This is a genomic window from Saccharothrix carnea, assembly GCF_003014735.1.
GTDB classification, from domain to species: domain Bacteria; phylum Actinomycetota; class Actinomycetes; order Mycobacteriales; family Pseudonocardiaceae; genus Actinosynnema; species Actinosynnema carneum.
The window spans coordinates 230686-419301 of the sequence record NZ_PYAX01000009.1 but is presented as its reverse complement, the minus strand read 5'-3'; the positions used below and the strand labels follow the sequence as shown (position 1 = coordinate 419301).

Here is a 188616-nt window from a genome sequence, read left to right as displayed (position 1 = left end):
GGCGAAGCGGACGGCTGCATCGCACAGGCCGGCCAGTTCGTGCCACAACGCGCCTACGACCTGGCCATCGCCGCCGGACCGACCTCCACCACCACGACGACGTCCACCACTACCTCCACGACCACGAGCACCACTACTTCCACGACCACTACCACCACGACCACCACTCCGCCTCCAGGGGACGGATGCCGGGTGACGCACCGCGTGGTGAGCCAGTGGTCGAACGGTTACACCGGTGAAATCGTCATCGAGAACCGGGGCGCGCTGATCAACGGCTGGACCCTCACGTTCTCCGCGCCCGGTGTGACCGTTTCCCAGGGCTGGAACGGGACGTGGACCGACGGCGGCGACATCGTCCGCGTCGGCAACGCGTCCTGGAACGGCACGCTCGCGACCGGTGGTACCGCGACCATCGGTTACAACGCGAGCTACAGCGGCGGTACCCCACCGTTCACTTCTCCCATTCTGAACGGTGTGGCGTGCGGCTGATGCCGTAGTTCCGGCCCCCGAAGCGGCCTCCTCCCCGACTGGCAGTCAACGGGAGGAGGCCGCTTCCTTTACATATGCTGGTCACCGTGACCGAACCGATGTCCGTCGCCGTGCGCGAGGCGCTGTCGACCGACCCGTCCACGCCCGCCGAGGCGTTGGCGGCGCTCGCCGACGATCCGAGCCCGGTGATCCGCGCGAACCTGCTCACCAACCCCGCCGTGCCCGCCGACCTGCGCTACCAGGTGCACGCGGCGCTGTCGGCGGAGGCCGCGGCCGGTGACCGCGAGGCGGAGAACGCGCTGGCGTGGGTGCGCTACGACCGTTCCGGCCGCACGGCGTGCGACCGGCCGGAATGAGCGCGCCCGACCGCTGCCCGTGCGGCCGGGGTGAGCCGTACGAGGAGTGCTGCGGCCCGTTGCACCGGGGTCGTCGCCGGGCGCCGACCGCCGAGGCCCTCATGCGCTCCCGGTACAGCGCGTTCGCGCTGGGTGACGAGGACTACCTGCTGGCCACCTGGCACCCGAGCACCCGCCCGGCCTCGCTGGACCTCGACCCGGACCAGCGCTGGACCCACCTGGAAATCCTCTCGCACACCGGCGGCACGCCGTTCCAGACGACGGGCACCGTGGAGTTCCGCGCCCACTACCGCCAGCAGGGCCACCGCGACGTGCTGCACGAGAACAGCCGCTTCGTCCGCGAGGACGGTGCCTGGCTCTACGTCTCCCCCGCGTAGGTCGTCGGTGTCCGCCGGCATGCTGGCGGCCGTGACTGAAGATCGTGAAGCGCTGGTGGACGAGCTGGTGCGGACGGTGCGCGGTGTCCTCGACCCGACGCGCGCGGGTGTGTGGCAGGTCGAGATCTCCGGCGGCGTCATGGCGTACCGCACGTTCCCCGACCGCGGGCACGTGCTCGGCGGCACGGATCACGCTCGCGAGTTCACCCTGCTCCAGGCCTTGGAGGCGTCGCTGCGCGGTCCCGGCGAGGACCGCCCGCTGCTGCTGGAGGTGTCGTTCGACGGGAACGGCGGCTGGACGTTCCGGCACGCGTTCGCCCCGTCCGCAGCGGCCTCGGACACTGTGCTGCTCGACCCCGACTACCGCCACCCCCACCATCCCCGGCCGGGGATGCCGCGCCCCGAGGCGGCGGCTCCGACCGGTGAGCCGACCGACCCCGAGGTGCTGGCGCACGTCACCGGGCTGGTCGCGCGGTTCACCGAGCACTACCGGCGGCTCTCGGGCGACGCACCTCGGTTCGGCGAGGTGCGCACGGAAGCGGAACGGCGGAGAGGTCGAGTGGGAGGGCTACCTGGACATCCCCCTGCCCGAAGGTGACGACCGGTACGACGCGTCGGAGCGGGTCGGGGACCGCGACCTGGCCGACGTGCTGCGGGACATCCCCCATCGCGACGCCGTGCAGCAGCTCTACCTCAACGACGCCGAAACGCTCGACCTGCGCGCCCTCGCCGCGACACCGCGCGTCCGGGAGTTGAGCATCAACCGGGCCGGCCACGTGGACCTGCGGCTGCCGGAGACCGTCGAGGGCCTCAAGTTGGACGCCCGGCACGCCGACCTGTCCGTCCTGTCCGGACACCCGGCGCTGTGGGACCTCACCGTCAAGAACCTCCCGGTGCGCGTCGCCGACCTGGCGCGGCTACCCGCGCTGTCCTACCTCGACCTCTCCGAAACCGAGGTCGACGACGTGCCGGCGCTCGCCGACCTCGGCCTCCGGGCGTTGACCCTCGACGCCGACCAGTGGGCACAACTCCGCGCCGCCGGCCGCCTGCCGGAAGACCTGGCCGCCGCCCGGCGAGCGGGACAGGCACGACTCGCCGAACTGGTGGACTGGTCGGGCTGGGTGACGTCGGCCCGTTAGCGCGGTGCGTTCTGGGAGCCCCGGACGCCGGTGGCGGAACCGGGAGGGAGGGTGCAGCCGGCGGCGGTGTTGAACGGGCCCACGGAGGTGTCGAGGCCGCCCTTGCGCGGTGTGGTCTCGTAGCCCGCCGTGCACGGCGGAGGTTCGAAGAACGTCAGGGCCAGCCCGAACCGCGCCTGGCCGGACGCGACCGCCGACGCGCCCACCGACACCGCGTCCGGCACGGTGACCAGGACTTCCTCCAACGCACCCTGCCGCGTCACGAGCACGTCCGCCGTGGTGAGCAGGTTGGCCAGCACGATCCCGAGGTTCGGCCCGGACTCGCGCAGCAACGCGCTCACCTCCGTCGCCGCACCCGGCACCGCCCCGATCACCCGCCGCAGGTCACCGTCCGCCGCACGCAGCCGTTCGGCCACCAGCAGGGCGCTGTCGGCGAACGAGTTGATCGCCGCCGAGTGGTCCACCTGCGTCCCCAGCACGGTGACGGCGTCGTTCAGCAGCCGCGTGGTCTGCGGCAGGTGCGCACCGGCCGTCCCGATGAACTCCGTCGTCGCGTCCAGCAGGACCTGCAGGTCCGGCCCGGTACCCCGCAACGCCTGGTCCAGCTCGTCCACCACGGTGCGCAGCGATTCCACCGGCACCGAGCGCGCCAGGTCGTCCAGGCTGGTCAGCACCTGCTCCACCGGCAACGGCAGCGTGGTCCGCGACCGCGGGATCACCGAACCCTCGTCCAGGTACGGCCCGTCGCCCCCCTTCGGCCGGAGGTCGACGTACTGCTCGCCCACCGCGGATCGGTTGGCGACCACGGCTTCCAGGTCCGCCGGGATCCGCGGCGCGGACGCCTCGATCCGCAGCTCGACCTCGACCTGCCCGTCACCCAACCGGATCGGCCCGACCCGGCCCACCGGCACGCCCCGGTACGTGACCTCGCCGCCGGTGAACAGCCCGCCCGTCCGGGCCAGCTCCAGCCGGACCACGTACCCGTCGTCCACCACCACGAGCCCCACGTACTTCGCGCTCACGTACGTGACGCCGAGCAGCGCGATGACCGAGAACAACGCGATCTGCAACCTGATCCGCCGGGTGGTCATCAACGCCCTCCGGGCTTCAGCGTCAGGTACGTGTTGAGGTAGTCACCTTTGATCCCGTCCAGCACGGCGTCGGTGAACGGGAACGTCAGCAGCATCTCCAGCGACTGCGGCAGGTCCTGCCCGGACTCGGCGAGCCGCCGCAACGTCGGCTCCAGCGCCCGCAGGTCGGCCACCAGGTCGTCACGACTTCGGTTCACCGTGTCCACCGCGACGTCGGACAGGTCCCGCAACGCGTCCAGCAGCCCCACCAGCCGTCCGCGCTGCTCGTGCAGCACGCGCAAGCCCGGCTCCAACCCGTCCAGCACCTCGCCGATGTCGCCCTTGCGCGACTCCAACGACGACGCGAGCTTGTCCATGCCCTCCAGGGCACGTGTGATCTCACCCTTGTGCGAGTCCATCGCACCCACGAACGCGTCCACAGTGGACAGCAGCGACCGGACGGCGGCCTCGTTGCCGGACAGCGCCGCGCTCAGCTCCCGCGAGATGTCCTGGACCTGCGCGATACCGCCGCCGTTGAGCAGCATGGACAACGCGCCGAACACCTCCTCCACCTCGGGGTTGCGGTTGGTCCGCGTCACCGGGATCACCGCGCCGTCCACCAGCGGCGAGGCCGACCGCTCCTCGGGCACGGCCAGTTCCACGTACTTCTCCCCCAGCAGGCTCGACTGCCGCAGCCGGGCGAGGGCGTTCGCGGGCAGCAGCACGTCACCGCGCACCGCGACCCGCACCAACGCCGTGGAGCCGTCCTCGGACAACCCGATGTCCTCGACCTTGCCCACCGACACGTCGTCCACCTTCACCCCGGCGTGCGGCACGAGGTCGAGCACGTCGTCGAACTCGACGGTCACCCGGTACGGCCGGTCGCCGAGGTCCGCGCCGCCGGGCAGCGGCAGGTCGTACGCGCTCGGCAGCGCCGAACACCCGGTCAGCACGAGCACGAGCCCCACCGCCGCCGACCGCTTCACCGCGCACCCCCGGGCACACTGAGCAGATCGGTCACGAACTCGTTCAGGTTGGCCCGCGCGTTCAACGTCCCGGTGGCCGGGTCGTAGGCGTTCACCACGTTGTGCAACGCGAGCGGCGCGACCTCCAGCATCTCGGTCAGCGACTCCTGTTGCCGCACCAGCAGCCCGGTCAGCACGGCCAGGTCGTCCACACTGGACCTGACCCGGTCGCGGTTGTCGTGCACGAAGTCGCGCACCTGCTCCAACGCCGTGGCCAGCTCGCCCAACGCCGCACCCAGGTCGTCCCGTTCGGCGGCGAAGAACCCGGACACGTCGGCCAGCTGGTCGGCCAGCGTGCCCACCTGCTCGTCGTTCGCCGCGAGCATCGCCGTGAACGACTGGAGGTTGTCCACGGTGCCGAACAGGTCGTCCCGCGACCCGGCCAACGTCCGAGCCGCGTCCGCGAGCTGCCGGATCGACTCGCCCAACGCCGCGCCGTTGCCGTCCAGGTTCTCCGCGCCGGTGTTCAGCAGGTCGGACAGCGCGCCCTCGCGGTTCGCGCCGTTCGGGCCGAGCGCGGTCAACAACGTGTCGAGGCTCGCGTACAGCTCGTCCAGCTCCACCGTGCCCGCCGTGCGCGCACTGGTGATCACCGCACCGGGCGCGATCCGGTCACCCCCGGTGTAGACGGGCGTGAGCTGCACGTACCGGTCGGCCACGATGTTCGGCGACACGACCACGGCACGGGCGTCGGCGGGCACGTCCACGCCGTCGTCGAGCTCCAGGTCGACCCGCACCGACGCGCCGTCAGGCAGCACGCCGACCACCCGGCCGACCTTCACCCCGAGCACCCGCACGTCCGACCCCTCGTACACGCCGACTGCGGCGGCGAAGTAGGCCGTGACGCGGGTCGGCGAGGGCCGCAGGAAGATCCACCACACGGCGGCCGTCGCCACCAGCACGAGCACGAAACCCTGTGCCAGCGCCACGACCAGCCGGCGCGTGCCATGCGTCCGGACGAACATCAGCGACCTCCGGTCGGGCAGTCGCGCCGCGCGCCCGGGTCGACCACGAGCCCGCACAGGTAGGTGTCGACCCACTGGCCGTTGCCCAGCGAGTTGTTCAGCACCCGGTAGTACGGCCCGGCCAGCGCGAGGCCGCGGTTCAGCGCGTCCTGGTTGTTCCGCAGCACGTCGGTGACCCGTTCCAGCTGCTCCAGCGCGGGCCGCAGCTGCTCGTCGTTGTCCGCGACGAGGCCGGACAGCTCCCGGGACAGCGCACGCGTGCCGTCCAGCAGCTTCGAGATCGCGTCCCGGCGGTGCCCGATCTCCGCCAGCAGCAGGTTGCCGTCGTTGATCAGCGCGGTGAAGTCCTTGTTGCGCTCCGCCAACACGCCACTGACCTGGTTCGCGCCCTCGATCAGCGACGCCAGCTGCTCGTCCCGCGAGGAGATCGTCTTCGACAGTGCCGACAGCCCTTCCAGCGCCTGCTTCACGTGTTCGGGCGAGTCGCGGAACGTCTCCGACAGCACCCGGAAGCTCTGCGCCAGCTGGTCCGTGTCGATCTCGCTCACCGTGGTGGACAGCCCGCTGAACGCCTCGATCACGTCGTACGGCGAGGTGGTGCGCTCAACCGGGATGGTGTCGGTGAGCGGGTCGCGGCCCTCGGAGTCCAGCGCCAGGTACTTCTGCCCGAGCAGGGTCTTGATCCGGATCTCGGCCCGGCTGCGGTCGCCCAGCTCGACACCGCCGACCCGGAACGTCACCAGCACCTTGCCGTCGCGCAGCCCGACGTCGGTCACCGTGCCGACCTTCAGGCCCGCGACGCGGACCTCGTCGTCCACGCGCAGGCCGGCCGCCTCGGTGAACTCGGCGGTGTGCTCCGCGCCGCCGCCGAAGAACGGCAGGTCCTCCAAGAAGAAGGTGAGCAGGGCGGTGACCGCGATGACCAGGAGGCCGACGGCTCCCAGCAACACCGGTCTGCGGGTCATCGGTGGCACCTCGATTCGGTGACGGGGAGGCCGACCGGCGGTCCGCCGGGCGCGGGCGGTGCCTGCGAGGAGGCGAAGCACAGGTAGAAGTTGAGCCAGGAGCCGTAGGACGCGGTGCGGCCGATCGCCTCGAACTTCACCGGCAGGTTCCGCAGGAACGGCTCCAGCTCGGGTGCGTCGGCGAGGTTGCCGGCGAGCAGGCCGAGCGCGGCGATGTCGTCCTTGAGCGGTTGCCTGCCCTGTTCCAGCAACGACGCCGTGCTGTCGCTCAACGCGGCCAGGCCGGTGATGGCGTTGCCGATCGGCTCTCGGTCGGCGGCGAACCCGGACACGAGCTGCCGCAGCGAGGTCAGCAGCTCCCCGAACCGGTCGTCGCGCGAGTTCACCGTCTCCAGCACCGCGTTCAGGTTCGTCACGACCTTGCCGATGACGTCGTCCTTGGCGGCCAGCGTGGAGGTGAGCGACGCGGTGTGCGCGAGCAGGCTCTCCACCGTGCCGCCCTCGCCCTGCAACACCTGGACGATCTCGTGCGACAGCTTGTTGACGTCCTCCGGGTCCAGCGCCTGGAACAGCGGCTTGAACCCGTTGAACAACGTGGTCAGGTCCAGCGCCGGGGTGGTCCGCTCGACCGGGATGAGGCCGCCGGGCGGCAACTCGTCGCCGACCCGCCCGGCGGGCTGCTCCAGCGCGATGTACCGCTGGCCGACCAGGTTGCGGTACTTGATCGTCGCGGTGACGTCGGCGGACAGCGACCGGCCGTCCGCGACCGAGAACGTGACGTCCACCAGCTCGTCGTCCACCAGCTCCAGCGACTCGACCTGGCCGACCTTCACACCGGACATGCGCACGTCGTCGCCCTCGGCCAACGCCGTGACGTCGGTGAACCGGGCCGCGTACTCGGCCGTGGAGCCGACCCGGCTGCCCGCGATGGTGGCCGCCAGGAACCCGGTCGCGGCGACCGTGACGACGACGAAGACCAGGAACTTGGTCAGGGGCGCGGCGATGTTCCTCATCGGCCTCCTCCGGTCCGGTCACCCATCAGCAGGCCCGCCCACTCGGGCACCTGGTCGGGCGTGACGGCGTTGACCGGTCCGGCCGGGCAGTGCGGCCCACCACCCCGCCGGTGCACCGGGTCGTCCCGCCCCGGCACGTACTTCTCCCCCGGCGGCACGACGGTGACCTCCGCGTGCAGGCCCGGCTGGTCGGTGCCCTTGCCGAGCACCCGGTCCATCCGCGGCCGGATGGCGTTGACCGCGTCGAGCACGCACGGGAACTCGGGCGAGTAGGTGGCGAGCAGCTCCACCGTCGGCCGCGCGCGGTCGGCCAGCGCCACCACCGTCTCGCCGTTGCCGCGCAGGAACCCGGTCAGGTCGGCCGACGCCGTGGTGAGGCTGGTGTAGACGGTGTCGAGGTTCGCGCGCTGCTCGGCGATCGTGCGGCTGACCGCGGTGGCGTCCTTGAGCGCCCGCACCAGGTCGGGACCCGCGTCCGCGTACACGTCGGTGACGTCGGCGAACCTGCTGATGTCCTCCTGGAGCGCCGGCAGGTGCGGGTTCAGCTCGCGCAGGTGGGCGTCCAGCTCCACGATCGTCCGCCCCAGCGTCGCGCCGCGGCCGTCCAGCGCCTGCGCCATCGACGTCAGCGCGGACGACAGCTTGTCCGGCCGCACGGCCTGCAACGTGGGCAGCAGGTCGCCGAGCACCCGTTCCAGCTCGATCGCGCCGGACGTGCGGTCCTGCGCGATCACCGCGCCCTCGTCGAGCGCGCCGACCGGGTCGTCGGGTAGTTCGAGGCTGACGAACCGCTCGCCGAACAGCGTCTTCGGCAGCAGCCGGGCGGACACGTTCGCCGGGATGCGGCCGACCTGGTCCGGGCGCAGGCCCAGTTCCACCTCGGCGCCGTCACCGTGCGAGCGGATCGCCCGCACCTCGCCGACCAGCACGCCGAGCAGCTTCACGTCCGACTCGGCCTGCAGCTGGTTGCCGACGTGGTCGGTGCGCAGCAGCACGGTCACCCGGGAGGTGAACACCTTCTGGTACGCCGCCACGGACAAACCGCACAGCGCGACCAGAAGGGCGGCGAAGAGCAGCCCCAGCAGGCGACGGCGCAATGCCACGGGTATTCTCCTGTGCATAAACCGAAATGACGTTACCGACCAGTACGTTACTAACGGATGTCACCCCCGCACAAGCAGCCGAAAAGCCTTGTCAAGGGCATGACAAAATTTGTGCGCGAAACACTCACGCGGAGACGAAAACCCGATCGGACCCTGGCGCCTCGGCCCGCGGTGCGGTTAACAATGATCGTCGTCGTCGAGAATCGGGGGTGCCCGCGTGTCCCATCTGCCGCACTGCGTCCGGGTGCTGCACCGCGCCGGAATGGTCCAAGCGCACCGGCCCGATCGGGCGTTGCGGTCCCTGGTCGACGTGCGCGCGTGGGGCCCATTGCTGGGTTCCGTGCGGCGTGCCGTCCGGGAGCGGCCCGGTGCCACGGCGGTGATCGACGAAACCGGGCCGTGCGACTACGCCGACCTGCACGGGCGGTCGATGGCGTTGGCGCGTGCCCTGCACGCGGCGGGCATCGGTGCCGAGCACGTGGTGGCCGTGCTGTGCCGCAACCACCGCGGTCCGGTGGAGGCGATGCTGGCGTGCGCCCGGATCGGCGCGCGGGTGCTGCTGCTCAACACCGGGTTCGCCGGGCCGCAGCTGGCCGACGTGGTGCGCCGGGAACGCGCGGTCGCGCTGGTGCACGACGACGAGTTTGAGCCCGTGCTCGCGGAGGTGGCACCCGCCGTGGCCAGGTTCGCCACCAGCGGCTTCGACGAGCTGATCGGCTCGGCACCGGACCACGAGCCGCCCCGACCGGCGCGGCCGGGCGGTGTCGTGCTGCTGACCAGCGGCACCACCGGCACGCCCAAGGGCGCGCACCGGGAGGTGCGCTCGGCGTTCGCCGCGGTGGACTTCCTGGACCGCGTGCCGCTGCGGTCGGGCGAGGTGACGGTGATCGCCGCGCCGGTGTTCCACGGCATCGGCTTCGCGCACCTGGTGCTGGCGATGGGCCTCGGCTCGGCGGTGATCCTGACCCGCGGGTTCGACGCGAGCCGGACGATCGCGCTGGCCGCGCGGCACCGGGCCACCGCGTTGATGCTCGTGCCGACCATGCTCCGGCGCATCCTCGACCTCGGTCCGCTGGAACTGGAGTCGCACGACCTGTCGGCGCTGCGGGTGGTGCTCAGCTCCGGCGCCGACCTGCCCGCGCCGCTGGCCGCGGAGGCGACCAGGCGGTTCGGCGACGTCGTCCACGACCTGTACGGGTCGACCGAAGTGGCGGTGGCGACCGTGGCCACGCCGGACGACCTGCGCGAGGCGCCGGGCACGGTCGGCCGCCCGCCCCGCACGTGCCGGGTGCGCGTCTACGACGAGCACGGCCGCCGGATCACCGAGCCGGGGGCGGTCGGCCGGGTGTTCGTCGGCAGCGCGCTGCGGTTCAGCGGCTACTCCGGCGGTGGCGGCAAGGAGATCATCGACGGCCTGGTGAGCACCGGCGACCTCGGGCACTTCGACCGGCGCGGTCGGCTGTTCGTGGACGGCCGGGAGGACGACATGATCGTCTCCGGCGGCGAGAACGTGTACCCGGCCGAGGTGGAGAACCTGCTGGCCACGCACTACCAGGTGCGGGAGTCGGCGGTGGTGGGCGTGCCCGACGAGGAGTTCGGGCAGCGGCTGCGGGCGTTCGTGGTGCCGGTTCCCGGCGCCCGGGTCGACCCGGAGGGGTTGAAGCTCTTCGTGCGCGACCGGCTGGCCAGGCACAAGGTGCCGCGCGAGGTCGTGCTGACGACGGCGCTGCCGCGCAACGAGACCGGGAAGGTGCTGCGCCGACGGCTCCGGTAGCGCTGTTTTTGTCACCGCGCGCACAACAACAGTGGCGACTTTGTCACGCGAGTGCGCCCTGGTTGACAACTTTTCATGATCAAAAATACAGTGTTCGGAATCACACCCGACCGTTTGGTGGTGGGCGAACAGCATGAACAGAACCGGAGAACTCCGAGCCTCCGAGTTACCGCTCATCGGGAACGCGGACCTGTGGGAGCAACTGCCCGCCGACCTCGCGCCGAAGTTCCGCGCCAGGGCCGGCGACGTGGCCGTGGACATGGTCCGGGAAATCCAGAACCAGATCGCCGAATATTCACAGAAGTTGGAGGGGATGTTCGGCCAAGTGGTGGTCGAGGGGGTGGAACAGGCGATCCACCAGTTCATCGACCGGATGGTCGACCCGACCGCGCAGCGCGAGGACCGGGCCAAGCTGTTCCGGCTGCTGGGCAAGCTGGAGGTCAGCGCGGGCCGCAGCCTCGACCTGCTGCAGACCGCGTACCGGATCGGCGCGCGGGTGGCGTGGCGGCGGATCTCCGAGTTCGGTCAGACCGAGCGCGTGCCGCTGGCCACCATGTGCCTGATCGCCGAAGCGATCTTCGCCTACATCGACGAGCTGTCGCTGCGGTCGATGGAGGGCTACGCCGAGGCGCAGGCCCGGCACGCGGGCGCGTTGCAGCGGCGGCGCAAGCGGTTGCTGGAACTGCTCCTGGGCGAGCCGGGCTACCACCCGAACGCGCTGGCGGAGGTGGCCGAGGCCGCGCACTGGCCGTTGCCGGAGAAGGTGCTGGTGGTGGCGCTGGAACGGCGGACCGACCAGCACCAGCTGCCGATACCGTCGCTGCACGAGGACATCCTGATGGACCTGGAGGGCAGCGAGCCGTGCCTGCTGCTCACCGACCCGGAACGGCAGCTGGTCGCGTTGGAGCAGAAGCTCGGCGGGTGGCGCGCGGCCGTCGGCCCGGTCGTGCCGCTGACGTCGGCGCGGCAGTCGCTGCGCTGGGCCCGCCGCACGATCACGCTGATCCAGTCGGGCGTGATCGCGGACAAGCCGATGGTGGACACCACCGAGCACCTGTCGACGTTGCTGCTGCTCGGTGACGAGGAACTGGTGCGCGAACTGGTGAAGCGGACGCTGGCACCGCTGGAGGGGCTGACGCCGAAGCAGCAGCAGCGGATGCGCGAGACGATGACCGCGTGGGTGGAGACGCGGGGCAGCGCGCCCGAGGTCGCGTCCAGCCTCGCCGTGCACCCGCAGACGGTGCGCTACCGGTTGCGGCAGTTGGAGGAGCTGTTCGGGACGAAGCTGCACGACCCGGACGCGTTGTTCGACATGGGCATCGCACTGCGGGCGCTGCGGCTGCTCGGCGGGTCGACGGGGCAGCCGAGGCGCCTCGGCCCGGCCGGTCCGCCGGGGTTCACGGGACCGCCGGGAGCAAGGTCAGCGTGAGGTCGATCGTGTTGCCCGGCCCGGAGATCAGGCCGGTCAGCAACGGATCCAGTCGCTCCCGGCCCTGGCAGCCACCGAAAGCCGGAATCGGGTAGGCGCCCTTCATCCGCATCTTCGCCAGCTCGAACGGCCCGGCGAGGTCGATCGACGCGGGTTCGACCGTCCGGCACGCCTGGCCGACGTCCAGCGGCTGCGCGTCGACGGTGACCTCGCTGAGCTCGATGTCGAGCTTGGCGTTCGCCTTGACGTTGCCGTCCTTGATGGTGCCGGTGACCTTGGCGACCGGGATCAGGTCGGTGCGCGCGGTGTTGGGCACGAAGCCGAACACGATGAAGTACCCGTAGCTCGGCGGCAGCCACAGGTCGCCGGTGATGGTGCCGCTGACGAGGTCGATCTCGGCTTCGAGGGTGCCGGGGCCGATGACGAGGTCGGACTGGAGCTTGTGGATCCGGCTCACCCCGTCGACCTGGTAGACGACCTTGATACCGGCCGTCCGCACCGGCGCGCGCACCTCGGCGTGGCGCACCACCCACGTCGGGGTCAGCGCCGCGCCCAGCAGCGCGGCGACGGCGGCCAGCACCACCGCGATCCTCACCGCCCGCCTCCGCTCATTCTTCGAAACTACTTTCCCGAACCGGGCCGGACAAGCACCGGGCGATGATTTGTCATGCGCGTGACAACTCTTTCCAGTGCTTTTGTCGTATCCCTGACACAGCCGGGGAAAACGTGAAAGAAATACTTGCCCAGCCTGCGCGACAAAGCTACTTTACTGACGAGTAGCCATCCCGCCGCCACACCGCACATCTGTTTTACGCACTGCTCTCGACGAGGAGACGCACATGCTGAAACTCACTGGCCGCAGGGCCGTCGGCGCACTCGCGGTCGCCATCGCCGTCATCGGATCGGTGGCGTTCGCCGGCGCGGGCACCGGCATGGCCGCCACCAAGAGCCTGACCCTGGCGTACAGCTGCCCGTTCCCGTTGATCGGCACCCAGGACATGACGGTCCGCATCACCGTGGCCGACCTGGCCGACTCCGCGGTGGTCGGCCGGCCGGTCCCGCCGACGCGGGTGACCGCCATCGCCACCGTGCCGTCCAGCGCCACACTCGGGCTCAGGCTGGTCGGCGCGACGACCGTGGAGGGCACCGCCGTCGCGAGCACCGCGGTGGACAACGCGGGCGCGGTGCAGAACGTCGTGGCCAACCTCGTGGTGGCCAAGACGAACATCCCGGCGTCCGGCTCGTTCAACACCATCGCCACGGGCGGCACGGCGCCGGTCACCTTCACCAGGGCGGGCACCACCACGGTCAACGTCGGCGCCTTCAGCACCACGTTGACGCCGCGCCGGCCCGACGGCAGCTTGACCGGCCTCGGCACGTTCACCTCCGCCTGCACGCTCAAGGCGAACCAGAACACGCTGCTCCACACCTTCACCGTGTCCGCGGCCTGACCGCCGTCCACGGCACCGGGCAGTGATCCGACCGCGGGCGGGCCGGCGACGTCGCCGGCCCGCCCCGATCTTTTCCCCAGGAGAGGACCTGACATGAGATTGCGGCACCGGGTGGCCGCGCTGAGCGTCACCGCGGTGGTGGTCGGCGGATCGGCCCTGTGGGGCGCGGGCGTCGGCAGCGCGGCGACGGCGAGGCTGACCCTGGTCTACAACTGCCCGTTCCCGTTGATCGGCGCGCAGGACATGAGCGTCGAGATCGTCGTCGAGGACCTCCCGGACACCGCCGTGGTCGGTGAACCCGTCCCGGAGGCGCGCGTGACCGCCACCGCCACCGTGCCGGAACTGGCGACCCAGGGCCTGGCGCTCGTCGGCGCGGCGACCGTGGAAGGCACCGCGTCGGCGCAGACCGTGATCGACAACGCGGGGTTGGTGCTCGACATCGTGCCCGACCTGACCGTGGCCAAGACCGCGGTCCCGGCGTCGGGCGAGTTCGACACGGTCGCCACGGGCACCACGCCGTCGTTGAGCTTCCCCTTCGCGGGCACCACGACCATCGACGTCGGCGACTTCGTGACCACCCTGACCCCGCGCACCGCCGACGGCTCGGAGACGGGGCTGGGCACGTTCACCTCGCCGTGCACGCTCAAGCCGGGCCAGTCGACTCGCCTGTACGAGTTCACGGTGCGGCCCGAGGGCACCACCACCACCACAACGACGACCACAACGACGACCGAACCCACGACAACGACCACCACCACGGAGCCGACGACCACCACCACCACCACCGACTCCACCACCACAACCACGACAACGGAACCCACCACCACAACTACGACGTCGCCGACGACCACAACCACCACCACCGATCCCACCACGACGACCACGACGAGTCCGACAACGACGACCACCACTACCACCACCACCACTCGGCCGACGACCACAACCACAACAACCACCACTCGGCCGACCACCACCACGACCACAAGTCAGCCGAGCACCAGCACCACCACCACCACGACGTCCACCACCACAACGGTTCCGACGTCCACCACCACGAGCGCTACCACCAGCACCACGACCTCGGCCACCACCAGCACCACGACCACCACGTCGCAGGCCGTGGTCCCGGTGTCCTACCCGGACAAGAAGGGGCTCGCCAACACCGGTTCCTCGGTCAAGGGCCCGCTGGTCCTGGGCGGCGCGCTCCTCGCCGTGGGCGCGGGCGTCCTCCTCTTCCTGCGCCGAACCCGTCACCGCAGCTGAGAGATCCTTTGCCCGCCAACGACAACGGCCACCTCCGCGGCACTCGCGGAGGTGGCCGATCGGTGGTCAGCCCGGCAACGTCGGCAGCTGCCCGAGCTGCTCGGGAGTGGGCGCGGTGATGTCGACCGGCTTGCCCCAGTCGCGGTAGTGCGCCACCACCTGCACCGGCTCGCCGCCCTCGACCGGTGTGCGCACCTCCGTCTTCACCGGCAGGTCGTCCCCGTCCACCCACAGCTTCAGCACCGACGCCTGCCCGTTCACCGTCACGTGCGCGGTGTAGCGGACGGTCTGCCTACCGGACAACGACTCCTCGGCCTTCTCCACGATCCGCGCGCCCTCGGGCAGCGCCTTGCGGATGTCGGCGGTGTCGCGGATGTGCACCGCGACGTCCGCCATCGCCCGCCCCAGCGGGTTGTCCGGGTCGTCCGGGTCGATCCTGAGCCACGGCTTGTCCGGCCGCGGCGCCTGGCCGTCCGGGATCCGCACGAAGATGCCGTCCGGCACCATCACGTACGCGACCTCCTCGGCGTCCGCGATCGAGATCCGGCACGACGCGGCGAAGTCGTCGGTGCGCAACCCGCAGCTGCCCTTGCCGTTCGTCGCGAGGTCGAGGTCGACGGTGACCGATCCCTTGCCCTCGGCGGCCACCCGGTTCGCCTCGGCCAACGCCTGCGGCGTGTCGAACGTCCTCATCGTCGACGACGGCTCGTCGGCGCACGCGGAAAGCACAGCGGAGACCACTACGGCGAATCCCGCCGCGGCGACACGGTTGGAGCGCATGCTTCTCCTCGGACCAGAATGGGGGAAATCGACTTTTCCCACTCTAACCGCAAGTCGCCGTACCGTCGCCGACCAATTCACACCTGTGGCGGAAACCAAAATTCGAATTCGACTTTTGTCAGGGCGGTGACAATCACGGCCGTCTTCGCACCGACGCGAGCAGGTTGCGCGCGACCTCGCGCAGCTTGGTGTTGTGCTGCTGGGACTCGGCCACGAGCTGACCGAACGCCGCCTCGGCGTCGACGCCGTGCGCGGCCATCAGCACGCCCTTGGCCTGGTCGATCTCGGCACGCGACTCCAGCGCGCGCTGGAGGTGCTCGATCAGCTGACGGGACCGCTCGTACCGGCGGAACCCGGTGATCGTGGTGGACGCGGCGGTGACGAACAGCCGCAGCAGCGCCTCGTCGAACGGGTCGAACGCCCGCTCCTCGGAGCTGTAGAGGTTCAGTGAGCCGATCATCTCGTCCGCGAGCAGGATCGGCGCGGACAGGTAGGCGCGCACCCCGGCGCGCTCGGCCGCGGCGGCGAACTCGGGCCACTTCTCCCGGCCGGCCGCCACGGTCGCCCGCACGGGCCGCTGCGTCCTGGTCGCCTCCAGGCACGGACCGTCGCCCGCCGCGTACTGGTCGGCGTCGATCGCGAGGACCTTCTCGTCGGTCGCCGCCAGCGTGGACGCCCCGGAGGGCTCGACCACGGTCACGCTGACGTTCTCCGCGTCCGGGATGACGCGGGACGCCGACTCGGCCACCTGCTGCAGCGCCTCCCGCAGCGTCGGGCCGTCCGCCAGCACGCCCGCGAGCTCCTCCAACGCCTCACTGGCCTCGTCCAGCAGGACCGCGGGCACGTGCTCGTCAATGCTCACAGCCACTGTTTACACCTCGAACGCCATAATCGCCCCAACCAAAGGGGGTGGACGGGTGCGCGTACTGCTCGTCGAGGACGACGACGGGGTCGCGGACGCCTTGGTCGAGGCGCTGGAGGCCAACGACCACCGGCCGAGCCGGGTGGCCCGCGGCGCGGACGCGCTCCTGGTCCACCGCGACTTCGACCTGCTGCTCCTCGACCTGGGCCTGCCCGACACGGACGGGTTGGAGGTGCTGCGCAAGATCCGCAAGATGTCGCCGGTGCCCGTGCTGGTGCTCACAGCGCGGGGCGACGAGCGGTCGATAGTGCGTGGCCTTCGTCTCGGCGCGGACGACTACCTGGTGAAACCGGTCCGCCTCGGTGAGTTGCTGGCCCGGATGGACGCGGTCGCGCGGCGGAGTGCGGCGCTCACCGGGCCGAAGGACCGCACGGTCCGGGTGGGTGACGTGGAGATCGACTTGGAAGGCAGGCGGGTGGTGGTCGGCGCCGCGGAGGTCTTGTTGACCACCAAGGAGTTCGACGTGCTCGCCGCGCTGGCCAGCCGCGCGGGCACGGCGGTCAGCCGCCAGCAGCTCATGGACGAGGTGTGGGGTGACGCGTACCTGGCCGTGTCACGGTCGCTGGACGTGCACCTGGCGGGGCTGCGGGCCAAACTGGACCGTCCCGGCCTGCTGACCACCATCCGCGGTTTCGGCTACCGGCTCGGTGAGTGAATGCGCCGTCGTCTGCTGCTGGTGCTGCTGCTGTTCTCCGCCGTCGCGGTGGCGGGGTTCGCCGTGCCGCTGCTGTCGTCCACGGCCGCTGAGCGCACGCAGCGGTTCGTGCTCACCCGCACCGGCGACCTGGACCGCTTCGCCGCACTCGCGCAGCAGGCCGAGACCACCGGCGACAAGGCGGCCCTGGAGGACGAGGTCGCCGCGTACGTCGAGCTGTACGGCGATCCGGTGGTCGTGGTCGACGCGCGCAGGCAGCCGGTCGCGCAGGCCGGGCTGACCGCCGACGACCCCGCGTTGGCACGGGTGCTGGACGCCGCGCTGCGCAACCAGCCGGCGTCCTCGGTACCGACGGTGAAACCGTGGTCGTCCGGTGACGTGGTGTTCGCCCGGCCGGTCGGCACGGGGACGCGGGTGGCCGGTGCGGTGGTGCTGCGCGCGTCGCTGGACCGCGCGGCGGCGGATGTGACCACGCGGTGGCTGCTGGTCCTCGGCGGCGCGCTGGCGGCGGCCGTCATCTCCGTCCTGCTGGTGCTGGCGGTCGCGCGGTGGCTGCTCAAACCGTTGGCGGAGTTGGCGATCGGCGTCCGCGCGGTGGCCGCGGGCGAGCGGCGGGCGCACGTGCCGGGCAGCAGCGGGCCGCCGGAGGTGCGTGAGCTGTCGGAGTCGTTCAACCGGATGTCCGACGCCGTGACGGAGGCCGCCGACCAGCAGCGGCGGCTCATCGCGGACGCGTCGCACCAGCTGCGCAACCCGATGGCGGCGTTGCGGCTGCGGATGGACACGTTGAGCGGTCAGGTCAAGCCCGAGGGCGTGCGCGCGTACACGGCGGGCGTGGCCGAGATCGAACGGCTGGAGTCGCTGCTGGACGGCCTGCTGGCGCTGGCGTCGGCGGAGAGCGCGGCCACCGAGGTCGCGGCGGGCGGGCGTGAGCCGGAGTTGGCCGACGTGGGTGCGGTGGCGGTGGACCGGGCCGGGTTCTGGCAGGTGCCGCTGCCGGAGACGCCCGTGCTGGCGGTGCTGGTGCGGTGCCCGGAGTCGGACCTGGCGCAGGTGCTCGACGTGCTGCTGGACAACGCGGTCAAGTACGGCGGCGCGGTGCGGGTGTCGCTCGGCGCGGACCGCGCGGCGGGCGTCGGGTGGGTCGAGGTGCACGACGACGGTCCGGGCCTGAGCGAGGAGGAGCTGGCGTTGGCCACGTCGAGGTTCTGGCGGGGGCGGTCCGGGCCGCCGGGCACGGGTCTGGGGCTGGCGATCGCGGACCAGCTGGTCAAGGCGCGGCAGGGGGTGCTGACCCTGTCGTCGGCGGGCGGGTTCACCGCGCGGGTCGCGCTGCCGCTGGAGCCGGCGCTGTGAACCGGCGGGTGTTCCTGCTCGGGCTGCTGGCCGCCGGGTGCACGACCGGTGCGCCGTCGGGTGAGATCGCGATCGCCGCCGGTGAGCGCGGCGGCATGTACTTCGACTTCGCCACCCTGCTCGCCGAGCAGCTGATCGACGTGCGCGGCCGTGCGTTGGAGACCGAGGGCAGCCTGGCGAACCTGGCGTTGCTGGCGTCGGACGAGGTGCAGGTCGCGCTGACCCTGGCCGACTCCGCCCTGGTCGCCGATCCGGGGCTGGAGCTGCGCGCGCTGGGCCGGGTGTACGAGAACTATTTGCAGCTGGTCGTGCGGGAGGACGACCCGGCGCGGGTTCCGGCCGACCTCGCGGGGCGCACGCTGTCGTTGGGCGCGCAGGGGTCCGGGGCGTCGCTGTCCGGTGAGCGGATGCTGGTGGCGCTCGGGCTGCGCGGCTCGGTGCGGGTGGAGCACCTGCGGCTCGGTGACGCGGCACAGGCGTTGGCGGAGCGGCGGATCGACGCGCTGCTGTGGTCGGGTGGCGTGCCGACGCCGACGTTGGCCGGCCTGGCGGGCGTCCGCCTGCTGCCGCTGGCGGACCTCGTGCCGCAGCTGCGGGCGGCGCACGGTTCGGTGTACGAGCAGGTGTTCGTGCCGGTCGGGGTGTACGGCGCGACCCGTGAGGTGCCGACCATCGGCGTGGCCAACCTGCTGGTGTGCCGTGCGTCGTTGCCGGACGACGTGGCCGCCGCCGTCACCCGGACGCTGGTCTCCCGCGCCGCCGCCCTGGTCCCCGGCCAAACCCTGGGCACCCAGTTCCTCGACGTCCGCAGCCTGATCGGCACGGTCGGCCTCCCCCTCCACCCGGGCGCCGCCACCACCTACCGCGCCCTCCACGGCTAACCCGCGCGAGTCGCGGTCAGGTGTTGGCGGTGTAGGCGTGGCGCAGGTAGGTGAGGGTGTCGTCGTCGATGTCGTCGGCGCTGCCGATGCCGATCCGCAGGGTGATGGTGTCGTTGCCCAGGGAGCCCGCCGGTTCCAGGCGGCCGGTCGGTGGGTGGCCGGCCAGGCGCAGGCCCAGGTCGACGCGGGCCCGGGTGCTGGCCTTGACCACCGCGAACGTCCGGCGCGGCGTCACGAGGGCCACGTACGTCTTGCGCGCCTGGACGTGCATCGGCCCCAGCAGCGCCGCCTCGGCCAGCAGCCGGTCGAGGATGGGGCGCAGCTCCGGCCGGTCGGCGTACTGGGCGTCCACGAGCGCGTCCGACGACGCGCTCAGCAGCTCGGGGTAACCGAACCGCTCCATCACCAGCAGCATCTGCGGGTAGCCCGACACGCCCTGCTCGCGCAGCCAAACCCGCAGGTCACGCTCATTGTCCAGGCCGGAGGACAAGACCCGCCGATTCCACTCCGGCACGCCCTCGCCGGTGCCGCGGCGCAGCAGCGCCACGGACCAGTCGACCATCTCCCGCCAGTTCTCCGCCACCACCACGGGCGACATACTGCCGCCTCACGGCAGACGTTGCCCGAAGAGCAGCGCACCCGCCACGGCGATCATCCCGAGCACGGTGCCCAGCGCCACCCACGGCCGCGACGCGTCGGCCTGCTTCTTCTCGTAACCGATCTGCTCGCCGAGCGTGTCGTACACCCGGCGCAGCTCCTCGGCGCTCGCCGCCTTGAAGAACTCGCCACCGGACAGCTTCGCGATCTCCTTCATGGAGTCGTCGTCCACCGGCACCTCCTGCCGCCGCCCCTCGATCTCGACCACACCCTCCTCGGTGCCGAACGAGATCGTGGAGATCGGGACGCCCGCCGTCTTCGCGTCCTCGGCCGCGTCGAACGCGTCACGCGTGCCGACGGTCTCCTTGCCGTCCGTCATCAGCACGATCCGGGCGGGCGGCGGGCCGTCCGCACCACCGACGACCTTGCCGAACGAGTCGATCGCCGCCAGCGCGGCCACGATCGCGTCACCGGTCGCGGTGGACTGGGCGAGCTTGAGCCCGTCGATGCTCTGCGTGACCGCGGCCCGGTCGGTGGTCGGCGCGACCAGCACGGTCGCCGAGCCCGCGAACGAGATCAGCCCCAGGTTGATGCCCGGCGTGAGCCCATCGGCGAACGACTTGGCGGCCACCTGCGCGGCCTCCAGCCGGGACGGCTGCACGTCGGTGGCCTTCATCGACAGCGACGTGTCGATCACCAGCATCACCGTGGCGCGGTTGCGCGGCACCTTCTGCTCGGCGGTCGGCCCGGCCAGCGCCACGGTCAGCACGATGAACGCGACCATGAGCAACGCCGCCGGCACGTGCTTGTACCAGCCCTGCCGCTTGGGTGCGACCTTCTCCAGCATCGGCAGGTTGGCGAACCGCAGCGTCCGCTTGCGCAGCACGCGTTGCAGCACCACGTAGAACGCGGCCAGCCCCGCCACCACCACGAGCAGCAGGAACCACCACGGCGCGGTGAAGCCCGACAGGCTCATCAGGCCACCCCTCCCGACCAGCGGCGCTTGCGCGCGACGACGAACCTCACGGTGTCGGCGATCCAGTCCGAGTCGGTGCGCAGCACCAGGTGACCGGCACCGGCGCGGCGCAGGCCGGCGGCCACCTCGGCGCGGTGCTCGGCCGCCGCGGCGGCGAACTCCCGGCGCAGCAGCGGTGACGCGACGACCTCGCGCTGCCTCCCGGACTCCGGGTCCGCCAGCACGACCGTGCCCACCTCGGGCAGGTCGATGTCACGCGGGTCGACCACCTCGACGGCCACCAGGTCGTGCCGGGCGGACAACGCGCGCAGCGGGCGCTGCCACTCCGTGCCGCCGAGGAAGTCCGAGATCACCACGACCAGGCCGCGTCGCCTCGGCGGTCGGCGCAGCTGCTCGACCACGTCCGCCAACGAGCCGCGGGTGCCCTCGGGGGCGCGCGGCGTCTCGGCGACCTTGCGGATCAGGCCGCGCGAGTGCGCCAGGCCACCGCGGGCGGGCACGCGCACCAAGTCCTCGCCGGTCGACACCAGGGCGCCGATCCGGTTTCCGCCACCGCGGGTCAGGTGCGCCACCGCGGCCGTCGCGGCGACCACCAGGTCGCGCTTCTCGCACGCCGCCGTGCCGAAGTCGAGGCTCGGCGACAGGTCGATCGCGAGCCACGTCTCCAGCTCGCGGTCCGCGACGGTCTCGCGGATGTGCGGCACGGTGGTGCGGGCGGTGACCGCCCAGTCCATCCGCCGCACGTCGTCACCGGGCTGGTAGGGCCGCGCCTCGCCGGGCTCGGAACCCGGTCCGGGCACCAGGCCCAGGTGGTTGCCCTGGAGCAGGCCGTCCAGCCGGCGGCGCACCTCCAGTTCGAGCGTGCGCAGCGCCGCTTCCATCCGGCCGCCGTGCAGCACCGGCGGCGCCCAGCTCGGCCGGTCGGCGGCCGTCGGGTTCGGCTCGGTCACGGCCTGCCCGCGGGCTGCGGCGTCTGCGGACGTGCGGAGACCTGCGGCAACGGCACCGTCTGCAGCACGCGGGTGATGATGTGGTCCAGCGGGACGCCATCGGCCAGCGCGTCGTAGGACAGCACCAGCCGGTGCCGCAGCACGTCCGGCACCACGTCCACGATGTCCTGCGGCAGCACGTAATCGCGCCCGCGCACCAGCGCCAGGGCGCGGGCGGCGGCGATGATGCCGAGGCTGGCGCGCGGCGAGGCGCCGTAGGCGACCCACCCGGCCACGTCGGTGAGCTGGTGCTCCTTGGGCGCGCGGGTCGCGATGACCAGCCGCACCACGTAGTCGACCAGCGCGTGGTGCACGAAGACCCGGGAGGCCACGCCCTGCAGGCGGACCAGCTCGTCCGGGCCGAGCACCTGGCTGGGCACCGGCGGCTCGACGCCCATCCGGTAGACGATCTCCCGCTCTTCCTCGGCCGTCGGGTACTCGACCTGGATCTTGAACAGGAACCGGTCGCGCTGCGCCTCGGGCAGGGGGTAGACGCCCTCGTTCTCGATCGGGTTCTGGGTGGCCAGGACCAGGAACGGGGTGGGCATCGGGAACGTCTTGCCGCCGATGGACACGTGCCGCTCGGCCATGACCTCCAGCATCGCCGACTGCACCTTGGCGGGCGCGCGGTTGATCTCGTCGGCGAGCACGAAGTTCGCCACCACGGGGCCGAGCTCGACGTCGAAGCTCTCGCTGCCCTGGCGGTAGATGCGGGTGCCGAGGATGTCGGCGGGCACCAGGTCGGGGGTGAACTGGACGCGGGAGAACGAGCCGCCGACGACATTGGCGAACGTTTCCACGGCCAGCGTCTTGGCCACGCCGGGCACGCCCTCCAGCAGCAGGTGGCCCTTGGCGAGCAGGCCGACGAGCATCCGCTCGACCAGCCGGTCCTGACCGACGATCACCCGCTTGACCTCGAACACGGTGCGTTCGAGCAACTGGGCGTCACGAGCCGGCGTGTTGGGCGCCTCGGCGGCGGGCTCGGACAAAGGTCCTCCTCGACAGGGTTGTACGACTGTGGCCCAGTCTCCCCTGCCGGCGGTATGGCTCTTGTGAAGGGGGTCGGCCGCCGGAATCGGGCAGCGACGCAGCTCACGCCGTTCTCACCCGATCTTGGTACCCCGTCACGGTGTCAGGTCGCGCGGTGTGTCGACGTCCCGTGCTTCACCCGGTCGGGCGGTGACGGGCACCGGGTCCAGCGGGCCGAGGACCGAGCGCATCGAGGCGTCGCGCGGGTCGTCCGGCAGGGCCGCGCGCAGCGCGTCGGTGCGCCACGCGCCGATGAGCCACTGCGACCGCCCCTCGTCGTCCACGAGCACCGCGCCGGTCTGGCCGACTGCCGCGAGCAGGCGGTCCACCGTGGACCGGGTGATGCCCGGCTGGTCCACCGCGAGCACCACCACCAGGTCCGTCCCGACGTGGGCGAGGCCGGCGGCCAGTCCCGCGACCGGTCCGCCGCCGGGCGGGTCCTCCCGCGCCCACGTCACGCCGGGCACGTCGTCCTTGCGCGGGCCGACGACGACGGTCCGCCGGGCGAGCGCCACCGCGTCCAGCACGTGGTCGAGCAGCGTGCGACCGCCGACCACGACCGACGCCTTGTCGACGCCGCCCAGCCTGCTGCCCCGACCACCCGCCAGGACCACCGCAGACCACGTCACGCGGCCCACCGTAGCCGTGCCTACGCGGCCTCCCCCACCACTTCGTCGTCGGCGGTGAAGAGCATCCACAGCAGTGCCGCCACCACCAGGGCGCTGGTCACGAACACCGGGAACACCAAGTCGAACACCGCGGTGCCCTGCGGCGAGACCATCGTCGGGTCGGTGGTGACCCGCACCGCGGCCATGCCGGTGTAGTGCATGCCGGTGACCGCCACGCCCATGATCAACCCGGCCGCGACCCTGGCCACGCCGGTCTTGACGACCAGGGTGAACCAGAACGCGGCGGTCGCCGCCACGACCGCGATCACGCAGGACAGCACCACGAGCGTCCGGTCGTAGGTGATCTCGCCGCGGAACCGGATGGCGGACATGCCCAGGTAGTGCATGCCCGCCACGCCGAGCCCGGCCAGCGTGCCCGCGACGAGCAGCCGCATCCGGGTGAACCGGACGAGCGTCACCAGCGACAGCCCGAGGCCGACCACGCCGATCGCCACCACCGCGGACAGCGCGGTCAGCGGCACGGAGTACTTCACCGCGGCGCCCGGGATGTCGAAGCCGAGCATGGCGATGAAGTGCATCAGCCAGATCGCGACACCGCCGATGGCGAACGCGCCGAACACGGTCCAGCGCGCCTTCGTGGCACGGATCGGCTCGCCCTGGGCCCGGGCCATGCAGGCCAGGCCGATCAGCGAGCCGATGACGGAGACGATGTAGGCCAGCACCAGGGTGGACAGGCCGTCGGAGAAGTGCTGCAGCGAGTCGTGATTCACACTCAACTTTGACCCAGCGTCACCCCGTCCATGACGTTGGTCCAGACGAGTTCATCGAACAGACATGAATCTCCGTCATTTATCTACGCAGAGTAGTCATCGACTGGGCTGAACGGACGGCACCGAGCCCTGGACGGGTGAGGCCACGGCTAGCCGCCCGTGCGACGGCCGACCACGCGGTTGCGTCCCGCGTCCTTGGCCTCCAGCACCGCCACGCTGGCCTCCTCCACCGCGTCGGTGACGGACGCGCCGGGCATCACCTCCACCGCCCCGATCGACACCGTCACCACGCCGCCGGTGTTGCCCCGGTGCTCCAGCCCCAGCCGTTCCACCGCCTGCCTGATCCGCTCGGCCGAGGCCAGCGCGCCCTCCAACCGCGTGCCGGGCAGCAGCACGGTGAACTCCTCTCCCCCGTACCGGTACGCGCGGTCACCCGTGCGGGTGGTGCGGACGATGGCCTCGCCGACCTTGCGCAACGTCTCGTGCCCGGCCAGGTAGCGGTACAGCGTGTTGTAGCTGTGGAACCGGTCGATGTCGACCAGCAGCAGGCTGTACGGCTCGCCGGCGCGGTTGCGGCGGGCGTGGTCGGCGTCGAACGTCGCCGGGTTCGGCAGGCCCGTCCGCTGGTCGATGGTCGCCGCCTCGGCCAGCGCCCGGTTCTCCGCGTGCAGTTCCTCCAGCCGTTCGGCTAGCCGGTCGACCTGGTGCTTGCGCGCCAGTGCCCAGTCCTCCAGGTCCTCGTCGTAGACGGCGACGCCGACCGGGATCGTCTTCGCCCGGTACATCGCCAGGTCGGCCTGGTGCAGCAGGTCCTCCGCGCCGTGGCCGGACCGGACGAACGTGATGCCCGCCGACACCGACACCCGGATCACGCCCTCGTCCAGCGTCACCGGCGTGGCGATGACCGCCAGGATCTCCCGCGCCGCGTCGACCGCCTGCTGCTCGTCCAGCTCGTCGAGCAGCACCACGAACTCGTCGCCGCCGAGCCTGGCCGCCGTGCCGCGACCGGCCACCACCGCCGCCAGCCGGGACGCGACCAGCCGCAGCACGTGGTCGCCCGCGGCGTGCCCGTGGCGGTCGTTGACGTCCTTGAACTGGTCGAGGTCGAGGAACACCAGCACCGGGCCCGGCGCCCCGCGCACGGCCTGCTCCAGCCGCGGCAGGAACCCGGTGCGGTTGGCCAGGCCCGTCAGCGCGTCGGTGTTGAGCCTGCTGCCCAGCTCGTCGGCCGTCTCCGCCCAGCCCGTGACGTCGAGCGCCACCACCACCAGGCCGCGCACGTCCGGGTCCGCGCTCAGGTCCCGGGCGACCAGGTCCACCCGCCGGTGCACGGAACCCTCCACCGGCACCGCGCACGACAACCGCGACGCGCCCGCACTGCCCGTCGCCTGGAGGAACGTGCCGACCGCCGCCGCGTCACCGGTCGCCACCAGGTCCGGCAGCAGGCCGGACGCACCGCCGAACAACCGCCGGGCCGCCGGGGACGCCCACCGGACGCCCAGGTCGCTCGGATCCACCACCAGCACGGCGGCGTCGGCCCGTTCGAGCACCGCCAGGTGGAAGCCGCCGTTCATCGCGACGCGCTGAGGAACCGCAGCAGGGCCCGGTCGAACTCGTCCGGCCGGTCGAGGTTCACCAGGTGACCGGCGTCCTCGACGACGACCTCCTCCACGCGGGGCGCGGACTCGCGCACGAGGTCGGCCACCCCGTGGATGTCGGACGAGTCGAGGTCGCCGACGACCACCAGCGTCCGCGCGCGGAGTTCGCGCAGGCGGTCCACCGCGTGCAGTTCGTCCGGCTGGACGGTGAAGGCGCCGCGGGACACGGCGTGGGCGGTCAGGCCGCGGCACAGCTCCCGCACCGCCGGGTCCACCTCGTCCGGCGACCGGTGCGGACCGTCGACCCACATCCGCAGCAGGCACTCGGCGACCTCGTCCACCGCGGTCGCGGCCCGCAGCCGCGCGACCTGGTCCACGATGAACGGGTCTTCGGTCTTCATGCCGCTCACGCCCGGCCCGACGAGCACCAGGTCGACCACCCGGTCGGGGTGCAGGAGCGCGAAGTCGATCGCGGTGCGGGCGCCCAGCGACAGGCCGACGAGCGTCACCCGGTCGAGGCCGAGCCCGTCCAGCAGGTCCTTCAGGTCTTCGTGGTGCGCGAACGGTCCCGTCACCGGCGACGATCCGCCGTGGCCCCGCGCGTCGTACCGGATCACCGTGTGGTCTTGTGCGAGCAACGCGAACTGGCGGTCCCACGTGACGCCACCGAGCCCGCCGCCGTGCAGCAGCACGACCGGTGGCCCCTCGCCACGTCTGTCGTAGGACAATTCGCCGTCGTCGAGAATCAAGCGGCCGGCCGTCATGGTCCCCCCTGGACTTGACTTCCTCCCTGTGACCATCGACGCTACCGAATCCGCGCCGCGCATTCAGGTGATCAGGAGCATTTTCCCGCAATTCTGGGGTCACCATTCCGAGATCGGACCGAATAGGGGTTCATATCCACCCGTAGTCCACAGTGGACAGCCCAATCGAGACGCTCCGGCAAACCGGTGGACAGCCGCTCACGGCGGCGCCTAGCCTCACCGCCGTCCGTCCTCACGTGTGCGAAGAGGTGCATTGCATGCCCGTCCGGTTCCCGGCCGCCACGCGGCCGATCACGCCGACCTTTCCCCGTCACGTGAGGACAACCGGAAGTGGACATACCCCGTAGTTTCACCATCCGCGAAAGCACCCACCGCATCCACAACCCGCTGGACGACGCCAAGTTGGCCGTCCTCGGGCGGGCACTGCGCCCGGCTCCCGGCTGGAGCGTGCTCGACCTGGCCTGCGGGTCGGGCGAGATGCTGTGCACCTGGGCCCGCGACCACGGGACCACCGGCACGGGCGTCGACCTCAGCGCCACGTTCCTGGCCTCGGCGAGGGCCCGTGCCGCCGAGTTGGGCGTGGCCGACCGGGTGGAGTTCGTGCACGCCGACGCGTCGGGTCACGTCGCGGACGAGCCGGTGGACGTCGCCGCGTGCGTCGGCGCCACGTGGATCGGCGACGGCGTGCCCGGCACGGTGGAGCTGCTGCGGCGCAGCCTGCGCCCCGGCGGCCTGTTGCTGATCGGGCACCCGTTCTGGCGGCTCGACCCGCCCGACCAGGCCGCGGTGGAAGGCAGCCACGCGACCGGCCGGGACGACTTCCTGCCGCTGCCCGACCTGCTGGCGCAGTTCGGCGCGCTGGGCTGCGACGTGGTCGAGATGGTGCTGGCCGACCAGGACAGCTGGGACCGCTACGTCGCGGCGCAGTGGCTCAACACCCGCCGTTGGCTGGACGAGAACCCGGAGGACGAGTTGGCGCCCGTGCTGCGCGCCGAACTCACCGACGCGCCGGTCCGGTACGCGCGCTACCAGCGCGAGTACCTGGGCTGGGGCGTGTTCGCCCTGATGGACCGCTGACGCGGGGCGCGGGCCACGGCCTCCCGGGGCCCGCGCCATCACGGACCGGTGGATGATCGACGACTGCGCGTCGAGGTGCGATCTGCACCGGCCGTCGCGGCCCGGTGGCGGGCACCGGACGTGGACGGGTTGGTGACCGTGCTCGACCGGCCCGGACCGCCGAGCTGGTGGTGAGCGGCGTCGCGGACGTGGGCGCGGACGTCGTGGTGGACGATCCCGACGTGCTGTGGGCGGCTGGGTTTCCTCGTCGCGAAGGGCGCCCGACCCGACTCGCCCGGCGTGGGCCAGGACTGGCACACCGACCCGGAGGTGCCCGCCGAGCTGTACCGGAAACGGCTCTACTTCCGGCCCGACCCGGCGGAGCCCGCGATCCTGCACGTGCGGCAGCTCGGCAACCCGTGGCACCGGCGGACGATCCTCTTCCGCGACCGGTTGCGCGCCGAGCCCGCCGTGCGCGAGGCGTACGAGGCGGCGAAACTCCGTGCGGCGGAAATGCACGCCGGAGACGACGACTACGACGACTACACCCGTGCCAAATCGGACTTCTTCCGCTCGACCAGGTGAATTCGCTCAAGCCGTACGGCCGGTGCGCCGATGGGGCGGTGCTCGATCGAGCAAGATCCCCGACGCGTGCAGGAGGAGTTCGGCATGGCTCTGCGCGACCGCGTCCGCGATGTCGTGGACGGCAGCCGCTTCCAGCGGACGGTCATCGCGGTGATCGTGGTCAACGCGATCACCCTCGGCCTCGAGACGTCGACGGCGCTGGTCGCGTCCTACGGTGACGTGCTCACCGCGCTGGACCGCGCCGCGCTGGCGTTCTTCGTGGTCGAACTGGTCGCGCGGCTCTACGCGCACGGCCTGCGGTACTTCCGCGACCCGTGGAACTGCTTCGACTTCGTCGTCGTCGGCGTCGCCCTGCTGCCCGCCGCCGGGCCGCTGTCGGTGGTCCGCGCCCTGCGCATCCTGCGCGCGCTGCGGCTGGTCGCGATGGTGCCGAGCATGCGCCGGGTGGTGTCCGCGCTGGTGAAGTCGATCCCGGGCCTGCTGTCGCTGTCCGGCCTGCTGGTGCTGATGCTGTACGTCGGCGGCGTGGTCGCGGTCAACCTGTTCCGCGCCGGCGGTGATCCCCGGTTCGGCGACCTCGGTGCGACCGTGCTGACGCTGTTCCAGATCACCACCGGCGACGGCTGGTCGGACGTGATGCGGGACCTGATGGCCACCCAGCCGTTGGCGTGGATCTTCTTCCTGGTCTACCTGCTGGTCGGCACGTTCACCATGCTGAACCTGTTCATCGCGGTGGTGTGCAGCGCGATGGAGTCCGAGGCCGCGCCGCACCCGCCGGGCACGCCGGACGACCGGCTGCTGGAGGAGGTCAGGGCGTTGCGCGAGGAGGTCCGGGCGCTGCACTTGGAGCCGACGCGCCTGGAACCGGTGGGCGACCGGCGTTGACGTCCCTCAGAGCAGCCGCGTGGCGTACGGCATGATCCCGCTGTACCGGACCGGGGCGACGCGGACGTGAGAGCCGGAGAACGGCGCCTCGACCATCATGCCGCCGCCGAGGTAGAGGGCGACGTGGGTGCCGCCGCCCGGTCCCCAGAACAGCATGTCGCCGCGCCGCGCCTGGGTGAGCGGCACCTTGCGGCCCGCGTTGTACTGGTAGCCGCTGTAATGCGGCAGGTAGATGCCGACGCCCGCGAACGCGTACATCATCAGCCCGGAGCAGTCGAAGCCGACGCTGTAGTAGTCGCCGTGCGCGTCGCCGACGCCGCCGTCGCGGATGCCGACGGTCGGACCGTTGTAGTTGCCGCCGCCCCACGAGTACCGCACGCCGAGCTGTTGCAGGGCACGGGCGACGACGGTCTCCACGCCGGCACCGGCCGGTGCCGTCACCGGTTGCGGCCGCGGTGCCTGCGGTTGCGGTTTCGGCACGGCCGCGAGGGCGGCCAGGCGGGCGGCTTCCTCCTCCTCGCGGCGCTTGTCGTCCAGCCACTGGTCGTACTGGGCGCGCTGGCCCTCCAGCCCCTCGACGGCGTGCAGCGCCTGGTCGAGCTCGGCTTCGACGCGGGCCTTGTCGTCCTGGATGCTCCGCGCGGCGGCGGCCTGGCCCTGCTGTGCCTGCACGGCGGTGGCCTGCGCCGCGTCGGCGTCCCGCTTGGCCTGGTCGGCGGCGGTTTGCTTGCGGTCGGCCAGGTCGAGCGCGGCACGCGCGGCCGAGTCCTTGTTCGCCTGCTCGGCCCGGCTGCGCTCGACGTCGTCCAGCGCGTCGAGGCTCGACTCGCTGACGGCCTGCAGCAGCTGCGCGCGGGCGAGCAGGTCTTCCGGGCTGGTCGCGCCGAAGTACGCCGAGACCGAGCCGACCACGCTGCCCTGCTGGTAGCTCGCGGCGGCGAACTCGTCCAGCCGTACCCGGGCGTCCTCGACGGCCCGGCCGGCGGCCTCGGCCTCGACCCGTGCCGCGTCCGCGTCCCGGCGCGCCCGGTCCGCCTCGCCCTGGGCGGCCTCCAGGTCGACCCGCGCCTTGTTGGCCAGCTCCAGCTTGAACGCGACGTCGTCGGTCAGCTCGCGCAGCCGCGCCTCGGCGTCGGTGAGCCGACCGGTCAGCTCACCGACGTGGGCGGCCTTGGCGTCGGCCTGCTGCCGTCCGGCGCTGATCTCGGCGTCGCCGGGGTTGGGCGGCGGTGGTGGCACGGCGTGCGCCGCGCCACCCAGGCCCACCGCGGTGGTCAACGCGATCACGACCGGGATCACCCATCGAGTCACGACTGCCGCCCTCCCCGCGCACTCGGCCGAACGACGTTACGCCGAACGGCGCTGCACAGGCCGACTCTGCCACTCCCACCTCACCGTTTCCAACAGACGCGGCCTGAACATCAGCCACATGGGCCACAGCAGACACAGGGCATCACCCTCGGTCGGGTGACACGATCACCGTCAGTTGACCTTGCGGTCGAGGTCGGCCCAGTACGGCTCGCGCAACTTGAACTTCTGCACCTTGCCGGTGGCGGTGCGCGGGATGGCGTCGCGGAACTCGACCGAGGTGGGCGCCTTGTAGCCGGCGAGCCTGGCCTTGCAGTGCGCGATCAGCTCGGCCTCCGTCACCTCCGCGCCCTCGGCCCGCACGACCAGCGCCTTGATCGTCTCGCCCCACTTCTCGTGCGGCACGCCGATGACTGCCGCCTCGGCGACCGCGGGATGGCCGAACAGGGCGTCCTCCACCTCGATCGACGACACGTTCTCGCCACCGGTGATGATCACGTCCTTCTTGCGGTCGGAGATGGTCAGGTGGCCCTCGTCGTCCAGCTCGCCGCCGTCGCCGGTGTGGAACCAGCCGCCCTCCAGCGCCTCGGCGCTGGCCGCGGGGTTCTCCCAGTAGCCGGCCATGACGACGTTGCCGCGGGCCAGCACCTCGCCGCTCTCGGAGACCTTCAGCCGCACGCCCAGCCCCGGTGCGCCCGCCCGGGACAGCTTGCGCGCCCGTTCCCGCGGCGGCAGCGCGTCGTCGGCCGGGCGGGTGCGGTTGAACGTGAGCAGCGGCGAGGTCTCGGTCAGGCCGTAGAGCTGCAGGAACTCCCAGCCCAGCTCCTCGCCGACGCGGGCGATGGTGCGGCTGGGCGGGGGTGCGCCCGCGCAGATGATCCGGACCCGGTCGCGGCCGGGGATCTCGCCGTCCCAGTCCTGGGCGGCGTCGAGCACGGCGTTCCACACGGCGGGCGCGCCGCACATCAGCGTGACGCCGTGGTCGCGGACCCGGTTGAGGATCTCCGTGCCGTCGACCTTGCGCAGCACGACCTGCGGCACGCCGAGCCCGGCCAGGCCGTACGGCATGCCCCAGCCGTTGCAGTGGAACATCGGCAGCACGTGCATGTAGACGTCGCGCTCCCACGCGCGGGCGTGCATGGCGAACGTGACCGCGTTGATCCAGATGTTGCGGTGGGTCATCTGGACGCCCTTGGGCCGGGCGGTCGTGCCGGAGGTGTAGTTGATCGTGGCGGTGGCGTCCTCGTCCGGCTCGCTCCACGGCCGCGGCTCGGTGTCGAAGCGCATCAGCTCGGTCTCGGTCTGCTCGCCGAGCACGAACCGGTGCCGCGCGGTGACGCCGTCGAGTTCCAGTTCGGGGTCCACGAGCAGCACGGACGCGCCGCTGTGCTCGACGATGTAGGACACCTCGTCCGGCCGGAGCCGGAAGTTCACCGGCACCGCGATGCGGCCCGTGGCGGGCACGGCGTGCAGCAGTTCGAGCAGCCGGGCCGAGTTGTGGCTGACCACGGCCACCCGTTCGCCCTCGCCGAGGCCGAGCGCGTCGAACCCGGCCTGCCAGGCGCGGACGCGGGTGGCGAACCCGCCGTAGGTGGTCGCCGGCACGGGTTCTGCCGGCTGGCCGGGCTCGTCCACGCAGGCCGTGGTGTCGGCGAAGACCTGCTCCGCCCGGTAGAGGAAATCGGCGACAGTCAGGGGTACGCGCATACGAGGTGACCTTATTTCCTCGCCCGCGCCCCGGCCAGTACCGCGAGGCACCCCGCCGAACGCCGGGAGGTGCCACCAGGTCACCCCGTCGCCAGCACGAACCTCCGGTTCACCGGCTGCACGGGCCGGGGGTGGTCGGCGTGGGTGCGGACGAAGGCGCGCAGGGCCGGGTCCTCCACCTGGACCGGGTCGTTCATCACCACCCAGCTCACGATCTCGTCGAAGTCGCCGGTGGTCAGCGAGCCCTCGTAGCGGTGGAAGCCGCCGCCCGGGAAGAGCGCGGGCAGGTCGATGCCGCTGGGCGGCTTGGCCTCGGACGGGCCCGGTTCGCCGAGGTCGACGAACACCGCCACCACGCACGCCCGCAGCACGTCGTCCGCGCGCAGGTGGACGGCGTGCATCTCCGCGCCGCGCGACCGGCCGCGCACCCAGTGCTCGCTCGGCCGGTGGAAGTGCAGGTTGTCGAGCCGGTAGTCGGCCCCGCCCAGGCACACCACGTGCTCGCCCCGCGGCCGGAACCGCCAGCCGTTGCCCTCGTCGTGGGCGCTGAACTGGTCGGCGCGCCACCGCACGTCCAGTTCGTCCGCCAGCCGTGGCACCACCACCGCGTCACGCAGGTTGATCGGTGACTGCTGATTCCCCATGTGGTCACCCTGGCACCGCACCGAGCCCACGAACGGGTGGTTGCACGTCACGGACGGGTGGCGGTCACCAGGTGCTCGGGTCGCCCCACGTGCGGATCGGTCCCCTCGCCACCACGGGCACCGCGGCCAGTTCCGGCAGCGCCGACGCGGCCGGCTCGCGCACCACGGCCGCCGCGAGCGCGTCGTACGGCGTCGGGTCCAGGTTGCAGATCACCACCGCGGCGCCGGCCTTCGCCGCCAGCGGCACCAGTCCCGCGGCGGGGTCCACGGTGAGGGACGTCCCGGCCACCAGCATCACGTCGCAGTCCAGCACCGCCATCCGCGCCGCGCGCAGCACGTCGTCGCGCACGGGCTCGCCGAACGCCACCGCGGCCGGCCGCAGCACACCGCCGCACACGGTGCAGTCCGGCGGGACCTCGCCGCCGCGCACCCGGGCCAGGGCGTCACCCATCGCGCTCGAACGATCGCAGGAGACGCACACCACACGCGACATCGACCCGTGCAGCTCCAGCACCGACGACCCGACCCGCTGGTGCAGCCCGTCGACGTTCTGCGTCAGCACCGACCGCACCCGCCCGGCCCGCTGCAGCCCCGCCAGCGCGCGGTGCGCGGCGTTCGGCTCGGCCGTCCACAGAGGATCGTCCAGCCAGGACTCCCACGCCTCGCGCCGCGCGCGTGCCGACGTCAGGAACGCCGCCGCGTCGAACCGGAACCGCACCACGCCCGACTCCACCGACACGCCCGCGCCGGTGAGCGCGGTGATCCGCCGTGCGAGCGCCATCACGTCCCGTGCACTCATGCCACCACCGTCCCACACGCCTGCGAGCATGTCGGCATGCGCGGGACACGTCGGCGGGGCCGACCATGAGACGACCGTCGGCGGCGCCGACGATCAGGCGACGGACGGGCGCGGCGCTCGGAGCTATCGGTTTGGTCACAGCGGTGGTGGGCTTCTTCCTGCCCTGGCTGCGCTCCGGCACGGTCACCAGGACCAGTTACGAGGTACTCGCTCTGCGTGGTTTCGCCGGGTTGGACGGTGTACCGGGCGAGGTCGTGCGCGGCACCTGGGTGGCACTCACCCCGTTGGCGGTGTGCTGCGTGGTGCTTTGGTTGGTCGGTTTTCACCGAATCGCGGCATGCTTCGCACTAGTGTTTGGCACGATTGCGGGAACGGTGGCGGCACTTGCCGCCGTCCAAGGGGGCAACGAGGCGGCGCTGGTCGGGATCAGCCTGACTGGACCGGTGGCCACCCTCGGTGGTGCTGTGCTGGGGGTCGCCGGGGCGATCACCGTGCTCACCGCGACATCCCGCACAGCGATCAGCACTCCAGGAGGAGCACCGTGACGTACCCAGGTGGCGGCGGAGGCGAATGGCCACCGCAGAACAACCCGTACGGCCAGCCGCAGGGGGGCTACCCGCAGCAGGGCCAGCAGGGCGGTTACCCGCAGCAGGGTGGCTACCCGCAGACCGGGCCGCAGCCGCAGCAGGGTGGCTACCCGCAGACCGGCCCCCAGCCGCAGCAGGGTTACCCGCAGACCGGGCCGCAGGGCTTCGCGCTGCCCCAGAACCAGGGACAACAGCAGCCGGGCTACGGGCAGGAGTTCGGCCACCCCTACGGTCAGCCGCCGCACGGCTTCGCGGGTGGCGAGCCGCCGAAGAAGAAGCGCACCGGCCTGGTCATCACCGCGGTCGTCGCGGTCCTGGCGCTGGCCGCGGGCACGGTCGCCACGGTGTGGGCGCTGCGCAGCTCCGACGACGTCGCCGCCGGCTCCGACAGCCCGTCCACCGCGGCGAACAACCTGCTCAGCGCGCTGGGCAGCGGTGACGTGCTGGGCATCATGAACGGCCTGGCGCCCGCCGAGGCCAAGCTGAGCAAGGACTACACCGAGGCCACGGTCAGCGAGGCCAAGCGGCTGGAGATCCTCAAGCCCGAGGCCGACCCGAACAAGGTCACCGGTGTCCAGATCAAGAGCGAGGGCATCAAGTTCGACGACGCCGCCGCGGAGAAGGTCAACGACCGCCTGACGATCAACAAGGTGGTCGAGGGCAAGATCACGGTCACCTCGGACGTCAAGCAGATCCCGTTGACCGACAAGCTGGTCGACGCGCTCGGCGCCGACCTGCAGAAGCAGGCCAGCGAGACCGAGACGCTGGACTTCGCCAAGGAGAAGGCCGACCGGGGCGGCAAGCCGATCGGCATCGCCACCATCAAGGTCGGCGACGAGTGGTACCCGAGCCTCTTCTACACCCTCGCGAACGCCGCGCTGGAGGAAGAAGACCTCAAGTGGCCCGCCAAGGGCATCGCGCCGGCCGGCGCGGGCACGGCGAACGACGCCGCGAAGCAGATGGTCGAGAAGGCGCTCGAGGGTGACATCGAGGGCGTCCTCGCCCTGCTGCCGCCGGACGAGATGGGCGTGCTGCAGGACGTCGGCCCGGCCATCCTGGACCAGATCGGCAAGACGCCCGCCACGGGCGCGAAGCTGATCGAGCTGGAGACCGACTCGAAGGACGTCTCGGGCGGCTCGCTGCTCACGATCCGCAAGCTGGTCGTCGAGGCCGAGGGCGAGACGGTCGAGATCAGCCGGGACGGCGACTGCTACAGCGCCAAGGCCCAGGGCCAGTCGCAGCGGCTGTGCGCGGACGAGATCACGCAGCTGGTCGAGCAGCAGGGCGGCGGCGACATCCCGTCCGCCGCGGTCGACGTGATCGCCCGGGTCGGCGCGCAGGTGCTGAAGGACGGCATCGGCGTGGTCGCCACCGAGGTCGACGGCAAGTGGTACGTCAGCCCGATCCGCACGTACAGCGAGCTGTTCCTGACGCTGATGCGCGGCTTGGAGCCGAAGGACATCGACGAGCTGATCAAGGCGATCAAGTAGCTCGACGGGCACGACCGGCACGCGAGCCGTGCTGCGCAGGGGTCCCCGCCAGGGGACCCCTGCTTTCATTTTACCGGCGGGGTACGACAATTCCGGTGGGTGAGGCCGTGGTGGTGATCCTGGTGACCGGCATGTCCGGGACGGGGAAGTCGACCGCGTTGGGCCGTTTGGCGCAGCGGGGCTACCGGGTCGTCGACACCGACTTCGGGGACTGGGTCGAGCACGTGCCCCTCGGCGACGGCGTGGAGCGGCAGTGGCGCGAGGACCGGGTCGACGCGCTGATCGCGGAGCACGAGCGTTCGGGTCGAACGCTGTTCATCGCCGGCACGGTGTGGAACCAGGGCCGGTTCCGCCACCGGTTCGACGAGGTGGTCCTGCTCAGTGCGCCCCTGGACGTGATGCTGGACCGCATCGCCGGCCGCGACACCAACCCGTTCGGCAAGACCGCGGCGGAACGCGCGCGGATCGTCGCGGACAAGGCGGAGGTCGAGCCCCTGCTGCGGGCCTCGGCGACCGCGGAGATCGACACCCGCGCGCCTCTCGCGGAAGTAGTGGACCGACTGGCGGCGCTCGCGCACGACGATTCCGGCCGGTGACAGCCGCACACCGGCCGGGGTCGACCGGTGCGGATCAGTCCGCGCAGAGGCAGAAGGGGTGCCCGGCCGGGTCGAGGAAGACGCGGAACGTCGTGCCGGGCTGGTGCGGGTGCTTGGTCGCGCCGAGGTCGAGCACGGCCGCCTCCGCCGCGTCGAGGTCGTCGACGACCACGTCGAGGTGCATCTGCTGCGGCAGCTCCTGGGTCGGCCACGACGGCGGCACGTACCCGTCGACCTGCTGGAAGCAGATGCACTGCCCGTGGTCGGCGCGCACCTCGGCCCAGTCGCCGGAGGCGGTGACCTGCCACTCCAGCATCGCGCCGTAGAACCGCGCGAGCGCGTCGGGGTCGGGACAGTCGATCACGATGCCGGGAAAGCGGGCGATAGCCGTGCCGGACATGCTAAGAGCAGTTCCGGACGTTCCGCGTCCGGAAGTGCGCGGCGACTGACGGCGCGACCCGCGAGCGACGATGCCTAGTTCCGGCGAGGACCCACCGCGGCGCCCAGCCAGGTGGCACCCGCCACGAACAGCGCCGCCACCACGCCCGAGACCGCCAACGCCGACGTGACGCCGTCGTCGTGGGACAGCGCCCACAACACGTTGCCCACCGGAGGGGTGCGGCCGAACAGGAACACCAGCACGACCAGCGCGGTCGCGGCGAGGACGGACCAGCCGGCCTGCGTGATCACCGGACGGCCGCACAGCAGGCCCACACCGACGCCTACCAGCGCGCACACCGCCAGCGCGGCGAAGCCCTGCGCCACCGTGCCGGGCGGGTACGGGCGCGGCTGCGTCACCACCGGCACCAGGGTGGCCACCGAAGCCACGGCCAACGCCGCCAGCACCGACAGCGCGGCCACGGCCGCCTGCGCCCGCGCCCAACCGCCCGCGGCGACCGCGGTGATCGTCCGGCGCACCGGGTCCTCGGCGGTCGCGATGACCACCGTCAGCCACGCCGACACGGGGTAGACCAGCACGCACGTCCCGGCGTAAGCGGGCAGCGGCGGACCGGCGTCGGAGGCGTAGAGCATCCCGAGCACGGCCGCGAACACCAGTGACGGCGGCAGCCAGCGCTGCGTGCGCAGCACGTCCACCAGCAGGTACCGGACCAGCGCCGTCACGACCGCACGCTCCGCACCGAACAGCCCAGCCGCAGCGCCTCGGCCAGCACTCCGTCGCTGAACCCGGCCCGCACCTCGACCCGCGCGCCACCGCCGACCTCGTGCGCCGCGAACACCCCTTCCAGCGCGCTGATCAGCGCGAACGCCTCCCCCACCCGGTCCAGTTCGATCACCACGCCACCGGGTCGGGCGGCGCCGAGCGCCACCTCACGGGCACCAGGCAGGTCGTGCCCGTGGTGGTCGGTCAGCACGACGGCGGTCCGCGACGACGTCACCAGCTCACCGAGCACGGCGCTCGCGGCGGCGTCCAGGCCGGACCACGGCTCGTCCAGCACCAGCAGGTCGGTCGCGTGCAGCGCCTGGGCCAGCGCGATCTTCTGCGCGTTGCCCTTCGACAGGGTGGCCATGGGCGCGTCCGGGTCGCCGACGAACCCCAGCGCCTCGGTCAGCTCCCACCGCACCGGCACACCGCGCACGGCGGCGAGGTGGCGCAGGTAGTCGCGGGCGGACAGCTTCACCCCGGTCGGGAACCGCTCGGGGGCGTACCCGACCGACGCGCCGCGGCTGACCCGGCCGTTCGTCGGCGCCGTCACACCCGCCGCGATCCGCAGCAACGTCGACTTCCCCGCGCCGTTGCCGCCCCGCAGCACGACCACCTCACCGGGCTCGACGGCGAGCGAGACGTCCCGCAGCACCCACGGGCCGCGGCCGTAGCGCTTGCCGATTCGATCAAGACGCACCACGGGTGTGATGATGCCCCGACCAAGGTAGGGCCGGGTTGAAGCGGAATACAGGACACGCGTACTGTTTGGGGTGAGAGGGCATCGCACCCGCGGGTGCGGGAGACTCAGCAGTAGTTCCCCAACCGACTTTGCGCGTCACCAGATGGAGTTTCACGTGACTGCACCAGCGAGCAAGGACAGCTTCGGCGCCCGCGGCACGCTCACCGTCGGCGACGCCTCGTACGAGGTGTTCCGGCTGAGCGCGGTCGAGGGCGCCGAGCGCCTGCCGTACAGCTTGAAGATCCTGCTGGAGAACCTGCTGCGGACCGAGGACGGCGCGAACATCACCGCCGACCACGTGCGCGCGCTGGGCAGCTGGGATCCGTCGGCCGAGCCGGACACCGAGATCCAGTTCACGCCCGCCCGCGTGGTGATGCAGGACTTCACCGGCGTGCCGTGCGTGGTCGACCTCGCCACCATGCGCGAGGCGGTGACCCAGCTGGGCGGCGACCCGACCAAGGTCAACCCGCTGGCGCCGGCCGAGCTGGTCATCGACCACTCGGTGATCGCCGACATCTTCGGCAGGCCGGACGCGTTCGAGCTGAACGTGGACCTGGAGTACCAGCGCAACAAGGAGCGCTACCAGTTCCTGCGCTGGGGCCAGACCGCGTTCGACGAGTTCAAGGTCGTCCCGCCGGGCACCGGCATCGTGCACCAGGTGAACATCGAGCACCTGGCGCGCGTGGTCATGGTCCGCAACGGGCAGGCGTACCCGGACACGCTGGTCGGCACCGACAGCCACACGACGATGGTCAACGGCATCGGCGTGCTCGGCTGGGGCGTCGGCGGCATCGAGGCCGAGGCCGCCATGCTCGGCCAGCCGGTGTCCATGCTGATCCCGCGCGTGGTCGGCTTCAAGCTGCACGGCGAGCTGCCCGCCGGCGCGACCGCCACCGACCTGGTGCTCACGATCACCGAGATGCTGCGCAAGCACGGCGTGGTCGGCAAGTTCGTCGAGTTCTACGGCTCGGGCGTCGGCGCGGTACCGCTGGCCAACCGCGCCACCATCGGCAACATGAGCCCGGAGTTCGGCTCGACCTGCGCGATCTTCCCGATCGACGGCGAGACCATCGACTACCTGAAGCTGACCGGCCGTTCCGCCGAGCAGCTGGCGCTGGTCGAGGCCTACGCCAAGGAACAGGGCATGTGGCACGACCCGGCCGCCGAGCCGGTGTACTCCGAGACGCTGGAGCTGGACCTGTCGACGGTCGTGCCGTCGATCGCCGGCCCCAAGCGCCCGCAGGACCGCATCGAGCTGACCAACGCCAAGGAGGCGTTCCGTCAGTCGCTGGGCGCCTACGTCGCGCACACCGATGGCGTGCCGAACTCGCCGGTGGACGAGGCGTCCGAGGAGTCGTTCCCGGCCAGTGACTCTCCCGCGCTGAGCAACGGCGACGCGGGCGGCAAGCCGCACGTGTTCCACACCGCGGCCGAGGGCGCGGAGGGCAGGCCGTCCAACCCGGTCAAGGTCTCGCTGGACGGCGCGGAGTTCGAGCTGGACCACGGCGCGGTGGCCATCGCGGCGATCACGTCGTGCACCAACACGTCCAACCCGTCGGTGATGCTGGGCGCGGCGCTGCTGGCGAAGAAGGCCGTGGAGAAGGGCCTGGAGCGCAAGCCGTGGGTCAAGACGACCCTCGCGCCCGGTTCCAAGGTCGTCATGGACTACTACGAGCGCGCCGGGCTGCTGCCGTACCTGGAGAAGCTGGGCTTCCACCTGGTCGGCTACGGCTGCACCACGTGCATCGGCAACTCGGGCCCGTTGCAGGAGGAGATCTCCGCGGGCATCAACCAGGGCGACCTGGCCGCCGTGTCGGTGCTGTCGGGCAACCGGAACTTCGAGGGCCGGATCAACCCGGACATCAAGATGAACTACCTCGCGTCCCCGCCGCTGGTGGTGGCGTACGCGCTGGCCGGTTCGATGGACAAGGACATCACCACCGAGCCGCTGGGCACCGACGCCGAGGGCAAGCCGGTGTACCTGGCCGACATCTGGCCGTCGCCGCAGGAGATCTCCGAGGTCGTCGCGTCGTCGATCTCGCCGGAGGGCTTCACCAAGGGCTACGCGGACGTGTTCGCCGGTGACGAGCGGTGGCAGTCGCTGCCCACGCCGACCGGCAAGACGTTCGAGTGGGACGCGCAGTCGACCTACGTGCGCAAGCCCCCGTACTTCGAGGGCATGCAGATGGAGCCGGCCCCGGTGACGGAGATCGGCGGCGCGCGCGTGCTGGCGCTGCTGGGCGACTCCGTGACCACCGACCACATCTCGCCGGCAGGTGCGATCAAGGCCGACTCGCCCGCGGGCAAGTACCTGACCGAGCACGGCGTCGAGCGCAAGGACTTCAACTCCTACGGTTCCCGGCGGGGCAACCACGAGGTGATGATCCGGGGCACGTTCGCCAACATCCGGCTGCGCAACCTGCTGCTGGACGACGTGCAGGGCGGGTTCACCCGGAACTTCCTGGAGGAGGGCGCGCCGCAGACCACGATCTACGACGCTTCCGAGGCGTACGCGGCGGCCGGTGTGCCGCTGGTCGTGCTGGCGGGCAAGGAGTACGGCTCGGGCTCGTCGCGCGACTGGGCCGCGAAGGGCACCTCGCTGCTCGGCGTGCGCGCCGTGATCGCCGAGTCGTTCGAGCGCATCCACCGGTCGAACCTGATCGGCATGGGCGTCCTGCCGCTGCAGTACCCGGCGGGCGAGACGGCGGCGTCGCTCGGCCTGGACGGCACGGAGACCTTCGACTTCACCGGCATCACCGCGCTGAACGACGGCGAGACGCCGCGCACGGTGCACGTGTCGGCGACGAAGGCGGACGGCTCGAAGGTGGAGTTCGACGCGGTGGTCCGCATCGACACGCCGGGTGAGGCCGACTACTACCGCAACGGCGGCATCATGCAGTACGTGCTGCGCAAGATGGTGCGCAGCTAGTCGTCAGCGCGTGACAGGGCCGTCCACCTCCCCGGTGGGCGGCCCTTTCGCCGTTCAGCGGACCAGGGCGTCCAAGGCGACGTCCACGGGGAACGGCACGTTCGTCTCGAGCCGGTCGTGGAAGATGCCGGTGAGCGCGTAGGTGGCGGTCGCCGGGTCGAGTTCGTAGACGTAGACGACCGGCTGGCCGTCGCTGTTCTCCACGCGCCAGAAGTGCTTGATCCCGGCTTGGGCGTACCGCCGCGGTTTCGTCTCGCGGTCACGGATCTCGGACGACTTCGACACGACCTCGACGACCAGCAGCACGTCGTCCGGCTCGTAGTACGTGCGATCCAGGTCGCGAGGAGCCCTCTTCACCACCGACACGTCCGGGCAGGGCCGGTGCCTCTCACCGAGCACGACATCCATCTCCCGGACCGCCGTGAACCCCTCGGGCACCTGTCGGTCGCGACGTGGAAGGTGTCCCGCATAGCGCGGTCGAGACCGCCACCACCGAGCAGGGACGGGGCGCGTCGCCGCTGCGTTGTCGTCACGATTTCAATTTCGCCCGTAACGATCCGCAGATCGAAAACGACCGATGATTCTTATTCACCCGATCGGGTGAACGAATTGCTCTTCGGTGAAATCCGCGTTTAACCTCGTCCTGCCGACGCATCCGACTCGCACGGAACGTCATTCGGTCGGATCTTCACTGGTCCGCACCTGTTCGGGGACTGACTCAAACCGGCTCCACCGGAATGCGCTACGTGATTCCAGAGGGGACTTCACGTCTGGTCGGCGCGCACGAGGAGGTGCAAAACCGAAATGCACAAGAACACTCGAAGACGGGCTTGCGGCGTGACCGCGATCCTGGTGGCCGCACTCGCGGCACCACTGGCCACGACCACCGGGGCGGCAGCCGCGGGCGGGACGGTCACCGGCGCCAAGGCACTGGGGGCCACCGACATCACGTGCGGCGGGTCCGTCCCGGTGACCGTGACGCTCGACGCCGGGACCGGCATCGCCGGCAACCCCGTCGACATCGAACTGGTCCTCGACCGCTCCGGCAGCATGCAGGGCGCCATCGGCGACCTGAAGACCGCCGCCAAGTCCTTCGTGGACATCATCGACGAGGCCACCGACGGCTCGCTGAACGGCGTCGTGGCCAACGGCAGCCGCATCGGCGTGGTCAGCTTCGCGGACGGTGCCTCCGTCGACACCCCGCTCTCGTCCGACGCGAACGCCGCCAAGTCCGCCATCGACGCGCTCGTCGCGTCCGGCGGCACGAACCACTCCGCGGCCATCACCACCGGCCAGGCGCAGCTCGCCGGCTCGGCGCCCACCAACGAGAAGATCATGGTCATCATGACCGATGGCCAGACGACCGTGGGTCCCGACGCGAGCCCCGCGGCCGCGGCGGCGCGCAACGCGGGCACCGAGATCTTCGGCATCGGCCTCGGTTCCGTCGACGCGAACGAGATCCGGGACTGGACCACGGATCCCGACGCCACGCACTACTACCAGGCACCGACCCCCGCCCAGTTGCAGGAGGTCTTCGAAGCGATCGGCGCGGCCATCGTGGTGCCCGCGGCGACGAACGTGACCGTGGTCGACACGGTGGCGCCGCAGTTCTCGGTCAGCGGCGCGGCGGCGTCCAAGGGCTCGGTCGCCCAGAACGGCAACCAGCTCACCTGGACCATCGCCGAGCTGGGCACCGAGACTGTGACGCTGACGTTCACCGCGACCCACCTCCCGACCGCCGGTGGCGGCGCGCTGGCGGTCAACCCGACCGTCGCCTACACCGACGCCGAGGGCCACGTCGTGACGTTCGGCAACCCGGCGGTGAACGTGCGCGGTTGCGCCGCGGCCATCGACGTGGAACCGGAGCAGGAGACCAACGAGCTGGGCACGCCCGGCCAGACCCACACCGTGACCGCGACCGTCACCGACGACTTCGGTGACCCGGTGGCGAACGTCCCGGTCGACTTCTCGATCCTCAGCGGCCCGAACGCGGGCGGCACGGGCAACGGGAACACCTCCGGCGCGGGCGCGGTCGACTTCACCTACCCGGCCACGCAGGGGCTCGCGGGCCTCGGCCAGGACTCGATCCGCGGCTGCTTCACCCACGTCGCGGGCCACCAGCTGTGCGACGACGTGCTCAAGGACTGGGTCGACACCACTCCCCCGGCCGTCACGTGCCAGCCGACCAACAACCCCGGCGGCGGCAACATCCCGCCGGCCGACAACGAGGACGGGTTCTTCGTGCTGACCGCGACCGACGCGGTCGACCCGAACCCGCTGCTGTTCGTCTCCGACTCGGCGAGCTCCGCCGTCTTCGGCGGTTTCCCGAGCGGCACGAAGATCAAGCTGGTGCAGGCGCCGGGCGCGACGCCGAACCAGAAGCCCGGTGCCGGTGACATCGACTGGCGCATCACGCTCAAGGGCGACGCCCTCGTCCACGGCGTGGACGCGTCGGGCAACCAGTCGGCTCCGGTGAGCTGCCTGGTCCCGCCGCCGCCGAAGTAAGCGGAACGATCCGACCGTGAGGGGCGTTCCCAGCCGGGGGCGCCCCTCACCCCACGATCGGCCCCAGGTACCCGAGCAGCACCTTCTTCAGCTCCGCCACCAACGCGGGCCGCTCGTCCTCGTCGGCCGAGACGATCATCGGGATCAGTCCGCCGAACAGCCGCATCGTCACCTGCGCGGTGCGGGCGCGGTCGGCGTCGGGGAGGTCCGGGCGACGTGCGGCCAGCACCGCGTCGATGCGCCCGAACACCGCGGCGTGCACGGCGCGGGTCGGCGCGGCCAGCTGCTCGGGCATGTCGGAGCGGCCGAACAGGGCCTTGAAGCCGGGGTTGGCGACGTTCACCGCCACCATCGGGCCCGCCATCCGGTCGATCAGCTCGTCCAGCGGCAGGTGCGCCAGCTCGGGCGTCAACGCGCCGTGCGCCGACCGCAGCTGCTCCAGGTACCGGTCGGCCAACGCCTGGGCGATGCCCTCCTTGTTGCCGTAGAACTGGTACAGCGTGCCCGGCGACACGCCCGCCCGCGCGGCGATGGCGTTGGTCGTCGCGGCCTCGTAGCCGACCTCCGCGAAGACCGCCGCCGCCGCGTCCTGCAGTTCGGCCATCCGCCGCTCGCCCCGCGCCTGCCGGCGCACCACCTTCTCCACGGGCACCACCTTCTCACTCGTTGACAAACACGAGTATCCGCTCGTATTTTGAAACACGAGCACTCGCTCGCATTCTACGAGGAAGCACCCGAGTCGAGGAGAACCCCGTGCACCTGCTGGGGCGTTTCGCCGTGCGCCGGCGACGCTTGGTCCTGGTCGTCGCCGCGATCGTCGCGGCGGCCGCCGCCGTGGTGGGCAGCGGCACGTTGTCGGCGCTGTCGCTGTCCCGCTTCGAGGCGCCCGGCACGGAGTCGCTGCGCGCGGCCGAGGTGCTGGCCGAGGAGTTCGACACCGGCAACCCCAACCTGACCCTGCTCGTCACGGCGCGCGGCGGCGACGTGGACGACCCGCGGACCGCCGAACGCGGCCGTGCGCTGGCCGCCGAGCTGGCGCCGCTCGTCCGGCAGGTCGAGTCCTATTGGGACCGTCGCAGCCCGGCCCTGCGCTCCGAAGACGGCGGCCAAGCGCTGATCCTGGCGTGGGTGCCCGGCACCGCCACCGAGGCACGCGGGGTCATCGCCGGCCTGTCCGAGCGGTTCACCCGGGCCGACGACGTGGTCGAGGTCGGCGTCGGCGGGCAGGACGAGGTGTTCCGCCAGGTCGGCGCGCAAGCGGCACGCGACTTCCTGCGCGCCGAGATGATCGTGGTACCGGTGGTGCTGCTCCTGCTGGTGCTGCTGTACCGGCGGGTGTCGCTGGCGTTGACCACGATCGGCATCGGGTTGTTCGCCATGGTCGGCACGCTCGCCGCGCTGCGCGGGCTGACCGCGTTCACCGAGGTGTCCACGTTCGCCGCGAACATCACGCTGGTCATGGGCCTGGCGCTGGGCGTGGACTACTGCCTGTTCGTCATCGCCCGCTACCGCGAGGAACTGGCCGGCGGCGCCACCGTGCCGCGAGCGGTCGAACGGGCGGTCGCGACGGCCGGGCGCACGGTGCTGTTCAGCGGGCTCACGGTGGCCGCGTCGCTGGCGATGCTGCTGCTCTTCCCCTTCCCGTTCCTGCGTTCCTTCGCGTACGCGGGCGTGCTGGTGGTGGGGCTGTCCGTGCTCGGCGCGCTCACCGTGCTGCCCGCCGCCCTGGCGTGCCTGAAACCGCACCCGGCCGCCGAACGCACCACCGGGTTCTGGGCGCGCACGGCGAACGCGGTGATGAACCGGCCGCTGCTGGTCGGCGGCGCGGTGCTGGCGTTGCTGCTCCTGCTCGCCGCGCCGGTGCTGGGCCTGCGGTTCGGCCTGCCCGACGACCGGATCCTGCCGCCGGACGCGTCCAGCCGGGTGGTGCAGGACCAGATCCGCGCGGGCTTCGGCCAGGAGCAGACCGACGCCATCCGGGTGATCGCGCAGGACGTCCCGGGGGACGACGACTACGCCGCACGGCTCGCCGACGTGCCCGGCATCGTGCAGGTCGACGTGACGACCAACGAGCACGGCACCACGTGGTCGGCGATCCCGTCCCAGGAAGCGCTCTCCGGCGACGTGCCCGCGCTGGTGGAACGGGTCCGCGCGCTCGACCCGGACTACCTCGTCGGCGGCTACCCGGCCGAGCTGGCGGACTTCCGCGACGCCCTCACCGACCGGGTGCCGCTGGTGTTCGGCCTGATCCTGGCGGTCACCTTCGTGCTGCTGTTCCTGATGACCGGCAGCGTGCTGCTGCCGGTCAAGGCGACCGCGCTGAACCTGCTCAGCCTCGCGGTGATGTTCGGCGTGGTGGTGTGGGGCTTCCAGAACGGCAACCTGGCGCACGTGCTCGGCTTCACGCCCACCGGCACGGTCGAGCCGAGCATCCCGATCCTGATGTTCTGCATCGCGTACGGCCTGTCCATGGACTACGAGGTCTTCATGGTGTCGCGGATCGCCGAGGAGTACGCGCGCACCGGCGACGAACGCTCCGCCGTCACCACGGGGATCCAGCGCAGCGCTCCGCTGATCACGGCCGCCGCCGCCATCCTGGCCCTGTCGTTCGCCGCGTACACCACCGGCAGCGTGATGTACCTGCAGATGCTGGGCGCGGGCATGGCGGTGGCGATCCTGGTGGACGCGACGTTCGTGCGCGCCGTGCTGGTGCCCGCGTTGATGCGGCTGGCCGGTCGCGCCAACTGGTGGGCGCCGGGGTGGCTGCGCCGGGCACACACCCGGTTCGGCCTGGCGGAGGGCCGCTAGGGTTGCGCCCTTATGGGGGCCGCCGTGTGGGCATTGCCGGTGTTGGTCGGACTCGTCCTCCCGCTGTGGGAGGACGGCCCGCCCCTGGACGTCACGCTCCCGCTGGTGATCGCCGGTCTGCTGCTGAAGGCGCGCGAGGCGCACGCCGAGCGGCCCGGCGCCTGGTTCCCGTTGCTGGTGACCGGGGCGACCGCGTTCGCGCTCACGTCGGCCGGCGGGTTCGTCGACGGGTGGTGGCTCTCGGTCGGGCCGACCGCGTTCGACCTGTGGCAGTTCCTGTTCGGCCTGGTGGTCGCCATCGGCCTGGGGATCTGGGCGTGGCGTGCGCGCAGCTACGTCGTCGCGGTCACGGCGCTGGGGTACCTGGCCGCCGTCTGGTACTTCCGGCAGGAGCCGGTCGAGGAGTTCGGCTGGTTCGCCTACGCGCCGCTCACGACGCTCACCCCCGTCGTGCCCACGTTCGACTTCCTGCCGCACCCGGAACTGGTGGTCGTGGCGGGTGCGGTGCTCGCGCACACCAGGGTCGACCGGGTGCGGCCGTGGCACGTGGTGGCGATCCTCGGGCTGCTCGGCTCGTTGTGGCACTACAGCGCGCTCGCGCTGGTGGTCGCGGCGGTGGTGGTCGCGGCCTACGACCTGAGCGCCCGCCGTCCCGGCGCCTGGTACCCGTTGCTGCTGGTCGGCATCGGCTTGGTGGTGTGGCCGGTGGTGGACCGGGTGTTCCTGGCGCCGGAACTCCCCGCGGTGCTCGCGAACGCGCCCGGCGGGCGGAACGAGAGCGGCGGGATCGAAGGGGCGGCCATCGCCGTGGCGGTCGGCCCGTGGACCGGCTACGACGAGCTGTTCCTGGCGTTCGTCGTCGCGATCGGGCCGGCGGTGTGGTCGTGGCGGCGCCGGAGCCCGATCGTGCTGCTCACCGCCGTCGTCTACCTGGGTCTCACCTGGCTGCGCACCGGGCCCGTGCCGACCGAACTGGTCGTCCTGGCGGGTGCGGCCGTCGCCTTCGCCACGGCCGCACCCGGTGCCACTAGAACGGCTGGGCGTTCGGCTGGAACACCTGACCGTCCGCCGGGGCCTTGAGGTCGACCAGGTAGTCGGTCACCGCGGTGTCCACCCCGGCGCTGTCACCGAGGATGCAGTGCCCGAACGCGTCCACGCTGAGCAGCCGCGCGTTGCCGAGCTGGCGGACCATGCGCTTGCTGAACTCGTACTGCGTGGCCGGGTCGTAGTAGTTGCCCACCACGACGATCGGGTTCGGCGTGCGGCGGTGCCACGGCCCGTCCCAGCGGTCCGGGCGGGGCACCGGCCAGGTCGCGCAGGTGAGCAGGTCGGACGCGGCCTGCGAGCGGCCGAACGTCGGCGACTCGCGCTCCCACTTCGCGGCCAGCACGGGGAACAGTTGCGGCACGCGCACGAACGGCTTGTCCGTGCAGTTCACGCCGTAGTACGAGTCGTCGTACAGGTACTCGGTGTCGCCCGTGAGCCCGGCGCGGACGTCCGCCAGGCCGTGCTTGTTCGCCAGCGGCGGCAGCAGGTCGGCCTGCTGCTGCGCCGAGAACGTGGCGGTGTCCGGGTGCAGCACCGCGTAGATGCTCTGCAGCCACGCGGCCAGCGCCTTGAACCTGGTCGGCGCGTACAGGTCACTGCCGACCCGGCCGATGTAGCCGTCGTAGGTCACGACCTGGTTGTTCGGCAGCGTGATCGGCCGGGTGCGCAGGTGGTCGCGCACCTCGTCGAACTTGGCCCGCGGGTTGCCGTCGCTGTAGGCGCACTTGTCGCCTTCGGTGTCGCAGCGCTTCAGGAACGCGTCGAGGGCGAGCTCGAAGCCCTGCGCGCGTTGCCGGTCGTACTCCGCGCCGTTGGAGGTGCGCAGCGCCGGGTCGACGTTGCCGTCCAGCACGAGGGCGCGGGACTTGGCCGGGAAGATGTTGGCGTAGGTGGCGCCGAGGAGCGTGCCGTAGGAGAAGCCGACGAAGGTGAGCTGCCGGTCGCCGACGCCCTGCCGGAGCAGGTCCAGGTCACGGGCCACGGCCTCGGTGGACATGTGGTTCAGCAGCGGGCCCGCGTTGCGCGCGCACGCGTCGGTGTAGTCCTCGGTCGCGTCCATGGTGTTGCGGATCTCGGTGCGGGTGACCGGGACGGCGGACATGCGGCCGAAGATCTCGTTGGCCTCTTCGAGGGTCTTGAAGCAGCGCAACGGCGAACTGCGCCCGACACCGCGCGGGTCGAACCCGATCAGGTCGAACCTGTTCATGACCTCGGGCTGGAAGAACGAGCTGCCGTAAGCGGAGTAGATGAGACCGGCACCACCGGGACCGCCGGGGTTGATGAACAACGAGCCGACCTTGTTCGCCTGGTCGTCGGCCGGGCGCTTCATCAGCGCGATGGTGATCTTCGCGCCGGCGGGCTTGCGGTGGTCCAGCGGCACGGGGTGGTTGGCGCAGGTGACCTTGTCGCGCTGCGCGGCGGGGATCTCGGCGAGGACGTCCTCGGCGCAGGTGGTCCACTGGATCGGGGTGGCGCCCTGTGCTTCCTGGGCGGCGGCGGTACCGGTTCCCGCGAGGCCGGACACCGTAGTGCCCACGGCCAGCGCGAGAGCCAGCGCTCTGGTGCGGAGTTGCATGCGGTAGCGCTCCCTCGGTTCGCTCGACGTCGCCCCTCAGTGACACCGCGACGCCATCGCGCGAGGCTTTCACTCGAACGTGCCCAGCACTACCCGCAGAACGGAGGATTCGCGCCCTACCAACGGCGTGTCGAACCTTCACCGGCAGGGTGGCCAGGGTCAGGACCAGGGCTCGAAAAGATCAAAAGATCAAAAGCGTCCTCGCCGGACGGGCAGATCAGCAGGATGACCCCAACTACCCCTGGATCTCCCGACCCAGCGTGGTCCCGGGCTTCGTGTCATCCCACCGACCTCCCTCCGGGCTACCACACGCGTCAAGAGGGCGCCCACAGTCGACGCCGCAGGCAAAGGTGAACCAGCCCTCTTGACACGTGCGGTAGGGCTACGCCAGGTCGGCGGGATGACACGAACCCCTACCTTGAGAAAGTCGAAGTGCATCGCAGCCGCACACGCCCCGGCGCCCCCCGACCCCGCGCCCACCGGCGAGCACCGGACCGTCCACTGGCACGTCCTTCTTCCCAAAGGAGGGCTTCGTGTCATCCCGCCGACCTGGCGCAGCCTTACCGCACGTGTCAAGGGCGGCGCGTCCACCTCTGCCCGCGACGTCAACTGGGACCGCGCGCCGCCCTTGACACGTGTGGTAACCCGGAGGGAGGTCGGTGGGATGACACGGAGTCCGGACCCACAACCCAACGAGAGACGAAGGCGTAGTTGGGGTCATCCTGCTGATCTGCCCGTCCGGCGAGGACGCTTTTCAAGGCTTTTCAAGCTTTCAAGGCTTCTACCCCAACACCCCACACCCTCAGACCACCCGAGTTGAACGCTCAGAACGCAGACGGGCCGTCCTGAGCGTTCAACTCGGGGGTACGCGAACGCAGGACACGCGCGTCCTCAACGTAGGACACGCGCGTTCCGGACGTAGGACACGCGAGGTCAGGGGAGGGCGCGGGCCAGGGTCAGGGCGAAGCGGCCCGCCGGGTCGGTCCACCAGCGGTGCAGGGCGAAGCCGGCGGCGGTCAGTTCGCGGTCCACGGTCTCGCGGCGGAACTTGGCGGAGACCTCGGTGCGCAGTTCCTCACCCTCGGCGAAGTCGACGTCCAGGGACAGGGCCGCCACGTGGGCCTTGACCGGGCGCAACGCGCGCAGGCGCATCTCGATCCACTCCTCCTCCGCGTTCCACAGCGCCACGTGCTCGAAGTCGGAGGGGTCGAAGTCGGCGTCCAGCTCACGGTTGATCACGCGCAGCACGTTGCGGTTGAACTCCGCCGTCACGCCCTGCGCGTCGTCGTACGCCCGCACCAGCACATCGGGGTCCTTCACCAGGTCCGTCCCGAGCAGCAGCCACTCCCCCGCGTTCAGCACTTCGCGCACCGAGGCGAAGAACTTGTCCCGCTCCTCCGGAATCAGGTTGCCGATCGTCCCGCCCAGGAACGCCACCACCCGGGGCGGCGCGCCGGGCAGCAGGCCCAGGTGCTCGGTGAAGTCGCCGACCACCCCGTGCACCCGCAGCCCCGGGTACGCGGCGATGATCGCCCGTGCCGCCTCCGTCAACGCAGACGGCGACACGTCCAGCGGCACGAACTCCCGCAGCGTGCCGTGCGCCCGCAACGCGTCCAGGAGCAGCCGCGTCTTCTCCGACGACCCCGAACCCAGCTCCACCAACGAGTGCGCGTCGGTGAGCGACGCGATCTCCGCCGCCCGCGCCACCAGGATCTCCCGCTCCGCGCGGGTCGGGTAGTACTCCGGCAGCCGGGTGATCTCCTCGAACAGCTCACTGCCGACCGCGTCGTAGAACCACTTCGGCGACACCCACTTCGACCGCGCGGTCAGCCCCGCCCTCGCCTCGGCGCGCAGCGCGATGGCCGCGTCCTCGGGGGTCAGGTGCACGTCCAGCACAGGCTCGGTCATCCTCGTCCAATCGGTTGAACGTCCACAGTAGACACATCTGCCGTGACGACGTGCCCGTCCGGCACCTCCCGCCAGCGCGGGTCGTCGTCCAACGGCTCGGAGGCCAGCGCGACCGCGCCGTCACCGGAACGCACCCACAACGAGTGCGTCCACGTCGTGCCGGCGAGCACGGTCCCGTTGGTGAGCAACAGGTTCAGCCGCGAACCGGGCGCGGCGGCGGCCACCTCGGACACGACGGACGCCAGCGCGGCACCCGGCGCGGCACCGGCAGCCAGCCGCGACCGCACCAACGCCCACAGCAAGGCGGCGTCGGTCGGCGCGTCCAACGTCAGCAACGAGGCCACGGGCAACGTCTTGGCGACGTCCACCACGGACTCCGGCCAGTCGGCGACCCGCCCGTTGTGGCTGAACAGCCACTGCCCATCGGTGAACGGCGCGCAGGCCGTGTCCGCCACCGGCATGCCGACCGTCGCCGAGCGCACCGCCGCCAGCACCGCGCCGGACACCGTCACCCGGCTCAGCGCGAGCAGGTTCTCGTCCGACCAGATCGTGCCCGCCCGGCGGTAGCGCACCGCCGGACCGCCCGGCGCGGGGTACCACCCCACGCCGTAGCCGTCCACGTTGACCGTGCCGCCGCCGCGCATGTCCCGCGGCGAGTACGACTGCCGCACCAACGAGTGCGGCGCGTCGTGCACCAGCGCGGCGACGGGCACGGCGGGGCCCAGGTAACCCAGGTGGCGGCACATGGTCAGGCCAGTTCGTCCCGCGAGGCGTCCCGCGCGCAGCGGAAGCCCGAGAAGATCTGCCGCCGGATGGGGTAGTCCCAGTTCCGGAACGTCGACCGCACCGCCGCCTGGTCGCTGCCGAACGACCCGCCGCGCAGCACCTTGTAGTCCGGCCCGAAGAACACCAGCGAGTACTCCGCGTACGGGAACACCTCGAACCCGGCGTACCCGTGGAAGTCCGAACTGGTCCACTCCCACACGTCACCGATGAGCTGGTGCACCCCCAACGCGGACGCGCCCGCCGGGTAGGCGCCGACCGGGGCCGGCGTCAGGTGCCGCTGGTTGAGGTTGGCGTGCGCCTCGGTCGGCTCCTCGTCGCCCCACGGGTAGCGGCGGGACCGGCCGGTCGCCGGGTCGAACCGGGCCGCCTTCTCCCACTCCACCTCGGTGGGCAGCCGCTTGCCCGCCCACTTCGCGTACGCCTCGGCCTCGTAGTAGCAGACGTGCACCACCGGCTGGTCGGGCTCGATCGGTTCCGTGCGGCCGAACGCCGTGCGGTACCACCGGTCGCCGACCTGTTCCCAGAACCGGGGCGCGACCAGCGACGCCTTCCGCACGTGCGCCCACCCGGCTTCGCTCCACCAGCGCGGGTCGCGGTAGCCGCCCTCGGCGATGAACGCCTCGTACGCGCCGTTCGTCACCGGCGTGGTGTCGATGAAGAACGGCTCGGTGACCACCTGGTGCGCGGGCCGCTCGTTGTCCAGCGCCCACGCCTCGGTGGACGTGCCCATGGTGAACGGCCCGCCGGGCACCAGCACCTCGGCCGGACCCACCGGGCCACCGCGCGGCGGCGGTGGCGCGTCCAGCACCGGTTCGCCGACCCGCAGCTGGTGCGTGGCCAGCATGGTCTCGTCGTGCTGCTGCTCGTGCTGCACGATCATGCCGAACGCGAACCCGCCGTCGACCAGCCGGTGGCCTTCCAGCGGCGTGCGTTCGAGCACGTCGAACACCTTGTCCCGGACCTCGCCGACGTACTTGCGCGCCTCGGTCGGCCCGAGCAGCGGCAGTTCCGGCCGGGCCGACCGGGCGTGCTTGAACGCGTCGTACAGCTCGTCGATGTCCGCCCGGACCGGCTCACGCCCGCCGACGTCGCGGACCAGCCACAGCTCTTCCTGGTTGCCGATGTGCGCGAGGTCCCACACCAGCGGTGACATCAACTTGGAGTGCTGGCGGACGAGGTCGTGGTCGTCCACCGCGTCGGTGAGCAGCCTGCTGCGGTCGCGGGCCCTGGTGAGCTGGGCGGCGACCCGGTCGCGAAGGTTCTCGGTGCTGGTCATGAACGGCCCCCTCCGGTCTTCTCAGCGAGCGTGCGGTGCAGTTCTTCGGCGATCGCGTCGGTCTGGCCGACCGACAGGTCGGTGTCGGACAGCGCGGCGCAGCCCAGCTCGACCACGTCGCGCGCCGCACGGGCGAGCACCGGGTCGTTCAGGCCGTACCGCGCGGCGGCGAGCCAGCGGTTCGCCGCACCCTCCGTGGCCGCGAACACGCCGTCCACCGCTTTCGGCGTGCTGAACAGCGCCGCCATCAGCACGACCGGTGGCAGCCACTGGCCGTGCGGCGGGGTGTCCAGGTAGCGGACCTCCAGGTACCCGCGCGGCCTGACCGGCGGGAACTGCAGGGTGAGGTGGTAGTCGAGGTCGTCGGCGGTCGCCGGGCGGTCCAGCGCCCCGTCGATCCAGTCGGCGAACGTCAACCGGTGCGGCGGCAGCCAGTTCGGCCCCGGTCTGCGCACCGCGATGACCGGCGTGTCGAGCACGCGCTTGGCCCACGCGTCGGCCGGTCTCGCGCACACCGCCGCCGGGCGCGTGCGCACCGGGTCGGTGGCGTAGAGGGAGCGCATCCGCGCGCTGGCCCAGTCCGTCCGGCGGCCGTTGACGCCGGGCGAGTTGGCGAACAGGGCGGTGACGACGGGTCCGAGCGCGTGCACCGCGGCCCACCGCCGGGGCAGGTCGTCGGCCAGCCCGAAGTCCAGGCAGACCTGGAGGCCCGCGGTGCTGCACATCATCGTGATGCCCTCGGGCCCGAGCGGGGCGAAGGCGTGTTCCATGGCCGCGTAGCGCGGGACCTGGAGCATCCGGCGCGGCGGGCGGAACGGGTCGGCGCCGTGCTGACCGAGCCGCAGACCGGCCGGTTCGAGCAGGCTGTGGAGGTGGTCGATGTCCGCCGCGACGGTCTTGAGCAGGTCCGTCAGGGAATCGCGTGGCGGAGTGGAGATCTCGACCTGGCCACCCGGTTCCACGGTCAGCGGGGTGCCGGAGGGCAGGGGCCGCTGCGGGCTGTCGGGGACGAGGGTCGGTGGTGCGTGCGGGCCGAGGGCGGACGCGAGGGTCTTCGCGTCGAGCGGCCGGGAGGGATCTTCGACGTGGTGGACGGTCCATTCCAATTCGACTCCGAGCAGCCTCGGAGGTCCGTGCTTGAAGCAGACCGAGGCGACGTAGGCCTCGGCCTCCGCTCGATCCCGGAACACCGCCGGGGTGGGCCCCGGAGCCGGGGCATTACGGACAGCAGTCACTGGTGGCACTCCCCGTGATCAATCTCGTCCGTTCGACGCTACACGCAGGCACCGACACTCGCAGCTGTGCAAAACCCTTGCGGATCAACGACATGTCGGTTGCGGGACGTGTCGCTGACGGCCGGTCGGGTGGCCGCCGACGCCGGACCGGCGGCCGGCGTGCTGCTCCTAGTGGGCGTTTTCGCGGTATCAAGCGGTATCAATCGGACGATCCGGTCACGGCGTGAACAGCTCGTGGCATCCAGGTGACCGTCAAGACCCCGGGTATTCGACGTCGACGTGCAGCACCCGGTCGTTGCCGACGACCTCGTCCAGGTCCCAGGTGGTGGTCAGCCAGAGGTCGCCCTCGCGGTCCACCTCCACCGTGCGCAGCCGCCCGTACGCGCCCTGGAAGTAGACCTCCTGGTCGACCAGCTCGTCACCGTCGATGCGCAGCCGGTAGACCCGCCGCCCGACCGTGGTCGCCACGAACAAGTGGTCGTTGATGATCGCCAACCCGCTCGGCCCGGCGGCCGACGTCGGCCACGTCTTCTTCGGCGGCACGCTGTCGTTGCAGTACCCGGCCGTGCCCTCGCACCCCGGCCAGCCGTAGTTGGCGCCGCGCTCGATGAGGTTGAGCTCGTCCTGCGAGTTGTTGCCGAACTCGGTGGCCCACAGCCTGCCCCGCGAGTCGAAGTCCAGGCCCTGCACGTTGCGGTGCCCGTAGCTCCAGATCGCCTTGCCCGGGAACGGGTTGTCCGCCGGGATCGACCCGTCCGGGTGGATGCGCAGGATCTTGCCCGCGTTGGTGTCCAGGTTCTGCCCGTAGCTGCCGTTCTGCGCGTCGCCGGTGGAGACGAACAGGTACCGGCCGTCCGGGCTGAACCGCAGCCGCCCGCCGTTGTGGTAGCGGTTCTTCGGCATGCCGCCGAGGATCGTGGTCCAGCCGGACAGCAGGTCGCCGACCAGCCTGGCCCGCACGACCTGGTTGCCGCCCGCCGCCGTGTGGTAGACGAACACGAGCCCGTCCGCGGCGAACGTGGGCGAGACCTCGACGCCCAGCACGCCGCCCTCGCCGTCGGTGCCCTGCGCGCCCGGCACCGTGCCGACCTCGATCCGCCTGCCGTCCGGGGTGAGCCGGTAGATCGTGAACGCCTCCCGCTCGGACACCAGCGCCGAACCGTCCGGCAGGAACGCCAGGCCCCACGGCACGTCGGTGCCCTCGCGCAACGCGGTCACCGCGCCGAGCTCCGGCTCGCCCGCGGGCGCCGTGCCGCCGGGCACGGCGATGACCTCGTCGCTGAACGGCGAGAGGTTGCCCGCCGCGTCCTGCGCCCGCACGCTGAACCGGTAGCCGGTACCGGCGGCCAGGCCGGTGACCGTGGTGGCCGTGCCGTCCGCCGCGCCCACCTGCGCTCCATCGCGGTGCACCAGGTACCCGGTCACGCCGACGTTGTCGGTGGCGGCGTCCCAAGCCAACGACACGCTGGTCGGCGACCTGCCGGTCACCCGCACGTTGACCGGTGCGGTGGGCGACTCGTTGTCCAGCACCACGCTCTCGGTGCGCACCACGACGCTGTTGCTGGCCCGCGAGACGTTGGGCGCGGCGTCGCGCGCGAAGACGGTCCAGTCGTACCGCGTGTCGGCTTCGAGCCCGATGACCGTGGCCGACAAGGTCGTGCCGGACACGCTCACCATCAGCTGGCCGTGCTGGTAGACGTCGTAGCCCACCACGCCGACGTTGTCCACGGACGCGTCCCACGCCAGCGAGACGCTGTGCTCGGTCTTGCCGGTGGCACGCAGGTTGCGCGGCGGCGTGGGCGGAATGGCGTCGACGGCCGCGCGGTCGGTGCTCGGCCCGCTGTGCCGGGCGACCTCGGACGGGTCACCGGTGAGCCCGTTCGCGGCCGCGCCGGAGGCGACGAGCAGGGACAGCGCCGTCGCGGTGGTGACCGCGAGCCGCCGTCGCCGGGTGTCCGACATCGGCCGTGAGCGCAGCGTGTGCGATCCCATCGGTGCTCCTCCCGCCTACCGGTTCCGGTAGTGCGCGGCCTGGCTGCGCAACCGCGCCCGTGACGACGGCACGTCCAGCGCGATCCGGTCCAGCACCTCGGCCGGGCGGCGCCCGTCCGGCAGGGCGAACGACGACCGCAGCACGCCGACGTGACCGGCGGCGAACGGCACCAGCCGGACCGGCGCGTCGGTCCGGTCCGCGAGCGCGTCCAACTGCTCGGCCATGACCTCTTCGCCGCCGACGCGGACGTGCAACGCGGCCTCGTGCACGAAGAACCGCGTGGCGGTGTGCGGCAGCCGGTCGACGCCGGTGCCGCCCGCGTCGTCGCCGAGCGCCAGGGCGTAGGCGGGTGTGCGCAGCGGCTCGGGGACGCACAACGCCTCGAACACCACGAGGGCACAACCGGACGGGCCGTCCGCGGTGTCGCCGGGGCGACGGCCGACGAGCCTGATCAGATCGATCAAGTCCGGGCCGTGCCGACTGCGGTCCACCGTGGACGGTCGGCTCGACCAGCCCAATCCCGGCACCAGCCTCAACGGCGGCCGGATGTCCTCACCTGCGGTCACGGTGCGCCACCGTAGTGACGATGACCTGGGGTTTCGAGCCGAGACGGCGAAGTACACCCCAAAGTGGACACGGCAAGCCGTACGTACTGATTGGATTTCGTCCGGCGGCCCTGGCAACATCGACAGGTGCCCAGGGTGAGCCAGGACCACCTCGATGCCCGTCGCCGCCAGATCCTCGACGGCGCCCGTGCGTGTTTCGCGCGTTTCGGCTACGAAGGCGCCACCGTGCGCCGTCTCGAAGAGGCTACCGGCCTGTCCAGGGGCGCGATCTTCCACCACTTCCGGGACAAGGAGTCGCTGTTCCTCGCCCTGGCCGAGGACGACGCGCTGCGCATGGCGGAGGTCGTCGCCGAACAGGGCCTGGTGCAGGTGATGCGAGACCTGCTGTACCCGCCCGACCCCGACGACGTGGAGCACCCCGCGGACTGGCTCGGCACGCGGCTCGAGGTGTCGCGCCGGCTGCGCACCGACCCGGAGTTCCGGGCGCGGTGGGCGGAGCGGTCGCGGCAGCTGACCAACGCGACGCGGCAGCGGCTGGAGCGCCAGCGCGAGGCCGGGAACCTGCGCGACGACGTGGACGTGGACGTGCTGACGTCGTTCCTGGAGCTGGTGCTGGAGGGCCTGGTGTCGCACTTGGCCATGGGCCTGCCCGCGGACGACCTCGAACCCGTGCTGGACCTGGTCGAGGAGAGCGTCCGCCGACACCGGCGCAAGGCCTGATGGTCCGGTACCTCTGGGCGGCGGGCCTCGCCCGGCTGGCCGACGAGATGGTGGCCGTGGCCGTGGTGCTGCTGGCCTTGGCGCGCAGCGGGTCGCCCGTGCTGTCCGGCGTGGTGATCGCCGCGTACACGGTGCCGTCGATCCTGTCCGGGCCGCTGCTCGGCGCGTGGCTCGACCGGGCGCGGCGACCGGTGGCGGCGTTGGCGGCCAACCAGTTCGTGCTCGCCGTGATGGCGGTGGCCATGGTGTTCGCGCCGGCGCCCTGGCTGGTGCCCGCGGCGTTCGTCGCGGGCATCACGTTGCCGATGACCAGCGGCGGGTTCACCAGCCTGGTTCCGCGCCTGGCCACCGACCTGCCCAGGGCCATCTCGCAGGACGCGCTGCTGTTCAACGCGGCGGCGATCGCGGGGCCCGGGTTGGCCGGTGTGCTGAGCACGGTCGCGTCGCCCGCCGTCGCGGTGGCCGTGGTCGCCGCGCTGTCGTTGGCCGGAGGGCTGTGCACGACCGCGTTGCGCGTGCCGCCGCATCCGCCCGGCGAACACCCTTCGCTGCGTGCCGCGATCGCGAAGGGCCTGCGGCACCTGGCCACCACGGCGCCGTTGCGCGGCGCGACGGTCGCGTCCGTGGTCGGGTACGGGTCGGTCGGCATGCTCGCCACGGCGCTGCCGCTGCACGTGGGCGCGCTCGGCGTGGACGGCGACCAGGCCGGGGTGGTGTGGGCGGTGTTCGAGGTCGGCGCGGTGGGCTGCCTCCTGGTGGTCCGCCGGTGGCTGCACCTCTGGCGGCCGGAGCGGGTGGTGTTCACGGCCGTCGCGCTGTACGGGGTGACGCTCGCGCTGTGGCCGCTCGCGCCGCACTTCCCGGTGTTGCTGGTGCCGGCGCTGGTCAGCGGGCTCGCGCAGGGACCGGTGCTGACCGCCACGATCACCGCGCGGCAGCGGTACACGCCGGGTGCGCTGCTCGGCCAGGTCTCCACCACGGGGGCGAGCCTGAAGATCGGGGCGTACGCGGTGGGCGCGGTGGGCGGCGGCGCGCTGCTCGCCACGTGGTCGCCGACGTCGGTGATCCTGCTGGTCGCGGCGGGCCAACTGGTGGGCGCGTCACTCGGAGCAGTCACCGCCAGGCCGAGGCGGACCGCTCGGAGCAGTCACAGCTAGGCCGAGGCGGACCGTCCGGGTGACCCCATAGGATCGCCGACATGGCTGACGCCCGACCTGCCCACGTGCACCGGGTGCGGGTGCGCCCGGTCGACTGCGACCGCCAGGGGATCGTGCACGCCTCGCGCTACGCGGTGTTCTTCGAGGCCGCCATGGTGGAGACGCTGCGGTCCCTGCTCGGGTCGTACAAGGAGCTGGAGAAGCACGGCATCGACTTCGTGATGGCCGAGACCTCCATCCGGTACCTCAGCCCGGCCCGGTTCGACGACCTGCTGCGGATCGCGGTGCGGGTGCGGACGCTGGGCACCACCACGTTGACCATGGGCTTCGACGCGGACGTGGACGGCACGCCGGTCGCCACCGGCTGGAACCGGTACGTCTCCTTCGGCACGCCGGAGCTGCGCAGCACCCCGATCCCGGCGGACTTCCGCAAGGTGTTGGAACGCCGCCCGGCCACCACCAGGCCGACCAGGTCCGCGGCTAGGTCCGCGGCACCCGCGCCCGGGCACTGACCGCGTGACCCGCGCCTGACCCCTCGGCCCGCGCCACCACCCGGCCGCCCTCGACGCGGATCGCGACCTCGGTCTCGTCGCTCACCGACGGCACACCTGCCGCACCCGCCACGGCGCCGGTCTCGTCGCACACCACCCGCAGCCGGGGCCAGGACCCGACCGGGAACGCCTGCCGCAGGCTCACGCACAGCCGCGCCAACACCAAGCGCGCCAACGGTGCCAGCTCCCCCGGCGTGCCGGTCACCATCACGAGGGTCACCCGCGCGCCGGCGCGCACCGCTTCCTCCACGGCGGCCAGGCGGTTCAGCCCCAGCACGACCACCACGCCGTCGTCGTCCGGCGTCACGTCCGACCCGCGCACGAGGTCGAGAGCGGTCGGCGGCGCCCACGGCCGGTCCTCCCCCACCACCACGGCCGCGGGAGGCGGTGCCCACCAGTCGTTCAGCTCCAGGCCGGCGAGCTGCTCGCACGCGCTGATCACGTCGAACGGCTCCAGGAAACCGGGCGCCGCGGTGGCCAGCCCGCTCGCGCCGTGCAGCGCGGCGAGCACGACCTCGGCGAGGCGGACCATCCGGATCGGCGGCGCGTCGGGCGGCGGCACGACCGGGTCGAGCGCTTCCAGCGCGAGGCTGAGCAGCAGCGCGTCCAGCTTCATCAACTGCGTGAACGGACGGCGCGTCACCTCCTCGGCGGCCACCTCGGGCAGGAAGTCCCGGGCCAACGCGTCGTGGCTGAGCGACATCACCCACGCACGGGCCAGCGCGCCGAGCGCTTCGCGCCGGTTCGAGCCGCGTTGCGGGTTCGCCGGCGCGGTCGCCCGTTCCGCGAGGTCGGCCAGCACCGCGAAGTAGAGGGCGCGCTTGCCGGGGAAGTTCGAGTACACCGCGCCCCGGGTCAGCTCGGCGCGCTGCGCGATCGTGTCGATCTTGGCGTCCCGGAATCCGCGTTCGGCGAACTCGGCGCGGGCGGCGTCCAGCACCCGCGCCCGGTTGCGCTCCTGCGCCTCCGCCCTGCTCAGCCGCGCCATCACGCTCCCCGTTTGCCAGGCCTCGCGCGGCCAAGATACCGTGACCATTCAGATGATGAGAACATCTGATCTGAACATCCGGAGGTTCGCGTTGACCGTTCCCGAGATCGACCCCACCAAGCCCGAGGTGCTGCTCGACCCGTTCACCGCCTACGGCCAGGCCCGCGAGCGGTGCCCGGTGGCGCGGATGACCGTGCCCGGCATGGGCGACATGTGGGTCCTCACCCGGCACGAGGACGCCAAGGCGATGCTCGCCGACCCGCGCTTCGAGCTGAACGCGAACAGCTTCCAGGGCCTGCCGGGCGTCCCCGAGCACTGCAAGCCGTACCTGCGCACGATGTCCGAGATGAACGGTCCCGAGCACCTCCGGCTGCGCAGGCTGGCCGCGCCCGCGTTCACCGCGCGCCGGGCGGAGGAGTTCCGGCCGCGGATCGAGGCGATCGTGGCCGCGCTGCTCGACGCCCTGCCGGACGGCGACACCGTCGACCTCCTGGAGCACTTCGCCCGCCCGTTGCCGATGGACGTGATCTGCGAGCTGGTGGGCATCCCGGTCGAGCACCGGCCGCGGTGGCGCGAGTTCGGGGTGGCCGTGGTGAGCGGCTACGGGCCGGGGTTCCTCGCCGCGATCCCGGGTGTGATCGAGGGCGCGATCGAGGCCGTCGAGCTGCGCCGGACCTCACCGGGTGACGACCTGATCTCCCAGCTGCTGCGCGTGCGCGACGAGGACGGCGACCGCTTCACCGAAGCGGAGCTGGTGACCCTGGTGTGGCAGTTGGTGATCGCCGGGCAGACGCCGACCAACCTCATCGTCAACGGTCTCGACGCGCTGCTCACCCACCCCGACCAGCTCGCGGCGCTGCGGGCGGACCCGGGCCTGGTGCCGCGCGCGGTGGAGGAGCTGACGCGGTGGGTCGGCCCGCAGCTGCTGACCGTGCCCCGGTTCACGCGGGAAGAGGTGGGCTTCGGCGACGTGGTGATCGGCAAGGGCGAGCGGGTGATGACGGCGATCGTGTCGGCCAATCGCGACCCCCGGGTCTACGCCGAGCCGGACCGGCTGGACGTCACGCGCACGCCGTCGACCGGCCACCTCGGCTACTCGCACGGCGCGCACTTCTGCCTCGGCGCCGCGTTCGCGCGGGTGCAGACGCAGGTGGCGCTGTCGGCCGTGCTGGAGCGGTTCCCGGACCTCGCGTCGGCGGGAACGCCGCGCCGGACGCCGGACGGCGGCACGTGGCGCTTGGCGTCACTGGTCGTCCGACGGCGTTAGGCGCCGAGGTCGGGGAAGAAGCAGTCCAGGATCTCGTCGGCGATCTCCCCGACCTCCCGGCCACCGGTGTCGACCACGAGGTCGGCGTCCAGCACGACGGTGGGGACGGCCAGGCGGCGCAGGTCCTCCTCGGGCAGGCCGCGGAGGTCGTCGCCGGGGATCGCCGGCCCCTTGCCCGCGCCGCGCAGGAGCAGGCGTGCCACGAGCTCGTCGGGGCCCGCGAACAGCGAGCACACCTTCGCCTCCGGCGGGACGTTCTCGAGTTCGCCGGTGACGACCAGGTGTTGTGCGCCCGCCTCGCGGTAGACGCGTCGGACGGCGTCGAGCCGCCGTCCCTTCGCCGCCACGTCCAGCGGCGGTGCGGCGAAGGTGATCTGGGCCAGGTCGACGTAGGCCGTTCTGGTGTGTGCGAAGAGGCGGGTGAACACCTCCCAGCCCACGGTCGACTTGCCGACGGCACGCGGCCCGGTGATCCACAGGACGGTCACGCGGCCCACCTCTCCCGGATCTCCGCGGCGATCTCGGCGGGTGCCCGCCCGTCCGTGTCGACGGTGAAGTCGGCGAAGTCGGCGCGTTCCAGCGCGTCGGCGTCGTCGAGCGCCTGGTCGACGTGCCCGGGGAGCCAGCCGCGGCCCAGGAAGCGGGCGCGCAGCTCGGCGTGGTCCACCCGCAACCGGCACAGCGTGATGTCCGCGCCGGGCAGGCGATCGGTGTACAGGCGGGCTTCCCCGGGGGTGTTGAGGAAGCCGGAGACGATGAGCGGCGAGCCCTTGAACTCCGGCCACAACGCGCCGAGCGCGCTCGACTTGATCCGGTGGTTCTCCGGGTCGTCGGCGTTCGACGGGTAGCACAGGCCCAGCTGGTCGGCGTCGACGTAGGAGCCGCGGTCGAGGAGGCGGTGGAGCCGCCAGCCGACCGTCGACTTGCCGACGCCGGACGGGCCGAGGAGCCAGAGCACGGTGGTCATCGGGCGGGAGCGTAGTTCGGCCCGGTCCGGTGCGGCGATCCGTTTTCCGCGGCCGTCCGGCGTCGACGACCGAGCTTGAACCTTTCTCGCGTTCACGCCACCGTGGTGGCATGCCGTCCACGGTGAAGAACGCGACGCTGCTGTTCCTGGGGCGCGCCGTAGTCCGGGCGCAAGCCCTCCTCGGCGATCCCGCCGCCCGGTTGCTCGGGCTCAGCCCGACCCGCGACCCCTACCCGGTGTACGAGTCGGTGCGCCGGCAAGGCGTGCTGGTGAAGACCAAGATGGGCCTGTACCTCACCGCGTCGCACGAGTTGTGCGCGCGAGTGCTGCGCGATCCCGGGTTCGGCCCGCTGCCCGCGGGCGCGCTGTCACCGGTCGACTCGTCGGTCCAGCTCGACGGACGGCGGCTGGTCAACCCGGTCGAGGAGTCGTTCCTGGTGCGCAACCCGCCCGACCACACCCGGCTGCGGCGGCTGGTCGCGCCCTGGTTCACGCCACGCGGGCTGCGCGCGCAGACCGCGACCGTCGAGCGGGTGGTCGAGGAGTACCTGGACGAGGTGGCGGACCGGCGCACGTTCGACCTCGTCGGCGACTTCGCGGCCAGGGTGCCGATCCAGGTGATCGCCGACCTGCTCGGCGTGCCGGGCGCGGACCACGCGACGTTCGCCCGGTGGGGCAGCGCGTTGGTCAACGCGCTCGACGGCGTGCGGGACCTGCGTGAGCTGCGGGCGCTGCAAGCGGCGTTGCGCGAGTTCGAGGCGTTCCTGGACGACCTGATCGCGCATCGGCGGCGGCACCCCGGCGGGGACGACGTCGTGTCCGCGCTGGTGGCGCACGACGACCTGACCCGCGAGGACCTGATCGCCACCACGGAACTGCTGCTGGTGGCCGGTTTCGAGACCACGGTCAACTTGATCGGCAACTCGGTGCTTGCGGTGCTCGGGCACCCCGAGGTGCGCGAGCGGCTGCTCGCCGACCCCGGCTACGCCGACGCCGTCGTGGAGGAGACGCTGCGGCACGACCCTCCGGTGCAGTACACGGTGCGGGTGCCGTTCGAGTCGACCGAGGTCGCCGGGATCCGGCTGGCCAAGGGCACGCCGGTCATGCTGATGCTGGCGGCGGCCAACCGGGACCCGTCGGTGTTCGCCGACCCGCACCGGTTCGACCCGGGCCGCGCGGACGTGCGCGAGCACCTCGCGTTCTCGTCCGGCATCCACTACTGCCTCGGCGCGGGCCTGGCCCGGATGGAGGGCGCGGCGGCACTGCGCGGCCTGTTCCGCCGGTTCCCGGACCTGAGAGCGGCGGGCCCGGTGCGCCGCCGACCGTCACGGGTCATCCGGGGTGCGGCGCAGCTCCCGGTGACCACCGGCGCGAAAAAACAACACCCGATCGTGGAAACCATCAGCTGAGCCTCAGGAATGTGGTGCATGCTGGTACCGCGCGTCGACCCGCCGCACCGCCGCCGCGGCGGGTCGTTGCGCCCTTTCCGCATTAGTGCGGATTCTTGGCGTCGTGCGCGTGACGGGCCCGCTCGACCTTTTCCAGGTTCTCCGCCGACCACTCGGCCAGGTGTGCGAACAACGGGGCGAGGCTGCGCCCGAGTTCGCTGATCTCGTACTCCACCCGGGGCGGCATTTCGGCGTGATAGGTGCGCACGACGAGACCGTCGCGCTCCAACTGCCTCAGCCGCTGGGTCAGCACCTTGGGCGTGATCGTGGTGATGCGGTGCGCCAACTCACCGAACCGCTGCCGGCCGTATTCGTTCAACGCCCACAGGATCGGGGTCGTCCAGCGGCTGAACACCAGGTCCACCACCGGCGCGATGGGACAGGCCAGCTCCGGGTCGGAGGTTGTGCCACTGGTCACATCAGACCCCTTCCACGTTACTTACCTCTAGGTACCTACTATATCGAGGAAAGTAGCGTTCCCGTCGTACGAACGACACGACAACGGGAGCGATCATGATCGTGGTGACGGGTGCGACCGGGAACGTCGGCCGGCCGCTGGTGCGGGCGCTGGTCGAGGCGGGCGAGCAGGTGACGACCGTGTCGCGCGGTGCGTCGGCGCGGCCCGGTGTGCGCCACGTGCGGGCGGACCTGACGAGGCCGGAGAGCCTCACGCCCGCGTTGGAGGGCGCCACGGCGCTGTTCCTGCTGGCCTCGGGCGACTTCACGGCGAACAACGGCGCCGCGCTGGGTGCCGTGCTGGAACTCGCGCGTGACGTCGAGCGGGTCGTGCTGCTGTCCTCGCAGGGTGTGGGGACGGGACGGCACGCGCCGGACCTCGAAGAGGCGGTCACGCGGTCGGACCTGGAGTGGACGGTGCTGCGGCCGGGCGGGTTCGCGTCGAACAGCTACGCGTGGGCCGGGACGATCCGGGAGCAGCGGTCGGCGGCGGCGCCGTTCGCCGACGTGGCGCTGCCCGTCATCGACCCGGACGACATCGCCGGGGTCGCCGCCGCGGCGTTGCGGGAGGCGGGTCACGGCGGGCAGACCTACGTGCTGACCGGGCCGGAGGCGATCACGCCGCGGCAGCAGGTCGCGGCGATCGGGGACGCGGTGGGCGAGCCGGTGCGGTTCGTGGAGCTGAGCCGGGCCGAGGCCAGGGCCGGGATGACGGCGTTCATGCCCGAGGTGATCGCCGACGCCACCTTGGACATCCTCGGCACGCCGACCGCCGACGAGCAGCGGGTGAGCCCGGACGTCGAACGGGTCCTCGGCCGCCCCGCCGGTTCCTTCGCCGACTGGGCGGCACGCAACGCCGCGGCGTTCAAGTGAGCGGCTCGGTGAGGGGCGCACGGGGCGCCCCTCACCGGGCGGCACGTCAGTCGACGCCCCGCATCAACCGGTGGATGGCCTTCGTCGAGGCGACCAGCGCGACACCGAGAACGATCGCCACCGTGCCCAGGACGCCGAAGTACGCCACCGCGTTCTCGTCGCTGTAGAACCGGACCACGATCGCGCCGACACCCGAACCGGCCGCCGTGGCGAGGAACCACAGGCCCATGGTCTGCGAGGCGAACGCGCGCGGCGCGAGCTTCGTCGTCACGGACAGGCCCACCGGCGACAGCAGCAGCTCGCCGCAGGTCATGACCAGGTACATCAGCACCAGCCACAGGAAGCTCACCCGCCCCTCGCCCTGGCTGGCGACCATCAGCAACAGGAACGACAGGCCCACCAGCAGCAGCGCGTAGCCGAACTTGCGCGGTGTCGAGGGCTGGCGCTTGGCCAGCCGCACCCACAGCAGCGCGAACAGCGGCGCCACCGCGATGATCATCACCGGGTTGATCGACTGGATGAACGACGGCGGGAACGCCAACCCCAGGAACGAGGTCTCGACCCTGGTGTCGGCGAACGCGGCGATCACCGTCGCGCTCTGCTCGAACAGCAGCCAGAACATCGCCGCCGCGATGAACAGCGGGATGTAGGCGATCACCCGCGACCGCTCAACCGGCGTGGTGCGCGGGCTGCGGATCATCACCGCGAAGTAGCCGACCGGCAGCAGCACCGACAGCAGGCTGATCAGGTTGATCACGCCCTCGGCGCCCAGCACCCCGAGCACGACCAGCGCCGCCACCACGCCCACCACGCCCACCGTCACGGCGACAACCCGGCCGAGCACCCGGCCGCGCTCCTCGGCGGGCAGCGGGAACGGCGGCGTCGCGGCCGAGTCACCGAGGCCGCGCCTGCCGAGCCGGTAGACGACCAGGCCGAGCGCCATGCCGACCGCCGCCGCGCCGAAGCCGAGGTGCCAGTCGTAGGTCTCGCCGAGGAACCCGCACACCAGCGGCGCGAGGAAGCCGCCGAGGTTGATGCCCATGTAGAAGATCGTGAAACCGGAGTCGCGGCGCGGGTCCTGCTGGTCGTACAGGCCGCCGACCACGGTGGAGATGTTCGGCTTGAGCAGGCCGGTGCCCAGCACGATCAGGATCAGGCCGGTGTAGACGCCGGTCACGCCGATCGGCAGCGCCAGCGCGATGTGCCCGAACATGATCAGCACGCCGCCGTAGAACACGGCCCGCTGCCCGCCGAGCACCCGGTCGGCCAGCCAGCCGCCCGCGACACCGGACATGTAGACCGAGGCGCCGTAGATGGCGACCAGCGACAACGCGAAGCTCTTGTCGAGCCCGAGCCCGCCTTCGGCGGCGGTGCGGTACAGGTAGTAGGCGAGGATCGCCTTCATCCCGTAGTAGGAGAAGCGCTCCCACAGCTCGGTGAAGAACAGCGTCGACAGTCCTCGGGGGTGACCGAAGAAGCCCCGCTGCGGGGTGGAGACGGCGCTCGTGGCGCTCACGTGGTTCCTCCTGGGTGTCAACGATGTCACCGTCGGCGTACCGGGTCACGCTACGCCGTACGGGTGTACTGGATGAAATCCCGATACCGCCGAGTGGCCTACTCCACAGCCTCGGGGTGCGGTCCGGTTCAACGTTTGGTGCACTCGTGGGGTGGATCTGATCGAGGCTCACGGACGCGCGATGACGGAGTTCGACTCGCGGGTGCGCCAGGTGCGCCCGGAGCAGTGGGACTGGGGCACACCCTGCAAGGAGTGGTCGGTCCACGACCTGGTCAACCACCTCGTCAGAGAGCAGCTGTGGGCGCCGGAACTGCTGGCGGGCTGCACGGTCGAGCAGGTGGGCGACCGGTTCGACGGCGACCAGCTCGGCACCGACCCGCTGCACTCGTGGGTGCTGGCGGCGGCCGCGGCGCGCGAGGCGTGGATCGCGCCGAAAGCGCTGCTCAAGCCGGTGCGCCTGAGCTACGGCAAGGCGACGGCGGTCGAGTACGGCTGGCAGATGACCTCGGACCTGGCCGTGCACGCCTGGGACCTGGCCCGCGCCATCGGGGCGGACGAGCGGGTCGACCCCGACCTCGCCGAGGCGGTGCTGGACTACATCGAGCCGAACGCGGAGGCGTGGGCGGCGAGCGGGCTGTTCGACCCGCCGGTGCCGGTGCCCGACGACGCCGACCCGCAGACCAGGCTGATCGCCCTGCTGGGACGCACGCCGTAGTGGTGGTTCTGCGCCGTGGGGAGAGCCCATCGGAAGCCTCCCCACGGCGCCCATTCCTTGGCACGGGCGGGGCCCCCGTGGCCAAGCCCTGTCGTGCGCGCCCCGCCCCGCGCAGCTCCCCCGATTGCACGGGACGGGGCGCACCTCCCCCTCGCGGTGTGCGGAGCCCCCGACCTCCCCGCACACGGACATTGATAGCCCGCGGACGTTGTCAGCGGTCGGTGAACCGGTTCCTGACAACATTTCCCGGACAACGACATCGGGCCCCGCCGCGTGGTGCGGCGGGGCCCGAACGGTGTCGAGAGGTGGGTGCTGGTGCTGGTCAGGGGCCGTTGACGCCCGGTTCCCAGCTCTCCGGCCTGCCGGTCGCGGTGAGCAGCAGCTGCCAGTCGCCGAAGCCCATCGGGGCGTCGTGGTGCCACGGGAACTTGCCGTCCGCGGTGGGCAGGATGATCTGCACGGCGGCGAAGTCGCCCTTGCCGTAGAGCAGGAACGCGCTGCCGAAGAACTCCGGGTAGAAGCCCTTGAACACCCGCTCGAACGTGACCGGCACGCCGTCGAAGAAGTCGTAGTAGAGCCGGCCGGGCACGAACCGCTCGCCACGCCTGGCCCGGTCGACGTAGGCGCGGATGAGCACCTGCGCGTGCTCGGGCGGCAGGCCGAGGACCACCGCCTCGGCGACGCCGAACCGGCGCCAGGCACCGACCGAGAACGAGTAGCCGGCGCCTTCGTCGTCCTCGGGCACGGTGACCACGGCGTGGCCGTGCTGCTCGGCCTGGGTCAGCAGCCAGTTGCGCAGGTTGATGTCCTGGACGGACGGCGCGGAGGGGTTCGACACCAGGCCATTGTGCCCGCTGCTCCCGTCAACCCCGCATAAGCACCCGGACGGCGGACGGGCACACGACAGCCCCGCGCCGGAGGCACCGGCGCGGGGCTGTGCGAAGCGGTCGAGCAGAGGTCAGCCGACCTCGGCCATCACTTCGTCGGTCACGTCGAAGTTCGCGAACACGTTCTGCACGTCGTCGCAGTCCTCGAGCGCGTCGATCAGCTTGAAGATCTTCCGCGCGCCCTCGGCCTCCAGCTGCACGGTCACCGAGGGCAGGAAGTTCGCTTCCGCCGACTCGTAGTCGTACCCCGCGTCCTGGAGCGCCTTGCGCACCGCGACCAGGTCACCGGCCTCGGACACGACCTCGTAGCTCTCGCCCAGGTCGTTGACCTCCTCGGCGCCCGCGTCGAGGACGGCCATCAGCACGTCGTCCTCGGTCAGGTCACCCTTCGGCACGATCACCACGCCCTTGCGGGTGAACATGTAGGCCACCGAGCCGGGGTCGGCCATGGAACCGCCGTTGCGGGTCATCGCGGTGCGGACCTCGGACGCGGCCCGGTTGCGGTTGTCGGTCAGGCACTCGACCAGCACCGCCACGCCGTTGGGGCCGTAGCCCTCGTACATGATGGTCTGCCAGTCGGCGCCGCCCGCCTCCTCGCCACCGCCGCGCTTGCGGGCGCGTTCGATGTTGTCCAGCGGCACGGAGTTCTTCCGCGCCTTCTGGATGGCGTCGTACAGCGTCGGGTTGCCGTCTGGATCACTACCGCCGGTGCGGGCCGCCACCTCGATGTTCTTGATCAGCCGCGCGAAGAGCTTGCCGCGCTTGGCGTCGATTGCGGCCTTCTTGTGCTTGGTGGTCGCCCACTTTGAGTGGCCGCTCATTTCTCCTCCGTCGAATGCTCAGCCCGCGGCACGGACCATGTCCACGAAAAGGCGGTGCACCCGCCCGTCACCGGTCAGTTCCGGGTGGAACGAGGTGGCGAGCACGTGCCCCTGCCGAACCGCGACGATCCTACCGGCGGCCTCACCGGCGTCTTCCGTTTCGGGCACCCGGGCGAGTACTTCCACGTCCGATCCCGCCGATTCCACCCACGGCGCGCGGATGAACACCGCGTGCACCTCTCCCACGTCGGTGAAGTCGAGTTCGGCTTCGAAGGAATCGACCTGCCTGCCGAACGCGTTGCGCCGCACCACGATGTCGAGCCCGCCGAGCTGGTGCTGGTCGGGCCGGCCGTCCAGGACCTGGTCGGCCAGCAGGATCATCCCGGCGCACGACCCGTAGGCGGGCATGCCCTCCTTGATCCGCGCGCGCAGCGGCTCCAAGAGGTCGAACGTGGCCAGCAGCCGGCTGATGGTCGTCGACTCGCCGCCCGGCAGCACCACGCCGTCGACCTCGGCCAGCTCCTCGGGCCGGCGGATCGGGCGGGCGAGCACGTCGGCCTCGGCCAACGCGACGAGGTGCTCACGGACGTCGCCCTGCAGGGCGAGGACACCGACAACGGACACGGCTGGGTTTCCTCCTAGGTGAACTGCCACCAGCCTAGGTGACCGGGCCGGACGGGTGCTCGTGGCACCCGCCCGGCCATTCGGTCATCCCGCGACGCGCGAGTCGCGCGCCGCGACCCGCTCGGCCTCCTGGTGGGCGACCGAACGACGGGCTCTGGCGGCCCGCCCGCGCCGCGGAGGACGGCACGGCGGACACCGGCGAAACCCGGAACGCGCTCAGCCCGACGCGGGCCGGCCGACCGCGCGTCCGTGCCGGACGGCGGTGGGCGGCAATGGCGGTCGGTACTGCGGAAAACCGAATCGGGTCACGCCACCTCGGCGTCATCCGGCATTTCCCGCGCGTTCACCGGCTTCTCGACACGGCCTGCGCCGAAGCGCGCGGTGGCCCGTTGTAGCAGGTCCGGCCCCCGAACAGCCCGATTGGGGCACTCGACGGCGGCCGACTCGCGCGCGCTCCGCGCAAACCGTGACGGCGGCACGTTAGTGGCTCGCGACCGGCTCCCGGAAATCGCTTGAGGAAGACTTGATGTAATCCTCTTCACAATGCCCGGAAAGGGCCTGGTCGAGGTCGTCCCAAATGTCCTCGACATCCTCCAGGCCGACGCTGAGCCGCAGCAGGTTGCCGGGTACGCCGGAGGCCTCGCGGGCGGCACCGGGCACCAGCCGGTGGGTCAGCGCGGCGGGGTGCTCGATCAGCGTGTCGACCGAGCCGAGGCTGACGGCGGGCGTGACCAGTCGGAGCCTGCGCACGACGGCGGTGGGGTCTTCGCGGGTGGTGAACGCGAGCATCGCGCCCGGACCGCGCATCTGGGTGCCGACGAGACCGGCCGGGTCGGCGCCGGGCAGGCTCGGATGCCGCACCAGGACGGTGCCGCGGTGGGCGTCGAGCCTGGCGGCCAGGTCGACCGCGGTGCGCTGCGCCGCCTCGACGCGCAGCGGCAGCGTGGCCAGGCCGCGGTGCATGAGGTAGCCGCCCAGCGGGTGCAGCACGGCGCCGGTGATGATCCGGACCTGGCGCAACGGCCCGGCGTGCTCCTCGGCGCAGGCCACCACGCCGCCGAGCACGTCGCCGTGCCCGCCGAGGTACTTGGTGCCCGAGTGCAGCACGTAGGTCGCGCCGAGCGCCGCGGGGTTCTGCAGCACGGGCGTGGCGAACGTGTTGTCCACCATCAGCGGGACGTCGCCCGCCTGGGCGGCCACGGCGGCGAGGTCGATCAGGTCCAGGTTGGGGTTGGCCGGTGTCTCGATGACGACGAGGCCGGTCTGCGGTGTGATCGCGTCGGCGACCCGGTCGGCGGTCGTGTACGTGGTGCGCACGCCGAGCAGGCCGGACGACAGCAGGTGGTCGGTGCCGCCGTAGATCGGGCGCACCGCGACCACGTGCGGCTTGCCGGTGAGCACGCAGGAGGCTTGGACGACGGCGGTCACCGCGGCCATGCCGCTGCCGAACGCCACGGCGGCCGACGTGCCCTCCAGCGCGGCCAGGGCCTGCTCGAACCGGGCCACGGTCGGGTTGTGCAGCCGGGAGTAGACCGGCGAGGCGGTGTGCGCCGCGCCGCCGTCGGCGAAGTGCTGCAGCGCGTGGCCGCCCTCCGCCTGGTCGGGGATCGGGTAGGTGGTGGACAGGTCGATCGGCAGGGCGTGCACGCCCAGGTCGGCGAGGTCGTCGCGCCCACCGTGCACCGCCGTCGTTCGCAACCGGGTCATGCCCGAATCTTGGACTTATCGTCGGCGGGTGCGGGAAACTTCCGCAAGTTCTTCGGCCACGAGAGGGGTTCGGCGTGCTGGATTCGGTGGACGCGGCGATCGTGCAGGAGCTTCAGAAGGACGCTCGGCTGGCCAACAAGGACCTGGCCGACCGGGTCAACGTGGCCGCGTCCACGTGCGTGGTCCGGCACCGGTCGCTGCGCGAGCGCGGCGTCATCACCGGCTACCACGCGGAGGTCGACCTGGCCGCGCTGGGACGGCCGGTGCAGGCGATCATCGCGGTGCGGGTCCGGCCGCACACGAGGGCGATCGTGGAGCCGTTCATGGACTACGTGCTGACGCTGCCCGAGGTGCTGGCGATGTCGCACGTGGCGGGGCCGGAGGACTTCCTGGTGCACGTCGCGGTCGCGGACACGGCGCACCTGCAGCGCTTGGTGCTCGACCGCTTCACCACGCGCCGCGAGGTCAGCGAGGTGCAGACGAACCTGCTGTTCCAGCACGTCCGCAAGCACACCGTGCCGCCCGAGGGTGGGAGCCGTCAGGGGTGACGGCCCCCACGCGCTCACGAGGTGATGCGCACCGAGGACGCGCCGTGGGACTTGCCCGGCGAGCGCACGCCGTTCACCGTCGAGGTGTCGAAGGCGAACGTGACGACCGCCGTGGCGATGGCGTCGGAGTTGACGTCCAGCGCGACCGCGTTGACGTTGCCGCGCAGGTCGTAGGCCGCGTCCAGCCGGGCGTACAGCGCGGGGTCGGCGCCGTCCTCGACCGGCGTGAGGCTGTCGCACGGCTGGTGGTAGCACGGGTCGAACGCCGCGCCCGCCACGCCGCCGTACCGGGCCGCCTGCGCCTCGGTCTTCACGCCCTCCGCACCGGTGAACAGGCCACCGGCCGGGATGCCCACCGCGATGAACGGCCCGTAGTCGGATCGGCCGGAGAACTCGGTGTCCTCCGACGGCACGCCGCGGTCGGCGTAGAACTTCTCGAACACGTCCTCGATCTCGGCCGAGCCGGGCGGGATGAAGCCGGGCGGTGCCGTGCCGCCGGAGTTGTCACCGTCGTAGACGCCGGTGAAGTAGTTCGGCGAGCCGACCATGTCGAAGTTCAGGTACAGCGCGATCCGGTCCCGCTCGGCCTGCGGCAGGGTGGCGACGTAGTGCTCGGAGCCGAGCAGCCCTTCCTCCTCCGCGCCCCACCACGCGAACCGGACCAGGTTGTCGGTCTTGACCTTGGCCATCTGAACGGCGACTTCGAGCAGCGCGGCGGACCCGGTGCCGTTGTCGTTGATCCCGGCGCCGTCCTGCACGCTGTCGAGGTGCGCGCCCGCCATCACGGTGTTGTCGGCCAGGCCCTCGCGCGACTCGGCGAACACGTTCCACGCGGTGCGCGTGTCGGAGACGAAGTCGACCTTCACGCGGACGACCTTGGGAGCGTTGGCGGCCAGCGCCTCACCGACCGCGTAGGTGGCGAAGACGACCGGGATGGACAGGCCTGGTGTGTCGCCGATCGGGGTGGACAGGCCGGTGCGCCCCGGCTGGCCCTCGTTGAACAGCACCACCCCGGACGCGCCCGCGGCCTGCGCGTTCAGCGTCTTCTGGGCGAAGCCGCAGGTGCCGCGTTGCAGCAGCGCGATGCCGCCGATCGGGAAGCCGAGGAAGTCCGCCGCCTCGCAGCCGCTGCTGTTGGAGTTCGGGGTCGGGCCGGGTGGGATGACGACGTCCACCGGGTAAGCGGGTGCGGTGGCCTCGCCGAGGAACGTCGGCGTGAAGCCGTTGCGGGTGAAGTCGCGGTCGGCGACGTAGGTGACCGGTGTCGGCAGGAGCTGCTGGAGCTCGGACCTCTCCTCGACGTACGGGAACTGGAACTCCTGCACGGTCGGCTCGTACCCGGCGGTGGTGAGCGCGTCCACGACGTAGTCGACCGACGCCCGGTAGCCGGGCCTGCCCGCGGCCCGGTCGCCGTGGGTGTCGGCGATGGACTGGAACGCGTCGAGGTGGCGCAGCACCCCGTCGAGCGTGACGGCCTTGGTGAGCTTGGCCGGTGAGTTGTTGGTGGGATCGGCGACGGCGGGGCCGCCCACGAGCAGTGGTGCGGTCAGCACGAGCGCCGCGGTGACGGCGATCCGCCGACGGCGGTGACGGAACGTCATGGCTTGCCTCCTGATGTGACAGACGCCACTAATGGGGTCGCCTGGACGTGGGTCACCCGTTACACCGATCGGCCCAGCGAAGTGCGACGTCCTCGGTGAACCTGTGTTAACAAAGGTCATGGGGAACGAAGCGTTGCGTGAGCTGCTGGATGGTCGGTGGGCGTCGTTGCGGCGCACGTCGCTGGAGTTGCTCGGTGGTGTGAAGCCCCCGGGCGAGCTGGCGCGCGAGGAGTACCGGGCCTGGGTGTCGGAGCAGATGCACGCGTTGGCCGAGGGCGGTCACCCGCTGATCGGGTTCCCCGCCGCGCACGGCGGGCAGGACGACGTCGGCGGCTCCGTGGTGGCGTTCGAGGTGTTGGGCTTCGGCGACCTGTCGCTGATGGTGAAGGCGGGCGTGCAGTGGGGGTTGTTCGGTGGCGCGGTGCAGGCGCTGGGGACCGCGGAGCACCACGACCGGTACCTGCCCGCGATCATGAACCTGGAGCTGCCCGGCTGCTTCGCGATGACCGAGACCGGGCACGGGTCGGACGTGCAGCACCTGCGGACGACGGCGACGTACGACCCGGACACCGAGGAGTTCGTGGTCGACACGCCGGATCCGTCGGCGCGGAAGGACTACATCGGCAACGCGGCGCGGGACGGGCGGATGGCCGTGGTGTTCGCGCAGTTGGTGACGGGCGGCGTGACGCAGGGGGTGCACGCGCTCCTGGTGCCGATCCGGGACGCCTCCGGTGCGCCGCTGCCGGGGGTGCGGATCGAGGACTGCGGGCCCAAGGCCGGGTTGAACGGCGTGGACAACGGGCGGCTGTCGTTCGACCGGGTGCGGGTGCCCAGGGCGAACCTGCTCAACCGGTACGGCGACGTCGCGCCGGACGGCACGTACTCCAGTCCGATCGAGGGCGAGGGACGGCGGTTCTTCACGATGCTCGGCACGTTGGTGCGCGGGCGGATCAGCGTCGCCGGTGGTGCGGGCAGCGCGACGAAGAAGGCGTTGGCGCTGGCCATCCGGTACGGCGACGGGCGGCGTCAGTTCACGCGGCCCGACACGGGCGAGGAAGTCGTGGTGCTCGACTACCTGGCGCACCAGCGGCGGTTGCTGCCCGCGTTGGCGACGACGTACGCGCTGCACTTCGCGCAGGAGGAGATGGTGTCGGCGCTGCACGACGTGTCCGACGACCGGCAGCAGCGGGAGCTGGAGTCGCGGGCGGCGGGGTTGAAGGCGGTGGCGACGTGGCACGCCACGCGGACGATCCAGGAGTGCCGGGAGGCGTGCGGCGGCGCCGGGTACCTGTCGGAGAACCTGATCGCCGGGCTGAAGGCGGACACGGACGTGTTCACCACCTTCGAGGGTGACAACACCGTGCTGCTGCAGCTGGTCGCGAAGGGGCTGCTGACCAGCTACCGGGACCACGTCGGCGACCTGGACCCGTGGGGCATGGCGCGGTTCGTGGCCGATCAGGCGGTGGGGGTGGTGATCGAGCGGACGGCGGCGCGGGCGATCATCGACCGGTTGGTGTCGGGCAGCTCGGACGCGTTGCTGGACCGGGGCTGGCAGGTGCGGCAGTTCGAGGACCGCGAGAAGCACGTGCTGGAGGGGCTGGCGCGGCGGTTGCGGCGTGCGTCGCGCGACGACGCGTTCGACGTGTTCAACGCCGCGCAGGACCACGTGCTGCACGCCGCACGCGCCCACGTGGACCGGGTGGTGCTGGAGGCGTTCGTGGCGGCGGTCGACCGGTGCCCGGACCCGGAGGCGACGGCGCTGCTGGACCAGGTGTGCGACCTGTACGCGTTGAGCACGATCGAGGCGGACCGGGCGTGGTTCCTGGAGCACGGCAGGCTCACGCCGCAGCGCGCGAAGGCGGTGTCGCAGGCGGTGAACGAGCTGTGCGGTCGGTTGCGGCCGCACGCGCGGGCGCTGGTGGACGCGTTCGGCATCCCGGAGACGTGGCTCACGGCCCCGATCGCCGGGTGACGTCGGGGAGAATGGGTTCCATGGACGACAGCGCGTTGATCAGCCTCGGACTGGCCCGGTACGTGCAGGCGGTGGCCGAGGAGGTCGGCGTGCCACCCGAGGGCACCGAGTTCGAGGTCAGCGACACCGCCACCGCCTACCTGGGCCTGGAGGGGCCGGGACGTGACCTGATGCTGCTGTGGAACGAGCAGCGCGGCTGGTCGATCGCCGTGGAGACGGACCCGACCGAGAAACCGGTCGTCGTGGCGCACCTGGGCCTGCCGCTCGTGCCGACGCCGGACGAGGTGGCGCGGTTCGTGGACGAGGTGCTGGCGGGCAAGCGGGGCGGACCGGAGCCGGAGGTCGGCACGCAGGACCGGCACCGGCTCGCCGGGCGGCTGAGCGACTACCTGTAGCCAGTACCGCGACCGGCAACCTCCACCGCGTCTTCCGGGGCGGAGGCTGCCGGTCGCGGCACTAGGACACGCCGACGAGCCGCAGGCAGGCGGTCGTCACGGCGGCCAGCACGACGACCACGACGAACGGCGCCTTGCTCCACGCCGCCACTCCACCTACCAGCACGCCGATCGGCAGGGCCAGGCCCGCGAACCCCTGGCCCTTGGTCAGCGTGGACGTGGCCATCAGGGCGAACAGCAGCACGGTCGCCGAAGTGGTCATCAGCAGCTTGACCCGGTCGGACAGCGTGAGGCGGTCGCGCAGCAGCGGCCCGGCCAGGCGGAACGCGTAGGTGCCCGCGGCGAGCACCAGGACGGCGGTCAGCGTCACGCCTTCACCTCCGGTCGTGCGCGTGCGGTGACGAGCAGGCCGCCGAGCGCGAACAGCACCGGCACGCCCGCGGGCAGGAACGGCGTGGCGGCCAGCGCGATGGCCGCGCCGAGCAACGCGGCGTGCCGGGTGGCCTTGTCCTTGAGCGCGGGCAGCAGCAGCGCCAGCAGTGCCGCCGGGAACGCCGCGTCCAGCCCGAACGCGTTCGGGTCGCCGATGTTCCGGCCGATCAGCGCACCCGCGACCACGGCGACGTTCCAGGCGATGAACAGCGCGACGCCGCACGACCAGTAGGCGGCCTTGGCCTTGCGCGGGTCGCTCTGGGCCAGCGCGAACGCGGTCGTCTCGTCGATCAGCAGGTGGCTGCCCACCAGGCGCTGGAGCAGGCCCTGGCCCAGCACGTGACCGACCGCCAGACCGAACGGCAGGTGGCGGACGTTGAGCAGGAGCCCCGCCAGCACCGCCGCGGCCGGGCTGCCACCCGCGGCGACCACGCCGACCGCCATGAACTGCGAGCCGCCTGCGAAGACCAGCAGCGACATCACCACGGGCAGCCACCAGGGCAGGCCCGCGCCGGTGGAGATCGCACCGAACGAGGCACCGCTGACCGCGGCACCGGCGGCTACCGCGGCGACGTCACGCAGCAGCTCGGCATCAAGGGTTCGCCATGTCGAACGCATCGTCTTCTACGATGAACACAGGCAACCCGTTCGTCAAGCCGAACGATTGGACTGTCATGTCGAACACAGGCGCGCCGCTCGACGTCATCGCCGCCTCGCTGCGCCGTGAGCGCGAACGCGTCGGGCTGTCGTTGAGCGAACTGGCGAAGCGTGCGGGGATCGCGAAGTCCACGCTGTCCCAGCTGGAGTCGGCGAGCGGCAACCCCAGCGTGGAGACGTTGTGGGCCCTCGGCGTGGCGCTGGGCGTGCCGTTCTCACGCCTGGTCGACCCACCGACACCCCGCGTCCGGGTGATCCGCGCGGGCGAGGGCCCGGCGATCTACTCGGAACGCGCCCACTACACCGCGACCCTGCTGGCGTCGTGCCCACCGGGCGCCCGCCGCGACATCTACATGCTGCAACTGGAGCCAGGCCCGGCCCGCGAGTCCGAACCCCACATGCCGGGCACGGTGGAGCACGTCATCGTCAGCACGGGCCGCATGCTGGCCGGCCCGCAGACCGAACCGGTCGAACTGGGCCCCGGCGACTACCTGCTCTACCCCGGCGACGTCCCCCACACCGCCCAGGCACTCGAACGGGGGACGACTGCCCTGCTGGTCTCGGAGCACGTCTAGCACACACGTTCGAGCGATCCAACCGTCCGACCGATCGACCGATACGCCTTCTACGTCGCCCTCGCCGAGCGGTTGGGCCTACCGCTCGTCACCACCGACGCGAACCTCGCCGGCTCGAACGGGCACCAGGTCGACATCGAGGTCTACCCGATCTCCTGAACGCGCTGCGGCCCGCCGGAAGTCCGGCGGGCCGCGGGTCGACCAAGCGTTACCAGCCGCGCTCGGCCAGGCGGTGGGGCTCCGGGATCTCGTCCACGTTGATGCCGACCATCGCCTCACCGAGGCCGCGCGACACCTTCGCGATCACGTCCGGGTCGTCGTAGAAGGTCGTCGCCTTCACGATCGCCTCCGCGCGCTGCGCCGGGTTGCCGGACTTGAAGATGCCCGAGCCGACGAACACGCCCTCCGCGCCGAGCTGCATCATCATCGCCGCGTCGGCGGGCGTGGCGATACCGCCCGCGGTGAACAGCACGACCGGCAGCTTGCCCGCCTCGGCCACCTCGCGGACCAGCTCGTACGGCGCCTGCAACTCCTTCGCCGCGACGTACAGCTCGTCGGCGGGCAGGTTCTGCAGCCGCAGGAGCTCGGCGCGGATCTTGCGCATGTGCGTGGTGGCGTTGGAGACGTCACCGGTGCCGGCCTCGCCCTTGGAGCGGATCATCGCCGCGCCCTCGGTGATGCGGCGCAGCGCCTCGCCCAGGTTCGTCGCACCGCAGACGAACGGCACGGTGAACTGCCACTTGTCGATGTGGTTGGCGTAGTCGGCCGGGGTGAGCACCTCGGACTCGTCGATGTAGTCCACGCCGAGGGACTGCAGCACCTGCGCCTCGACGAAGTGCCCGATGCGGGCCTTGGCCATCACCGGGATCGACACCGCGTTGATGATGCCGTCGATCATGTCCGGGTCGCTCATCCGGGACACGCCGCCCTGCGCGCGGATGTCGGCGGGCACCCGCTCCAGCGCCATCACGGCCACGGCACCGGCGTCCTCGGCGATCTTGGCCTGCTCGGCGTTGACCACGTCCATGATCACGCCGCCCTTGAGCATCTCCGCCATGCCCCGCTTGACGCGGGAAGTGCCGGTGACCTGGGTGCCGGCGTCGGGTGAAGTGGTCACGACCAGCCTCTCTGGAAGTAGGGGGCGAACACCACCATGGTACGACCGACGTGGACCGCCGAAGCATGCCAATCAGGCACGTTCTCGGCAGGCCACTTTCACTCCCTTCGCAGGTAGTGGCCTACACCACCTGGTGGCGCGGCGACGTGCGACCGACGTGGCCGCGACCTCCACCGGTATTCCTCCTGCCGGGTTGGGTGTGGCCGCTTGGGGTTGTCCCCCGCGCCCCGCGGGTGTGAGATCGAACACTAAATACTTGTGGAGGGTGGTCCCAATGGGCAGCAAACACTCCGACAACGGCCACTCGGCAGGCGCGGTCGCTGTGGACGACCCGGCCAAGGTCCGCAACGTCGTGCTGGTCGGCCCGTCCGGCTCGGGCAAGACGACGCTCGCCGAGGCCCTGCTCGCCAGCACCGGCGTGCTGACCCGACCAGGATCGGTCACCGAGGGCAACACGGTGTGCGACCACGACCCGGCGGCGGTGCGCCAGCAGCGGTCGGTCGGTCTCTCGGTCGCCCCCGTCCAGCACGGCGACATCAAGATCAACCTCATCGACACCCCGGGTTACGCGGACTTCGTCGGCGAGCTGCGCGCCGGCCTGCGCGCGGCGGACGCGGCGCTGTTCGTGGTCAGCGCGGCGGAAGGCGTCGACCCGGCCACCGTGGCGCTGTGGGAGGAGTGCGCGATGGTGGGCATGCCGCGCGCGGTCGTGGTCGCCAGGACCGATCACCAGCGCGCCGACGTGCCGGGCGAGATCGCCTCGTGCCAGGCGGCGTTCGGCACGGGCGTGGTCCCCCTCTACCTGCCCGATGGCGACGGCCTGGTCAACCTGCTCACCACCGACGACCCCCGCTTCGAGGAGGAGCGCAACGCGCTCATCGAGGGGATCATCGCGGAGAGCGAGGACGAGACCCTGATGGACCGCTACCTCGGCGGCGAGGAGATCGACCAGGCGACGCTGATCGCCGACCTGGAGACGGCGGTCGCGCGCGGCTCGTTCCACCCGGTGATGCCGGTGTGCGCGCTGACCGGCCTCGGCCTGCCGGAAGTGCTCGACGGCATCGCCCGCGCGTTCCCCTCTCCCCTGGAACACCCGCTGCCCGAGGTCACCGGAGTGGACGGCATCCCCCAGCCGCGCCTGGAAGCCGACCCGAACGGCCCGCTCGTCGCCGAGGTCGTGCGCACGGCGGTCGACTCCTACGTCGGTCGGGTGTCGCTGGTGCGCGTGTTCTCCGGGACGCTGCGCCCCGAACGGCCGGTGCACGTGTCGGGTCACGGCATGGCCGACCGCGGTCACGAGGACCACGACGTCGACGAACGGGTGGCGCACGTCTACTCGCCGTTGGGCGCGAGCCTGCGCGAGGTGCCGTACTGCGTGGCGGGCGACCTGTGCGCGTTGACCAAGCTGGGCTCCGCCGAGACCGGCGACACGGTGTCCGCGCCGGAGAAGCCGCTGCTGATGGCCCCGTGGGAGATGCCGGAACCGCTGCTGCCGGTGGCCGTCGTGCCGCGCAGCCGCAGCGACGAGGACAACCTGGCGCGCAACCTGGGCAAGCTGGTGGCGGGCGACCCCACCCTGCGGCTGGAGCGCAACGCCGAGACCCACCAACTCGTGCTGTGGTGCATGGGCGAGGCGCACGCGGACGTCGTGCTGGCCAGACTGCGCGCCGGCGGCGCGGAGGTCGACACCGAACCGGTGCGCGTGGCGTTGCGGGAGACGTTCGCCGGCCAGGCCAAGGGCCACGGCCGACACGTGAAGCAGTCCGGCGGCCACGGCCAGTACGCCGTGTGCGACATCATCGTCGAACCCCTGCCACGCGGCTCCGGCTTCGAGTTCGTGGACAAGATCGTCGGCGGCGCGATCCCCAACCAGTTCATCCCCAGCGTCGAGAAGGGCGTGCGCGCCCAACTCGAACGCGGCCTTCAAGGCGGCCACCCCGTCGTGGACCTCCGGGTCACCCTGGTCGACGGCAAGGCCCACTCGGTCGACTCCTCGGACGCCGCCTTCCAAACCGCCGGCGCACTGGCCCTGAAGGACGCCGCCACAACCGGCCACACGTGCCTGCTGGAACCGGTCGACGAGGTGACCGTGCGATTGCCGGACGACCACCTGGGCACCGTCCTGGGCGACCTCTCCAGCCGCCGGGGCCGCGTACTCGGCACCGAAGCCGACAGCCCCGGCTACACCACCATCCGCGCCGAAGTCCCCGCCACCGAACTACTGCGCTACGCCGTGGAACTCCGCTCCCTCACCTCGGGCACCGGCACCTACACCCGCCACTTCACCCGCTACGACCCACTCCCCCAAGCCCTCGCCACACAAGCAAAATAACCACCACCCACCACGGACCCGCCCTCCGAAGCCACCGGCCGACGTGCCCACATCGGACCCGCACCCCACCGCAAAGGCCCGATTTACATGGGGTTCGGGTGCTTTAGGCTGGTCGGAGCCGGCAGGCCCGGCGGGGAAAAGCGTCCCGCCGGGCCTGCCGGCTTCGACCTGCCTGGAGTACCCGTAAGGCCCCATGTCAAATCGAGCCGGACTCACGCGGCCTGAGCGTTGAACTCAGGTGCCCTGAGCGTTGGACTCTCGCGCCCCGAACGTACGACTCTCGCGCTCTGAGCGTTGAACTCAGGGGTCCTGGACGTTCGACACGCGCGTTCGGAAGGTATGACACGCTGGTGGGTGGGTCAGGTGTTCTGGGGGAAGCCCAGGTTCACGCCGCCGTGCGAGGGGTCCAACCACCGACCCGTCACCACCTTGGTGCGGGTGAAGAAGTGCACCCCCTCCGGCCCATAAGCGTGCGAGTCGCCGAACAGCGAGTCCTTCCACCCGCCGAACGAGTAGTACGCCACCGGCACCGGGATCGGCACGTTCACGCCCACCATCCCGACCTCGACCTCGTTCTGGAACCGCCGCGCCGCACCACCGTCGTTGGTGAAGATCGCCGTCCCATTCCCGTACGGATTCGCGTTCACCACGTCCAACGCGTCGTCGTACGTCGCCACCCGCAGCACCGACAGCACCGGCCCGAAGATCTCGTCCCGGTAGATCGCCATGTCCGTGCCGACGTGGTCGAACAGCGTCGGCCCGAGCCAGAACCCCTCCGCCGCACCATCAATCGCATGCTGTCGTCCGTCCACGACCAACGACGCACCCTCGACCTGCCCACTGTCTACATAAGACAGCACCCGATCACGGTGAGCGCCCGTCACCAAAGGCCCCATCTCGCACCCAGGACGACGACCGTCACCCACGTGCAGACCCCGGATCCGATCCACGATCTTCGACACCAGCTCGTCACCGACCGGGTCCACCGCGACCACCACCGAGATCGCCATGCACCGCTCACCCGCCGAGCCGAACCCGGCCGACACCGCCGCGTCCGCCGCCAGGTCGAGGTCCGCGTCGGGCAGCACGACCATGTGGTTCTTCGCGCCGCCCAACGCCTGCACGCGCTTGCCGTGCCGCGTGCCGGTCTCGTAGACGTACCGCGCGATCGGCGTCGACCCCACGAACGACACCGCCTTCACGTCCGGGTGCTCCAGGAGCCGGTCGACCGCGACCTTGTCGCCGTGCACGACGTTCAGCACCCCGTCCGGCAACCCGGCCTCGGCGAACAGCTCCGCGATGAAGTTGGCCGCCGACGGGTCCTTCTCCGAGGGCTTGAGCACCACCGCGTTGCCGCAGGCGATCGCGTTGGGCACGAACCACAGCGGCACCATGGCCGGGAAGTTGAACGGCGAGATGACGCCGACCACGCCCAGCGGCTGCTGGATCGAGTACACGTCGACCCGCGTGGAGGCGTTCTCGCTGAATCCGCCTTTGAGCAGGTGCGGGATGCCGCACGCGAACTCCACGGCCTCCAGCGCGCGCTGCACCTCCCCCGCCGCGTCGGACAGCACCTTGCCGTGCTCGGCCGTGACGATCGCGGCCAGGTCGCCCTTGCGCGCGTTCAACAGCTCCCGGAACGCGAACATCACGTTCGACCGCTGCGCCAGCGATGCGTCGCGCCACGACGTGAACGCCTCGCGCGCCGCCACCACCGCCTCGTCCACAGTGGACTGATCAGCGAAGTCGACCCGACCCGCCACCTGCCCCGTCGCCGGGTCGTACACGTCACCAGAGCGCGCGCTCCCGCCCTGCCACGGCTTGCCGCCGATCCAGTGCGTAATGGTGTTCACAGCACGTCCTCCAGGATGCCGAGCGCTTCCTCGACCTCGTCCTCGGTCAACGTCATCGGGGGCGCGAGGCGGATGACGTTGCCGTACAAGCCGCCCTTGCCCACCAGCAACCCGCGTTCCCGGGTGCCCTCCAGCACCGCGACCGCCTTCGCCGCGTCGGGCGCACCATCGGCGCCCACCAGCTCGATGCCGATCATCAACCCCTTGCCGCGCACGTCGCCGACCGCCGGCCGGTCCGCCGCGATGTCCCGCAACCCGTCGATCAGGCGTTCGCCGAGCTTCGCGGCGTTGGCCTGCAGGTCGTGGTCGAGCAGGTAGTTCAGCGTGGCCAGGGCACCGGTCGTGGCGATCGGGTTACCACCGAACGTGGACAGCGAGTGGGCCGTGAGGCAGTCCATCAGGTCACCGCGCGCGACCACGCCACCGATCGCCAGGCCGTTGCCCAGGCCCTTGGCGAATGTCATCGCGTCGGGCGTCACGCCGTGTGACTGGATGCCCCAGAAGTGCTCCCCGGTGCGGCCCCAGCCGGTCTGCACCTCGTCGGAGACGAACAGGATGCCGTACTCGTCCAGCACTTCCTTGAACGCGCCGAACAACCCGTCCGGCGGCGAGGAGAACCCGCCGACGCCCTGGATCGGTTCGGCGATCATGCACGCCACGTCGCCGGCGGTCGTCGTCTCGATCACCTCGCGCAGGTCCGCCACGCACGCCTTGACGTAGTCGGCGTCGGAGAGGTCCTTGAACGGGCTGCGGAACCGGTAGCCGCCGTGCACCCAGCTGACCTTGACCGGGCTGAGCGAGGACGCCGACCAACCGCGGTTGCCGGTGATCGCGACCGTGGCGAACGCGCGGCCGTGGTAGGAGTTGCGCAGCGCGAGGACCTGGTCGCTGCGGCGGTACTGGGTGGCCAGCATGAGCGCCGTCTCGTTGGCCTCGGTGCCGGAGTTGGTGAAGAAGACCTTGGCGTCCGGGATGCCGGACAGCTCGGCGATCTTCTCGGCAAGCTCGACCTGCGAGCGGATCAGGTAGAGCGTGGAGCTGTGCAGCACGCCGGTCGAGAGCTGGGACCGGATCGCGTCGGAGATCTCGGCGACGTCGTAGCCGACCGCGTTGGTCAGGATGCCGGCGAAGAAGTCCAGGTAGGTGCGGCCTTCACGGTCGGTGACGCGGCGTCCGCTCGCGCTCGCCAGCTCGATCGGGTGCTCGTAGTAGAGGGCCATCCAGCGGGGCATCACGGCGCGGTGCCTGGCCAGCAACTCCTCGTGTCCCATCGCGTCCTCCGGTCGTTGGTCCCTTCCGAGGAGTGTGGTCGGCGGTGCCGGGGGCCGCCATGGACAACCTGTACCCCTTTCGGCGCGGGCGCATTACGTTGTGTCCATGTACCCGACCGTCGCCGAAGCGCTCGCCCTGCCCGTGGTCCGGCGCGGCGAGCCCGCCGTGGTCGCGGGCGCCGCCGGGATGGGCCGCCGGGTGCGGTGGGTGCACGTCGCCGAGGTGGCCGACATCGCCCACCTGCTGCGCGGCGGCGAGCTGGTGCTGACCACCGGCATCGCGTTGCCCGACGACCCGGACGGGCTGCGCCGCTACGTCGCCGATCTCGCGTCGGTCGGTGCGTCCGGGCTGGTCGTGGAGCTTGTGCGGCGGTGGAGCGACGAGGTGCCGGGCGCGCTGGTGGCCGCCGCCGAGCAGCACGAGCTGCCGCTGGTGACGTTGGCGAAGGAGACCCGGTTCGTGTCGGTGACCGAGGCCGTGGTGTCGCTGATCGTGGACGCGCAGCTGGCCGAGCTGCGGGCGGCCGAGCAGGTGCACGAGGCGTTCACCGCGTTGACCGTCGCCGGTGCCGAGCCCGCCGAGGTGCTGCGCGAGGTGGCCCGGACCGCCGGGCTGCCGGTGGTGCTGGAGACGTTGGGGCACGAGGTGCTGGCCTACGACGCGGCCGGTCAGGACCCGACCTCGGTGCTGGCCGACTGGGGCCAGCGGTCACGGGCGGTGGCCGTGTCGGAGCGGACCGCGTACCACGAGCAGGCCGGGTGGCTGGTGACGGTGGTCGGCGCGCGTGGCGCGGACTGGGGGCGGCTGGTGCTGCTCTCGCCGGAACCGCCGCCGCACCGGCACGTCGTGGTCGCCGAGCGTGCCGCGTCGGCGTTGGCCGTGCACCGGTTGGTGGCGCGGGACCGGGAGTCGTTGGAGCGGCAGACGCACCGGACGCTGCTCACCCAGCTGCTCGGGCAGCCGCCGCACGACCTGCCGACGCGGGCGGCGGCGCTCGGCGTGCCGTTGGAGCGGCGGCAGCTCGTCGGGGTGGCGATCCGGCCGGGCACGGCGAGCGTGCCCGCGCAGGCGTTGGCGTCGCAGGAGGTGCTGCGCGACCTGGCCGAGGCGACCGCGCTGGCCGCCCGGCGGGTGACCGTGCCCGCGCTGGTCGGCGTGGTGGACGACACGAGCGTGCGTGCGTTGCTGTCGCTGCCGGCGCAGGCGGGGTTGGACGGCGTGCTGCGGCGGTTGGCGCGGGAGGTGCACCGGCGGGCGGCGGCGACGCAGCACGCGCTGCCCGTGGTGGTGGCAGTCGGCACGACCGTGACCGCGGTGCCGGACGTGCGGCGGTCGTTGGGCGAGGCGGCGCACGTGGCCGGGGCGGCGCTGCGGTCGTCCGGGAACCGGCTCTACCACCGGTTGGACGACGTGCGGCTGCGCGGGCTGCTGCACCTGCTGCGCGAGGACGAGCGGGTGGTCGCGTTCGCGGACCGCGAGCTGGGGCCGTTGCTTGCGCGGGACGCCAACCAGGGGACCCGGCTGGTGGAGTTGCTGCGGTGCTTCTGCGAGCAGGGCGGCAACAAGTCGGCGGCGGCCGCCGCCGCCCACCTCTCCCGGACCGCGTACTACCAGCAGTTGAGCCGGATCGAGCAGGTGCTCGGGGTGTCGCTGGAGGACCCGGAGTCGGTGCTCTCGCTGTACGTGGCGCTGTTGGTGCAGGAGATGGGCGAGCGGGACCCTCAGCTGCCCCGCCCGCCCACCTCCGCGACTTGACCCAGCGGCGGCGCGAGCCCTACGCCCGACTCACCCACCCCTGCGGCTCAGCCTGCGGCGACACGATTCGACGCCGAGCTTGCCCGTTTCCACAGCCAAGCGGCGGCGCGAGCCTGCGCCCAGCCGTGCGACCTGGCCCAGCGGCGGCGCGAGACCTACGCCTGTCTCGTTCACCTCTGTGGCTCAGCCGGCGGCGTGAACCCGAAGCCAGGCGAGCCCGGCTCCGAGAACTAACCCAGCGGCGGCAGGGGGAGCTTGCCCAGTTCGCCGCCCAGGTTGGGCGCCTGGCCCATCGAGACCAGCGGCGCCACCGGGAGCTCCGGGACGGCCGGGAGGCCGGGCAGGGTGCGGGCCTGCGGTGCGAGCACGTCGCCCGCCACCGGCAGCTGGGGTGCGGCGGGCGCCTTGAGCGCGGCGGGTGCGGCCACCTGCGGTGCCTTGACCTCCGACGCGCCACCGGGCAGCGGTGCGGGCAGCTTCACGGCCTGGCCGCTGAGCAGTTCGGTGACGGGCTTGGTGGCATCGGTGCCGACCTCGGGCGCGTTGCCGATCTTGCCGTCCACGATCTCGGTGGGGCCTTCGGCGGCGGACGCGGCGGACGCGAACAGCGGAGAAGTACCAACGGCGAGCAGGGCGGCGGCACGCAGGAGTCCGCGCGTGCGGTATCCGGACACGGTTTTCCTAACCTGGTTGGGGACCTGCAAGTTGACCTACTCCGCATCGGCCACGATCACCCCGTCCCTTGACCGCTCGATCAGGTGACTGACGCTCCGTGTCCCCGCACCACTCGATCGAGCCACACCGAACGGGTTACCCGCGCGCAGCCAAGAGCCCCGCGGTTCCGGTATCGGGGTACCGGAACCGCGGGGCCGCCCGCCCCCTTGGCGGATCCGGAACCGCCGCGGGCCCGTGTCGGGGAGACGTAAGGGGCGACACGGACCCGCTGCGGTTTCCCCCGTGCGGCTAGGGGTTCGTGACCCCCAGCGTGTAGCTGCCGGAACCGCTGTACGCGTGCACGCGGTAGCGGTAGTAGCCGGCCGTGCCGTTGTAGTTGACCGCCTCGCTCGCGGCCGGGCTGTCGCCCTTGGCCACCACGGCCCACCCGCTGCCGTTCCACTTCTCCAGGTAGAGGTCGAAGTCGGCGCCGCTCGGCCCGACCAGGCAGCCGACGTGCGCGCCCGACACCGTGGACTGGTAGTAGCTGTTGTTGGGCTGGTACGCCTGACCGCCCGCGGCCAGGGTGCCGTTGTACCGGGTCTCCGAGTTGTCGCAGCCGGTCGGCGGGTTCGGGTTGCCGCCACCGCCGGTGAGCAGGGTCAGGCCGTAGACCTGCAGGATCTCGTTGACCGGCTGGAAGTACGTGGTGCCGCCGGTGCGGCAGTTGCCCGAACCGCCGGAGGTCACGCCCTGCGCCTGGGTGCCGGCCAGCAGGGAGCCGCCCGAGTCGCCCGGCTCGGCGCACACCGTGGTCTGGATCAGGCCGGTCACCGTGCCCTGCGGGTAGCTGACCGAGGAGTTGCGCGCCTGGATGGTGCCGCAGTGCCAGCCGGTGGTGGACCCGGAGCGGCAGACGGTCGAGCCGACCGGCGCGTCCTGCGAGCCCGCGACCGACACCGTGCCGCCGGAGTAGTTGTTGACCAGGCCGCGCGGGGTGTTGCCCGCCGCCACCTGCACCCACGCGTAGTCGTTGCCGGGGAAGCTCGACCCGCGGAACGTGCCGCTCGGGTTGGACGTCGACGCGCCGGTCGAACCGCAGTGCCCGGCGGTGACGAACCCACCGGTGACGGAGAAGCCGACCGAGCAGCGCGAGCCGCTGCCGATGTTGTAGGCGTTGCCGCCGATCACGTCGATCAGCGGGCGGGGCGCCTCGGTGGTGGTGAGGTACCGGACGGCCGCGGCGGAGACGCCGGACGACGCGACGAACGCGCGTGCGGCGGCGAGCTTGCCGGGCTGGGACTTGACCACGACGGTGTTGGTCGGCACGTCGACGTACCAACCGGGCACGGACCGGGGCGCCTTGGCCACGTTCGCGTCCAGGGCGGACTTCACCGCGTCCAGGTCGCTCTCGCTGCGCTGGACGAGCTTCGTGCGCACGCCGCCCTGGTCCACATCGGACGCACGGGTCACGCCGACGGTGAGCGTGCCGGAGGAGTCGATCCACGCGCCGCCGAACCGGCCGTCCAGCCGCTTGCGCAGGCCGCGCGCGGTGTCGGCGGAGCGCTCGTCGGCGGCCAGCCGGGCACGTGCCTGGTCGGCGTCCAGCCCGAGGTCGCGCTGGATCGCGGACAGGATCTCGGCTTCCTGGCCGGCGGGGGTGGCGGGCGCGGCCTGCGCCGCGGTCGGGCTCAGGAGGCCCGTCGCGACCAGCGCCGCGGCGAGCGCGATCGGTCTCAACAGTGCTGACATGGGGAATTCTCCTCGAGGGAGGGCAGGGATTCCCCGTGAAACTAGGTCCGCACGGCCGGTCGCGGTAATACCACTTAGGTCATAAGACGCAGTGATGGCCGACCGGCCGCGACGCGAAACTCCCGGTCACAGGTTCGGCGGCCACCGCGGCGGGAGGTGCGTGGTCAGACCAGTGCCCGGTGCGGCACCACGCCGTACTCGGGGTGCCCCGGCAGCCAACCGGAGTAGCGCGGGCTGCGCTCGGCGGTCTCCCGGTAGGCCTCGGCGGCGTACCTGAGCACCTGCGGCCCGAACGCGGCGGCGGGACCTTCCGGATCCCAGCCGATCAGGTGCCGCCACCGCAGCGGCGCGCCCGCCAGCGGCATCGCGACCAGGCCCGGGGTGCGGCGGAACGTCGGCTGGCACAGCGCGACGGCGTCACCGGACGAGGCCAGGTCGATGCAGCTGTTGATGTCGACCTCGTACATCGTGCGCGGGGTGAAGCCCGCCCGGCTGCACGCGGCCACGAAGCAGTCGCCGAAGCACCCGTCGCCCGGCACGACCGCCCACTGCGTGTCCCTCAACGCGGCCAGCTCCACCTCCTCCAGCAGTGTGAACGGGTGGTCCTCGGGCATCAGCACGAACACCGGCTCGACCGCGATCACGTGCCACGTCAGCCCGTGCTCCGAGGGCGGTGGCGCGTCACCGCACACGCCGACCAGCACGTAGTCCAACCGGCCCGCGGCGACCATGGCCGACAGCTCCTGGCCCGACCACGCAACCTGCGTGGAGACGTGCGCGCCGGGGTGCGCCTCGGTCAGCCGGTGCACCAGGCCGCCGAGCATCGGGCCGTTCACCGCGCCCACCCGGTACCGGTCGGCGGGCACGGTGTCGTCCACCAGGCGCAGGGCGTCCTCCTGGAGCCGGGAGAACGCGGGCAGCAGCACGCGGGCCCGTTCGAGCACCAGCTCGCCGAGCGCGGTCGGCCGGGCGCCCTTGTGGTCGCGCTCGAACAGCTTGCCGCCGAGCAGTGCCTCGATCCGGTGCAGCTGGGCCGTGAGCGCGGGTTGCGCCAGGCCTAAGAGGGAGGACGCCTTCGACAGGCTGCCCGCCTCCGCGATCGCGCAGACGACCCGCAGGTGCCGCAGTTCGAGCTTCATCCAACGGACGTTAGGTCACCGTTCACCCGCCAGTCGAGGGCCGACCGGAGCCCGCCGCACGGGGCCGGACCAGCGGCCGGAGTGGCAATGGACAGAGTGTGCCCTGATCATGGCAAGCGTGGACACTTTGCCACTGCCGGGGCGCGCGGGCCGACCGGAGGATGCCGGGATGGAATTCGCGCCGAACCGCCCGCACGAAGGGTGTTTCACGAGCGTAACAGGGAAGTGACCGATGGCCCTTGACTCCGCAACCCAGGTCACAGCCGATCCCGACGGCCGCGTCGAGCTGCGTGATCATTCCGCGATCGCGGGCAGTCCGCACTACAACTCCGACCTGGCGCCGGTGCCGTTGGAGCGGCGCACCTGGTCCACGTACAACTTCTTCGCGCTGTGGATGGGCATGGCGCACAACATCCCCAGCTACACGCTGGCCGCGTCGCTGGTGGCGCTGGGGATGGACTGGGTGCAGGCGTTCCTGACCATCACCCTGGGCAACCTGATCGTGCTGGTCCCGATGCTGCTCAACAGCCACGCGGGCACGAAGTACGGCATCCCGTTCCCGGTGTTCGCCCGTGCGTTCTACGGCATCCGGGGCGCGAACCTGGTGGCGTTGCTGCGGGCGTTCATCGCGTGCGCGTGGTTCGGCATCCAGACGTGGGTGGGCGGCAAGGCGCTGCACGTGATCGTGGGGCGGTTGGCGGGCGACGGGTGGGTGGACGCGCCCGTCGTGCTGGGGCAGGTGTGGACGCTGTGGCTGTGCTTCCTGGCGTTCTGGGTCGTGCAGATGCTGATCATCTGGCGGGGCATGGAGGCGATCCGCCGGTTCGAGAACTGGACGGCGCCGCTGGTCAGCGTGGGCTTCCTGGTCCTGCTGGCGTACGTGGCGGTGAAGGCGGGCGGGTTCGGGCCGATCCTGTCCGAGCCGTCCAAGCTCGGTTGGGGCGCGGACTTCTGGAAGGTGTTCTTCCCGTCGCTGATGGGCATGATCGCGTTCTGGTCGACGCTGTCGCTGAACATGCCCGACTTCACCCGGTTCGGCGGCAGCCAGCGCAAGCAGGCGATCGGACAGGTGCTCGGCCTGCCGACCACGATGTCGTTCATCGCGATCGTGGCGATCCTGACCACGTCCGGCGCGATGGCGCTGTACGACGAGGCGATCTGGGACCCGGCGGAGCTGGCGAGCCGGTTCGACAGCACCGCGGTGGTGCTGGTGGCGTTGGTGGCGCTGGTGCTGGCGACGGTGTCGGCGAACCTCGCGGCCAACGTGGTGAGCCCGTCCTACGACTTCTCCAACGCGTTCCCGAAGAAGATCACGTTCGCGGTGGGTGGGCTGATCACCGGCGTGATCGGCATCGTGATCCAGCCGTGGCGGCTGATCTCCGACCCCGGCATCTACATCTTCGCCTGGCTCGGCTTCTACGGCGGGCTGCTGGCGTCCGTGGCGGGCGTGTTCGTCGCCGGCTACTGGATCCTGGCCAAGACCCGGCTGGAGCTGCCCGACCTGTACCTGGCCGGGCGGGGCGCGTACTGGTTCAAGGCGGGCTGGAACTGGCGGGCGGTCGTCGCCACGCTGGTGGGCTCGGTGCTGGCGGTCGGCGGCGCCTACAACGGGCCGTTCCCGGCTGACGGCCTGATCCCGTTCCTCAAACCGCTCTACGACTACAACTGGGTCGTCGGCCTGGTCGGCGGCATGCTCGTCTACCTGGTGCTGGCGCCACGGAGGGAGAACGCGTGAGCAACATCATCCGAGCGGGTCTGGTCCAGCAGAAGTGGACCGGCGACAAGGAGTCGATGATCGCGAACGCGGTCGAGGCGGTGCGCTCCGCCGCGTCGCAGGGCGCGCAGGTGGTGTGCCTGCAGGAGCTGTTCTACGGGCCGTACTTCTGCCAGGTGCAGGACGCGGACTACTACTCCTACACCGAGGGCATCCCGGACGGCCCGACCACCGAGCTGATGTGCGAGCTGGCCGGGCAGCTGGGCGTGGTGCTCGTCGTGCCGATGTACGAGGAGGAGCAGCCGGGGGTCTACTACAACACCGCCGCCGTGATCGACGCGGACGGCACCTACCTCGGCAAGCACCGCAAGAACCACATCCCGCAGGTGAAGGGGTTCTGGGAGAAGTTCTACTTCAAGCCCGGCAACCTCGGCTACCCGGTGTTCGACACCGCCGTGGGCAAGGTCGGCGTGTACATCTGCTACGAGCGGCACTTCCCCGAGGGCTGGCGCGCCTTGGGGTTGAACGGCGCGCAGATCGTGTTCAACCCGTCCGCGACGAGCCGGGGCCTGTCGGAGTACCTGTGGCGGCTGGAGCAGACCGCGGCGGCCGTGGCGAACGAGTACTACGTCGGCACGATCAACCGGGTGGGCGTGGAACCGCTGGGCGACAACGAGTTCTACGGCCAGTCGTACTTCGCCGACCCCCGCGGCCAGCTGGTGGGTGAGGCGGCCTCCGACACCGAGGAGGAGATCGTGGTCCGGGACCTGGACATGGACCTGCTGGCCGAGGTGCGCGACCTGTGGGCGTTCTACCGCGACCGCCGCCCGGACACCTACGAAGGGCTGGTGCGGCCGTGAGCACCCTGATCAAGGGCGGCACGGTGGTCAACGCCACCGGCGCCGTCGCGGCCGACGTGCTGGTGGACGGCGAGAAGATCGTCGCGCTGCTGGCGCCGGGCTTCCCCGTGCAGGCCGACCGGACGATCGACGCGGCCGGCAAGTACGTCATCCCCGGCGGCATCGACGCGCACACCCACATGGAGATGCCGTTCGGCGGCACGTTCTCCGCCGACACGTTCGAGACCGGCACGATCGCGGCGGCGTGGGGCGGCACCACCACGATCATCGACTTCGCCGTCCAGGTGAAGGGCACCTCGCTGCTGTCCACACTGGACAAGTGGCACGGCAAGGCGGACGGCCGGTGCGCCGTCGACTACGGGTTCCACATGATCGTCTCCGACGTCACGGACACGTCCTTGAAGGAGATGGAGTCCTGCATCGACGCGGGCGTGAACACGTTCAAGATGTTCATGGCCTACCCCGGCGTCTTCTACGCCACCGACGGCGAGATCCTGCGCGCCATGCAGAAGGCCCGCGAGACCGGCGCGACGATCATGATGCACGCGGAGAACGGCATCGCGATCGACCAGCTGGTCGCGCAAGCGCTCGCGCAGGGCCGCACCGACCCCGTGGAGCACGGCCTGACCAGGCCCGCCGAGCTGGAGGGCGAGGCCACCTCGCGCGCCATCACGCTGGCCAAGGTCACCGGGTCGCCGCTGTACATCGTGCACCTGTCCGCCGCGCAGGCGCTGGACGCGGTGACGAAGGCGCGCGACACCGGGCAGAACGTGTTCGCCGAGACGTGCCCGCAGTACCTGTACCTGTCGCTGGAGGACCTGGCGAAGCCGGACTTCGAGGGCTCGAAGTACGTCGCCTCTCCCCCGCTGCGGCCCAAGGAGCACCAGTCCGAGCTGTGGCGCGGCCTGCGCACCAACGACCTGTCGGTGGTGTCGACCGACCACTGCCCGTTCTGCTTCAAGGACCAGAAGGAGCTGGGGCGCGGCGACTTCTCCAAGATCCCCAACGGGATGCCGGGCGTTGAGCACCGGATGGACCTGCTGCACCAGGGCGTGGTCGCCGGCGAGATCACGCTGGAGCGGTGGGTGGAGATCTGCTCGACCACGCCCGCGCGGATGTTCGGCCTGCACCCGCGCAAGGGCGTCATCGCGCCCGGCGCGGACGCCGACGTGGTCGTGTACGACCCGAACGCCCGCCAGGTGATCTCCGCGGCCACGCACCACATGAACGTCGACTACTCGGCGTACGAGGGCATGGAGATCACCGGCAAGGTCGACACGGTGCTCTCCCGCGGCCGGGTGGTCGTGGACGCCGGCGGTTTCCACGGCTCGGCCGGGCACGGGAAGTTCCTGTCCCGCGAGCTGAACCAGTACCTGGTCTGAGGGGGCGGACGTGGACTTCGGGGTAGTGCTCCAGACCGACCCGCCCGCGCGGGACGTGGTGTCCGGCATGAAGGCCGCCGAGGACAACGGGTTCCGCTACGGCTGGACGTTCGACTCGGTCGTGCTGTGGCAGGAGCCGTTCGTCATCTACTCGCAGGTGCTGGCGGCGACGAAGGACCTGGTCGTCGGGCCGATGGTGACCAACCCGAGCACCCGGGACTGGTCGGTGACCGCGTCGCTGTTCGCCACGTTGAACGACATGTTCGGCAACCGCACGGTGTGCGGCATCGGGCGCGGTGACTCGGCACGCCGGGTGATCGGGCAGAAGCCGGCGTCGCTGGCCACGTTGGGCCGGGCCATGACGGTGATCAAGGACCTGGCCGAGGGCCGGGAGGCCGAGCACCACGGCACGCCGGTGCGCATCCCGTGGGTGCGCGACGGCAAGCTGGAGATGTGGATGGCCGCGTACGGCCCCAAGGCGTTGCGGCTGGTCGGCGAGCAGGCGGACGGGTTCATCCTGCAGACCGCGGACGTCGACATCGCGCGGTGGACGATCGGGAGCGTGCGCGAGGCGGCCGCGGCGGCGGGCCGCGACCCGTCGACGATCACGATGTGCGTGGCGGCGCCCGCGTACGTCGGCACGGACCTGGCGCACCAGCGCGACCAGCTGCGCTGGTTCGGCGGGATGGTCGGCAACCACGTGGCCGACCTGGTCGCGCGGTACGGCGACTCGGGCGCGGTGCCGGCGGCGCTGACCGACTACATCAAGGACCGCGAGGGCTACGACTACGCCCACCACGGCAAGGCGGGCAACCGGTCGACGGACTTCGTGCCGGACTCCATCGTGGACCGGTTCTGCCTGCTCGGGCCCGCGTCCGCGCACGTGGACCGGTTGCAGGAGCTGCGGGAGATCGGCGTGGACCACTTCGCGCTGTACCTGATGCACGACGACAAGGACAAGACGCTGGCGGCCTACGGCAACGAGGTCATCGGCCGGGTGTGACCCGATCGGGGGGTGTTCGCGCCGCGTGGGCACACCCCCGATCCCGTCCGCCCGGAATTGTCGGACCTCGTTGCTAGCGTCGCCGCCATGATCCTGCCGACCGCTGCCGAAGAGGCCCGTTTCTGGGCGATGCTGGAAGACGCCTGGGCCGGCCTCGGCCCGGGCCCGAACGACGTGCGCCGCGCGCTGGCCAAGCGTGACGTGACGCTCGACGCCTTCGAGGAGGCCGCCGAGCTGGAGGAGCACCTCGACGCCGTGCTGCGGGCGTTGGCGCGGGCGTGCGAGGGGCTGTCGGCCGAGGAGCTGACCGCGCTGGACCGGGTCGCCGAGCGCAAGCTGTACGAGATCGACCGGGCCGACCTCCAGGAGGTCACGGACGGCTCGGACGACGGCTTCCTGTACGCCCGCGGCTTCGTCCTCGCCCTCGGGCAGGAGTTCTACGAGGCCGTGGCCCGCGATCCCCGGGTGGCGGTGATGGACGCCGAGTGCGAGGCGTTCTGCTACTTCTTCGCCCACGTGCACGAGGCGCGGTTCGGGGATTACCCGGAGACGGGGTCGGGGATCTCCCGGGAATCGGTCTCGAACCCGGCGGGGTGGCCCCGGTAGGCGGTAGCGTCGGAAGGGTGATCGACTTCGAGAAGCAGTCCGTCTTCAAGCTGGCGCCGTGCCGGCCCGAGGACATCGCGTCGCAGGTGTCGCCGATCCTGATCCAGGGCGAGCAGATCGTGTCGAGCTTCAAGACGGTGCGCGACTTCGTGGTGTTCACCAACAAGCGGGTGATCGCGGTGAACGTCCAGGGCATGACCGGCCGCAAGAAGGACTTCACCTCGCTGCCCTACAGCCGGGTGCAGGCGTTCTCCATCGAGACCGCGGGCACGTTCGACATGGACGCCGAGCTGGACCTGTGGTTCAGCGGGCTGGGCCAGGTGCGGCTGGAGTTCAAGGGCCACGCCGACGTGCGGCTGCTCGGTCAGATGATCGCCACGTTCATCCTCTGACCAGGCCGCACGGCAGCGCGGACCCACCCGTCACACCTCGTGCGGCAGTGAGTTCCAGACCTCGACGAACGCCTCGCGGGGTATCGGCTTGACCGGGTCCTCGTGCGGGTCGATCGGCTCGTCCGTGAGACCGCCGAACGCGTCCTCCATCCGGCGCCACGAATAGCGGTGCACGCCGCCCGCCGAGGGCAGCTCGATCTGCCGGATCGCGATCAGCTCGCCCTCGTGCTCCACGGTCTCGTAGAGCGCACGCGCGCCCTCGTCCACCCAGCCCTCGACGTCCACGAACTCGAAGTACGCCCGTGGCCGGTCCGACTCCTCCAGGGCGCGGTAGAACGAGACGACGTCGTCCACCCGGCTCGAGATCCCGATCATCGGACCGAACGGGTCGTGCCGTCCCAGCCGACCAGCGCGCCGGGGAGCACCTCGGCCAGCTGCACCGGGTACACCGTCGCGTCGGTCGACGCCAGTTCGTCCGCCGACCACCACTTGTGCCGGCGGATGGTCTGCTGCTCGATCTCGTTGAACCTTGAGGTGTCCACGTCGACCGCCTCCACTTTCCCGACGAAGAACCACTCGACCGCCGCGTAGTTCAAGCCGTCGAAGGCGAACACGGCGTGCCGCTTCCACACCGGACCGATCAGCTCGTCGCCGGAGACCTCCACACCGGTCTCCTCGAACAGCTCCCGCACCGCGGCGGTCCGGACGTCCTCCCCCGGCTCCACCCCACCGCCGACGGTGAACCAGAACAGCTCGTCCGGCCGGTTGGGGTCGAAGCCCTCGAACAACAGCACCCGGTTCTCGGCGTCCAGCAGCACGACCCGCGCCGAAACGCGCTGGGTCAGCGTGGACGCCTCGACGTCGCCGCCGGGTTCGGCGATCTCGAAGTAGGACGGCGTCGGCGCGGTGCCCGCGAGCCGCAGCCACCGCACGGACCGGCGCCGGCGCAGCGCCAACGTGTCGCGCACCGCGTCGTTGTGCACGCGCCGGGCGAGCACCACCCGCTGCTCGGCGTCGGACAGCTCGGCGGCCAGCGCGGGTTCCAGCACGGACCGGTCGAGCCCTTCCAGCAGCGCCGAGAGCCGGTTCTCCGCGGCCTCCCGGTCCGACCGGGGCGACCGCTCGGCGCGGTCCGCCGCCGCACGCAGCTCGGGCTTGCCGCACACCGCCGCCACCGCCCGCGTCACCACCGCACGCCGCGCCAGGGCCGCGTCCAGCGCCGCCCAGGCCGCGTCCGTGCGCACGTGCAGCCGGTCCAGCCGGTTGGCGGTGCCGAGCGTCCACGGCCCGACCAGCACGGCCAGCGCCAGCAGGACCAGGAACGTCGTCGCGACTCCGGAACTGGTCACGCCTCGCCCACCCGACGGGGATCTGCCGCCATAGCGCTCTCATATACCCGAAGGACCTGGTTCGCGACCACCGACCAGTCGAACATCATCACCCGCTGCCGCGCCGCGTCCACGTAGTCCGCCCGCCGCGCCGGGTCGGTCAGCAGGTCGCGCAGCGCCGCGGCCAGCGCGGACGGGTCGCCGACCGGGGTCAGCACGCCCGCCTTGCCGTCGTCGAGCACGCGCCGGAACGCGTCGAGGTCGCTGGCCAGCACCGCCGCGCCCGCCGACATCGCCTCGGTCAGGATGATCCCGAAGCTCTCGCCACCGGTGTTGGGCGCGCAGTAGACGTCCACGCTGCGCAGCGCGCGTGCCTTCGTCTCGTCGTCCACCATGCCGAGGAACACCATCCGCGACGCCGGCTCCGGCCCGGCCTGCTTGCGCAGCTCGTCCTCGTCACCACGCCCGACGACCAGCAGCCGGGCGTCGGGCAGGTCGAGCTCGCGGAACGCCTCCAGCAGCACGGGCATGCCCTTGCGCGGTTCGCTGAACCGGCCGACGAACCCGACCGTGCCGCCGGGGCGCGGGTAGCCGTCGAGCGGTGCGGCGTCGGCGAAGAACCCGACGTCCACGCCGTTGGGGATCTCCACCGCGTCACCGCCCAGGTGCTCCACCTGCACGCGCCGGGCCAGCGCGGACACCGCGATCCGGGCGGTGATCTTCTCCAGGAACGGCTGCAGCACCGCCTGGAACGCCGACAGCATCTTCGAGCGGGGCGTGGACGTGTGGAAGGTGGCCACGATCGGGCCGTCGGCGACCATCAGCGCCAGCATCGACAGCGACGGCGCGGTCGGCTCGTGCAGGTGCAGCACGTCGAAGTCGTGCTCGGCGATCCACCGCCGGACCCGGGTGAACGACACCGGTCCGAACGACAGCCTGGCCACCGAACCGTTGTACGGGATGCCGACCGCGCGTCCGGCCGGGGTGACGAACTCCGGCACCGGCGTGTCGTCGTCGGCGGGCGCCAGCACCTCCACCTCGTGACCGAGGCCGCGCAGGGCGTGCGCCAGGTCGACCACGTGGGCCTGCACCCCTCCGGGAACCTCGAAGGAGTACGGGCAGACTATGCCGACCTTCACGCCGGTTCCCCCCGGCGGGCCAGCACCCGGCGCAGCGCCTTCTGCCTGCTCTCCGGCAGGTCGGCCAGCCACAGCTGCTGCATCATGTGCCAGTCGGTGGGGTGGGCGGCGATGTCGGCGGCGAACACGTCGGCCAGCTGCTGGGTCGCCGCGGGCACGCCCGCCGTGCCCTGGACCCGGACCGGCGGGTGCAGCCGGATGACCCAGCCGTCCTCGGTGAACCACAGGCCGGCCGGGATCAGCGCCGCCCCGGTGGTCGCGGCCAGGTGCGCGGGACCGGCGGGCATCAGGGTGCGCTCGCCGAAGAACGTCACGGGCACGCCGCCCGCGGTCAGGTCGCGGTCGGCGAGCAGGCAGACGACCTGGTTGGCGCGCAGCCGCTCGGCCAGCACGAGCGCCGGGTTGCGCTCGCCGCCGGTCAGCGGCACCACCTCGAAGCCGAGGCTCTCCCGGAACGCGATGAACCGCCGGTACAGCGACTCGGGCTTGAGCCGCTCGGCGACCGTGGTGAACGTGCCGCAGTGCCCGACCAGCCAGACGCCCGCCATGTCCCAGTTGCCGCAGTGGGGCAGCGCGATGACCGCGCCCCGGCCCTCGGCCAGCGCCGCGTCCAGGTTCTCCACGCCGGTCATGGTCCGGTCCAGCTCGGCGTAGAGCTCCTCCTGGTCCAGCGACGGCAGCCGGAACGCCTCGCGCCAGTACCGCGCGTACGAGCGCACGGCCAGCCGCACCAGCTCGTCCAGCTCGGCCTCGCCCGCCTGGGGCACGACCCGGCGCAGGTTGGACCGCAGCTGCCGCACGCTGCCGCCACCGCGTTTCGCGGCCCGGTCCGCGATCGCGTCGAACAGCGCCCGGGCCGCCTTCTCCGGCAGCAGCCGCACCAGGCGCCAGCCGGCCGCGTAGCCGAGGTCCGCCAGCCGTTCGTTCACTCGCCCAGCTCCTTCGCGGCACGGCTCACGGCCAGGATGCGCTGCAGCACGGTGATCGTCACCAGGGCGGCCAGCAGGTACAGCGCCACCGGCAGGATGTAGGGCACGCCCAGCCCGTGCAGGCCGACGCCGACCAGGGCCACGATGAACCGCTCGGCGCGTTCGGCCAGCCCGCCGTCCGCGGAGAGCCCGGACGCCTCGGCGCGGGCCTTCACGTACGAGGTGACCTGCGCGCCGACCAGCGAGACCAGGGTCGCCGCGGCCAGGCCGTGCTCGCCCGCGCCGAACGCCCACCAGGCGATGGCGGCGAACAGCGCGCCGTCCGCGATCCGGTCGCAGCTCGCGTCCAGCACGGCGCCGAACTTCGTGCCACCGCCCTGGGCGCGTGCCATCGCGCCGTCGATCAGGTCGAACAGCACGAACGCGGTGACCAGCGCCGCGCCCGTGAACAGCTGCCCGCGCGGGATGAACCACAGCGAGGCGGCGACGGAGCCGACGGTGCCGAGGACCGTGACGGCGTTCGGGGTGAGGCCGCGGCGCAGCAGCCACGCCCCGATCGGATCGGTGACGCGCGAAACCGACGCGCGGGCGAAGATGTTCAGCATGGGGTGGCGAGGCACCTACCGACGGGGAGGAAGTGGTCCCCGGCAGCCTAACCGCCCAGCTCAGCCGAGCTTGCGGTGGTCCCTGGAGATCTGCTCCAGCAGGTCCTCCAGCGCGTCGCCGCGCACCGCCAGCCGTTCGAGCCTGCCGAACAGGGCCAGGTACTCGCGCACGTCGTGCGGGTCGGTGATGGTCGCGTTGCCGGTCAGCACGCTCAACGTCACCACCCGCTCGTCGTAGACCTGGAACCCGTGCAGGGCCACCATGTTCGCGTCCGCCGTCCACGGCACCACGCCGAGCTGCACGTTTGGTCTTCGGATGATCTGCACGAGGTGGTCGATCTGCTCGCACATCAGGTCCGCCGAACCCATGCGCCAGCGCAGCGCGCTCTCCGCCAGCAGGAACACGAACCGCTTGCCCAGGTCGTCCATGCGGGCACGGCGGCTGCGCAGCGTGGCGATCGCGCTGTCCTGCTCGTGCGCCGGCATCGTGTTGTGCACGACCCGCAGGTAGTTCTCGCTCTGCAACAGCGCGGGCACGCCCGCGTTCTGGAAGAAGCGGCTGGTGGTGGCACGGGCCTCGATCCGGGCGATGGTCTGCTGGTGCCGGTGCGCTCCCCGGTGCAGCACCACGCGGCGGGTCTCCGCCTCGGCGTGCAGCTGACGGGCCAACTCCACCAGCTCGACCCTGGTCTCCCGGGTGGCGGACAACTCGGCGACCAGGCGCTCCACGTCGGTCACGGACGGGAGGAGCATGCCGTTCTCGATCTTCGACAGCTTGGACTGGCTCATCCCGGTAGCGCGCGCCGTGGCCGTGCCGGTCATCTTGGCCTCGGTGCGCAGCCTTCGTAACTCGCGCGAGAGCCGTTCTCGGGCCAGCCGCGAACGCTCAGGTGCGGTCATGCAACGCACCGTATCGACGCTCACCCCTCTTGACGATCGGCCAGGAAGGTGTCTGCGGCTGCGCCGGCCGTGGCCGCAGGTGATCTGGAACACGTATCCGCGTCCCGCGGCCGGCGCACGTGCACCAGGGCGTGCAGGTGCTCTTGCAGCAGGTCCCCGACCTGCGGGTACCCGGGTCGCGGCGGGTGGGCGCCGGGAGGCGGGCGGTCAGAACGTGACGCGGAGCAGGACCAGGTCTTTTTGCACCAATCTGATCTCGATGCCGGTGATGTCCGACCGGCCGAGCTCGGTCGTGGCGACCGGCCGGGTGGTGGAGCCGGGTCCGGCGGTCCAGGTCGCGACACTCGCCGAGGTGCCGTCTGCCGCCACCACGTGCAGGGAGTAGGCGAAGACGGGCGGCGGCGGACCGTCCGGCACGGCGTAGGAGCACAACACCTCGATCCGGGTGCCCCACGGCTCGTCCACCAGCTGCACGGTGGCCGTCACCGGGCTGGGCACGGTCTGGTGCATCGCCACGTCGGGCGCGGGCGGCGGTGCGGCGACCACGGTGTCGGGGGCGGCCGGCCGCACGGCCAGCGCGACCGCCGCCCCCGTCAACGCCGCGACGACCAGCGCGGCGGCCACCAGGATCCGGGCGCGCCACCGGCGCGACCGCTCGGCCGCCACCAGTCCGCTGAACACCGCCGCGGGCGGCTCGTCGGCCTCCCCCTCGGGTTCCAGCAGGTCGAGCGCCCGGTCACGGGGCACCGCCGAGAGGATGCCGGGCACGCCCGCGAAGGACGCGACGTCACCCGAGCACTCCGGGCACCCCGGCAGGTGTCCCTCGAACTCCCGCCGTTCGCCGGGCGACAGCGAACCCAGGACGTACGCGGCACCCCAGTCCCGGTACGGATCGACTGGCGAGCTCAACGTCCGGTGACCCCTTTCTCCTCCAGCGCCAGCCGCAGCGCCCGCAGACCGTAGTGCAGCCGGGACTTCACGGTTCCCTCCGGCAGGTCCAGTGCGACGGCCAGCTCGGCGACCGACTGGCCCATGTAGTACGCACGCACGATCACCGTGCGGTGCTCCGGCGTCAACTGGGTGAGCACATCGGCCACCAACCAGGCGTCCAGGGCGGAGTCGCTGTGGTCGGACCGGGCCCGCTCGGGCAGCCGTTCCGAGCCGATCTCCCAGCGCGCCCGGGCGCTGCGGCGCTCGTCGATCACCACGTTGCGCGCCACCGTGTAGAGCCACGCGCGGGCCGCCGCCGACCCCTGTTCCAGCACCTTGGGGTTGCGCCACGCCCGCAGCAGCGCTTCCTGCACCACGTCGCGGGACAGCTCGTCGTCCCCGGTCAGCCGGCGCACGTACCGCCACAGGGCGGGCGCGTGCTCGTCGTGGAGGGAGCGCAGCAGGGCAGTGTGACTGTCGTTGATCGCGCACCTCCTCGGCTAGTCGTGGAGCAGCGGTTCCCCGGTGACGCCGGTGAACGCGGGCCGGCGCTTGGCGAGGAACGCCGCCGTGCCCTCGCGCATGTCGTCGGTGGTGAACGCCTCGCGGAACGCGTCGAGCTCGAACGCCAGCCCGGCGGCGACGGTCGTGCCGCCGGAGGCGTTCACCGCGGCCTTGGCCAGCGACACCGCCGAGGCAGAGTTGCCCGCGATCCGGCCGAGCACCGCGCGTGCGACGGCCAACATCTCATCACGGTCGTCGAACACCGCGTTGACGAGCCCGAGCCGCACCGCCTCCGGCGCGTCCACGTGCCTGCCGGTGTAGATCAGCTCGCGGGCGACCGCGGGGCCGACCAGGCGCTGCAGCCGGACGCACCCGCCGAAACCGGGGACGAGACCGAGCACGACCTCCGGCTGGCCGAACACCGAGCGCCGGGTCGCGTAGGCGAAGTCGCACGCCAGCACCATCTCGCAGCCGCCGCCGAGCGCGTAGCCGTCCACGCACGCGACGACCGGGCACGGCACCTCCTCCAGCAGCCGGGTGACGCGTTGGCCGAGCAGCCCGAACCGCTCGCCCTCGTCCGGCGTCATCACGGCCATCTCGCGGATGTCCGCGCCCGCGATGAACGCCGGACCGGGCGCCCCGGTGAGGATGACGCCCCGCGGTGCCCGCCCGGCCAGGATCCCGGACAGGAAGTGGTCGAGCTCGGCGAGGACCCGGCCGGACAACGCGTTGCGCGCCCGCGGGCGGGACACGGTGACCGTCGTGACGCCGTCCCGTTCGTCGATGAGCAAGGTCGAGTAGTCCACGAAGTCTCCTCACGAGTCCCAGATCGCGCCGAACGCGGGCACACCCCGCGCTTCCAGCTGCTCCACGACGTGCCAGGTCGTCTTCTTGTTGGAAATGCAGATCACGGCTTCGGCGTCGAACTCCCGGTGCGCGCGCAGCGCCAGCTCGACCAGGTCGGGCTTGCCGTCGCGGACGGTGTCCCAGACCAGGGCGTCCGGCTGCACGGCCTCGATCTCGTCCACCAGCTCGTCGCCGTAGGTCTCGCGCGGCGTGCGGGTGGACCACACCAGGCGGGCAGGCGTCTCACCCGACAGCAGGTGCGGCAGGCACGGCCCGATGCCGCTGCCGGTCGCCACCCACACCACCCTGGTGAACAGCTTGTCGATGTTGCCGACACCGGCGGTGGGCACGCCCTTGACCCACAGGTGCGTCGGCAGGTCGTCGATCAGCGCGCCCGTCCAGTCGCCCGCGCGCGAGATGGTGAGCCGGAAACCGGTGCGGCCTGGCGTCGGCACGTTGGCGAACGAGTGCCACTCCAGCAGCGGGTGGCGGCTCACCGCGGTCGAGGAACCCGCGAACGGCGTCACGCCGTGGTCGAACGACACCAGCGCGACGTGCCGCGACGGCCGGACGATCCGCACCGGCACGCGCCGCAGCCGTGCCCAGGGCAGGGCGACGCTGATGACGACCAGCAGGAGCAGCCAGAACTGGGCCGAGCCGACGAAACCCGGCTGCCGGGCCGAGTGCGCGGCGAACAGCACGAGCACGGCCCAGCCGGCGAAGCGGTGCACGCGCTCGAACACGTCGTGCCGCCGGGCGCGCAGGGAGGGCAGGGCGAACACGACCATCGCGGCCATCAGGGCGAGGATCGTCCAGGTCAGGGCGTCGTCCAGGACCCAGGCCAGCACCGCGAACCAGGCCGTGGCGCTGATCGCGGCGCCGACGTGCAGGCCGCCGAAGTGGTAGACCTTGCCCAACGTCCAGCGGACCCGCAGCGGCCACGTCGTCGGCGCGCTGGTGGCCAGCCGGAACAACAGGTTGATCACGTGCTGCTGGCGGATCAGCACGGCCAGGGCGACGTTGGCGGCGACCAGGTCCGCGAGCGCCTGCGCGTCGTCCACGGCGAACGCCGCGACCACGTTGACCAGGATCACCGCGACGGCGAGCCGGTTGTGGTGGGTGAACGGGCGCCTCCTCAGCCACGACGCCGTCGGTGTGCCGGTGCGCGTGGTGGTCATGCGACCGGCACCAGCGACGACAACGCGGCCCGGTCCACCTTGCCGCGTGCGGTCAACGGCAGGTCGTCCACGGCGATGACCAGGGTCGGCACGCAGTAGTAGGGCAGCGCGCGGGCCACCGCCTCCGAGGCGGCTCCGGGATCGACGGTGGCGGGGCTGACGAACCCGACGAGCCCGCCGTCGTGCAGGACGGTGGTCGCGCGGACGCAGCCGGGGGTCGTTTCCAGGGCGGAGGTGACCGCGTCCAGCTCGACCCGGAAGCCGCGCACCTTCACCTGGTCGTCGGTGCGGCCGTGGTGCTCCAACTCGCCGTCCGCCGTCCAGCGGCCCAGATCCCTGGTGCGGAACATCAGGTGGTCGCCGCCGAGGAACGGGTCGGGGCGGTAGCGCTGGGCGGTGAGCACGTCGTTGCCGAGGTAGCCGGCCGTGACGCAGGCGCCGCCCGCCCACATCTCGCCCACCTCGCCGATCCGGCACGGCCGCAGGTCCTCGTCGAGCACGTAGACCGTGGTGTTCGGGACCGGGCGGCCGATGGTCAGCCTGCCCACGCGCGGGTCGTAGCGCTGCACGGTGTTGACGATCGTGACTTCCGTGGGGCCGCAGGCGTTGTGGAAAGCGGCGCGGGCGGACCAGGCGTCGGCCAGCGGCTTGGGGCAGCGTTCCCCGGCCACGGCGACCGCCCGGACGTGCGGGCACTCGTCGGGGTCCACTGTGGACAGCACACCCGGCGTGGCGATGAGGACGGTGGCGGTGCTCGCCGTGTGCGCGATGTCCCGGCCGCGGATGACGGACGTGGCACCGTGGGCGAGGGCGCCGAACAGCTCCCAGATCGCCATGTCGAACGCGATGTTGAGCAGTTGCGCGACCCGGTCGCCCGGTCTGATGCCCAGGTCGCCGGGTGCGGTGAGGAGCACGTTGCACAGGTTCGCGTGGGTGACGCGGACGCCGTTCGGGACGCCGGTGGTGCCCGAGGTGAAGATGACGACGGCGGTGTCGCCGCCTTCCGCGCGCGGTGCCGTGACGCGGCGGTCGGGCAGGGTGTCGATGGCCAGGACGGTGGGTGCTTCGAGCCGCGGTGCGTGCTCGCGGACGGTCAGCACGACCTTGATGTCGGCGGTGCGCAGGACGTGGTCGAGGTGGGGTCGCGGGGTGATCCGGACGTCCTGCGGCACGTAGGCCGCGCCGACCTTCAGCACCGCGAGGATGCCGACGACCAGGTGGATCGACCGCGTCAGGAAGACGCCGACGTGATCGCCCGGTCGGACGCCCGCGTCGAGGAGTTCGGCGGCGACGACGTTCGCGCGGTGGTCGAGTTCGGCGTAGGTCAGGCAGTTGCCCTCGTGCTCGACCGCCCGCGCGTGCGGCGAGCGTGCGACGTGGTGCTCGAAGGCGTGGTGGATGCGGTGGAACGGCGGTATCGCGCTCGGACCGCTGCCGAATCGTCGGAACAGCGGACGATCGTCCGGGGGTAAGCCTTGCACGGCGGTGGGCTCGGTCATGGCCGTCACAGGGTGTGCGCCTCTCGTCAGCCGGGCGTGGTCACCCGGTCTGAACGAGACAGCCCCACCCCCCGTTCAACCCGAACCCAAAAAACCTGCGCGAGTCGAACGCTCAGCGCCCGCGTGTCGAACGCTCAGGACGTTCGACACGCGGGTCCTGAGCGTTCGACTCGCGGGTTAAGGGGTGGTGGTCCAGGCGTCGGAGAGGAGTTGGCGGGTCTCGCCGAGCAGTTGCGGCAGGACCTTGGTGTGGCCGATCACCGGCATGAAGTTCGCGTCGCCGCCCCAGCGCGGCACCACGTGCTGGTGCAGGTGGGCCGCGATGCCCGCGCCCGCCACCACGCCCTGGTTCATGCCGATGTTGAACCCGTGCGGCCCGGAGGCGGACCGGATCACCCGCATCGCCTTCTGGGTGAACGCGGCGAACTCCGCCGTCTCGGCCGCGGTCAGGTCCGTGTAGTCGGGCACGTGCCGGTACGGCAGCACCATCAGGTGACCGGGGTTGTACGGGTACAGGTTGAGCACCGCGAACACCAGCTCGCCACGCGCCAGGATCAGCCCCTCGGCGTCGTCCAGCCCGGTCACCCGGCAGAACGGGCACCCCTCCGGCTCGTCGCCGACCGCCTTGCCCTCGCCGCGCACGTACGAGAGGCGGTGCGGGGTCCACAACCGCTGCAACGCGTCGTCGACCCCGACCCCGTCCTGCTCCTCGTACTGCTGGGTCACTGGACGAGTTCCGCCGTGGGCGAGGCGTTCTCACGCCGTGCCACCCAGTCCACGATCGTCTCCACGGCCCGCTCGACCGACACGCCGTTGACCTGCGTGCCGTCGCGGAACCGGAACGACACCGCGCCCTGCTCCACGTCCTTGCCGCCCGCGAGCAGCATGAACGGCACCTTCTGCGTGGTGTGGTTGCGGATCTTCTTCTGCATCCGGTCGTCGGAGGCGTCCACCTCGACCCGGATGCCCTTCGCCTTGAGCTGCTTCGCCACCGCGAGCAGGTGGTCGACGTGCTCGTCCGCGATCGGGATGCCCACCACCTGCACCGGCGCGAGCCACGCCGGGAACGCGCCCGCGTAGTGCTCGGTCAGCACGCCGAAGAACCGCTCCACCGAGCCGAACAGCGCGCGGTGGATCATGACCGGGCGCTGCCGGTTGCCGTCCGGGCCGGTGTACTCCAGCTCGAACCGCTCGGGCAGGTTGAAGTCGACCTGGATGGTGGACATCTGCCAGGTGCGGCCCAGCGCGTCCTTGGCCTGCACGGAGATCTTCGGCCCGTAGAACGCCGCGCCGCCCGGGTCCGGCACCAGTTCGAGCCCGGAGTCCTCGGCCGCGACGCGCAGCGCCTCGGTCGCCTTCTCCCAGACCTCGTCGGAGCCCACGGACTTCTCCGGGTTGCGGGTCGACAGCTCCAGGTAGAAGTCGTCCAGGCCGTAGTCGCGCAGCAGCCCCAGCACGAAGGACAGCAGCGACTTCAGCTCGTCCTGCACCTGGTCGGGGGTGCAGAAGATGTGCGCGTCGTCCTGCGTCATGCCGCGCACGCGGGTGAGGCCGTGGATCACGCCGGACTTCTCGTACCGGTACACGCCGCCGAACTCGAACATGCGCAGCGGCAGCTCGCGGTAGGACCGCCCCCGCGACTTGAAGATCAAGTCGTGGAACGGGCAGTTCATCGGCTTGAGGTAGTAGTCCTGGCCGGGCTTGCGGACCGTGCCGTCCTCGTTCAGCTCGGCGTCGAGGTGCATCGCCGGGTACATGCCCTCGCGGTACCAGTCGAGGTGACCGGACGTCTCGAACAGGTTGCCCTTGGTGATGTGCGGCGAGTAGACGAACTCGTAGCCCTCTTCGGTGTGCCGGGCCCGCGAGTAGTCCTCCATGGCCTTGCGGATGATCCCGCCGCGCGGGTGGAACACCGCCAGGCCCGAGCCGATCTCGTCCGGGAAGCTGAACAGGTCCAGCTCGACGCCCAGCTTGCGGTGGTCGCGCCGCTCGGCCTCGGCCAGCAGCTCCAGGTGCGCGTCCAGCGCCTCCTGCGACTCCCACGCCGTGCCGTAGATGCGCTGCAGCTGCGGGTTCTTCTCGTTGCCGCGCCAGTACGCGGCGGCGACGCGGGTCAGCTTGAACGCCGGGATGTGCTTGGTCGTCGGCACGTGCGGGCCGCGGCACAGGTCGCCCCACACGCGGTCGCCGGAACGCGGGTCGAGGTTGTCGTAGATGGTCAGCTCGCCGCCGCCGACCTCCATGATCTCCGAGGAGTCGACATCGCTCTTGATGTCCACCAGTTCCAGCTTGAACGGCTCGGAGGCCAGTTCGGCCTTGGCGGCGTCGACCGACTCGACCACGCGGCGGTTGAACCGCTGCGCGCCCTTGATGATCGACTTCATGCGCTTCTCCAGCGCGGCGAGGTCCTCGGGCGTGAACGGCTTGTCGACCCGGAAGTCGTAGTAGAAGCCGTCCTTGACCGGCGGGCCGATGCCCAGCTTGGCCTCGGGGAACTGCTGCTGCACGGCCTGCGCGAGCACGTGCGCGGCGGAGTGCCGGATGACGCTGCGGCCGTCCTCGGTGTCGGCGGCGACCGCCTCGACCTCGACCTCGACCTGCGGCGTCCACGACAGGTCGCGCAGGTGGCCCTCGGGGTCGCGCACGACCACGACGGCGTCCGGGCCCTTGCCCGGCAGCCCCGCCTCACGCACCGCCGTCCCCGCGGTAGTCCCCGCCGGCACCACCACGCGAGGTGGGGCGAGAGCGGCTGCGGGACGTGGCTGGGACACGGTGACTCCTCGGTGCGCGTAGGTGCCTGCTTCGACGAGGATGTTATCGGTGCTCACCGAGTGGTTTTCCGGCGCACCGGGTCGGCCGCTCCGGTGTCCCGCGGATCACCCGGTCGGGTGGGTGTTCAGCCGCGGATCAGGGCGGGCAGCGCGTCGGCCGAGGTCACGGCACGTCCGGTGGTGCGTTCGTAGCGGCGGACGAGGTCGCGGTGGCGGACGCGGTGGCCGATCCCGCGGTCCACGGTGAGCAGGGGGTTGCGGCGCGGGGGCGGGAAGGTCGCGGCCAGGTCGGCGAGGAGGGCTTCGCGGTCGACGCCGGCGGTCTTGAGCACCCAGGCGACGCCGGGGTCCAGGGCGGTGAGGGCGAGGGCGAGGTGTTCGGGGCGGTGCTCGCGTTCGCGACGGGCCAGGGCCAGGCGCAACGACGCCTCGTACGCCGCTTGGGCGTCCAGGCCGAGCGGTGGGGTGAGGCGGGCGGAGCGCCGACGTGCCTTCGCCGCGCCGAACGGGAGGAGCGGTTCCCGGCGGGCGGGGCGGTCCAGCGCGCGGGTGCCGCCGAGCAGGCGGCCGAGGTCGACGCCGAGGGGCGCCAGGACGGCCTGGTCGACCGCGCCGCCCGCACCGAGCGGCGCGGCGAGGTGGGCCGCGTCCCGGATGGCGGCGGGCGTCGCGCCGTGACGGGCCAGGACGGCGGCGACCAGGCCTGCAGCGGTCGGGTCGGCGGTGAGCGGGTCGGGGGTGAGTGGGCCGGTGGCGAGGGCCGCCAGGAGGTGTTCGCTGCCGGTGCGCGGGTGGCCCAGGTCCATGGCGAGCTTGAGCGCGCGGCCGATGGTGCGGTTCAGGTCGGGGTGGTCGCCTCGGAACACCGGTCAGTCCTCTCGGCCGTACTTGCGGTGGACGGTCTGCTTGGTGACGCCCAGGCGGGTGGCGATGTCGCGCCACGACCAGCCGGCCCGGCGCGCGGCGGCGACGTGTTCGGCTTCCAGCTGGTCGACCAGCCGGCGCAGGCGGGCCACGGCGCGCAGCCCGGCGTCCGGGTCCTCGCCGTGCGCGGCCGGGTCGAGGTCGGCGATCGCAGCCATTTCGTCAGCATATGCTGACGCCTCCATAATCGTCAACACATGCTGACGCCGGGACTCACAGCCGACCTACAGCCGACCATCAGCATCCGCTCAGGTCGATCGCGCACCATGGCGGTCACCAGCACGGGAGAGCAGGAGTTCCGCCATGTCAGAGCCCGACCAGCCGCCACGCGCCAACCCGGAGCCACCCGCGGACGCCACCAAGCCCACGGCCACCCCTGTGCCGGACGCCGCCGGCCCCGAACCGGGCGGCTTGCCCGCCGGCGAGCAGGCCGCCGCACCGGGCGAACCAGTCGCCGCCCGACCGGCCACCGCTGAGGGCGAACCGGCCGCCGCCCAGCCAACACCGCCGCACCCCGCCTACGCCCCGCCGCCGCCCGGCAAGGGCGCGGCGCTCGGTCGGATCGTCAAGCACCGGGCGACCCAGCTCGTCGCGGTCGGCTTGCTCGGGCTCGTGCTCGGCGGCGGGATCGTGGCGTTGGCCGACCGCGACCACCGGCCGCGCTACGGCGTCGGCGCCGACCGGCCCGGCCACTCGCGGTTCGACGAGCGAGGCGAGCGAGGCGACCGGGGAGAACGCGGTCCCGAGCGCGGGCCGTGGCGCGATTTCGAGCGCTGAGGTCAGGACAGGAAGCCGCGCAGCAGCAGGGCCGTGCCGTCCAGGTGCTCGGCCATCGCCCGCCGCGCGGCCTCCGGGTCGCCCGCCACGATGTGGGTCACGATCAACTCGTGCTGCTCGTTGGAGTGCGCCAGGTTCGGCGGCAGGAGGGGAATCCGGTCCAGCAGGGCGTTGACCCGCGTCCGGGCGTCGGCGACGGCCGCCGTGAGCGAGGCCGACCCGGTCGCCTCGGCGATCGCCAGGTGCAGCCGCGAGTCCTTGCGCCGGTAGGAGTCCACCGACGCGTCACGGCACTCGGCCAGCCGCGACAGCAGGTTGCGCCGCTCCACCGGGCCCAGCGCACGGCCCGCCGCGCACTCCGCCGCACCCGTCTCCACCGCCCAGCGCAACGTCAACGCGTCCGCCAGCTCGGCGGGGTCGACCCGGCGGTCCGGCGCGGGCACCGGCAGCGGCGAGTTCACGAACGTCCCGCCGTAACGGCCGCGCCGGGACTCGACGTACCCGGCGTCCTGCAGTGACCGGATCGCCTCACGCAGTGTCACCCGGCTGACACCCAACCGGGTCGCCAGGTCACGTTCCGCGGGCAGCCGCTCCCCCGGCCCCACCACGCCGAGCCGGATCGCCTGCATGAGCCGCTCCACGGTCTCCTCGAACGCGTTGCCCGCCCGCACGGGGCGGAACAACGCGTCCTGCAACGGCATCACAGCGGTGTCACGTAGGCACCGGCGATACCGCCGTCCACCAGGAAGTTCGACGCGGTGATGAACGACGAGTCGTCACTGGCCAGGAACGCCACCGCCGCGGCGATCTCCTCCGGCTCGGCGAACCGGCCCAGCGGCACGTGCACCAGCCGCCGCGCGGCCCGCTCCGGGTCCTTGGCGAACAGCTCCCGCAGCAGCGGCGTGTTCACCGGTCCGGGTGACAGCGCGTTCACCCGGACGCCCTGCCGGGCGAACTGCACGCCCAGCTCGCGGCTCATCGCCAGCACACCGCCCTTGGACGCGGTGTACGAGATCTGGGACGTCGCCGCGCCCATCGTCGCCACGAACGACGCCGTGTTGATCACCGAGCCGCGCCCGCGTTCCAGCATGTGCGGGATCGCGTACTTGCAGCACAGGTACACCGACGTCAGGTTCACCTTCTGCACCCGGTCCCACGCCTCGATGCCCGTGGTCAGGATCGAGTCGTCGTCCGGCGGCGAGATGCCCGCGTTGTTGAACGCGACGTCCACCGACCCGTAAGTGTCCACAGTGGTCTGGTACAGCGCCGACACCTGCTCCTCGTCGGTCACGTCGACCTGGACGAACAGCCCGCCCACCTCGTCGGCCGCCGCCTTGCCCGTCTCCGCGTCGACGTCCGCGACGACGACCTTCGCCCCCTCCGACGCCAGCCGCCGCACCGAGGCCAGGCCGATGCCGCTGCCGCCGCCGGTCACCACGGCCACCCGACCCTCAAGTCGCTGAACCATTTCTCTCCCAATCAGTGAGCGATGAAGACGTTCTTGGTCTCGGTGAACGAGTCGAGGGCGTCGGGCCCCAGCTCACGTCCCAGCCCGGACTGCTTGAACCCGCCGAACGGGGTCCAGTACCGCACCGACGAGTGCGAGTTGACCGACAGGTTCCCCGACTCGACGGCACGCGAGACGCGCAGCGCCCGCCCCACGTCCCGCGTCCAGATCGACCCGGACAGGCCGTAGGCGCTGTCGTTGGCCAACCGCACCGCGTCCTCCTCGTCGGTGAACGGCAGCACGGCCACCACCGGCCCGAAGATCTCCTCCACGGCCGCCCGGTCACCGGGCGCGACGGGCGCGAGCACCGTGGGCGGGAACCAGAACCCCGCGCCGGTCGGCGCCGAGCCGCGGAACGCCACCGGCGCGTCGGCGGGCACGTACGACGCGACCTTCTCCCGGTGCGCCGCCGAGATCAGCGGCCCCATCTCGGTGGCCTCGTCCCCCGGCGCGCCGACCACGACGCCCTTGACCGCGGGTTCCAGCAACTCCATGAACCGGTCGTAGACCGACGCCTGCACCAGGATCCGGGACCGCGCGCAGCAGTCCTGGCCCGCGTTGTCGAACACGCCGTACGGCGCGGTGGCCGCGGCCCGTTCCAGGTCCGCGTCGGCGAACACGATGTTGGCCGACTTGCCGCCCAGCTCCAGCGTCACCCGCTTCACCTGCTCGGCGCACCCGGCCATGACCTGCTTGCCGACCCGCGTGGAACCGGTGAACACCACCTTGCGCACGTCCGGGTGCGTGACGAACCGCTGCCCCACGACCGGACCGGCGCCCGGCAGCACCTGGAACACGTCCTCGGGGATGCCCGCCTCCCGCGCCAGCGAGGCCAGGCGCAGAGCGGTCAACGGCGTCAGCTCGGCGGGCTTGAGCACCACCGCGTTCCCCGCCGCCAGCGCGGGTGCGAAACCCCACGCGGCGATCGGCATGGGGAAGTTCCACGGCACGATCACGCCGACCACGCCCACCGGCTCGTGGAACGTCACGTTCAGCCCGCCCGCCACCGGGATCTGCCTGCCGAACAGCCGTTCCGGCGCGGCCGAGTAGTAGTGCAGCACGTCGCGGGCGTTGCCGGCCTCCCACCGCGCGTTGCCGATGGTGTGCCCGGCGTTGAGCACCTCCAGCGCGGCCAGTTCCTCCAGCGCGCCGTCCACGGCCTCGGCGAACCGGCGCAGCAGTCGGGCCCGGTCACCGGGGGCGACCGCGCGCCACGCGGGCAACGCCGCCGAGGCGCGGGCGATCGCCGCGTCGGTCTCCTCCAGCGAGGCCAGCGGCACCGAGCGGACCACCTCCTCGGTGGCCGGGTTGATGACGTCGAACGTGGTCACTTCACTCCCCTGTCGCGGGTGGCCGCCACCAGTGCGGCGAACAAGCGGTCGTCTTCGGTGTCGGCCTCCGGGTGCGACTGCACGCCGAGCACGAACCGCGCGCCGGGCAGCTCCACCGCCTCCACGGTGCCGTCCGGCGCGCCCGCGACCACCCGCAGGCCGTCACCGAGCACGTCCAGCGCCTGGTGGTGGTGGCAGAACACGGTGGTGGCGAGGCCGACGATGCCGGCGAGCGCGGAACCGGGCGCGACCGCGATCCCGGTGTGCTCGAACACGGCGGGCGCCGGGTTGTGGCCCTCCACGTGCTGGATCAACGTGCCGCCCAACGCCACGTTGAGCACCTGCATGCCCCGGCACACCGCCAGCAGCGGCAGGTCCAGCTTCAACGCCGCACGCGCCAGGCTCAGCTCGACCGCGTCCCGCTCGGGCCGCGCGGGTCCGGTGCGCGGGTCGCGTGGCCGCCCGTACAGCGCCGGGTCGACGTCCGCGCCACCCGCCAGCACCAGGCCGTCGAGGAACGTGACGCTGTCCGCGTCCCACTCCCCGACCGGCGGCAGCAGCACGGGGTTGCCGCCCGCGCGCACGACCGAGTCGAGGTAGTCGCGGTGCAGCACGGCCGCCTCCACGTCCCAGACGCCGAACCGCACGCGTTCCAGGTAGGTGCTGACGCCGATCAACGGCCGTGCCCTAGAGCCGTTCGAAACCACGGATCCGCTCCCAGTCCGTCACCGACTTGTCGAACGCGGCCAGCTCGACCCGTGCCGCGTTGAGGTAGTGCTCCACCACGTCCTGCCCGAACGCCTCACGCGCCAGCTCGCTGCGCGCCAGCAACGACGCGGCGTCGCGCAGCGTGGCGGGCACGGTGGGTTTGTCGGAGCCGTAGGCGCTGCCCACGAACTCCTCCTCCAGCGGCAGCTCGTTGTCCACGCCGTGCAGGCCGGCCGCGATCAGCGCGGCGACGGCCAGGTACGGGTTGACGTCCGCGCCGGGCACCCGGTTCTCGAACCGCAGCGACTGGCCGTGCCCGACCACGCGCAGCGCGCACGTCCGGTTGTCCTTGCCCCAGGCCACCGCGGTCGGCGCGAAGCTGCCGGCCGCGAACCGCTTGTAGGAGTTGATGTTCGGCGCGAGGAAGTAGGTCAGCTCGCGCAGCGCGGCCAGCTGCCCGGCCATGAAGTGCTCCATGAGCTTCGAGACGCCGTGCCCCTCGGCGAACACCGGCTCGTCGTCGGCCGAGCGCAGGCTGAGGTGGATGTGGCAGGAGCTGCCCTCGCGCTCGTTGTACTTGGCCATGAACGTGATCGACTTGCCGTGCTGCGCCGCGATCTCCTTGGCGCCGGTCTTGTAGATGCTGTGGTTGTCGCACGTCGCCAGCGCCTCGGTGTAGCGGAACGCGATCTCGTGCTGGCCGGGGTTGCACTCGCCCTTGGCCGACTCGACCACCATGCCCGCGCCCGCCATGTGGTTGCGGATGGCGCGCAGCAGCGGCTCGATGCGGGCGGTGCCCAGCAGGGAGTAGTCCACGTTGTACTGGTTGGCCGGGGTGAGGTCGCGGTAGCCGCGGTCCCAGGCGTCCTCGTAGGTGTTGTCGAAGACGATGAACTCCAGCTCCGTGCCGACGAACGCGCGCAGCCCGCGCTCGGCGAGCCGGTCGAGCTGCCGCTTGAGGATCTGGCGTGGCGAGGCCACGACGGGCGAGCCGTCCTCCCACACCAGGTCGCACATGACCAGCGCGGTGCCCTCGTGCCACGGCACGCGGCGCAGCGTGGACAGGTCGGGCTTCATCACGAAGTCGCCGTAGCCGGTGTCCCACGACGACATGGCGTAGCCGCCGACGGTGTTCATCTCGACGTCCACGGCCAGCAGGTAGTCGCAGCCCTCGGCGGAGTGCGTCAGGATCTCGTCCAGGAAGTAGCGCGCGGCGCAGCGCTTGCCCTGCAGACGCCCCTGCATGTCGACGACGGCGACCAGCACCGTGTCGATCTCCCCGGCGTCCACGAGCACGCGCAACTCCTCCACGGCGAGCATCCCCGGTACCTCCAAAGGTATGTCAGCGAGCCATTGGACGCCTCATCTTGACACCTTCGAGTGAAGGCCGCCACACCCTGACTCGCCTGACTCTTCGGTCGGCCGCCTGTTGACACGGTCAGGTGACCCGCGCCACTCTCCCTGCAAAGGAGCGCGACTGACCCATTAGGGAGCGCAGATGGCCAAACACGTCGAGTACGAGAAGGTGGGCCGCGACTACCTGGAGCACCGGCAGCTCAAGCGGGGTGCCGCGGGCTGGGTGCTGTTGGCCGGGCTGGGGGTCTCGTACGTCATCTCCGGCGACTTCGCCGGGTGGAACTTCGGGCTCGCCCAGGGTGGCTGGGGCGGCCTGCTGGTCGCGACGGTCCTGATGGGCGCCATGTACACGTGCATGGTGTTCGGCCTGGCGGAACTGGCCGCCGCACTGCCCGTGGCCGGGGCCGGGTACGGCTTCGCGCGCCGCGCGCTGGGACCGCTGGGCGGTTTCGCCACGGGCATCGCGATCCTGGTCGAGTACGCCATCGCACCCGCCGCGATCGTCGTGTTCATCGGCGACTACGTGCAGGCGCTCGGGCTGTTCGGGCTCACCAGCTCTTGGCCGGTGTACCTGGTCTGCTACGCGATCTTCGTCGGCGTGCACCTTTACGGCGTCGGCGAGGCGTTGCGGCTGATGTTCGTGATCACCGGGGTCGCGGTGGTCGCGCTGATCGCGTTCGTGGTCGGGATGATCCCGAAGTTCGACTCCGACAAGCTGTTCGACATCGGGGACGGCAGCTTCCTGCCGTTCGGTGTGAGCGGGGCGTTGGGCGCGCTGGTGTTCGCGATCTGGTTCTTCCTCGCGGTCGAGGGCGTGCCGCTGGCGGCCGAGGAGGCGCGCGACCCGAAGAAGGACATGCCGCGCGGGATCATCGCGGCGGTGCTGGCGCTGCTGGTGTTCGCGGCGGCGATCCTGGTGCTCGCGCCGGGCGGTGCGGGGTCGGCGGCGTTGATGTCGTCCGGCAACCCGCTGCCCGAGGCGGTGCGCGCGGCCTACGGCGGCGACAACGCGCTGGCGCGGATCGTGAACTACGTGGGTCTGGCCGGGCTCGTGGCGTCGTTCTTCTCGATCATCTTCGCGTACTCGCGGCAGCTGTTCGCGCTGTCGCGCGCGGGTTACCTGCCGCGCTGGCTGTCGAAGACCGGCAGGCGCAAGACGCCGTACCTGGCGCTGATCGTGCCGGGCACCATCGGGTTCGTTCTGGCGGCGATCCTGAAGAGCGGCGCGACGCTGATCAACGTCGCGGTGTTCGGGGCGGCGCTGTCGTACGTGCTGATGATGGTGTCGCACATCGTGCTGCGGGTGCGTGAGCCCGGCCTGGCGCGGCCGTACCGGACACCGGGCGGCGTCGTCACCACCGGTGTGGCGCTGGTGCTCGCGGTGGCGGCGGTCGTGGCGACGTTCTTCGTGGACGAGCTGGCCGCCGGGATCACGGCGGGCATCGTCGTGGTGGCGTTGGCGTACTTCTGGTTCTACAGCCGCCACCACCTGGTGGCCGCCGCGCCGGAGGAGGAGTTCGCCGCCATCGCCCAGGCCGAGCGGGAGCTGAAGGACTGACGGGCGGGGTCGGGTGGCGGCTGTGCACCGCCACCCGACCACTCACCAGCGGTCGACGTGCGGGTACGGGAACTCCCGACCGTCGGCGCGGACGATCGCGGCGAACTCGTCGAGCGGTCGCGTGATGTCGCCGTAGCGGACCAGGTCGTCGCGGAACAGCGTGCCGCAGTTCAGATCGATGCCGACGTCGTGCCGCGTCCCGTCCGGGTAGCCGACGACGATCACGTACTGCGCCCACCCGATCAGCGTGCAAGCGCGCGGGTAGTCACCTGGGTACGGCTCGTCCTCCGCGGCCAGCGCGTTCATCGCCCGGACCACGTTGGCGACGTCGTGACCGATCTCCACGCGGAAGTAGGCACCCTCCCCGCCGCCGTACACACACGCCAGGGCGTTCACCGCGGACTCGTGCGCCACCGGACCATCAGGTCCGCGCCATCCCACGTGATGGCCCGGCTCCGGGGGGCAGTCGAGCACCGGCGTCACCGCGATCGGCGGAGGAGCGGTGGCGACCGGGCTCTCCTCCCGCACGGAACCGAACCACTGGGTACCGACCAACGCGCCCGCGGTCAGCGCGACGACCACCCCCGCCGCCACCACCCCGCGAGTCCGGCGCCGCCGCCGCACCCGTCGACCCACCTCCGCCACCCGGTCGACCTCCGGCAGGTCCGGCACGGCGTCGACCAGCAGTTCGCGCAAGCCCTTCACAGCACTACTCCCTCGTCCACCAACGTCCTGAGCACGGCGTCCTCCCGCAGCACGGCGAGCGCACGCGACGTGTGCGTCTTGATCGACCCGGTCGAGCAGCCCAGCACCCGGGCCGCGTCCTCCACGCTGCAGTCCTCGAAGAACCTCAGCACCACCACCGCCCGCTGCCGGCTGCTCAACCGCGCGAGCCTGGCCCGCACGGCCAGCCGCACGACCGCGTCGCCCTCCACGTCGTCCCGCGTCACGGTGTCCGGCACCGCGACCGACGGCGTCTCCGCCCGCCACCGCCGCCGCCACCAGGTCATGTACGTCGTGTAGAGCACCCGCCGGGCGTAGGCGCCCGGCTCGTCGACCTTCGACCAGCGCTCCCACAGCCGCACGAGCGCCACCTGCACCAGGTCCTCGGCCTTGTGGGCGTCGCCGGTGAGCAACCACGCCGCGCGGACCAGCGAGTCGGACCGTTCGGCGACGAACTCGGCGAACCCTTCGGGAGACCCCGGATCACTGCGCATCGTTTACCTCCACCCCCAAGACGACGTGGCCGCGGGAGTCGGTTGACACGAGGTCACCACGGTTCCACCTATCGTGGAATACAGGTCCTCTCATAAGTGGGCACCCCTTGACAACAGGGACCCACCCACGAGGAGGCACGGAGACATGAAGCGCAGGACGTTCACGTCAGGTCTGGCAGTCGCGGCACTCTTGGCCACGGCCACGCCCGCCCTCGCCACCCAGACCTTCCAAGACCGGGTTTTGAGCCTGACGAACGGGGAACGCGCCGCCGTAGGCTGCCCGGCCCTCACCGCGAACGCCCGACTCGACGCGGCGGCCAGGCGGCACAGCGACGACATGGCACGCACCGGCAACTTCAGCCACACCGGCTCGGACGGCAGCACAGCGGGACAACGCGTCACCGACGCGGGGTACACCTATCGGCTGATGGCGGAGAACATCGCGGCCGGCCAGGGCACCGCAGAGGAGGTCGTGCGCGCCTGGATGAACAGCGAGAGCCACCGCGCCAACATCGTGAACTGCGAACTGCGCGAGCTCGGCGTCGCCCACGCCGTGGACGGCAACAACAAGTCCTACTGGACACAGGACTTCGGTGCCCCGGGCTGATCGTCGGCGGGACTGCCCCCGCCGGGCTCTTCCCGGCACCGGTCCGTTCCCCGGCCGTAGCGCCGGGTGACCGCTCGGTCGTCGCCTTCGGTCGCGAGATCGCGGTCCTGAGCCGTACCGGTGCCGGGGAGTGGGGCCTCAGCAGTGGACCGAGGCGAGCAACCCGATCACCTCCTCCCCCGGCACGTCGGCGGGAAGCGGGTTGTAGGACAGCGTCGCCCGCGTGCCGTCGTCCGCGCGCGTGGCGTAGGTGCGGTAGCCGATCAGCTCGCCGCCGTGACCCCAGATCGAACGGCCGCACGGCAGGTCGAACCGCTGCAGCCCCAGGCCGTAGGCGAAGATCGTGCCGGTGTCGTCCACGGTCTGCCGCATCGCGTCGAGGGACGCCGCGCTGGTCAGCCGCCCGCTCAGGAGCGCGTCGAAGAACCGGTTGAGGTCTTCGGCGGTGGAGATCATCTCGCCCGCCGCCCAGTCGAGGGTCGGGTTCATCGAGGTCGCGTCGACCAGCCGCCCATCGACCTGCGTGTAGCCGCGGGCGTGAGGGTGCGGCAGGCCGGGACGCCATCCCGGCACGGTGGTGTGCGCCAGGCCGAGCGGGCGCAGGACGCGGGCGCGCACCTCGTCGCCGTACGTCCGGCCGGTCACGCGTTCGATCAGCATCCCGGCGACGATGTAGTTGGTGTTCGAGTAGTGCCACCCCTCCCCCGGGTCGAAGTAGGACTCCCGCGCGAACGCGACATCCAGCAGCTCCTGCGGGCGGTAGCTCCGGAACCGGTCCGCGCCGCGCCACCGGTTGGTCGAGTAGCCCTCCTCGTGCGCGTAGTCGTAGAAGCCGCTGGTGTGGTTGAGCACCTGGCGCACGGTGGCGCGGTCGCCGTTCTCGCCCTTCGGCACACCGGCCACGTACCGGTCCACGGGGTCGTCCAGCCCGACCTTGCCCTCGTCCACGAGCTGCAGCACGACGGTGGCCACGAACGTCTTGGTCGCGCTGCCGATCCGGAAGTACCCGCCGACCGACGCCTCACCCGCCGCGTCCGCGCGGGTGCCGGTGGAGTCCTGCACGGTCAGCAGCGCCCCGGAGGCCCAGCCTTGCTCGACCCACCCGTCCAGTGCGGGAAACGTGCTGGTCACGGCCAGGACGACCCCGGCAATCGCAGTGTTGATCATCACGACGGCAACGCTAGGTCGCCGCACGGCGGCCGACCATGAGGAGCACCACCCGGTCGGGTGTGGAGAACCACAGCGGAGATGTGCCCACCGGGGACGGCCCTGGCAGGATCGGGGCGTGAGTGACATTCAACGTGTTGGAGTGGTGGGATCGGGCCTGATGGGCTCCGGCATCGCCGAGGTCTGCGCGCGGGCCGGGCTGGACGTGCTGGTCGCCGAGGTCAGCCCGGACGCCACGGAGGTCGCGCGGGGGCGGATCGCCTCTTCGCTCGGCCGTGGCGTGCGCAGCGGCAAGCTGTCCGCCGAGGACCGGGACGCCGCACTGGAGCGCCTGCGGTTCACCACCGACCTCGCCGACTTCGCCGACCGGAACCTGGTCGTGGAAGCCGTCGCGGAGAACGAGCAGGTCAAGACCGAGGTGTTCGCGGCGCTGGACAAGGTCGTCGTGGACGCGGACGCGATCTTCGCGTCCAACACCTCCTCGATCCCGATCATGAAGCTGGGCATGGCCACCGGCCGCCCCGAGCAGGTCATCGGCGTGCACTTCTTCAACCCGGTGCCGGTGTTGAAGCTGGTGGAGCTGGTGCCGTCGCTGCTGACCGGCGAGCGGACCAAGGCCAGGGCCGAGGAGTTCGTGACCGGGGTGCTGCACAAGGAGGTCATCCGCTCGCAGGACCGGGCCGGGTTCGTGGTCAACGCCCTGCTGATCCCCTACCTGCTGTCGTCGATCCGGATGCTGGAGTCCGGCTTCGCCAGCGCCGAGGACATCGACAACGGCATGGTGCTCGGCTGCGCGCACCCGATGGGTCCGCTGCGCCTGACCGACCTGATCGGCCTGGACACCACCAAGGCCATCGCCGAGTCGATGTACGAGGAGTTCAAGGAGCCGCTGTACTCGCCGCCGCCACTGCTGCTGCGCATGGTGGACGCGGGGCTGCTGGGCAAGAAGAGCGGGCGCGGGTTCCACAACTACGCGTCCTGAGCCGGACGCCCGACCGCGCGCGGGGCCGTCGATCCTGGTGATCGGCGGCCCCGTCCGCTTGTCCGGACCGCTTTACCACACCGGGTCGCCACCGTCACGCGAACAACGCGGCGAACAATTAACAGCAACGTCTTGAATGGTGGAACGCATTAGTCGGCGAACGTTCGACCGTACCTCGGGCGGCACTGGGGACGAAATGCCACGATCCGTCATCGAACCCCGGCACGCCATTAGTGCGAAAGACTGACGAAGGTCTAGTCAATAGGCCGTTCGGAGTAGTCTTGATTACCGTCCTCTTCCTCGTGACCACTGATCGACAGGACCTGTGACCTGCCTTTAGAGTGCCCTACGTCACGCTACGGCCGCCTGGTGGACAAGATTGCTTCGCCTAGCGTAACTTTCGACTCGCCCCCCACGAGGAGAACCCCGCCTTGGACCCTCAAAAAGTATCCATACGCGATTTCACGGGCCGACAGCTCAGTGCCCTGATGCATTCTTTGGGCATCACGGAAAACACCGTCAAATCCGTGGGATTGCTCGCGGACGCGCTCGGTCCCGGTGGCCTGCGCCCGGTTTCCGCCAGCCCGGCCTGGCCCTCCGACGTCGCGGACGACCACACCCCGGTCGAGTTCTCCACGGCGTTCGCGGCAGGAGAGTCCCCGATCCTCCGCACGATCGTCGAACCCACCGCGACCAGGCCTTCCCGTGCGGCCAACACCGCTGCGGCGCTCGCCGCGCTCGACCGGATGCGACACCGGGAGAACCTGGACACCCGCCGTTTCGACGCGGTCAAGGGCCTGTTCCTGCCGGACCACCCGGAAAGCGATTTCACGTTCTGGTACTCGCTGGTGTTCCGCGCCGACGAGGCGCCCGCGGTGAAGGTCTACTTCAACCCGGAAGTGCGCGGCGAGGCCGCCGCCGAGGGGTTGATCCGGGAAGCGCTGAGCCGGACCGGTTTCGCCGCCGGTTTCCCGGTACTGCGCGCTCAGGCGGTGACCAGGCCCGGACTTGACAAATATTCGTTCTTCGCACTCGACCTGGTGGAACAACGACGGGCCCGGGTGAAGGTCTACATCTCCCACCACGCCGCGGATGTAACGGACGTCACGCGTGCCGCGAAGGCCGCGCGGGGTGTCGATGTGGACAGGGTGCCCGATTTCTGCCTCCTCACCGGTGGCAGCACCGGAACGTTCGACCGGCGCCCGCTGATTTCCAGCTACACGTTCCTGGACGGCGACGCGCGGGCACCGAGCGGCTATTCCCTGTACGTGCCGATCCGCGACTACGTCACCGATGACGAAGAAGCACGCAGGCGGGTGCTCGCGGTGATGGCCAAGTACGACCTCGACCCAACGCAGTTCGACAGCGCGCTGCGCACCATCGCGCGTCGACCGCTGGACGAGGGCGTCGGCCTGATCGCCCACGTGTCGCTGCGCATGGGCAGGCCGCGCCCCGGCATCACCGTCTACCTCTCCTCCGAGGCCTACGACACGGCCTCACCCCGTTCGATCAGCCTGGCAGGCTAGGAGTCACCCATGCCCACGATGGAGCCGTACCGCATCAAGGTCGTGGAGCCCATCCCGATCACCACGCGCGCGCACCGCGAGCGGGCGCTGGCCGCCGCCGGGTACAACCCGTTCAACCTCGCCGCCACCGATGTGACGATCGACCTGCTCAGCGACTCGGGCACCGGCGCCCTGTCGGCCGAGCAGCAGGCGGCGGGACTGCGTGGTGACGAGACCTACGCGGGTGCGCGCTCCTACTACCGGTTCCGCGACGTGGTGCACGACCTGACCGGCTACCCGCACGCGTTCCCCGTCCACCAGGGACGCGCGGCCGAGCGGATCCTGTTCACCGCGCTGCTCAAGCCGGGCCAGGTCAGCGTCAGCAACACGCACTTCGACACCACGCGCGCGAACGTCGAGATCCTCGGCGGTCAGGCCGTCGACCTGCCGTGCCGGGCCGCCGGAGACCTCGACGACGACGCGCCGTTCAAGGGCGACATCGACCTGGAGGCGCTGGAAGCCATCCTGTCCGGCCCTCGGGACGTCGCCGTCGTCGTGCTCACCATCACCAACAACGGTGGTGGCGGTCAGCCGGTGTCGATGGCCAACATCAAGGCGGCGGGTGAGATCGCCCGCCGCCACGGTGTGCCGTTCTTCCTCGACGCGGCGCGGTTCGCGGAGAACGCGTGGCTGGTCACGCAGCGGGAGCCGGGCTACGAGCACCACACGCCGCGGCAGGTCGCGGAAGAGGCGTTCCGGCTGGCCGACGGGTGCGTGGCGAGCCTGAAGAAGGACGCCATCGTCCACATGGGAGGGTTGCTCGCGATCCGCGACCCCGAGCTGGCCGCCAAGTGCGAGCTGCTGCTGATCGCGACCGAGGGCTTCCGCACGTACGGCGGTCTCGCCGGTCGCGACCTGGAGATGCTGGCGCAGGGCCTGCTGGAGGTGACCGACCCGGAGTACCTGCGGGCCCGGGCCGACGCCACGGCGTACGTGGCCGACCTGGCCAAGGCCGCGGGGGTGGACAGCGTGCGGCCGACCGGCGTGCACGCGGTGTACCTCAACGCCGGGCGCCTGCTGCCGCACCTGCCGCCGAGCCGATTCCCGGGGTTCGCCCTGGCCACCGAGCTGTACCTGGCGGGCGGCATCCGGTGCGCGGAACTGGGTTCGCTGTACCTCGGCGAGCTGGACGAGGTGGGCGAACTGGTCAAGCCCGCGCCGTACGAGCTGGTCCGCCTCGCCATCCCGCGCCGGGTCTACACGCAGAGCCACCTGGAGTACGTCGGCGAGACGCTGGCGGAGATCGCGAAGGACCCCGAGCGGGTGCCCGGGTACCGGCTGACGCACGTGCCGAAGCTGTTGCGGCACTTCAACTGCCGGCTCGAACCGGTGGTGTGACGCGGGACGGGTGGCCGTTCGCGGTCACCCGTCACCCCGTCCGGCCTACGCCATGGCGTCGAGCCGGTCCATCGTGTGCTTGATCAGGCTCACCAGCACGGTCTTGGCCGACTCGCGGTCCCGCGCGTCGCACAGCACCAGCGGGATGGCGGCGTCCACGTCCAGGGCCCGGCGCACCTCGTCGACCTCGTAGCTGTGCGCGCCCTCGAAGCAGTTCACCGCGATGATGAACGGGATGCCGCGCCGCTCGAAGAAGTCGATCGAGGGGAAGCTGCTGTCCAGCCGCCGCGTGTCGACCAGGATCACCGCGCCGATCGCGCCGTAGGCCAGCTCGTCCCACATGAACCAGAACCGGTTCTGGCCCGGGGTGCCGAACAGGTACAGCACCACCTCGGGGTTGATGGTGATGCGGCCGAAGTCGAGGGCGACCGTGGTCGTCTCCTTGGACTCCAGGCCGAGCACGTCGTCGACGCCGACACCGGCCTCGGTGAGCAGCTCCTCGGTGTGCAGCGGCGGTATCTCGCTGACCGAGTTGACCATCGTCGTCTTCCCGGTGCCGAAGCCACCGGCGATGACGATCTTCACTGGGGTGGGTACGAGCAGTTCCCCACCCGGCCGCTCAGATTCCACGGACACCATCCAACACCGCCTGGAGCAGGTTCCGGTCCGGCACTTGCGGGACTCGGGAGGGGTCTCGGATCACGACGTCACCGCGTTGGATGAGATCGCTCAACAGCACCTTGACGACGACGAGCGGCACGTCGAGGTACGCGGCCACCTCGGCGACGGACAACGGGCGACGGCAGAGCTCCATGATCTCCATGTGCTCGACCGACAGCGCGTCCGGGTCCGAGGGCGACGGCATCGCGCGCACCTGCGTCACCAGGTGCAGTTCCGGTCGCAGCGGGCGGGTACGACCCCGCACCATCGCGTACGGGCGGACCAACGGGCCCGCGGCCTCGTCGTACCACCAGTCCTCGCGGCCGGCCATCAGGAGGACCTTCGGGCGGCGGGCAGGCTCGCCGCGGCGGTGCCGCGCGGTGCCGAGGACAGGTACGTGCCGACGCGCTTGACGAGCATGTTCATCTCGTAGGCGATCATGCCCATGTCGGAGTCCTCTTCGCCCAGGACGGCCAGGCAGGCGCCGTGGCCGGCCGCGGTGACGAAGAGGTAGGCGTGCTCCATCTCGACGATGGTCTGCCGCACGGCGCCGCCGCCGAAGTGCCGCCCGGTGCCGCGGGCCAGGCTCTGGAACGCCGACGCCATCGCCGACAGGTGGTCCGAGTCGTCCTTCGACAGCCCGGGTGAGCGGCCCAGCAGCAGACCGTCGGCCGAGAGGACCACCGCGTGCCGAGCTCCGACCACCCGGCCGACCAGGTCCTCCAACAACCAGTTCAGTTCGTTGTGCTGGCTGGTCATGTCGTTCATCGGGTTGCCTTTCCGGTTTCCAGTCGTCCGGCCACTGCTGCTGATCACGGTTCGAGGTCGTCGGGTGTGCGACGGGCGTCGCGTGTGCCCCGTTGGAACGCCGACAGGCCCTTGCGGACCCTCTCGGCTGACTTCTCGGGATCGACCTCGGGGAGCGGTTCGGGCGAAGGGTGGAAATCGTTGCGCACCAACTGCGGCGCCAGGTTCTGCTGACGGCGCCTGCGTGGCAGTTCGGGTCGGTCGGCGGCGGTGACGGCCGACCCCGGTTCTTCGGCGGGCCACTCGGAGGTGGCCCGCTTCCGCTGCGGCAGCTCCAGCTCGCCGCTGTGCTGCGACAGCTCGAGCTCGCCACTGCGCTGCGACAGGTCCAGCCCGCCGCTCAGTCGTTCGACCTCTGGAAGGGGATGTTCGTTGACCGCGGCCTCGGCTTGGGCCCAGAACCCCTCCAGGTCTCGGGAACTGTCGGGAAACCTGGCGTCTCGCACTGAGTCGTCGCCCTGCTCCGGGATCTCGTGGAACGAGCGGCGCGGCAGCTGCCGGGTCTCGGCGGGCTCCGTCGCCGTGGTGGGGCCCGCGACGATCGCGGACGGGATGAGGACCATCGCCAGCGTGCCGCCGTAGGGCGATTCGCGCAGCTCGACGTGGATGCCGCGGCGGGCGGCCAGCCGGGCGACCACGAACAGGCCCAGGCGCGACTCGCCGCGCAGGCGCATCGCGTCGAACTCCGGCGGGTCGGCCAGCATCGCGTTGTGCTGCTCGCGGTCCTCGGGGTTGATGCCCAGGCCGTGGTCCTCGATCTCGACCACGATCCCCTGCGGCACCTCGCTGGCGTGCACCTGCACCTGCGAGCGCGGCGAGGAGAACGCGGTGGCGTTGTCCACCAGCTCGGCGATCAGGTGGATGGTGTCGGCGACGGCGGCGCCCACCAGCGCGGTGTCCGGCACGGGGTTCACCTTGACCCGCACGTACTGCTCGGTCTCGGCGACGGCGGCGCGCAGCACGTCGAGCAGCCGCACGGGCTTGCGCCACTGCCTGCCCGGCTGCTCACCCGCGAGGATGATCAGGTTCTCCGCGTTGCGCCGAGCGCGGGTGGCGAGGTGGTCGAGCTGGAACAGCGCGTCGAGCTGCTCGGGGTTCTCCTCCTCGCGCTCCAGCTTGTCCAGGATCTTCAGCTGGCGGTGCACCAGGCCCTGGTTACGGTGCGCGATGTCGAGGAAGACCCGGTTCACACCTTCGCGCGCCTGGCTCTCCTTGACGGCCGCGGCGACGGCGGTGTACTGGGCGGCGTTGAACGCGTCCGCCACCTGGCCGATCTCGTCGCTGCCGTAGTCCAGCGGCGGCACCTCGACCTCGACGTCGACGTGCTTGCCCTCGCGGAGCCGGTCGACGATGTCGGGCAGCCGTTCGTGCGCCAGGGTCAGCGAGTCCTTCTTCAACGCCGCCAGGCGCGTGATCAGGGCCCGGTTGACCAGGCGGTTCGACGTGCGGATCGCGATCAGGATGCCGATGATCACGGCGAGCAGCGCGACCAGGCTGCCGATCAGCACGGTGCGGAACTTGCTCTCACCGCGGGCCATGGTGACGTTCACGGCGCTGGATGCCTGTTCGCTGACCAGTGAGGTCAGCTCGTCGGAGATCGGGCCGCTGACGTTCTGCCACTCCTGCAGCGACCCGGCGTCCGAGGGCTTCTCGCCGCTCTGGATCAGCCTGCCCTCGAACTCGACCAGCCGCTTCCACGCGTCGCCCTCGATCATGAACTGGTAGTGCTCGCGCACTTCCGGCCGGGCGTAGGGGGCGATCGACTCGTAGGAGGAGTGGTAGGCGCCGACGAGGTTGGCGAACTCGATGTGCTCCTCCGCGGACGAGAACTCGCCGGCGGCCAGGGCGCTCGACGCGAGCGACGTGGCGCGGGACATCCAGTCGGCGGCCTTGAAGTACTCGGTGGCGGTGATGGCGCCCTTCACGGACTCGTGGTCCGGCACCACGCGGGCCTGCACGCTGAACAGCGCGTCACCGGCGTCGAGGAGGCTGTTGTAGTACGTGTAGATCTCGGACTTCGACGCGCGTCCCGCTTCGAGGGCCGACCGGCGCTGCGGCAGCTGGTCCAGCAGCACGTTGAGCGCGTTGATCTTGTCGACGATCTCCTGCGGCGCCTGGGACGCCAGCTCGTCGAACGCCGCGCGCATGTCGTCGACGGCGTTGTCGGTCTCGGCCTGCTGCACCTCGAGGTCGCTGGTGCCGCGGCCGGGCTGGCTCAGCACGGTCATGCTGAGCTCGCGCTCCTTCTGCAGCGCGGCGAACGTCTGGACCGCCGGGATCGACGCGTCCTTCACGCCGGAGGCGACGGCTCGGAGGTAGAAGCCGTCGAACAGGGTGTACGACGAGAACAGCGCCCACATGATGAGCAGGACGATGCTGGGGACGACGACGACGCCGGTGAGTCGTGAGCGGATCGTCTTGTAGTTCGTCTCCGTGGTGCTCTTCTGCTTCACAGCGCTCCGCAGCCTCGTCCGTTGCCTGGTCAGCGCAGCACTAGGAACGCTGCCTCTTCTTCACCCGATCGGCGACGGAACGGTAACACTCGAAGATCATTATTACGAAGAGACAGCGATCACTTGCGCCACGCGACGATGAGGTTACCCAGTCGAGTGATGCCGCGAACAGGGGGCCGATGTGAACTTCTCCGCACCGGCCCCCCGACTTTCACGGCTTCGGCACCGAAACGGCGTTGTACGTCGTCGTGGGCGTGGGCGGTGTCGTGAAGCGGGCGTTGGGCAGGTAGAGCCGGCCCGCGAACGACGCGACCGTGGTCGGCACGTCGAACCGGGGGTCGGTGACCTTGGTCACGAGCGACCCGGTCGAACCGTCCCTGGCCAGGGAAAACACGGCGACGGTGTTCAGCCGGTTCTGCACGACGTAGAGCGTGCGGCGCTCGACCAGCAGCCCGTCGCCGTTGGTCAGGACCTCGCCGCCCAGGTCGACGGCGGTCGTCACGCCGGTGCGCGCGTCCACCCGGTGCAGTTGGCCGGTGTTGCTCTGGACGATCAACAGCGCTTTGCCGTCCGGGGTCTCCGCGATGCCGTTGGCGTTGTTGACGCCGGGGGTCAGCACGAAGTCACCGGTCAGCGGAATCGCGGTGTGCGACTCGGGCAACTCGCCGTGCCGACCGAACGTGACGCGATACAGCACCGCCTTGCGCGAGTCGGTGAAGTACGCGGCGTCGTCGGTGATCACGACATCGTTGACGAAAGTATTCGCGTCGGAAGCGAACTCGTAGGACTTGAGGATCTCTCCCGTTCGAGCGTCGACCACCCGCCCGTCACCACCGGCCCCACCGGCCACGAACAGCCGCTTGCGCCGATCGACCTTCAACCCGACCGACGCCGTCCCGGGCCCCTGGCTGAACACCTCACCGCGTCCGGTGCGGAGGTCGACGCGGAACAGGTCCCCATCGGCCCTCGACCCGAAGTAGGCGGTCGGCGCGGCCCCGATCGCGATGCCCTCGGGCAGGAACCCGTCCGGCAACCCGAACTCGGCGGGGAACGGGCGTGCTTGCGCTGCGGCGGCCGGCGCGGCGGCGACGAGGGAAACCCCCAGCACCACGGCTGCCAGCGCACCGAGTGTGCGTTGCATGAGCACTCCTTCTCGCTTTGCGGCGGTCCCGGGAGTGTTTCGCAACGCTCGGCACGCGGTGAAGCCCGCCGCGCGCGTGACGCGGCATCTACAGCGAACCGACAGGAGCCGGGCCAACGGGCACCCGGCTGGGAGGGCGCGGGGTTGGTACGACGAGTCGAACACCGCTCCGACCGACACGCCGTCGTGCGACACCAAGGCCCTCAACCTGTCGTCGCGCAGAACGCCGACCTCTTTCGACAGCGACCGCTCCGGCCTCGTGGACAGGCGAGCGACCACCGCGGACAGCGCGATGGGCAGACCGCCGCAGAGTCGGGCAAGTTCCCGGGCCGCTTCGGGGTCCGACGTGACACGCGGACCGAGCGCGCGCTGGAGGTACTCGACGGAGGTGTTCTCGTCGAACTCGTCCACCTGGACGAACCTCGCTTGTCCCGAGTGTCGACGAAGCGAGCCCGAGACGAGTAGTGACATCCGGGCGACATCAGGTGTCTCCCAGTGCGCCCCCCGTGAGACGCAGAAGATAGGGGTCGGTTGAGATAACGAACGGGTAACGGTCAGGTCGCGGACTGGGTGCGGTACGTATGCCAGTGTGTCCACCGCCCACCGGCGGTCGGGGTTCAACGCACACATGCGCGTACCTACGACGAGGTGACACATCCATGACGCGAAACCAGGGGCGGCACCGCTTCTCCCGGCGCACGAAGCTGACTGCCGGCGTGACCGGGTTGGCGCTCACGATCGGCCTGGCCGTCGCGATCAGCACCACCGGCGATCAGGGCACCGCCCAGGCGGACGGGGCGGACATCTCCCTGTTCGTCGACATCACGAAGCAGCAGCGCAACGTGAAGGCGCCCCGGGCGCAACGCGGTGCCAGCACGGGCACGTTCACCGTGGACTGCGGCCGGAACGAGAACGGGCACTTCAACCCGGACAACTTCATCGCGCAGCCGGGCGTCCGCAACGGCGCCGAGCACCTGCACGACTACGTGGGCAACGTGTCGACCGACGCCGACTCGACCGACGAGAGCCTGCTCGAAGCCGACACCACCTGCAAGAACGGCGACAAGTCCGCCTACTTCTGGCCGGTGGTGCGGATCGACCGCGAGAACGAGGACGAGGAGCCGGGCGAGCCGGCGGGCGCCGAGGTGGAATGCCCCGACGTGCAGCGCAAGCTGCGCAACGTGCCCCGTCAGGCCAAGGCCGAGGTCGACCGCAACCTCCAGGCGATGAAGGACCAGATCGCCGAGGCCAACACCAAGCTCAAGGCCGCCGACGTCGACGACCCGAACTTCGTCAACAACACCGTGCTCCGGCCGTTGCGGGACAAGAGGACCGCGTCGATCGACCGCATCGTGCAGGCGATCGACCGGGTCGCCGAACGCCCGCGCGGCCTGAAGAGGCTCGCGCCGTGCACGGTGAAGGACGGCGACGCCAACGACGCGAAGGTCGCCGAAGCGGCTCAGGAAGCCGAGGCGGACGCGCCGGAGAAGGGTGACGGCAAGAGCGCCAGCGACGAGAACGAGCTGCCCGGCAACGAGGGCGAGATCCAGCGCCCCGAGGTCGTCGACATCACCTTCCGCGGCAGCCCCGTCGGCAGGGTGGAGCCGATGCCGCAGTTCCTGCGCGTCCTCTACGGCGACGCCAAGGTCTCCACGAACGGCCCGAAAAACGCCCGCAAGTCGTGGACCTGCACCGGGTTCGAGGACAAGGTGCTGATCGACAAGTACCCGATCTGCCCGGAAGGCAGCAAGGTCAAGCGCGTCCACGACTTCGCCAGCTGCTGGGACGGCAAGAACACCGACAGCGCCAACCACCGCGACCACATCGTCTACCCGAACGAGAACGGCAAGTGCCCGCGCGGCTTCAAGGCCGTGCCGCAGTTGCGGATCAGCCTGACCTACGACATCCCGCGTGACGTCCAGGTCGCCGGGCAGTACGCGGTCGACGCGTTCCCGCAGGAGGAGCACAACCCGTTCTCCGACCACGACGACTTCGCCAACGTGATGTCCCAGGAGATCATGAACCGGCTGGTGCAGTGCGTGAACTCCGGCCGCCGGTGCAAGGAGTGACCGTGATCCAGGCGAACTTCGCGTCCGGTGTGGACGAACTGCGTGCCGCCGAGGACGTGCGACGGCTGCTCGACCGCCTCACCGCAGCCCAGGACGCCACTCTCGTGCACACGGACTGCCCGGACCACCACGTGCGGGTCGGGGTGCGCGGCGACCGCGGTGCGATGCTGTTCACCGACGTGATCACCGGTTCGTGGGCCAGTCTCGGCGAGGGCCCGCGCCGACGTCCCCGGTACGCCGGGGTCGACTTCCCCACCCACTGCGAGATCCCGATCGCCGACCTCGCCGTCGCGATCGAGGAGTTCCTCGCCACCGGACAGCGTCCGACGCTCGTCCCGTGGCAGCAGGTGAGGTGAGGAAGACGCCATCCCCGGCCTGCGCGGCGGCGGGTCGGGGATGGCCCCTGCCGGAGCGCGTCCCGCTGCCACTGCACTGAGTCGAAGCGGACTACGGTCGAGGGGCTCACCCCGCTTGCAGTGCCAGGTACAGGTCGACCCGTTCGGTGAACTCCGACAGGTCCACGCCCAGCAGGTCCTCCACCCGCCCCACCCGGTAGCGCAGGGTGTTCACGTGGACGTGCAGGCGCGCGGCGGCCGTGGTCCACGAGCCCGAGCAGTCGAGGAACACGCGCAGCGTGCCGACCAGGTCCGAGCCGTGCACGGCGTCGTAGTCCAGGACCGGGCCCAGCAGCCGTCGACGCAGCGAGCGGCGCAGTTCCTCCGGCACGCCGGCCAGCAGCAGTTGGTGCAGGGCGATCTCCTCCCCCGCCACCACGCACGTCCGACCGGTCCGCCGTTCACCCAGGCGTCTCGCGTGCGACGCCTCCTCCGCCGCGCCGCGCAGCCCCGCGTGCCCGACCGGTGACGAGATCCCGACCAGCACCCTGGTCGAGCGCAGACCCGGTTCCAGCGTCCGCAACGCCGACCGCACCCCATCGGTCCAAGACCCGGACGGTGCCAGCGCGTACACCTCCGCGCCGACCGCGGCCACCAGGAACGTCGACGTGACGGCCGCCAGCACTTCCTCCACCAGGGCGACGGCCTGCTCGACCTGCCCGTCCGACATCGACGCCGCCAGCACCCGCAGCGGCGCGTCGGGGTCCCAGCCGACTGCCGCGATCCGCGCGGCCACGTCGCCACCGGCGAGCACCTGCCGCAGCAGGGGGCCGGCGGCGCGGTTCTCGATCTCCCGCCCCTGCACGACCCGCGCCCGCTCCACGCCGACCAGGCTGGCCAGCTCGGCGGCCACCTCGTCCTGCGCGCGGTCGCCGGAGACCACGAGGATCCAGGACGTCAGCCGCGATCCGCCGCGCGCGGACACCGGCAGCAACGTCGTGCCGCGCACCACCCTCGGCAGCCGGTCGGCCACCAGGAACTCGCGCACCAGCGCCGCCGGCTCCGGCAGTTCGGGCCCGGCGACGACGTGACCCGTGCACGACAGCACCCAGCACGGCGCGTCCAGCTCCGCCGCCCCGGCCGCCACCAGCTCGGACAGCCCGCCGCCGTCCGCCACCACGGTCAGCAGCCGCCGGTGCCTGCCGAGCAACGCGCCCGCGTCACCCACCCGTTCGGCCGCCAGCTCCAGCACCACGCGTTCGGTGATGGCCGCGAACGACAGGTCGACCGGTACCGCCAACAGCGGTACGCCGTGCCGTTCACACGCCTCCACCAGCGCCGCGGGCAATTCACCGGCATCGGGTGGGCTGGCCGCCAACGCGGCGACCCCCGCCGCCGCCAAGGAAGTGACGAACTTTTCACAATCGGCCGCCGACCGATGCCACAACAGCCCGGAAAGCACCAGCTCACCACCGGACAGGTAGCGGGCCGGATCGGGCAGTTCGGTGCCGTAGAGCCTGGTCACGGGCCTGTCCAAGGACTCGGCACCGACCACGAGGCGAAGTCGGAGTTCCGGCATCCCGAGCAGGCTCCGAACCAGCAACACGGGCGCCTCCTCCACGTCATCTCGCCGGTTTACCTTCGTCCGATCGTGTTTGTAGGAAAGCACAAATCCCCTCATCGTAGGAGCCTGGGATTCATGCGCACCGCCGTAGCCGATCACCGTCCCCGCTCTGTGTACTGGCTCACACACCGCGCACTCCACCCATCGAGGTAGCTGATGGATTTCCTCCGCCCCGACACCCTCGCCGAGGCGCTGGCCCTGAAGGCGCAGCGCCCGGACGCCGTGCCCATCGCCGGCGGCACGGACGTGATGGTGGAGCTGAACTTCGACCACCGCCGCCCGGCCGCCCTGCTCGACCTGACCCGGATCGCCGAACTCCGCTCCTGGGACGTCGACGGCGGCGACCACGGCGACGACCACGGCACGGTGCGCATCGGCTCCGGTGTCCCGTACACGCGGATCATCGACGAGCTGGGTGAGCGCCTGCCCGGGTTGGCGATGGCGTCCCGCACGGTCGGCTCGCCGCAGATCCGCAACCGCGGCACGGTCGGCGGCAACCTGGGCGCCGCCTCGCCCGCCGGTGACACGCACCCCGTGCTGCTCGCCGCCGACGCGACCGTCGAGGCCGCCTCCACCAGGGGCACCCGGCTCATCCCGGCCACCGGGTTCTACCTGGGCGTGAAGCGCCACGCGCTGGAGCCGGACGAGCTGATCACGGCGGTCCACGTGCCGACCACGCGGGCACCCCAGCAGTTCGCCAAGGTCGGCACGCGCAACGCCATGGTGATCGCGGTGTGCTCGTTCGCCGTCGCACTACACCCGGAGCAGCACCGGGTCGGCGCCGCGGTCGGCAGCGCCGCGCCCACGCCGCGCCGCGCGTCGGCGGCCGAGGAGTTCCTGTCCGCCGAGCTGACCGCCACCAACCAGTGGGACTCGCCGAAACCGCTGCCGGACTCGGTGAAACGGCGGTTCGGCGAACTCGTGGCGCAGGCCGCGAGCCCCATCGACGACGTGCGCGGCTCGGCCGCGTACCGCAAGCACGCCCTCTCCGTGCTGGCCCGCCGCACGCTCGACTGGGCCTGGCGCGACTACTCCGAGAAGGTGGCCTGACCATGCGCGTGAACGTGACGGTGAACGGCGAGCCGAAGCAGGCCGACGACGTGTGGGAGGGCGAGAGCCTGCTCTTCCTGCTGCGGGAGCGACTGGGTCTGCCCGGCTCGAAGAACGCCTGCGAGCAGGGCGAGTGCGGTTCGTGCACGGTGTACCTGGACAACACGCCGGTGTGCTCCTGTCTGGTGGCCGCGGGCCAAGTGCAGGACCGCGAGGTCCGGACGGTCGAAGGACTGGCCGATGGTGACCGGCTCGACCCCGTCCAGGAGGCGTTCGTGGAGGCGGGCGCGGTGCAGTGCGGGTTCTGCACGCCCGGTCTGGTGGTCGCCGCGCACGACCTGCTCGACCGGGTGCCACGACCGAGCGACCCGGAGATCCGCGAGGCGCTGGCCGGCAACCTGTGCCGCTGCACGGGCTACGAGAAGATCCTCGACGCCGTGCGGCTGGCGGCGACCCGCAAGGCGGACCCGGAGAGCGCGGCCCGATGACACCGACCATCCTCGACGGTGTCGCGGTGGCCACGGTGGACGCCGCGGGCACCGAGCACGCGTTCGGCCACGTCGTCATCGAGCACGGCCGGATCACCGCCGTGGGCCCCGGCCAGGCGCCCAAGCCGACCGGCCCGCACACGTGGGTCGACGGCAGCGGCTGCCTGGTCACGCCCGGTCTGGTCAACACCCACCACCACCTCTACCAATGGGCCACCCGGGGCCTCGCCCAGGACGCCACCCTGTTCGAGTGGTTGACCGCGCTGTACCCGGTGTGGCGCGGCCTGGACGCCGAGATCACGCACTCGGCCGCCTCCGCAGGGCTGGCCAGGCTCGCGACCACCGGCTGCACGACCGCCGCAGACCACCACTACGTCCACCCGCGCGAAGGCGGCGACCAGTTCGCCGCCCTGGTCGGGGCGGGCCGGCGCATCGGCATCCGCCTGCACGCCATCCGCGGCTCGATGGACCGCGGCCGGTCGCACGGCGGCCTGCCACCGGACAACCTGGTCGAGGACACCGAAGCCGCGCTGCTGGCCACTGAGAAGTCCATCGCCGACTACCACGACACGAGCCCGGACGCCCTCGTCCGGGTGGCAGTCGGGCCGTGCTCGCCGTTCTCGGTCAGCGCCGAGCTGATGACCGGTGCGGCGGAACTGGCCCGCGCCAAGGGCGTCCGGCTGCACACCCACCTCGCCGAGACCGTCGACGAGGAGGACCAGTGCCAGGCCGAGTACGGCTGCACGCCCACCGAGTACGCCGAGCGCCTCGGCTGGCTCGGTGACGACGTGTGGCTCGCGCACACCGTGCACCTGTCACCCGATGCGGTGAAGCGGCTGGGCGCGACCGGCACCGGCAGCGCGCACTGCCCCACCTCCAACGGCCGGCTGGGCACCGGTATCGCCCCGGTCCGCGACCTGCTCGACGCGGGCGCCCCGGTCGGCCTCGGCGTGGACGGCGCCGCGTCCAACGAGTCCGGCGGGATGGTCGAGGAGCTGCACCAAGCCCTGCTGCAGGCCAGGCAGCGCGGCGGCCCGCGGGCGCTGGACGTCCGCCAGGCGCTGTGGCTGGGCACCATGGGCGGCGCGCGCTGCCTCGGCCGTGAGCACGAGATCGGCTCCGTCGAGCCGGGCAAGCTCGCCGACCTGGCCGTGTGGCGGCTCGACGGTCTCGACCACGCGGGCATCGACGACCCGGTGGCCGCCCTGGTCCTCGGGCCGCGGCCGAAGCTCAAGCTCCTGCTGGTGGGCGGCCGGACCGTGGTGGACGACGGCGAGCTGCGCACCGCCTCCGAAACCGAGCTCGCGCGCGACCTGCGCGCCGCCGCCGAGCGACTGAAGGGGACGCGATGAGCCTCACCCCCGCCGAACTGACCTCCGCCGTCACCGGTGGCATCGGCTCCAGCCCGCAGCGGCCGGACGGGAACCTCAAGGTGCGCGGCGAGTTCGCCTACGCCTCGGACCTCTGGCACGAGGACATGATCTGGGGCGCGACCCTGCGCAGCCCGCACCCGTACGCGCGGATCCTCTCGATCGACCTGACCGAAGCCCTCCGGGTGCCCGGCGTGTACGCCGTGCTCACGCACCAGGACGTGCCCGGGCAGAACCGGTACGGGCTGGAGCACAAGGACCAACCGGTGCTCGCCGAGGACGTCGTGCGCTACCAGGGCGAACCGGTCGCCCTGGTCGGCGCCGACCACCCGGAGACCGCGCAGCGCGCGATGAAGCGCATCAAGGTCGAGTACGAGGTGCTCAAGCCCGTCGTGGACATGGAGACGGCGGTCGACGACACGCCGCTGCACCCCGGCGGCAACCTCGTGCGGCACGTGCCCGTGCGGCGGGGCGACCAGCACGCGACGGCCGAGGTCGTGGTCACCGGCCGGTACGAGGTCGGGATGCAGGACCAGGCGTTCCTCGGCCCCGAGTCCGGCCTGGCCGTGCCCGCCGAGGACGGCGGCGTCGACCTCTACATCGCCACTCAGTGGCTGCACGTCGACCAGGGCCAGGTCGCGACGGCCCTGGGCCTGCCACTGGAGAAGGTGCGGCTCACGCTGTCCGGTGTCGGCGGCGCGTTCGGCGGGCGCGAGGACCTGTCCATGCAGGTGCACGCGTGCCTGCTCGCGCTGCACACCGGCAAGCCGACGAAGATGGTCTACAACCGCGAGGAGTCGTTCTACGGCCACGTGCACCGGCACCCGGCGGTGCTCTACTACGAGCACGGCGCGGACCGCACCGGCAAGCTCGTGTACGTCAAGGCGCGGATCCACCTCGACGGCGGCGCGTACGCCTCCAGCACGTCCGCCGTGGTGGCGAACGCGGCCACGCTCGGCGTGGGCCCCTACGACGTGGACAACGTGACGGTCGACTGCTGGGGCGTCTACACGAACAACCCGCCGTGCGGCGCGATGCGCGGTTTCGGCGCGGTGCAGGCCGGTTTCGCCTACGAGTCCCAGATGGACAAGCTCGCCGAGGCGCTGGGCCTGGACCCGGTCGACGTGCGGATCGTCAACGCGATGAGCGAGGGCTCGGTCATGCCGACCGGGCAGGTGGTCGACTCGGCCGCGCCCGTCGCGCAGTTGCTGAAGCTGGTGCGGGACAAGCCGATGCCGCCGCTGTCGACCACCGTCGACCTGCGGGACCTGCCCGGTGGCGTCTCCAACACCACGCACGGCGAAGGAGTGGTGCGCGGCGTGGGCTACGCCGTGGGCATCAAGAACATCTGCTTCTCCGAGGGCTACGACGACTACTCCACCGCGCGCGTCCGGTTGCAGGTGATCAACGGTGAACCGGCCGCGCTGGCGCACACGGCGGCGGCCGAGGTCGGCCAGGGCCTGGTGACGATCATGCAGCAGATCGTGCGCACCGAGCTGAGCGTGGAGCGGGTGACGATCCTGCCGATGGACACCAGCATCGGCAACGGCGGCTCCACCTCCGCCTCCCGCCAGACCTACGTCACCGGCGGCGCGGTGAAGGCCGCCTGCGCGGCCGTCCGGGAGAAGCTGGCCAAGCTCGCCGGCGGCCGCGACCCGGCGGACCTCGACCTGGCCGGGCTGCTGGGCGACGAGGTGATCGACGAGACCGTGGAGTGGCGGCACCGGGCCACCGAGCCCATCGACCCCGAGACCGGGCAGGGCAACGCCCACGTCCAGTACGGGTTCGCCGCGCACCGCGCCGTGGTGGACGTGGACGTCGAGCTCGGCCTGGTGAAGGTGGTCGAGCTGGACTGCGCGCAGGACGTCGGCAAGGCGCTCAACCCGCAGGCCGTGCTGGGCCAGATCCAGGGCGGGTCGGCGCAGGGCCTCGGCCTCGCCGTGATGGAGGAGATCCAGGTCGAGGGCGGCAAGGTGCGCAACCCGTCGTTCACCGACTACCTCATCCCGACCGTGCTCGACATGCCGCCGATGAGCATCGACGTGCTCGAACTGGCCGACCCGAACGCGCCCTACGGTGTGCGCGGCGTCGGTGAGCCGCCCACGATCTCCTCCACCCCGGCGATCGTCGCGGCCATCCGCGCCGCCACCGGCCTCGCCCTGACCCGCGTGCCCGTGAGACCGGAGCACATCACCGGCACCTGATCCGGCCACCGGGCCGGCACCCGATCCCCGCGCCCGTCGCCATCCCGAACGACGCGGCGCGTACGCGCACGCCCCGAGGAGCACCCCATGACCACGTCCGTGTCCCCCGAGCACGCCTGGCTGCGCGAGTCGATCGAGCTCGCCACCCGCAACGTCGCCGAAGGCGGCGGGCCGTTCGGCGCGGTGATCATCCGAGCCGGAGAGGTGATCGCCACCGGCACCAACCAGGTGACCCCGACGCTCGACCCGACCGCGCACGCCGAGGTGGTCGCGATCCGGGCGGCCTGCCAGGCCATCGGCGACTTCCGGCTCACCGGCTGCGTGCTCGTGTCCTCGTGCGAGCCGTGCCCGCTGTGCCTGTCCGCCGCGCTCTGGGCGCGGGTGGACCGGGTCGTCTACGCCGCCGACCGGCACGACGCCGCCACGGCCGGGTTCGACGACCGCGAGTTCTACGAGCTGTTCGGCCGGCCGCGCGAGACCTGGAGCATGCCGGTGCGGCAGGTCTCCACGGGCGAGGCCACCGCGCCGTTCGCGGCGTGGCTGTCCCGCACCGACCGCGTCGACTACTAGCCGGAGGAAACGCGGAAGGCGCTGTGGACAAGTTCCCGGAGCTGACACGACGACGGAGGCGGAGCCCGACCCGACCGCGCTCCGGGCCAGGGTCACCGCGGCTAAGCGCCTAGCAGTCCCCGTTCGTAGGCCACCGCCACGGCGGCGGCGCGGTCCTTCACGCCGAGCTTGGCGTAGACGTGCACCAAGTGCGTCTTCACCGTCGCCTCGCTGATGAAGAGCTTCGCCGCCGCCTCGCGGTTCGTGCTGCCGCGCGCGATCAGGCCCAGCACCTCCACCTCGCGGTCGCTCAACGGCTCCGCCACGGGCTGCCGCACCTGCCCCACCAGCCTGGTCGCCACGGACGGTGACAGCACCGCCTCTCCCCTGGCCGCCGAACGCACCGCCCGGAACAGCTCGTCACGAGGCGTGTCCTTCAACAGGTAGCCCGTCGCACCCGCCTTGATCGCGGGCAGCACGTCACTGTCCGTGTCGTACGTGGTCAGCACCAGCACCCGGGTCGGACAGCCGCGCAGCCGCTCGATGGCCGTGACGCCGTCCACACCGGGCATCCGCAGGTCCATCAGCACGACGTCCGGCCGCAGCGCCAGCACCACGGTCACCGCCTCCGCGCCGTCCGCCGCCTCACCCACCACGTCGACGTCACCGGCGCTCGCGAGCATCCCGCGCAGCCCGTCGCGCACCACCGGGTGGTCGTCCACGATCACCACGCGGATCACGGCGCCACCTCGGCCGGGATCGCGGGCACCGACGCCGACACCGCCGTGCCGCCGCCCGGCTCGGACTCCACGACCAGCGCGCCCGCCAGGCGGGACACCCGCTGCCGCATGCCGACCAGCCCGAACCCGTCCGTCCGCGCCTCCGGGTCGAACCCCGCGCCGTCGTCGCGCACGTCCAACGTCACCACGTCCTCCATGTACGACAACGTCAACCCGACCCGGGAAGCACGCGCGTGCTTGGCGACGTTCGACAACGCCTCCTGCGCGGCACGCAGCAACGTCACCTCCACCTCGGGGTGTAGAGCGCGCGCTGCACCCGTCGTGTGGATGCACGCGGCCACCCCGGTCTGGTCCGTCCACCCCGCCGCGACCTCGGCCAGCGCGTCCGGCAGGTTCGCGTCCACCAGCGCGGGCGGGCGCAGGGCGTGCACCGAACGACGGGCCTCGGCCAGGTTCTCCCGCGCCAGCCGCAACGCGGTCTCGACGTGCCGCGGCGGGTTCTCGTCGGCTTGCAGCTGCGTGATGATGCCGGCGAAGCCCTGGGCGAGCGTGTCGTGGATCTCCCGCGCCAACCGCTGCCGCTCGTCCAGCACACCCGCCTCGCGCGCCTGGATCAGCAACTGGGCGTGCAGGCCGGCGTTCTCCTCCATCATCGCCGCCATCTCGGCGACCATCTCCTTGCGCCGCCGTGACTGCTCGGTGGTGACCAGGCCGAGCATGGTGAACGTGCCGGCGATCGTCACGATGACCAGCACGATCGCCAGGTAGATCGCGATCGCGCCGAACTCCGCCGCCGGCAGGCCGCCGTGCAGGGAGGTGGCCGCCAGCACACCGTTGGCGACCACCCCGGCGAACTTCCACCGGCCGGGCAGCACCTCGATCGCGTAGACGTACCCGGCGAAGGAGAAGAACCCGAAGATCGGCTCACGCAGCCCCAGCACCGCGTACGCGACCAGGATGCCGACGAAGAACACCGCCATCAGCCCGGTCCTCGACCGCCAGCCCGGGTGCAGGGTGAACCACCACAGCATCCACAGGCCGGTGGCCGCCGCGATGCCCACGTTGACCGCCTGGGTCTGCCACGGGTCGGGTTCGAGCGCCAGGTAGACGCCGGTCGGCAGGACCAGGACGAAGTAGGGGATGAGGTGCCCGACGGCGTCCAGGCGCTTCTCCCAGTCGTCGAGATCGGCCCTGCTCACGCGCACCCCTCACTCCCAGCGGAACGACTTCGCCGCGACCGTACCCGCTGCCACCGTGACCAGCGCCAGCACGCCGAGGTGCACCGGGTCCGGCGCGGCACCCAGCCACGAGTCCTGCAACGCCTCGACGCCCGGCGGCAGGTACTCGCCGATGGTGTTGAGGAAGTCCGGCAGCAGGAACCGGGGCAGGTACACGCCGCCGAAGAACATGACCAGCATGAACACCACGGTCGCCCACCCGCCGGCGGCCCGCGCGTTCGGCGCCCAGGCCGCGACCAGCAGGCCGATCGCGGACAGCGACAGCATGCCGAGCAGGAACGTCACCACGAACCCGAGCGGGTGGTGCGGCAGGTCGATGTCGAACACCACCCGGCCCACGACCATGAGCAGCACGACCGAGAGCACGCCCGCGATCACGTTGACGAGCACCTGCGCCACCAGCAGGCGTGCCGGGTGGACCGGGGTGGTGGAGAAGCGGCGCAGCACGCCCTTCTCGCGGTAGGTGGCGACCGTGGTGGGCAGCTTGTTCAGCCCCAGGAACGCCAGCGTGACCACGACCAGCGAGGACATGTAGGCGTCGATGAACCGCTGGTTGTCGAAGTTCGGGTCGGGGGTGCGCAACGCGGGGATCGCGCCGAGCACCGATAGCAGGATGGCCGGGAACAGGACCGCGAACACGACCATGCTCGGCTCGCGCAGGAACAACTTCCACTCGGTGTTGACGATCTTCAGCATGCTGCTACTCCGAGAGCTTGCGGCCGGTGAGGCGGATGAAGGCGTCGTCCAGGCCCGCCTGCTCGATGCGCAGGTCGGCGGCGACGATCTGGTTGCGGGCGAGGACGGACGTGACGGCGTGCAGCAGGTTGCCGGTGCCGGTCACGATGAGCTGCGGACCGTGCCGCTCGACCCGCGTGACCTCGGGCAGGTCCGCGAGCAGCGTCACGTCCAACGGCGTGGCGGGCCGGAACTTGACCCGCTGCTCACCGTCCACCCGGGACACGAGCCCGGCGGGGCTGTCGACGGCGACCAGCTTGCCCGCGTCGATCAGGGCGATCCGGTCGCACAGCCGCTCGGCCTCTTCCATGAAGTGGGTGACCAGGACGACCGTGACGCCGGTGTCGCGGACCTGCTCGACCAGTTCCCACGTGTCGCGGCGGGCCTGCGGGTCCAGGCCGGTGGTGAGCTCGTCCAGCACGGCGACCTTGGGCTTGCCGATCAGCGCCAGCGCGATGGAGACGCGTTGCTTCTGACCGCCGGAGAGCTTGCGGTACTCGGTCTTGGCGCGGTCGGCCAGGCCCAGGCGTGCCAGCAGCTCCCGCCAGTCGGCCGGGTCGCGGTAGAACGACGCGTACAGGTCCAGCGCCTCGCCGACCCGGATGCGGTCGGGCAGGTCGCTCTGCTGCAGCTGCGCGCCCAGCCGGGTGCGCAGCTCCGCCCGGTCACGTCGCGGGTCCAGACCGTCGACCCTGATCGTGCCGCCGTCCGGTGAGCGCAGGCCCTCCACGCACTCCACCGTCGTCGTCTTCCCCGCCCCGTTCGGGCCGAGGATGCCGAAGATCTCCCCCTCGTCGACGGTGAACGAGACACCGTCCACCGCGACCTTCCGGTCGTAGGTCTTGACGAGGTCTTCCACCTCGATGATCGCCATGCCACCAGCGTCGTCGTGAAGGCGCCCGACCGGATCACACGGCGGGCCACACCTCGCATCAACCGATCGGTTGATCTTCCCGTAGACCACCCTGATCCGCCCTCAGGGGTGGACCTGAGCGTTGAATTCAGGGGTCCCGAGCGTTGGACTCACGCGTGCTGAGCGTTGGACTCTCGCGGGGTCAGGGGATGGTGATGGCCTTCATCCGGTCGATCTCGTCGGTCTGGGACACGGCCACGTCGTTGGCCATCTCCTCGACCCGCACGTCACTGCCCGACGACAGCACCTCGGTCGCCATCCGGACGGCACCCTCGTGGTGGGCGATCATCAGCTGGAGGAAGAGCCGGTCGAAGTCCGCGCCGCGCGCCGCCTCCAGCGCGGCCAGCTGCTCGTCGGTGGCCATGCCCGGCATCGACCGGTGGTCGACCTCCGGCAGCCGGGTGCTGTGGCCGTGCGCGGGCGCGTTCTCCGCGTACTGACGCTGCCACTGCTCCATCCCGGCGATTTCCGGACCCTGGGTGTCGTGGATCCGCGACGCCAAGCCGCGCACGGTCTCGTTCTGCGCGCGTTCCGGTGCCAGGGCGGTCATCTGCAGCGCCTGTCGGTGGTGGACGATCATGCGGGCCACGTACTGCAGGTCCGCCTCGCTCGGCGCGACCCAGCGATCGGTGCCGAAATCCTCGGGCGCCAAAGTTCGCGCTTGCTCGCCGGGCCCCTGCGGCGCGATGATCGGAGGCTGGTCGTCCGGCTGGGACGTACAGCCCGCGAGGACGGCCACCAACACCGCGACGAACACGATCCGCATCCCGCTACCCCCTAGAACCTCCGGTCGGCCGCCAACGTACCCGGCGGTCCCACCTGCCGGAAGTCAGAAATTTACCGACGATCGGGTCTGGTACTTAGCCTTGCGAACGGGTGATACTGCGGACCCTGCACCGGGTTGGAAGGGGAACCTGAAGTGGAAGTACGAGATGTGACCCGCCGCCGCAGAAGGCCGGCAGCCGTCCTGGGCGCGTTCGCGCTCAGCCTGTCGGTCATGACGTGGGCGCCGCAGGCGACCGCGGCGCCGGACGACGCGGACCTGGCCGGGCTGTCCGAGACGCAGCTGTCGAGCCAGGAGCAGCCGGCCACCGGCCTGCCCGGCGTCGACGAGATCCGCCACACGCGCAACATCAAGCACCTGGCGAACCTGCCGAAGCCGGCACCCTTCACCGCCTCCTCCACGTGGTCCGACCTGGCGTTCCAGAACGGCTACGCGTTCGACGGCAACTACGACGGCTTCGTCATCTACGACGTGCGCAACCCGCACAAGCCGTCCATCGTGAGCACGGTGTGGTGCCCGGGTTCGCAGAACGACATCTCGGTCAAGGACAACCTGCTCTTCCTGTCCACCGACTCCTCGCGCAGCGACAACTCCTGCGCCAGCACGCCGCTCTCCGCGACCAACAAGGCCGCGTGGGAGGGCATCAAGATCTTCGACATCAGCGACAAGAAGAACCCGAAGTACGTCGCCGCGGTCGAGACCCGGTGCGGTTCGCACACGCACACGCTGGTGCCGGACAAGAAGGGCAAGGACGTCTACCTGTACGTCTCGTCGTACGGGCCGAACGCGACCTTCCCGGACTGCCAGCCGCCGCACGACCTGATCAGCATCGTCAAGGTGCCGCTCAAGGACCCGGCGTCGGCCTCGCTGCTCAGCGAGACCGTGCTGTTCCCGGACGGCGGCAACCCCGGCCGTGACGGCACGATCGAGGAGGGCTACGTCCGCGCCACCTCCGGCTGCCACGACATCACCGTGTACCCGTCGAAGGACCTCGCGGCCGGCGCCTGCATGGGCGACGGCGTGCTGTGGGACATCTCCGACCGGGAGAAGCCCCGCGAGATCAGCCGCGTCCAGGACAACGTGAACTTCGCGTTCTGGCACTCGGCCACCTTCAACAACGAGGGCACCAAGGTCGTCTTCACCGACGAGCTCGGTGGCGGCAGTGCGCCGACCTGCAACGAGAAGATCGGCCCGACCCGCGGCGCGGACGGCATCTACGACATCACCGGGCGCGGTGACGGTCGCGAGCTGGAGTTCCGCTCGTACTACAAGATCTCCCGGACCCAGGGCGACACGGAGAACTGCGTGGCGCACAACGGTTCGCTGATCCCGGTGCAGGGTCGCGACATCATGGTGCAGGCGTGGTACCAGGGCGGCATCTCGATCTGGGACTTCACCGACTCCCGCAACCCCAAGGAGATCGGCTGGTTCGAGCGCGGTCCGCTGCCCAACGGCGCGGGCGGCGGCTCGTGGTCGGCGTACTACTACAACGGCTACATCTTCTCGTCCGACATGGCCAAGGGCTTCGACGTGTTCGACATCCGCGACCCGCGGACGGCGACGGCGAAGGCCATCCGCGTCGGCGAGTTGAACGTGCAGACGCAGGGCGCGTACCGGGACCTGTTCCCGCGCTAGCCCGGACGGTCCACCCGTCGTGACACCCAGGAGGGGCCCGCCGCGCACCAGCGGCGGGCCCCTTCGCCCGCTCGGCGGTGCCCACCACGCACAACACTGCATATCCCCCCTTTTAACACCGTATTCTCGCGGCCCGGTACTCCTTGGCGGTGAATTCGTCCGCGCTGCCTCCCACTCAGCGTAGGATCGAAGCCGATTCCTCTTCACGAATTCCTCGCGAGGAGTATTTCCCATGCCGGACATGACCCTCTACCGGGGTGAGCGCGACAATGTCTGGCCGGCCCCCGCGGTGCGCCTCATCTGGGGTGGCATGACCATTCGGGACCCGTGGCCGGGTGCCCGCCTGCCGAACCAGACGGCCACCGGCGCGTGGTCGGCGCTGTCGCGGGCGATCAGCACGAGCGGCGGCGACCTGGCGGCGTTCTCCGGCACCCTGCGGGCGGCGGGCGTCTCCTACGGCCTGAACTTCACCCGCACGCCCGTGCCCGTCGACCCGGACTGCGACCACCACTACGTGGTCACGATCCACCACGCCCGCACGTTCCTGCTGCGCTACGGCGGTGTCGGCGGCTGGACGCTGGGCGACGAGGTGCCGTGGGCGGGTGACCCGGGCCTGGCCGACCAGGACTACGTGGTGCTCAACGGCCCGAGCGTGAGCCGGTCGACGGTGCTGGGTTACGGCCATTTCGCCGAGACGCCGGAAGTCACCTTGTTCACCGATGTGCCGACCAATTGGGTGACTTCCGTGAACGGCCAGCCGATCGGTGCGCGCGGAGTGCGCGTTTTGACCGATTCGGCGCTTTCCGACGACGAACGGCTCAGGTTGACGAAATTGCGCCGCCCGTAGCGCCCCGTCACACCCCGACGACCATCAGCCTGCCGATCGCGAGGTCGAGCGCGACGGTCGTGCCGGGCGGGAAGTCGGCCGCCCGGCCGGACGGCTGGTCGACCCGCACCACCTGGTCGTCACCGTCGAGCCGCACGGACAACCTGGTCACCGGCCCGAGGAAGCTCTGCGTGAGCACGTTGCCGGTCAACGCGCCGTCTGCGGGACCGCTGTGCCGGGTGATGCCGATGTCCTCCGGCCGCACGATCACCTTGACCTCGCCGGTCAGCCCGTCCGCGGCGTCGGTGTCCAGCCGGTAGGCGCCCAGCCGCACGCAGCCCGCCCCGGCGAGGCCGTGCACCGCGTTGGTCACGCCGACGAACTGCGCCACGAACGCCGACGCGGGCTCCCGGTACACGACCGCGGGCGCGTCCAGCTGTTCCAGCCTGCCCTGCGACATCACGCCGACCCGGTCGGAGACGGCCAGCGCCTCCTCCTGGTCGTGCGTGACGAACAGCGTGGTCATGCCCAGCTCGGTCTGGATGCGCCGGATCTCGTCACGCAGGGTCACCCGCACCTTGGCGTCCAGCGCGGACAGCGGTTCGTCCAGCAGCAGCACGCGCGGCTGGATGGCCAGCGCACGGGCCAGCGCCACGCGTTGCTGCTGGCCGCCCGACAGCTGGTGCGGGTACCGCTTGCCCAGGTGCGAGAGCCCCACCAGCTCCAGCAGTTCGGCGACCCGCCCGACCCGGTCCGGCACCTTGCGCAGCCTCAGGCCGAACGCCACGTTCTGCGTCACGGTCATGTTCGGGAACAGGCTGTAGGCCTGGAACACCATGCCCATGTCCCGCTTGTTCGCCGGCACGCGGGTGATGTCGCGGCCGTCCACCAGGACGGTGCCCGAGTCGGCGGTCTCGAACCCGGCGACGATGCGCAACGCGGTCGTCTTGCCGCAGCCGCTGGGCCCGAGCAGGCTGACCAGCTCGCCCTCGGCGAGTTCCAGGTCGAGCCCGTCGAGCGCGGTCTGGCCGCCGAACGACTTGCGCAGCCCGTCCAGACGCAGGTAACCCATGGTCAGCCTTCCTCGACGGCGGTGTCCCGCCGCCGCCCGCCGATGAACGAGAGCAGGAACAACAGCGCGAACGCGAACAGCAGGCTCAGCAGCGACACCGCGATCGACACGCCCGCGTCGCGCTTGCCGAGCAGGTTGACCCGCACCTGCAACGTGTCGAAGTTCAGCAGCGACGCGATGGTGAACTCGCCGAGCACCAGCGCCACGGACAGCAGCGACGCGCCGATCAGCGAGGTGCGGATGTTGGGCACCACGACCCGCAGCAGCACCGTGCCCCAGGACGCGCCGAGGCTCCGGGCCGCTTCCGCCAGCGTCTTCAGGTCGATGGCGGACAGGCCCGCGTCGATCGCCCGGTAGGCGAACGGCAGCACCAGCACCGCGTACGCGAACGTCAACGTCAACGGCGAGTCACCGAGGAAGTAATTCACCCACGCGTACAGCGGCGCCATGCCCACCACCAGCACGATCGCCGGGATCGCGACCGGCAGCAGGCACAGGAACTCCACGAGCCTCCGCAGCGCCGGCAGCCGGAGCCTGATCCACGTCATCGTCGGCACCAGCAGCACCAGCACGACCAGCGAACTGGTCACCGCCAGCTGCACCGACACCAGGATCGCCTCGACCAGGTCCGGGTCGTCCACGATCGCCGCCCACGACGCGAGGCTGCGCGTGCCGCCCGTGCCGCGGGTGGAGAACTCCGCCATCGCGACCAGCGGCAGCAGGAAGAACGCCCCGAGCACGAGCAGGATCACGGTCCGCGCGACTCTCGCCTGCCTGGTCACCGCTGCCACCGGGCGAACCTCCGCTGCAGCAACGCGTACAGGCCCATCGCCACCCCGACCACCACGATCATGCCCAGGCCGAGCGCCTTGCCGAGGTTCTCCCGACCCAGCAGCACCTCGCCGGTGAGGAAGCCCCGGATCTGCAGCGGCACGATCGGGCTGCCCTGCGACACCAGCGCCGCCGCCGTGGCGTACGCGGAGAACGCGTTGGCGAACAGCAGCAACACCGCGCCGAGGAACGCGGGCAGCAGGATCGGGCCGCCGACGTGCCGCCAGTAGGTCCACGACGAGCCGCCGAGGCTGTCCACCGCCTCACGCCACTGCGGCCGCAGGCCGTCCAGCGCGGGCAGGAACACGATGACCATCAGCGGGATCTGGAAGAACGTGTAGACCAGGGTCAGGCCGGGCAGCTCGAACAGCCACGCGCCGGTGGTGAACAGGTCGACGCCGAACGTGTCGCGCAGGAACCGCGTGACGAAACCCTGGAAGCCGATCGTGGCCAGGAACGCGAACGCCAGCGGCACGCCGCCGAACTGGGCGAGCACACCCGCCCCGGCCACCACCACGCGGCGCAGCAGTCCTTCCCGCCTGCCCACCGCGACCGCCCACGACAGCAGCGCGCCGAGCACCGCGCCGAGCAGGGCCGTGATCGCGGACAGCTCCACGCTGCGCAGGAACGCCTGGAGGTACACGCCCCGGGTCAGGTCGACCAGGTTGTCGAGCGTGAACGAGCCGTCCGAGTCCTGGAACGACCCGGCCAGGACCAGCGCGGTCGGGTACACCAGGAACGTGCCGACGTAGGCCAAGAACGGCACCACGACCAGCCACGCCAACCAGCTCCGGCCGGGCCCGCGGCCGGGAGAAGCCTTGTCGGCTCCCCCGGCCGCGGTCGTGACGGGTGCGACCACCGGTCAGCCCACCGCCTGCGCCCACGTGGCGGCCAGCACCTGCTTGGCCTTGTCCGACTGCTCCTGGGTCGGGAACACCTGCTTCTCCGACGTCTTGGGCAGCTTCGCCGCCGCGGCCGCGTCGACCGTGCCGGACTTGGTCATCGCGTCCATCCGCACGGGCCGCGACAGGCCCTTGAGGAAGATGTTCTGCCCCTTGTCGGAGTACAGGAACTCCTGCCACAGGCGCGCGGCGGCCGGGTGCGGCGCGTCGGAGTTGATTGCCTGGTTGTAGTAGCCGCCCACCTGCGCCTCGGCCGGGACGACGACCTTCCAGTCGACCTTGCCCGCGAGCTTGGCGGTCTGCGCGGCGTTGGTGTAGTCCCAGTCGATGACGACCGGCGTCTGCCCGGACTCGATGGTGGCCGGTGACGGGTCGACGGGCAGGAAGTTGCCCGCGGCCTTGAGCTGCTTGAAGAACTCCACGCCCGGCGCGATGTCGTCGGCCGAGCCGCCGTTGCCGAGCGCGGCCATGACCACGCCGGAGAACGCGGCACCGGCCTGCGTCGGGTCGCCGTTGAGCGCGACCTTGCCCTGGTACTCGGGCTTGAGCAGGTCCTTGACCGAGGTCGGTGCGGGCACCTTGGCGGCGTCGTAGCCGATGGACATGAAGCCGCCGTAGTCGCCGTAGTACAGCCCGGAGGGCTCCTTCAGCTCGTCGGGGATGTCGGCCCAGGTCCGCACCTGGTACGGCGCGAACATCGCGGTGTTGGCCAGCGCCACGGTCAGGCCGAGGTCGAACACGTCGGGTGCGCGGTCGCCGCCCTTGAGCTGGTTGGCGGCGTTGATCTCGTCCTGGCTGGACGCGTCGGGCTGCGCCGAGTCGACCTCGATGCCGTACTCGGCCTCGAACGCGGAGATCATCTCGCCGTAGTTGGCCCAGTCCGGCGGCAGCGCGATGACGTTGAGCTTGCCCTCCTCCTTCGCGGCCTCGACGAGCTTGTCGAACCCGCCGAACTCGGCGGCGGACTTCGCGGTGGCCGCCGGGGTGTCGCTCGCGGCGCCGTCCTTGGGCGGCGGCGTGCCGCACGCGGCGACCAAGGCCAGCGCGGTGACGCCGACGCCGACCGACCGCAGGACTCGGGTGTGGTTCACGGGTCGAACCTTCCTCGGGGTTTTTCCGGAAACGACCAGAACGCTGGCCCAGCGGAGGATTCGGGACGTCCCGCGCACTTGTCAAGCCAGGGGTTCGACGAGGAAATTCCAAGTGGTCACGCAATGTCCGGTCGGTTAACGGCGATACCGGGCGGATCGGCCCGGATCAGCCCACGGACCCCGCCGGACGGCGTACTCGGCACCGTCCGCACTCACCCTCGGGAGCCTGGCACTGGGCCGTTCGGACGGTCGGCGCTCGGAAAGGGATGAATCCCCGACCCGATTTTTGCCGAATTGTCTACTCACCTTTCCGGGTGCGGTAACGGGTGCCCACCGGCCTTCGACACCCGGTTGTCACGTGACGGAAATGCCCGAATGCCTGCCGAACCCTGAATGAAGGGCAGCTCCATGCGTCACCCACGAAGATTCCTAGTGCTGGCTGCCGTCAGCACGCTCCTGATCCCCCTGGTCGGCACCCCGAGTGCGTCCGCCGCCCCTGTTTCCGGCGAGAACGTGCTCTACACGCGGGACGCCGACTTCGACCAAGGCGTGCTGCAGGACGTCAACCACGACGCCCCGAACAACGACCAGCTCCAGCTCAACCGCCAGAGCGTGTTCTTCCCCTACGTCAACGTCGCCGCCTCCGCGCGCGGCACGATGGTCCGCATCGACGTGAACACCGGCGAGATCGTCGGCGAGTGGTTGTCCGCGCCGGACGGCCAGGGCCGCAACCCGTCGCGCACCACCGTGGACAAGCTCGGCAACACGTGGCTGTCCAACCGCAACGAGGCGAGCGGCGGTCGCGGGTCGGTGACCCGGGTCGGCGTCATCCGCGGCGGCACCCGGACGAACGCGGACGGCACGCCCGACCCCGCCGGCGACTACCTGCAGGGCCCGTTCGGCTACAACACCTGCGTCGACCGCGACCAGGACGGCCTGTACGCCACGTCGCGCGGCCTCGGCGACATCCGGCCGTGGACCAACGCGGGCGGCGCCGACGCCAACGGCGGTGTCACCACGGCGGCCGACGAGTGCCTGATCACCTACAGCCGGGTCGCGGGCACGAACACCCGCACGGTGGCCGTGGACGCCAACAACGACCTCTGGACCGGTGGCTCGAACACCCAGCACCAGAAGATCTCCGGCGTCGACGGCGCACCGCTGACCGCGCCGGTCAGCTTCGGCTGCGGCGGCTACGGCGGCCTGGTCGACAAGGCGGGCACGCTGTGGTCGGCCCGGTACGGGACCAACCTGCTGCGCTACGAGCCGGACGCCGGCACGGGAGCGTGCCTGGACACCACGCACGGCGACTACGGCCTGGGCATGGACCCGGTGACCGGCGACATCTGGCACACCCAGGTCAACTCCGGCAACACGGTCAAGATGGACCCGGCGGGCACCATCCTCGGCACCTTCCCGCACGGCCACCCGCGCGCCCAGGGCGTCGCGGTCGACTCCAACGGCAACGTCTGGGTCGCCCACGCGCTCGACAACGGCACGAACACGGTCGGGCACCTGCGCACGGACGGCACGTTCGTCGGCAACGTGGTGCTGCCCGGCGGCAACGGCCCCACCGGCGTCGCGGTCGACACCAACGGCAAGGTGTGGGTCACCAACATCAACTCGAACAACGCCCAGCGCATCGACCCGGCCGCCGGTCCGGTCGGCGGCGGCGGGTTCACCGTGGGCGCGGTCGACCTGACCGTCGACCTCGGTGCCGGCGCCGGGCCGTACAACTACAGCGACATGACCGGTTCGGTGCTCGGTGAGATCACCGCGCCGGTCGGCACCTGGTCGGTGGTGCAGGACGGCGGTGTCGCGGGCCAGACCTGGGGCACGGTCACCTGGAACACCGAGGCGCAGGGCAGCGTCCCGCCGGGCACCTCGATCACGGTGGAGGCTCGCACGTCCGACACCGAGGCGGGGCTGGCCGGCGAGGCGTTCACGCCGGTGGCCAACGGGGTGGAGTTCGCCCGGGTCGGCCGGTACATCGAGGTGCGGGCGACGTTGACGGCGAGCCCGTCCGGCGACAGCCCGGTGCTCTCGGACCTGCGGATCAAGACCTCGGAGCGGACCGGCGTGTTCTCCTGCCAGGCGACCGCGCTGAACCTGGCCGGGATCGTGGTGGCGCGGGCCAACCCGCCGGACGTGCCGTGCGTCGACGACTACGAGAACGTGGCGAACGTGAACCTGTCGGCGGGCATCCTGACCGTGCGGGCCAACGCGTTGACCGCGAGCACCGACCAGACACCGGACGACCTGCTCGCCACGCCGCCCGCTCCCGGTGACGGCTCGGTGGCCGCCGCGCGGGTCGACTACACCCGCATCAGCAGCCTGCTGGTGACCATCGAGGTGGGCGTCATCCAGGCGAACGCGTCGGTGACGTGCGACGCGAACCTCAACCCGGTGTTCGCCGGTTCGTCGCAGATCGCGAGCCTGCGGATCAACGGGGTCCAGATCGCGGTGGGCAGCGCGCCGCTGACCATCCCGCTGGTCATCGGGTCGTTGCAGCTCAACAGCACCACCACCACGTCGACCAGCGTGGTGCAGCGGGCGTTCGCGCTGGACACCCTGCTGACCGACGTGGTGCTCGGTGAGGCGAGGGCCAACCTCGAACCGACCGAGCCCGGCGGCAGCCCCTGCCGGGTCTGACGCACCGAGCAGGCACACCACCGGTAGCCGCGCCGCACTACCGGTGGTGTGCCGTCCGGCTGAGAACGCACTCGTGGCCGGCGGCACCTTCCTCTGGTCCGGGGTCTGTGCCGGGCGACCGCCGGGTGGCGGCCGGGCGAGCTCCGGCGGTTGCCCGGCCGCGCGTGACACCGGGGTCAGAGGCGGGGGTCGACCGGCTCCGACTCCAGGGCGAGCACGGCGAACACGCATTCGTGCACGCGCCACAGCGGCTCGTCCCGGGCGACGCGCTCCAACGCCTCCAGGCCGAGGGCGTACTCGCGGATCGCCAGGGACCGCTTCGCGCCCAGACCGCGCTTGCGCAGGCGTTCCAGGTTCTCCGGCTCCGTGTAGTCGGGGCCGTAGATGATCCGCAGGTACTCGCGCCCGCGCACCTTCACGCCCGGCTGCACCAGGCCGCGGGCGCCGCGCACCAGGTTGGCCAGCGGCTTGACGACCATGCCCTCGCCACCGGCCGCGGTCAGGTCCTCCCACCAGCGGATGCCCGCGGCGACCTGCTCGTCGTCGGCCGTGTCGACGACCAGGTGCCTGGTCGGGGTGAAGTGCTCGCCGCCCAGGCGTCCGAGCACGTCCAGGTGCCACCGGTGGTCGCGGTCGTGGAACGTCCGGCCGCGGGCGGCGAGCAGCTGGAACGGCGCGATCGTGACGCCGGTCAGCCCGTCTGTCGGCCGCACGTACCGCAGGTAGGCGTCGCGGTAGCCGGTGGCGTTCGCCAGCCTGCTCCGCGTGCGCGCCAACAGGTCGCCGACGTCGACGCCGCGCTCCGCGGTACGCGCCAGCACGTCCACCGCCACGCCGAGGGCACCCGTCGCCGCCGCGCCGACCGCCGCGTACTGCTCCTTGATCAGCCCGGACGCCTTGGCGTTCCACGGCAGCAGCTCGGCGTCGAACAGCAGCCAGTCGGTGTCGAACTCGTCCCACAAACCGGCCCTGGTCACCTCCTCGCGCACGCGGGCCAGGAGTTCGCCGCCCAACGGCGGGTCGAAGAACGCCCGGCCGGTCCGCGTGTGGATCACGCCACCGCCCTCCCGGCGCACCAGGACGACCGCGCGCGACCCCATGTGCTTCTCCTCGCAGATCACCTCGCGCACACCGGCGCTCCGGTACTCCGCGAACGCGTCCTCCGGGTGTTCGAGCACGTCCGGCCGCTGCGAGGTGGCCGTAGGCGCCATCGTCGGCGGCAGGTACAGCAGCTGGTGCGGGTCGATCGCGAAGCGGCTCATCACCTCCAGCGCCGACGCGGCCTGCTCCGGGCGCACGCCGATCCGGCCGCGGTGGGCCGTCTCCACGAACCGGCGGCCGGTCACGTCGGACAGCGCGAGCACGTCCGGCTCCCGTTCCGCCTCGGGCACGACGAGCGGGCGCACCGGCTCGTACCAGACCTCGTGCGCGTCGACCGACACGACCTCGCGCTCGGGGTAGCGCAGCGCGGTGAGCTTGCCGCCGAACACCACGCCGGTGTCCAGGCACATCGTGTTGTTGATCCACTCGACCTCGGGCGTGGGCGTGTGCCCGTAGAGCACGGTCGCCTTGCCGCGGTACTCCGTCGCCCACGGGTAGCGCACCGGCAGGCCGTACTCGTCGGTCTCGCCGGTGGTGTCGCCGTACAGCGCGAAGCTGCGCACCCGCGCCGACGCGCGGCCGTGGAACTTCTCCGGCAGGCCCGCGTGCGCGATCACCAGGTCACCGCCGTCGAGGACGTAGTGCGCGACCAGGCCGTCGCAGAACCGCACGACCCGCTCGCGGAACTCCTCCGGCTCGGCCGCGAGCTGCGCCAGCGACTCCGCCAGACCGTGCTTGACCTGCACGTCGCGCCCGCGCAGGGCACGCACCAGCTTCTGCTCGTGGTTGCCGCACACGGCGAACGCGTGCCCGGCCTCGACCATGCCCATGACCAGGCGCAGGACACCGGGCGTGTCCGGGCCGCGGTCGACCAGGTCGCCGACGAACGCCGCACGCCGTCCCACCGGCGGGATGGCGTCCACCGGGCGTCCACCGTCGTCGCGCACCAGCGCGTAGCCGAGCTTGACCAGCAGGTCCTCCAGCTCGGCGCGGCAACCGTGCACGTCGCCGATCACGTCGAACGGCCCGGTCTCGTGGCGCAGGTCGTTGAGCAGCCGTTCCGGCACGACCACCGCGTCGTCCACTTCGGACTGGGTGCGCAGCACGTGCACCCGCTTGAACCCCTCCTTGCCGAGGTGCTTCAACGACTTGCGCAGCGCGGCACGGTGCCGGCGCACCACGTGCGGGCCGAAGTCGCGGTCCGGGCGGGAGGCGTTGCGGGCGAGGCAGACCTCCTCCGGCAGGTCCAGCACGATCGCGACCGGCAGCACGTTGTGCGCACGGGCCAGCTCGACCAGCTGCGCGCGGTCGGACCGCTGCACGTTCGTCGCGTCGATCACCGTGGTGCGGCCCGCGTCCAGCCGCTTGCCCGCCACGAAGTGCAGCGCCTCGAACGCGGCGGCGGACGCCGACTGGTCGTTCTCGTCGTCGGCGACCAGGCCGCGGAAGTAGTCGCTGGACAGCACCTGCGTCGGCAGGAAGTGCCCGCGCGCGAACGTGGACTTGCCCGAGCCGGACGCGCCGACCAGCACCACGAGGCAGAGGTCCGGGATCTTGAGCTCCATCAGTCCTCCACGCTGCTGTGTTCGACGAGGGTGAAGGCGGCGAGCTGGGTCGGCGCGCCGCGCTCGGCGTCCACCGGTCCGATCGGCAGGTGGCGCACGGTGTAGCCGCGGCGCCGCGCGACGCCGTCCGTCCAGTCCTCGAACTCCGCCCTGGTCCACTCGAAGCGGTGGTCGGAGTGCCGGTGGCGGCCTTCCGGCAGGGTCTCGAACAACGCGTTGTACTCGACGTTCGGCGTGGTGACCAGGACCGTGCGCGGTCGTGCGACGACGAACACCGAGTGCTCCAAGGCAGGCAGGCGGTCGGGGTCGAGGTGTTCCACCACCTCCATCAGCACGGCCGCGTCGTAGCCCTTCAGCTCCGGGTCGGCGTAGGTCAGCGACGACTGGCGCAGCGTGAGGCGGGCGCGTTGCCGGTCCGACATCCGGTCCACGTGCAGCCTGCGCTCGGCGGTGGCCAGGGCGCTCGACGACACGTCCACGCCCTGGATGCGGGTGAACTCCGGGTGTTCGAGCAGGGCGCGCAGCAACGCGCCGCCACCGCAGCCCAGGTCGAGCACCGACCGCGCGCCGACCTGCTCGAGCTGGTCGAGGATCGCTTCACGCCGCTGCACGGCCAGCGAGATCTTCGGCTCGACCAGCGCGTTGTCCAACTCCTCCGGCTCGACCTCCTCCACGTCGGCCAGGCGGGACAGCGCCGACTGCACCAGCGGGCGGCGGCGCATCAGGTAGCGGGTGGTGATCAGCTCGCGGTCCGGGTGCGTTCCCAGCCACCCCTCCCCCGCGCGCAGCAGCTTGTCCACCTCGTCCTCGGACACCCAGTAGTGCTTGTCGCCGTCGAGCACGGGCAGCAGGACGTACAGGTGCTTCAGGGCTTCGGACAGCGTGAGCGTGCCGGTGAGCGTGACGTCGGCGTAACGCGAATCGTCTCCGTCGCCGAGCGGGAGGGGCGTGATGTGCGCGGTCCAGCCCAGCGGCGTGAACAGCCGCTCCACCAGGCGGTGCGGCAGGACGGGGACGCGCACGGTGAGCGGGAGCGGGGTGGCGGCCACCTCCGGGCGGCTCTTGCTGCGGCCGTTCAGCGCGGTGCGGAACACCGAGCCGAGTGCGACGGTCAGCAGCGAGCCCGCGACGTACGGGCGGTCGTTGACGTACTGGGTGAGCGTGCTGCCGGGACCGCGCACCAGGGCTACCGGGTCGACTTCCAGCACCAGCGCGACCGTGCACTCCTCCTCGTCCGCGCGCGGGTAGAACACGTGCGCGGTGCCGGAGGAAGTGGTGAACGACTGCGCCCGGTCCGGGTGTTTGTGCAGCAGGTGGCTGAGGTCGGTGGCCGGGCGGTGGGTCGTGGTCAGGGTGAGCAGCACGCCGTCCAGTGTGGAGCAGTACCGCCGTTCACCGCTTCCGAATTAGCTGTGAAAGCGGGACCGGGTGATCAGTGCTAATTTCGGTGCGGGCCGCCGCCTTTTCCACGAGAGGCAGAAGTGTGAAAAGTCTGGTTCCCCTGGTCATCGGCGGACTGCTCGCGACGGCGGTGACGCCGACGGCAGCCGCGGACGGTTCCCCCGGCAGCGGGGTCGCGATCACGGTGGCCCGCTTCGCCACCCCGGACGCGGCGACCAAGGCCTACACCTACGACACCGCGCTGATCGCGCCCGGCGCGGCCGTGATGGTCGTGGCCACCCCGCTCCGGTACTCCACGAAGGCACTGCTCAGCGTGTACGGCCTGGTCCCCAACCGGACCTACGGCGCACACGCCCACCAACACCCGTGCGGCGCGGCGCCCGCCGACGCGGGTGCGCACCACCAGCACGTGGTCGATCCCCGGCAGCCTTCGGTGGACCCGGCCTACGCCAACCCCGACAACGAGATCTGGCTGGACTTCACCACCGACGACCGGGGCCGCGCGGTCGTCGGCACGGTGGTGCCCTGGCAGTTCGCGGACCGGCGGGCGGGATCGGTCGTGGTCCACGCCCAGCGCACCGCCACCGAACCGGGCAAGGCCGGCACCGCCGGTCCCCGGGTCGGCTGCGCCACGGTGAGGTTCTAGCACCTGACGGGAGGCCGGCCCGGTGGGAGCCGGGGGCCGGCCCCTCGTTGCGGAATCGGCAACAACGTTTGCCGTTCCGCCCACCACTCACGCATGGTGGTCGCGGAGGTGGTCGCGATGACCTTTCAGCTGGGCGACAGCTATGACGTGGTGGTGGTCGGCGGCGGTGCCGCCGGGTTGAACGGGGCGCTGATGCTCGCGCGGTCACGGCGGTCGGTGGTCGTGGTCGACGCCGGGTCGCCGCGCAACGCGCCGGCGGGCGGTGTGCACGGACTGCTGGCCAGGGACGGGATGCCGCCGGCCGAGCTGGTGGAACTCGGCCGGGCGGAGGTCCGCCGCTACGGCGGTCACGTCGTGCCGGGCGAGGTCGACGCCGTGACGCGGGACGGCGGCGGTTTCGCGGTGTCGCTGGTCGACGGCCGCACGGTCCGCGCGCGTCGACTGCTCGTGACCACGGGGTTGGTGGACGAGCTGCCGGACGTGCCGGGGCTGCGCGAGCGGTGGGGCCGCGACGTGGTGCACTGCGCGTACTGCCACGGCTGGGAGGTCCGCGACCAGGCCATCGGCGTGCTGGCCAGCGGGCCGATGGCGGTGCACCAGGCGTTGATGTTCCGGCAGCTCAGCGCCGACGTGACGTTCTTCGCCCACGACCGGCAGCTGACCGCCGAGCAGGCCGAGCAGCTGGCCGCGCGCGGTGTCGACGTCGTGGCGGGCGAGGTGGCGTCGCTGGAGATCGCCGGTGACCGCGTCGTCGGCGTGAGGCTGGCCGATGGTCGCACGGTCGGCCGCGAGGTGGTGGCGGTCGCGTCACGGATGGTGGCCCGCGCCGGTCTCCTGACCGCGCTGGGACTGCGGCCGGTGCCGCACCCGTCCGGGATGGGCGAGCACGTCCCCGCCGACGCGACGGGCCGCACCGAGGTGCCCGGCGTGTGGGTCGCGGGCAACGTCACCGACCTGTCCGCGCAGGTCGGTGCGGCCGCCGCGGCCGGTGCCGCCGCCGGTGCCCAGATCAACGCCGACCTGATCGCGGAGGAGACCCGGCTGGCCGTCGAGGCCTACCGGAGCCCGTTCTCGGCCGAGTCCGAGGCCAGGGTCGCCGAACTCGTCGCGGGCGACCGCCGGCACGGGTTGTGAGGACCGAGGCGTCCGCCGAGCGCCCGCACCGACCACGTCACGCGTGGACCGGCGCGGGCGCCTCGGCCGGACGTTCGCCAGCGCCTGGAACGGCTCAGTCGTTGCCGGCTTCCAGGGCGGCGTGGTCGAGCAGCTCGTCGTCGGCCACCCGGCCGCGCGAGGCGATCACCTCGGCACCGCCCTCCGGCATCTCGCCGATCAGCTCGGTCGGCGCCACCTGCGGCGTGCCGATCAACGCCGTCTGGCTGCCGACCATGCCGAGCCCGGCGTACTGCTCCAGCTTGGCGCGCGAGTCGGCGATGTCGAGGTTGCGCATGGTCAGCTGGCCGATGCGGTCGACCGGCCCGAACGCCGAGTCCTCGGTCCGCTCCATGGACAGCTTGTCCGGGTGGTAGCTGAACGCGGGCCCGGTGGTGTCCAGGATCGAGTAGTCCTCACCGCGGCGCAGGCGCAGCGTCACCTCGCCGGTGACCGCCGTGCCCACCCACCGCTGCAACGACTCGCGCACCATCAGCGCCTGCGGGTCCAGCCAGCGGCCCTCGTACAGCAGCCGACCCAGCTTGCGGCCTTCGGTGTGGTAGGCGGCGAGGGTGTCCTCGTTGTGGATCGCGTTGACCAGCCGCTCGTACGCGGCGTGCAGCAGCGCCATGCCCGGCGCCTCGTAGATGCCGCGGCTCTTGGCCTCGATGACCCGGTTCTCGATCTGGTCGGACATGCCCAGGCCGTGCCTGCCGCCGATGGCGTTGGCCTCCAGCACCAGGTCGACGGCGGAGGAGAACTCCTTGCCGTTGATCGTCACCGGACGGCCCTGGTCGAAGCCGACCGTGACGTCCTCGGTGGCGATCTCGACCTCGGGGTCCCAGAACCGCACGCCCATGATCGGCTCGACGATCTCGATGCCCGTGTCGAGGTGCTCGAGCGACTTGGCCTCGTGCGTCGCGCCCCAGATGTTGGCGTCGGTGGAGTACGCCTTCTCCGTGCTCGCCCGGTACGGCAGACCGCGGGCCTGAAGCCACTCCGACATCTCCGTGCGACCGCCGAGCTCGCTCACGAACGCGGCGTCCAGCCACGGCTTGTAGATCCGCAGGGACGGGTTGGCGAGCAGGCCGTAGCGGTAGAACCGCTCGATGTCGTTGCCCTTGTAGGTGGAGCCGTCGCCCCAGATCTGGACGTCGTCGTCGAGCATGGCGCGCACCAGCATGGTGCCCGTCACGGCCCGGCCGAGCGGCGTGGTGTTGAAGTAGGCCCGGCCGCCGGAGCGGATGTGGAACGCGCCGCAGGCCAGCGCCGCGAGGCCTTCCTCGACCAGGGCCGCCCGGCAGTCGACCAGGCGGGCGATCTCGGCGCCGTACGCGGCGGCGCGGCCGGGGACCGATGCGATGTCGGGCTCGTCGTACTGACCGATGTCCGCGGTGTAAGTGCACGGCACCGCGCCCTTCTCCCGCATCCAGGCGACCGCCACGGACGTATCGAGACCACCGGAGAACGCGATGCCGACGTGTTCGCCGGCGGGGAGGTAAGTGAGCACCTTGGACACGACTAGAAGTATGCACGACGTTGCATGACCATGCATAGTCGGGGTCCAAGATGCTCTGACGTGCGGAGATGAGGCCGACCGTCGTCAGCCCCACCTCGCGCGACCGATCGACTACAGACCGTGCTCAGTCGCCCTTGACGTTGACGATCTGCCGCAACGTGTGGCGCACCTCGACCAGGTCCGCCGCGTCACGCATCACCACGTCGATGTCCTTGTACGCCGCCGGGATCTCGTCGATGAACGCGTCGGTGTCGCGGTACTCGATGCCGACCATCGCCTTGCGCAGGTCGTCCCGGTCGAACGCCCGCCGCGCGGCCGAGCGCGAGTACTCCCGGCCGGCGCCGTGCGGCGACGAGTTCAGCGCGAGGCGGTTGCCCTTGCCGGCCACGACGTACGACGCGGTGCCCATCGAGCCCGGGATGAGCCCGGCCCGCCCCTCCTCGGCGTTGATCGCGCCCTTGCGGGACAGCCACACCTTCTTGCCGAAGTGGGTCTCCTGCTCCGTGTAATTGTGGTGGCAATTCACCACTTCCCGGCGCTCCACCTCACGGCCCGTCCACTCCGCGACGCAGTCGACGACCCGGTCCATCATCTCCTCGCGGTTGAGCCAGGCGAACTCCTGGGCCCAGCGCATCTCGCGGATGTAGTGCCAGAACTCGTCCTCGCCCTCGACCAGGTAGGCCAGGTCCGGGTCGGGCAGGGCGATCCACCGGCGCGCGCACTGCTCGTACGCGACCCGGATGTGCTTCTGGGCGATCTTGTTGCCCACGCCGCGCGACCCGGAGTGCAGGAACAGCCACACCCGCCCGGTCTCGTCCAGCGTGACCTCGATGAAGTGGTTGCCGCTGCCGAGCGTGCCGAGCTGCAGTTCCCAGTTGCCCGCGTAGCGGCCGGGCTCGAAGCCCGCCTTCGCGGCACCGCGGGTGAGCGCCTCCACCCGGTCACGCGCCGTGTCGGTCAGCCGGGTGTTGTACTTGCCCGCCGACAGCGGCACGGCGTTCTCGATCGCCACGCGCAGCGGTGCGAGCGGGCGGTCGCGGAAGTCGTCCAGGGTGAACTGGGTGCGCACGGCGATCATGCCGCAGCCGATGTCGACGCCGACTGCGGCCGGGATGATCGCGCCCAGGGTGGGGATGACGCTGCCGACCGTGGCGCCCTTCCCGAGGTGCGCGTCGGGCATGAGCGCCAGGTGCGGGTAGATGAACGGCATGCGCGCGGCCTTCTCCGCCTGCTCGCGCGTGCCCGGGTCCAGGATGGACGCCCAGTTCATCAGTCGCTTGCTGATCTGCTCCACGGTTCTCCTCTGCTCGACGCAGAAGGTAGGGCGGATCGGGCCGCCACGCGACCGAGATTCGTGCCTGCCCGCATCGTCCGTACCGCGCATTGTCGGTGGTCGCCGGTAACTTGTCAGCCGTGAACGCTCGGGAACGCATCCAGGAACTCGCCGACCAGGTCGTCGCGCTGCGCGACGCCTACTACCGCGGCTCGCCGCTGGTGGCGGACGCGGAGTACGACGCGATCGAGGACGAGCTGCGGGGCCTGGTCGAGGCGAACCCGGAGCTGGCCCCCGACCCGAACCCGCTGGAGCAGGTGGGCGCGCCCGCCGTGCTGCACGCGCCGGTCCGGCACTCGCGGCCGATGCTGTCGCTGGAGAAGGCGACCAGGCCGGAGCAGGTCGAGGCGTTCTTCGACCGGTTCCCGGGCCAGCCGGTGGTGGTCATGCCGAAGCTGGACGGGCTGTCGCTCGCGCTGGTCTACGAGGAGGGGCGGCTGGCGCGGGCGGTCACCCGCGGTGACGGCACGACGGGTGACGACGTGACGCCGCTGGTGCGCGCCCTGGTCGACGGCGTGCCGGAGCGGGTCGGCGCACCCGGCCGGGTCGAGGTGCGCGGTGAGGCGGTGATGCTGCGGTCCACGTTCGCCGCCTACAACACCGCCCACCCGGACAAGCCGCTGATCAACCCGCGCAACGCCGCCGCGGGCACCCTGCGGGCGAAGGACGCGGCCACGGTCGCCGAGCGCAGGCTGCGCTTCTTCGCCTTCGACCTCGACACCTCGGAGCCGGACAGCGCCCGGGCCGACCTGGAGGAAGGGCTGGGCGCCCTCGGGTTCGACGTCGCCGACATGCGGCACTGCGCCGACGCCGAGGCCGCGCTGGCGGTCGTCACCGGGATCGAGCAGGGGCGCAACGACCTGGACTACGACCTGGACGGCGCGGTGCTGCGGCTGGCGAACCGGGACGCGTTCGCGGCCGCGGGCACCCGGTCGAGTTCGCCGCGCGGCGCGCTGGCGTACAAGTTCGCCGCCGAGGAGAAGACGACGGTGCTGCTCGACGTGGTGTGGGACGTCGGCAAGACGGGCAAGATCGCCCCGGTCGCCCAGTTGGAGCCGGTGTTCGTGGGCGGCACGACGGTCACCCGCGCGACGCTGGCCAACCAGGAGGTGATCCGGGCCCGCGGCATCAGGATCGGTGACACGGTGCTGGTCCGCCGCGCGGGTGACGTGATCCCGTTCGTGGCCGGTGTGCTGGACGAGTCGAAGCGCACGGGCGCGGAGCTGGAGATCGTGCCGCCGAACGCGTGCCCGTCGTGCGGGCACCCGTTGACCGAGCAGGGCAACAGCCGGGAGTTGTTCTGCACCAACGTCGCCTGTCCGGCCCAGACGGTGCGGCGGCTGATCCACTGGGCGTCGCGGGCGGCGGCGGACATCGACGCGGTCGGTCCGGTGTGGATCGAGCGGCTCGCCGAGGCAGGGCTGCTGGAGCACCCGTCTGACTTCTACCGGTTGACCAAGGAGCAGTTGCTGGAGTTCGACCGGATCGGGGAGACCTCCGCCACCCGCATGATCGACTCGATCGCCGCGAGCCGGGCCGTTGGCCTGCGCCGCGCGCTGATCGGCTTGGCGATCCCGATGGCCTCCGAGGGCACCGCCACCCGCCTGTGCCGGGCGGGGTTCGGCTCGCTGGAGGAGGTCGCCGACGCCGGCGAGGAGCGGCTCGTGGCGGTCGAGGACATCGGCCCGAAGGTCGCCGCCTCGCTGATCGAGCACCTCACCCGGTTGCGTCCGGAACTCGAACGGCTGCGGGAGCACGGCGTCTCCCTGGACGTGCGGGACGAGGACCTGCCACCCGTCGTGCCGTCGGACGCGCCGTTGGCGGGCAAGACGGTGGTGATCACCGGTGCGATCAGCGACCCGCGTTCCGGCGAGAAGGTGCCCCGCCCCACCTTCCAGAGGCTCTGCGAGAAGGCGGGCGCCACCACCGCGACCTCGGTCTCGGCCAACACCGACTACCTGATCACCGGCGCGGACGTCGGCGCGAGCAAGACCGCCAAGGCGGAGAAGCTCGGCGTCGAGGTCGTCGACCAGGGGGTGATCTGGCAGCAGCTCATCGCCGCCGGCGTCGCCTGATTGCTCTCGACACGGCCCGACGATCGTGCCTACCGCCGGGCGGCCCGCACCGGCGGTACGGGCGCGCTGCCTGGTCGAGCGTCGTCAGCGCGAGCCGTTCGGCCAGCAGCCGACGCGCCGGTTCCGCGCACGGGTCGGGCAAAGGGCTTACAGCACGCCGCGAGAAGACTTCCGCGGTCCCCTGCGGCATCGTCAGGGCTCAGTCAACTCGAGCGAAGGACATGCGCATGGATGTGATCACGGCGCTCCGGGCCACGGGCGACGACTTCGACCGGATGATCGCCGACCTGGACGACTCCGAGTGGTCGCTGCCGACGCCGTCGCCGGGCTGGACGGTCAAGCACCAGGTGGCACACCTGATCTCGATCTTCGGCATGGCGGGCCTCGCGGCGTCCGACCCCGACCGGTTCCAGGCGATGACGGCGGGACTGTCCTCCGACTTCAACGCCAACGTGGACGGTGCGATGGCGCCGCACCTCGCGCTCGACACCCCCGGGCTCCTGGCCCGCTGGCACGAGACCAAGGCCAAGGCGATCGACGCGCTGGCCGCCGTGCCCGCCGACACGGTGGTGCCGTGGCTGGTGAACCCGCTGCCACCGGCGGTGCTGGCCAGCGCGGGCATGATGGAGCTGTTCGGGCACGGCCAGGACGTCGCCGACGCCCTCGGCGTGCACCGGGAGTGGGATGACCGGCTCGGCTTCCTGGTCGGTTTCGCGGTGCGCACCAAGGACTTCGGCTACTTGGCGCGCGGCAGCGAGCCGCCGGCCGAGGAGTTCCGGTTCGAGATCACCGCGCCGTCCGGCACGCTGTGGTCCTTCGGCCCGGAGGACGCCGCCCAGCGCGTGACCGGCTCGGCGGAGGACTTCTGCCTGCTGGTGACCCGGCGGCGGCACCACGCCGACCTGGACGTGCGGGCCGAGGGCGAGGTCGCCGCGCACTGGCTGGAGATCGCCCAGGCGTACCGCGGTCCGGCCGGTGAGGGCAGGCGGCCCGGCCAGTTCACGCTGTCCAACGTGGACTGACGCACGCACTCGCGGCCCGGGACTCCTGGAGTTCCGGGCCGCCGCGCACCGCCACGAGTGGCGGTCTTCGACGTTCGAGTGGTGACCGGCGCCCCGCCCTGAGTGGCGTGAGCGCGCCGAGGTCCGCGCATCGCCGTGGCGACCGATCTCCCTCTCCGCGACACCGTGCGGTTCCGACAACGGAACCCGGTACCGGCGAGAATTCCGGCCCGCAGTGCCGACCACCTGCCTCGCCCGCGAATTGCGCATGTTCGGAGAAGGTTTCACCGACGCCCGGGGCCGATCCTGGGAGCGCTCGACACCCGGCAACGCGAGTACGCCCGCGCAACTCACCGATATCCCGGCGAGGGGCCTCACGTCCACCGTGCTCGACGTCCGGACCGGGGACACCTGAATATCCCGACACGCACTGGGGGTCTGGCACCATGTCGACAACGCTGGGATCGCTGCGCAGGCTCTTGATGGCGCCTTCGTTGCAGGAGGTGACGCTCGGCGCCCGCGGTTTCCCGGGCGCGTCCTCGGAGTACGCGCCGAAGCTGGACGCCATCCCGCAGTCGGTCGTCTGCGGCTTCGAGTGGGGCATCGACTCGCGCGACCAGGACGAGATCGTGCGACGGCTCGCGTTCGTCGAGCCCGAACTGCGCGGTTTCGCCTACGAGGGCGCGACGATGGCGTTCACCATCCGCGACGTGATGGGCCGCGGCACGCGGGCCCGCGACCTGCTCGACGGACCGGGCGCGGAGCACCTGTTCGTCGCCTACATCGGCATCGGTTTCGCCATGAACCACCTGCCGCGCGGGCTGTGGCGCAAGGTCGTGCCGGACCTGACCGGATCGCCCTACCACCCGACGATGACCTGGCTCGCGGTCGACGGCTACGGCTTCGACCTGGCCTACTTCCACAGCCGCAAGTGGGTCGACGAGCAGCGCGTGCCCCCGTCCTACCCGTGGCAGGGCCGACCCGACTACTTCCCGCGCGCCATCGACCAGGGCATCGGCCGGGCGCTGTGGTTCATCCACGGCGCGCAGGCCGACGAGGTGGCGCGGGCGCTGGGCCGGTTCGACCCGGCCCGGCACGCCGACCTGTGGAGCGGTGTCGGCCTGGCGGCGACGTTCGCGGGCGGAGGCACGCCCGACGAGCTGGCCACGCTGCCCGCCGCCGCGGGTGAGCACCGCCCGGAGCTGGCCCTGGGCTCGGTCTTCGCGGTGAAGGCCCGGGTCCACGCGGGATTCGTCCCCGAGCACAGCGCCACCGCCGTCGGAACGTTCGCGGAGATCACCCCCGAGGCCGCGTCGGAACTCGCGGACGCCACCGCGGTGGCACCCGACACCGAGGGACCGGTACCGCCGTACGAGGTGTGGCGCAGCAGGATTCGTGCGCATTTCGCGGCAATGCGGACGCGTCCCGCCGCATGATCGCGGATTTTCCGGCCCGGAGTCCGCAAGCCGGAAGTAGCCGCACCGAGTGCCGCGCTGCAACTATTTTCCCGTTCCTGTCCCGTTAATGGTCGCCCGACGTTGGGGGGGATGCAGATGAGTGCATTGCGCGCCTTGCGGCGCCGATTACTGACTCCGAAGATATCCGACACGCTGATGGAGACCCGCGGATTCAGGGTCAAGAACCAGGAATCCAAGGAATTGCTGGAGACCGTCGGCCGGATGTTCATCGCCGGATACGCCTACGCGGTCGAGTCCCGCCACCCGCGGGATGCCGAGGAAGCCCTCGAAAGACTGCCGACGAGGTTCAAGGGTTTCGCCTACGAAGGCGCCGGAATGGGCTTCGCGGTGCTGGACGGACTGCCCTTCGGCCACTCCCGGCACGTCGAGCAGTTCCTGGAGGGGCGAGCCGCCGAGCACATCTACATGGTCTACGTCGGCATCGGCTGGGCGATGGCCCGGCTGCCGCGGTTCCGGTGGCCCGCCGACACGACGACGGACCCGCTGCTGCGCTGGCTGGTCCTCGACGGCTACGGCTTCCACCAGGCCTACTTCCACACCGACAAGTACGTGCACGGCCAGCAGGTCGACCACGACTTCCCGTGGCCGGCCGCGGGACCGCGGGCCTACACCCTCCGCGCGCTGGACCAGGGCATCGGCCGCGCGATGTGGTTCGTCGGCGGTACCGACGCCGAGCACGTCGCGGACCTCATCGACGGCTTCCCCGAGCACCGCCGCGAGGACCTGTACTCCGGCGCGGGCTTGGCCGCGACCTACGCGGGCGGCGTCACGGAGGACGAGCTGCAGCTGTTCCGGGAACGTTCCGGGCAGCACGTCGGGATGGTCGCCCAGGCCAGCGCGTTCGCCGCCGAGGCACGCGTGAAGGCGGGCCTCCTGGTGCCCCACACGGGTCTGGCGACCCGGATCTTCTGCGGGATGGAGCCGGAGAAGGCCGCGCGGATCACGCAGGACGTGCGTCCCGCGCCGCCGATCACCGACGGCACCGAGCCCGCGTTCGAAACGTGGCGGCAGCGCATCGCCGCAGAGTTCGTCCACCAGGAAGGAGTCGGCACGTGAGCACCACCACCGGCTGGCTGCGCAGGCAACTACCCGGGATCCTCGCGCTGGTGCTGGTCGCCGCCACCTTCTCGGTGGCGAGGCTGCCCGAGTCGTCGGCCGCCGAGAAGCAGGAGCTGGCTTCGGGCTTCGGGTTCGCGCCCGAGTCCATCGCCCTGCCCGGCGGCTACACCCAGCAGACGATCCGCAAGGTCAACAAGGACTACCAGCACATCGACGCGTGGATCTCGTCGGTCGGCTCCGCCATCGCCATGAACGACCTCGACGGTGACGGGCTGTCCAACGACATCTGCTTCGTGGACGTGCGCATCGACCAGGTCGTCGTCACCCCCGCGCCGGAGACCGGCAAGGCACCGCGGTACGCGCCGTTCGCGCTGAGCTCCGGCAGCCTGCCGGTGAACGACGTGATGGCGCCGATGGGCTGCGTCCCCGGTGACTTCAACGAAGACGGCGCGATGGACCTGCTGGTCTACCTGTGGGGCCGCACGCCGATCCTGCACCTGGCCAAGGCCGGCGAGGAGGACCTGACCGCCGACTCGTTCGAGGCCACCGAGCTGGTGCCCGGCGCGTCGAGCGGGCGCTACTCCGGTCCGGAGTGGAACTCCAACTCCGCCACCGTGGCCGACTTCGACGGTGACGGGCACGACGACATCTACATCGGCAACTACTTCCCGCACGGTCCCGTGCTCGACCCGAGCAAGGACACCGGCGTGGAGATGAACGCCTCGATGTCGGCGGCGCTCAACGGTGGCGAGGACTACATCTTCGAGTGGACCGGCGGCACGGCGGGTGCCGACCCGACCGCCACCTTCAAGCAGCACGACAACGCGATCCCGCACGACGCGTCCAAGGGCTGGGTGCTGGCGTCGAGCTCCAACGACGTCGACGGCGACCTGCTGCCCGAGCTGTACCTGGCACACGACTTCGGCCCGGACCGCCTGCTGCACAACCGGTCCACCCCGGGCAAGTTCGAGTTCGCGCTCGTCGAGAACTCGCGCACGCCGCTGGAGCCGAAGTCCAAGAACGTCGGCCAGGACTCGTTCAAGGGCATGGGCGTCGACTTCGGCGACCTCAACGACGACGGCGTCTACGACATGTACGTCAGCAACATCACCACGTCGTTCGGCATCGAGGAGAGCCACTTCGCGTTCATGAGCACCGGCGCGGACGTGAAGTCGGCGCTGCGCGAGAACCACGCGCCGTGGGAGGACGAGAGCGGACCGCTGCTGCTGGCCTGGTCGGGCTGGGGCTGGGACGTGAAGCTGTCCGACTTCGACAACAGCGGTGTGCTGGAAGTCGCCCAGGCGACCGGGTTCGTGAAGGGCGACGTCAACCGCTGGCCCCAGCTGCAGGAGCTGGCGACGGCGAACGACGCGCTGCTGGCCAACCCGATGTGGTGGCCGTACGTCACCGCCGGCGACGACGTGGGCGGCAGCCAGCGGTTCCACCTGTTCGTCAAGAACGCCGAGGGCCGCTACGACAACCTCTCGCCGACGCTGGGCCTGGACATCCCCGTGCCGACCCGCGGCATCGCGACCGGTGACGTGGACGGCGACGGTCGGCTCGACATGGCGATCTCCCGGCAGTGGGAGGACCCGGTGTTTTACCACAACACCGGCAAGTCGTCCAACGAGTTCCTCGGCCTGCGGTTGACCCACGAGCAGGACGGCGACGACACCGTCGGCTCACCCGTGATCGGCGCGCAGGTGACGATCAAGACCGCCGACGGGCGCACCCAGATCAACCGGGTCGACGGCGGCAGCGGCCACTCCGGCAAGCGCAGCCACGAAGTCCACTTCGGACTCGGCGAGCAGTCCGGGCCGGTCGAGGTGCACATCGAGTGGCGCGACCGCGACGGCTCGACCCACGAACAAGACCTGACACTGTCCGCGGGCTGGCACGACCTGCAGCTCGGCGACCAGGCCAAGGAGAAGTGACGGACATGGCTGAGACGAAACCGAGCCCGCCTCGGCACGATCCCAAGGTGGTCACCGCCCTGCGGCGGTTCGCCATCTCGATCACCATCTTCAACATCGTCGGCTACACGATCCTCGGGTTCGAGCAGCCGTGGCTGTGGCCGTTCATCGCGCTGGCCACCGGCTACACGGTGGAGATCTTCCTGGAAGTGGTGGGCGCGAGGCAGGAGGGCCGCGCGCCGCGGTTCGCCGGCAACGGGTTCCGGGGGCTCATGGAGTTCCTCTACCCCGCGCACATCACGAGCCTGGCGATGAACATGCTCATCTACGTCAACGACAACGTGTGGGCGCTGATCTTCGGCGTCACCGTCGCGGTCGGCGCGAAGTGGGTGCTGCGGGTTCCGGTGCGCGGCCGGATGCGGCACTACATGAACCCGTCGAACTTCGGCATCGCGGTGATCCTGCTGGTGTTCCCGTGGGCGTCCATCGCGCCGCCCTACCACTTCACCGAGCACGTCGGGACGTTCGTCGACTGGTTGATCCCGGTCCTGATCCTCACCGGCGGCACCATGCTCAACGGCATGCTGACCGGCCGGTTGTGGTTGATCATGGCGTGGCTCATCGGGTTCGTGCTCCAGGCGGTGATCCGCGGGTTCCTGCTCGACGTCTCGATACCCGCCGGTCTGGGCATGATGTCCGGTGTCGCGTTCGTGCTGTTCACCAACTACATGGTGACCGACCCGGGCACGAGCCCGTCGCGGCCGTTGTCGCAGGTGGCCTTCGGTGGCGGCGTGGCGGCGGTCTACGGCGTGCTGATGGGCATGTCGATCCCCTACGGCATCTTCTTCGCCACGGCGATCGTGTGCCTCATCCGCGGCGGCTTCCTGTGGGCGCTGCACATCGTGGACCGCTCGCGCGCCGAGGTGGCGGCCCAGCAGAAGGCGATGGCGGCGGCCGAGCAGCCGCCCGTCGAGCAGGCCGTCGCGGACGCTTCCCTCAACGGCAACGGTGCGCAGAAGAAGACGGAGGTCGTGCCGACATGACCGGGATCGCGGCCGGCGTCCGGCGGACCCCTCCGGGACCTCCGCGCAGCGCGACGCTTGGCCTGCTCAAGAAGTTGGTCGGTGACCGGTTGGCGCTGATGACGTCGGCCGCGGACCAGTACGGCGACGCCGTGCGGATGGCCATCGGACCCAAGACGCTGTACTTCTTCAACAACCCCGAGCACGCCAAGCACGTCCTGGCGGACAACGCGGCCAACTACCACAAGGGCATCGGCCTGGTGCACGCCCGCCGCGCACTCGGCGACGGGCTGCTCACCAGCGAGGGCGAGCTGTGGCGCAAGCAGCGCAAGGCGACCCAACCCGCTTTCCAGCACAAGAGGATCGCGCGGCAGGCGGGCGCGGTGGCCGAGTCGGCGGGCAGGCTCGTCGACCGGCTCCGCACCGGGGTCGGCGGCGAGCCGCTGAACCTGATGGAGGAGATGACCGGGCTGACCCTGGACGTCCTCGGGCGCACGCTGCTGTCGGAGGACCTGTCGGAGTTCGAGCAGATGGGGCACGCCTTCGAAGCCGTGCAGGACCAGGCGATCTTCGAGATGGTGTCGATGAGCGCGGTGCCCATGTGGGTGCCGCTCCCCCACCAGCTGCGGTTCCGCAAGGCGCGCAAGGAACTGCGCCGGGTCGTCGACGAGCTGACGGCCAGGCGATTAGCGCACGGCAGCCCCGACGGAGACGACGTGCTGTCGCGCGTGATGGCGTCGACCGCCGAGGAGGCCGATCCCGCGTTCGGCAGGCAGCGGCTGCACGACGAACTGGTGACGGTGATGCTGGCCGGGCACGAGACGACGGCCAGCACGCTGGGGTGGACGTTCCACCTGCTCGACAAGCACCCGGAGATCAAGGAGCGGGTCCGCGCCGAGGCGCAGTCCGTGCTCGGCGACCGGATGCCGGAGTACGAGGACCTGCACGGCCTGCGCTACACGTCGATGGTCGTGGAGGAGGTCATGCGGCTGTACCCGCCGGTGTGGATCCTCACGCGCGTGGCGCAGGCCGATGACGAGGTAGGCGGCTACTTCGTGCCGAAGGGCTCGGACGTGCTGATCTCGCCGTACACGCTGCACCGGCACCCGGGGTTCTGGGACCAGCCCGACCGGTTCGACCCGGAGCGGTTCAACCCGGACACCTCGCACAACCGGCCTCGCTACGCCTACATCCCGTTCGGCGCCGGCCCGCGGTTCTGCGTCGGCAACCACTTGGGGATGATGGAGGCGACGTTCACCATCGCCATGATCGCCCGCGAGCTGGACCTGCGCACTGTGCCCGACTACGACGTGGTTCCCGAGCCGATGCTGTCGCTGCGGATCCGCGGCGGTCTGCCGATGACCGTGCACCGCGTCGCGTAATCCCCGCACACCGAAAGGGCCGCCCCTGTGGAGGGGCGGCCCTTTCGCTTGGTCTGCGTCCGGAGTGGTCCCGGTCGTCGGATCGCGGCGGTCCCGTCGTGGGGGACTCAGGAGGCGGCACCCGCCCCCAGCGCGACCGTGCGCACGTCCAGCAGCGCCAGCAGGACCGGTGGGTCCAGGGCGCGGATGGGGCGCAGGGTGAGGTCGGCGTGCCGGACCGGCACACCGGGTCGGATCGTGATCGGGCCCGACGACGCGACCGACAGCGCCAGGCCGTCGGCGAACGGGCCGTTGCCCAGCATCGACTCGCGGCCCAGCGCCACGGAGTGCGCGAGCAGGTGCCAGGTGCCGGGCGGGACCGAGGTGAGCACGAAAGGACCCGGGCGGCTGAGCACGGAACACCTGATCGGTGAACCCTGCGGAATGCCGTCCGGGAAGAGGCCGATGAAGATCAGGCCGTGCGCGCCGCCGAGCGGGGCGGAGATCTCACCCTGCACGGTGGCCGAACGCGGGTTCCCCGCGCGCCGCGCCATCGGGATGTGCACGGCGAAGCCGCCGAGCTGGCGGTAGGTGGTCGGCGAGATGCCGACGCTGCTGCGGAAACGGGAGCTGAACGTGCCGACGCTGGTGTAGCCCACGCGATGGCTGATGTCGGTGACGGTCAGCGAGGTGGAGACGAGCAGGCGCTTGGCTTCCTGTAATCGGATGGCGGCCAGGAACCGACCCGGTGAGACTCCCGTGACCCGCTGGAACGCCCGCGAGAAGTGGAACTTGCTGTAATTCGCGGTACGCGCCATGTCGTCGATCGTGAATTGTTCACCGATGTTCTCGTGCATGAAGTCGATTACCCGGCCCACTGCTCGCTCGAGTACTTCTCCCACTACTACGACCCCCATATCGCAGAGAATTGCTCACAGAGGTGGAACATCAACTCCGACCACGACCGGCCCACCGGCGACGGAGATTGGGCCGCAGTCCCGGGTCCCGATGGCGCCCAAGCCCTCGAAGAACCCCCCAGAGATTCCCCAGTCATCACTATGATTCTTGCAAGCTACATGACCTCTACAGCCTGCGCAAGGTAGCCGGAACGAGCTTTGCGTGATCATCGACGGGCCGCCGGGACCCCCTTGTTACGGCACGTTTTCGAGGGACTACGCGGAGTCAATGAATGACTCCTCCCGGGTAACCATTGACTGATCATCCCACCATTCGCCGCAGCAAATGCGCGCAACCGCCGGTGGGCCGGTCAGCGGAGGCGAAACGCCTGCTTACAGTCGCGCGGCAGGTGCCGCCAACGGCCCATCGAACACCTGCGAATGCACTAGGCGGGTCTTCTGGGCAAGCACGGAGAAGCAAGTTCGAGTTCTCCGGTCGGATCATGGTCAGAACACGGGGTAACGAACCCCGGAACATTTCAGAAGTTGGCCGCCCGATGTCTTCGGGTGTCGGCCGGCCCATTCTTCGCCGACCCGGAGGAAGGATCACCCGTGCAATCGGACACCGCACCGGATCGCGCCATGCGGACCATGACCCTGGAGGCGTTCGCGGACACCATCGTGCCCGGGGCGAAGCGCTCGCCGGACGACCGCGCCGTCGCGGGTGCCAGCGAGGGCGGCGGTGCGGTGGTCGCCGGCGCCGTCGACCTCCTCGAGACACCCGCCGCCGGCGTCGCGGAAGGGCTGGACAGCCTCACCCAGATGCTCAACGGGCACGCCCGCGACTACGCGGCCGAGCACGGCCTGGAGCTGGACGAGGACGTGCCGCCGTTCGTGGCGCTGGCGTTCGAGCACCGGACCGCGCTGGTCGCCCGGCTCGTCGCGCCCGGCCACCCGGAGAAGGACGGCTGGGTGGCGTTGACGCTGTTCAGCAACATGGCCTTCGACACCGGCGCGCACATGCACACCCTCGACGCCATCGCGGCCGGGCACCCCGGGCTGAAGGCGATGAAGTTCTCCAAGCCGGACGCCGACGGCCTCTGGCGGTTCCCCGCCTTCACGTACGGCAGGCCGCTCGCGCGCAAGCACCCGGACACCACGCCGTCCGGGAACCCCGCCTGACCCGTGTCCGCCACGTTCTGCCGCGCCCGTCAGGCCCGGCGATTGGAGTTTCCATGACGAGCACCGAAAGCACCGACGTCCTCATCGTCGGCAGCGGGTTCGGCGGCGCCATCGCCGCATACCACCTCGCCGCGGGCGGGGCCAAGGTCACCGTGCTGGAACGAGGACCCTGGCTCGAGGGCAAGGACTTCGAGCACGACTACCTGCTGGGCTCCTCGTACACGCGGATCTTCGACTTCGTCGTCGGCAACGGCATGAGCCTGCTCGGCGGCAACTGCGTCGGCGGCGGCAGCGTCGTGTACTTCGCCGCGATGCCCCGCGCGCCGCGGTTCATCTTCGAGCGCAAGGGCAGCATCGGTCGGCGCATGTGGCCCGGCGCCATCAACCGGGACACGCTCGACCCCTGGTACGACAAGGTCAGCGAGGCGCTGCCGGTCACCCAGCAGGACTGGGACCAGGTGAGCTACTCGGGTGGCCTGTTCGGCGCGGCCTGCAACCACGCCGGCCGCACCGCCAACCCCGTGCCGGTCGCCATCGACACCAAGCTGTGCACCAACTGCAACTGGATGATGGCGGGCTGCAAGTTCGACGCCAAGCGCTCCCTGCTGCTCAACTACCTGCCCGCGGCCATCGCGAACGGCGCGGAGATCCGGCCGATGCACGAGGTGCAGAAGCTGGTCCGCACCGCGGACGGCGGCTACCGCGTCAGCTACAACGTCATCCACGACGTCGACTACCGGGTGAGCGTCGGCAGCGGTGAGATCGAGGCCAAGATCGTGATCCTGGCGGCGGGCGCGGGCGCCACGCCGGTGATCCTCCAGCGCTCGGAGGACACGCTGGGCAAGATGCCGCACGCCGTCGGCCGGTACTTCTCCGGCAACGGCGAGCGGTTGAACACGGCGATCATCGACGAGGACAAAGCCCGCGACCTGCTGGGCCTGTCGCGCGAGGACGACCTGTCCTACGCGGCCAACCAGATCGGCAAGGGCCCGACCGTCGCGAGCTGGGACAACCTGGACGGCTCGCTGCCGGAGTTCTCGAGGTTCTGCCTGGAGCAGCTGTACTTCCCGCCCGGCTTCGGCACCATCCTGGCGCAGACCCCGGACGCCCTGCCCGGCACGCCCACGTGGTTCGGCGCCGAGAAGAAGAAGATCGTCGAGAAGTGGCAGTCCTGGCTGACGATCTTCTCGATGACCGAGGACGACAACGAGGGCGTCTTCGGCACTCCCCCGCCCACCGGCAACTCGATCCGCATCTCCCAGCAGATGCTGGGCCGGGGGCCGATCACCTACAACCCGACCGAGAACACCCTGTTCGGCTGGCGGCAGGCGGACGCGGCCGTCAAGGAGATCATGGAGAAGGACGGCCTGTCGAAGGTCATGCCGTGGACCAACGACGTGGTGGGCGCGTACACGGTCCACCCGCTGGCGTCGTGCCGGATCGGCGACGACCCGGAGACCTCCGCGCTGGACGACCGGCACGAGCTGCGCGGCCACCCGGGCATCTTCGTGACGGACGGCGCGGCCGTGCCGGGCGCTCTGACGGTGAACCCGGCGCTGACCATCGCCGCGTTGGCGGAGCGCGCGATGCCGGGCATCGTGCAGGCGTTGCAGGCGCGCGGGGTGAACGTGAAGTACGGCGCCCCGTCGCCGGACGGTGAGACCAGCGGTCGACGCGGCGTCAAGAACCTGCTGCCGGACCTGGTGCACGACTGAGTCGAGGCTCGAACCCGGCCGCGCGGTCCTCCCGCGCGGCCGGGTTCCGCTTTGTCCGGGTTGACCGCTTCCCCGGGGAAGGACGGGCAGAGTCCGCAGCCGGCCGCACACGAGCGCGACCCCCGGCGGAGTTCCGCCGGGGGTCGCGTCGGTGAGCTCTCAGAAGCGCGGCGTGTTCTGGTACGCGGCGAGCCGCCACTCGCCGTCCTCCCGCGCCACGACCCACGTGGCGGTGATCGCGCGCTCCTTCGCCACCTCCGTCTCACCCGGCGCGAGCACACCGCCCTGCGTGACCAGCACGGCCGCGTCCTCGCCCAGCACCTTCACGTCGACCGGCGCACCGGTCACCCGCGTGCCGGCGTACGGCCCGGCGAAGGCGTTCTTCATGAACTCGCGCACTTCCTCGCGCCCCTTGAGCAGGACGTCGTTCGGCAGGACGAGGGTCCCCTTCTCGGTGAACACCTCCGCGAACGCGTCGGGGTCCTGTGCCGCCCACGCGGAGATGATCCGCTCGGGGACCCGCACGACATCTGCGACGCTCATCGGCATGCCTCTTCCGTGACTCAGGCGATTCGGTCACGCCATCGTCGCAAGGGTGGTAGGGCCCAGCCATCTTCGTGCGTGCGCAGCCGTCGACGAGGCGGCCGAGGCCGAGCAGTCCGGAAGAAGGTTTCCGGGGCCATCGGCGAGAGCATCAACGCGTGACCACACCGCGCATGGACACCGCACAGCGCTGGGCCCTCGGCCTGGCCTCCGCGTCGTCGTTCATCGTCGCGCTCGACGTGCTGGTGGTGGCCACCGCGCTGACCACGATCCAACGCGATCTCGACAGCAGCTTCGCCACCCTGGAATGGACCTTGAACGCGTACAGCCTCGCGTTCGCCGTGCTGCTGCCGGTCGGCGCGGCGCTGGGCGACCGGTTCGGGCGGCAACGCGTCCTCATCGCCGGGCTGACCCTGTTCGCCTTCGCCTCCGCGGCATGCGCGCTGTCGACGGGGGTCGGTGCGCTGATCACCGCACGCGCGCTCCAGGGCGTGGGCGCGGCGATGGTGCTGCCGCTGGCGCTGACCATCCTCGGCACCGCGTTCCCGCCGCGGACGCGTGGCCGTGCGCTCGGGCTGTTCAGCGGGATCACCGGCGTGGCGACGTTCGCCGGGCCGTTCGTCGGCGGTGTCGTGGCCGAGGGCCTGGCGTGGCAGTGGGTGTTCTGGGTCAACGTCCCCGTCTGCGCGGTCGTGATCCCGCTCGTGCTCCGGCACATCCCGGACAGCCGGGGCCCCGGCACGAAGCTCGACCCGCTCGGCGTGCTCCTGGTGACCGCCGGCGCGTTCGGCCTCGTCTGGGGTCTGGTGCGCGCCGACTCCGCCGGTTGGGTGAGCGTCGAGGTGATCACCTCGTTGACCGCGGGCGCGCTGCTGGTCGCGCTGTTCGTCCGGCACGAGCAGCGGGTCCCGGCGCCCATGATGCCGATGCGCTTCTTCACCATCCGCGCCTTCACCAGCGCCAACGTGGCGAACTTCTGCCTGTACGCCTCGCTGTACGGCACGCTGTTCCTGCTGGCCCAGTACTTCCAGGAGGTGCTCGGCCACGGTCCGCTCGACGCCGGGCTCCGCCTGATGCCCTGGACCGGCACGCTCATGGTCTGCGCGCCGATCGCGGGCGCGCTCGCCGACCGGCTGGGCGAGCGGCGGTTCATGGTGGTCGGGCTGCTCATGCAGGGCCTGGCGATGGCGTGGCTGGCCGCGATCACCGCGTCCGACCTGACCTACCCCGACATGCTGCCGCCGCTGGTGATCGGCGGTGTCGGCGTGTCCATGGCGATGCCGGCCGCGCAGAAGTCGATCGTGAGCGCGGTCGCGCCCCAGGAGATCGGGCAGGCCTCGGGCGTCCTCACGGTGCTGCGCATCCTGGGCGGCGTCTTCGGCATCGCGGTGCTGGGCGCGGTGTTCGGCGCGTTCGGCGGACTGGGGTCGCCCACCGCGTTCGCCGCCGGCTTCGGCCCGGCGATCGGCGTCGCCGCCGCGTTCGCCCTCCTGGGCTCCGCGTTCGGGCTCGGGATGCCGGGCGCGGCGCGTCCGGTGCCGACCGTCACACCTCGTGCCACCTAGGGAGCTTCCGATGGGCAGGATCGTCCGCACCGCGTTGCGCCGTTCCCTGAACCAGATCCGCTACGTCGAGCCGGTGCGACCGGGCGGGGCGACCGGCCTGGTGGCCGCCGTGTACGCCGATGTCGAGGCCGACTTCGGGATGCTCGCGCCGCCGGTCGCGCTGCACTCCCCCGCGCCGGTCGCGCTGGCCGCGACGTGGTCGCTGCTGCGCGAGACGCTGGTCGCGTCCGGGCACGCGTCGCGCGCGGTGAAGGAGGCGGTCGCGGCGGCCGTGTCGCGCTCGAACACCTGTCCCTACTGCGTCACCGTCCACACCGCCACGCTCGAAGGCCTCACCAGCACCACGTTCGAGGACGTCGAGACGTGGGCGGGCGGGGCCGGTCCGGTGCGGCCGTTCCCGGCGGAGCAGCTCCCCGAGCTGCTCGGCGTGGCGGTGGCCTTCCACTACCTCAACCGCGTGGTGAACGTCTTCCTGGGCGACTCGCCGCTGCCGCCCAACGCGCCCGCGCCCGCCCGCAAGTTCCTGGGCAGGTTCATGGGCGCGACCGCGCGCAAGGACCACGCGCCGGGCAGCTCGCTGCGGCTGCTGGCGGAAGCACCGCGGCCGGACGACCTGGCCTGGTCGTCCGGACATCCGGTCATCGGCGACGCGCTCGGCCGGATCGCGGCGGCGTTCGACGCCGGTGGGGCGCGGGCGTTATCGCGGCCCGCGCGGGAGCTGGTGCTGGACCGGATAGCCGCGTGGGACGGCACACCGCCGGGTCTGAGCCGCGCCTGGGTCACCGAGGCGGTGGTCGACCTGCCCGCCGCGGACAGGCCGGGCGCGACCTTGGCGTTGCTCGTGGCGATGGCGTCCTACCAGGTCGACGACGGCACCGTGGCCGCGTTCGGCGGTGACGACCGGCGGCTGGTGGAGCTGGTGTCCTGGGCGAGCTTCGCCGCGGCCCGGCGGATGGCGGGGTTGCTGCACCGCGCGACGGAGGTGTGAGGTGCAGCAGCAGCAACGTCCATGGCGTGCGCTGGCGGTGCTGTGCCTGGCGAACTTCCTGATCCTCCTCGACACCACGATCGTCAACACCGCCGCCCCGGACATCATGTCGGGCATCGACGCGGGCATCGACGAGGTGCTGTGGGTGCTCAACGGCTACCTGCTCGCGTTCGCCTCGCTGCTGATCGTGTTCGGCCGCGTCGGTGACATGGTCGGACCGCGGGCGGTGTTCGTGGCAGGGCTCGCCGTCTTCACGGTCGCCTCGGTCCTCTGCGGGCTGGCCGCGTCACCCGGTCTGCTCATCGGCGCGCGCGTGCTCCAGGGAATCGGCGCGGCGGCGCTGACACCACAGGCGTTGACGTTGATCTCCGGCATCTTCCCCGCCGAACGGCGGGGCGCGGCGTTCGGGATCTTCACCGCCGTGGCGGGCGTCGCGGCGGTGAGCGGGCCGACCGTGGGCGGGCTGGTCGTCACGTCGTTCGGCTGGCAGGCGGTGTTCCTGCTCAACATCCCGTTCGGCGTGCTGGGCGTGGTGCTGGCGCTGAAGTTCGTGCCGGACCTGCGCGCCGGCCGACCGCACCGGTTCGACGCGGTCGGCGTCGTCCTCGCCACCGGCGCGCTCCTGGCGCTGGTGTACGCGCTGGTCGAGGGGCAGCGGCACGACTGGGGCGTGATCACCGGCGTGGTGAGCATCCCGGCGGTGCTCGTGCTGAGCGCGGTGCTGGCGGTGGCGTTCGTGCTGTGGGAACGGCGGCAGCGGGAACCGCTGGTGCCGCTGGACCTGTTCCGCGACCGCAACTACTCGATCGCCACGGGCATCACGCTGATCTCGTCGTTCGCGGTGTACGGGTTGCTGCTGGTGTTCGTCATCGAGACGCAGACGCTGCTCGGCATGAGCCCGCTGATGTCGGGTGTGACCGCACTGCCGTGGACGATCGCGTTGAGCGCCGTCGCACCGGTCGGCGGGCGGCTGGCCGACCGGATCGGGGGCCGAATACCCCTGACCGCCGGCATGGCGCTCTACGCGGCCGGGGTGCTCGGGGTGGCGTTCGTACCCGACGCCACGTCGACGCCCGCCACGTTCGTCGTGCCGATGCTGCTCGTCGGCTTCGGGATGGGGCTCGCGCTGGCACCCGCCACCACCGAGGCCATGCGCGGCATCCCGCCCGAACGCGTCGGCATCGCCTCCGGCGTGCTCAACACCGCGCGGCAGACCGGGGCCGCGCTCGGTGCGGCGGTCGTCGGCGCGGTGCTGCAGAACCGGCTGGTGGCGGCGCTGCGGGAGGAGACCGCGGTGCTGTCCACCCGGCTGCCCGAGGACGTCCGGCCCCGGTTCCTCGACGCGGTCGAGGAGGCCGCCGCGCACGGGCTGCGGCTCGGCGCCGGTCAGCAGGGCGGTGTCGAGGTACCCGCCGACCTCCCACCGGACCAGGCGGAGCAGTTCGGCGCCCTGGCGCGGGAGGCGTTCGGGACCGCCTTCGTGGCCGCGAGCCGACCGGCGCTGGCCGTCGCGGCGGGCGCCATCGCGTTCGGCGGGCTGCTGGCCCTCGGGCTCAGGACCCGGCGCGCCGCCGCCGCGGCGCCGATTCCGTCGGTTCGGCGATGAATTCTCCGCCAAACCCAGAATGCGCATTCTCGGAGAAGGGCGCGGGGCCCGCTCCTGGCTAGATTCATCGAGTAAGTGACGGCGCGTAGTCGAGTCGCACGTCCGCTCGATTGTCCACCGATGATTTTTCCGCTCTCACGTTAGGAACAGTGACTGTGACGATCTCTTCCGCGTTGCCGACGCAGTCCGCGTCCGCTACCGAGCTGGCAGGTCTCGACCGGAAGTTCCTGGTGCACCCGCACCAGCGGATGGACCGCAACGACCGGGTGGTGATCGTCCGCGGTGACGGTGCCCTGGTCTGGGACGCTGCCGGCAACGAGCTCATCGACGCCACCGGTGGTGGCAACTGGCTGTCCCAGGTCGGCCACGGCCGCCGCGAGCTGGCCGACGCGGCGGCCGAGCAGATCGCGACGCTGGAGTACTACACCGGCTTCTTCGACTACTCCAACGACAAGGCGATCGAGCTGGCGTACCGGCTCAACCAGCTCTCGCCCGAGGGCATCGACCGGGTGTTCCTCACCTCCGGCGGCTCGGACAGCGTCGAGTCGGCCATCAAGTCCGCCCGCCTGTACCACAACCGCCGCGGCGAGCCGGACCGCACGTGGATCCTGGCCCGGCACTTCGGCTACCACGGCGCGTCCTACGGCAGCGGCACGGCGACCGGCTTCGAGATGATGCAGACCTACGTCGGCCCGAACCTGCCGAACGTGGAGAAGCTGTCGCCGGTGTGGCCCTACCACCACGAGATGTACGGCGGCGGTGACGTCACCGACGCCCTGATCGCCGAGCTCGAGGCCACGATCGAGCGCATCGGGGCGGGCAACATCGCCGCGATGATCGGTGAGCCCGTGATGGCGGGCGGCGGCGTCCACGAGCCGCCGGCCGACTACTGGCCCCGGGTGCGCGAGGTGCTCAGCCGCAACGGCATCCTGCTCATCGCGGACGAGGTCGTGACCGGCTTCGGCCGCACGGGCTCGTGGTTCGACTCGGCGCCGCGCGGCATGCAGCCCGACATGATCACCATCGCGAAGGGCCTGACCAGCGGCTACATCCCGATGGGCGGCCTGCTGATGAGCGACGCCATCGCCGAGGTCGTCACCAGCAACGAGGGCTTCTTCCACGGCTACACCTACGCGGGCCACCCCGTGGCGGCGGCCGTGGCGCTGGCCAACCTCGAGATCATCGAGAAGGAGAACCTGGTCAGCCGCGCGTTGACCGTCGGCGAGTGGTTCAAGAGCTCGCTCGCGCCCGCCATCGACCTGCCGCAGGTCGGCGACGTGCGCGTGGTCGGCGCGACGGTCGGCATCGAGCTGGTGGTCTCGAAGGAGACCAAGCAGCCGATGGGCATCCCGATCGTGGCCGAGGGCGTCGCCGACGCGGTGCGCCGCGAGCACAACGTGATCGTGCGCCCGTACGGCAACGTCATCGTCATGTCCCCGCCGCTGGTGATCGGCGAGGACCAGGTGCGGCGGACGGCCGAGGCGACCATCGAGGTGCTGTCCCGCCTGGGCGCGGACGGCCAGGTCGCGCCGCGCTGACACCGCGGTTCCCGTTCGGTCCGAGAGTTCGAGAGGTCCCGCCCGGTGCTCCGGGCGGGACCTCTCGTCGTGTGGGGCTTGCCGTGACGGGCCACCTGCCCCTGGACGCGCGCCGGCCGGGAACCCTGCCCCGGACGCGCGAGGACGCCGCCGGTGATCGTGCTACCGGCGGCGTCCTCGGTACTCGGTGCCTCAGCCCTGCTTGAGCGAACGGGCGAAAGCGCGCACGTCACCCACGAACAGGTCGGGCTCCTCGAACGCGGCGAAGTGGCCGCCGCGCTCGAACTCCGACCAGTGCGTGATGGTCGGCAGGATCCGGTCGGCGAACCGGCGGATCGGCGGAGCCGGGTCGTGCGGGAACACCGCCACGCCCGCCGGCACCGTCAGCGGCCACGGACCCGCCCAGCGGGCGGCCACGTTCTGGTTCGTCCGGTCGGTCGACTCGTAGTACAGCTGCGCCGACGAGCCCGCCGTCGCCGTGAGCCAGAAGATCGTCACGATCGCCAGCATCCGGTCCCGGTCGACCGCGTCCTCCGGCGACAGCTGCGAGTCGGTCCACTCCATGTACTTCTCGACGATCCACGCCAGCTGGCCCACCGGCGAGTCCGTGAGGCCGTACGCCAGCGTCTGCGGCCGGGTGGCCTGGATCTTCATGTACCCCGACCCCTCCAGGTCGAAGTACAGCAGCTTGCCGAGCCTGCCCATGTCGGACTCGCTCAGGCCCGCCATCTCCGCCGGGTCCGGCGGCGGGAACGTCACCAGCATGTTCAGGTGCACGCCCGCCACGTGCTCGGGGTCGATGCGGCCCAGCTCCAGCGTCACGAGCTTGCCCCAGTCGGCGCCCTGCGCGACGTACCGGTCGTAGCCCAGGTCCGCCATCAGCACCTGCCACGCCCTGGCCACGCGGTCCACGTCCCAGCCGGCCGCGCCGGTCGGACCGGAGAACCCGAAGCCGGGCAGGGACGGGATGACGAGGTGGAAGGCGTCGGCCGGGTCGCCGCCGTGCGCCCGCGGGTCCGTGAGCGGCCCGATGACGTCCAGGAACTCGACGAACGACCCCGGCCAGCCGTGCGTGATCAGCAGCGGCGTGGCGTCGGGCTCGGGTGAGCGGACGTGCACGAAGTGGATGTTCGCGCCGTCGATCTCGGTGGTGAACTGGGGCAGCTCGTTGAGCCGCGCCTCGACGGACCGCCAGTCGAAGCCGTCGCGCCAGTACCCGGCCAGGTCCTTCAGGTAGCCGACCGGCACGCCGCGCGCCCAGTCCGCGCCGGGCACCTCGTCCGGCCACCGGGTGTTGTCCAGCCTGCGGTTCAGGTCGTCCAGGTCGGCCTGCGGGATCTCGATGCGGAAAGGTTGCATGCGCGTGCGCCTCTCGGTCCGGGGGACTCCACGCTAGCGAGACCGGTCGGCGCGGGGACAGCCGCGATCCGGCATTTGTCGCAACTCCGCACTTTTGAAGTAACGGCCACTTGGCGCATTTTTGAAGATGTTTCCCACCGGGGTGTTTCGCCATTCTTTGCGGCAGTCCCCGGAAGAGGAGAAGCGGATGTACGACTACGTGATCGTCGGTGCCGGTTCGGCGGGATGCGTGCTCGCGGCGCGCTTGTCCGAGGACCCGGACGTCAAAGTCCTCCTGGTCGAGGCGGGACCGGCGGACACCTCCCAGAACGTGCACGTGCCCTCCGCGTTCGGCAGGCTCTTCCGCACCCGGCTGGACTGGGACCTCGACACGCACGACGAGCCGAACCTCAACGGTCGCCGGATCTACCTGCCGCGCGGACGGGTGCTCGGCGGCTCCAGCTCGATCAACGCGATGATCTACATCCGCGGCAACCGCGCCGACTACGACGGCTGGGGCCAGCCGGGCTGGTCCTACGACGAGCTGCTGCCGTACTTCCTCCGCGCCGAGGACAACGAGCGCGGCGCGTCGGAGTACCACGGCGTCGGCGGGCCGCTGGGCGTCTCGGACAGCCGGTCGCGCAACGTGATGTCCACGGCGTTCGTCGACGCCGCGCTCCAGGCGGGCTACGCGGCCAACGACGACTTCAACGCCGCCGAGCAGGACGGGTTCGGCCTGTACCAGGTGACCCAGCGCAACGGCAGGCGGTCCAGCGCCGCGGTGGCCTACCTGCACCCGGCGATGTCGCGGCCGAACCTGACCGTGGAGACCAACCTCCAGGTGCACCGGGTGACCTTCGACGGCGGCCGGGCGACGGGCATCATCGCGTCGCGCCTGGACGAGGAGCTGGAGATCCGGGCCGAGCGCGAGGTCATCATCTCCGCCGGCGCCTACAACTCGCCGCAGCTGCTGCAGCTCTCGGGCATCGGTCCGGCGGGGCTGCTGCAGGCGCTGGACGTCCCGGTCGTGCTGGACCAGCCGCTGGTCGGGCAGAACCTGCAGGACCACCCGCACGTGATGCTGGTGTTCGCCCACTCGCAGCCGGTGAGCCTGCTCATCGCGGGCGACCCGAAGTACGGGCAGGAGTTCGAGGAGCACGGCACCGGTCCGCTGACGTCCAACGTCGGCGAGGCGGGCGGCTTCTTCCGGTCCGACGACGGGTTGTCCGCGCCGGACATGCAGTTCCTCGCCGGTCCGGTGATGTTCGCCGACGGCGGCCTCGGCGCGCCGACCGATCACGCCATCTCCTTCGGCGCGTGCCTGCTGACGCCGGCCAGCCGGGGCAGCGTGTCCATCGCGTCCGGCGACCCCACCGCCAAGGCGAAGGTCCAGCACAACTACTACGACGACGACGCCGACATGCGCGCGATGGTCGAGGGCGTGCGCCGGGGTCTGGAGATCTCGCGGCAGCGGGCGCTGTCGCCCTACACCGAGCGGCACGTGGGCGCGCCTGCCTCCGAGTCCGACGCGGACCTGCGCGAGCACGTCCGGCGGGCGACGCAGACGATGTACCACCCGGCGGGCACGTGCGCGATGGGCACCGTGGTGGACGCGGAGCTGCGCGTGCAGGGCGTCGAGGGCCTGCGGGTGGTGGACGCCTCCGTGATGCCGACCGTGGTCCGCGGCAACACCAACGCGCCCACGATCGCCATCGCCGAGAAGGCCGCCGACCTGATCCTCGGCCGGCAGGCGCCCGCCCCGGTCGCCGTCGCCGCCGCGACCGCCTGAAGCCGCGTTTCCACGCCGCACCCGGGCCGGAGCGGGCCCGTGCGGCCGATTGAAGCCGGACGGCGCTGTCCCCGTGGCGGGTCGGGGCAGCGCCGTCCGGATGCCTCCGAGTTCGAACCTTCCCGGTGAGGAGTGGTGTCGTGGCCGACGTGGGTCAACGCGCCGTGGTGCTCGGCGCGAGCATGGCGGGTCTGCTGACGGCGAGGGTGCTCGCCGAGTTCTACGGCGAAGTGGTCGTGGTCGACCGCGACGACCTGTCGGAGGTGAGCGGGACACCGCGCAACAGCGTGCGCCAGGGCGGGCACGCCCACGCGCTGCTCGCACGCGGCCTGCGCGTCCTGGAGGAGCTGTACCCCGGGGTGACCGACGAGCTGGTCGGCCTGGGCATGCCCATCGGTGACCTCGGCGGCAACATGCGCTGGTTCTTCAACGGCAAGCAGATCGCCAAGGTCCACACCGGACTGTCCACTGTGTCCTTGGTGCGCCCCCTGCTCGAAGGTCACGTGCGCAGCCGGACCGCGGCGCTGCCGGGCGTGGTCTTCCGGGACCGCACCGACATCCTCGGCCTGGTCACCACACCGGACCGCGCCCGGGTCACCGGCGTGCGGGTGCAGGCGCAGGACGGAGACACCACCGAGGTGGTCGAGGCGGACCTGGTGCTCGACACGACCGGCCGCGGCTCGCGGACCCCGGCGTGGCTGGAGGAGCTGGGCTACGAGCGCGCGCCCGAGGAGAAGATCAAGATCGGGCTCAGCTACGTGACCCAGCACTACCGGCTGCCCGAGGACCTGCTGGGCGACGACGTGGCGTGCATCCCGGTGGCCACGCCGAGCCACCCGCGCGGCGCGGTGTTCTCCCGCGCGTGCGGGCGGTACCAGCTGTCGCTGACCGGCATCCTGGGCGACCAGCCGCCGACCGACCAGGAGGGCTTCCTGGCCTACGCCAAGACGCTGCCCATCCCGGAGATCCACGAGTGGGTGCGCGACGCGGAGCGCATCGACTCGCCGACCGCCATCCGGTACCCGGCGAGCGTGCGGCGCCACTACGAGAAGCTGACCCGGTTCCCGGCCGGGATGCTGGTGCTCGGCGACGGCGCGACCAGCTTCAACCCGGTGTACGCGCAGGGCATGACGGTGGCCGCGCTGGAGGTGCTCAAGCTGCGCGAGCACCTGCGGCGGGGGTCGGCGCCGCTGTTCCGCCGGTGGTTCGCCGACATCGCGAAGGTGATCGACAACCCGTGGGAGATCGCCGCGACCGGCGACCTGTCGTTCCCGGGGGTGGAGGGGAAGCGGACGGCGAAGGTGCGCTTCGTCAACGCCTACCTGGCACGGCTCCAGGCGGGCGCGCCGCGCGATCCGAACCTGTCGAACGCGTTCCTGCGCGTGGCGGGCCTGATCGACTCGGCGCCCGCGCTGATGAAGCCGGCCACGATGTTGCGGGTGCTCCGGGCGGGCAAGCCGCCTGCCGCGCCCGCCGCGGAGGGGAGCACCCGGTGGCCCGCCGAGTCCACCCCCTGATCCGGGCCGTCGCCCGCAGCCGCCCGTTCGCCCGCGTCGGCCCGCGCGTCCTGCCTCGGCTGGACCTGCTGGTCTCGCGGCTGACGGGCGGCCGGGTGATCCCGAGCGAGATGATGTTCACCTCGCTGGTGCTGACGACCACGGGACGGCGCAGCGGGCTGCCGCGGCGGGTGCCGTTGCTGTGCTTCCCGCACCAGGGCGGCTGGTACGTGGTGGGCAGCAACTGGGGCCGCGAGCGGCACCCGGCGTGGAGCACGAACCTGCTGCACGAACCACGCGCCGAGGTGACGTTCCGCGGCCGGGTGGTGCCCGTCGTGGCCGAGTTGCTGACCGACGACGGCGACGTCGGCGCGGCCCGCGCGGAGCTCTTCCGCAGCGGCGCCGCACCGGTCTACGACACGTACGCCGCGCGCTCCGGCCGGCGCGCGCGGCTGTTCCGCCTCACCCCGGTGAAAGCCTGAGAAGATCAGCAAGCGTCCTCGCCCGTGGGGCGAGGACGCTTGCTGGTTCTTGATCGTTCCAGGTCAGGCGACCACGGCGAGGGGTCAGGCGACCACGGCGGGCTCGGGCAGCGGGAACAGACCGAGGAAGCGCTCGACGCGTTCCCGGTTGCCGGTGAGCTTGATGTCCCCCTGCTCGATCGCCTCGGACAGCCCGCGCCCGCTCCAGATCAGCGCGTTGAGCGTCACCGGGTCGGTCTCGATGACCGCCTGCGGGTGGTCCAGGTCGCCGCGCATGATCCAGATCCGGTCCGCCGACAGCTGCACCCGGAACGAGTCCTCGCCCAGGCGCAGCACCAGGTCGGCGGTGAAGCCGTCGGCGCGACTGGGGTCGAACAGCGTCTTCAGCGCCAGCATCAGCGAGTCGACGCTGATCGCGGCGTCGTGCCGCAGCGACGTCGACCGGCCGCCCCAGCGCCCGAGCGAGGTGATGACGGGCTCCAGCTCCTGGCCCCACTCCGTCAGCTCGTAGACCCAGGCGGCGGCGGGCGGCGGCAGCTTGCGGCGCCGCACCACGCCGAACTCCTCCAGCTCACGCAGCCGGTGCGACAGCACGTTGGGGCTCGCCCCCGGCATGCCGGTCCGCAGGTCGGTGAACCGCTTCGGTCCGAACAGCAGCTCGCGCACGATCAACAACGCCCAGCGCTCCCCCACCAAGTCGAGGGCGTGAGCGGTCGCGCACCCGTCGTCGTACTTGCGCTTGGTCGCCATGACCCCACTCTACCAGCGGAAGTCCTCTGGACGCCGTCCGTGGTTGTGTTTTAGGACTAGATGCTAGTAGGGTGCGACCGAACGAGTTGTTTTCAGGACCGACCAGTCCTAGGAGAGCGGATGTCCAGTCAACGGAGCGACCAGCCATCACCGACGCCAGACTCGGTCGAACCGCCGGATCCGCGCCGCTGGAAAGCGCTGGCCTTGCTCGGTACGGCGTTCTTCATGGTGATCTTGGACGCGACGATCGTCCTCACGGCGATTCCGTCCATACAGGATGACCTGAACTTCGACGTCGCCGGCGTGCAGTGGGTGCTCACCGGCTATGTGATCACCTTCGGCGGCCTCATGCTGTTCTTCGGCCGTGTCGCCGACCTCATGGGACGCCGAGGGGTCTTCCTCGCGGGCACGGCCCTGTTCGTGCTCTCGTCGCTGCTGTGCGGTATCGCCTGGGACGGCGGGGTGCTCATCACCGGCCGCGTGATCCAGGGCATCTCGGCCGCGATCATGGCTCCCACGGCGCTGTCGATCGTCGTGTCCGTCTTCCGCGACCCCGCCGAGCGCAACCAGGCGCTGGGCGTGTGGGGTGCGCTGGGCGGCATCGGCGCCACGGCGGGCCTGCTGCTCGGCGGCGTCATCACCTCCGGCATCAGCTGGGAGTGGATCTTCTTCATCAACGTGCCGGTCGGCATCGCGATCTTCCTGCTCGTGCCGGCCCTGATCAGCGAGTCCAAGGAGCGGGTCGAGGTCCGCAAGTTCGACGTGGCGGGCGCCATCACCGTCACCGCCTCGCTCGTGCTGCTGATCTACGCGATCATCAACGCGCCCGAGGTCGGCTGGGGCAGCACCGGCACCATCGTCCAGCTGGTCGCCGCGGCCGTGCTGATGGCGCTGTTCATCGTGATCGAGTCCCGCTCGGCCGCGCCGCTGGTGCCGCTGCGGATCTTCAAGCTGGGCACCCTCACGGCGGGCAACCTGACGATCTTCGCGGTCGGCCTCACCGTCGACGGCATGCTGTTCCCGCTGACGCTCTACGTGCAGGACGTGCTGGACTACTCGGCGCTGCAGTTCGGCCTCACCAGCGCCGTCATGACCGTCATGTCCATCGTCGGCGCGTTCGCGGGCCAGGCGGCGGTCACCAAGCTGGGCCTGCGCCCGATCGGCGTTCCCGCGCTGCTGCTGATCGCGGTCGGCACCGGTCTGCTGATCACCGTGTCGGCCAACGGCACGTTCTGGGGTGACCTGTTCTGGGGCATGCTGATCTTCGGCCCCGGCATGGGCGCGGCGTTCGTCGCGTCGCAGATCGCCGCCCTCGACGGTGTCGCCGAGGAGGAGTCCGGCCTGGCCGCGGGTCTGGTGGACACCTCGTTCAACATCGGCAGCGCCCTGGGCATCGCGATCGTCACGTCGGTCGCCCTGTCCGTCTCGAAGGGCTTCGCGACCGACGATCCCAAGATCGCCCTCACCGAAGGCCTGCAGTCCGCGTTCCTGGTCGCCACGGTGTTCGCGGTGCTGGGCCTGCTCGCCGCGTTCCTGCTCCCCGGGAAGACCCCCGACCCGGCGGGAGCGGACGCGGGCGCGGAGGCGGCGTTGGCGTCCAAGAAGGACTGACGTCCGCCGCCCGGAGTCGCGCGGGTGGACCGGGGCACGGCCCACCCGCGCGGCTTCCCGTCAGATCACCACCGAGAGGAACGACATGAGCACGCACGTGATCCAGTACACCGCCAAGAGCACGGAGACGGCCGACGAGAACCAGGAGCTGGTCGAGCGGATCTTCACCGAGCTCAACGCCCAGGACCCGGGCGGCATGCGGTACGCCACCTTCCGGCTCGCGGACGGCGTGACCTTCGTGCACGTCGTCATCCACGAGACCGACGACAACCCGCTCGACGACATCGCCGCGTTCGCCGACTTCCAGAAGGGCTTCGGTGACCGCGTCGGCGGCCCGCCGTCGTTCAGCGACGCGACGCTCGTCGGTTCCTACCGGTTCGCCGGGTAGCACGGGCCGAGCGCGGACGTCGGCCCGCCTCGGCACGCGCCGGGTGAGGCGGGCCGACCGTTCCGCACCACCGCCCGGGCCACCCGGGCGATTTCGCAAGACCGTTCTCACCCTGGGCAGGTGTACCCGTGGCGAGCAAGCGCAAGTACGAGGAGAGTTGTGCGGCCGCCCACGCGCTCGACCTCGTCGGCGAGCGGTGGGCACTGCTGGTGGTCCGCGAGCTGTTGTTCGGTCCCAAGAGGTTCACCGACCTGCGCAGCGGGATACCGGGCGCGAGCCCGGACGTGCTGTCGCAGCGACTGCGGCAGTTGGAGCACTCCGGCGTGGTCCGGCGGCGCAGGCTGCCGCGGCCCGCGTCGACGCGGGTGTACGACCTGACCGCCTGGGGCCGCGAGCTGGAGCCGGTGATCGTCGGGTTCGGCCGGTGGGGCGGGCGGTCGCCCGTGCTCGACCGGCACGCCGCCATCGGCGCCGATGCCGTGATGCTGGCGTTCAAGAGCCTGTTCGAACCGCGGCTGGCCGCCGGGCTCGCCGTCGACGTGTTCCTGCGGGTCGGTGGTGACGGGTTCCGGGTCGCGGTGTCCGACAGCGCCATCGACGTGGACCGGGGCGACGCCGCGGGCGCGGACGCGGTGGTCGTGACCGATCCCGGGTCGCTGCACGAAGTCGTGTGGGGCACCCGGCGGTTGGAAGACGCCGAAGCGGCGGGCGAGATCGCCGTGCGGGGCGACCGCGACGGGTTCGTCCGGCTGCTCGCGGTGCTGGTCCCGCCCGAACCGGCCGTGGTCGACCACAGGGAAGACGACAACAAGGAAGACGCCGTCCCGGTCGCGTAGACCTCGTGCCGGTCGACCGCGGAGTCGCACGGGCGCCAATCGCGTTTGACGTGCGTGGCACGGTGTTTCCATGGAGCGGAATGACAGCGACGCGGACACGATCCACCGCCTCGCCGGGCTGGCCACGCCGATGGCGCTGCGGGTCGCGGTGACCCTGGGCCTGCCGGAC

Annotated in this window: 177 protein-coding genes (1 of these 177 only partly in view); 80 read left to right on the top strand and 97 right to left on the bottom strand. The window is 71.3% G+C overall.

Translation table 11 applies throughout. The annotated features are described in order from the left end of the window. Nucleotides 1-192: 192 nt before the first annotated feature. The 5 genes from B0I31_RS42010 (at nt 193) to B0I31_RS27305 (ending at nt 2361) form a co-directional block, all read left to right on the top strand. Nucleotides 193-489 (top strand): cellulose binding domain-containing protein, encoded by a 297-nt coding sequence (locus B0I31_RS42010; RefSeq protein ID WP_245950467.1) that lies wholly within the window; start codon nt 193-195, stop codon nt 487-489. 86 nt (nt 490-575) lie between these two features. Next, a complete protein-coding gene (locus B0I31_RS27320; protein WP_181320420.1) occupies nt 576-845 on the top strand; it encodes a hypothetical protein in 270 nt (89 codons plus the stop codon). Then, complete coding sequence (locus tag B0I31_RS27315; RefSeq protein WP_106618233.1) at nt 842-1222, top strand: YchJ family protein; 381 nt, start codon at nt 842-844, stop codon at nt 1220-1222. The genes B0I31_RS27320 and B0I31_RS27315 overlap by 4 nt, the downstream gene beginning before the upstream one ends. 31 nt (nt 1223-1253) lie before the next feature. Next, the gene (locus B0I31_RS27310) at nt 1254-1820 is read left to right on the top strand and encodes a hypothetical protein (protein WP_146173965.1); all 567 of its coding nucleotides are present in this window, start codon (nt 1254-1256) and stop codon (nt 1818-1820) included. A gap of 49 nt (nt 1821-1869) precedes the next feature. Further along, nucleotides 1870-2361 carry a hypothetical protein gene (locus B0I31_RS27305; protein WP_146173964.1) on the top strand — a complete coding sequence of 164 codons (492 nt, stop codon included), beginning with the start codon at nt 1870-1872 and terminating at the stop codon, nt 2359-2361. Here B0I31_RS27305 and B0I31_RS27300 read toward each other — a convergent pair. The 6 genes from B0I31_RS27300 to B0I31_RS27275 are packed head-to-tail and all read right to left on the bottom strand — an operon-like array spanning nt 2358 to nt 8502. Then, nucleotides 2358-3452 (bottom strand): MCE family protein, encoded by a 1095-nt coding sequence (locus tag B0I31_RS27300; RefSeq protein ID WP_106618230.1) that lies wholly within the window; start codon nt 3450-3452, stop codon nt 2358-2360. The genes B0I31_RS27305 and B0I31_RS27300 overlap by 4 nt on opposite strands. After that, nucleotides 3452-4417 (bottom strand): MCE family protein, encoded by a 966-nt coding sequence (locus B0I31_RS27295; protein ID WP_106618229.1) that lies wholly within the window; start codon nt 4415-4417, stop codon nt 3452-3454. Before B0I31_RS27295 ends, B0I31_RS27300 begins: the two co-directional genes overlap by 1 nt. Next, nucleotides 4414-5421, bottom strand: coding sequence for an MCE family protein (locus tag B0I31_RS27290; protein ID WP_106618228.1), 1008 nt, complete (start codon nt 5419-5421; stop codon nt 4414-4416). The genes B0I31_RS27295 and B0I31_RS27290 overlap by 4 nt, the downstream gene beginning before the upstream one ends. Further along, nucleotides 5421-6386, bottom strand: coding sequence for an MCE family protein (locus B0I31_RS27285; RefSeq protein ID WP_106618227.1), 966 nt, complete (start codon nt 6384-6386; stop codon nt 5421-5423). Before B0I31_RS27285 ends, B0I31_RS27290 begins: the two co-directional genes overlap by 1 nt. Beyond that, a complete protein-coding gene (locus tag B0I31_RS27280; protein ID WP_106618226.1) occupies nt 6383-7399 on the bottom strand; it encodes an MCE family protein in 1017 nt (338 codons plus the stop codon). Before B0I31_RS27280 ends, B0I31_RS27285 begins: the two co-directional genes overlap by 4 nt. After that, a complete protein-coding gene (locus B0I31_RS27275; protein WP_245950466.1) occupies nt 7396-8502 on the bottom strand; it encodes an MCE family protein in 1107 nt (368 codons plus the stop codon). Before B0I31_RS27275 ends, B0I31_RS27280 begins: the two co-directional genes overlap by 4 nt. A 217-nt stretch (nt 8503-8719) precedes the next feature. On the opposite strand from B0I31_RS27275, the gene B0I31_RS27270 reads away from it, so the two are divergent. Beyond that, nucleotides 8720-10276, top strand: a complete 1557-nt coding sequence (locus B0I31_RS27270; RefSeq protein WP_342751505.1) for an AMP-binding protein — start codon at nt 8720-8722, stop codon at nt 10274-10276. 133 nt (nt 10277-10409) lie between these two features. Beyond that, nucleotides 10410-11705, top strand: coding sequence for a PucR-like N-terminal domain-containing protein (locus B0I31_RS27265; RefSeq protein WP_106618223.1), 1296 nt, complete (start codon nt 10410-10412; stop codon nt 11703-11705). On the opposite strand, the gene B0I31_RS27260 is transcribed toward B0I31_RS27265, so the two are convergent. Beyond that, nucleotides 11674-12300, bottom strand: coding sequence for a hypothetical protein (locus tag B0I31_RS27260; protein WP_106618222.1), 627 nt, complete (start codon nt 12298-12300; stop codon nt 11674-11676). The genes B0I31_RS27265 and B0I31_RS27260 overlap by 32 nt on opposite strands. A 244-nt stretch (nt 12301-12544) precedes the next feature. On the opposite strand from B0I31_RS27260, the gene B0I31_RS27255 reads away from it, so the two are divergent. After that, entirely contained in the window at nt 12545-13156 is a 612-nt protein-coding gene (locus tag B0I31_RS27255) for a DUF6801 domain-containing protein (RefSeq protein WP_106618221.1), read from the top strand. 93 nt (nt 13157-13249) lie between these two features. Continuing rightward, the gene (locus B0I31_RS27250; RefSeq protein WP_106618220.1) at nt 13250-14419 is read left to right on the top strand and encodes a DUF6801 domain-containing protein; all 1170 of its coding nucleotides are present in this window, start codon (nt 13250-13252) and stop codon (nt 14417-14419) included. Nucleotides 14420-14485: 66 nt separating this feature from the next. Here the strand turns inward: B0I31_RS27250 and B0I31_RS27245 are convergent, their stop codons facing one another. Together B0I31_RS27245 and B0I31_RS27240 are read right to left on the bottom strand one after the other, a co-directional pair. Then, entirely contained in the window at nt 14486-15199 is a 714-nt protein-coding gene (locus B0I31_RS27245) for a hypothetical protein (protein ID WP_146173963.1), read from the bottom strand. Nucleotides 15200-15332: 133 nt separating this feature from the next. After that, nucleotides 15333-16067, bottom strand: a complete 735-nt coding sequence (locus B0I31_RS27240) for an ANTAR domain-containing response regulator (RefSeq protein ID WP_106618218.1) — start codon at nt 16065-16067, stop codon at nt 15333-15335. Between the two features lie 49 nt (nt 16068-16116). Here B0I31_RS27240 and B0I31_RS27235 point away from each other — a divergent pair, with 49 nt between their 5' ends. The 3 genes from B0I31_RS27235 to B0I31_RS27225 are packed head-to-tail and all read left to right on the top strand — an operon-like array spanning nt 16117 to nt 19013. After that, nucleotides 16117-16776: a response regulator transcription factor gene (locus B0I31_RS27235; RefSeq protein WP_181320418.1), complete on the top strand. Its 660-nt coding sequence runs from the start codon at nt 16117-16119 to the stop codon at nt 16774-16776. Beyond that, nucleotides 16777-18132: a sensor histidine kinase gene (locus B0I31_RS27230; RefSeq protein WP_106618217.1), complete on the top strand. Its 1356-nt coding sequence runs from the start codon at nt 16777-16779 to the stop codon at nt 18130-18132. Further along, a complete protein-coding gene (locus B0I31_RS27225; RefSeq protein WP_106618216.1) occupies nt 18129-19013 on the top strand; it encodes a TAXI family TRAP transporter solute-binding subunit in 885 nt (294 codons plus the stop codon). Before B0I31_RS27230 ends, B0I31_RS27225 begins: the two co-directional genes overlap by 4 nt. A 16-nt stretch (nt 19014-19029) precedes the next feature. On the opposite strand, the gene B0I31_RS27220 is transcribed toward B0I31_RS27225, so the two are convergent. From B0I31_RS27220 to B0I31_RS27185, 8 genes are all read right to left on the bottom strand, one after another. Beyond that, on the bottom strand, nt 19030-19611 hold the full coding sequence (locus B0I31_RS27220) for a DUF5655 domain-containing protein (protein WP_106618215.1): 582 nt from the start codon (nt 19609-19611) through the stop codon (nt 19030-19032). 9 nt (nt 19612-19620) lie between these two features. Beyond that, nucleotides 19621-20586, bottom strand: a complete 966-nt coding sequence (locus B0I31_RS27215) for a VWA domain-containing protein (RefSeq protein ID WP_106618214.1) — start codon at nt 20584-20586, stop codon at nt 19621-19623. Continuing rightward, nucleotides 20586-21467, bottom strand: coding sequence for a DUF58 domain-containing protein (locus tag B0I31_RS27210; RefSeq protein ID WP_245950472.1), 882 nt, complete (start codon nt 21465-21467; stop codon nt 20586-20588). Before B0I31_RS27210 ends, B0I31_RS27215 begins: the two co-directional genes overlap by 1 nt. A 65-nt stretch (nt 21468-21532) precedes the next feature. Further along, entirely contained in the window at nt 21533-22564 is a 1032-nt protein-coding gene (locus B0I31_RS27205) for an AAA family ATPase (protein ID WP_106618212.1), read from the bottom strand. Nucleotides 22565-22699: 135 nt separating this feature from the next. Then, nucleotides 22700-23233 carry a molybdenum cofactor guanylyltransferase gene (gene mobA / locus B0I31_RS27200; RefSeq protein ID WP_106618211.1) on the bottom strand — a complete coding sequence of 178 codons (534 nt, stop codon included), beginning with the start codon at nt 23231-23233 and terminating at the stop codon, nt 22700-22702. A gap of 20 nt (nt 23234-23253) precedes the next feature. Continuing rightward, entirely contained in the window at nt 23254-24003 is a 750-nt protein-coding gene (locus B0I31_RS27195) for an MHYT domain-containing protein (RefSeq protein ID WP_245950471.1), read from the bottom strand. A gap of 149 nt (nt 24004-24152) precedes the next feature. After that, complete coding sequence (locus B0I31_RS27190) at nt 24153-25577, bottom strand: sensor domain-containing diguanylate cyclase (RefSeq protein ID WP_106618210.1); 1425 nt, start codon at nt 25575-25577, stop codon at nt 24153-24155. Continuing rightward, nucleotides 25574-26365 carry an alpha/beta fold hydrolase gene (locus B0I31_RS27185; RefSeq protein ID WP_106618209.1) on the bottom strand — a complete coding sequence of 264 codons (792 nt, stop codon included), beginning with the start codon at nt 26363-26365 and terminating at the stop codon, nt 25574-25576. Before B0I31_RS27185 ends, B0I31_RS27190 begins: the two co-directional genes overlap by 4 nt. A 330-nt stretch (nt 26366-26695) precedes the next feature. Here B0I31_RS27185 and B0I31_RS27180 point away from each other — a divergent pair, with 330 nt between their 5' ends. The 4 genes from B0I31_RS27180 (at nt 26696) to B0I31_RS27170 (ending at nt 28891) form a co-directional block, all read left to right on the top strand. Further along, nucleotides 26696-27442, top strand: a complete 747-nt coding sequence (locus B0I31_RS27180; protein WP_106618208.1) for an SAM-dependent methyltransferase — start codon at nt 26696-26698, stop codon at nt 27440-27442. 48 nt (nt 27443-27490) lie between these two features. After that, entirely contained in the window at nt 27491-27616 is a 126-nt protein-coding gene (locus B0I31_RS42680) for a hypothetical protein (RefSeq protein WP_281262320.1), read from the top strand. A gap of 105 nt (nt 27617-27721) precedes the next feature. Beyond that, nucleotides 27722-28006 carry a GrpB family protein gene (locus tag B0I31_RS27175; protein ID WP_245950465.1) on the top strand — a complete coding sequence of 95 codons (285 nt, stop codon included), beginning with the start codon at nt 27722-27724 and terminating at the stop codon, nt 28004-28006. A gap of 84 nt (nt 28007-28090) precedes the next feature. After that, nucleotides 28091-28891 (top strand): ion transporter, encoded by an 801-nt coding sequence (locus tag B0I31_RS27170; protein ID WP_106618269.1) that lies wholly within the window; start codon nt 28091-28093, stop codon nt 28889-28891. Nucleotides 28892-28897: 6 nt separating this feature from the next. Here B0I31_RS27170 and B0I31_RS27165 read toward each other — a convergent pair whose 3' ends face one another. The 4 genes from B0I31_RS27165 to B0I31_RS27150 all read right to left on the bottom strand — a co-directional run bounded on the left by B0I31_RS27165 (nt 28898) and on the right by B0I31_RS27150 (nt 33349). Continuing rightward, a complete protein-coding gene (locus B0I31_RS27165; RefSeq protein ID WP_106618206.1) occupies nt 28898-30202 on the bottom strand; it encodes an NlpC/P60 family protein in 1305 nt (434 codons plus the stop codon). Between the two features lie 171 nt (nt 30203-30373). Then, complete coding sequence (locus B0I31_RS27160) at nt 30374-31906, bottom strand: AMP-binding protein (protein WP_106618205.1); 1533 nt, start codon at nt 31904-31906, stop codon at nt 30374-30376. A gap of 80 nt (nt 31907-31986) precedes the next feature. Beyond that, a complete protein-coding gene (locus B0I31_RS27155; protein ID WP_146173962.1) occupies nt 31987-32550 on the bottom strand; it encodes a carbonic anhydrase family protein in 564 nt (187 codons plus the stop codon). 64 nt (nt 32551-32614) lie between these two features. Next, complete coding sequence (locus tag B0I31_RS27150) at nt 32615-33349, bottom strand: SIR2 family NAD-dependent protein deacylase (protein WP_181320416.1); 735 nt, start codon at nt 33347-33349, stop codon at nt 32615-32617. A gap of 143 nt (nt 33350-33492) precedes the next feature. Here B0I31_RS27150 and B0I31_RS27145 point away from each other — a divergent pair, with 143 nt between their 5' ends. The 3 genes from B0I31_RS27145 (at nt 33493) to B0I31_RS27135 (ending at nt 36022) form a co-directional block, all read left to right on the top strand. Further along, nucleotides 33493-33894 carry a hypothetical protein gene (locus tag B0I31_RS27145; protein ID WP_146173961.1) on the top strand — a complete coding sequence of 134 codons (402 nt, stop codon included), beginning with the start codon at nt 33493-33495 and terminating at the stop codon, nt 33892-33894. Beyond that, entirely contained in the window at nt 33891-35426 is a 1536-nt protein-coding gene (locus B0I31_RS27140; protein ID WP_106618202.1) for a flagellar basal body protein FliL, read from the top strand. The genes B0I31_RS27145 and B0I31_RS27140 overlap by 4 nt, the downstream gene beginning before the upstream one ends. 95 nt (nt 35427-35521) lie before the next feature. Beyond that, nucleotides 35522-36022, top strand: coding sequence for an AAA family ATPase (locus B0I31_RS27135; RefSeq protein ID WP_245950463.1), 501 nt, complete (start codon nt 35522-35524; stop codon nt 36020-36022). 34 nt (nt 36023-36056) lie between these two features. On the opposite strand, the gene B0I31_RS27130 is transcribed toward B0I31_RS27135, so the two are convergent. From B0I31_RS27130 to B0I31_RS27120, 3 genes are all read right to left on the bottom strand, one after another. After that, complete coding sequence (locus B0I31_RS27130) at nt 36057-36422, bottom strand: VOC family protein (protein WP_106618201.1); 366 nt, start codon at nt 36420-36422, stop codon at nt 36057-36059. 74 nt (nt 36423-36496) lie between these two features. Beyond that, nucleotides 36497-37144: a hypothetical protein gene (locus B0I31_RS40810; protein ID WP_181320413.1), complete on the bottom strand. Its 648-nt coding sequence runs from the start codon at nt 37142-37144 to the stop codon at nt 36497-36499. Further along, nucleotides 37141-37884, bottom strand: coding sequence for an ABC transporter ATP-binding protein (locus B0I31_RS27120; protein ID WP_245950461.1), 744 nt, complete (start codon nt 37882-37884; stop codon nt 37141-37143). Before B0I31_RS27120 ends, B0I31_RS40810 begins: the two co-directional genes overlap by 4 nt. A gap of 157 nt (nt 37885-38041) precedes the next feature. Between B0I31_RS27120 and B0I31_RS27115 the strand changes: the two genes are divergently transcribed. Beyond that, complete coding sequence (locus tag B0I31_RS27115) at nt 38042-40855, top strand: aconitate hydratase (protein WP_106618200.1); 2814 nt, start codon at nt 38042-38044, stop codon at nt 40853-40855. A 54-nt stretch (nt 40856-40909) separates the two neighbouring features. Here B0I31_RS27115 and B0I31_RS27110 read toward each other — a convergent pair whose 3' ends face one another. Beyond that, nucleotides 40910-41293, bottom strand: a complete 384-nt coding sequence (locus B0I31_RS27110) for a Uma2 family endonuclease (protein ID WP_281262319.1) — start codon at nt 41291-41293, stop codon at nt 40910-40912. Between the two features lie 399 nt (nt 41294-41692). On the opposite strand from B0I31_RS27110, the gene B0I31_RS27105 reads away from it, so the two are divergent. Further along, nucleotides 41693-43360 carry a VWA domain-containing protein gene (locus tag B0I31_RS27105; RefSeq protein WP_181320409.1) on the top strand — a complete coding sequence of 556 codons (1668 nt, stop codon included), beginning with the start codon at nt 41693-41695 and terminating at the stop codon, nt 43358-43360. 46 nt (nt 43361-43406) lie between these two features. Here B0I31_RS27105 and B0I31_RS27100 read toward each other — a convergent pair whose 3' ends face one another. After that, nucleotides 43407-44006 (bottom strand): TetR/AcrR family transcriptional regulator, encoded by a 600-nt coding sequence (locus tag B0I31_RS27100; protein ID WP_245950458.1) that lies wholly within the window; start codon nt 44004-44006, stop codon nt 43407-43409. Nucleotides 44007-44113: 107 nt separating this feature from the next. Here B0I31_RS27100 and B0I31_RS27095 point away from each other — a divergent pair, with 107 nt between their 5' ends. Together B0I31_RS27095 and B0I31_RS27090 are read left to right on the top strand one after the other, a co-directional pair. Continuing rightward, entirely contained in the window at nt 44114-46168 is a 2055-nt protein-coding gene (locus B0I31_RS27095) for an MMPL family transporter (protein WP_245950456.1), read from the top strand. 39 nt (nt 46169-46207) lie between these two features. Then, nucleotides 46208-47248 carry a hypothetical protein gene (locus B0I31_RS27090; RefSeq protein ID WP_146173960.1) on the top strand — a complete coding sequence of 347 codons (1041 nt, stop codon included), beginning with the start codon at nt 46208-46210 and terminating at the stop codon, nt 47246-47248. Here the strand turns inward: B0I31_RS27090 and B0I31_RS27085 are convergent. The 7 genes from B0I31_RS27085 to B0I31_RS27055 all read right to left on the bottom strand — a co-directional run bounded on the left by B0I31_RS27085 (nt 47196) and on the right by B0I31_RS27055 (nt 56555). Beyond that, the gene (locus B0I31_RS27085; protein ID WP_106618197.1) at nt 47196-48791 is read right to left on the bottom strand and encodes an alpha/beta hydrolase; all 1596 of its coding nucleotides are present in this window, start codon (nt 48789-48791) and stop codon (nt 47196-47198) included. The two genes, B0I31_RS27090 and B0I31_RS27085, sit on opposite strands and share 53 nt — an antisense overlap. Before the next feature lie 933 nt (nt 48792-49724). After that, the gene (gene egtD, locus B0I31_RS27080) at nt 49725-50699 is read right to left on the bottom strand and encodes an L-histidine N(alpha)-methyltransferase (protein ID WP_106618196.1); all 975 of its coding nucleotides are present in this window, start codon (nt 50697-50699) and stop codon (nt 49725-49727) included. Further along, nucleotides 50696-51445 carry an ergothioneine biosynthesis protein EgtC gene (gene egtC, locus B0I31_RS27075; RefSeq protein ID WP_106618195.1) on the bottom strand — a complete coding sequence of 250 codons (750 nt, stop codon included), beginning with the start codon at nt 51443-51445 and terminating at the stop codon, nt 50696-50698. Before egtC ends, egtD begins: the two co-directional genes overlap by 4 nt. Before the next feature lie 2 nt (nt 51446-51447). Further along, a complete protein-coding gene (gene egtB, locus B0I31_RS27070) occupies nt 51448-52761 on the bottom strand; it encodes an ergothioneine biosynthesis protein EgtB (RefSeq protein ID WP_106618194.1) in 1314 nt (437 codons plus the stop codon). Next, on the bottom strand, nt 52758-53996 hold the full coding sequence (locus B0I31_RS27065; RefSeq protein WP_245950454.1) for a glutamate-cysteine ligase family protein: 1239 nt from the start codon (nt 53994-53996) through the stop codon (nt 52758-52760). The genes egtB and B0I31_RS27065 overlap by 4 nt, the downstream gene beginning before the upstream one ends. Nucleotides 53997-54248: 252 nt before the next feature. Next, nucleotides 54249-55988, bottom strand: coding sequence for a PQQ-dependent sugar dehydrogenase (locus B0I31_RS27060; RefSeq protein WP_106618192.1), 1740 nt, complete (start codon nt 55986-55988; stop codon nt 54249-54251). Between the two features lie 15 nt (nt 55989-56003). After that, nucleotides 56004-56555, bottom strand: coding sequence for a Scr1 family TA system antitoxin-like transcriptional regulator (locus tag B0I31_RS27055; RefSeq protein ID WP_106618191.1), 552 nt, complete (start codon nt 56553-56555; stop codon nt 56004-56006). Nucleotides 56556-56681: 126 nt separating this feature from the next. Here B0I31_RS27055 and B0I31_RS27050 point away from each other — a divergent pair, with 126 nt between their 5' ends. Genes B0I31_RS27050 through B0I31_RS27040 form a run of 3 tightly spaced genes read left to right on the top strand, consistent with a single transcriptional unit; the run spans nt 56682 to nt 58944 of the window. Continuing rightward, on the top strand, nt 56682-57275 hold the full coding sequence (locus B0I31_RS27050; protein WP_106618190.1) for a TetR/AcrR family transcriptional regulator: 594 nt from the start codon (nt 56682-56684) through the stop codon (nt 57273-57275). Then, a complete protein-coding gene (locus B0I31_RS27045; protein ID WP_106618189.1) occupies nt 57275-58432 on the top strand; it encodes an MFS transporter in 1158 nt (385 codons plus the stop codon). Before B0I31_RS27050 ends, B0I31_RS27045 begins: the two co-directional genes overlap by 1 nt. Before the next feature lie 41 nt (nt 58433-58473). Further along, on the top strand, nt 58474-58944 hold the full coding sequence (locus B0I31_RS27040; RefSeq protein WP_106618188.1) for an acyl-CoA thioesterase: 471 nt from the start codon (nt 58474-58476) through the stop codon (nt 58942-58944). Here B0I31_RS27040 and B0I31_RS27035 read toward each other — a convergent pair. Further along, nucleotides 58913-59971, bottom strand: a complete 1059-nt coding sequence (locus B0I31_RS27035) for a TetR/AcrR family transcriptional regulator (RefSeq protein ID WP_106618187.1) — start codon at nt 59969-59971, stop codon at nt 58913-58915. The genes B0I31_RS27040 and B0I31_RS27035 overlap by 32 nt on opposite strands. A 55-nt stretch (nt 59972-60026) precedes the next feature. Here B0I31_RS27035 and B0I31_RS27030 point away from each other — a divergent pair, with 55 nt between their 5' ends. Next, on the top strand, nt 60027-61238 hold the full coding sequence (locus tag B0I31_RS27030; protein WP_106618262.1) for a cytochrome P450 family protein: 1212 nt from the start codon (nt 60027-60029) through the stop codon (nt 61236-61238). On the opposite strand, the gene B0I31_RS27025 is transcribed toward B0I31_RS27030, so the two are convergent. Together B0I31_RS27025 and B0I31_RS27020 are read right to left on the bottom strand one after the other, a co-directional pair. Continuing rightward, nucleotides 61235-61726, bottom strand: a complete 492-nt coding sequence (locus tag B0I31_RS27025; RefSeq protein WP_146173959.1) for a P-loop NTPase family protein — start codon at nt 61724-61726, stop codon at nt 61235-61237. The two genes, B0I31_RS27030 and B0I31_RS27025, sit on opposite strands and share 4 nt — an antisense overlap. Next, a complete protein-coding gene (locus B0I31_RS27020; protein WP_106618185.1) occupies nt 61723-62205 on the bottom strand; it encodes an AAA family ATPase in 483 nt (160 codons plus the stop codon). Before B0I31_RS27020 ends, B0I31_RS27025 begins: the two co-directional genes overlap by 4 nt. Before the next feature lie 110 nt (nt 62206-62315). Here B0I31_RS27020 and B0I31_RS27015 point away from each other — a divergent pair, with 110 nt between their 5' ends. After that, entirely contained in the window at nt 62316-63614 is a 1299-nt protein-coding gene (locus tag B0I31_RS27015; protein WP_106618184.1) for a cytochrome P450, read from the top strand. 82 nt (nt 63615-63696) lie between these two features. Here the strand turns inward: B0I31_RS27015 and B0I31_RS27010 are convergent, their stop codons facing one another. After that, complete coding sequence (locus B0I31_RS27010) at nt 63697-64071, bottom strand: winged helix-turn-helix transcriptional regulator (protein WP_106618183.1); 375 nt, start codon at nt 64069-64071, stop codon at nt 63697-63699. Between the two features lie 95 nt (nt 64072-64166). On the opposite strand from B0I31_RS27010, the gene B0I31_RS27005 reads away from it, so the two are divergent. Then, entirely contained in the window at nt 64167-64982 is an 816-nt protein-coding gene (locus B0I31_RS27005) for an NAD(P)H-binding protein (RefSeq protein WP_106618182.1), read from the top strand. 46 nt (nt 64983-65028) lie between these two features. Here B0I31_RS27005 and B0I31_RS27000 read toward each other — a convergent pair whose 3' ends face one another. Further along, nucleotides 65029-66498, bottom strand: a complete 1470-nt coding sequence (locus tag B0I31_RS27000; RefSeq protein ID WP_106618181.1) for a peptide MFS transporter — start codon at nt 66496-66498, stop codon at nt 65029-65031. A gap of 181 nt (nt 66499-66679) precedes the next feature. On the opposite strand from B0I31_RS27000, the gene B0I31_RS26995 reads away from it, so the two are divergent. Next, nucleotides 66680-67213, top strand: coding sequence for a TIGR03086 family metal-binding protein (locus tag B0I31_RS26995; RefSeq protein ID WP_106618261.1), 534 nt, complete (start codon nt 66680-66682; stop codon nt 67211-67213). 322 nt (nt 67214-67535) lie between these two features. On the opposite strand, the gene B0I31_RS26990 is transcribed toward B0I31_RS26995, so the two are convergent. The 4 genes from B0I31_RS26990 to B0I31_RS26975 all read right to left on the bottom strand — a co-directional run bounded on the left by B0I31_RS26990 (nt 67536) and on the right by B0I31_RS26975 (nt 71252). Next, complete coding sequence (locus tag B0I31_RS26990) at nt 67536-68051, bottom strand: DUF4262 domain-containing protein (RefSeq protein WP_106618180.1); 516 nt, start codon at nt 68049-68051, stop codon at nt 67536-67538. Between the two features lie 120 nt (nt 68052-68171). Next, nucleotides 68172-68921, bottom strand: a complete 750-nt coding sequence (locus tag B0I31_RS26985) for a YebC/PmpR family DNA-binding transcriptional regulator (RefSeq protein ID WP_073886717.1) — start codon at nt 68919-68921, stop codon at nt 68172-68174. Between the two features lie 18 nt (nt 68922-68939). Next, complete coding sequence (gene pdxT / locus B0I31_RS26980; protein ID WP_106618179.1) at nt 68940-69545, bottom strand: pyridoxal 5'-phosphate synthase glutaminase subunit PdxT; 606 nt, start codon at nt 69543-69545, stop codon at nt 68940-68942. 480 nt (nt 69546-70025) lie between these two features. After that, nucleotides 70026-71252 (bottom strand): trans-sulfuration enzyme family protein, encoded by a 1227-nt coding sequence (locus B0I31_RS26975; RefSeq protein ID WP_106618178.1) that lies wholly within the window; start codon nt 71250-71252, stop codon nt 70026-70028. 74 nt (nt 71253-71326) lie between these two features. On the opposite strand from B0I31_RS26975, the gene B0I31_RS26970 reads away from it, so the two are divergent. Continuing rightward, nucleotides 71327-71800, top strand: a complete 474-nt coding sequence (locus tag B0I31_RS26970; RefSeq protein ID WP_106618177.1) for an Lrp/AsnC family transcriptional regulator — start codon at nt 71327-71329, stop codon at nt 71798-71800. Nucleotides 71801-71814: 14 nt separating this feature from the next. Here the strand turns inward: B0I31_RS26970 and B0I31_RS26965 are convergent, their stop codons facing one another. Continuing rightward, nucleotides 71815-73401, bottom strand: a complete 1587-nt coding sequence (locus B0I31_RS26965; protein WP_106618176.1) for a M28 family peptidase — start codon at nt 73399-73401, stop codon at nt 71815-71817. A gap of 118 nt (nt 73402-73519) precedes the next feature. Between B0I31_RS26965 and B0I31_RS26960 the strand changes: the two genes are divergently transcribed. Next, the gene (locus tag B0I31_RS26960) at nt 73520-75373 is read left to right on the top strand and encodes an acyl-CoA dehydrogenase family protein (RefSeq protein ID WP_106618175.1); all 1854 of its coding nucleotides are present in this window, start codon (nt 73520-73522) and stop codon (nt 75371-75373) included. Between the two features lie 20 nt (nt 75374-75393). Next, on the top strand, nt 75394-75768 hold the full coding sequence (locus B0I31_RS26955; RefSeq protein WP_146173958.1) for a DUF6292 family protein: 375 nt from the start codon (nt 75394-75396) through the stop codon (nt 75766-75768). A 61-nt stretch (nt 75769-75829) separates the two neighbouring features. Here B0I31_RS26955 and B0I31_RS26950 read toward each other — a convergent pair whose 3' ends face one another. Beyond that, the gene (locus B0I31_RS26950) at nt 75830-76138 is read right to left on the bottom strand and encodes an AzlD domain-containing protein (RefSeq protein WP_106618173.1); all 309 of its coding nucleotides are present in this window, start codon (nt 76136-76138) and stop codon (nt 75830-75832) included. Continuing rightward, nucleotides 76135-76818 (bottom strand): AzlC family ABC transporter permease, encoded by a 684-nt coding sequence (locus B0I31_RS26945; protein WP_106618172.1) that lies wholly within the window; start codon nt 76816-76818, stop codon nt 76135-76137. Before B0I31_RS26945 ends, B0I31_RS26950 begins: the two co-directional genes overlap by 4 nt. A gap of 56 nt (nt 76819-76874) precedes the next feature. Between B0I31_RS26945 and B0I31_RS26940 the strand changes: the two genes are divergently transcribed. After that, nucleotides 76875-77432, top strand: coding sequence for a helix-turn-helix domain-containing protein (locus B0I31_RS26940; RefSeq protein WP_106618171.1), 558 nt, complete (start codon nt 76875-76877; stop codon nt 77430-77432). 208 nt (nt 77433-77640) lie between these two features. Here the strand turns inward: B0I31_RS26940 and pdxS are convergent, their stop codons facing one another. Then, nucleotides 77641-78549, bottom strand: a complete 909-nt coding sequence (gene pdxS, locus B0I31_RS26935) for a pyridoxal 5'-phosphate synthase lyase subunit PdxS (protein WP_219910811.1) — start codon at nt 78547-78549, stop codon at nt 77641-77643. Nucleotides 78550-78823: 274 nt separating this feature from the next. Between pdxS and B0I31_RS26930 the strand changes: the two genes are divergently transcribed. Next, nucleotides 78824-80881: an elongation factor G-like protein EF-G2 gene (locus tag B0I31_RS26930; protein WP_106618170.1), complete on the top strand. Its 2058-nt coding sequence runs from the start codon at nt 78824-78826 to the stop codon at nt 80879-80881. A 359-nt stretch (nt 80882-81240) separates the two neighbouring features. On the opposite strand, the gene B0I31_RS26925 is transcribed toward B0I31_RS26930, so the two are convergent. Both B0I31_RS26925 and B0I31_RS26920 read right to left on the bottom strand, forming a co-directional pair. Further along, the gene (locus tag B0I31_RS26925) at nt 81241-82734 is read right to left on the bottom strand and encodes a CoA-acylating methylmalonate-semialdehyde dehydrogenase (RefSeq protein WP_106618169.1); all 1494 of its coding nucleotides are present in this window, start codon (nt 82732-82734) and stop codon (nt 81241-81243) included. Then, nucleotides 82731-84005 (bottom strand): aspartate aminotransferase family protein, encoded by a 1275-nt coding sequence (locus B0I31_RS26920; protein WP_106618168.1) that lies wholly within the window; start codon nt 84003-84005, stop codon nt 82731-82733. The genes B0I31_RS26925 and B0I31_RS26920 overlap by 4 nt, the downstream gene beginning before the upstream one ends. Before the next feature lie 106 nt (nt 84006-84111). On the opposite strand from B0I31_RS26920, the gene B0I31_RS26915 reads away from it, so the two are divergent. Beyond that, nucleotides 84112-85761, top strand: coding sequence for a PucR family transcriptional regulator (locus tag B0I31_RS26915; RefSeq protein WP_106618167.1), 1650 nt, complete (start codon nt 84112-84114; stop codon nt 85759-85761). Between the two features lie 230 nt (nt 85762-85991). Here B0I31_RS26915 and B0I31_RS26910 read toward each other — a convergent pair whose 3' ends face one another. The 3 genes from B0I31_RS26910 to B0I31_RS26900 form a co-directional block, all read right to left on the bottom strand. Beyond that, on the bottom strand, nt 85992-86435 hold the full coding sequence (locus B0I31_RS26910; RefSeq protein ID WP_106618166.1) for a hypothetical protein: 444 nt from the start codon (nt 86433-86435) through the stop codon (nt 85992-85994). A 289-nt stretch (nt 86436-86724) separates the two neighbouring features. Next, nucleotides 86725-88167 (bottom strand): S1 family peptidase, encoded by a 1443-nt coding sequence (locus B0I31_RS26905; protein WP_106618165.1) that lies wholly within the window; start codon nt 88165-88167, stop codon nt 86725-86727. A gap of 164 nt (nt 88168-88331) precedes the next feature. Continuing rightward, on the bottom strand, nt 88332-89306 hold the full coding sequence (locus tag B0I31_RS26900) for a LysR family transcriptional regulator (protein ID WP_106618164.1): 975 nt from the start codon (nt 89304-89306) through the stop codon (nt 88332-88334). Nucleotides 89307-89538: 232 nt separating this feature from the next. Between B0I31_RS26900 and B0I31_RS26895 the strand changes: the two genes are divergently transcribed. The 6 genes from B0I31_RS26895 to B0I31_RS26870 all read left to right on the top strand — a co-directional run bounded on the left by B0I31_RS26895 (nt 89539) and on the right by B0I31_RS26870 (nt 95263). Then, complete coding sequence (locus B0I31_RS26895; RefSeq protein WP_106618163.1) at nt 89539-91041, top strand: NCS1 family nucleobase:cation symporter-1; 1503 nt, start codon at nt 89539-89541, stop codon at nt 91039-91041. Continuing rightward, the gene (locus B0I31_RS26890) at nt 91038-91880 is read left to right on the top strand and encodes a nitrilase-related carbon-nitrogen hydrolase (RefSeq protein WP_106618162.1); all 843 of its coding nucleotides are present in this window, start codon (nt 91038-91040) and stop codon (nt 91878-91880) included. The genes B0I31_RS26895 and B0I31_RS26890 overlap by 4 nt, the downstream gene beginning before the upstream one ends. Further along, complete coding sequence (gene hydA / locus B0I31_RS26885; protein WP_106618161.1) at nt 91877-93262, top strand: dihydropyrimidinase; 1386 nt, start codon at nt 91877-91879, stop codon at nt 93260-93262. Before B0I31_RS26890 ends, hydA begins: the two co-directional genes overlap by 4 nt. A gap of 10 nt (nt 93263-93272) precedes the next feature. Next, a complete protein-coding gene (locus tag B0I31_RS26880; RefSeq protein WP_106618160.1) occupies nt 93273-94265 on the top strand; it encodes a TIGR03842 family LLM class F420-dependent oxidoreductase in 993 nt (330 codons plus the stop codon). A gap of 87 nt (nt 94266-94352) precedes the next feature. After that, entirely contained in the window at nt 94353-94871 is a 519-nt protein-coding gene (locus B0I31_RS26875) for a DUF4240 domain-containing protein (RefSeq protein WP_106618159.1), read from the top strand. 17 nt (nt 94872-94888) lie between these two features. Next, entirely contained in the window at nt 94889-95263 is a 375-nt protein-coding gene (locus B0I31_RS26870; RefSeq protein WP_053714859.1) for a PH domain-containing protein, read from the top strand. Between the two features lie 30 nt (nt 95264-95293). Here the strand turns inward: B0I31_RS26870 and B0I31_RS26865 are convergent, their stop codons facing one another. The 15 genes from B0I31_RS26865 to B0I31_RS26795 form a co-directional block, all read right to left on the bottom strand. Continuing rightward, entirely contained in the window at nt 95294-95638 is a 345-nt protein-coding gene (locus B0I31_RS26865; RefSeq protein ID WP_106618158.1) for a hypothetical protein, read from the bottom strand. Continuing rightward, nucleotides 95635-96612 carry an NUDIX hydrolase gene (locus B0I31_RS26860; RefSeq protein ID WP_106618157.1) on the bottom strand — a complete coding sequence of 326 codons (978 nt, stop codon included), beginning with the start codon at nt 96610-96612 and terminating at the stop codon, nt 95635-95637. Before B0I31_RS26860 ends, B0I31_RS26865 begins: the two co-directional genes overlap by 4 nt. Further along, on the bottom strand, nt 96609-97730 hold the full coding sequence (locus B0I31_RS26855; RefSeq protein ID WP_106618156.1) for a glycosyltransferase family 4 protein: 1122 nt from the start codon (nt 97728-97730) through the stop codon (nt 96609-96611). The genes B0I31_RS26860 and B0I31_RS26855 overlap by 4 nt, the downstream gene beginning before the upstream one ends. Beyond that, nucleotides 97727-98659: a phosphatidylinositol mannoside acyltransferase gene (locus tag B0I31_RS26850; protein WP_106618155.1), complete on the bottom strand. Its 933-nt coding sequence runs from the start codon at nt 98657-98659 to the stop codon at nt 97727-97729. Before B0I31_RS26850 ends, B0I31_RS26855 begins: the two co-directional genes overlap by 4 nt. Then, nucleotides 98656-99264, bottom strand: coding sequence for a phosphatidylinositol phosphate synthase (pgsA, locus tag B0I31_RS26845; protein ID WP_106618154.1), 609 nt, complete (start codon nt 99262-99264; stop codon nt 98656-98658). Before pgsA ends, B0I31_RS26850 begins: the two co-directional genes overlap by 4 nt. 60 nt (nt 99265-99324) lie before the next feature. After that, nucleotides 99325-100164, bottom strand: coding sequence for a helix-turn-helix domain-containing protein (locus B0I31_RS26840; RefSeq protein ID WP_106618153.1), 840 nt, complete (start codon nt 100162-100164; stop codon nt 99325-99327). A gap of 207 nt (nt 100165-100371) precedes the next feature. Then, nucleotides 100372-101073: a zf-HC2 domain-containing protein gene (locus tag B0I31_RS26835; RefSeq protein ID WP_106618152.1), complete on the bottom strand. Its 702-nt coding sequence runs from the start codon at nt 101071-101073 to the stop codon at nt 100372-100374. Then, nucleotides 101070-101579: a sigma-70 family RNA polymerase sigma factor gene (locus B0I31_RS26830; RefSeq protein ID WP_073886747.1), complete on the bottom strand. Its 510-nt coding sequence runs from the start codon at nt 101577-101579 to the stop codon at nt 101070-101072. The genes B0I31_RS26835 and B0I31_RS26830 overlap by 4 nt, the downstream gene beginning before the upstream one ends. A gap of 15 nt (nt 101580-101594) precedes the next feature. After that, nucleotides 101595-102404 carry an enoyl-CoA hydratase-related protein gene (locus B0I31_RS26825; protein WP_106618151.1) on the bottom strand — a complete coding sequence of 270 codons (810 nt, stop codon included), beginning with the start codon at nt 102402-102404 and terminating at the stop codon, nt 101595-101597. Nucleotides 102405-102413: 9 nt separating this feature from the next. Next, complete coding sequence (locus B0I31_RS26820; RefSeq protein ID WP_106618150.1) at nt 102414-103622, bottom strand: ferredoxin reductase domain-containing protein; 1209 nt, start codon at nt 103620-103622, stop codon at nt 102414-102416. Further along, the gene (locus B0I31_RS26815; RefSeq protein ID WP_106618149.1) at nt 103619-105121 is read right to left on the bottom strand and encodes an amino acid adenylation domain-containing protein; all 1503 of its coding nucleotides are present in this window, start codon (nt 105119-105121) and stop codon (nt 103619-103621) included. Before B0I31_RS26815 ends, B0I31_RS26820 begins: the two co-directional genes overlap by 4 nt. A gap of 177 nt (nt 105122-105298) precedes the next feature. Beyond that, nucleotides 105299-105847, bottom strand: a complete 549-nt coding sequence (locus B0I31_RS26810) for an HIT family protein (protein ID WP_106618148.1) — start codon at nt 105845-105847, stop codon at nt 105299-105301. Beyond that, the gene (gene thrS / locus B0I31_RS26805) at nt 105844-107892 is read right to left on the bottom strand and encodes a threonine--tRNA ligase (RefSeq protein ID WP_245950452.1); all 2049 of its coding nucleotides are present in this window, start codon (nt 107890-107892) and stop codon (nt 105844-105846) included. Before thrS ends, B0I31_RS26810 begins: the two co-directional genes overlap by 4 nt. A gap of 125 nt (nt 107893-108017) precedes the next feature. Continuing rightward, entirely contained in the window at nt 108018-108758 is a 741-nt protein-coding gene (locus tag B0I31_RS26800) for a Clp protease N-terminal domain-containing protein (RefSeq protein ID WP_106618146.1), read from the bottom strand. 3 nt (nt 108759-108761) lie between these two features. After that, nucleotides 108762-108974, bottom strand: a complete 213-nt coding sequence (locus B0I31_RS26795) for a helix-turn-helix domain-containing protein (RefSeq protein ID WP_106618145.1) — start codon at nt 108972-108974, stop codon at nt 108762-108764. 145 nt (nt 108975-109119) lie between these two features. Between B0I31_RS26795 and B0I31_RS26790 the strand changes: the two genes are divergently transcribed. Then, nucleotides 109120-109593 (top strand): hypothetical protein, encoded by a 474-nt coding sequence (locus B0I31_RS26790; RefSeq protein ID WP_106618144.1) that lies wholly within the window; start codon nt 109120-109122, stop codon nt 109591-109593. Nucleotides 109594-109595: 2 nt separating this feature from the next. Here B0I31_RS26790 and B0I31_RS26785 read toward each other — a convergent pair whose 3' ends face one another. Genes B0I31_RS26785 through B0I31_RS26765 form a run of 5 tightly spaced genes read right to left on the bottom strand, consistent with a single transcriptional unit; the run spans nt 109596 to nt 114459 of the window. Beyond that, nucleotides 109596-110294, bottom strand: a complete 699-nt coding sequence (locus tag B0I31_RS26785; protein ID WP_181320407.1) for a FadR/GntR family transcriptional regulator — start codon at nt 110292-110294, stop codon at nt 109596-109598. Beyond that, nucleotides 110294-111061, bottom strand: a complete 768-nt coding sequence (locus tag B0I31_RS26780; protein ID WP_106618142.1) for a 3-oxoacyl-ACP reductase — start codon at nt 111059-111061, stop codon at nt 110294-110296. The genes B0I31_RS26785 and B0I31_RS26780 overlap by 1 nt, the downstream gene beginning before the upstream one ends. A gap of 11 nt (nt 111062-111072) precedes the next feature. After that, a complete protein-coding gene (locus tag B0I31_RS26775) occupies nt 111073-112431 on the bottom strand; it encodes an aldehyde dehydrogenase family protein (RefSeq protein WP_106618141.1) in 1359 nt (452 codons plus the stop codon). Next, nucleotides 112428-113138 carry a gamma-glutamyl-gamma-aminobutyrate hydrolase family protein gene (locus tag B0I31_RS26770; RefSeq protein WP_106618140.1) on the bottom strand — a complete coding sequence of 237 codons (711 nt, stop codon included), beginning with the start codon at nt 113136-113138 and terminating at the stop codon, nt 112428-112430. The genes B0I31_RS26775 and B0I31_RS26770 overlap by 4 nt, the downstream gene beginning before the upstream one ends. Then, the gene (locus B0I31_RS26765; RefSeq protein ID WP_106618139.1) at nt 113119-114459 is read right to left on the bottom strand and encodes a glutamine synthetase family protein; all 1341 of its coding nucleotides are present in this window, start codon (nt 114457-114459) and stop codon (nt 113119-113121) included. Before B0I31_RS26765 ends, B0I31_RS26770 begins: the two co-directional genes overlap by 20 nt. A gap of 178 nt (nt 114460-114637) precedes the next feature. Here B0I31_RS26765 and eat point away from each other — a divergent pair, with 178 nt between their 5' ends. Beyond that, entirely contained in the window at nt 114638-116053 is a 1416-nt protein-coding gene (gene eat, locus B0I31_RS26760; protein WP_106618138.1) for an ethanolamine permease, read from the top strand. A 42-nt stretch (nt 116054-116095) separates the two neighbouring features. On the opposite strand, the gene B0I31_RS26755 is transcribed toward eat, so the two are convergent. Next, nucleotides 116096-116758 (bottom strand): hypothetical protein, encoded by a 663-nt coding sequence (locus B0I31_RS26755; RefSeq protein ID WP_106618137.1) that lies wholly within the window; start codon nt 116756-116758, stop codon nt 116096-116098. Continuing rightward, on the bottom strand, nt 116755-117270 hold the full coding sequence (locus tag B0I31_RS26750; protein ID WP_106618136.1) for a SigE family RNA polymerase sigma factor: 516 nt from the start codon (nt 117268-117270) through the stop codon (nt 116755-116757). The genes B0I31_RS26755 and B0I31_RS26750 overlap by 4 nt, the downstream gene beginning before the upstream one ends. 145 nt (nt 117271-117415) lie before the next feature. Between B0I31_RS26750 and B0I31_RS26745 the strand changes: the two genes are divergently transcribed. After that, nucleotides 117416-117877 carry a CAP domain-containing protein gene (locus tag B0I31_RS26745; protein ID WP_106618135.1) on the top strand — a complete coding sequence of 154 codons (462 nt, stop codon included), beginning with the start codon at nt 117416-117418 and terminating at the stop codon, nt 117875-117877. A 138-nt stretch (nt 117878-118015) separates the two neighbouring features. Here the strand turns inward: B0I31_RS26745 and B0I31_RS26740 are convergent, their stop codons facing one another. Beyond that, nucleotides 118016-119044: a serine hydrolase domain-containing protein gene (locus B0I31_RS26740; RefSeq protein WP_106618259.1), complete on the bottom strand. Its 1029-nt coding sequence runs from the start codon at nt 119042-119044 to the stop codon at nt 118016-118018. A gap of 118 nt (nt 119045-119162) precedes the next feature. On the opposite strand from B0I31_RS26740, the gene B0I31_RS26735 reads away from it, so the two are divergent. The 3 genes from B0I31_RS26735 to B0I31_RS26725 all read left to right on the top strand — a co-directional run bounded on the left by B0I31_RS26735 (nt 119163) and on the right by B0I31_RS26725 (nt 122929). Next, entirely contained in the window at nt 119163-120026 is an 864-nt protein-coding gene (locus B0I31_RS26735) for a 3-hydroxybutyryl-CoA dehydrogenase (RefSeq protein WP_106618134.1), read from the top strand. Nucleotides 120027-120553: 527 nt separating this feature from the next. Continuing rightward, nucleotides 120554-121552, top strand: coding sequence for a tryptophan dimethylallyltransferase family protein (locus tag B0I31_RS26730; RefSeq protein WP_219910808.1), 999 nt, complete (start codon nt 120554-120556; stop codon nt 121550-121552). 9 nt (nt 121553-121561) lie between these two features. Continuing rightward, nucleotides 121562-122929, top strand: a complete 1368-nt coding sequence (locus tag B0I31_RS26725; RefSeq protein WP_106618132.1) for a tryptophanase — start codon at nt 121562-121564, stop codon at nt 122927-122929. A 45-nt stretch (nt 122930-122974) separates the two neighbouring features. On the opposite strand, the gene B0I31_RS26720 is transcribed toward B0I31_RS26725, so the two are convergent. The 5 genes from B0I31_RS26720 to B0I31_RS26700 form a co-directional block, all read right to left on the bottom strand. Then, nucleotides 122975-123568 (bottom strand): GTP-binding protein, encoded by a 594-nt coding sequence (locus B0I31_RS26720; protein WP_106618131.1) that lies wholly within the window; start codon nt 123566-123568, stop codon nt 122975-122977. Further along, nucleotides 123549-123920, bottom strand: a complete 372-nt coding sequence (locus tag B0I31_RS26715; RefSeq protein WP_053718070.1) for a DUF742 domain-containing protein — start codon at nt 123918-123920, stop codon at nt 123549-123551. The genes B0I31_RS26720 and B0I31_RS26715 overlap by 20 nt, the downstream gene beginning before the upstream one ends. Further along, nucleotides 123920-124357 carry a roadblock/LC7 domain-containing protein gene (locus tag B0I31_RS26710; RefSeq protein WP_053718071.1) on the bottom strand — a complete coding sequence of 146 codons (438 nt, stop codon included), beginning with the start codon at nt 124355-124357 and terminating at the stop codon, nt 123920-123922. The genes B0I31_RS26715 and B0I31_RS26710 overlap by 1 nt, the downstream gene beginning before the upstream one ends. A gap of 44 nt (nt 124358-124401) precedes the next feature. Further along, nucleotides 124402-126849, bottom strand: coding sequence for a sensor histidine kinase (locus tag B0I31_RS26705; RefSeq protein WP_106618130.1), 2448 nt, complete (start codon nt 126847-126849; stop codon nt 124402-124404). A gap of 211 nt (nt 126850-127060) precedes the next feature. Continuing rightward, complete coding sequence (locus tag B0I31_RS26700) at nt 127061-128401, bottom strand: SMP-30/gluconolactonase/LRE family protein (protein WP_245950450.1); 1341 nt, start codon at nt 128399-128401, stop codon at nt 127061-127063. Nucleotides 128402-128649: 248 nt separating this feature from the next. On the opposite strand from B0I31_RS26700, the gene B0I31_RS26695 reads away from it, so the two are divergent. Both B0I31_RS26695 and B0I31_RS26690 read left to right on the top strand, forming a co-directional pair. Then, the gene (locus B0I31_RS26695) at nt 128650-130059 is read left to right on the top strand and encodes a DUF1996 domain-containing protein (RefSeq protein WP_106618128.1); all 1410 of its coding nucleotides are present in this window, start codon (nt 128650-128652) and stop codon (nt 130057-130059) included. Nucleotides 130060-130061: 2 nt separating this feature from the next. After that, a complete protein-coding gene (locus B0I31_RS26690; protein ID WP_181320405.1) occupies nt 130062-130415 on the top strand; it encodes an Imm1 family immunity protein in 354 nt (117 codons plus the stop codon). A gap of 106 nt (nt 130416-130521) precedes the next feature. On the opposite strand, the gene B0I31_RS26685 is transcribed toward B0I31_RS26690, so the two are convergent. Continuing rightward, a complete protein-coding gene (locus tag B0I31_RS26685; protein WP_106618257.1) occupies nt 130522-132000 on the bottom strand; it encodes a PucR family transcriptional regulator in 1479 nt (492 codons plus the stop codon). A gap of 174 nt (nt 132001-132174) precedes the next feature. Here B0I31_RS26685 and B0I31_RS26680 point away from each other — a divergent pair, with 174 nt between their 5' ends. The 5 genes from B0I31_RS26680 to B0I31_RS26660 all read left to right on the top strand — a co-directional run bounded on the left by B0I31_RS26680 (nt 132175) and on the right by B0I31_RS26660 (nt 137700). Next, nucleotides 132175-133068, top strand: a complete 894-nt coding sequence (locus B0I31_RS26680) for an FAD binding domain-containing protein (RefSeq protein WP_106618126.1) — start codon at nt 132175-132177, stop codon at nt 133066-133068. A 2-nt stretch (nt 133069-133070) separates the two neighbouring features. Continuing rightward, on the top strand, nt 133071-133556 hold the full coding sequence (locus B0I31_RS26675; RefSeq protein WP_106618125.1) for a (2Fe-2S)-binding protein: 486 nt from the start codon (nt 133071-133073) through the stop codon (nt 133554-133556). Further along, nucleotides 133553-134908 (top strand): 8-oxoguanine deaminase, encoded by a 1356-nt coding sequence (locus B0I31_RS26670; protein WP_106618124.1) that lies wholly within the window; start codon nt 133553-133555, stop codon nt 134906-134908. Before B0I31_RS26675 ends, B0I31_RS26670 begins: the two co-directional genes overlap by 4 nt. After that, nucleotides 134905-137130 (top strand): xanthine dehydrogenase subunit D, encoded by a 2226-nt coding sequence (gene pucD, locus B0I31_RS26665; protein ID WP_106618123.1) that lies wholly within the window; start codon nt 134905-134907, stop codon nt 137128-137130. Before B0I31_RS26670 ends, pucD begins: the two co-directional genes overlap by 4 nt. A gap of 87 nt (nt 137131-137217) precedes the next feature. Further along, nucleotides 137218-137700 (top strand): nucleoside deaminase, encoded by a 483-nt coding sequence (locus B0I31_RS26660; protein WP_106618122.1) that lies wholly within the window; start codon nt 137218-137220, stop codon nt 137698-137700. Nucleotides 137701-137801: 101 nt separating this feature from the next. Here the strand turns inward: B0I31_RS26660 and B0I31_RS26655 are convergent, their stop codons facing one another. The 5 genes from B0I31_RS26655 to B0I31_RS26635 form a co-directional block, all read right to left on the bottom strand. Continuing rightward, nucleotides 137802-138419, bottom strand: a complete 618-nt coding sequence (locus tag B0I31_RS26655; RefSeq protein ID WP_106618121.1) for a response regulator — start codon at nt 138417-138419, stop codon at nt 137802-137804. Next, entirely contained in the window at nt 138416-139618 is a 1203-nt protein-coding gene (locus B0I31_RS26650) for a sensor histidine kinase (protein ID WP_245950448.1), read from the bottom strand. Before B0I31_RS26650 ends, B0I31_RS26655 begins: the two co-directional genes overlap by 4 nt. A 9-nt stretch (nt 139619-139627) precedes the next feature. Further along, the gene (locus B0I31_RS26645) at nt 139628-140353 is read right to left on the bottom strand and encodes an ABC transporter permease (RefSeq protein WP_106618120.1); all 726 of its coding nucleotides are present in this window, start codon (nt 140351-140353) and stop codon (nt 139628-139630) included. Between the two features lie 4 nt (nt 140354-140357). Beyond that, a complete protein-coding gene (locus B0I31_RS26640; RefSeq protein ID WP_106618119.1) occupies nt 140358-141266 on the bottom strand; it encodes an ABC transporter ATP-binding protein in 909 nt (302 codons plus the stop codon). Between the two features lie 181 nt (nt 141267-141447). Continuing rightward, the gene (locus B0I31_RS26635) at nt 141448-142071 is read right to left on the bottom strand and encodes a DUF305 domain-containing protein (RefSeq protein ID WP_106618118.1); all 624 of its coding nucleotides are present in this window, start codon (nt 142069-142071) and stop codon (nt 141448-141450) included. A gap of 231 nt (nt 142072-142302) precedes the next feature. Here B0I31_RS26635 and B0I31_RS26630 point away from each other — a divergent pair, with 231 nt between their 5' ends. Next, nucleotides 142303-143724 carry an LVIVD repeat-containing protein gene (locus B0I31_RS26630; protein WP_425444406.1) on the top strand — a complete coding sequence of 474 codons (1422 nt, stop codon included), beginning with the start codon at nt 142303-142305 and terminating at the stop codon, nt 143722-143724. 310 nt (nt 143725-144034) lie between these two features. After that, nucleotides 144035-144571, top strand: coding sequence for a hypothetical protein (locus B0I31_RS26625; protein WP_146173957.1), 537 nt, complete (start codon nt 144035-144037; stop codon nt 144569-144571). 7 nt (nt 144572-144578) lie between these two features. Here the strand turns inward: B0I31_RS26625 and B0I31_RS26620 are convergent, their stop codons facing one another. From B0I31_RS26620 to B0I31_RS26605, 4 genes are read right to left on the bottom strand one after another with little or no spacing between them, the layout of a single operon-like run. Beyond that, a complete protein-coding gene (locus B0I31_RS26620; protein WP_106618115.1) occupies nt 144579-145622 on the bottom strand; it encodes an ABC transporter ATP-binding protein in 1044 nt (347 codons plus the stop codon). Nucleotides 145623-145624: 2 nt separating this feature from the next. Then, the gene (locus B0I31_RS26615) at nt 145625-146413 is read right to left on the bottom strand and encodes an ABC transporter permease (RefSeq protein WP_245950446.1); all 789 of its coding nucleotides are present in this window, start codon (nt 146411-146413) and stop codon (nt 145625-145627) included. Then, nucleotides 146401-147312: an ABC transporter permease gene (locus B0I31_RS26610; RefSeq protein WP_106618114.1), complete on the bottom strand. Its 912-nt coding sequence runs from the start codon at nt 147310-147312 to the stop codon at nt 146401-146403. The genes B0I31_RS26615 and B0I31_RS26610 overlap by 13 nt, the downstream gene beginning before the upstream one ends. A 3-nt stretch (nt 147313-147315) precedes the next feature. After that, a complete protein-coding gene (locus tag B0I31_RS26605; protein ID WP_106618113.1) occupies nt 147316-148446 on the bottom strand; it encodes an ABC transporter substrate-binding protein in 1131 nt (376 codons plus the stop codon). A 432-nt stretch (nt 148447-148878) separates the two neighbouring features. Between B0I31_RS26605 and B0I31_RS26600 the strand changes: the two genes are divergently transcribed. Beyond that, nucleotides 148879-151098, top strand: coding sequence for an NHL repeat-containing protein (locus B0I31_RS26600; RefSeq protein ID WP_219910807.1), 2220 nt, complete (start codon nt 148879-148881; stop codon nt 151096-151098). 176 nt (nt 151099-151274) lie between these two features. Here the strand turns inward: B0I31_RS26600 and B0I31_RS26595 are convergent, their stop codons facing one another. Then, entirely contained in the window at nt 151275-153764 is a 2490-nt protein-coding gene (locus B0I31_RS26595; protein ID WP_106618112.1) for a polynucleotide kinase-phosphatase, read from the bottom strand. Beyond that, nucleotides 153764-155128 (bottom strand): 3' terminal RNA ribose 2'-O-methyltransferase Hen1, encoded by a 1365-nt coding sequence (locus B0I31_RS26590; protein ID WP_106618111.1) that lies wholly within the window; start codon nt 155126-155128, stop codon nt 153764-153766. Before B0I31_RS26590 ends, B0I31_RS26595 begins: the two co-directional genes overlap by 1 nt. 119 nt (nt 155129-155247) lie before the next feature. Here B0I31_RS26590 and B0I31_RS26585 point away from each other — a divergent pair, with 119 nt between their 5' ends. Next, on the top strand, nt 155248-155811 hold the full coding sequence (locus B0I31_RS26585; protein WP_181320401.1) for a superoxide dismutase: 564 nt from the start codon (nt 155248-155250) through the stop codon (nt 155809-155811). A 117-nt stretch (nt 155812-155928) separates the two neighbouring features. Further along, nucleotides 155929-156945 (top strand): NAD(P)/FAD-dependent oxidoreductase, encoded by a 1017-nt coding sequence (locus tag B0I31_RS26580; RefSeq protein ID WP_106618253.1) that lies wholly within the window; start codon nt 155929-155931, stop codon nt 156943-156945. A gap of 94 nt (nt 156946-157039) precedes the next feature. Here the strand turns inward: B0I31_RS26580 and argG are convergent, their stop codons facing one another. Then, complete coding sequence (gene argG / locus B0I31_RS26575; protein WP_106618110.1) at nt 157040-158482, bottom strand: argininosuccinate synthase; 1443 nt, start codon at nt 158480-158482, stop codon at nt 157040-157042. Nucleotides 158483-158606: 124 nt separating this feature from the next. Continuing rightward, nucleotides 158607-159776 (bottom strand): RtcB family protein, encoded by a 1170-nt coding sequence (locus B0I31_RS26570; protein WP_219910805.1) that lies wholly within the window; start codon nt 159774-159776, stop codon nt 158607-158609. A 119-nt stretch (nt 159777-159895) separates the two neighbouring features. On the opposite strand from B0I31_RS26570, the gene ligA reads away from it, so the two are divergent. From ligA to B0I31_RS26535, 7 genes are all read left to right on the top strand, one after another. Continuing rightward, nucleotides 159896-161890, top strand: coding sequence for an NAD-dependent DNA ligase LigA (ligA, locus tag B0I31_RS26565; protein ID WP_106618108.1), 1995 nt, complete (start codon nt 159896-159898; stop codon nt 161888-161890). 227 nt (nt 161891-162117) lie between these two features. Continuing rightward, nucleotides 162118-162912, top strand: coding sequence for a TIGR03084 family metal-binding protein (locus B0I31_RS26560; protein WP_106618107.1), 795 nt, complete (start codon nt 162118-162120; stop codon nt 162910-162912). 425 nt (nt 162913-163337) lie between these two features. Then, entirely contained in the window at nt 163338-164327 is a 990-nt protein-coding gene (locus B0I31_RS26555) for a DUF1702 family protein (protein ID WP_106618106.1), read from the top strand. A 117-nt stretch (nt 164328-164444) separates the two neighbouring features. Beyond that, nucleotides 164445-165425 (top strand): DUF1702 family protein, encoded by a 981-nt coding sequence (locus tag B0I31_RS26550; RefSeq protein WP_106618252.1) that lies wholly within the window; start codon nt 164445-164447, stop codon nt 165423-165425. Beyond that, nucleotides 165422-167362: a CRTAC1 family protein gene (locus B0I31_RS26545; protein ID WP_106618105.1), complete on the top strand. Its 1941-nt coding sequence runs from the start codon at nt 165422-165424 to the stop codon at nt 167360-167362. The genes B0I31_RS26550 and B0I31_RS26545 overlap by 4 nt, the downstream gene beginning before the upstream one ends. 5 nt (nt 167363-167367) lie before the next feature. Further along, nucleotides 167368-168384 carry an enediyne biosynthesis protein gene (locus tag B0I31_RS26540; RefSeq protein ID WP_106618251.1) on the top strand — a complete coding sequence of 339 codons (1017 nt, stop codon included), beginning with the start codon at nt 167368-167370 and terminating at the stop codon, nt 168382-168384. After that, complete coding sequence (locus B0I31_RS26535; protein ID WP_106618104.1) at nt 168381-169745, top strand: cytochrome P450; 1365 nt, start codon at nt 168381-168383, stop codon at nt 169743-169745. Before B0I31_RS26540 ends, B0I31_RS26535 begins: the two co-directional genes overlap by 4 nt. A gap of 107 nt (nt 169746-169852) precedes the next feature. On the opposite strand, the gene B0I31_RS26530 is transcribed toward B0I31_RS26535, so the two are convergent. Next, the gene (locus B0I31_RS26530) at nt 169853-170581 is read right to left on the bottom strand and encodes a helix-turn-helix transcriptional regulator (RefSeq protein ID WP_219910804.1); all 729 of its coding nucleotides are present in this window, start codon (nt 170579-170581) and stop codon (nt 169853-169855) included. A gap of 690 nt (nt 170582-171271) precedes the next feature. Here B0I31_RS26530 and B0I31_RS26525 point away from each other — a divergent pair. Both B0I31_RS26525 and B0I31_RS26520 read left to right on the top strand, forming a co-directional pair. After that, the gene (locus tag B0I31_RS26525) at nt 171272-171802 is read left to right on the top strand and encodes a DUF5987 family protein (protein ID WP_106618250.1); all 531 of its coding nucleotides are present in this window, start codon (nt 171272-171274) and stop codon (nt 171800-171802) included. A gap of 53 nt (nt 171803-171855) precedes the next feature. Continuing rightward, the gene (locus tag B0I31_RS26520; RefSeq protein WP_106618102.1) at nt 171856-173517 is read left to right on the top strand and encodes an FAD-dependent oxidoreductase; all 1662 of its coding nucleotides are present in this window, start codon (nt 171856-171858) and stop codon (nt 173515-173517) included. 159 nt (nt 173518-173676) lie between these two features. Here B0I31_RS26520 and B0I31_RS26515 read toward each other — a convergent pair whose 3' ends face one another. Then, a complete protein-coding gene (locus B0I31_RS26515) occupies nt 173677-174060 on the bottom strand; it encodes an SgcJ/EcaC family oxidoreductase (protein WP_245950442.1) in 384 nt (127 codons plus the stop codon). A 158-nt stretch (nt 174061-174218) separates the two neighbouring features. Between B0I31_RS26515 and B0I31_RS26510 the strand changes: the two genes are divergently transcribed. The 4 genes from B0I31_RS26510 to B0I31_RS26495 all read left to right on the top strand — a co-directional run bounded on the left by B0I31_RS26510 (nt 174219) and on the right by B0I31_RS26495 (nt 179757). Continuing rightward, nucleotides 174219-175625 carry an MFS transporter gene (locus B0I31_RS26510; RefSeq protein ID WP_245950440.1) on the top strand — a complete coding sequence of 469 codons (1407 nt, stop codon included), beginning with the start codon at nt 174219-174221 and terminating at the stop codon, nt 175623-175625. A gap of 10 nt (nt 175626-175635) precedes the next feature. Continuing rightward, a complete protein-coding gene (locus B0I31_RS26505; protein WP_106618100.1) occupies nt 175636-176613 on the top strand; it encodes a carboxymuconolactone decarboxylase family protein in 978 nt (325 codons plus the stop codon). A 1-nt stretch (nt 176614) separates the two neighbouring features. After that, nucleotides 176615-178219, top strand: coding sequence for a DHA2 family efflux MFS transporter permease subunit (locus tag B0I31_RS26500; RefSeq protein ID WP_181320399.1), 1605 nt, complete (start codon nt 176615-176617; stop codon nt 178217-178219). A 155-nt stretch (nt 178220-178374) separates the two neighbouring features. Then, a complete protein-coding gene (locus tag B0I31_RS26495) occupies nt 178375-179757 on the top strand; it encodes an aminotransferase family protein (protein WP_106618098.1) in 1383 nt (460 codons plus the stop codon). A 192-nt stretch (nt 179758-179949) separates the two neighbouring features. Here the strand turns inward: B0I31_RS26495 and B0I31_RS26490 are convergent, their stop codons facing one another. Then, entirely contained in the window at nt 179950-181116 is a 1167-nt protein-coding gene (locus B0I31_RS26490) for an epoxide hydrolase family protein (protein WP_106618097.1), read from the bottom strand. Nucleotides 181117-181303: 187 nt separating this feature from the next. Here B0I31_RS26490 and B0I31_RS26485 point away from each other — a divergent pair, with 187 nt between their 5' ends. The 3 genes from B0I31_RS26485 to B0I31_RS26475 all read left to right on the top strand — a co-directional run bounded on the left by B0I31_RS26485 (nt 181304) and on the right by B0I31_RS26475 (nt 184862). Continuing rightward, nucleotides 181304-182884, top strand: a complete 1581-nt coding sequence (locus B0I31_RS26485) for a GMC family oxidoreductase (protein WP_106618096.1) — start codon at nt 181304-181306, stop codon at nt 182882-182884. 182 nt (nt 182885-183066) lie between these two features. Further along, nucleotides 183067-184401, top strand: coding sequence for an FAD-dependent oxidoreductase (locus B0I31_RS26480; protein WP_106618248.1), 1335 nt, complete (start codon nt 183067-183069; stop codon nt 184399-184401). Continuing rightward, entirely contained in the window at nt 184377-184862 is a 486-nt protein-coding gene (locus B0I31_RS26475) for a nitroreductase family deazaflavin-dependent oxidoreductase (protein WP_106618095.1), read from the top strand. The genes B0I31_RS26480 and B0I31_RS26475 overlap by 25 nt, the downstream gene beginning before the upstream one ends. An 84-nt stretch (nt 184863-184946) precedes the next feature. On the opposite strand, the gene B0I31_RS26470 is transcribed toward B0I31_RS26475, so the two are convergent. Then, nucleotides 184947-185612 (bottom strand): winged helix-turn-helix transcriptional regulator, encoded by a 666-nt coding sequence (locus B0I31_RS26470; protein WP_106618094.1) that lies wholly within the window; start codon nt 185610-185612, stop codon nt 184947-184949. A gap of 225 nt (nt 185613-185837) precedes the next feature. On the opposite strand from B0I31_RS26470, the gene B0I31_RS26465 reads away from it, so the two are divergent. The 4 genes from B0I31_RS26465 to B0I31_RS26450 all read left to right on the top strand — a co-directional run. Next, complete coding sequence (locus B0I31_RS26465; RefSeq protein ID WP_181320397.1) at nt 185838-187223, top strand: MFS transporter; 1386 nt, start codon at nt 185838-185840, stop codon at nt 187221-187223. Nucleotides 187224-187308: 85 nt separating this feature from the next. After that, nucleotides 187309-187611 carry a hypothetical protein gene (locus B0I31_RS26460; RefSeq protein ID WP_198932858.1) on the top strand — a complete coding sequence of 101 codons (303 nt, stop codon included), beginning with the start codon at nt 187309-187311 and terminating at the stop codon, nt 187609-187611. Between the two features lie 128 nt (nt 187612-187739). Then, a complete protein-coding gene (locus B0I31_RS26455; protein WP_106618092.1) occupies nt 187740-188447 on the top strand; it encodes a winged helix-turn-helix transcriptional regulator in 708 nt (235 codons plus the stop codon). Between the two features lie 70 nt (nt 188448-188517). After that, nucleotides 188518-188616, top strand: partial view of a methyltransferase gene (locus tag B0I31_RS26450; RefSeq protein WP_106618091.1) — the 5' portion only. 909 nt of this gene lie beyond the right edge of the window; the window shows 99 of its 1008 coding nt (coding positions 1-99); it begins with the start codon at nt 188518-188520; its stop codon lies off the right edge, out of view.

Coding starts and splice junctions, on each gene's coding strand:
- B0I31_RS26535 (WP_106618104.1), top strand. CDS start 168,381: ATGACCGGGATCGCGGCCGGCGTCCGGCGGACCCCTCCGGGACCTCCG.
- B0I31_RS26940 (WP_106618171.1), top strand. CDS start 76,875: ATGTCGAACACAGGCGCGCCGCTCGACGTCATCGCCGCCTCGCTGCGC.
- B0I31_RS26560 (WP_106618107.1), top strand. CDS start 162,118: ATGGATGTGATCACGGCGCTCCGGGCCACGGGCGACGACTTCGACCGG.
- B0I31_RS26725 (WP_106618132.1), top strand. CDS start 121,562: ATGCCCACGATGGAGCCGTACCGCATCAAGGTCGTGGAGCCCATCCCG.
- B0I31_RS26675 (WP_106618125.1), top strand. CDS start 133,071: ATGCGCGTGAACGTGACGGTGAACGGCGAGCCGAAGCAGGCCGACGAC.
- B0I31_RS26930 (WP_106618170.1), top strand. CDS start 78,824: ATGGGCAGCAAACACTCCGACAACGGCCACTCGGCAGGCGCGGTCGCT.
- B0I31_RS27035 (WP_106618187.1), bottom strand. CDS start 59,971: ATGGCGCGGCTGAGCAGGGCGGAGGCGCAGGAGCGCAACCGGGCGCGG.
- pucD (WP_106618123.1), top strand. CDS start 134,905: ATGAGCCTCACCCCCGCCGAACTGACCTCCGCCGTCACCGGTGGCATC.
- B0I31_RS26460 (WP_198932858.1), top strand. CDS start 187,309: ATGAGCACGCACGTGATCCAGTACACCGCCAAGAGCACGGAGACGGCC.
- B0I31_RS26945 (WP_106618172.1), bottom strand. CDS start 76,818: ATGCGTTCGACATGGCGAACCCTTGATGCCGAGCTGCTGCGTGACGTC.
- B0I31_RS27185 (WP_106618209.1), bottom strand. CDS start 26,365: ATGACGGCCGGCCGCTTGATTCTCGACGACGGCGAATTGTCCTACGAC.
- B0I31_RS26640 (WP_106618119.1), bottom strand. CDS start 141,266: ATGGCGATCATCGAGGTGGAAGACCTCGTCAAGACCTACGACCGGAAG.
- B0I31_RS26645 (WP_106618120.1), bottom strand. CDS start 140,353: ATGCTGAAGATCGTCAACACCGAGTGGAAGTTGTTCCTGCGCGAGCCG.
- B0I31_RS27215 (WP_106618214.1), bottom strand. CDS start 20,586: ATGAGCCTGTCGGGCTTCACCGCGCCGTGGTGGTTCCTGCTGCTCGTG.
- B0I31_RS26635 (WP_106618118.1), bottom strand. CDS start 142,071: ATGCGGATCGTGTTCGTCGCGGTGTTGGTGGCCGTCCTCGCGGGCTGT.
- B0I31_RS26490 (WP_106618097.1), bottom strand. CDS start 181,116: ATGCAACCTTTCCGCATCGAGATCCCGCAGGCCGACCTGGACGACCTG.
- B0I31_RS26895 (WP_106618163.1), top strand. CDS start 89,539: ATGGCCCTTGACTCCGCAACCCAGGTCACAGCCGATCCCGACGGCCGC.
- B0I31_RS26790 (WP_106618144.1), top strand. CDS start 109,120: ATGTCAGAGCCCGACCAGCCGCCACGCGCCAACCCGGAGCCACCCGCG.
- egtB (WP_106618194.1), bottom strand. CDS start 52,761: ATGACCAGCACCGAGAACCTTCGCGACCGGGTCGCCGCCCAGCTCACC.
- B0I31_RS26820 (WP_106618150.1), bottom strand. CDS start 103,622: ATGACCACCACGCGCACCGGCACACCGACGGCGTCGTGGCTGAGGAGG.
- B0I31_RS26715 (WP_053718070.1), bottom strand. CDS start 123,920: ATGGCCGGCCGCGAGGACTGGTGGTACGACGAGGCCGCGGGCCCGTTG.
- B0I31_RS26530 (WP_219910804.1), bottom strand. CDS start 170,581: ATGCACGAGAACATCGGTGAACAATTCACGATCGACGACATGGCGCGT.
- B0I31_RS26660 (WP_106618122.1), top strand. CDS start 137,218: ATGACCACGTCCGTGTCCCCCGAGCACGCCTGGCTGCGCGAGTCGATC.
- B0I31_RS26955 (WP_146173958.1), top strand. CDS start 75,394: ATGGACGACAGCGCGTTGATCAGCCTCGGACTGGCCCGGTACGTGCAG.
- B0I31_RS26595 (WP_106618112.1), bottom strand. CDS start 153,764: ATGGAGCTCAAGATCCCGGACCTCTGCCTCGTGGTGCTGGTCGGCGCG.
- B0I31_RS26780 (WP_106618142.1), bottom strand. CDS start 111,061: ATGGTTCAGCGACTTGAGGGTCGGGTGGCCGTGGTGACCGGCGGCGGC.
- B0I31_RS26745 (WP_106618135.1), top strand. CDS start 117,416: ATGAAGCGCAGGACGTTCACGTCAGGTCTGGCAGTCGCGGCACTCTTG.
- B0I31_RS26695 (WP_106618128.1), top strand. CDS start 128,650: ATGACGCGAAACCAGGGGCGGCACCGCTTCTCCCGGCGCACGAAGCTG.
- B0I31_RS27265 (WP_106618223.1), top strand. CDS start 10,410: ATGAACAGAACCGGAGAACTCCGAGCCTCCGAGTTACCGCTCATCGGG.
- B0I31_RS27160 (WP_106618205.1), bottom strand. CDS start 31,906: ATGCGCGTACCCCTGACTGTCGCCGATTTCCTCTACCGGGCGGAGCAG.
- B0I31_RS26740 (WP_106618259.1), bottom strand. CDS start 119,044: ATGATCAACACTGCGATTGCCGGGGTCGTCCTGGCCGTGACCAGCACG.
- B0I31_RS27030 (WP_106618262.1), top strand. CDS start 60,027: ATGAGAACATCTGATCTGAACATCCGGAGGTTCGCGTTGACCGTTCCC.
- B0I31_RS27060 (WP_106618192.1), bottom strand. CDS start 55,988: ATGGGATCGCACACGCTGCGCTCACGGCCGATGTCGGACACCCGGCGA.
- B0I31_RS26875 (WP_106618159.1), top strand. CDS start 94,353: ATGATCCTGCCGACCGCTGCCGAAGAGGCCCGTTTCTGGGCGATGCTG.
- B0I31_RS27255 (WP_106618221.1), top strand. CDS start 12,545: ATGCTGAAACTCACTGGCCGCAGGGCCGTCGGCGCACTCGCGGTCGCC.
- B0I31_RS26680 (WP_106618126.1), top strand. CDS start 132,175: ATGGATTTCCTCCGCCCCGACACCCTCGCCGAGGCGCTGGCCCTGAAG.
- B0I31_RS27085 (WP_106618197.1), bottom strand. CDS start 48,791: ATGCAACTCCGCACCAGAGCGCTGGCTCTCGCGCTGGCCGTGGGCACT.
- B0I31_RS27155 (WP_146173962.1), bottom strand. CDS start 32,550: ATGGGGAATCAGCAGTCACCGATCAACCTGCGTGACGCGGTGGTGGTG.
- B0I31_RS26840 (WP_106618153.1), bottom strand. CDS start 100,164: ATGACCGCACCTGAGCGTTCGCGGCTGGCCCGAGAACGGCTCTCGCGC.
- B0I31_RS26960 (WP_106618175.1), top strand. CDS start 73,520: ATGGGGAACGAAGCGTTGCGTGAGCTGCTGGATGGTCGGTGGGCGTCG.
- pgsA (WP_106618154.1), bottom strand. CDS start 99,264: ATGCTGAACATCTTCGCCCGCGCGTCGGTTTCGCGCGTCACCGATCCG.
- B0I31_RS26620 (WP_106618115.1), bottom strand. CDS start 145,622: ATGGGTTACCTGCGTCTGGACGGGCTGCGCAAGTCGTTCGGCGGCCAG.
- B0I31_RS27020 (WP_106618185.1), bottom strand. CDS start 62,205: ATGACCACCGTGCTCTGGCTCCTCGGCCCGTCCGGCGTCGGCAAGTCG.
- B0I31_RS26580 (WP_106618253.1), top strand. CDS start 155,929: ATGACCTTTCAGCTGGGCGACAGCTATGACGTGGTGGTGGTCGGCGGC.
- B0I31_RS27280 (WP_106618226.1), bottom strand. CDS start 7,399: ATGAGGAACATCGCCGCGCCCCTGACCAAGTTCCTGGTCTTCGTCGTC.
- B0I31_RS27045 (WP_106618189.1), top strand. CDS start 57,275: ATGGTCCGGTACCTCTGGGCGGCGGGCCTCGCCCGGCTGGCCGACGAG.
- B0I31_RS26625 (WP_146173957.1), top strand. CDS start 144,035: ATGACCATTCGGGACCCGTGGCCGGGTGCCCGCCTGCCGAACCAGACG.
- B0I31_RS26915 (WP_106618167.1), top strand. CDS start 84,112: ATGTACCCGACCGTCGCCGAAGCGCTCGCCCTGCCCGTGGTCCGGCGC.
- B0I31_RS27250 (WP_106618220.1), top strand. CDS start 13,250: ATGAGATTGCGGCACCGGGTGGCCGCGCTGAGCGTCACCGCGGTGGTG.
- B0I31_RS27170 (WP_106618269.1), top strand. CDS start 28,091: ATGGCTCTGCGCGACCGCGTCCGCGATGTCGTGGACGGCAGCCGCTTC.
- B0I31_RS26485 (WP_106618096.1), top strand. CDS start 181,304: ATGTACGACTACGTGATCGTCGGTGCCGGTTCGGCGGGATGCGTGCTC.
- B0I31_RS27190 (WP_106618210.1), bottom strand. CDS start 25,577: ATGAACGGCGGCTTCCACCTGGCGGTGCTCGAACGGGCCGACGCCGCC.
- B0I31_RS27005 (WP_106618182.1), top strand. CDS start 64,167: ATGATCGTGGTGACGGGTGCGACCGGGAACGTCGGCCGGCCGCTGGTG.
- B0I31_RS26540 (WP_106618251.1), top strand. CDS start 167,368: ATGGCTGAGACGAAACCGAGCCCGCCTCGGCACGATCCCAAGGTGGTC.
- B0I31_RS26965 (WP_106618176.1), bottom strand. CDS start 73,401: ATGACGTTCCGTCACCGCCGTCGGCGGATCGCCGTCACCGCGGCGCTC.
- B0I31_RS27285 (WP_106618227.1), bottom strand. CDS start 6,386: ATGACCCGCAGACCGGTGTTGCTGGGAGCCGTCGGCCTCCTGGTCATC.
- B0I31_RS26865 (WP_106618158.1), bottom strand. CDS start 95,638: ATGATCGGGATCTCGAGCCGGGTGGACGACGTCGTCTCGTTCTACCGC.
- B0I31_RS27015 (WP_106618184.1), top strand. CDS start 62,316: ATGCCGTCCACGGTGAAGAACGCGACGCTGCTGTTCCTGGGGCGCGCC.
- B0I31_RS27130 (WP_106618201.1), bottom strand. CDS start 36,422: ATGTCCGGCACGGCTATCGCCCGCTTTCCCGGCATCGTGATCGACTGT.
- B0I31_RS26710 (WP_053718071.1), bottom strand. CDS start 124,357: ATGAACGACATGACCAGCCAGCACAACGAACTGAACTGGTTGTTGGAG.
- B0I31_RS26480 (WP_106618248.1), top strand. CDS start 183,067: ATGGCGGGTCTGCTGACGGCGAGGGTGCTCGCCGAGTTCTACGGCGAA.
- B0I31_RS26900 (WP_106618164.1), bottom strand. CDS start 89,306: ATGAAGCTCGAACTGCGGCACCTGCGGGTCGTCTGCGCGATCGCGGAG.
- B0I31_RS26670 (WP_106618124.1), top strand. CDS start 133,553: ATGACACCGACCATCCTCGACGGTGTCGCGGTGGCCACGGTGGACGCC.
- B0I31_RS26750 (WP_106618136.1), bottom strand. CDS start 117,270: ATGCGCAGTGATCCGGGGTCTCCCGAAGGGTTCGCCGAGTTCGTCGCC.
- B0I31_RS27290 (WP_106618228.1), bottom strand. CDS start 5,421: ATGTTCGTCCGGACGCATGGCACGCGCCGGCTGGTCGTGGCGCTGGCA.
- B0I31_RS26505 (WP_106618100.1), top strand. CDS start 175,636: ATGGGCAGGATCGTCCGCACCGCGTTGCGCCGTTCCCTGAACCAGATC.
- B0I31_RS27220 (WP_106618215.1), bottom strand. CDS start 19,611: ATGTCGCCCGTGGTGGTGGCGGAGAACTGGCGGGAGATGGTCGACTGG.
- B0I31_RS26520 (WP_106618102.1), top strand. CDS start 171,856: ATGACGAGCACCGAAAGCACCGACGTCCTCATCGTCGGCAGCGGGTTC.
- B0I31_RS26920 (WP_106618168.1), bottom strand. CDS start 84,005: ATGGGACACGAGGAGTTGCTGGCCAGGCACCGCGCCGTGATGCCCCGC.
- B0I31_RS26795 (WP_106618145.1), bottom strand. CDS start 108,974: ATGGCTGCGATCGCCGACCTCGACCCGGCCGCGCACGGCGAGGACCCG.
- B0I31_RS27150 (WP_181320416.1), bottom strand. CDS start 33,349: ATGAGTGCACGGGACGTGATGGCGCTCGCACGGCGGATCACCGCGCTC.
- B0I31_RS26550 (WP_106618252.1), top strand. CDS start 164,445: ATGAGTGCATTGCGCGCCTTGCGGCGCCGATTACTGACTCCGAAGATA.
- B0I31_RS26470 (WP_106618094.1), bottom strand. CDS start 185,612: ATGGCGACCAAGCGCAAGTACGACGACGGGTGCGCGACCGCTCACGCC.
- B0I31_RS26975 (WP_106618178.1), bottom strand. CDS start 71,252: ATGACCCGGTTGCGAACGACGGCGGTGCACGGTGGGCGCGACGACCTC.
- B0I31_RS26720 (WP_106618131.1), bottom strand. CDS start 123,568: ATGGTGTCCGTGGAATCTGAGCGGCCGGGTGGGGAACTGCTCGTACCC.
- B0I31_RS26905 (WP_106618165.1), bottom strand. CDS start 88,167: ATGTCAGCACTGTTGAGACCGATCGCGCTCGCCGCGGCGCTGGTCGCG.
- B0I31_RS26630 (WP_425444406.1), top strand. CDS start 142,303: ATGACGTGGGCGCCGCAGGCGACCGCGGCGCCGGACGACGCGGACCTG.
- B0I31_RS26555 (WP_106618106.1), top strand. CDS start 163,338: ATGTCGACAACGCTGGGATCGCTGCGCAGGCTCTTGATGGCGCCTTCG.
- B0I31_RS26815 (WP_106618149.1), bottom strand. CDS start 105,121: ATGACCGAGCCCACCGCCGTGCAAGGCTTACCCCCGGACGATCGTCCG.
- B0I31_RS27315 (WP_106618233.1), top strand. CDS start 842: ATGAGCGCGCCCGACCGCTGCCCGTGCGGCCGGGGTGAGCCGTACGAG.
- B0I31_RS26765 (WP_106618139.1), bottom strand. CDS start 114,459: ATGCTCGCCGTGGAGGAGTTGCGCGTGCTCGTGGACGCCGGGGAGATC.
- eat (WP_106618138.1), top strand. CDS start 114,638: ATGGCCAAACACGTCGAGTACGAGAAGGTGGGCCGCGACTACCTGGAG.
- B0I31_RS26515 (WP_245950442.1), bottom strand. CDS start 174,060: ATGAGCGTCGCAGATGTCGTGCGGGTCCCCGAGCGGATCATCTCCGCG.
- B0I31_RS27300 (WP_106618230.1), bottom strand. CDS start 3,452: ATGACCACCCGGCGGATCAGGTTGCAGATCGCGTTGTTCTCGGTCATC.
- B0I31_RS26985 (WP_073886717.1), bottom strand. CDS start 68,921: ATGAGCGGCCACTCAAAGTGGGCGACCACCAAGCACAAGAAGGCCGCA.
- egtD (WP_106618196.1), bottom strand. CDS start 50,699: ATGACCGAGCCTGTGCTGGACGTGCACCTGACCCCCGAGGACGCGGCC.
- egtC (WP_106618195.1), bottom strand. CDS start 51,445: ATGTGCCGCCACCTGGGTTACCTGGGCCCCGCCGTGCCCGTCGCCGCG.
- B0I31_RS27040 (WP_106618188.1), top strand. CDS start 58,474: ATGGCTGACGCCCGACCTGCCCACGTGCACCGGGTGCGGGTGCGCCCG.
- B0I31_RS26785 (WP_181320407.1), bottom strand. CDS start 110,294: ATGCCGTTGCAGGACGCGTTGTTCCGCCCCGTGCGGGCGGGCAACGCG.
- B0I31_RS26525 (WP_106618250.1), top strand. CDS start 171,272: ATGACCCTGGAGGCGTTCGCGGACACCATCGTGCCCGGGGCGAAGCGC.
- B0I31_RS27230 (WP_106618217.1), top strand. CDS start 16,777: ATGCGCCGTCGTCTGCTGCTGGTGCTGCTGCTGTTCTCCGCCGTCGCG.
- B0I31_RS27210 (WP_245950472.1), bottom strand. CDS start 21,467: ATGGAAGCGGCGCTGCGCACGCTCGAACTGGAGGTGCGCCGCCGGCTG.
- B0I31_RS26995 (WP_106618261.1), top strand. CDS start 66,680: ATGACGGAGTTCGACTCGCGGGTGCGCCAGGTGCGCCCGGAGCAGTGG.
- B0I31_RS26465 (WP_181320397.1), top strand. CDS start 185,838: ATGGTGATCTTGGACGCGACGATCGTCCTCACGGCGATTCCGTCCATA.
- B0I31_RS27245 (WP_146173963.1), bottom strand. CDS start 15,199: ATGCGCTCCAACCGTGTCGCCGCGGCGGGATTCGCCGTAGTGGTCTCC.